Source organism: Salinibacter grassmerensis (assembly GCF_947077765.1).
Classification (GTDB): Bacteria; Bacteroidota; Rhodothermia; order Rhodothermales; family Salinibacteraceae; genus Salinibacter; species Salinibacter grassmerensis.
The window spans coordinates 1-164605 of record NZ_CAMTTF010000006.1; the positions used below are offsets into that span (position 1 = coordinate 1).

A 164605-nucleotide genomic window follows, 5' to 3' on the forward strand; every position below is an offset into this window, starting at 1 on the left:
TCGGTCCCGGCCGACATCTCCTCCGCCGTCGAGGCCGTCGTCTCCGCGGCCGCCGAGAGCCGGCTGCTGGTGGTCTCAACCTCCTGAATGAGGCCGGAAAGCTGGTCGATCATCGCGTTGACCTGCTCCATGAGCTGGCCCACCGCATCGTCGCTTTTGACCGTCAGCCGCTGGGTGAGGTCTCCCTGCTCCACGGCCGACAGCACGCCGGAAATGCGGCTGAACTGCTCGCGCAGATACTCCTGCTCCTCCTCGGCCTCGTGCTGGAGGGTCTCGGCCTTCTCCAGGGCCTCCTCCGCCTGCGCCGACTTCTCTTCCAGGGTCTCGGTCTTCTCCCGGCTCGCCGTCACCATCGCGTTGAAGGCGTCGGCGAGCTGGCCAATCTCGTCCCCCTGGTCCGCGTCCACGTGCACGTCCAGCCGGCCGCCTTGGACTTCCTCCGCCGCCTCACGGAGCGCGTTGACCGGGCGCGAGACGGTGCGCCGCAGCACCACCACGATAAACACGCCCAACAGCCCAATGCCAACGACAATTCCGCCCGCAATTAGGTAGCTCGTCTGCTTGGTCTCCTGCAACACCGTGGACGGCATGACCATGAGCACTTTCCCGATCACCTCTCCATTGCTCATGATATCCGACGTGGCGACCAACGCAGACGTCCCTTTGGTCGTCTGGATCCATCGGGTCGTCTCGTCGCCATCCTTTATCTCTTGGGCCGAGGATGGGAGCATCCCCTCAAGCCCGTACGAGTTGATTTCCACTCCTTCAGAATCGTAGACCCCACCGCCGAGTGCCGATCCGCTCTCTACAGTCCGCTTGAGCATCTGCCTGATGCCCGTTTGATCGCTCATTTTTATCCTCATGACGGACTGCAGGCCCACCGTCTTGGCCATCAACTCTCCGCGTCGCTCAACCTCACGCTCTGTCTGATCGAGGGAGTAGAACACGAACGAGAGAAAGAGAACGACGAACCCCACGGCCCCGATCGTCAAGAGCAAGGCAAATCGGGTGCTGAGGTTCAGGTCTGTAAATCGTAGCGACATGAGTTTGGGTGTCGGAAGATATACGGGGGTTAGCGTCGAAGAGGAGGCGTGAGCCTACACAGTGTCTCACGCATGGCGCATGAGACGCGCCAACTCTTCCATCGTCGCGTCGGTGCACGGACGGTGCGGATGGACGAACACGAGCAGCGTCGCCCACTCGATCAACCAACTCATCAGCAGTACGTGAATCTACTTCCAGCCGCCGCCCAGAGGATCATAGCAATCCACCCCATTGGGAGGATCGTCCAGATGTCGAAAGCAGGGCGCTGCATGACACGAGACGACGAGACATAGGAATCCGACGCACCCAAATTATCGGTGGGGCGGAGCGGACCTTAAGCACTTCCATCGGCTTGACGCCGCGCTAGGCGCGCTCATCAAAATGGAAGAGAGCCAGTAGTCTTCTCGAAAGGACCACTCTAGCTCGTTCCCACTGCTACTGTGGTGTATCTACTCCCCGTTCCACCTGTGGGCTAAACGGGCAAACCCTTCCAACCGTGTCCACCCAGTAGTCCAGATCCTCACTGACGAACGATGGCTGGCCGTCACAGACCTCCTGAGACACCTCAGCGAGGGTCCACTCTCCTTCCACGGAGTACCAAGGGTGCCCGGGATTGTAGCTCCGCCCGCCCCGGGAGGCGATTTTGTTGGCTTGATAAGCCTATCGGAACATAAAAGAAAACGCTCGCCATCCGACCGGCGGGCTTTTTCTATATCTGCTCGGCCTGTGTCTATGACCTATCTCTTTCAAGGCCTGCCTCCTGGCCAAGAGACTTGCCGCGGCCCATGTCCTCGCCGGAAAGTCTCGACAAGCAAAATGACCGGGCGGAAGGAGAGCCCTCAACGGAGGATATCTCCGGGGCAGTGGCCCAAACCACTGAGTGCCCAAACTGCAGGCGGACGTTCATCGGGGACTACTGCCCGAGTTACGGGCAGGCAGCGGAGCCGCCTGTCTCGGTCACGAGTGTGATTGGAGGTTTTTTCCGGGAGCTCGTCGACATCAAAAACGGCTTCTAGCCGACGCTCGTCGGTCTCACTCTCCGCCCGGGGAAGACCCTCCGCTGGTACCTGCGGGGAGCCCGGGCTGGGCTGGCAACCCCGGGCCGCTGTCTTCTGGCGACAGTGATCATCGGCATCGGAACCAATCGGCTTCTCGCCTGGATGGGCGTAGGAAAAGCCCCGTTCGATGGCCTGGCTCCTCCCCCCACTGGCGAGGGAAACACTGCCGATGGGGCCGGAGCACTACTTTTAGAGGCGCTCTCTGCGGCAATCGGCCAGTGGCACCAGTTCTTCGGGGGCCAGATCTGGACCCTGTCGGCCCTGCTCATCGCAGTGCTGCTGGCGGCGCTGCTTTTCCGCCTGTTTGCCGAGAGCCTTGGGCAGCCTGGAGGGGCGCTGGTACTTGGAGCGTTCTTGAGCGGACACCTGGAGCTGATCGAGCACGGAATCCAACTTCTGTATTTGCCTGCCGCGTTTCTCTGGATCGGACAGCCTGCTGGAGACTCGGCTCCTCCTCTCCTTTCCCCGACCGCTCAGGTTGCATTCGTTGGGTTTGCGGCCTACCGGTGCTTCGGTCCAGGCTGAAAGCCTACACTGAAGGGCACTTTTGCTATAGAACTGGCGTTGATCGAAGCCGTGACAATCGTGCTGATGGGTTTGTTGGGACGCGCCGCTTGGCTGGCGCTTGCCCGGCCTGAGAGGATCGGTATGTCGGGAGAATCGCCCGAGGTGCTCGGGGCACTGTCTACTGTGGTGGGAATGCTCTGCGCCGCGCCGTTTCTTCTGCACGCGGGAGTAGAGGCGTACTACCGCCTACGGTAGCCTACCCACGCTGGCATGGCCGCCGAGCGGCATTCAACGTGCGAAGGCACCGGGGTTCGCCGCGAGGGGATCATCGGCTGTTGCATCCGCCCGTGCGCTTCACGCAGAGCCGCGCAGCCGAAAAGGATCGCCTTTCCTCAACATGCCGGGCGAGATCGCCCCAAGCGGCCAGATGCCTGGCACTGGCCTCGCCTCCGAGAACGTGTCCTCAAGGATTCGCCAATATAATTGCCACCCTTCCGAATCTGTGCCTTCCTGGCTCTCCGCGCGTTTGCTCTCTACGCGTTTTGGGGATCAATACCCACGACGTTTGCGGCAAACAACTGCATCTTCCCGCAGTCCTCGCAGGTTGCAACGACCGACGGGATGCCGGCACCCATCTGGGTATTTCCATCCTCAAGCATCTGAGGCATGACAAGATGGTCCTCAATTCTTATGTCTCCGCCGCAGGCGGTGCACCCGCCTTGGACGTGCTTTTGGAGATAGTCGACAACGTCTTGCTTTTGGTCTTGATCTAAAGCCATGGCGGGGGCGCTTTTTGCTAGAGGTATGTTTTGCTAAAGATACGCTGTTAGAGATGTGACTATCCTCCCATAGGCATAAGAAATCAGGTGTTTCCGGCTCTCCCACTAGCTTCAGACGCAACGAAACTGCCTACCCACCGCTAGTGGACCAGGCTCGCGCGAGTTGGAGTAATCCCCACGTGCGCGCCCAGACCTGCCCAGCTCAATCTCTTTATCCTGCTTCGACATCCTCCTCCGAGCATTGGGATGTGCGCTGCCGCATGAATTGACCGGCTGCGTCAAACATCCCGCCGGAGAAAATCAAGAAGCCGCCGGAGAGGATCACGAAGGGAGCAATATCTTCGAAGCCCGACGCGCTGAACGGCGGCACGCCAATGGTCATCAGCGTGGCCGCAAGCATGAGCGCGCTTCCAATGAGCGAGGTGGATGTCCCAAGTTTTTTCCTTAGATCTGTGCTCACGTTGGGCAGAATACCTAGGTGAGTGTAGCGTATGATGCGCGCGGTTTCCTGCCGGAAATCTGGGAGAGGAAGGTCCCCTGCCCGCGCCAACGTGTGACCGTGACCTGGGGCCGTGAGGTCCCGCCGGGCTCTTCCCGTGTCTGCCCGGCCAGCGTCTCTCCGGCCAACGCCTCTCGTGGTCACCTCTGGGAGCAACCGCAGGGCATCTCGCCTGAGGGGGCGGCCCGGTAGATGCTGCCGCTGCCTTCGGAGATCGCATTGGCAATCCAGATAGCAGCATAGATCGAACGGCTCCGGTCCCCCTTGACATGCCGAACGAGTCCGCTCTGAACGGCCAACTGCCCAGCTCTGGCACTTGCCCCCGAGGACCCGGTCCCAGAAATTCGCCAACACAGTTGCCCCCGTCACCCTCGGAGCGCCCGTGGCTCTTTTTGTTCCTGTCGGAGACAACGAGACTCCCCCCGAAGTCTCGGCGCTCAGGAAGGAGACATAATGCACCTTTAGAGGTGACTCGTAGCAGACTCAAGTGTGACGACCGATGATTGGTGTTATCAATTCCCACCGGTTACTGCCAGTTACCATCAAGCGCAATTTCCCTGTTGCTGTTCACGCGGTGCGCCCACGCAACTCGGCCCTCACAAGCAGCACAATCTCGTAAGGTCTTAGAAGGAAAGAGCCGCCTCTCTCAGCACTTTTTTATAACCGGCCTTCATCAAAGTAGTTTGGGGCCTGGTTTCACTTTTTGGGCAACAAGCGAAAGTGCAGCGTGAGTCTCTAGACCCAAATCTACGGCCACTGGATCTCCAGTCTCCGAATTTGCAGCAATCCTGCGTTCGTCTGGAGTAGGAAATATTTCCTCGCATTGAGGACCCAACACGCTTCCATCTCTTGTTTGGCAGGCTCCGCTGCGGTTCTGGAATTCCTCCGAAGTCCCATGCAAACCTCAGTACGTCCGTTGCGGTGTGGACGATTCGGTGTAGTCGGTGGAGCTACTTCAGTGAATGGAGCTATTTACTTGCAGCCCCGAGAACCGCTCCGGTGTGCACCGCCCCATCTCATCTACTGGCCTGCGAACTCTACCCCAATTAATTTCGAATATTATAGAGGTTTGTTTGATTCTAAACGTTTTCTGCTGGACATTGACCAAAACTGTCCGCTACCCTCGTTATGCACACTACTCAATTTTGCCCGTCAAAATCGACGGGCATCACCCAGTAGCATTTAGTGACATCGGGCCGATGAACCGTATAGAAAAGCTATCCGACCTTGCACGCAGAATGCACAACCTTACGGAGACGATTCAGGACGGAAGCGATGTAGAGGAGCGTACCCGGCACCTGGCCCACGAGCTGCGGACTCGTCTCGGCGTCGCGCTCATCTTGGCCGAAGGGCTTGCGCGAGACGAGGGCAACAAGTCCATGGTGGCGGTTGAAGAGAACGGCACTACTGGACACATCTCCTATGATATTGCCCTCGGCGAGACTCTCAGTGAGACGAACATTGCAGACGTGAGTCTGCAGTGAGAGCGTTCAGCATAGGCGCAGATCCGCAGTGGGAGTCTGTCACGAGCCGCTGACTGGCGGCAGTCCATTTAGCAGCAATCCGTCCCGCTGGCCTGCGTCCTGGACACTTCAGTCTCAACGTCTTGGCCTCAGCATTTCGGTCTCAGCCTTCACTCCTTCTTGCTTGACACCCTGAAGAATGGTTTCAGTATACCGTCGACGCAGTGCCTTGACCGGACGCGCAGTCTGCCCCCCGCCGTCTGGGACTGCAGCTTACCTGCCCTCAAAAGCGCTCGCTCTCATAAGTGCTCTCAGACCCGGAAACGGAATTCAGAAACGGGACAGGACTGCCTCGGGCTCTCGTTTGTCCACGATTGATGCGGTCAATTGACAGGGTTAGCCCACAACGGTTTTTATCACCGATACTGCCGACGACGCGAGACAGGCGGCCATGAGCATGTGAAAGTGGGAAACACCACCGCCGCGATGGGACCGATGGTGAAGAGCGCGTAGATGATGAGGGGCGCGATCGTGTCTGCATCGTTCACGTGACTCAGGCATGAAAGAACGATAATTCTAACCTGCAGGGGCCTGGGTGAAGCCGCGGACACGACTAAATCTTGGCTCCGCTAAATCCTTGCTCCGCCGACCCGTCCGACTACACGGGCCAGGATTCTCCCTCCCAGCACATTTCCCAGAACTTCCACTCGTACCGGCTCGACAGCATGAACAGCTCCACGAGCCGCTCTCGGTCAGTCTCAGTGGCGGAGGCAGCCAAGCGGTTCATCTCGTCACGCAGCCGTGCAGCGGTCTGTGCAAACTCCTCGGAGGCGTACTGCGCGATCCAGTCATCGTAGCGACCGTCCCGCTCGGCGGCGGTCTGACCGCCGATCTGTTCTTCAAGGGTTTGGCCGATCTCAACGTAGGCCCAGGCGCAGGGCAACAGTGCGGCGTGCAGCTCGGCACGGTCTCCGTCGGCGGCCGTCCGGACCAAAAAATCGGTGTAAGCGCGTGTGGTTGGCCACATCGTCTCGTTTTCGAGCTCCTCCTCCGAGATCCCGAAGCGCGCGGCGTATTCTCGATGTAGTTCCATCTCGGTGTTGAGAGTGAGGTCCAGGACACCGGCGTTCCAGCTCATTGCGTCGAGCTCAGGGCTCTTGGCCGTCGCCCAGGCAAAGAGGCGAGCAAACTCCTTCAGGTAGAGATAGTCCTGACGCACCCAGTTCTCGAACGTGGACTCGGGCAGGGTGCCGTCGCCAATACCCTGAACAAAGGGGTGCTCGATTTGAGCCTGCCAGATCGGCTCGGCGGCATCGTGAAGCGTGTCGGTGAAAGACATAGAAGAGAAGCAGAAAATTGACAGGGAAGCCAACGGAAAAAGCATCTGAGCGAGGAGATTTTTCCGAGTCCTTGCAAACGGCGCGCCCGGGGGAAGCCATCTGTAGGGAAACCGTCTGTAGGGAAGCTGCCCGCGGAGGTAACGTCCCGAACGCCCGCAGGGAGCCAGAGCAGCTAAAGATGCAGGAGCGGACGGTCGTCAGTCAAGGCCGGGCCAGTCGGTAGTGTCGTACGCCATTTCCCAGAAGGCGGCCTCGTAGCGGAGGGTGGTTTCGAAGAGACGGTGCATCTCAGACTTCTCCTGCGGCCCGGCTCTTGCGGCGAGGTCGTCGAGAGTAGTAGTCAGAAAGCCGACGTACTCCCCGAATCCGTCGCTTGCCCAGTTCTCGACGAACGGGGCAGCGAAGGCGTCCGGTGACAAGCCCTCCTCGACGCGAGACCAGGCCTCGTAGTAGGCTTTTTCTGCGGCGTAGAGGACCGTGAAGCTCTTCGGGTAGCTTTTCCCCCGGGCGGTGGCAAGAAGAAACTGGATGTATGCGTGGCAGGTGAAGGCGGGCCTGGCGTCGCCGAGGTCGATGCCCGCAGTCTCGGCGCGCTCCTGAAAGAGGTCAAGCTCGTCGTAGAGACCACTCAGGGCATCCGTCAGCGGCTCCCTGTGGCTGGCAGGGGCCTTCGAGATTAAAACGCCAAGCATCGGGCAGGCGGCCTCCACAAAACGGTAATCTTGCCTCAGCCAGCGAGCGAAGACAGTATCGTCAATGGTCCCGTCGCGGGTCTCAGCAAGGAACCGGTGACCGAGGTTGGCCCGCCAAAGAGTCTGGTGGTCGTCAAGAAGCGTGGTCGTGAACGACATGGAACTGGTGGTCTGCTCGTGGAAATCGTGAGCGTTAGCAAACATGCGAGTGGGCCGCCCCTGCCCGGTCGCCTGAGGGCGACTGTTGGACAGGGGCGGCCCGCACGATACAGACCGAGGATGCGGCCAGCACTCCGCCGATGAGGACGGCAGACCGACAAGCGGTGAGTTTCCTACGCCGGTGTGAACCGGATCAGGTTCGAGGGTTTGATCTCAGCCTGCGCCAGCCCCAAGCGGACTTCTGCTGCGAGGGCACGGCGCGAGACACCCCTGTCAACCGAACAATATGGCTTCGCCAGGCGAGCTCGGGAAAGCCGCGGGCTGGCGTGGATGACAACACTAACGACTGGAAGCCGTCTTCTCAACTCGTCTCCCTCTGACACAGGGACCGCGAAGCCGACCGCATAAAGTAATCCTTTTATTTGTCGTCCCGTCTAAGCTTCTTCAGAGCGGCCAAGCCAATTTTCAATCGTGGTAGCCTAGATTGACTGCAACCATTCCCAGTCTATGCTGACCTTCTCCAACGCCCAGCTTTAGATCTCGGAGCTTCTCCACAAGACCAGACCCCCGTCGGTCAATTCGATGGGCGTAGCCTCACAGTCTCCCCTTTCACCAGAACCGATCCACAAGCTCGCAACCCAATTGTGGCCATGGAGGCTTCAAATGAGAACGCTCTGATCGATAAATCTAGAAGCGAGAACTGGCGCATGAGCCTTCTTGTCTCTTTCTGAATCCGTACTCTGAAGCTTATTTTCAGGCTGCATCTAGGTCTTTCCTTTCGGGTCTGCAAAGGTCGGGGCGTCAGTTGCTCTCAGTATCCTGCTTTGCTGATTTCCAGAGACACTACTTCCTTGAGGGTGAAACCACTCGGTTCTCCCGCGGGACACAAAGTGCGGGAGCTTTCTCTTGGGCCACTCCTCCCGGATTTTGCATCAGGCGCCTCAGTTGCGCGCTGGGCACCCACGCGCTAGTCGTGTTAACTCCCGGTCCCTTCTCGGCGGAGATGAAAGTCGACATCGTAGAGCTGGAGGCCAACAGAACTGGTCTCGCCGACGGCGTACCGCAGCCGGTCGCTCGCCTCGTGGGCAATGATGAGCCCCTCGACAGTGTCCTCGCCGTCGGCTAGCTCGCGGCGCACGGCGCCCATGTAGCGAAGCACCTGCCCTACCGCCCCGTCACTGCCCTGGCCGCGCTTAAGTTCAATCACGAGCCAGCGGTCCTCCTCCCGGTGCTCGGCCAAGAGGTCGATGTAGCCGACCTTCACCGGGTACTCGAATCCGGCCTCCGGCTCTCCCTCCTCCGCGTAGAGACTCCACTCGCCGGCAAGCTCGGTTTTGCCCCAGTTGTCGCGCAGGAACTCCTGCAGGTACTGCTCGAGCCCAAACCGAGCCGCGGCCTCTCCGCCAGAGACCTCATCGTTGATTTCTTCTCCCTCCTCGCCGGATTCGCCGTCGAACTCGAGGTTGGGCGAGGGTCCCTCTTTCTCGTCGACCACGCCCCACAGGGCATCGAGGGTCCACAGGTCTGTGCCTACCGCATCAGCGAGGCGGAGAAGCACCTCATTGATGCGGGCATAGCGCTCCCCGAAGGTCGCCCCGCGCTCGAACTGAGGCCAGACGCCTAGCGCCTTCAGCCCATGCGCCGACGTCGAGTTCCAGACGCCGCAGTCCTCGGGCCGGGCCACCTGCAGGATTGCGGTGGCGGTTGCTTTGCCCATTCCCTTCACGTGCCGGACGGCCGCCGTCGCCCGCTCGGCAAGCGGCTCCGACGGGTCAACGAGGCAGGCTAGGCCCTCCCTGAGTTCCTCCATGTCGCTGGTGAGCGACGGAATAGAGCGGTCTAGGCCCGACCAGTGCTTGTTGTTTCGGAAGTGCAGGAAGGAGGTGAACTCGTGCTCCTCGATCTTGCGGACCTGCTCTGGGGTAAAGAGCGGCCCGAATCGCTCGATCACCTCACTTCGGGAAGCGATGATCTCCTCAACCTGGACCGGCTTCGGGCCGGTGAGGGCGTCATAAATCCGTTCGGTCGCGCGCTCGAAGGCTTCGCTCATGTTGGTTTTGTTTTTAACAATTGTTCCAAACAGTGCTCTCAGAAGGTAATGAGAAGAGCCGTGCATGAACAAATGCTTCATCGCCGATTCAGGCATGGCGGTAGTCCCAAACGGTGGGAACCACAGGAAGCAGTTTGTGGAGGGAAGAACGGGCTTATGCAGGGAAGAGCCCGTAGACCTTCGCCCTGGGGCGAAGACGTGGTCACCCTCTCCGCCCATCACAATATCAAGGGACTGGAATTTGAGAACATGATCTGAATGAACGTGCACGACAGGAGCTTCTCATCCTGCCTCACCCGCGATCTAGACAGTCGCCGAGAGATGTCGTCTCTTGCATGTGGACGTGACACGCACCAAGCGTCATCTCGTGCTCACTCATCCGCTCTAAGAGCGCCAGGGGCTGGATCGTGTAACTTAGCGGCAAACGGCGGCGCACAGTCAGGCTCTTTTGCCTCATCCGAACGGTGTGTGTTGGGCCACGGCGTTGCTCACAGCAGTGGGGATGTCTTCCGGTTGGTTCACCCCTTGGTGAAGGCGAGCAGACTCGTAGTCGGGTGGGTTGTCCTTGCCAATGCTGATGCACTTGCACACCACCGCACACGACATCGCGACACGTCACCAGAAGAAAAGGCAAGGAGCTGCCCTCTACCTGGCTGCCTCGATGTCTTGCGGAATGAGCCAGGAAGATACAAGAGAGAGCGCTCATCCAGCGGCTGGGATGGGTGAGATGACATCATCGTGCCGTGCAGAATCACGCGTATCGCATCCCTCATCCCGAAATCCCCGAGGACATCTTCGGCCGCCTCTTCCCCTCTCTTCTTGGTCTTTACTCCTCCTTCGGCATGCGTCACATGCGTCGGCTTAACCCCCCATCTGCTGCTCTGAACCTGCGCGCCATGCGTCTCCCCCTTTGCTTCAACTCTGTACCAGAAACCGCCCACCACGAAAAATCCACCGTTCATTCTCAAATGCTACCACTCCAGCTGAGGCCGTTGTGGTCGCCCGTTCCACATCTGATATTCGGGAGCAGCAAACTTCTGGTCGGCAACTGCAAAATTTAATCGCCACCCATGTTTAGCGACGACGCCTCCAAACAGCTCCGCTTGTGTCTCTCAATGCCGTTTGCCCTCGGCCTATGTATTTCCCGTGCACTGATCCAGTCCGTATGGAGCGCCTCAAGACCTCTCATCTGCGCTGCTGTCGGCGTCTCCAGCGATCTCAACCGCGCAGAGAATCAGCCCCCGTCGGGCTCGACTGACTTTGATTCGACGGTCAACCGCGCCACCTGCATCGTAGACTTCGCAAGCGACGGCGCGATCCGAGTTGGACCTACTGCGCAGCTCGCTCGTGCCAGGGCGACTGCCTTCTTCTTTCTCCTGCTCACCGGCCTAGCGGCCGAGCCGCTCCAGGCTCAGTCTCGCGCGGGCTACAGCCCCCGGTACCGCACGGCCCTTGACTACCGAACCTTCGAGACCGAACGCTTCAGTTTCCACTTCCCGGCCGGCACGGACACGACCACGGCTCTCTTCCGGAGCGAACTGGCGGCGACCTTCGACGGGGCGCGCTCAACCGTAGGCACCGACACGGAGGACTTCCAGCTGCCGGTCGTCGTCGATCCGCGCGGCCAGTCCAACGGTGTTGCAGTGCCGGTCGGCTTCCGCACGAACTTGTCTCCCGCACACCCGACAAGCAACTTTGCGGCGAAGTTTGACACGTGGCCGCAGGCCCTAGCGCCCCACGAGCTCGTGCACGCGATGCAATACGAGATCGACTCGGGCGTGGGGGTGGGCGGCCTCGTAGGTCTTTTCTCGCCGGACTTTTCTCGCCTCATCAACGCGGCCCAGCCGCGGGGATGGCTAGAGGGCGCCGCCGTCTACCGGGAGAGCCAGCTCACCCCCGGTGCGGGGCGCCTAAACGCGCCGTTGGCAACCATGAAGTACCGCGCCGCCACCGGCTCAGACGATCCCTGGAGCCTGGGAGAGATCATGTACAGCAGCCGGTTCGAGCGGCCGGCCCTGCGCCACTACTTCGGGGGCGGGCAACTGGTCAAATACCTCGCCGAGCAGGAGGGCGGGACGAGCTTCATCCCCCGCACGAACCGGTGGTTTCACCGGCTTCCATTTCTCGGTTTCGGGGCGGCACTGTGGATGGGCACCGGCTCGCTGCCCCACCAGATCAGCGATTCGTTCCTGTCGGCCGAGCGCCGCGAGGAGCAGGGGCGACTCGACTCGCTTCGGCGCTCGGCCGACGGAGGTATTACCGACCCGACGATTGTGGCCGGCACCGACGGGCTCCACGTGCGGCGCCCACAGTGGCTGAGCGACTCGACCCTCGTGGCCTATGCCTCCGGCTACAGCACCCGGCCGGGCTTCTACCGCATCGGTGCTAGGTCGGGCAGCTTTAGTTCGATCCGGCACGGAGACATCACGGCGGGACACGCCTACAGTCTCGCGCCGGATACGACGGCTCTCTTCTTCTCGCGTCCCCACGCCGCTCCTTTCATCGACCAGAAGACAACCCAACGGGCGCATCGGCTGAATCTCTCATCGGTGGAGGTGACCTCCGTGTCGGGCGCGAAAGGGGTGTTTGCCCCGGCGAAAGCGCCGGGCGGACCAGTCTACGCGGCCCAGCGAGACGGGTCGTTCAGCACGCTGGTGGCACTTGGCGAGGAGAGCGCAAGTGCGGTCGCGCCTACCGAAGGCCTGCGCTACAAGCAGATCGCCCCATCGCCCGGAGGAGGGCCCGTGGCCGTGCTGGGCAATGAGGGCGGCCGCCAGGGCATCTACCGCCTGTCTGGCGGGACTGCGCCGGGCGCCGGCGGGGCGCTTCGTCCCTGGCTCCGACTGAAGAACGGCACGATCTACGACCTGAGTTGGGGGCCCAGCGGCCGGTACCTGCTGTTTGCGGCCGACCCGTCGGGCATCGCGAACGCATATGCGCTCGACACCGAGCAGAGCCGCGTCCTGCGCCTGACGACGGTCCGGTACGGGGCGCTGGAGCCGTCGCTCTCCCCAGACAGGGAGACGCTTGCCTTTTCGAGATACACGCACGAGCGATTTGAGCTCGCCACGATTCCGTTCCGTCCCGACTCGGCTGAGGTGGTCGGAGGCGTGGAGCGAGACTGGCCCGTGCCCGGCGGCCTGCTGGCCGGATCGGATACCGCCCGTGCCCGAGCCACGGGCACAGTCGCCAGCGCCTCTGGGTCGGCCCCCAGACCAGGGATGAGGGCGAGCCGCGCGCAGGGCAGTGCGCCCGCAGTCTCGCCCGACTCCGGCTCAGTCTCCGCCCAGGCCCGCACCCTGTCCGGGCAGTCCCAGTCGTATGAGACCTGGGGGCACCTCGCGCCCCGGACCGTGCACCCCGTCCTTTCAGGTGACGTGCTGTCGGCGTCGGATCCGGGGGAGGACCTGGGCATAGGCGCCGGCCTGCGCGTTCTTGGCGCAGACCCCCTCCAGACGTGGACCTACGCTTTGAGGAGCTTCTACCAGGCAGATCGCCTCTGGGGCAGCGCCTCCCTGTCGACCGGCTTGCTGCCCGGCACCCCGTTGCTCAAGGTGTTCAACGAGCCCCTGGAGCGGGCGACCGAAGGCCCCAGCGGGAGTAGTCGCGTGGAGGCGATCGAGGAGCGGGGCGTGGGCCTTGAGATCAAGCAGCGCGTCGTGCTGGCGAACAACGTTTACTCGACCAGCCTGACGGGCAGGCTGGAGACCGAACTGCGCCAGACCCGGCCCATCTCCGCCTCCAGCGACCCAGAGGGCGGCTTCACCGAGCGCCTCACCCTTGAGCCGACGCTGGCCCTCCGGTACCACACCCAACAGAACATTCGCGACCTCGTCCCGAACACCGGCTTCGTGTCCACGACGGAGGCCGAAGCGGACCTGGCGACCCCCGAGGATGCGAGGCTGAGCCGTGCACTTCGCAACCAGACCGACCTCTACTGGCCGCTTCTGTCGAGCGTCAATGGGGGCCTCCGGACCAGCGCGGCACTGCTCACGCAAAACGAAGAGTCTCTGTTCGATCCGGACGGCTTCGTGCCCCGGGGATACCAGGGCACCAGCCGAGCCCTGCCTGGGGCAGGCACGCACCTCCGGTTCGACCTCAAGTACACCCAGCCGCTCTGGTTCATGGACACCGGGTCGGTCATGCTTCCTGCGGTACTCGACGTGGCATACGGCTTCGCCCTCGGTCAGGCGCAGTACCGGGCGAGCGGCGGCCCTGCCGACCTCACGCTCAGCGACCGGCGGGCCTCTGTGGGAGGCGGGCTGGGCGTATCACTCCGCCTGCTCGGCCAAAGTCAACTGACGGTCAACCTGGAAGTGGGCCTCGCCTACGCCATCGACCCCGCTTCCGGCCAGGACCGATGGAGAACATACGGAGGGACCACAGGGCTCTGACACACGGGTGCTCTGACACGCCCACCCAGCGTTCTTGCGGGTAAGCCAGGCGCAGTGGCGCTCGCGGCCAGTGCCTCCGTGGAAGGTGCGAGAGCCCTCTGGCGTGAGAATCCCGGCGGGAGGCCTCCTGAGCTGCAAAGACGGTCTTGGTTTCCCGCATCCCACTCCGACCGCGGGCCATTTGTCTGTGCCACGTCACATGCACACCCCGCAAGACTACAAAATCAACGGCTTCCGACAACGCAACCAAAGAGGACATGGCTACGACGGAAGGACGCGGAATGGGAAAAAACGGGACTGAAGGAGAAGTCCTGCAAAAGGAAGTCTCGCAGAGGGAAGTCACACGAGGGGGGCCAAGGAAGGCCCTTTTGCTGCCTGCGTTGCTTCTTGCCACCATCCTATCTGGCCAGGTCTTGTCGGGGTGCATCCCGGCCAGGGCTCCTGACGTGCCTGAGCGGGGCCCCTTCGACGGACGGACGGCGCTAAACGACTACGGAGAGGTTCCCGGCGGGTGGACGCTCCGGCCCGTGTCGGAGACGGCCTCCAGCGAGGCCAGCGGCGAAAGTATCCGCTTTGAGAAGCTCCAGGACGGGCCGGTCGTGGTGAATAAATGGGCCACTTGGTGTCCCCCTTGCGTCGAAGAGATCGGAAGCCTCCAGTCCCTCCACGGACGGTCTCGAGAGGAGACGAGTGTCGTACTCGTGTCGGAGGAAGATGTGGAGACCGTTCGCCGGTTTGCCGAGAAGAGAGGCGTGTCGGTTCCGATGTACGTGACCGACGAGATGCCAGCGGCGCTGGAAGGAAAAACAATTCCTCGCACCCACGTAGTCAAGGCGGATCGCGAGGTCGTGTACTGCCACGTCGGAGCGGCAGACTGGAGCACCGACCGGGTCTATCGTTTCCTCGGTCGCCTCGGAGCGTCTCCAGTTGAAGACGCTTCCAGCACAGACTAGTCTCCACCGGGGCGCTAGTGCCGTAGGGCGGGAGCGATCAGCAACTGGGCATGTGTGGCGCTGCCACAGAGACGGGCGAGAATATATGCTCTGGACTTGCCCTGCCCCTCAGGGCTCTCGCCACCTGCCTCTCCCGCTGAACGCACACCCGTCCACCGAGCAAAATCAACCGCTCATTCGGCGCTTGGTCCGTTTGTTAGGGCTGGCTTCACCACCGCGCCCGTGCCCTGTACCTTCCGGCAAGCAAACTTCACGGCATTCCCTCTACACCTCGCCCAATGCTTTCCTCCCTCGATCGAAGCCGCAAGTCTCGGTCCTTTCTCTGGCTTCTCCTCGCCGTGCCGCTCATGTTTGTAGCGATGGGTCTGTGGTCCTTGCCCGCCGCGGCCTGGCTTGCCCCTGTGTTTCTGCTTCGCTTCGTGCGCGATCAGTCTACCTGGCGCGGATGCATGATTGCCGCGCTTCTCCTTGTCGTCGTCTCCTGCGCGGCGTGGCACGGGGCCACGGGTCGATTTCTCCAATTCCCCCTGCCTTACGTCGTCGGCGCGGCGCTCGGGCTTGTGGCCGTCCTTCCCTACTTGATCGACCGCCTGTTGGCTGCGCGTCTCTCCGGCCCCGCGGCGACGCTCGTCTTTCCCGCAGCTGCCGTGACGGTCGAGTTCGCGGCCTCGTTCGGGCCTTTTGGGACGTGGAGTAGCGCAGCGTACACCCAGAAGAATTTGGCCCTTCTGCAGGTGACATCCGTCACGGGCATCTGGGGCGTGACCTTTCTCCTTCACTGGACGGCTAGCGTCGCCAACGCGGTCTGGGAGGAGGGACTCATGTCACCAGAGATCCAGTGGACGGCTGGCCTGTGGGCCGGCCTCTTGGCCGCCATGTTCGTGTTTGGGGGCGCCCGCCTGGCGCAGGATGCCTCGTCCGATGCCATTCCCCTCGCCACGATTACAGGGACTCACGACGCATCCTCCTTCTGGGACGTCCGTCGGCAGGCGGAGAGCCGCGAGGCCGTTCGCGACTCGGCGCGTGCCGTTCAGCGGGACTACTTGCAGCGCGCCCGACGGGCCGCTCGGGCGGGCGCCACCCTTGTCTCGTGGCCCGAAGCCGCCGTTCCGGTCCCCCACGAGGACACAGCGGCCTTTCTGGATCGGGCGCGTCGCCTCGCGCGCAAGCAGGAGGTGTACCTCGCGATGGGCGTCAACGCGTTTCCCCGCCCAGACACAGACGATCAACTGGAGAATAAGGTTGTCTGGATCGGCCCCGGCGGGACAGTGCGCACAGAGGGACTCAAGACCCGCCTGGTCCCCGGCGAACCGGGACGCGCAGGAACAGGCACACTTCCGGACGTTTCGGCGCCAGCAGGGACATGGTCGAGCGTCGTGTGCTACGACCTCGATTTTCCTGCCCTCATCCGGCAGGCCGGTCGGCAGGACGTAGATCTCCTCGTCGCTCCATCCAACGACTGGGCGGCTATCGCCGAGCGGCACGCACACATGGCACGCATCCGTGCTATTGAGAATGGGACCTCGCTTCTTCGTCCCACCTCCAATGGTCTCACCCTCGCGACTGGCCCACTAGGCCGAACTCATGCCCGAGTCAATCACTTCACGTCTCCGGAGCACCTTCAGATGGCCCACCTTCCCAGAAGGGGGAAGTCGACCATCTACACCGCTCTCGGAGACTTTTTCGCATGGGGCTGCGGGCTGGGGCTCCTCGTGTTGACCGGGAGTGCATGCTTTCGCCTGAGGCTTCCCCTCCGGGAAGCGGCTGCGTACTCAGCGTTCTCTTGACCTCTACACATCATCGGCGGCGCTCGCTCTCGGTCCTGCAGACGGGAACGGCTCCCCAGAACACCACACCGGGCACTTCAGGAGAAATTTTGTCTGGGCCGAGCTACCCCTTGCCTGCTTTCGACCGACCGCTGCTACAACTGAGGTTCATGCTCATGCCCACTTCGATCCGCAACGCATTTCCGGGCCCGAGAAGGCTCATCCGTCAGGCGGGATTGATCCTTGGGGTAAGTGTCCTCGTCGGCACGTTCCTCTTTCACGTCTTCACGGGCCTGGACCGCTTTCTGGACCAGTGGCCTCGATTTCTCTGGAACGTGTACTACACGGTCATCCATGCCACGATCATGTTTACCAGCGTGAAGGCGGCCGTAAACGTTTTGAGGACCGCCGTGCCGCTCCAGTCGCGGCGGGCCGTGGCGCTTCACGTGGGCGTCCTATCGGTCACGACAGTCGTGGCGTTCGGGATTGCAACAGGCTTCTGTAGAGCATTTCACCCTGGCTTTAACCTCGCGTGGGAGGTGCTGTTCACCTCGGCAACCGTGGCCTTCGGGGCCACGCTCATCTGGAGCGCGTTCGTGTACATGAGCGCGTTCTACCAGCAGCTCCGGGAGGCAGAGGCGGCCCGGTACGAGGCGCGCCTGTCCGCACTCCGCGCGCAAATCAACCCGCACTTTCTGTTCAACGCCTTCAACTCGATTGCGGCCCTGGTCCGTACCCGCCCCGGCGAGGCCGAGACGGTCGTCGAGGACCTCTCCGATCTTTTCCGGTATGCCCTGCAGGCATCGAAAGAAAACGCCGCGGTGACGCTCGGGGATGAGTTGGAGGCCGCCCGTCGCTACCTGAGCGTCGAGAAGGCCCGGCACCGCGACCGCCTGACCGTGGAGATTGACGTGCCGGAGCAGCTCCGGCCTGTGCCCATTCCCAGCATGATCCTCCAGCCCCTCGTCGAGAACGCCGTAAAGCACGGCGTCGGCGAAACGCAGGGCGACTGCACGGTCTCGGTAACCGCCGAGTGGGCCGATGGGACGCTCCTACTCCGGATTCTCGACACAGGCCCAGGCTTCGGTACGACCCACCTCGACGAGGTGCTGGGGGAAGGATCGGGCCTCGCGAACGTTCAGGAGCGACTGGAACTGTTCTTCGGAGAGACAATGCAGATGAGGCTGCTTCCACAGGGGGTGGAACTCCAACTTCCCGTCCGGGAAGCGACGGAAGTACGCCCCGAGCCCGCGGTTGACAAGCCTGCAGTCGAGATGACCGGAGCGGAGTAGACAAGTTCGTCCCCGCCGCCTCCTACCTCCCCCAAGCGAACCCTGAGAGCGATGCCCGTGCGTTGCCTCCTCGTCGATGACGAGCCGTTGGCCCGTGAGCGCCTCCGTGCCCTGCTCGGTAAGGCCGACGTAGAGGCCCAAATCGTAGCGGAGGCCGACGGCGGAGAAGAAGCGGCCTCTCTGATTCACGAGCACAGGCTCGATGCTGTATTTTTGGACGTGCAGATGCCTGTACTCGATGGCTTTGACGTGGTGGACCTCCTGCCCGGAGAGGGGCCAGATCGTCCTCACATCGTGTTCGTCACTGCTCACAACGAGCATGCCACGGAGGCCTTCAAAGTGCAGGCGCTCGACTATCTGACGAAGCCGGTGCGGCTCGAACGACTGAACCAAACGCTCCATCGGGTCCAAGAGTCTTCTCCGCAGAGCGACGGCAGAGAAGCTATCGCGGCCCGGAGCCCGGCCCGTGAGCCCCGACGCTCCACCGAGCCCAGGCCGTCGGAAGACAATTCCGTACGATCCAGCCCAGAGCCTGGCCGCAGTGCGCTGGGAGACCTCCTCTACAGGCGGATCCCGCAGGTCCTTGGGGGCTACCTAGGCGTGACGTGGACCCTCTTTGAACTTACGCAGTGGCTGGCTGAGCAGTATCCGGTCCCGCCCGACCTTGGGCGCATAGTTTTGTTTGGGCTCCTCCTTCTCTTGCCCTCAGTGCTTATGGTCGCCTACCGCCATGGGCGCCCCGGCCCTGACCAGTGGACTCGTGGAGAACAGGCCAGCCTCGCCGGGAATCTGGTCGTGGCGGTGCTCCTCCTGATCACTTTGTTCGGCGACGTGGGGCCTGGAATGTGACCTGACTCACATCGGCCCCAAAGTAAGCTCCACCCGTCTGCATCGACCGAGACACGATGAGCGACAGCACGGGTCTCCTCGTTCGTCTCGCCCTTTCCGAACCCGCTTCTGCCAATTACACCGATGCGCTGCCTACTCGTCGACGATGAGCCACTGGCCCGCGAGCGTCTCCAGTCCCTGCTCAAGGAAGCCGACCACAACGCCGACGTTGTGGCTGAAGCCGAGGGGGGCAAGGAGGCCGTCTCGCTGATCCATGACCGCGAGCCGGACGTAGTCTTTCTGGACGTGCAGATGCCGGTTCTCGACGGCTTCGACGTAGTGGACTTGCTTCCAGCAGAGGGCTCCGACCGGCCCCACATTGTATTCGTGACCGCCTACGACGAATACGCTTTGCAGGCGTTCGAGGTGCATGCGCTTGACTATGTGACCAAGCCGGTGCGGCTCGACCGCCTTAACAAAACTCTCGATCGCGTACAGCAGGCATTAGAAGACGAGAGCACCGAGGACCGGGAGAATCTCGACGACCTCCGGGACTCTCGGCAGGATCAAGCGCTGAAGCGGCTTACGGTTCACGTCGGTCGCCGTCTCCGCGTGGTACCCCTCGGCGAGGTGCGCTGGATCGAAGCCGACGACGGGTTCGTGTTCGCGCACACGACTGAGGGCCGTTACCGGACCGACTTTGCCCTTAAAGAACTTGAGGAGCGGCTTCCGTCGGACCGCTTCGTGCGCACGCACCGCTCCACCATGGTCAATCTGGATGCGGTGTACGAGTTCGTTCCCGAACCAGCGGGAACGGGCCTTCTTCACCTAGAGGACGGGACGGAGGTAAAGGTGGCACGGCGGCGGACATCGGGGGTTAAGAACGTGCTGGGGGGGTAGGGAGACGGTCAGATGCTGGAAGATTGAGAGGTGGAAGAACTGGCAACCCGGGAATCGATGAAAGGTATGCTCTTGCCCCCTTCCCTCTCTTCGACCATCACTTGTGATGTACCACGTCCCTGTGCCATGTGATGTTATGGGTCGTGGGGAATGCTCCGGTGGTGCAGACCCCGGATAGGCCAATCGGATTGAGCATGTTGGCGGTGGCGGGATGTCAGGCTCTCTACCAAAACTCGCGCTCGTCGGAGTGCCTGGAAACACAGCCCGGTTCTTCTGGCTCCTGTATTTATAGGGATCTTCTACCTTCTGATTGAGGCCCGCGTTGGAGAGCAGGAGAGACATCGGCACGGCAGGCCCCCCCATTCCTTGAGCCTGTTTCATTTTTCAGTCGGGCCGATTTTAGAGCTAGAAGCTTCCAAAGCGGAGCGAGATCTGGCCGTAGGGGGCGCTGAGATCGCCATTCGATACGTCTGCCTTGTCCAGGTTAGCCCCCGAGACGAGCCGGTATCCTCCACTCAGCCCGATTCGAAAGAAGCTGGTCACGTTGAGCTCGGCGCGCGCTCCCAGCTCCGTGGCAAACACGGCCGACCGCTCGAAGCTGTCGTCCGACACCGATGCGCCAGCGGTAAAGCCTCCGCCATCAACGAGCTCCACGTTTCCTCCGCCGACGACGAGTTCAGCGCCGTAGTGCAACAGATTGGAGGGAGCACCGATGTATTCCAAGAGCAGCCCCGCGTACCCCAGCTGAACCTGTGCCGACTCGGGGTCGCCTGAAGAGCGGTTCTGCAAATCGACGTCCGGGCGTGGCGCGATGCCGCGCAGGGCGCCCCCAACTGCGAAGCGACGGTTGAGCACCCAGCCGCCCTGCCCGCCCACCATGGCGGCCGTTTCGCCGTTCAGGGTCGTCAGGGCGACCGTCGGGGCGCCGTAGCCGCCGCTGGACTGGACGCCTCCGAAGAGCGTTTCGTCTTGGGGATCTCCGCGTTCCTGGGCGAGAGAGGGAGCCGCCCCGAATGTCGAAGCGACGACGACCGACAGAAAAAGAGAAGGAAGCAACTGAGACCAAAAGGAGGGGAAAGAAGAAGCGCGCGTCATCCGATAGGTAGAGGGGTTTTCTGTGCAGAACATTCGCCCACGTGACGGCTCGCTGCCGGCCGCTTGTTACAGGCTCAGTCCCGGTTCGCGGAGACACAACGCAATTTCACAAAGGGAAATGGCCCGTTGGGCGAAGGTGGATCGTCAAGCGAAAACAGTCTATTCGTACTCGCGATGATCGAGGTTCAATTTTCGGCATCACGACCCGGAAACGTGATCCCACGTGGTTTTACGACGGGCCTGAATCTACGCCAATCTACGAGCCGGGTGCTCTCTCAGCTGCGACACAAAGTCCATTCTGATGGACGTAGCCCGTGGTACCGTAGACTTCGAGTACTAAGCAGTAAGCAGCGGATGGGGCTTCTGCGTTCGGTAAAGTCCTGCACAGTCGCACTGCAGAATAGGAGTTCGGGATTCCAGGGCCTTGCAGAAAGGCCACGTGGCAAGCAGGCACTAAGAACAAGGCGATGTGCTCAGCGGAGGACTCGGGACGGGATTAACAGCTTCGAACGTTCTTCCTCCATCTCGGCGGCGAACAAGACGTAGGTCATGATCAGTGACTAAGCCTCCCGGAAATCGCCCCCAGATGCGTGCGCATCATCAGAAAAACGATCAGGGCAGCTGTAGTCAGAACTGCCATCAGAGGCGCGCTCACCGAGTAGTTGATCGTGACCGTCCCCGCCACGAGTACGCCCGCAGGACCTTGGGCGACTGCGATCGGGGTAAGGAAAGCGGACATACGAGACGGCCCCATCTCGGGCATAGCCGACGATCGCACGCCGGCCCGCTCGGCGCCGCAGTCTCCTCCCCAAAGTTGTCACAGGTCACTCCAGTGCGGGTCTCCTGTCAATTGAGCCTGCGAAGGCCATAATGCCAGTCGCTTATGTCCTCTCGGCTGAAGCGCCAGCCGTACTGGAAGTGTCGGCAGTTTGCGCAGACATCCAGGCCACCATCTGGCATAGTGGCCATCCGGCACAGTGGCACGGGAAGCAGTTCTCTGAAAGTAAGCCACCAAGTGGCCCAACACAGGTGGGGTCTACGTAGGGGGGCCTGACCGTTGTCTGGCTTCCAGTGTCTGGCTTCCAGCCGGTTTCCAGTAGCCGGATGGAGGGCAGAATCTAATCGCGCCCTTGCAGGAGCTTCGGCCGCTTCTAGACCTAGGAGCTCATGAAGACTGCTGAAGCATATCAACTGCCTCCTCTACCTGAGGGCGAATGGCCTCTTTCTCTGCTCCCAACGTCTCGGAGACGCCCTCGATAAACGGCTCTTTGTGGCGGGTCAGAAGCTTCAAGTCGCCTCCCTTCAGAATCCGATCCCGTATCGTCTCGTCGCCATAGACCTCGTTTGCGCACCGGGCACCGTAGTCATGCGCACGGCTCGCCTCTGACCTTGTCTTGAAGTCTCGGTACCGCTGGACCTGGTCGTCGCGCAGTTCAACTTCCCTCGGTGGCAGTCCCCCGTACTTCTTGATGATACCCCTCCGCACCGCTTCACCGAGCCGGAGCCGTCCTTCTTTCCAGAAGGAACTGCCCAGGGTTGCTGTGTCGACTTCCTCTCCCTCGACGTAGATGGTAGCCTTGCGGGGACGGGCGGAATCTACCTCTAGCTCTATGTTCGGCTCCAGAGCCGAGACTTCAATCGTGAGAGACTCCATTCGTCAAGCGTAGGCTTTGATTGAAAGCTACCAACGGTGGCTCCAGTCCGCCCAGATAATCCAATGCCACCAACCCGAAGCGGGTTTGCTTCTTCTTCAGCATTAGTCTCAGTCGGCTTTTGGGTTTTCTTGTAGCCCTGAGTTACACCAGGTTTGACCTGCGGAAGCCTCGCAACGGGGAAGTTCGTCGTCAAGGGAAATGGATCAGGGCACGACAGGACTTGAGCACTTCATCGCAAATCGTCTCTCGGGCTGCTGTGCCGCCCCGAATCTGTACGGGGCGCTGCCTTCTGAGACTCCGACCTGCTGGTCGTAGGGAAGCACGCGGTGACGTGTCGGGACTCATCGTCACGCTGTGTCCCCTGCCTTCTCTCTACGGCCGCGGCATCCGGCGTTCTCAGGCTCTCGCCGAATCCCTAGAAGCGTAGCCGACCCTGAAGAGCTGACCGTTTCAGGGAAGTAGCTGTCTCGGAGAAACGCAGTGTCGTTGAGACTGATGCTCTGTGCTGTGCGTCTTTCGTGGTGAGCACCCCGTGGCGGAATCCCTTGTGACGGAATTCCTGCCACGATGCTCCCACGTCAGGGCTTCTACTGCAGGGCGCCGCGGCGGGCGTCAGGGAAACTCTTTTCTCACGGCCAACGTCCGTCGGTGAAATGCAGCGTCGACAGAATGTGTCGGGGGCGCGCAGAGGCGCACATACACAGAGAGACTCATGCGCACCCAGTCATGTCCAGAACGTGCAGGCCACACCACACTTGAGTCCGATGATCTTCGGCCATGCTGCGCGGTCAATCTCCGTTTTCGATCACAAGCTTGGCAGATTGGCCTGTTTCTCGAGCAAGGAAGCTTTTTGCAGTGTCCTGCGAAGACGACAGGTCCATTCCCCCTCGTTCTATGCGGCCGATCCGGCTTCCTGGGCCTGGGGATCCGCGAGTAGCTCAGTGTGCTCGACAGCACGCCCGTCGGTTTCTTCCGCGTCGTCCAGAAGGTGCTGCAGCTGCTCCACCACATCTTCTTCGTCAAGCTGCTCGGCGCAGATACGAGCGTGATCGTATCCTGCCAAAAAGTAATGCTCAACTCGACGGACGTTGGCGAGGATGCCTGCGTCGCGCGCCGGACTCTCCCCGCTTTCTTCCATGAAGGTGTCTCCTTCCGTAATCAGCCCCTCCATGCCGTGGCACTTTTCGCCGGTGGGGTCGACACCGAGAGATTCACACAGGTTCTCGAGCAATTCGATGTGGTCTCCAGCATGCTGGTGTCTCTCTCGCAGAAACTGCGATAGCTCCTCCGATACAGCCTGCCCGCCCCACTGCTCATATGCTGACTGCACCTGTGTCTCAGCGTTATAGAGATCACGGAGCTGGTTGATGAGCTGATCTTCGAATGACGTAACGGTCATAAGTATTACTTGACTACAGTAGGATGTATCGAAGTATACCGACGTACGCAACATGTAGGTGATACCGAAGATCCAGTGTATCTGTTATGAGACTGTTGAACCCTGTTTCTCATGTTGGAGATTTCCTTTGGGCGGTTTTTCTACTGAAGCGGAATTTCCCGAAGCAGAAGGACAGCTCTGGAAAGACTGAGTCCAGACGGGTTGGTCTTCGAGATAGTCCTAGATCAGAAATAAGAATCCAGATGCGCTGGCGATCAGCACCCGGCTCAGTGCTCCCGCGAGCGCCGGAAGCCCGATGGCCGATCCGGTCGCCAGCCAGCCGGTGCTTTGAGGCAGGCGCGGGTGCAGTATTTTTGCCAGACATTTCCTCGCTAGATGTATTTTCGCCAGGCCGTCTGCCTCCGGTAGATAGCTCACAGGCTCGTGGTGACCACCATGAACTGGGTTACCTCCCCCTTCAGAAAGCTGGCCAGCACCTCTCTCCATTCCCTATCAGAGAAAACCTCGGGGGAGAAGGAGCACGTCAACGGGTGTCCGCCCTCCGGGGCTGATTTTTCCTCTCGTCGACGGCCCAGACCTCCACTTCCCAAGTCGGGATTGTGTGGGCGTCTCGGCCCCTTCCATCAAAAACGGCGTTTGTGCCGCAAGCGACACATCCCTGGTTTCGGTGCACTGCACACCCGCTGCCCGGCCAGCGCGACCGTACCACGCGCATGCTGCCGTTCTTTCGCTCCGGCCTGAACCGGACCGAAAGCTAAATCAGGTGCATCGAGGTGGATCTTGTTCCCGATCCGCCGTTTCGGCAGTCAGGCTCCATCGCGTGCTCTCTCAGCGGCGCGCCGCATCTTGAATCTCGGAAAAGGGAACGGACTCGCCCGCACGCATCTTGGCGGCAAGATCACCGCCCACGATGGCGATGCGCATCTCCACCGGGATCTTCTGCGTGTAGATCGTCCGGTCGCGGCCGTAGTTAACACCGGTCATCACTCCAGCGACATTAATGCTATCCCGGCTCCACGCCGCCCGCACCTCGACCTGTCCGGACCGAGGGTTGGCTTCCCATTCGTGGACTCGGATGAACCCGGGCGTTTGTTTAGTGGCTTGGAGCTCGTAGTCTTCCAGCCGAAGGTCCGCCCCGACCGAATTGCGGATCGCACTCAGGTCAGTGGTGGATCCTTCGTAGTTGACCTCTCCACTCGTGTTCGCGTTGGGATAGTTGTTGACACTCGCGTCGCTCAGATCACTGTCGAACGGCACTAGGATGGACGAAAAGTTCTCGGCGATTCCGCTCTCGTAGACGGAGCCGTCCGTTGTCCCGTAGGCGCGGATCATAGCGGTAAACTCGCCCGGTTCGACGACGGCCTCGTGGAAATCAGACTGGTCCGTTATCGCCGTGTAGTAGCGACGGTCCGCCCCGCCAACCGCGTCCGCCGTGAAGAAGCTATCGCGGGACGGGGATGGCATCTGCTCGAGGAGATCGTACTCGACCTGAGCGAACGGGTCCGCCTCCCGAACCACGTTACTCACGCTCCGGGTGCCGTCAAATTCGAAGCGGATCGGGGCGTCTTGAAACCCGGCGCCCGGCACGCGGACGTAGACCTCGGCGTACTGCGAATCGGCGATGGTGACCGACGTGATCGTCGTGTCCAAGGTGGCTCCCCACTGGATCTTGAGGGTGTCGCCCTCTTGTGTGAGCGTATTGGTTCCGCGGTCGAACGTGGTCTCGTTGACGTGGTCGGTCAGATCGAGATTGATGATGCTGGGGTCGGTCCCGTCCGGTCCCTGCGGCCCCTGTTCTCCCTGGGGCCCCTCCAGGCCTTCGGGCCCGGCCGGGCCTTCGCAGGCGAGGAGACCGAGGCTCACCACGGCCCCGAGCAGAAGAAGCAGTGTTCGACGGAAAGTCGCAGAACGAGTCGGTGTAAAGACATGCATGAGTTCGGAAGCGCAGTTGTGGGAGGCGACGACACCGCCGGAATTGGCAGTTGACGAGATTCCCACAATTACCGTACCACATCCCGAAAGCTCGGGAATCGAGTAAAATATGGGCTACCGCCTCTCCACAGGCCGGACCATTCACGGCCCTTGTACGCCTCGTGGGAAGATGACTCACGCGCATTTCCTTTCCTGAAGGCTGCCCACGGCGACTCGGCCGGGTACCGGGCCACCGGCAGGCAACTTGCCCTGCCTATCTCTCAGGCAAAAAGCATCGTCCTGGCGAAAAGAGTCCCGCTGGCAAGAACAGTCCTTTCGATTGGAAAAGGCTACGGCCGTCTGGGGAGCAGGGCGCGCCAGACACAGGAAATGAGCCAGCCTGGACAGGGACGGCGCTCGGGGATGTCAGTGCCCTGCGGCGAAGGCTCAACCGGCGGATTCTTGAGCAAACCCAACGGCAAAAAATCTACTAGTCCCCTCTCCCCCGCCTTGAGATAGTGTTTGGAGGACAAGGTCTACTGGTCACCCGGCACATGATAGGCTGCGTGGCAGGCTGCCGTCCCGGAGACCTCCAGGCTCCTCAAACCCCGACACTATCCGAAACTCCGACTGTACCTCGGATTCAGCTACAGCCGGAGAAAGGGACCTGGGTGGCCCGTCGGCACCGGGAAAAAGAAATGACTCTGGCGGAAGAGATGCCCTACGGGAGAAGTGTTGTCTTCAGAAGAGGAGGTGGTTCCGACAGCCCCTGAGGGTCTCCTGTCGCTCCTCGTTTGTCAATCTTCTTCCCCATCGTCTCCGGTTTCGATCTCCGCGACGCCGTTCTCGAACTCAAGTTCGACGAGCTTTCCAGTGTCGTTCCAGTCGCTGTTCGCGAGGTTGTCCACCGTCTCGTCATCGTTTTCAAACCAACGGGCCGGATCGAGCTCCACGGTCAAGGAGCGCGCCGGACCGTCGGCGGTAACCCTAAGCGGGGGACTTAAGGCCCGTTCCACCTCAATCTCAGCGTTGAAGAACACCTTGAAGCGCGTCGAGCTGCCGCCCGTCGAGCTATCCCCTGGAGTGAAGGTGCCAGTCGCGACCATGCTTGCGCCGGGCGGCCACTCGGGGTAGGCCTTCCGCAGTGTATCGAGGACCCTGCGGAGCTGGCGTTGCTCATCTTCCTCATCGTCATCGTCGGAGCCGAAGTCCTCCACCTCAAACTCGAACGTCGAGTAGGTTTCCGCCTCGATGTCGTCATCACCGGCAATCGCTACCTCTCCCGTTCCGAGCGGCAGGTCGAGAGCCGAGGGCCCCGCCTCATACTCCTCCTCTTCGTCGTCTTCTTCCTCATCATCATCTTCCCCGTCCTCATCTTCCCCGTCGTCGTCCTCGTCACCATCATTTTCCTCGCCGCCGCCCTCCTCCTCGTCCTCAAGTTCGATGCCGGAGACCACGAGGCGGATGTCGTCGAGAGCAAGCGTCCCGTTCGATCCCTCGATTGTCAACGGTTCGTCCGCCTTCGCCGTAGCAGACGCGGAGGCGTTGGCTTCTCCCGCGGCGTCATTTTCTGCCAGGGACGTGAAGCCAACCCGGAGTACGTTTGAGCCAGAGTTCTCCCCGATCACGTCGCACCCGACGAGCGTCAGCGTGGCAGCGAGAAATATGGTAGCGAAAAGGGCTATGGCCCGAAAAAGAGCGCGGGGGTGAGGACGTGGCATGGTGGCTCGGTTAGGATAGAGGGGCTATGCTGGTTGTGGTGCACCGGTAGCACAGAGCTAGGCCCCTAATTGTTGGGATGAGTTGAAGAAAGACGGCCGCCTGTGCCGGACGTACCTAGAAAGTAGATTTCTGGAACGTAAATTTTGCGGAGCCATGCGGCAGATCTCGAGGATCATTGCACATGCGAAGGCACACCATTCGCGGGAGCCATGAAAGCCGGGTAGTTCCCTTCCGGTCTTGCCGGATCTGGCGTGTTAACCAGGAGGAGAGTGGCCGAGGAGTGCTCTCATCCGGCTGTGCTGCCTGCACCGCCTGTCTCGGCCGGTCGGGTCAGCCCCCGCTCGTTCTAGACGACCCACACCGCCTTCCCGGCCTCGGAACTCAGCCTCAACCCGACTGCTCTGCTTCTTCAGACGCTCGGACGGGGTCATCCAGTAGTAATGTCGCTGGAGGCCTCGGAGGAAACACAACCTCCGGGAGCGTCCGGGCGCCGTCGAACAGTATGGAGTACAGGTGGACGAGAATACCGGTTATGAAGTCGACAGCGCCGTACCACAGTGCTTGCAGAAGGCTGCTTCGGCATCGTGCCCCCGGGGCGTCGCACGCCGAACAGCGGCGCGGGCGGTTCGGCTACAGATGGCTCCTGGGCTCGCGCGATCTCTGCTGTCACGATGCCAGTGGGTACGGTGACGACGCCACATCCCGTGATCACGATCAGTGAGCCGACCATTTGGCCAAGCACCGTCTGCGGCGAGATGTCACCATAGCCGACGGTCATCAGGGTAACGACGGTCCAGTAAATACTTCTGGGAGAGAATATTCCCTTACAGTCGGCCTGTCTCCGGTAGCTGGTCCTCTTTGATAAATAACTCACCTCTGGTGGCTGGCCTCTTTCACCCAAAACCGTAATACAACCGTTAACCACTTTTCCCCAAAATAGCCGTTTCTTCCGGATAAGATCATGCGAGTAGCCGTATCTGGAAAGCAGTTGGATAACGTTGAAATATGTGCGGGCATCTACAGCATAGCATCAGGAAGAACCGTTGCTAAAATTTCTTTCTGAACGAACCCTTCTCGAATAGATCTTTTCGCAAACATGGCTGAAACCTGGAAGACCCGGTGTCCGATCGGTGAAGACAGCCCCGACCGACGGCAGGCTTGGCGCCGCGGCTGGCAGTACCGCAAGGAGCAGGGCCCCGGCACCCCCAAGATGGAAACTGCGGCGGAGATGGCCGGGAAGCCTGGCCTTCTAGAAGCGTGGCTGCAGGGCTACGCCGCCGCGGATGGCCACTTCACCGGCCCGGAGCCCAGGACCCTGAGACTCTGACCCCCTCAAAGGCTTCGACTTAGGGAGCCTCAGGGCGAGGCCGCGTGGAGTCCCAATCGTTCCCCCGCCCTCAATGGCCCGGGCCCGAATCACACGGAGACGATCCAGAACGCAGAACCCGCCGACCGTATCGGTCTACTCTGCACGTGCCTCAGCGATGAGAGCAATGACATCTTCAAGGGACAACATCTCCTGAGGAACGGTGCATCCCTGACTCCTAGACTGTCGTGCAGCACCCGTCCTACGGGAAAGAAAACAGCTGCTATCTCTGCGCGTGCAGGGCTCTCCAGTCTGACCTCTCATACTCATCTCCCCCAGTGAGCCGATGCGAATGGACGATCGAAAGCAGTGGGCCTTCAACACCGGCGACGCAGTGAAATCGTCCCCAGCAGTGACCGGCGGGACCGTCTACGTCGGAAGTGGATCCCTCGAAAGTGATGGCCGCCTCCATGCCCTAAGCGCGGAAAGCGGGCAAGAACGGTGGGCTTTCGACGCCGGCGGGGCCGTGGAGTCTTCCCCAGCGGTAGCCAACGGGACCGTTTACGCCGGAAGCAACGACGGTTGCCTCTACGCCCGAACCGCAGAAACCGGTCGGGAGCAGTGGGTCTTCGAAACCGGTGCGGACGTGGAGTCGTCTCCAACCATCGTCGGCGAGACCGTCTACGTCGGAAGCTACGATGGATCCGTCTATGCCCTGAGCGCAGAAAGCGGGCAACAACAGTGGGCTTTCAGTACCGGCGGGGCCGTAAACTCCTCCCCGGCCGTAGCCGGTGAAACCGTTTATGCCGGAAGCAACGACGGCCACGTTTATGCCTTAGGTGCAGAGACCGGACGGAAGCAGTGGGCCTTCAACGCCGGCAGTGGTATATTCTCCTCCCCTGCGGTGGCCGGCGGGACCGTCTACGTCGGAAGTAACGACGGCCACATCCACGCCATCGATGCAAGGACTGGACGAGAGCAGTGGGCCTTCAGCACCGGCAATGGTGTGTTCTCCTCCCCCGCGGTGGCCAACGGGACCGTTTACGTCGGGAGCTACGACGAGCACGTTTACGCTTTGAGCGCAGAGGCCGGACAGGAGCAGTGGGCCTTCGACACCGACGATGCCGTGGAATCCTCCCCAGAAGTCGATGGTGGGATCGTCTACGTCGGAAGCTACGACGGGCATGTTTACGCCTTAGACGCAAAGACCGGACGGGAGCAGTGGGCCTTCGACACTGGTGCCTACGTGCGTTCCTCTCCGGCGGTGGCCAACGGGACCGTTTACGTCGGGAGCTACGACGGCTGCGTCTATGCTCTGAACGCATAGGACAACGGCCCCCATGAAGCTGTGCCCGTGTGAGTCGTCCTGGTCCGACTCCAAGCCCTTCGGTGCAGACGGGCCTGCGTTTGGCAGAGCCCATATGGTTTTTGAACGGCCCTACTCCTGCTTCAGACCCTTTTGGCTCATTCTCGATTGGAGGGCACCCCAGGTCGGAAACGAAAGCCCAGGGGTTGTCACGATCAAGGACTGCGTGAATGATCGGGGGCTCCTCGTCAGTAGGGAGATTGCCAGGCGGGAAAACTGACCGGTACGGGTCCGACTCTTCCACCTGCTGGGCGCCTCTCCGGGGCACGTCGCCAGAAGGACCTCCCAGTAGCCCTGGCTGGTGCGGGCTGGTTAGGCAGGGCGCTTCTGTGAAACAGGTCGCTTCGGCAAAGCAAGTCGGCGCGGTGAGCCCCTCTCAGCGGAGCGAGTACGCCTCATCGGAACGGGTCAAGGTGGGGCCGCAGTGCCTCCATCTCCTCATACATCCATTCGAAGTACCCGGGCTCCTCTTCCTGGAGACGCTCCAGCGGGGTGCCCTCGTGTTTGCCGAACGCCAGGACAATCTCCCCACCCGAGCGCTTGAGGCGCCCTTGCCTGTCTACGTCGCTCCCGGTCGCCCGCTGGGCCAGGGCGCGCACGTCTCGCTCCGGCTCGTAGGTCTGGAGCTGTCCCTTCAGCACCTTGCAGGTCGACCGGACGTCGGCCATCGCGGTGTGGGCCTCCTCCGGCCGGTCCCCAAAGTACTTCTGGAAGACGTCCCCAAGGCTCTTCCCGCGGAAGGTCTCCTCCAGGCGCATTACGTCAAGGTGGACTCGGTCGTCCGGGCCCGGGAGCGGGCCGAGGCCATGCCTTCTGAATTCGGCCTTGAGCAGCGGCAAGTCGTACTGCAAGGAGTTGTACCCTGCCAGGTGCGCGTCCTGTATAAGCGGCTGGAGGTCCTCCCCGAGCTCTTCGAACGGCGGGGCGGTTTCGACCATCTGGTTGGTGATGCCGGTCAGGTCGCTTACCTCTGCCGGAATGGGCACACCGGGGTTGACCAGTGTCTCGAAGGAGCCGCCCAGGGAGAGGGACCCACTGCTCTCGACGAGCCGGAGAACAGCGACCTGGATGATGCGGGCGGAGGCGGGATCGGCACTGGTCGCCTCCAGGTCCAGGACGGCCAGCGGGCGATCAGTCGAAAGCATGGGTGTCGCGGTGCGTGTTTCGTTTGAGCGTGCTTTTGGGCTTGTGTCATTCAGGGGCGCCCAGCCGACAGATTTCAGCCACGGCAGGTTTCGGCTGCAAAGCTACGAAGAGGTCTCAACCTTCCCTCACGCAGGGTGGAGTGGGCGCCCGGTGCTGCCGCAGGCCTGTCTCCCACCGCTAAGTCTTCCACTCCACAGGGCCCCAGGACGATATGTGATTCATGTTCAGGCTTGGCGGCTCGTCGCTTCAAGCGGTCTCAGATTTGGGCTTCATAACTGATGGGGGTCGGTGACAGAAATACAGCGCGCTGCTGGACTTTCCTTCGTGCCAGCGCGTCCGGTTTGTCATCCGACAAGTGCGCCCTCCCCGCAGCGAATCTCCTCCTGATGGAAGGCTCCTTGGTGGAAGTCGTTTGCGCGCAGCCTTGGCGGAATGAACCAGAGCGGTTCTCCTCTTCCACCATAGCGTCGGTACGAGCCCCTGAAGCAGAAAGACATCCGTCCTGTCGGACGGCGATGATGGATGCCCCCTCCTATCGATCGTCCCCAGGCCGTGCTCTTCACCCACCCCGCGCTGACTAGTCGCTCATCAACCTGTTCGCCGGCCTCGACCTGAGACGCACCGCGGAGTCGTCGCCGGAAAGGGTTGGTCCGTCCTTCCCCGTATTGTTCTTGTGCATCCATCAAACCACCCATGATCGAAAGATTCAGGAAGCGAGAACCATCCTCGGTTCGCACCCTACTCTACGTACCTTCTGCGACACCCTTCTTCGCACGCATCCCCCACGTATGTCTTTTCTCCAGAACTCTCGTGTGCTGATCACCGGTGCAAATCGAGGCATCGGGCTCGAGTGGACCCGGCAGTTGGCCGGCCCCGCCGGCCGTCTCTTTGCCACGTGCCGCCGGCCCGACGAGGCCGATCAGCTGCAAGAGATCGCCGACTCTCACCCGGATACAGTAGACATTCTTCCCCTCGACGTTGCCGAGCCCGACGCAATTCAGGCCACGGCCGAGCAGGTGAACGGCCAGGTCGACGCCCTGGATCTTCTCGTCAACAACGCCGGCATCAACGGAGGCGGGAAGCAGGACCGGTTCGAAGGCATCGATCAAAAAACGATGACGGATGTCTTTCAGGTGAACGCCGCGGGGCCGCACCTGATGACGAAGGCATTTGCCGACCTGCTCCGGGCCGGCACCGCGGAGCAAGGCGCCACAGATGGACACGCGGCGGTGGTGAACATTACCTCCCAGCTCGGCTCCATCGCCAACGCGCAGAGCGACACCTGGCACAGCTACCGCGCTAGCAAGGCCGCGCTCAACATGTGTGTTCGCCTGCAGGCCGCTGCTCTGCGAGACGACGGGGTTGTTGCCGTGGCACTGCATCCGGGCTGGGTCCAGACCGACATGGGCGGGTCTGAAGCGCGGCTCTCCCCTGAGGAATCGGTCGAGGGGATGATGGAGGTTACCAGAAACCTGTCGCTCGACGACACCGGCCGTTTTCTCAACCACGATGGGGACGAACTTCCGTGGTAGTCGGTCCACCTTGGTTGGCTACCCTCCCTCTGCTGCCCAGCTCATTTCAGTGAAGGTCGGTGGGCTGTGGCCCAGAAGTGCTGGAAGGCCGTGATGCATCAGGGATACCAGCGTGCTGTGTGCATGGTGAGATGCCATGCGTCGTGTCTTCTTCACCTCTGGGCTTGCAGATGGACCAGTCTTGCAGGCGGATTCGTCCGATAGGAATTGCTACTCTGTTTACCGAAAGCCAAGTCGCCCGGAATCGTGATGCAACTGCACACCACCCCATCTCCGAAAAGATACGGCGAGTTCGGTCGAGACATCTCTAACCATACTCAAATCGCTCGTCGTTCAGTTCGTGGTGACGACATCGGGCCGTAGGAAGCAATCAGAACAGCCCCACTTGTGACCCAGTTGCCACATGTAGTCTTCTCGTCAGACCGCGTCTAGTAGTACGCATCGCAGAATAGACGTGACATGGAGATCAAAAAACAAACATGCCCCGAGTGCGGGACAACCAACCTCGTGACCCAGTGTGGAAGCTGTGGACGACCGTTTGTGCTGTCGGAGGCCCACCTCGAAGGAAACTCTCGGCAGTTCGGGGACGCCCCGCTGGAGGAGGCGCCCGATAATTTCTCCCTGCAGCACTGCGATTACTGCAGGCTGAGAGAAGAAAGTGGGATGATCGAAGCGATGAGTGCGGGTCGTCGGCAGCGAACCTGTCCCGTTTGTCACACTGAGCGTCTCTCGGGAGGGCAATCGTGAAACTGCCCGGCATTTGCGGCAGCCGTCGACCTTCGGCTAGCGCAGCCTGGCCCATCACACAACCGCACAGAAGCACTACTCGTACTGGCGGTAAATCAGGTCCCGCATGCCCTCGGGGTCTTCCAGGTCGCGCATCGTGAGCTCGATGCCAGACTGGCCTGCACTGGACAGCCGGAGCGTCCCACAGCCCATCAACCGGTGGATCGGGCCCTGGTCGATCTGTACATTCCTGATGTTACGGTGGGCAAGCTCGGTCGTGAGGTTGCTAACGATCCCAGAGCGCTTTCGGACTCGGGACCGGGTGATGACGAGCTCTCTGCTTCGTGCTCGAAGCCACATCCAAAGAAGGGGGAACGGGCCGCAGAGTCCCGCCATCAGCGCTGCGGCCCACCCGGTTTCAACGAGCGCTCCGCCCAACACGAACGGGGCGACCGTTGCCGACAGCAGTCCGAACAGCGTCACGCTGAATGGATGTGCCTTCCACAACCTCGGCTCTGCTCGGAAAATGACATCTTCGGGCATGGCTTGCTTTCATTTCTCAATTGACTCCGACTAGATAGAGACGCCTCACGTGCGACCGCAGGGTTTTTGCGATCCTTCTTTCCGAGGCTCGGCTTCAGAGACTCAGGGCCGGTTTAGTGCTATGTGCCTCGGTTCTTTCCCTCACCCCCTCCTTGAAGGCTGACTGGCTGGCCCTGGATCCTTGACGCGGCCACCGGAGAGACGGAGTGCGTCTTTGCTCGGAGTCAAGGCGGTGCGGTTCCGCTAGGCCTCGGAGAGACAGTTCCATTTCTACGGCCGGTGAGCCGAGAGTGCTATTTCCCAAGAGCGAGTCGTGGGGGCATGCCTCTTCTACTTAGAAGGCACTCACGCCGGTCGGTCTGGCAGAATGGGCAGTTCCACTCAAGAAGCCTCCAGTCCCTCACATGTACATGCAGGGACATGAAGCCGCGCAGCGACCTCTCCTGTCGGCACCGGCTGATACTATCTGGCAGCTTCTGTGCGACGTGCTCGAGAGCACAGTCTCCTTGTTCGGCCTGCACGTGCGGGTCGGACCGCCTGAACAAGAAAGCTCACACAGCCGTGAGGGCCGTTGAGAGAAACGCAGCTTTTCAATGCCCACTGTCAATCAGGCTCAATGTGCTCATGACCGCAGATGCCTCCTCGGACTTTGGTGCCTCGGGGACAGCCGACCTCATAGAACGCCTCGACCGGTTTGCGTACTGGAGTGATGACTGCATCCCAATCCCTGGCCTCAACGCCCGAATTGGGCTTGATCCGGTCATCGGGCTCGTGCCGGTCTGGGGTGACATCATCACCGCCATCATTTCCTGCTACGTGCCCTATGAGGCATACCGTGTCGGCGCCCCGCCCACGCTCATCTTCAAGATGGTACTGATCGTCGTTCTGGACGCCCTTTCGGGCACTATTCCCGTCATGGGAGATCTCATCGACGCTGCGGTCAAGGCGAACAAGATGAACGTGCAGATGCTGAAGAATCACCTCGGCGCTTAATCTAGCCCCCCTGGCTCTCTTGCCGCATTTTGTCTTCCGGGGCTGTTCTTCTTGTGACTGAAGTTCTCGTCTCCAACAAAGCGCCAGGTCTCCCTGCCAAGTTGGTTTCTGGGGAAGTACCAGGGCGACGTTCCATGCGCTTTGACATTGGGGGTCTCCCGTCACTGTGGCTTCTTAACGCAAAACCTACCCGGTGGGGGCGGTTCGGAGGGAGATTTCTTAACCTGCCCGACCTGTCCCTGAGGCTAGCTCGTCCTCGGGAGATCTCTCGGGTCCGGCACACTTCCTCAGGTGTATCCTTTCCGGCTGCAAACGACCCGCGTCCAGATCGCATCGAAGGCTGGAGGTCTTCCGTCGGGGATGCTGCGCCTCGACTTTTGCACCTCCCCCAGCATCCAAAAATAACTCTCTAGTGTTTTTCTGAAGGGGGGGACTTTCCGATGATCTGGCACCTCAGCACCTCGATACTATTTATGCGAGTGAGTGTTAGTCAACAAAACCGAGGACTCAAATGCGATACTGTTTGCACGTCGCAGCTCTCCTTTTTGCATTTCTGCTAATTGGAATCGGTCTCTCCGGGTGTGATCAGGGAGGCGGCCCCGGCACGATGACGAAGGAGACGGCACGGAGTCGTATTATTGAGTCAGCAGGAGTCCTGCAGCAGGCGGCAGAGGACTTTGGCAAGACCCCACTGGGTAAAGTGGTAGAGGCAACGATGAACTCTGGGACCAGTGGATCCGCTACACCTTTCTCAGGGGGTTTGACGTCAGGTCTCGGAGCCGTGCTCGACACGACCGGTGGGGGCTTCAACTACGAATCTAGCACGGGAGTTTACGTCTGGAGTAACAGCAGCGGGACATGGACTCAGGAACGACCGGCCGACAGTCTCATCCTTCGATTTCCTACTGCGCAAGAAGCGACTGGAAACAACGCAACCTTTACGCTGAGCGAATACAAGACGGAGTCGGTTTCAATTGGCGAGATAACGGCCGAAGTGCCGACCCAGGTGAATAGCTCTCTCAAGGAGAACGGCGAAGAAATATTCTCAAGCCGGTTGAGTGTAGGTTTCTCATCCCTCGTGGACATACCAGAGTCACTTGAGTCGTATATCGGAGCTTTCTCCACGTCGGACGAAGCAGTAAGCAACCTTACTTACAGTTCTACCCTATCTGCCGACTTCTCCGACGGGATTACGTATGAGTTTAGGGACGGGCTCGAGAACGGCAGTCAGAAAGTAGTCTCCACGGATGCAACCATCGCTCTCGGTGATGGGCCGGGCAGCGGGGGTGGTGAAAACCTCTTCGGAAGCGTGGATGGGGAGACACGGGTGGGCCAGGGCCTCAGGGTCCAGTACACGGCCGACCTCAGCGCGCTGGTCGCTGCCCTGAGAGACGACTCTTCTGACGGCGTCGATGCCGAAGGCATCAACAACAGCGTGGACGTGAAGGTGCTCGGTGAGGACGACAATCAGGTCGCAACCCTCCGGTATGAGGGAGACAAGGAGCAAGTGGTCGTGGAATACCCAGATGGACAAACGGAGCTGCTCGTAGACCTTCTGCGAGACCTTGATCTGCGGTAGGCCTCTGGCGTCGACGAACGCGGCGTCATCTCAATTGGCCCCTAGCAAGGCAGCGGGCATCGTTGGAAGGCCAGTAGACAACACTTTTCGCTCGACAGTTCCTATCATGGAGGCTTTCCGGACGGATGATTCGCTCCACCTTGCCTGCCCACGAGTTACTTGTTGTCGGGAACGGCATTGGAGTTCGATGGCACCCGTCGGGCCCGTTCCCCTGGCCACTCCGTGCGCCATCAACTGCGGTTTGGCAACTGTTTCAACACTACCACTACCCCCGTCGGCTCCGGGAGGCGTTTACCCTAGAGGAGGGTTAGCGTAGCCCCGTGGGCATCGTCTTTCTGTATTCCTTTCCCTTAGGCGCTTGCCTGGAGCGCTGTGGACAGTGTCTCTCTTCAGCCGCTTGCCCCTCTGGTTCTTTAGTGGTATACTTCTGCAGAACTACAGATCTCTACCGACTTAGAACTGTAGTTCTATTTTGCGCTTTCAAGTGACTCTGCACGTCTCAACAGGTTCTCGCATCTCAGACATGGACACACTTTCAGTTGTCAATCAGAAGGGAGGAGTGGGCAAGACCACCACCACGGTCTGCCTGGCCACTGCCCTCTCAAGACTTGGGTATTCAGTCCTCGTCGTTGACCTGGATCCTCAGATGAACGGAACGAAGTGGATGCTTGGGCGAGAGCTGGAGGATGACGAGGCGTCGGTGCTGGACGCTATCGTGACGGCAGGTGATAACGGGGAGTCCTCCTCTTCCGACTGGCCGCTTGCCCGTCTCACAGAGCCATCCGATCTTGGCTTCGACTTTGTACCCGCCCATGCCGATCTGGCGAATGTAGAGGGTGAGATCGGCGAAAAACCCTCCCGGCCATATCTGCTGAGAGAGCGACTCCAGGAAGTGGAGGAGAAGCACGGCTTCAAGTACCTGCGGGAGGTAGGCGCTCACAACGCTTCAGAGGAGCCTTACGACATGTGCCTTATAGACTGCCCTCCCTCGCTTGGTTTGCTCGTTGTGCAGGCGCTCACGGCCTCTGATGGGCTAATCGTTCCTGTTTCGGTAGACGGAATGTCGATGCAGGGTCTGAGTCAGCTCGTAAACACCACGAGAGAGGTTCGAAAGTACCTGAACGACACGGTCGAGATTGTCGGTCTTCTGCCGAACAATCTCGACTACCGTGCTGGGCTCGTAAACGAAGGCCTGGAGGCTCTCCGGAAAAACTATGAGGACCTGGTTTTGGACACGGAAGTGCCGTGGCGGTCGAAAATTATCGAGACGTCGACCTACGGGACAACCCTCTACGAACATGCCCCTTCTAGCGATGCGGTTCAGATCTACGAGAATCTGGCCCGGGAAGTCGTCTCCAAGATCAGCGTGCCCGAGGCTGAGGACGCACGTCCCTGAGGCATTCGGAAGCCCGTAGTCTACCCCCTCGATGCATACCTTCCTGATTCGGTTTTACTCACATGCCCAAGAAAAGTGATCGCCCTGAGCACGAATCCGCAATGTCGAGTCTCCTCCCAGACGTCTCCCTCGATGAGGAGTCGCCGCAGGATGACGAAGGTCAAGAACTAGAGAACTCTAGAACGAAAGAAGAAAAGAACTATAGTTCTGCAGAACCATCGTCCGGCGACGGATCGGAAGCAAATAGGGAAGGAGAAAACCAGGGAAGTAAAGCCGGTTCTTCTGACCCGCAGCAGATTTCTGAGGATCAGTCCGAAATGCCGGTGCTTCCCGAGCGTCGGCCTGAACTGGATCAAAAGATAGGTCCCTATGTCTCCGACGACGTAAACGAGGCCCTTGAGGAGGTGTACCTTACCCTCCGCCGGCGATTTGGGAAGAAGGCCAGCAAGAGTCTTATCGTGGAGGCCGCCCTCCGGTATTTCCTGAATGACTCCATGAGACGGGGGAAGAAGGGAGAGATCTCGAAATGGATGAGACGTGTGCTCGACTCGGCTTAACTACGACCTTCAACCCAGGAGTTTCTTGTTCTGGAGGAGGCAGAGTCTGATGTCCTGGAAGTCCCGCAGGCATGGTCACATCGTCAGTTACTGAAGACCCGATGTTGAACTGCCCGAAGCTGGACGGTAGAGATAGTCTGACACAAGCGCCCGGGATACGGCTGTGTGACCACTCCTGTACGGTTGTGCCATGGCCCTAAGACAGGTAACAACTTCTACGCTTCATCTTCTTTCTGTTATCCAGTGTAGAAAACGATTTCTCTACCTCTGGGGATCGACAGAACGTTTCACCGTAATGACTTTCGAAGGCGATCCAACTGTGACTCTGAGCGTTTTCCTATTTACTAGGTCAGTACTGCAAGTAAACTGCCGTCCCCGATGGCTGCTGAAGTTTGTTTCAGAGTCACGAAGAGCAAGCTGGTACTTCCTGCTCATCAAACTCGCGAAGTGAGGAATTGACGTCATGGGCGTATCACACTACCGAGAGCGAACGTTGGATGTCATTGTTGCGGGGGGCGGTCGCGTAGGTCGGGAGACAGCCATGCTGATGACGTCCTATGGGCATCAGGTGACCATCATCGAACAAGATCCTCGGATCACCCGAGTTCATTCAGGTCAGCAGGATGATATTACTTTTGTCCAGGGGGATGCGACCGAAGAAGATACGCTTACGTCTGTCGGCATCCGTGACGCAGACATCGTTCTTGCCTTGACGGATAGTGAAAGCACCAACGTAGACATATGTCAACGGGCTATGGACTTTGCTCCAGAGACACGCCGTATAGCTCGTAGCCATCGTCCCCCCGCAGCTACTGGCAACCCCGATGGCGTCGGAGCCTTCGTATTCCCAGAGCGGGCTGGAGCACGTGTCGCCATTGGTCGAGCATTCGGGGCTCCAGTTCAACCGATTACGGACCTTTCGACGCGATTTGAACTGGTCGAGATTGAGGCCAGGGCCGATGCGACCGCCGTGGGAAAATCACTTGCAGAACTGGACTTGCCGACCAGGGCAACAGTCATCACGGACCTTGGAACCGAAGATCTAGCAGATGGGGATATGGTAATTGAAGCGGGGCGCCAGTACATGATCGCTACTCGGCCGGGTGCCGTTGATGACCTCAAAGAGTTGTTTTGGAACCGAGAATAAAGACTCTTCCCTTGTGATAGGTCACGCAAGCCCGTACTACGCAGCTGGTACTTCCACTACTGATGAGTTATCAGCCATCCAGTTATCGCTTGCGAGGTCTATTTACCCGGGGTCGTCGCAGCCAAAGAGCAATGCAGCGGGTATCGTAGGGGGCACCATTAGTGCTATAAAAACTGTTTTGCGTCTCAGGGGCTGCTGGGAAGCTATTCATCTTCCTGCCTGTCACATCTCCTACCTGAAGCTCTTCCGTGAAGAGGGAGAGATCCTGATGACGCCCAAGTTGATCAAAGGCTTTAAGACTTCTCGACGCGTTGCAGTCTGACTTTCCACGGCCGGATCAGAAACAAGAAGAAGGTCTCTCGCACCCTTCTCTCGAAGGCTGGGCGCACGCCATTATATATTATTTCTAATTAGAGTATTACTACATTAGCGTTCTTCCATCTTACTGGAAACACTCTACTTATAGATCGAGGGTGCGAGAGAATCACAGTGAGGGTGCGAGGAAACCACAGTGAGGGTGCGAGAGAATCACAGTGAGGGTGCGAGGAAACCACAGTGAGGGTGCGAGAGAATCACAGTCTCCGCTGACGAGGGTGCGAGGAAATCACAGTTGGGGATTTCTGCCCCTATGAAGAGTGCCCTTCTCCTGCACAAACCATCGTATTGGGCCTAAAGCTAAAGGGTGCGAGGGAATCACAGCCGCTGTTCCAAGGGCGAAAGGCCCAGCGTTTTTCGCTAGAGAGATCGGTTCTCGGTCGATAAGAGCCCCCGGACGACCCGTTGACGCTTCCAAATAGGCTGGTCCAAGGGCAAGGGTGCGAGGAAATCACAGTCCTTAGGTTGGAGAGTGCGAGGGAATCACAGTCTCTAGGACGGAGGGTGCGAGGAAATCACAGTGAGGGTGCGAGGGAATCACAGTCAAAATTGCCCCTGTCTCCGAAATTGGTTAGAGTATCTGTCTCTGAAAATGCGTTATCGAGTCGAATGGCGTAGTGGCTAAACGCTGAATACGGCGACTTGACCATACAGTCCTCAATCACTGGCCCCACTGACGGTGGTGACCCGCCTATGTCCAAACAGCGGAGGTTGGAGTTCGATGCCCAAGAGGATCAGGTCGTGGCAAAGGCCAACCAGCTTATCCAGGGACGCCATGACTTCACGACCGCGGAGCAGCGGATCTTCGTTTCCATGATTGCGAAGCTTAACCGCAACATGGAGACCTTTCCTGAACAAAAAATCCGGATCGAGGATGTCTGCGGACCTTCCGGGATCGATCCCAGCAATCTTTACCGCAGGGTCGACGAGATCACCGATAATCTACTGGATAAGAAAGTTTCCGTACGACAGAACAACAGTCAGGGTGAGGAGACCCGCTTCAAGAAGTACAATGTGTTTTCGATGTGTGAGTACAAGCGGGGCAGTGGGACCGTCACCGCGAAGTTTAACGACGACATGGCTCCCTTCCTCTTGAAGCTGAAGGAGCGGTTCACGCTCTACTTGGTGACAGTCTTCCTGCGTCTGAGATCGCGGTACAGCACGCAAATCTACGAACGCCTCAAGATGCGCCAGGACCTGCGTCACCTTTCGATGTCGGTCGGGGAGCTTCGCAGAGAGCTGTCGATCGAGAACAAGTACTCGAAGTTTTCCGATCTCAAACGCTCCGTACTGGAGAGGGCACGCAAGGAGCTGAAAGAGAAGGCGGACATATACTTTACCTATCGCATCAACCGAGTGAACAACTCCCCTCGGTCGATCGACTTTTTCATTCACGACAACGAGCCCGTTATCCAGGAAATTTTGGAAGGAAATGAGAGCATGCCCGATTCCGTGCCCGGTCGGAAAGAGCAGAAAGAGAATGAACCCGCAAATAGTGTAAAAGGGGAGGAAGGCCAAAGAGAGCCCCCGAACGTCGACGCGAAGGCATTATTCCTCAGTGACCGGACACAGGAAGAAATCCAGTTCTTAGACCAGGACCAAGTCGATGATCTCTACGGGCAGGCCCGGGACCAAGTCACCAGAGAGGAGGGGGAGGTGTCCGAAGTATACATGGAGTCGATGATTGCGTCTCGAATGGAAAAGCTCTGGGGCGAATCATCCCGCCCTTGAAGGATCCTTTGTCCTGAGGAACGAGAAATGGCCTAGACTAGAGAAGGCCTTCCGAATATCTCAGAGTGGTGTGAATCGACTCGTGTTGTCCCTGGAGACCTGTACTCGAGGGCGCTCACCTTTCGGAAACGAGATGTCCACCAGACTCATCGAGCTGAGCCAGTCGCGCTCGCCTGCCTGTGAGACATCCCGTTCTCCCGACGAGCCTGTCTCTGACGGAGGCCTCCCCGCGGGCTGGGAGGTACCAATACGCAAACGCTCGCCGCTGTCGAGGCGCTCGTCTGGATGACCCCCACTGAACATTATCCGGCAAGAGAGGCCTGTGCAATTCGGTGAGGGTTAGCTACGAACGTAGGGCCGTCGTATCGACACGTGAACCGGAGGTAGAGACGTGCGCAGAATTTTCCTCCAGTCAAGCTGAAGGAAGACAGCTCGACCGTAACACATCCAGACCAGTTGCGATGAGAGGAGGAGAAGAGAAAACTCATGTTCAGAAACGGGGCTCACCTGTGGGGCAGGGCCCGAAAACTCAGACGTAGAAATACTCCGAGGTGGAGATACAAGGAAGGAAAACGCTGTCCCATCTGGAACTAAACCAGGGGGGAGGGGCACACCTAGTGAGCTTGGTCTCAGTCGGGCTGGCACGTCGGTCGTTTCCGTAGGCTGTCCCTGAGGCCTCGGACGGGGTAAGGTGTACCGTTCTCACAGTTTGGAGGAAGGCACCCCAATCCGCCGAGAATCCGATCATTGCCGATCGCGGCTGGGACGGAATTCGTTCTTGCATGGTGATTGCCAGTAGCCGCGTACCCGCGAAAAAAGCAATTCACAGGGTGAATGTCATTGAGAGGGTAGCTCGGAGGTATGCCGCCACACAGGGTCTGACAGGCCCTGCAACACTGGTAATCCGTTATTGCAAGGCAAGAGCTTATGTCACGGCTTTGCCCGTCCTTGTCCAAGAGTTTTGCTGCATCCGGAAAAGCTTTTTAGTTTTCGAAGCTAGCGTGCTTTAGTTATCCTTGTCTCGTCTTCGTGCCTCTTCGCCCGCATATTGTCGCAACGAGCTTCGTGTTGGACCAAGCAGTCACACAGAGAAGCTACTACGGTCTGCTTTACATTTTGGATCCTGCACATACCTGAAAGTAGCGTGCAATAACAGAGATTAACGGGCCAGCTAAATAGACTCAAATCATGTTTTGGGTACAAGGTCTGACGGCCTCTGCCTGGGCTTGCACTAGCCTCGTGCCTCATGTTCTTCGGCAGATCGTCTTGCTTCGATCATGATACCGATGCTACCGGTGCTGAAGACTTGGGCACGGTGGATGTTCGTGCCATCATCAAACCGATTAGCGACTGGCAAGCAGTGGCCCTGAAAGATAAGTATAAGCTACGCTGCGAGGGTCTGCCAGGACCATCAGCTCGATACAATCAGAACTTCGATGAAGAGCGAAGACGCAGGTATCACCACGTATTGGGGCGTCGAGCAACTGCATGGCTCTCTTTCCAGTCCGGCCGGCCCGCGAGCAGCCCGGGGATGTCATCCACGGGCTCTTTCCCTACGGAAACAGGTGGTTGTTTCTGATGGAGAGAGACTTGCGGAGAATCCATTCTCCGACAGAACCCGCGCAGGGTCCGAACCTCGCGGGGTGACCTGCCTAGAGACAAAAGCCCTGCCACTGATATCGATGAGCGAGACCAGCATGGGCGTGGACCTGCCCCCTGAAACGCTGGAGAGAACAGAGAAGGCCGCTCCACCGGACGATAGAAAAGAGGCAGTTACTCAAGTAGTCCGGAATTAAGGACCGGTCGTCCCCCCCTTTGAAGAGGCCAGGACCGGCGACCACGGTCAAAGTGCTGCCGGCTCAACACCAGCGATCTCGAATCGGGCTCCTCCACTGTTGCTCTCGGACACCGACAGGGACCAGCCGTGGGCTTCCGCGACTTCCCGGACAATCACAAGCCCCAGCCCAGTTCCTCCCTCACGGGTGCTGTGCCCCGCCTCAAAAACGGTCTCGCGTTGCTCAGGAGGGATACCTGGGCCGTCGTCCGCGACAAAGAACCCGTCTTCGGTTCTGCTGGCCGTCACGGTGGCCGCCCTCCCGGCGTGGTCAATGGCATTGCGGAATAGGTTCTCCAGGAGTTGCCGCAGGCGCCCCTCGTGGGCCAGAAAGCCCGAACACGTCTTCGAGGAACCCTCGGTTCTAGCCTCGTTCTCGACGCAGAGCGTTGCGTCCGGACTACCAGCTTGCTCCCAGGACGCCTCGGCGGCATCTCTGAACCGAACCGCCGTCACATCGTCGGGCCCGAGGTTCTGATCCCCGTGCGCCAGGGCAAGGGTGTCGGTAATGATTCCCTCCATGCGGTCCAGGGCTCGTTTGGAGATCCGCAGGTGTTTCTGCAGCTTTTCCACCTTGGTCTTTTCCTCACCATGCTCGTCGTCGAGGGCCTCCGATGGCTCGTTCGAGTCGAGATCCTCGGAGTCGAAGAGATGCCGGGCCATGTACAGGTTCATCTGGGCCGCATTCAACGGATTTCGGAGGTCGTGGGTGACCAGCTCGGCAAACTGCTCAGTGCGCTCTCGGGAGCGCTGTCGCTCGAGCTCGTAGCTCGCCCAGCGGGTCAGAAGCTCCACGAGTGCTTCGTCTTCGTTGCTGAACGGACGGGCCCGGGCTTCTTGGGATGCAAAGCAGAACGTGCCGTAGAGTTCTCCCTCCACCTCAATCCGGGACCCAATGTACGCGCCGAACCCGAACCGCTCTCGGGCCGGATCCGCCTTCCAGCCGTCGGCCGGCGCATTCTGGATTGACAGAAGCTCCTCCTGGCCAATGGTTCGCCGGCAGTAGGCCTCCGAGAGCGGACAAGTCTCCCCCGACTGAAGAAGTGGATGGTCGCCGGAGGCGTACAAGATTTTCTGGGTGGCCTTTGCCTGTCCCGAGGATGCCCCTACTGATTCGGGGGGCGCGTCGTCCTCTTCGTCCCCGAGGGACTTTGTCTCTTCAATGCGGGTCAGAAATCCGTAGGGAAGCTCCAGGTGTCTTCTGCCGAGGTCGATCAGGCGACGGGTCTTCTCCTCAAAGGTCGCCTCCCCGTCGGCGGTAATCCGGTACATTCGTCGGAAGACCGACTGCTCGTTCGAGGAAGAACTCTCCGGAGACGAGCCCTCCTCTGAGTGTCGTTTTGTCTTGCCGTCAGGCATGGTAGGTACCTCAGTGCAAATCGGGATTGGCAACGCGAGGAAGCCCCCTTTTCCTGTCGTTCTGTGGCATGCTAAGGCGAGCCCCTCTCGAATTCAATTATGACGCGCACGGGCAAATAATTCGCCGGAACGGACCTTCATCGGGCGAGCCCAGGCTCATCTCCAGACAGTGCGTGTGGGCGCACAGATCGGAGCTTGAGTTGTTGGGGCAGACGATGAATGCAGCAGCAGCCCAAGCGACTTCGAGAATCTGTCGAGGTTCGAAGGCCTCAGCACAATCGAAATAGGGAGAGGGAGCCCACGCCCAAGAGAAAGCCCACGTCCAACCCGGCATGTGGTCTCGGCGGATAGTATCGGCCGTCGAGGGGGCACTCCGTAGAGGGAGCATCGCCGAGGCAAGACCGGAACAGATCTGTCCGGTTTGGGAACAGAACCTTCCCTGCGGCGCGGCTTTGCCTGGAGGAGCACGTCGGCAGTCTCAACTTTGGGAAACAACGAGGGCAAAGGATGGCCGCTAGAGACGGATGGGCCTCCCCCGATATTGGTAGGACGGGGACGCAAAACCAGTGGGCTGTCAATCTGAGAACGACTCCGCACCCGGCAGGTCCAGAAGAAATTGGGTGTAGAGAACGCTCTTCTGCGTGAACTTCTCCCGCAACGCCTCCAGGTCCGGACTCGACGCGTCTTGCGTCCAGTCTGCCCAGACTGGGTCCTCCGCGCACGTCTCCCAGTCGAGGGTTACCTCGACTGCGCTGAGTCCCGCAAACTCAGGCCCCATGGTCTTCGTCAAGAGGTTGGCCACGTGGACTGCACGCACGTCCCGATTCGCCTCTGTCACCTCGTCGTCGTGATGTTGCTTCGCGACCGTGGCCAGAGACTCCGGGAGATCCAACGTCTTCGCCGCCCACGCTCCCGCCTCAGCATGGTCGTAGCCGAAGGCCGCACGCTCGCGAACTCGGGGGCTGGCATTTCTATATTCCCGACCGGCTTGGCGTTGGTCGTAGAGGGCAGCCGCTGTCTCCGGGTAGTTGTAGATCAACACGAGCTTGCCCAGGTCGTGGATGAGCCCCTTGGTAAACCCCTCCCACCGCAGCAGCGTCTTCTGGTCCCGGTCCGGCTCGGTGTCTTCACCAGGCCGATCATGCAGCATCCTCTGCACGAGCGCCCCTGTCGCTTCGCTGTGGTAGATGAGACGGGTGAGGCACGGAGCAGCAGGGCCCTTCAGGAGCGCATTCCACCGCCGCATGCTCAGCTCCACGATCAGTCCTGCCGCCGTTATCGGGCCGATCATCTGAACCCCCCGCTCCAGATTATCAATTGGCCGCCGGAGCCGGCCGTTGATGTGATTCAGGATCCGCCTCTCGAGACGGGGGTCTGCATTTATCGCTGCGGAAATGGCCTCCAGACCGACGCCCCCTGATTCATGGAGAGGCGCTAAGACTTCTGAAAGCCCCCGCGGAAGCAGGGGCACGTCCAGGTCAATTTGCTCCTCGGTGGCGCCGGGAGGGTCCGTGTTGTCCATCAGCCAGGACGAAGCAGGTGACGATGAAGGTCGCCAAAAAGATACACGTCACTCGGAAAGGGGTTCAGCCCTCCAGGCTCGTTCCACGGGAAGGGGACCTACTGCCCATGGATACCTGGTCTTGCACGAGTATCGGATGCGAGCGTAGGCCCCCATGGTGCCCTTGTTTCCCAGATCCAGATGCCCGTCACACAGCCGTAGGCCTGAGTGTAGTCTACAGGTCCCACGACCGCATGGGGCACTTACGACAGGGTCGTGCTCAGTCTGATAATTATCGTTTCAGGCATTCTCGAATGAACAGCTGGAGCATCGAGACCGTGGGGTTGTCGGTTTAGTGAGCAGGTGGCTCCTGACAGGGAGCCTCCCTCGAAGAGCCAACAGGTGCAGACCCCAGGGGGGGACCAAATACACTAACTTCCTTGGGATCGATTCGTGTGTGGTCCGCAGTCAAGACACTGGACCAGAGCTATGCGAGGACAGCCTGACTGTTATTTGGCGTCTGAGAACTGGTTCGAAAATACCGGAGGCGGAGGTCGTCGCGTCATAAAACCCCGTGGCCGCGGCAAAGCGAGTTTGTATACCAGAAGTGCGGGAGACCGGCGCTCGTGCTTCCACTTCACTGTGAGCCCGGTCAAGGTCCGTTCTTCCTCGTCCTTTTGTTAAGCAAGCGCGTAGGGTCGGGGGTTTCGTACTTCGGCATGTTTATTGCGCCGGGATAGGATCGACCGTCATAAAGCCTTCCCCGCCGTCCCCGCACGCTGAGATCGACACCCCCACAGACTCCATCCCTTTAAGCTGAGAATGCTTTTATGGACCCGATCGCGTCGACTTGACTGTTCCAGGACATCGGTGGCCGAGAGTCACCTAGACCATTCTCTTTTCGTTTACCTCGTGACCAGATGCATAAGGAGACTCAACAGATGAAAGAATGAAATTAGCACTCGACAGTGTACTGTTGGTCCATTTCGTCTTCCTCAGTAACGATTCTCCTTCAGGGTCACTTTTTCCCGAAATATTTGCCACGTGTAATGTTTAAAACCAAAGAGTTTCCAAGCGTATTCGAGGCCAGCACTGCTGAACTCGTCGACGTATCGAACAACCTGCTCACTGGGTTGAAGATTAACCACAACGGGAGCAGCTATGTCGTCGGCGAACTTGCCCTGCTTGAAGGAAATACCCCGCACAAGGGCATCAACAACGCTCCGTCCGATCTGGACTATCGCCTGTTGCTACGGGCCGCTCTGGCGGTAGCTAAGTCCGGGATTGAAGGTCCGATGTGCATCACCACGGGATTCCCGTCTTCCACCTACGGGGCCAATCGGGATGCGGCGAAGGACCTGGTGGAAGGAGCGCACACTATTGACATTGACGGGCGCACTTTTGGGAAAAGCCCGGATGTTAGCATCGAGGTTGAAGTTGACCAGGTCGAGGTCATTCCCGAAATTGAAGGGTTTATTTCCGGAGTACGGCGGGGGAAGCTAAACGAGCGCGATCCGTTCTTTGCCGTCGGGCTCGGGTACGGCACCATGGAGGCTGCCCTCAGCCTTCCCTCTGGCATCGTACAGAGAACCACCACATCCGCCAGTGGCCTTCAGTACGCCACAAAGCTCATGTCTGATCGTCTTCAGCAGGAGCATTACCTGGACATGCTTACGGACCATCAGCTTGACATGGCGATGCGCGAGGGCACGATCGTGATCGGTCGAAGGAAGATGGACCTTACCGATCTGCGTCAAGATGTGCTGTCGACCTACTACGAGGACGTTGTTTCCCCGACACTCAAGCGAGCGTTCGACGACAGTGACTTCGGTCGCGCAGAAAAGATGTACGTCGGTGGGGGCGGGGCGCTGTTCGACGAGCTTGTCGACGACTTCACCGATGAGTTCGGGGACATTTTGTCCTTGAAGATCGTCCCTGACCCCGCTTCGTTTATCAGTCAGGGGTATGCGCTACACGCCGCGGATGTCGCCCGCCGGGATCGAGCCGTGGGGCTCGATATCGGCAACGCCAACACGGTAATCAACCTCTTCGAGGAAGAGAGCGTGTGAGCGACTCAGCTTTGCACTGAGGGGCCTGCTGCACTGGAATGATGTGCCCCTTTTTGTGTGGTACGATGCGATGCCACGAGCGACACTCATAGGAGGACACTCGTTGGAGGAAAGTCTCCGCTCAATCCCGACGTAACTCTCTTCAGTGGCCCAGGCCCTTTCACGTTCCGTGCTTTCTTCATGCTCCCCTTTGGCAACTGGTCTTCATCGAGTAGAGAGCACCCCCTATCCGTCCCGGATGCCTTTTCCGGTTCAGTCTTGCACCGGGACTGCACCGCTGAAGGGACCTTTAGCCTCGAACATTCCGATCTCCTCGTGAAGGGACGTCTGTGCGGGCCCATTACGACCGAGGGATGCGTGTACATAGCTGAAGGAGGATCCACTTTGGGCCCAGTTTACGCATCGAGGGTGCTTGTAGAAGAGGGCGGGAAGGCAACGGGAATCATTCGTGCCTCGAAGGTACAGATCGGAGGCGTTCTGAATGCGGTTGTCCTTGGGTTCAATCGTGTCTCAATCCTGAAAAGTGCGCACGTGCGCGGCGCCATTCTCACTGCTAGCGAAGCGACATTTAAGGTCGCACTCGGGGCTCACTTTACGGGAACAGTGAGGGATGTGGGCCAGCCCCTTTTGAGGCCCATCTTGCCCGGGCGGGGCCACGGGACCCTCAGCGACTCGGTACCGACCCTAGCCCATCCTACAGATGCCTCCGGCGCGTCTCAAGGGCAGGAGGGAACACTGCCGATCAAGCGGCCCGAGGAGGAGCAGACGACGGTATCTGTGACGAAGGAGCCTTCAGGCGACAGTCTTCCCCTTCCCTCACGGCCTACTGAGGGACTGGAAAGCGATTCAGAGGCGGCGGAGGATTTCGGAGTCGACTGGTAACGGCAGCCCTGCAGGCGTGCAGAGCAGATGGGCCTGCAGTCCCAACCTCAAACCCACCCCGTCTGTCGCCTCAATCTCGATCCGCGCGGCTTGGGCAATCGGTTCCAGCTTGGTTCTCCACGGATCCTCTATCGAGTGGCCTCGCCCGATGGCCGATCCCGAAGACGATGCCGATGTGGCCCCCGACGGGAACGGTGAAGATGCTCTCGGAAGATGTTCTCGCAGCGTCCCTCGGCGTTACATCCACCGAAAACGCGATCGCCATAGGTGCATTCGGCCAGGCTGCGACCGCTGGCGGGATGCCTGGCGTCGGGGCCTGTTCTGAGAAGGACCGTATCAAGAAAAGACTCTTCGTCTCGACCCTAAGCCAGCACTTTTCGGGCGTTAAAGTCCGTGGTTCCGTTGGGCGTCCGGCGTTCTCTTATCAGAGTTCACCCCGGGGAACGCCCCCCCCGGTCCAGCTCTGTCCCAATCAGTCCGATGCGTCTGGCTGGACACTGAAGCTCTCTTCCACGCGTGCGGCGGCCCCGTTCTTCCCCACCACCCTCAGCGCAACCTCGTAATTGCCCGTTGCCGAGAAGGTCACCGAAAACGTCTCGCCGGTGCCCTGTGCAGACTCAGGCCCGCTGATTGTCCAGTCGTATTCGGCGGGCTGTCCCTCTGAGCCCCTTGCATCGAAGGTCACGGAAGTGCCTGCCCGCGCCTTGCTGCCGGAGCTGATGGTCAGGCGGGGCCGCGGCGCGATGCATACAGGCTTGCTCAGCACAGTGTCGACCGTCCCTTCCGTTCCGCTCCCGTCGTCGACATAGGCCGTTACGTTGTAGTTACCGTAGCTTGGGAAGGTGGCCTCGATGCGGGTCTCGTCCTTGAGGGTCGGATTCTGCGCCTCGTCGGAGAGCTCGTACTCCAGGATGGTGCCGCCAGAGACGGAAATGATGACCGTTCCCCCGGGCTCCGTCGACCCGCCGATGTGCAGGGTTGGGCGCCTGGGTCCAGGGGTATCGTCTGAAGAGGCTCCGGGACCGGCGGTTGGGGGGGACATTGTCGACAGAAAGGCTATTCGGGGATGGGGATGCAACCTGCAAGAGCGGCTCGTCCTGTGGGGGGCGAACTCAGTCCGAGGACCCGGTTCCCTCGTCAGAACGATCAGCTCCGGTAGAGGCCCGCCCATCGGGTTCGCTCTAGGTTTATTAGGGCACGGGGCCTCAGTAAGCACTATCCTGTGGGTCTGTGCTGTGCAAGTCCAGTATGTCCAGCGCGTCATCGATCCGGCCGATGGTGTAGTCCGGTTGTTCTGCTGTCTCCGCCGGCGCTTCTTGTCCCCAGAGGTCACCTGGGCAGTACACCGTCGTACAGCCGGCGGCATTCGCCGGCCGGATGTCCCGCTTGAGGGAGTCGCCAATCACGACAATCCTGGCCGTCTGCAAGTCCGGCACTTCAACAATCTTACCAATAGACCGGCACACTCCCCGAAAGGTAGTAGGGGTCTTTTCTCGGAGTACGATGTCGTCGAAGTACTGTCCTTCTCCAACCTCATGGGCTTCAAACGCGACCTCCAGGCGGTCGGGCCCTCCCTCCGAGAAGAGCACAGACGCGCGGCGGTCAGGCCGAGCGCCCCGCCACGCCCCAACTCTCCTGAGAAGAGAATCGGCCCCGTCCAGAAGCGGAGGCGCTTCGCGCAGGGCAGCCCGGAAAGCTTCGGCCGCCGTTCGTGCCCGAGCTTCGTCGCATCCTGGAGGCCGGCGGCCGGCCTGAACCTGCTCGGAGGCCCAACGAAGGCGGTCCGTCTGCACATCGGCCTCGGGTCCGCCTCGACGGCCAGACATATAAAATGCCGCTGCCCGGGCCAGTCGCTCCAGGTCTGGACCCTCGCCGCCTGCGGAAGGGAGATGCTGGCTCAGGCGGTAGAGAACGTCGGTCCTTTCGGCGCTCCTCTCCGAGTCCGAAGACGCCCCAATCGGCTGTTCGGGGTCGGAGTGCTCATTATCGGAGTGCTCATTATCGGATGGATCCTGGACAGGCACATCTATCCCACTGCGCAGGACCTCAATCATCGCCTCCCGTGCGCGTCTAAAGGTCGTATTGGTGTTCCAGAGGGTGTTGTCGGCGTCTAGGACCACTGCATGAGGGGAGATCGGCATCAGAAGGCTCGGCTGAAGGGGTTAAAATGGGCAATTCTGCACTGGCCGGACCTGTGGCCCAGACGCCCCTCTCGGAGTCGCCGGCGCACCAGTGAGAGGAACGCACAATGGAAAACGACAAAGGAGCTTCCCTCGGCCTCCCACTACGAATCTTATGGGGACACGTGTGAGCGTATCTACGTGTGGGAACTAGCGGCGCAGAGGCAGAACATCACCGATCTCTACGCCCGGTGGTAGGTCCGGTGGACGGATGAAGGTGTTGCCACTGGCCTCCGCGTAGCTGCCAAACACCCCAGTTCCATTCTCGATCTCCTCCTCGATGTTTGGGATCTCCCCCGGGGCCAGGCTCCTCTGCTGGGCGGACTGGGTTCGGAGGAAATCGTAGAGGTTGTTGTCCACCACGCTTGCGCGGACCTGGTTCGGCCCGTAGAAGGCCACGGCAAGCCAGGGCAGGGTGATGCTGACGGTGCCGTCGTCGTTGCGGGTAAAGTTTGCCTCGTTAAGAAGGCCCGACGAGTTCACGCGAGAAGACGCGAGGGTGTCACTATCCGCGTCGTATCTTTCGAGGTAGAAAGGAGTGAGCAGGCGCCCGGCAATGCTGTCCGGTGGGCTGGGCGGGATCGACTGAAAGTCAAGTAGAGACCGGGACGTGAGTACGTACACGTTCTGCCGCTCTAGGGTGGACGGCTCAGGCCGGATCGTGAGCTCGAACTGTGGGGGATCGGAGCCTTCCTCGTCCGGGTACGTGGTTGTGTCATTTTCAGTCCGCACGGCTTCGACGGGCGCCGGCACGGTGGTTGTCGCCGTGACGACGGTGCCCTCTGGCGTGTTGACGCGCAATCGGTAGGAGGTGCGGGGCTCGACGGTGGCTGGGGCCTCAGGGGCATACACCCCGACACTGTCCGTCTCCACGTACGGAATGGATTCCGCGACGCCTTTCTCGTCGTTTAGCCGCTGCACCCGCACTTCCGCGCCCTGAACGGCCGTCTGTTTCGGGGTGTACTCCGCGTCCGCCCTTGCGGTACGCGTGACCCGGACAGAATCCAGTTCAGCCCCGGCCTTCAGATAGGCCTCGACGACGACCTGAGACTCTGTCTCCAGGGCATTCGTATCGCAGCCAACTAGGAAGGAAGAAGCAAGGCCGACGGCAGCAAGAAGCAGAAGGCGTCGCATGCGGAAGGGCGGAAGGTGGAACATTTGGGGCGCGTGGGTCAACGGCGGCGCTCAGTTCAGAAGGTGAGCGTAAACGACAGGTTGGGGATGGGAACCGGAATCTGAGGGACCTCGGTGCGGTCCAGGCTCCCGTCGTCTTGACGCTCATACTGGTAGAACCAAATATTCCGTCGGGAATACGCGTTTATGAGCTGCAGCTTGAGCTCGTAGTCACCAATTCCGAAAAATTCCCCGCCACGGGTTGCCCCTACGTCGAGGCGGTGATATGGCGGGAGGCGGTCGTTGTTGAAGGGACTGATGAGCACCGTTCGCTCGTCGGTAGTGGACTGGAACGGGCTATCTACGGTGCTAAACTGCCGTTCTGGACGGGTGTAAGGCTGTCCCGTGCTGTAGCTGAAGGTGCTGGTGAGGCGCCAGGCGCTGGTCAGGCGATATTTCGCAACGAGCGTCAGGTCGTGCGTTCGGTCGTACTTTGGCGTGTAGTACTGCTCTCCTCCCGCAGCCGTCTCGTTGATGTTCGGGAACCGCCGCTCGGTGCGGCCCAGCGTGTAGCTGAGGAAGCCCGTAAAATCCCCTGTCTTGCGGCGCAGCAGGGCCTCCAGCCCGTAGGCCCGCCCGTTGCCAGTCTGGAACCGCTCGGCGTAGGGAACCCCCGCGGTGCCTGACGAAAATGGATCTTCCCGGAACAGGCCGGGCATGGTGCGCCCGTACCCCTCGATCTCCGCCTGCCAGCCGTTCCCAAACTCCGTCGTAAGCCCCACTGCCAGTTGATCGCTTGAAGAGGGGGGCACGCCTTGATCGGCCATCAGCCACGTGTCGAAGCCCGTGAAGAGCTGACTTGTCTCCAGGGTCAAGTACTGGTGGTAGCGCCCGTACGCGGCCTGTAGCTGCACCGAAGAGGAGAGCGAGTACTCGACCGATAGGCGGGGCGAGAGCCGCCAGAAACTCCCTTTCTGAAAATAGGAGCCCCGAAGCCCCGCCTCCAGGGTCCAGTCTCCTGTCGGCTCGTACGTGTCTTTCAGGTACAGTGCTGCCTGCTGGCTCCGAAGGTCCTGGTCGTAGTTGACGGAGCCGTCGAAGGACTCCTGCAGCTGGAACGAGAGCGAGCTCCACTGGGCGCCCCCCTTCAGGGTGTGCTCTGAACTGGCCGTATACTCCACGTCCGCATTTACCGATACGTCGTCGACCCCGTTTTGCTGCTCAAACTGGGTGTTGGCAACGTTGGCCACGGGCGTGCTTCGGTACCGCGAGCCGGTGACCTGCAGGGTCGAGAAGGCCTGGCTCCCGAAAAGATGGGTCCAGTCAGCGCTAATCGTCTGGTTCCCATAGTCGATGTCGAACCGGCCGGCGTCCTGGAATTGGAGGTCCAGTCGGTCTTGTCCCCCGTACAGGGCAAGAGAAAGCTTATCGTCGGGGCCGGCATCGTAGTTGATTTTCGCATTCACGTCGTAAAACGCAAACGCCTCGGGAATGCCGTCCGTGTCCGTGCTCCGCAGTCCCGCCAGCACAGGCTCCAGGGTCGAACGCCGCACGGCAATCATGTACGAGCCGTTTGCCGACTCCCCCGTCCCTCCGTAGGGGCCTTCGATGTAGGCGCGAGAGGCGAGCAGTCCCAGGCTCACGCCGCCGCCGACGCCCTGCCGGTTGCCGTCTTTGTTGCGGATGTCGACGACGCCCCCCAACCGCCCGCCGTACCCGACCGGATAGGCCCCCTTGTAGAGCTGCACGTCTTTGATCGCGTCGGGGTTGAACGTGGAGAAGAAGCCAAAGAAGTGGGTCGGGTTGTAAACCGTGGTGCCGTCAAGTAGGATTAGATTCTGGCCCGGACTCCCCCCACGGATGTACAAATTGCTGGAGTAGTCCGACGCCGTCTTCACGCCGGGCAGGAGCTTGAGCGTCCGGAAAACATCCGGCTGCAGCACAGAAGGTAGTTCTTTGATCAGGGCGGTCTCCACCTGGTCCATGCCCATGGAGCGGTCCGCATCGGACTCGTCCCCGGTCACGACCACTTCCTCACCCGCGATTCCCTCCGGCCGAAGCGTTACGTTGAGCCGGCGCTCGTCACCAGTCGACAGCGTAACCGTCTCCGAGCGGGTTTGGTAGCCGATGTACGAAAACACGATCGTGTACGTCCCGGCGGAGAGATCCTGAATCGTGTAGTACCCCTCATCGTTGGTGGCTGCCCCTCGGCTGGTTCCTTCAATGACGGCGCTCGCCTGGATTAGTGTCTCACCCGTTTCGCCATCCCGCACGTAACCGCTCAGTGACGCGCCCTCCTGTGCGGAAACCGGGCTGGGGGCCCCGAGTGCGAGGAGGACTACGCAAAACCCGACGAGTAGGGGAAAAAAGTTGATGCGGGCGTTCATGCTCTCGGAGGGATGGTGAGCTGGCAGGAAGCGGCGGGCATGAATGGTACATCGGTGGCCGCCGTGCTCGATCGGTGCAGCAGCCTCTGCGCCTGGCGTCAGACGAAGCGCCTGTCACAGAGGACCACAGGACTATGACTGTGCTCTAAATTGGGTTTTCGATATTGACATGTACGCAGTTGAATGTACAGCGGTGCTCATCCACGGTTTACGTGTCAGTCCACGGCCCTGTAATGTATGTTGCCCGGTCTCGCAAAGGCTCACCATGGGGACGGGATTCTGACTACACGACCTGCAGATGCCTCTCATAGATCCGCGCGGACGGCCCCCCTGGAAGACTGATCGAGACGGTCTACAGCACGAGCGAGGGGGCGCCCTGGGTGGTCGGGACACCACAATGCAGATACCAAGTTTAACCTTTTCCCTCTGTGGCGCGTGTCTGCACATCGGCCTCCCGGTCAATCAGTACGCGGACGCGAAGAGACCAGTGCCGACCACCGCACCAAGGACGCGCCTCAGGGTTTTAGGAACTGCTCGGCGTCAGCAAGTAGGACTGCTACGTAGACAAAACCGTTACGCCGTTGCCTTCAGGTCTGCAGGTCAGGGGGCCACCGACCCTCGTCCACCGATGTCCATCTGCATATATCAAATGCGCCCATCCAACCCGACATGAGCAACCAGGAGACAACGTTCAGAGACATTTTGTCCTGGGCCTCATGGCTGAGCGGTGTGGTTGTGGTTCTTTCTCTGGTAGGAGTCCTAGCGTGGGTATTTTCTCCCCCAGGGGGATGGTGCCTTCCGGCTGGCGGGGCGGTCGCGGGCGGAGTCATGGGCTGGAAAAACCCCTCCTCCCGTTCGGCCCCCACGAAAGCTGTGCTCACGTACGCCGTGCGGGGGGCCGTGCTGGGGCTGCTTGCTGTTTTCGTTTATCAGAGCGCGTGCACGCCTGCCCCAAAGGAGCCGGGAACGCAGGAGCCAAAGCAAGAGATGCTCGTCCAGCCCTCTTCCGCAGACTCGTATTGACGACTCAGACACATCGGGCCCTTTCCGGCCAATCCGTTCATCAATGAGAGAGACTTGTTTTTCTGGCGCTCGTCCACTGACTGTTCGGCCGGAAGGATAGACTCGCATCTGCCGGGGTTGACATTTCCACGACCATCGTCCCCGTAAGTCGAAGGCCGTTCGTCGTCACGGGTCGGCGTACCGGATTGCGTGTATACGGGCCACTTGGGTTACAAAAAAATTGCATATCCCACGTAGGCATTCCGCCCGATCCGTTCGTCTCTTTCATGGCGTTTGGACGGTACAGCAACGCTGGTCACAACGCGGTACCAGTCGACAACGCCATTGCGCCACAGCACCGCTCTCTTCCACCACGCGGGCCGGACGAGTCCCCAACGTGCCCGGTGCTTCCTTTTTGCTGACCTCTTTTCCCATGCCCGACGCGTCCTCGCCCGATTCTCTGGACGCTCTCTGCGAGCGCCTCGCGGCGTCCAACGAGGCCGCGTTCGAGGCCCTGTTCGACCGCCTGGGCAGCCCGGTCTTTCGCTTCATCAGTGGCATGGTGGGCACGGGCCCGCAGGCCCACGACCTCACACAAGAGACCTTCGTGCGGTTGTGGGAGGCACGCGAGCAAATGGACGAGGTCCAGTCGCCTAAGGCGTATGTCTTTCAGATTGCGCGTAATCGCGTCTACAGTCACGAGCGCTCGGAGCGCACGCGACGGGAGCGCCGCGCCGAGCGCAGCCCGTCCTCTTCGGGCGGGGCCATCCCCAGCCCCGACGATGCGGTGGACACCGAGGCCCTCGAGGATAAGATGCAGGCCTGGATCAGTGCCCTACCGGAGCGCCAGCGCGAAGCGCTCTTGTTGGCCCGCGAGCAAGGACTGAGTCATGATAAGATTGCGCAGGTTATGGGCATCTCCCCCAGCACAGTCAACAACCACATTGTGAAAGCCATGAGCACCCTCCGCGACCGCCTCAACGAGTACCGGCCCGACCTGCTGTAGCTCGCGCGCTAGCCCCTCTCACCCTGCCTGTTGCTATTATGGACGACTCGATGCCCCCCGATCTTCCCGATCTATTCGACGATGCAGCCCCGGACCGCCAGCGCGATCTGGCATCGGTGTGGGCGGCGCTCGGCGAGGCGGAGGCCGCCCGCGACCAGGCCTTTCAACAGGAGAGGACCTGGACGGCCTTAGCGGAGCGCTTGGACCTGGACGCCGCCTCAGAGGGCTCGAGTGCTGCGCTACCCCGTGCGGAAGGCCGCCCGCCCCGTCCCCGGGACCCTTCCGATCCGGCACGCACATCCCGTCAGACGTGGTCCGGGCCTACGGCGCGGCGCCTTCTGATGCTGCTGGTGGTGCTCGGCGGGCTCCTCGCGGGAGGCTGGTTCTGGACGCGTCCCGTTACGGTTACCACTGCTGGTGGCACGCAGGCGACGACCACGCTCCCGGACGGGTCGACGGCCCAACTGAACGGCGGCACCCACATCACGTACCGACGCGGCTTCGCGGCTCTGCCCTTCGTCCCCGCCGAGCAACGGCGCGTACGGCTGGAGGGAGAGGCGTTTTTCTCCGTTACGTCCGGCGACCGGCCGTTTCAGGTGGTCACACCTACGGCCCGCGTCACGGCCCTCGGCACGCAGTTTACAGTGGAGTCCCTCCGCGTCGACGACGACACCACCACACAGGTAACCGTGCGGGAGGGACGCGTCCGGGTGGCGGCGGCAGGGCGCCCGGAAGACGCTGTCACGCTGGCGCAGCCCGGAGCACAGAGCCGCGTTGCAGGCGCCACCGCTTCTCCTACGTCCCCGACGATGGCCGACCTGAATTATGCCGAGGCCTGGCGGCGCGGCGGCTTTGCGGTCCGGCAGTCGCCTCTTCCCGCCACGCTGCGCAGGCTGGAGCGTCGGTTCGGGGCGACGATCCGCTTGAAGGTAGATTCCGTGCAGACGCGGCCGATGACGCTGCTCTACGACGAAGATGCACGCCTCGAGACTGTGCTCAGCGACGTGTGTCTGGTGCAGAACCTGTCGTATCGAACAACGAGTCAGGGGTACGTGTTGACCGAGCCATGATCGCAGGTCCGCTCGCTCCTTCATTTAGAACACCGCTGCGCCGCTGGTGGGCAACAGTGCCGGCCTGCGCTCACGGGTCCGGGGGCCCCGTCATGATGATGGGTGCCTTGCTACTGGTGGGCATGTTTTTCTTTTTCGGGGTCGCTCCGCCGCAGGCCTTCGCCCAGACGCCGACCGACGCTCCCTTCGCGGTGCGGGGCGCCCCTCTGGACGAGGCCCTCCAGCGCCTGGCGCGGCAGGCGGACATCGATCTTGCGTACCCCTCGGCCCTGGTAGAAGGACGCACGGCGTTCTGCCGCACGCGCCGGTCCGCTGCCGAGGCACGGCTGACGTGTCTCCTGCGGGGCACCGGCGTCGACTACGTGCGCAGCTCCGGAGGCACATACGTGCTCTTCGAGCGCCGGCGCCGTGCCCCTCAGCACGGCCGCCTCACGGGCACGGTGGTTGACGCCGCCACCGGCGAGCCGCTGCCGCGCGCGACGGTGCTTCTCGCCGACGCCTCCACCGGCACCACGACCAATGAGGGGGGGCAGTTTCAGTTTGGGCGCGTGCTCTCCGGCACCCACCGCCTCGTCGTCACGTACGTCGGCTACGCGACACAGGTGGACAGCATCGTCGTGGCCCCCGACGCTCGCCGTCGCCTCCGCATTGCGCTCAGTCCACAGCCGGTATCGTCCGAGCCGCTGGTGGTGAAGGGCCTGCAGCAGCGGCTGCCGTCCGACTCGCTCGGGCGTGCCGTGGTGTCGGCCGATCCGCTCGCTCGCCTTGCGGGGAGCGGCACACCTGGGGTGCTTCGGCGCGCGGGGCGTGAACTGGGCACTACCACACACGGCCCGCTGGCGCGCCTCCACGTGCAGGGGGGCAGCAGTGGGGAGCACGTGCTGCGGCTCGACGGGGTGCCGGTGCGAAACCCCGTTAGCCTGGGCGGCTTCTTTAGCGCCTTCAGCCCGCTGGCGCTCGACCGACTCACCGTCCACAAGGCCGGCTACGAGGCGTCGCAGGGAAGCTACACCGCCGGCGTCCTGACGGCCACGCACGACGTGGGGCGGGCCGACGAGCGGCTGGCAGTGACGGCCGACCCGATCAGTGCCAACGGGCGGGCCGACGTGCAATGGACAACGGACCAGGGGCGGACGGGAGGGGCCATGGTGGCGGCTCGGGGCAGCGCCTGGCCCCTCTACCAGGCCGGCACGCTGGAGCACCTGCTGGGCACGTGGACGGCCCCAGACCCCGCCCTCACGTCCTTCTGGCTGTCCGGGACAGACGGACCGACGGCCGTGCAGGCCCAGCGCCACCGCACCGACGCCCGTTTCTCGGACCTGCACGCCGCCGTGCGGTGGCCGCTCGGGGCCTTTCACACGCTGTCGGTGTCGGGCTACCGCGCTGACAACCGCCTGGAGGCCGCCCTGTCCAGCCGCCTCGCCACCGACGACGGCGCGGCGACACTGGCGGCACAGGACGAGTATCTGTGGCGCAACACGGCCCTCCAGGCCCGCCACACGTGGACAGCCAGCGAGCGTCTCAGCACGGCGCTTCAGGCCTACGGCAGCTGGCACACCTCGCAGTACAGGTACGGCCTGCGCAGCTCAGCGGGCGCCGCCGGTCCCCTCCAGCTGCCTACGTCTGTTCTCGGCGATTCGCCGAAGGAACGCAATCGCGTGGCGGAGGGCGGCCTCACAGCGGAGGTGGACTACAGCCCCCGCGCCGACCTACGCGTCGAGGGGGCCCTCGAGGGGCAATACATCGATGGGGCCTTTCGCCTGGAGAATCGTTTCACGGGGCCGGTGGTGCACGGAACGCGGGCCTGGCAGTGGAGCGGGCATCTCCAGGCCACCGCGTCGCTCGGGGTAGGGACCACTCTGACCGGCGGCACGCGCCTCACGCACGTGCCCGTCCGCAATCAGACATATGCCGAGCCGCGCCTGTCGCTGCGACACGACTGGGCCGAGGGGCCGTTGGGGGGCGGTGCCTTTCGTCTTGCCGGCGGGCTCTACCGGCAGTTCGTCACGCAGGCGTCCGTCACGAGCGCCGAGCCGACGTCCGTACTCCCAGATCTTCAGTTTTGGCTTCCGCTCGACGCCAGCGTGGCCCCGCCGCGGGCCTACCACGGCGCAGCCAGTGTTCTTCTGCTTCCGAGCACGGCGTGGTCGTTGCGGCTGGAGGCGTATTACAAGCGCCACCCCCGCCTGCACCACGTGGACTACCCTCGCCTTATCGCCGCGGCCGGCTCGGAGGCGGGGACCCCGCGCCGGGTGTCGCGCCAGTCTGCACTTCTGGGAGAGGGCGAGGGCCGCACCTACGGGCTCGACGCCACCCTGCGCCGCCGCACTGGGCGCGTCACCGGGCAGCTGAGCGCCGGATGGGGCACGGCGCAGCGTCGCTACGAGGAACGCTTTGATGCCCGGTGGGTCTCGGCGCCCTGGGAGGAGCCGGTCCGCCTTGCCACCCAGGCGCGCGTCCGCCTCGCCGACGGCCTGCAGGTGCGGGGACAGTGGGAGAGCGTATGGGGGCGCTCCTGGGCCCTGCGCCGCATCTACTACGACTATGTGGGGCCGGCCGGCGGGGGCGGCCTGGAGCGCTCGTCGCTCAATGCCCCGGGCACGGATGTCCTCGCGCCGTACCACCGCCTGGACCTCGGCCTGCAGGGGGAGCGGACCTGGCGCGGCGTGACGGTGGCCGCGCAGCTCACGCTCGCCAATGCCCTCGGCCGGGCCAACCCGTTCGACGCCTCGCTCCGTCGGGGGGCCGGTACCACCACCCGCCAGCCCCGCACGCTGCCGGGGCGCCGCCTCGTGGGCGTCCTGTCGCTCCGCTACTGAGCCCGCGGGGGTTTTTCTTCGCCGTCGCCGCCCGCGCCTCCCTGCCGCTGCAGGGGGCGAGGCCGGCCGGAGGCCTGATGGTGATGTAGGGGGATAACGCCTACGTTACACCACGGGTATGGGTACTGGGGCCGCCGGGCTCGTCACAAGTGCGCGATTACCAAACGTGACTTCGGCACCCTTTATACGGCAGCGTCCCTCGTTGCCCCATCACACCACCAAAGATCCCTCTTTATGACCCTCGCAAGCACTATTCGTTCAATACGACTCCGCCGCGCACTTCTTGCCGCGGCCCTGCTGGTTCTTCCATTTACTTTGATTCTCAGTGGCTGTGATAGCGGCGGGTCAGGAATGGATGAGAGCAGCAGTGTGGGCGACCAGATCACTTACGACCTGACCGCCCAGACCGACGCTGGCGTCAGCGGCACTGTTACCTTTTGGCGGGCCGGTCCCGAAAGCAGCCTAGTCACGCTTAATCTGGATGGAAGTACAACCCTTCCTGGAAAGTCGCACCCGGCTCACATTCACGAATCCGATGGTGGTAACATTGCTTATTACCTGAGTGCAGTCAACGGCAGCAGTCCCAACGGCACGACCGCCCGGAAGATTGGGGTGCCGATCGACTCCCTAGCTGCCTTTGACGGGTACGTGAACATTCACGAGAGCCCGGCAAACCTCGGAAATGTCGTGGCGCAGGGTGACATCGGCGCCAATGCCCAGGGCACTGACGGGTCGGGATTGGATTTCGTGGCGAATCCGGACTCTAGAACTTATACGCTAAACCCGAACACAACTGAGGGAAGCGTCCTCTCCAACGGAGATGCCACCACAGTCCGCTTCGAAGAGTTGACTAGCTCAAAGACGCTGGTGACTTACTCACTCGATATAGATGGATCGGTGAACCAGAACGTGGAATCCAACGTCACGGTCGCCCAGATCGGTCACATCCACCAGGGAAGCTTGGCGAACGCTCCCGGTTCTATCTCAAACAGCGACAGTGACGGGTTCTCCGGCTATCTCGGTTCGGTGGCGCCCACCGACCCGGATGCCCGAAGCAGCCGCATCATCAACGCGAGCTTCGACAAGCTTACCAGCTACAACGGCTACGTGAACATTCACCAGAGCATTGCCAACTCGCAATATAAGTTCGCGCAAGGCGACATCGGCTCCAACGCCGAGAATGGCGGAGGGTCGTCCGCCGACGTGACGGTGACCATCAATAACGAGGGAAGTAGCGCGTGGGTGGTTGACAATGTCGAGGGCGCCAGTGGCGTCGCCGGCAGTGGTCAGAATCCAACGCTCACCCTGAAGGTAGGTACCCGCTACCGCTTCGACAACAACGGGGGTAGCAACCACCCGCTGGGCCTCCAGAACAGCAGTGGCGAGTATCTGCTGAACCAGACCGACTCCGGCTCCGGCAGCCTCGAAGGTGACAGCGGTATCAACTACGAGGAGGACAGCGACGGAGTCGCCTTCACATACACCCAGTCGCTAGCCGATGCGGTGAAAACCTATCGATGCACCGTGCACTCCTCAATGGAAGGCACCGTCCAAACCGACGGGTCTGGTGGTGGTGATGATGGCGGTGGTTACCCGTGACTTACGCTGTTGTACTCAGCGGTGCTCTCGTGCCTGTGAAGAGCCGCGCCCCAGCACCATTTTTGAGCAGCCGTCCGGCCCGGGAGCATTTCCGGGCCGGATGCGGTTTTGTGAGAATGGACGCCAGCGCATAGGCAATACAAGGCCTCAGTGGAGACACGAAAATCGGCTGGCATGACGACACGTGGATGGATCCGCTCTATTGTGACTATGGCCGACCCCTGATGCGGGTCTTGAATTTGCCTCCTTCTTTACCCAGGGCGGCTTAATACGACCTTCCCCCCGCCGTCTGGGCGTCCGGGCATTCCTTCTGTAGGCTTTGGTGCTTTCGCCAGATGGGCCCGTTTCCTAAACCAAGGTTTCATGCAAACCCGCTGAAGGCCCCGGTGCAGGCCAAAACGCACCAACGCGTACCCCCACCGAACTTCAGCAGGCGGCGCCGTGTTACCGGTCACTAAAGGGAAGATTTCCCAGCAATACGGCCCGACGCTTGTCGGAAACCACCCGTCGAACAATTGAAAAATGCCCTCTCTGATGAGGGGAGGGGGAACGTTTCTGCAAGTTTCTTGGATGACCCCACGGATCTGTCGGTTACAACCCACCCGCTGAGCATCGGTGTCTCCCTGCACCGGGCCTTTCCCACCAGCCTGTCTCCCCATGCCCGACCCATCTCGACGCCCAACCAGCAAGGGGTTCTCTCGCCAGGAAAGTGATCGGAGCCGAAAGACCGGCGGCCAGGTGCCCAGCATGGTCAATGCAACGCTCATCCAGGCCCTCAGCGGAGACGCGCTCAAAGTGGGTGTCTTACTTCCTGAGGCTTCCGGCCCTGACTTTCCGGAAACAGCTACTGGCCGGGATGTCGCCGTGGTCTACCTATGGGGAGTCCAGGCCCCGAGGCCGGGCCAGCCGTTCGGGAAGGCCGCTACGGAAGCGGCCGCTCAGCTCTGCCGCGGAAGACATCTCCGCGTTGCGACGCGGAGCGCAGGGCCGGAGGGGTACATCAGGGGCAGCGTCGTTGCTGAAGAGAAGAGCACTGGGGGTGAAAACGCGGAGGCGCGGGACGTAGGACGAGCCCTGGTGCGCCGCGGGCTGGCATGGCAGGACCAGCGTGGACCCGCTTCTGCCCAGCTCCGAGCATTGGAGCAGGAGGCCCGGGGGCAGGAGGTCGGCCTGTGGCAACAAGAGGCGCCGACTCCTCCATGGGCCTGGCGAGGGTGAGCCCCGGCAGGTGTGAAATCAGTCTGGAAGAGGCTTCGTGGGACCGAACGTCTTTTCCTTTTTGACATTCACAACGCAAACGATTCTGCACGACATAGCCGAACTGAAAATACATTCCTCCTCAAAGTAGAAAGCGCCGGTACAGAAACCGAGCTTGGCATGACGGTTGGAGATCCAGGCGCGGCTGCCCAGCAAGTCTCAGGCCAGAGGGAATAGGAGCCTGCCTACTAGCCTGGGGCGCTGAAGCATGCTGAGATTACGAGCAGGGGCTTGAGAGGTAGGCAGGCATCTCGCCACTTTTAGGATCTGTGCACGCCAAGCCTAACACGCCCGTTCACCAGACAATCCCCTGGCTGAAACTGGGGGATATTGGCCCGAAGCAAGCAGCAAGAACGAGAAATCCGATATGGCAAAGACTGAGGAAAGAGAAACCGAGATGGAAGAACCCCGGATGGAGGTGGTGGAGGTGAAAAGCCTGCCCGAGAAGTTTCGCCCGACCGCCGGTAGTCCACCGACGACCAACGAAATGCCCGCGCCTCTCGCTGACTTGACTCGGGAGGCCACCTCCGGGTTGACGGCCGCAGAGCGCAGGGCTTTCCTGCACCGTCTCAAGGAGGAAAAACCAGCGCTCTTTTCGCGGGAGGCGAGTGGAGGGGACCCACCCGGAAACCCGTCGTGTCAGTTCTCCGAGGAAGAGTGCCGTGAGATGCTGATCCGCCAGCTCAAAAAGGAGGCCAACCGGTTCATGGGGGCCGCCGCGCGCCTGTAGCCTGCTCGAGCCCGCAGCTCACTCGTAGGAAGGAGAATCTGCGGGGAAGCAGAGCCCCGGTAGACTGAGATCAGGGATCCACTTTCAGGATCACCCAGGAGGCGCCAAATAGCAGGTAGCTGGTCAGCAGACAAAACAAGCACCAATGAGCAGGAGCAACGGTGGTGCAGGCACTGGTGAACAGAGTTCCTCATCGCAGCCCTGATGGCAGGACCGATCGCAGAGCTTTAGGTCCTTGTCGGAGCCCAGGAGATTGCCCGTGGATCGATAGCTGGTTCCCCTGATGGTCAACCGGGGGGTAGCTTTCAGAGGAAGAAAGTCCCATTAGAAGCTTGTGGACACACGCACGCCAAAGAAGCGGGGGTCTCCGGCAATAAATGTCGGAGTGCCAAATGCGGCCCCCGTGTTGCCCCCGTCGATGATGAACTCTTTGTCGAACACATTTTCGACGTATCCCTCGATTTGAATCCCCCTGACGGTAACGCCGCCACGTACGTCCACGACCGCGTATCCGTCCTGGCTGATGTTCTCATTGTTCTCTTCTTCGAAATACACCTTCGACTTGTAACGGACGGAGGGACGCAGGAAGGCATTAACCTGCGGCGTGATGCTGTAATCAACGTTCACTCCTCCGGATATGCTGTGTCGTGGAGTTAGGCGGAACTGGTTTCCTGCCAGTTCCTGCGTTTCCCCGTCTTCATCCGTGTCGTCGAAGGTCGCATCGATGAACGCATAGTTCGAGAACACGGTGATGTCTTCCGTGACGGCCGCCCGTACCGACGTCTCCAGTCCCAGGGCCGACGCCTTTCCCGAGTCGCGTTGGCGACTCACAAACTCTCCCTCGTCATTGAGTTCAGTGACGCTGGTCTGGAAGTTGCTGTAGTCGTAGGCAAACCCACTTAGAGTGTATTCGAGACGATCGTTCAGGCTGATTCCCTTGATGCCCCCCTCATAGCTCCACACCGTCTCGGCATCCAGAATGTTGGCGCCCTCCTCGTTCACGTCAATAACATTGGGCCGCCGTCCGCGCGACAGCGTGACGTACGAGTTGATGTCGTCGGTAATGGCGTAGTCGGCAGCTAGGCGCCCAACGGCCGACCAGAACGTTTCGCTCTCGGAGAGCCGCCCGTTCGTCGGTTCAAACAGGTTATTGGGCGAGGCGCCTGTAAGGGCCCCCAGTCGTCCTGGCGTTTCACTGTTGGTGACCTTGTATTCGCCAGTCATGTCCTCGAACGTGCCCCGGAGACCAGCGGTGACCGAAAGCGCCTCGGTCACGTCCACGGTCCCGTCTAGAAAGACCTCGGCGGCGGTAGTGGACCCATAGTTCGTGTACGCTTCCTGATGGGAATCCTTCAGTTCAACCGAGTTGCCCGTCTCAGGGTTGGGGATTGAAGGGACGAGCGTCGGCTGCCCATCCTCGCCAACCAGTGGGATATCGGAGTTCAAGAGCGCGATGAAGCTCCGCTCGTCGGTTCGAAACGGCACGCGCTGGGAGCCATCCTCCCAGAAGAAGTTCGCTCCGCCGAAGCCCGAAAACCGCCCGGTGCTTTCGTAGGTCACGCGCACCTCTTGGCTAAACTGCTTGCCCTCGGCATCCTCGTCAAATTGGAGGGCTGGCGCAGCCGTGCCGTCGGCATCAAACCGTTCTAGCGAGTCGAATTCACGGTACGCGGTGGTGGAGTTGAGCGTCAGATTGGAGGAGAGGGCCTGATCCACGAGAAGCGTCACGTCCCACACGGTCCGGTCGAGAAACAAGTCGTCGTCCTCCAGCACCGGGTCGGAGCCCATCGCGGCCGCGGAGCTAGGATCGGTGGTCCCCTCCGGGGGAGCGAAGGACCCGCTCTTAAATGAGGTGCCCGGCGGGGTGTCGCGCTGATAGTTTGCGATCACGTCCACTACGGTGCCGTCTGTTGGCAACCAGCGCATCGATCCCCGCGACGCGAACGTCTCTTTCCCGTTCAGAGGATCGCCGGTCTTGTTGCTGACGACACCATCCCGCTTGTTATATAAACTAGCCACTCGAAGAAAAAGCTTATCCTCAACCACAGGAACGTTGGCGTGGCCGGTGACGTAGCGCTCGTTCTCATTGCCGATCCCACCCTCCAGCCGCAACGACTGGGTGTTCTCCGCACGGTTCTGAATGATGTTTACCGCACCAATCTGGGCGGCTCGGCCAAAAAGCGTTCCCTGTGGTCCCTTCAAGACCTCCACCCGCTCCAGGTCGTACAGTTCAACAACGGATCCCCGAGACTTGCTGATCGACACGCCGTTCTGGTACACCGACACCCGTGGTTGCACCCGCGCATCCCCATCGTCACTGGTAATGCCACGCACGACGAATCCCGGGTTATTGGGGCTTTGAATCTGCACCTGCAGTCCCGGCACGAAATCGGAAAAGCGATCAAACTGCTGGACCCCAATGTCGTCCAGAAAGTCGCCCTCGTAGGAGGAGACAGCAGCCGGAATCTCCTGCACCTCCTGTATCCGCTTCTGTGAAGTGACTGTCAGGCCTTCCAGGGCAAGGGTTTGCGCCTCAAGCCGAATGGTGAGCGGAGACGTGTCGGGCCCGACCGTAATGTCTCGGCGCTGAGTCCGGTACCCGACGAAGCTGGCAACCAGCTCCTGCTCGCCGGCAGGGACCCCTTCGATCCGAAAGTTGCCATTGGCGTTCGTCTGGTCGCCGAGCGGATCCACTCCGTCCTCATCAGACTGTGCGATGCGGACGGTCGCCCCGGGAAGTGAATTGCCATCAGGGGTCAACACCTGTCCGGTGACGGTCCCCTGTTCCTGTGCCCGGGCGGGTGAGGCAGCGACAACCAGAGACGCTAGGGCGATGAACAGGCAGAAAGGCGGGAGCCACCGGGTGGGGAAGGAAGAAGTCGAAGGAGAAGAGCACATGCGGCGACAGGACAAATGATGCAAAGCAATATGGGACTATCCACATCCCAATAAATCTTACTGGGGCTGCCGCATTGTTTTGTTTTATTTATCTGAGTATTACCAAACGTTTATCGTCTCTCGACAAGTTGATTTTTTAGATAGTGCATTTCGTGCTGCATAGAACAGATCTCGTCGGCCATGGGGGCACCCCTTTCCTCCACAGCCGGTTCTAATGGACTCGGTAGAGTTGTCGTTAGTTGGGTCTGAACCCACGACCCGCAGCGGGTCGCTCGTGCAAGACACTCTCCCTGAGGCAAAAACTTCGGCCTAAAGGATCTCTCATTCACGCGTTCATGCATTCGTACTCTCCTTGCTTGCCCGCTTCAGCGTTTCCGGTCAACGCTTCCTAACGCCCCTGCAGTGCCTGCTCGTCCTGGTCGGCCGGCCGCTTCGGGAGAAGATCGGGCGGGTTTAGATTTGGGCAGTGCACCCGATAACGGTGGTGGTCCCACCAACGTGCGTACATGCCTATCGCCCAGACCGTGATGCGGGCTCAGTCAGGCAGTCATTTGACCTTTCAACAATCGCTGAGTTACGTTCTCAAATGCGGCAATCAACGTCTCAAGTGGACGGCGAGGACCAACCCACAACCGGCATTGGGCCCTTTCAGCCGGTCGGGTTTTCGACAGACAGACTCCCCACTCTGCAGATCCACAGATGCCCTCTTCCTCTGAGCCAAACGGCCCCGAGCGAGGTGGACCCGACTCGTGGGGGTCAAGTTCAATCGTCCCAACATCTCTGCTGAGACGCAGCGGCAGGCTGCTTCTTCAACATTCTGGGCGCAGCCTGCTGGCATACGCGGTTTTAGCCATCGGCCTTGGCGCCGCTACTCTCCTCCCGAGGGGCGCCGCGGCCCTGTTGGGCATTTCGGACGCCCCTGTCTTGCCGAACATTTCCTCCGAATCAGACATGGGGGCCTCCTGGGCAGTCAACATGCTGCCGACCTACAGTTTCAGCCCGCCGGACTACCCAGAGCAGTCCACTGGACAGGCCGTCGGAGAGGCGATCGAATCCCTCGAACAGATGTCGGTCGCCACGGTAGTGGAAACAGTTCCCGAAGTTCTCGTCGCCGCTGCGGTGGGCATGGCGGTCCTCCTGCTGGCCGGGCCCGCCGTGGCCGGCGCCTATGCCCTGGCTCTTCCCTGCACCCGAGAAAAGGGTCTTGGTTCGGGCAATGAGGATCGCCCAGGCGATGCGTCCCACTCGGTCCGGCCAGCCCACGGGGCGGCCCTGGACAGCCTGCACGCGGACGGCCTGAGCGCAGGGGTTCTTTTTTCCTCGGCGCTTGCTTTCGCGGCAGCGTCAGTCGCGACGCTCGTTGGACTTTTGCTTCTGGTGGTCCCCGGGGCCGTTGTGGCTGTCGGGCTCGCGCCGCTGATGCCACTGATTGTGGAGACCGGCCGGGGCCCTCGTGGGGCGATCCGCCAGGCATGGCGGTTGACCGAGGGACACCGGTGGCAAGTCTTCGGGCTGTACCTGCTCGTCTGGATCATGTCGGCCATCGCCGCCGGGTTGGCCGCCGCCGTCGCCTTCGGGGTAGAAAGCCTGGGGGGACCGGTGGCCCCGGCGGCCGTCGGGGCGGGCCTGCTGCTGGGAACCGGCGTTGGGACGTGGGGCCTACTGGCGCGGTGCTGTCTGTACCGGCGTCTAAAGCACCTCGAAGGTGGGTAAAGCACGAGACTAAGGCAGTCGTCACGCGCTGGAAACGGGGCGTACGAGTCGAGCAGGGGGCAAAACTGATTCTCATCACTGGCTGTGCTCATCATCGTCTAGTCTAGCGGCAGCCGCAGACAACAAAAGCCGCCATGACGAGTGCGAGTTGCACCGTCATCGCCTGCTTTTGTCAGTGGCCACCGCCTCTAAGCCTGTGTTTCAGACGCTTCTGGTTGCTCACGACTTCTCTCTCTCCTCACACCGTGCTCTGGGCCATGCGGTGGACGTTGCCTCTCGAACCGGGGCAACTCTCCACCTGATGTATGTGGACCGGACGGCCGAGGGCGTTCTATTTGAAGGCGGAAAGGCGCCCTCGGACGATGAGCTCCAGGACCGGTTTGAGGAGCGGTGCCGCACCTCGCTTGACCCGTATGACCTTTCGCCGACCGATGGACGAGTCACCTGCCACGCGGTGCGGGGAGTGTCCCCGGCGCCTCTACTGGTGGAAAAGGCAGAAGAGATCGAGGCCGACCTCATCGTGACGGGAACCGAAGGGCGCCGCGGCGCTCAGCGGCTCATCGTTGGGAGCGTAGCCGAAGAGGTGCTCCGCACGGCGCCCTGCCCGGTCTTGACGGTGCGGCAGCGAAAGACCGACGGAGCTTCCGATTCTACGGGCGAGGCTTCCGGCTCTGATGTGGAACAGATCGTCGCGCCCGTCGACTTTTCTGACCTCACAGAGATTGCCCTGGGGCACGTGACCCAGCTTGCCCCTCTCTACGATGTCCCCGTGAAGCTAATGCACGTCGTAGAGAACCCGGCCCTGCCATCTGTTTATGAGGTGAAATCCTCCAAGGTGCAGGCCCGAGCGGCTGAACAGCAAGCTGAGGAGGAGCTCCGATCGCTGGGGGAGCCGCTCGCGGAGAAGGGCGTGTCGGTGTCCTACGTCGTCCACCGGGGAGAGACGACCCGCACTGTCGTGGAGGCCACGGGCCACCGAAACACGCTGACCGTGATGGGAACGAAGGGGTTGTCGGGCCTGCGTCGCGTGATGCTTGGAAGCGTGACCGAGGCTGTCATCCGAGAGTCCAACGGACCCATCCTGGCTGTGCGCTCGTCCGCTCAAGTGGACAAGTCCCCTCAGGCAAACGAGTAGCTTGCGACGAAAACCGCGCGTAACAGGGCACTAATTTCTGTCCAGAAGCCATGCATTGCGGAAAGATGGACCTCCTGGCGGCGTTATACCGCAAAATGCTACTGTCTCCAGCGGTTGGGTTCTAAAATCTATCGAGGGCGACGCCACCAGCGGCACCAATCTTGATAACCAAATTCTATTGGACGCTTCCCTGTTCAGACTATGACCGTGCAGGTCTACCACCGGCAACATTCCCTGAGAGACACCGGATACAACGTTTTTGAGGAACGGCCCGATGTGGCCTGGACCGACCGGCAGCACGAATACGAGTGCTCGGCGACTGTTGAGGTCCAGGCGGCCGACCGTTGTGATGCGCTGAGGCGGGCCCTTCGCCTGATGCGGCACAAGCCGTCGCAAACCGATTCTGGCGCTGTGGTGAAACTGTACCGCGAAAGCGTCCGTCGCTCGTCAATCGGAGATGTCCTCGTGGTCGATGGGGCGCCCTACGAGGTGCAGGACGGGGGATTCGAACGGATCTGAGGCCTCTTTCAACCTCCAAGCATCCGATCCCAGAGCCGGCCTTGAGGCCACCGGGTGGCCCGGAAGAGAGGGGACCTGCCCCAGAAGGACCTCGGGCATACGCACTAAGGCGTGTCTGATCCTGCTGTATGCAGGCAGACGAACGCGGCCCGTCTCAGAGCAGTGCCGGCATTCCCCTCGCTTCTGGGGGCAGGTCAGTCCAGGGTCTCCTGAAGCTGATGGAGCATTTCCTCGAGCTTTTCGGCTGCCGACCGGGCTAGTTCTTGGGAGCGGTGGCGACGGGCCTCCTCCGCTGAGTCAAACCCGTGGGTCAGCTGGTCCAACTCGTCAATCTCTGGCTCTTCGCCGGCGGCCGCCGAGCGGGCCATCTCCAAACGGCGCTGGATGTCTTCGACTTGCTGGGCCGCTCGGGCAAGCGCTTCCGGCAGATCCGACGAGGAATCTTCGTGGGGGCCTTCGTCGAAACCTCCGTACCCATTCTCTTCCCTGTCAGTCGGGTCGAGCTCTCCGAGCAGTTGGGACTTCCGGCCGGTTCCATTCAGGTCGGTTCCGTTGAGATCGGCGTCGTCAAGGGTAGATTCGTCCATGTGCGGTCGGTGAGTTCGGGCGGGGCAGCGTTGTGGTGAGGGAGTCGTGGAGGTAAGGATAACTTGAACGCCGCTGCTACTGATTTAGGCTCGTGCTCTTCGCTAAACTCGCAACGTCAGGATGGCAAGTGCACGACGCGATAAAAAGGCCTGAGGGTGATTTTCACCTGAGTAGAACACTGCACGCTGGATGGCCCCCTGCGCGCCAGGGAGGCAGGACCACCAAGTACCTGTCTCCCGCACCTGACCGCCGGCGATCGGCAGAGGACCCTGGCTGACAAGCCCGTCGCTTCCAGCCTCAATCCATCATCGGTTGGGCCGTGCCACTACACAATGCCGGCGCACTTGGAAGTGTCGTCTTCGAGGCTACAATCCGTGTGGGGCCCACAGCGGGGGGCGGTGTAGAACTCAGGTGGGCTCAAAACGGGCATCTCAAAACGGGCATTTTGCCTGCGGGACCGCCTGTCGATGAGACCTCTGCAGTGAAGACTTAGGCATCATCAGTCAGGGGAACTTCCACAGTAAAGCATGTCCCGACGCCCTTTTCGGTCTCGACGTCAATCGTGCCGCCCAGTTCTTCGGTAAGCTGCTGCACGATGGATAATCCGAGCCCACTTCCTTCGTATTCGCGGGCCAGCCCCTGCGACTCTTGCTTGAAAGCCTGAAAGAGATCCGGCACGCGCTCCGGATCCATTCCGATGCCGGTGTCCTCGACCTCCAGGACCGCACTTCGGCCCTCATTCAAGCTCTCATCCAGGCCCTCGCCCCAGACCCGAACTTCCACGTGGCCTCCCTCCGGCGTGAATTTGATCGCATTCTCCAGCAGGTTCCGGCAGATTCGGTAGAAACCGTCCTCGTTCAGAGAGACGATCACCGGTGGGTCCGGAATCTCCGTTGTCAGGATGAGGGACTTTTCAGAGATGCTATCACGGAGCACTGTGGCGACGTCCTCGATGACAGCCCCCAGCGAAAACCTCTCGCGACCGAGCTTCTGGACACCGGCCTCCAATTTGGAGAGGTGAAGCACCGACTCCAGCGTCCGCTGAAGTCGCCGGCTGTTTTTGCGTATTCGTGCGGCGAAGTCCTCATCGCGGCCACTCAGGCTCTGTTCCAGTATCTCGGAGAAGCCGGTGATCGAGGTGAGGGGCGTGCGGATCTCATGGGTCACGTTTGCGAGCATCGCAGACTTAAGCCGGGAGGCCTCTTCTGCCTCGTCCTTCGCCTCGCGGAGTTTCTCCTCTCGCTTCTTCTGTTCAGTGATGTCGGTGTGGATGCCCAGCATTCGAATCGGCTCTCCACCGCCATCATACTCGACAGTGCCGCAGGCCTCGACCCACCGCTGCTGGCCGTCGGGGATGCACACCCGAAACTCCGCCTCGTACTTCTCTCGGTTCTCGATTGCCTGTTCGACGGCTTTCTGGGCACTTGACAGATCATCGGGGTGTACGCGCCTGGCCCAGGCCTCAAGCGTTCCTGGAAACCCTCCAGGCTCATACCCGAAAAGCCGCTCGGAGGTCTCGTCCCAGATCACTTCGCCGGCCTGGATTTTCCAATCGAACGTCCCGGTATTCGATGCGTCGAGGGCAAGCTGTAGGCGCGTGTTCAGCGCCCGGAGCTTCTCCTCTTGCCGCTTCCGTTCGGTGATATCCGTGTACACAGAGTACGTCTCTGGAGCCCCTGGGTCCAGAGCCTGCGCCACTCGCAGTTTAAACTCTCGCTGGCCATCCGGGGTCACACATCGAACCCTCGTCTCGGCAACACCCTCTTCAATGGCCCGGCGCTCAACGGCAGCGGGGCTCTCCTGGACATATTCTTTTGAATTGTCTACTGGGCGAATGAGACCCTGCAGATTCTTTCCTTCGGACTCCTCGGCGGCGTGTCCAAAAACCTCTTCGAATGCGGCATTGGCGGTGAGGACGCTGACCTCTTCTCCTTCAAGCCGCCCGTGGACAACGGGGACCGGAAGCCCATCCAGGAGGTTTTCAAGGCGTCTGCGGTCTCCCTGCACTTCCTCCTTGGCCCTTTTCAGCTGGGCAACACTGTACCCTACGTAGAGCCCGACGAATGCACCGATTGCGGCCAGTTGTAAAACAATGGCACGGGGGTCAATTTCCTCTTGCAGGACTTGCATCCCTACCACGAGCCCAGCAAGGAGCGCCAGCCCAATGCCACCCGCCAGCGCGTATTTTATTGCTTCTGGTAGGTAAAAGGAGCCAGGCGAGTCTTGAAAAAGCCGCCATCCAACGTATGGAATCGCCAACGCCAGAAGGATGGACACCGAATTTTTTAGCGTTGCCGACCACTGCGGTTCGTCCTGGTGGACCCAGTCTACATACGCATCAAGCAGAAGGGCCGCAGCCAGCACCACACCGATCACGAGCAGTACCCAGAGGGCGCTGCGCCGGCCTAATTTCGCGGGACGAGGGCCAGCATCGGTTGGTGGAAAGAACATTGTCGTGCGTGGTTTTCAGAGTTTCTGGCGGCGGAATGGCCCTTGGTCCGTGGTGGCACTTATAGAGCAAAATGGCTTTGTACCCGTTCTGTCAACTCTTTCCCTATCACTTCCTCGGGCGTAAAAGCCTCTTGTTGAGGTGTGAAAGCCCCCCGGTCAGGTACGGCAGCCGTCTGGTCTGCTCATGGTTCTCCAAGGACCCCTGACAAAGGCACCAGAAAGCTCCTCTATAGTAAGTTCAACCCCTCAATTAGTTTCATTTTTTTCATATTTAGACCCATAAAATTCGCTTCAGGTATACCGGTTTCGTTCTTTCTCGATCTTCCAGCGGGATTCCTGTAGCCGCCCGGTGAACTTCTCGCGCCCAGGTTGAAACCGGTTCTTTCCTCTAGCCCTAGCCGGTCGGACATTCTGAACGATAGCTTCTTGGAAATGGGAAAGCCGAAGAAATCTCTTCGTCGCTGACTTCGCGGTCGAATGGTTTCTCAAGGCTCAAGACGCCAATTCTGCTCGTCTTCTGATTTGCACGTACGGGCCTTCTCTGGAGTTGAAGTCTGACGGACAAATTGGGCCACTGAACAGAACTGCCCGCGGCTCATCAGGGGAGGGGACGACCCGCCAGGGAGGTAGGAGGAGCAAGGCGCCGACACCGGGCGCCCACCCGATAGGTTGAGACAACTCTGTGGCGGGAGAGGCGGGGTGGCTCCCCTCCGCTTCTCTGCCCGGCCACTCTTGCCTTCACGTCCCACTCCTCCACATAGGCACGGTTGATCTTCTCCAGAATGTTCTGATTGTGCCCAACGATGATGGGAGGATCGTTAGCGTAAGAAAGAAGGCAGCGGTACTGCGGGTCTAGATTCCGGGCTCTCACTCCTCGAGCGTCAGGTTGAGGATTGGGTCCGTCGCTCCCTCACTGTCGATGAGCACCAGTGTGGCAGGCGGATCGCGAGACGGATCTGTCGTCGTAGAGTGGGGGTGGACGCTCTGCCGAGACACGCGTAGAAGTTGAGGGCGGGCACAATCCGAATTCAGGGAACAGCGAACCCGGCAGTGCCGCCCGGATCCTATTCGTCCGACATTGACTCGTACTCGGCCTGTTGGGCAGGAACGACATACTGGTCGAAGTACCAGCTCGTCGCTTTCTCGAACGTGAGGTACGCACCGGTGCCGAGCGTCGCCACGAGGAGAGCAAGGAGCGCGACGTTTCGGCGCTTCCGCTTCGGATCGATCGAGCATTGATTCTGTCGCCGGTAATAGAGCCACGTGCCGACCAGTCCTACGAGAGCGGCCAGTCCCCGAAGCAGCCATGCCCCCAGGCCGGCTGAGCCGTCGGCAGCGTAGAAGAAGTCAGCGAACGAGATCGCGTAGATGCCCCCCATCACCCCCATCGCGAAAAGCACCGCAGGGGCCACGCAGCAGATCATGCCGGCCAGCCCCGCCGAGGCGGCCACTTTGAGACCCCAGGACCACAGGCTGGGGACAGTATCATCGGTGTCGTCGGCTACGGGTGTGCTGATTGTACTACGGGGTGTAGTGTTGGCGATATTACGGGAGGAGGGGCGCTACAGGGGGACGTTCGGCACGCTCAGGCTCTCGTTCGAGGACATCGGCCGGGACTCTCGCCCGTGTCTGCCTGGCGGGTCAAGGGACGATTTGCTCATCGCCGTCATAGACACGGAGCGCATCAACCGGGCACACGGCACAGGCTTCCTTCAGGCGCTCCGGATCGATGTCCGGCGTCTCGTCCTGAAAGCGCACAAGGTTTTGTTCGTCAATCTCGAAGGTTTCGCTGGCGAGCCCGACGCAGCTACCCGACCCGATGCAAAGGGTCCGGTCGATTTCGATCGTCAGGTCACCGATGTCGCGTTCCATAGTTCACGGGAGGATTGTGACGGCCAAACGAGGAGAATGTCTCGCGTCCGGAATGGGACCGAGCACGGGTGGAGGCGTCAACCGATGGATTGGAACGTGGAGGGCAGGCCCCCATCGGTGGACGGGGAGTCAAGGCTGGGTCGGTTCGGGGCATCTGAGGGCGGTGCCTCGTCGGTGCAGTACGCCTCGAAGGCCTCGATCAGATCCGCCCCGATTGCTCCTGGCTCACGGCCTTCGATGTGTTTCCGCTCGATGACGTAGACCGGCTGGCCGTTTCGGAAGAGGGCCATGAACGGCGAGGAGGGGGGAATGCCGGGCAGGTACGCTTCCCGGACGTGGTCGGTGGCCTCCAGGTCCTGCCCCGCGAACACCGTCACCTCGTGGTCCGGCGTCGGTCCGGCCTTCAAGGCACGGGCTACGGCCGGTCGAGCACTGCCCGCTGCGCATCCGCATACGGAATTGATGACGAGAAGCAGGGTCTCATCCTCGGCGGCCTCAAAGGCGGTGTCCACCTCGTCGGGGGTGGTCAGTTCCTTTACACCGAGGCGCGTGAGTTCTTTGCGCATCGGTTCGACCATCGCTTTCGGATAGGGCATGGTACGAAAAGTGGGGACGGTGAAGTAGATGGTGGGAATGCGTACAAGGGCACCGTTCTCGGCATCGTGTTCTTCAGAACGCTTGGCGCTCGGGGCTGCGGCGGGCCGTTACTGGGCGACACTGACGAGTTCGCCGCGCCGAGTTGCCCCTGCTCTTGTGTCTCACGTAGAGCCCTCCTGCGCCTCCTCCGTGTCGTCAGACGACCCGCAGTTACGGAGTGCCCGAAGCCCGTCCGCGCTCACAGCGAGGAGGCGGTGACGGCCACGTCCGGCCTCAACAAGAATAGAGGTTGGGGCACGCCGGTAGAGGCACTCCAGCACTGAGGCGGGTGTAATCCGGAAGTGAGCAGAGAACCGTCGGAGCATCCCTACGGCTTCTCCATCTTCAGCGACATGAAACGCCGGAGCCTGCATTCTGGAAGTAGGGCCATATTACCGTGGAAACGGATCTACTAAGAAAAAAGGCCTGCGCGTTTTTTCAACATTTACGTGCCGATAACCTTTTTATTGATACTCTCTCCATAAAACCCTACCCTGACGGGTCCTGTACACGTGTCTCAATGTTGTCGTAGTAAACTTTAGTTCGTCCGACTCTCTATGTCTTTCCTTGGCCTTCTCCAGTCCGAGACGAAGCGTCGGCTTCTCCAGCTCATGAAGCGTCAGGGAGAGATTACGCTCAACGACGCGACTCAGGACATCGACCGCGCCCGACCGACGCTCCGCGACCACCTCGACCAGATGGGGCGTGATGGGCTTGTGGCCCGCCGTTCCAAGAGACAGGGGCGTGGACGCCCGAGCATATGCTACCGCATCACTCCACTCGCTGAACGCCTCTTCCCAGGACGGGAAGGGACGGTCTTTGCTGAGTTTCTGAGCTACCTGCAAAGCCAGGGACAAGACCGGCTCATTGAGGAGTTCTTCCAGTCGTTCTGGAACGACCGCCTCGGCGAGGTTGAAAACCGCCTTGCCGATCCACTGGAGTCCGCTAGCATCCGCGAGATCGTCGATGTCCTCGAAGAGGTCCTCGAAGAGAATGGATTTATGCCTGAGGTTCGCGTCGAAGAGAAGGAGGTGACCGTCAAGGCCTGCAACTGCCCGTTCGCGGAGATCATCAGCACTACGGAGCTCCCCTGCGCTTCCGAGACCTGCTTCTACGAGGCTCTGTTCGAGCGCGTAGAGCGGACGCGTCACATCCCCGACGGAGACACGGCCTGCGCCTACGAGTTGCCGGTGGTTCAAACGTAATTGGGTCTCGTCTTTGATAGACGCCACTTCTCTTTCAGGGGCCGACGTACGCCTTGCCCAGAAGAACATGTCGGGACTGAGACCGGACGGCCGCCCGTACGCGTGCTGCACGGTCTAGGGCAAATCCTTTCTTCAGCCGGAACCTGTTGTCTCTCGCCAAAGGGCCCAGGGCCAGAGGAGGTAGTTCCAGCCATCGAGGAAGTGCGGGCCTCGTGGGTACCCTTGGCTCTGTCTGAGAATTACCGGTTCGGGTGTTTACCACCGGGTACCGAGCACCGCCCTGAAGCCGCCGTTTCTGAGTTCTGGGCGGTGTCCCCTCTTTGCCGAACAGACGTTATATCGGATGGACGGTCGGTCAAACCAACCGGTCGGCCCTGCCGGGGATATCAGCTTCTGGAGGCATCGAACCGTAGCTGACAGTTGGTTGCCGGTTGTAGGCAACAGTCGGCCGCAACCGAGCGGGCCCACTGGTGGCAGCAGTCCGCGCGAGACTCGGACATGAAAGATGGTAAGCACGGAAGGCTCGAATGTGAGAGCGGCTCACCCAAAAGCGGGCGGGGGAGAAGAGTCTCTCAGTCACGTGCGGGAAGGGGGCGATACCGCACCAGGCGTCAGCGAATTGCACGAGGCCTCTCGGCCATCACAGCGCGGAGACCCGCGCGGGAGCCATCAATCCCCACGGTGCCTTTAGCGAGCAGGCCGTTGGGGAAGAGACCTCGCTCGACAGTGAATTAGTCACTCAACCGACCGCGGGGCCTGCTTGCACGGAGGGGCTGGCAGAACTGCAGTTATACGAGATTTGGGGCTCGGCGCGAATATTCCTGCGCGGACTTAATACAACCATAAAGATGGGGTTTTCGAGGCCTAATCTGGGCTTGTTATCAATCACGTGTTGCAACTGGGCGGAAGTCTCGCACGGCTGTGCAGGAGGCAATTAGCCCGTCTCTCAGTCCGGGGTTTGTCTCCGTCTGGACTTCATTCGCACTATTTTGCAGCAAGCCTAGAGGACACGTGATAAAACCTCGCTACCGATTGCTCTACTCCATCCTTGCACTCTTTGCGTTCACTCTTGTCACTCCTCTTCACGGACACGCCCAGCCGACTGGAACTGTGCAGGGCCAGGTCGTTGATGCGAGCGAGGGCTCGCCTCTTCCCGGCGCCAATGTGATTGTGGAGGGCACGTCGATTGGAACGTCCACCAATACAGACGGCCGGTTCCAGCTCACGGACGTCCCGACCGGGTCGCAGACGCTGACGGTGTCCTTTGTCAGCTACCAGTCCAGCAGAAAGACCGTCGATGTACAGGCGGGACAGGCCCAAACGATTAATTTTGAGCTCGCCAGCGAGGTGCTGGAAGGCGGGGAGGTCGTCGTTCGCGGCCTCCGGGAGAGTCAGTTCCGGTCGGTCAATCAGAAGCGGCAGTCCATGAACATTGTCGACGCCCTGGCGGCCGACCGCATTGGCAACCTGCCCGAGAAAAACGTCGCCGAAGCTGTGCAGCGCCTGCCGGGCATTGTACTCCGCAACGACCGCACCGAGGGACGCTTCGTGTCGATTCGCGGCGGCGCGGCGAACCTGAACAACGTGACCCTGAACGGCAACACCCTTGCCTCCACCGCCGGCTCTCGGGCCACCGCTCTCGATCTGCTGCCGGCCGAGATGGTCTCGAACGTTGAGGTCACGAAGGCCGTGACGCCAGATATGCCTGGCAATGCGATTGGCGGCTCGATTAACATCAGCACGCTTTCGGCCTTCGACCGGGAGGGGTCCTTCGCGTTCGGATCTGTTCGGGCGCTTTCCCACAACCAGACGGTGCCCGAACTCGGCGAGTCGAAGCTTCCGTTCCGTGCAAACCTGACTGCCGGGACCAAGGTTGGCCCGGATGACTCGTTCGGCCTGCTGATCTCCGCCAGCGGCTCGCGTCGAGACTTCACGACTTCGGGGCTAAAGGGGGAAGGGTGGGGCGAGTTCTCCGGTGAGGGTAGTATCGACCTCCGCCCCGATTTTGGCGGCACCGTCGTCCCGGAGGCCCAGGAGCAGATTGTGGAGCGCAACCGCCGCCGTCGGTTTGCGATCAATTCCACCATTGACTGGCGCCCAGACAACACCACGGAGGTGTTCTTTCGTCCCTACTACACGTTCAACGACGAGAAGAAGCTTGATAATGAGCTGGAGTACAACATGGTGTACGACCCGGAGGACTATCCGGAGGATCCGCGGCCGTCCATGACCGAGTCCGGAGCCCGCTTTGCCCGTGGATTCGGCTCAGTCGATCTCAGCGACACCGACGAGGACGAGTCGCTCTGGGGCGGGAATCTGGGGTTTGAGCAGAAGTTCGATGGAGCCATCACTCTTTCGGCGAGCGGCACGTACTCGCGCGGAGTGACTGATCAGCGGCAGGAAGACGCCGAGTTCGAGACGCCGGAGACCACCCAGGCGGCAGGGGTCGCCGACATGGGGAATTTCCTCTTCGACTACTACCCAGAGAATCCGGGGTACGTCGGGGACGGCTCCAACTACGTCGCCAACGAGGTTGACCTGGAGTACGCCGAGAGCATCGAGAACACGTACGCGGCACAGGCCGACCTCCGAATTCCGTTCTCGGCCGGCGGCGTCTCTGGCTTCGTCAAGACGGGAGGCCAGTTTCAGACCCGCGATAAGTCGATCGACGTGGCCGACACCGGATACGACTACGTCGGGGACGGTAGCCTGACGCTGGCCGACTTCGAGGCGCCCCGCGTGCAGACGGTACAGGTCGGAAATGGACTGATGCCGTTCGCCAACACTGGAGCAGTGGAGAACGACTTCCTCGGAGACCTCTGCAACCCCACAACTGAGCAGCGCTTCTCGGGGGAGCGGCGTTGCCGGGCCCCCAACGCGGTGTATGAGCGCGTCTCGGCGCAGGAGCTTGCGGTGTCCGACATTGAGGACGACTCCGAGAACGCGGAGTCAATCTATGCGGGCTACGCCATGGCTTCGGCCGAGTTCGGGTCGCTAACGGCCCTCGGGGGACTTCGCGTCGAGCATACCGCCACCGAGACCGACCGCTTCCAGCTTCGGGACGACGGGGAGTTCGATCCCGACGAGGACGTTGTCAGGCAGACATTCGAAAACTCCTACACGAACTTCCTGCCCTCGCTGCACCTGACCCTAGAGGTGGCAGAAAACATCCAGCTGCGTGCCGCCTGGTCCAATACGATCGGCCGGCCGGAGTACGACGACCTTGGCGCGTTCAGTGAGGTGGAGGTTGTCGAGGAGGGCGGGTCCCTTCGAGCGAGCGTGAACGAAGGGAACCCCAACCTCGACCCATTCACGGCCATGAATTTCGACCTTGGGGCCGAGTACTACTTCTCAAACGGCGGACTTGTGTCGGCCGGCGGCTTTCACAAGCGCGTCAACAACGCCATCTACAGGTTCAGCTCCGAGCAGCGCAACGTGCAGGATCCGTTCGGCCAGGGCCGCACATTCGAAGTTGTCAATCGGTCGCAGCTGCGCAACGCAGACCTGGGCACGGTGACTGGTCTGGAGGTCGCCTACCAGCAGCCGTTCACCTTTCTGCCGGAGCCGTTCAACGTCTTGGGCCTCAACGCCAACACGACCATAACGACCTCGAACGTGGACGTGCCGGAGTACGAGAACGATCCGAACCGGCCCGACTACTCCTTCTTCCAACAGGCGGACCTGGTGTACAACATCATCCCTTACATTCAGACCGGCGGCTTCGAGGCCCGCGTCGCGGTCAACTACCAGGGCGACTACCTTGAGGACATCGATGGCAGTTCGCCTCTCGAGGACGAGTACGTGGGGGATCGCACCACCGTAGATGTCAACGCCACCTACCAGTTCCAGAGAGTGTTAGGCAAACCGGAGCTGATTCTGCAGGTGCAGAACATCACCAACGATCCGGAGGTCTTTCAGACAGGGCAGACCAAACGGCTTGGCTTCCATTACCTGAGCGGTCGCACCCTGACGGTCGGCATCTCTACCGAATTCTAAATCCCCCTCGGATCCGTCCGTTGGGGTCCTCACCCACCACGCCCCCTTCTTCCCTCCACAGGGGAGGAGGGGTTGCGTGTTGTATTTTCCTCTTCCCGTTTTTGAAACGAGCATCCACTTATGCATCGACCCTGCGCCTCCCTCCTCACTGCCTTTCTCATGCTGCTCACGCTGGGGCTACTGGCAACCGCTTTCTCGCCCTCCTCGGGCTCGTCGCCGGAGAACACTGGGGCGGCCCAAGTCCCGGACACCTCGGTGACCCCGGCCGAACTGCCGTCGACCGCACCCGGCCCCTATCCGGACCGCATCGTGCTGAGTCACGCCGAGGATCCGGCCTCCTCCCTCAGTGTCTCCTGGCGCACCGACAGCACCGTGACGGGCGCGAAGGCCCAGGTCGCCCTGGCCACGAGCAGTCCTTCCTTCCACACCCAGGCCCGCACCGTCGAGGCCGAAACACAGGGCCTCCACGCCCACAAAGTCACCGGTGAGCACGTGAACGCCGAGTACCATTCCATCACCTTCGATGGCCTCATGGCCGACACCCTCTACGCCTACCGCGTGGGCGACGGGACCCACTGGAGCGAGTGGTTCCACGCTCGCACCGCCAGCCGGCAGCCCGAGCCGTTCAGTTTCGCCTACGTCGGCGACGCGCAGAACAACGTGCGCTCCCACTGGTCCCGCCTCATCCGGCAGGCCTACTCCGACGCCCCGGCGATCGACTTCATCGTTCACGCCGGCGACCTGATCAACAACGCCCACCGCAATGTCGAGTGGGGCCACTGGAACGAGGCGGGGGGCTTCATCCAGAGCATGGTGCCCAACGTGGCGGTGCCCGGAAACCACGAGTACGCGGGCTACCGCACACGAATCGTCGAGGACACCTTTGAGGTGGAGGTGGAGGCCTCCGGGCAAAAGATGACCGGAACCATCTTGGAGCCGGACGGCAACCCTGAGCCACTGGAGGCCACCACCAGCTCCGTCAACCCCTCGGCCGATGCCTACCCGGCCGGCAACTGGAACTACAACGTCGACAACGGCGAGTACGTGGGCACCCTCGAGATCGAGGGCAGTGCGTCCGGCTACCGGGCCACCCTCGTTAGCGAGGACGGCCGGGAGCTCCCTCTCCGCGACGTGGCCGTGGACGGCAACACCCTCACCGGCCACTTCATGATGGAGGTGGAGAAGGAGAGCACCGAGAAGCTGTCGATTCACTGGCACCGGCAGTTTACGCTCCCAACGAACGGCCCGGAGGGCATGGAGGAAACGGTTTACTACCTCGACCACCAGGGCACGCGCATCATCGGGCTCAACTCTGAGGCGGCTAAGATGGACGATGAGGTCCTGGCCGCGCAGACTGAGTGGCTACGGTCGACGCTCCAGGACGCGGAGCAAGACCCCGAGATCCGCTGGACGATCGCGACGTTTCACCACCCGATGTTCTCTTCCGGTGAGGGCCGCAGCAACGAGGAGCTCCGCGAGGCCTGGCGCCCGATTCTGGACGAGCACAACGTGGACCTCGTTCTGCAGGGCCACGACCACACCTATGCTCGCGGCCAGACGAAGAACCTGAAGCAGGGCGTGAGCGCCCGGTCTCCGGAGGGCGGCACCGTGTACGTCAACTCCGTCAGCGGCGCGAAGATGTACGAGATCAAACCCGACCGCTGGGAGAACTTCGACGGCGTCGACATGGAGCGGGGCGGGGAAAACACCCAGCTCTACCAGGTGGTGCGCGTCGGCGCGGATACGATTAAGTTCCGATCCTACACGGCCACCGGCGCACCCTACGACGCTTTTGACCTTGTGCGGCCCGGCGACGGCGGCCCCAGCCGCATGATCGAACGCCCGCCGGCCAACCAGCCGGAGCGCACACACGAGAACACGCTCGAGTATTCGCGACCGTAGCGCCTGGCGGACTCTCTTTCTGATCGGGCAGACGGCCGGTACGCACCTCTGCTCACCGGCTCCCTCGGCGACACCTAGCACTCGTCGAGGGAGCCGTGGGCTTTGGTGCACCGTCGGCGTGCCTCACAACTGCGCGTGCTCTCGCGTGAGGGCATGGGAGGAGCGCGTTCCGACTGACTGCTAATTCTCTGATTGACGAATCACCATGGTCTCCACGACTCGCTCCTCGTCGTTTTCTCTATGCCTGCTCATGCTGGGGGGGTTTCTCCTCGTTTTAGGGACCGGCTGCAAAAACGAACCTAACAAGTCCGACGGAACGGAAGACGTGTCTCCCGCCCGCCAAACGGCCTTCCGGGTGCGCTCAGACATTGACACTGGGCTCAACGCCGATCAAGGATGGGCAGAATCCCTTGACCAATCCGCAACGCTGCCAGTCGAGCGCCCGTTTCGCATCCGGTTTGAAGTCGAAACGCCCCTGAACGCACCGTTCGTGGAGCGCTTCCGGCTGCAGTACCGGCGCAATGAAGGCCAGTGGCGCCCGGTCCCAGCCGCGGGCTTTCCCAAGGCCGCGTCGGAAGTCACGCCTCGGGTGAGCGTGGTCTCCACGCCCGCCTACAACGACCGCGCAGAGGCTACCGATCTCCTTGACGGCTCGACGGCATCGTATGCGGGCGGCACCGGCATGAGCCTCTCTGCCCAAGGCCCCGCCCTCCCGGATCGCGGGGTGCAAAGCGAATGGGAGTGGCCGCTGGTGATTCGTCGCTACGCGGATGGGGCCGTGACCAACGAGAGGGGGGACCGGTTCACATTTCGGATGGTCGATGCACAGGGCCGCCCGTTGCCGGCCAGCGATCTCCCGACCGTTACGGCGACCGTTCCGTCTCGTCTGCTGGGTGGCACCTTTCCCGAAACCCCGGGTCGCCTCGGGCCCTGGGAGGCGCCCGATGGCAGCCTGTACTTCCTCATGGAGCCGGCGGAGTCCTACAACAAACTGATGACCGTGAAATCGACCGACGGTGGCCAGACGTGGCAGGAGGTAGACGGTCCTCATCGTCCGGAAACGGGCGATCTGGAGGGCTTCGCCTCGGCTATCCACGACGGGACGATTCACATGCTCCACCAGATCGACGCCGGGGTGCTGCACCACTCGTTTCAGACGACGGAGCACCCGGGCGATCCGGACACGTGGGCCGTGCGAGACGACACGGTGGCAACGCCTGAAGAGCCGCCGGTGCAGGTCACCTCCCTTACTGCGCGGCCGGACGGTAGCCTCGTGGGAGTATACGGCGGCCCCCAACGCATCCACTACAAGATTCGCAGTCCCGACGGCATGTGGGGAACTGAGACTACGATTCCGAGCCCGACCGGAGACGCGCTTTCCGGCCCTCAAACGACGCTCGGCGCCAACGGGACAGTGCACCTGGCGTATACCCGCCGCGACGGCACCGGCTGGCATCGCCGCATTCGGCCGGATGGCAGCCTGTCGCCTCCTACGCAGGTAACTTCCGGTCTTGGGACGGCCGAGACCGACGTTGGCTCCATCCTTCCCCTCGTGTACCTACCCGAGTCGAACGCGACGGTGATCCTGCACCGCCGCGCCTCGGGTCAGATTTGGGCGCGCCGGATGGCCGATAACGGCACGCTGAGCAGTCCAGCGCAGGTTACCGAGCGCCCGGTCGCACAGAGCGCAGTCGACTCCGACCAGGTAGGGGCCGACGCTGTCGCCATTGGTTCGTCCGTGCACGTGCTATTTATTGAGAAAGGAACCGGACGGCTCTACCACACCAGCAGCTCCCGACGAGGTGAGTGGGGCGCCGCGACCGTTCAGGTCGACAGCGCAGATGCCCAATGGGTTCGAGGGAGACCGCTCCGCCTAGGGAGCCCAACGCCCGACACGTACGGCTTTGTGTACGACGCGGGATCGAATGGCGGGTCTGGAATGAACTGGTATCACGAGGTGTCCGTGGAGCGGTGACGGCGCGACACCGCTGGGGCGTGTTGCTCTACGAGATACTGTTTGAAAAAGCCGGGATGGGGTGGCCTGTCCCAAACAGCAGCTCCCCCCGACGGCTATCCCCCGACGAACAAAAGCCCGAACGCCCCGAAGTAGAGCACCAGCGCCAGGAAGCTCTCGAACCCGATCCCGAATGCCCCGCGGCGCTCCCGGCGCAACAGGCCCATCAGCAGGATGCCGGCCAACAAAAGCGTAAGGGCAATGATGAACACCTGCTGCTCGGTCATGGCATGGTAGATTGACCCCTCCTGGTAGCCGGCGTCCGAAAACGCCACGAACAGGACGTCGAAACTATTGCCTCCGATGATGCCCCCGACCGCCAGGGTCAGGGCCCCGCGGCGCACTGCCGCCACCGACGTGACCAGTTCCGGAAGCGAGGTAGACACGGCCGTAAATAGCCCGCCGACGATCCCTCCGGAGAGGCCTGTTCGGGCGGCCACCTGCCCCCCAGTCTTCGCGATCACGTATCCCGCGACACCGACGACGAGGGACAGGGCCAGAAACTCCGTCCAGAGCTTCGGGAGGGAGGCGGCCTCGCGGTCCTCCTCTTCGGTGTCCTGGCGGGTCTTGTCGGTTTGTCGTGCCATCCAGTACGGAGTCGACCGCGCCTCCGCCACGAGATGAATGCCGTAGAGGTAGCCCGCGACCAAGAGCACGGAGGCAGGGTGGATCCCAAGCAGGTCGATCTCTGGGCCTGCCATGCCGAGCAGGGGAATGGCCAGAAGGGTCGACAGCAAAGCGCCCTGCAGGAGGTTCTCGACGGAGGCGGCCGCGTGTTCGAGATTCGCGGGCCGGTAGGCCATGTCGGCCACCGCAAGGAAGACGGTCTGGGCGGCGATCCCACCAATCGCGTTGCTGATGGCCAGGGACGGAAGACCGTCCACCGCAGCCGTCACGGACGTCGTGATGCCGGCAATGGAGGTGGCGCTCCCGAGCAAGACGGCCCCGAAGATTGCTTCCCCCAGACCGGTCTCATCAGCGAGGCGGTCGGCGGCCCGGGTCATCCGTGTCCCTACCACGGCGACGAGGAGGGCTGAAGCCCCAAACGCAACAGAGATAAACGGGAGCGAGAGCCTGTCCCAGGCAATAATCTCCATAAGACAATAGTCCCCACAGAGCAGTAGGCTTTACAGAGCGGCACCGCAAGGAGAGAGCAAAGCGACCTGTCGGACACAGCCAGCCAGGAATAGCCGGCTGCAAACGGCCTGCGGGAGTGTCCTGTTAGAAGGCGAAAGGTCGTTTCCAGGAGCACTCTTCTCGGGCGCTAGCCCCCCTGGACATTGGTCCCTCCGGGCGTGGGTCCATCTGGGCAGTGGCTTACTGGGTCTCCCGCCCCGCTCGCAGCGTGCCGGTGAGCGCCTCTAGGTCCACGTTCATGAGGTTTGCGAGCTTTCGGGCAATGGCGGTATTGTCGTGGTGGCCGACAAAGGCGTTTGCACCCGGCCCGTAGGCGTAGAGATTCACGTCGACCGCCGTGTGGGCGTGGCTCGTCCATCCGACCAGGGCGTGCCGGTTGACAAGTGGAGAGACGGCGTTTCCGACGGCGTAAGGCCCCTCGACCTCCATCAGGTTGGAGACGATCTCCGTCGGCACGTCTTGAATGCCGGTCAGACGGGTCAACGTGCCCTTAATGCGCTTCCGCTTGACAGAAGAGCTTGCTCCGGCGGAGCGAATCGAACGGACGCTGTCTGCGATGGCGCCGCTGGAGGCCTCGACACCGGCCAGCTTCTCTGGGCTCCAGGAGTAGATTCCTTCGCCATTGCGGTTTCGCCCCAGCGTGAGACCACCGGTCTCGTGGTCCGATACGATCACCACGAGGGTGTTGTCGTCTTCGCGGGCGGCCTCCAGCGCGCTCCTGGTCGCCTGATTGAAGGCCTGAATGTCTCGGAGATGAGAAGCAGCGTCGTTGCCGTGGCCGGCATGATCGATCCGACTGCCCTCGACCATCAGAAAGTACCCGTCCTGGCTACTGGAGAGCCGGTCGATGGCGGTTTCCGTCATCGCCGCGAGGCTGGGTTGGCGCGTGTGGCCACGGTCGATCTCGTATGCCATGTGCCCCGGGCTGAACAGGCCCAGAAGGCTCTCCTCTTCTGCTTGGTTTTCTTCTGCCTGATTCAGTTCGCTCGCCGTCTGGACTACCTCATAGCCCCGATCCTGGGCCACCTGCAGGAGGTCGAGGCCGTCCTCGCGGTCACTCTCCTCGGCCGACTGCGGTAGGAAGTGTCGCCGTCCCCCACCCAGCATGACCTCGATGTCTTTGCGTAGCTGCTGGCGAGCGATGCGGTTTTCCTGGTCGCGGTCCGGCACGTGGGCCGAGAATACCGCCGGGGTGGCGTGGGTGAGTCGGCTTGTCACAACGAGCCCAGTGGACATCCCGCGCCGCTCGGCCCCTTCCAGCAGCGTCGCTACGGCCTGCTGGGAGGTGTCCACAGCGACCGCTCCGTTGTAGGTTTTTGTGCCCGTGGCAAGGGCCGTGCCCCCGGCCGCCGAGTCTGTGATGTAGCTGTCGGAGGCGTAGGTGCGGATGCTTCCTACCTGGAGGCTATCGTAGGGAAGTTCCTCCTGGCCGCGGCGCCACCGGAGGTAGTCCCGCGCCATGGTCACGCTGGCCGGCCCGAAGCCATCGGGGATCATGAGGATAACGTTCGGCGCCTCCTCGGGCGCAGGGGCGTCCGGGGCGGTCTGCGCCGGGGCTGGACGGACCAGGAGCAGACAAAGGCCAAGGACAGTGAAGAGCAAGGAAGTCGTAGAAAGCAGGCGGGACGTAGGTGGGCGCACCAGGTGCATCGAAAGTTGGTGTGTCGAAAAGCGAGTTTGAGCTTTAAAGAGGACTACAGAATTTATCAGAGACAGCCCCCACAAACAAACTGGCTCTCGCGGCCCTGGAGCCTACACCCGGGAATCGCGGGTGGCAGGAGGTCTGTTCCGCGAGGAATCACATTCCGCCGTATTGTCTAATCGGCTCGCGCGCGTCAGAACTGCATCTTACCGGTTGGCGTCTGGCCCCGGCTCATCGCCAGTTGCAATGGGGGGCTGTGCCTTCTCTAACACCAGATCACTGACAACCAGCATGGACCAACCCCCACAACTGTGCAGATGCCCCACCATTTCCGGCGTCGCCATGTAGGAGCGACTGTCTTCCAGGCGGTGTGCCAGACAGCTTCTCGGTAGAAGGCCCGACCTGCTCAAACGACCTGTGCAGTGAACGTACCTAGCCAAGTGCCCCCTCCACGTCACCGCCCAGTTCAGCACCTCAGCCAGCCGTCGCAGCCCCATCAGCGGTCGCTATCACGAGGATGTTTTGCGCTAGAAGGTGTAGCAAGAGGGCGTAGTTCTCAGTCAGGGTCAGACCGCCACTACGATGGAGCAGCCATCGGCCTGCGGCAACAGGTATGGCGACGACTGCACATAAAAACTGATCTGAATAGCCATGAAATGAGCGGCCCAGAACCGATTTCCGCTGTTCGCACCGGCCGAGGCGACATCCGTCGTAAGGAAGAGATCGGTTGCTCTAGTCACTTCATCCGTCTACGTGTCTGGGCCGAAGGTTAAAGACCTGGAGGGTCTCGCTTCTCTTCCGAGGCTCACTGGTGCCCATTCCGGGCTTCAGGTCTCTGCCGATTGGAGGTTGAATCGAACGTACCGTCCCCCGATGGATCCTGCCGAGTTTCTTGGTGGATTTTGAACGCCTGAACCCGCCGCTGAAGCTTGGTGGTTACTTCTTGAAGGCGCTCTGAGGTGCTTGACACTTCCGTCACGCCCTGAGCAGACTCCCGTGCAGCCGTTGAGATGGACTGAACGCTCCGGGCGATCTCTTCACTCGTGGTGGACTGCTCTTCGGAAGCGGCTGCGATCTCGTCGGCTTTTGCCTCGACCTCCTCAATTGACTGTACAATCTCTTCAAGCCTGCCGCTGGCCCTCCGGACCAGGTCGATGCCCTCCTCTGCATTGCTTCGTGAGCGCCGGGCCGATTCGACCGTGTCGTCGATCTCGGACTGCACCTCTCCGATGATTTCGGCAATTTCGGAGGTCGCCTTGTCGGTTTCCTCTGCCAGTTCTCGCACCTCCTCCGCAACCACTCCAAAACCTTGTCCAGTGTTGTCGCCTTCTTGCCCATCGCCCGCTCGCGCTGCCTCAATCGCCGCGTTTAGAGCAAGGAGATTGGTTTGTCCTGCGATGTCGTCAATCGTCTCTACCACCTGGCTGATCTCTTCGCTGGAGACTTGGAGCCGCTCGATCCGATCGGCCGTTTCTTGAACCTCTCCCGCAATCTCTTCCATCTTCGCGGTGGCCTCCAGAACGACCTCTTGTCCGTCTTGGGCCTGCTGGCTGCCTTCACTGGCCGATTCAGCAACAGACTGAACGCTCCGGGCATTTTCGCCGATCGTCTGGTTCAGCTCCTCAACGGCTGCGGCTACCTCTTCTGCCTGCGCGGATTGCTCTTCGGCGCTAGCGGCCATCTGCTCGGAGGAACTGTTGATCTCCTCCGTCGCCGATGCCGTGGATCGAGCTGCCTTCTGGACCTGCTCCATCGTTGAGCCCATGGTGCCTGCCGCCTCGTTGAAGCCTTCAAACAGACGCCCAATCGCTCCTTCTTGCCGGTTCGGTAGACGAACCGTGAGATCTCCTTCCGCAAGGTCATTGATTGCCCTCAGCGTCTTGTCAACGCCTTCCTGAAGACGCTCTTTCCGCTCGGCTGCCTCTCGCTCGGCCTTCCGGGCCTGCTCGGCTTCTTTCTCGGCTCGCTTTTGTGCCTCGTTTGCTTCTTCTATCGAACGCCCTAAATCCGCCGCTACTTTCTCGAAGGTGTCGAAGATCACGCCAATGCTGTCGATCCGTTCGTAATCGAAGGAGATGTCATAAGATCCCCCTTCGACCTCAATGACCTTCTCGTTCATCTTCCGGAGAAGCCAGTACATTTCGGCATACACCATGAACCCGGTAATGGCCACGCCGCCTCCAGCGACGACAAAAGAGAGGTGAGCGTTCTCTATCAGATATGCGGCGGCGAACGGGAATCCGATCACCGAACAGACCGGTCCCGCCAAGAGGACCCTGAGGTCCAAACGGCGCCGCAGAAAGTCCGGGGTTGCTTTTTCCAGTGCCGTGGCGAGTGCGCCAAAACTGTACAACGCTTTCGAGATGATTCCACCTTTGCCCTCAGTTTTCGTATCGCGCATGGTCTAGAGAGACGAGGCACATGATCTGTGAAGTGAAATTTGCCCCCGTTTTGAATCATCGACCTTTTGGGGCGCGCGTTTAAACCAGTCCGTGACCTCCCTGGCTGCTTCTTTCCAACTCTGCCCGATCAAACTCACGTATTTCGGGAGCAGACTGTCCTCCGGTAGCTCCAAATTGGAGAACACGGTGCCGGTACCCTCCGCAAAACCGACAGGTCGAGGTCAAGGGCGTGCAGACCCTGTGTCTCATATTCACCGTGAGGGCCGGCTCTGTCTCATCGGCCGCCTTGGAGAGGCACGATGTCGATCCGGAGGGTGGGGTTCCCAACGCTCATCTGCCAAACGCCTGACTTCAAGCTCCGGAGCGCATTCGAGACGCTTGTCGTCGCCCAGATCTGAACTTGTCTCTTCGACCCGTGGCAGGTCGCTCGCACATGCCCGAGACGAATACCGGTCGCCTCCCCTTGAGAAGGATTCTAGCCGTGGAGATCTGGCGACAGCAGTTTCCACATCCCACCTCCGACCACACCGCCGACAAATCCTCCGAGCGCATCTTTCCAAGGCAGTTGCAGCAGGAGCAGCCCGCCGGCCCCAGTACCCTGCTTCAACGTGGCCACGAGCAGCGCGGCCGTCCCAACAAGCACCCCTGCCGTAAGGCTGGACACCAAAGCAACTCCATGACGGGACAGCGAAAACCGAGCGGCCGCCCACCACGTGGTCGCCTGCCAAGCGCTCACCATCGCCCCGCCAAGCACGGCGTGGAGGAAGACCCAGCGAACGAGCGCGGGGTCTGTGAGAAATCCAGGGCTAAGGTGCTGAATGATAGCGAAGACTCCGCCGCCGAGGACACCGCCCAAGACAGCCCTCAAAACCTGGCGAGTGGGAGGGGCCGACGCCACGTGCTCCGCCGGGCGGGTCACTGAAGCCATGTCTGTTGGGGCTGTGTCCTCGTTGTTCACGTTTCGGTTGTCCATGACAGAATAGGGTTTGCAAAGCGTGGAAGAGAGTCGGAGGATTCTCGTGTGCTGTCTCCGAACGCCGGCCCCCTCTTCGTAGCACGAGTGCTTTTGAGACAGCCACCCGCCCGGTCGAGCACTGTCAACTTATCAGGCCTTCACTCGAGGTGAGGAGCCCACCGGGGTTCGCCGTGAGCATCGATGCGGTAGGAGACGCCGAACTCCAGGGCCAGGCTCATGCCGCCGAACGGGCGCAATCGCAGTCCCAGCCCGGCCCCGACCGAGGCGCGCCGCTCGCCGAGCGTCGGGCCCACGCCGCCCCCGACTCGGTACTGCGCCTGCCCAAGCCCATATCCGTAGAGGGCGTCGACGGCCACCGGTAGCATTACCGACCCGGTATCCATGCACCAGAGCGGTTGGGTGACCTTCGCGCCGAGGCGAAGGTAGTTGCCGGATCCTGGAAGAGCACCGGCGAGGTCTCGGTAGCCGCGAGGCGCGAACGACTGGACGTCGAAGAACGACCGGCGGCTCTGCGTGAGGAACGATGCGCTCGTGCGCAGCCCTACATTGTGCCCCGAGAGCAGGGGCCAGAACACGTCGACCCGCTGCCGGAAATACCGGCTGGGGGTGGTGCCCGTGGGAGTAAGCACGTCCGTCTCGGCGCTCGCGTTTAACCGGACGCCGGTGTTCGGCACCAGGTCGCGAATGTTCTTCTGGACGCGGTACTTAAACGTCAGCTCGGAGCTTATATTGGCTCTGCCCGTGAAGCCTCCCTCCGCCTCGCCGCTCGCCGTGATGGGACGGGACTGGCGGTACCCGCCCTCCAGGCGTGCCGTTAGGCTCGTTGTATATACGTTCTTCTCAAACAAGAACCGCTGGCCCACCCCGAGGCCCAAGCCTCGGAGCTCGAATGCCTCTAGACGCGAGGCGCCTTTGCCCGTCTCTCGCACGACTTCCACCGGACCGTTGAAGGCCGTAAGCGACGGGGTGCCAGGCAGGAGACCGGTCTCGACGGAGAAGTCGCCCCATAGCCGATCCGCCTGGTAGAACCCCTGGGCGTTGTAGGCCCATCGCCCGAGCGGGTCGGTGCCGGACACATTCAGCCCCGCTCCAACGCCCAGGTTCTCACCGTCGAGAGAGGTGCCGAGCAGGTCACCGATGCCTCGTAGAACAGGCGCGGCCGATCGTGGGAAGAGGTGACGCCAGCCCTCATACGGCCGCGACTGCTCGCGCAGAGAGGCCGCGTCGGCACCAGAACGCGACCGTTCCGCCGTGACGCCGACCGCGCCCGACGCGTTCTCCTTGTCTTGTGCCAGGGTCACGGCCGGCCCAGCCGAGGCCATCAGGACGTCTCCCTGCGGAGCCCAGGCGCGCTGGGGTTCGGCGACGGGCCGCGGCGATTCCGGCTGGAAGGGAATCGTGGCGAGTTCGAAGCGCTCGTGCTGGTAGCGCGCGAAGGCCACCTGCTCCTTGTCGGGCGAGAGGGCTGGCTCCAGCGCGCCGTAGCGCACGGTCGTCAGGCACCGAACGTCCCCGTCGCGGCGGTCCAAAGCGTAGATGTTTGCAATGCCCGAGGGGTCGGCCGCAAAGAGCAGGTAGCGCCCCTCCGGCCCCCAGCTCACGTCGTAGATGGTGCCCTCCTCAAACCGAAGCCACGGCTCGAGCGTCGAGGTAGACGGGTCGAAGCGGTAGAGTCCCTGCTTCCCACCGGCATTGGCGAGCACCGCAACCGTGTCGCCACAGGGAGAGGGGGCGACCTGCTTATAGCGGAGGCCCGGGCGGTGGGCCTGTGGGATTGCGCCCTCTTCGCCCAAGGTCACCAGCTCGCTAAACGAGCCGTCCCGCCGGGCCGCCCACACCGGCCCGCCTGGCGCCTTGGCCGGGGTAAATACGCCGCCGGTCTCTGACACGAGCCGGGCCTCCCCAGTCCGGAGATGCAGGCGATGCGTCTTCGGTGTCGTGGCCCTACGAACAAGCAGGTCCGGGTGCTGGCGCGCGAAGTAGAGGGCCGTTGTGTCCGGCCCCAGCGCGTAGGTGTATCCGGACGTGACGGCCTGGTGGCTAACCGCGTGTCGCTCGCCGCTGTGGGCATCGATCCGGTAGAAGCCCGGCTGCGTGGCGTAGCCGGAGGCGTAGGCCACAAGGGTCGAGTCGCTGGTCCAGTAGGGACGGCGGACGTGCAGCCCCTCGGTGCCGACAAGGACCGCAGGCTCGGTGATCCCGTGCTCGGCCGCCTGCCGAAGTGAATCGAGGCGCCGCCGCTCTTCCTGCTGCTCGTCCTCGAGAAACGAGTCGCTAAGCTGGGCGGGCGTCTGGCCGGTCCCCATCCAGAGCGCCATCCCAAAGCCCAAAAACGGGAGGCGGTGATTCCACCGGGCCGCGCGCCGGAAGAAGCCCGTGTCCCCGCGCTCTTCGGCCATGTGCTCGATCAGCTGCCCGCCGCCGAGATAGTGCCGACGCAAGGGACGCTCGTAGAGCCCAGAATACATCACCTCTCCAACGCTCCAGGGATCATCCGAACCAAGCGCGGCGCGGTACTTCATCGTCTGAAGCGGGGCATTGAGCCGCCCGGCCCCAGGCTTCAGCTGGCTCTCGCGGTAGACGGCGATGCCCTCTGCCCACCCGCTTGGCTGAAAGTTATGGAGCCCCCGGGAGAGATCCTCCGAGAATAGGCCCGCCAGTCCGCCAAGGCCAATGCCGGAGTCAATCTCGAAGTGCATCGCGTGGGTCAACTCGTGGGGCGCGACCGTCTGCGCCCAGGAGTCATACTTGGCCCCAAACGAGAACGTGGGGTGAGCCGTGAAGAGGTGTGACCGGAAGTTGATCGGAGTCACGAAGCCGTTGGCGCGGCCGGAGGTCGGGTCGACCACGACGGGAAGTTCAAAGCCCTCCGTGCCGGTTCCCACGATGGAACGGGTGCCCTGGAAGCTGCGCTGGAGCGCGCCCTGGAAGAGGGCTGTCGTCGTATCGGCCCCGGCCGGGTAGATCATCTCGAAGCGGCTCGTTTCCGCAAACCGGTAGTCGGCCTGCGGGCGGTACCGGGCGTCGTAGCTGACCTGCGCCTGAGCAGTCGGTGCCACGAGCGTGAGAACGCCGGCCAGCAGTGTCGTCAGGACCAGCGCCCAGAGGAACGCGCGATCGAACAGTGTGGGGATTGATGGGCGTTGGCAACGCAATCCGGTGAAAAGAGGCACAGGGGATGATAGGTGCTTTTTTGCGGAGGAAAATCAAGCGGAGAAAGACAATGACGATCTCTCGCAGCTTTCAGATCTCTCTCAATTCGGATTAGTCGGTGTCGGCCAGGCGGAGGCTCACGCCGAACGTCGGCTGTAGGAAGGTCGTCCGCGAGCGACGAATGTCCATCTCGCTGCGGTCGAGCTGACCGTTGCCGTTTTGGTCGTTTAGCGCTCCCTCGGTGAGATACTCCGCCTCCTGGCCCAGCAGGTACTGCACCCCAAAATGCAGGTCGACCCTGCGCAGTGTCTTGGACGGATTGTCCTGCCGATAGACCTGGATGTCGACGCCTGCCCCGACCCCGCCGCTGAGGGCAAAGTCATCAAAGTTGGTAGAGCTGGCAACCTCGTCCCCGAGATCACCGCCAACGTCGTCCTCGTCGATGCGGGTGCGGGTGAACAGGTACTTGAAGCCGGCCAGGGCCTCGGCGTAGGGCCGAAAGCGGCCCGTCCGAGGCTGAAGGCGAGCCGTCAGGTGCGTCTCCAGCACGTTGTTGCTAGTCGATACCTCCACCGGCACGCGGGGGCCGACCGTCGAGCTAAATGGCACTGACTCTTCCGTGTGGCCGTAGCCGAAAAATCCGAGGTCGAGGCCAAGCAGGACGGGGCTTCGGTTGATCCACTCGGCAAGGGAGAGCCGGATGCCACCTCCGGTGCCGACGTTGTTGCGGAGGCCGCCAACCGGAACGCCGCCGATAAGCCCTCCGCTGAACTGACCGGAAATGGCTGGCGCGTCAGACGTGTCGGCCGGACTCTGGGCGGTAAACTTGTCTTGACCCATGGCGGGCGAGGTAGTCAGCGTGGCGGCCCCCGCCAGCAGGAGGACGGAGACGAAAAGGGCCCTCACCGTAGAGAACCGAGACTGGGAGAAGGAAGCGACCGAGAACATGACGGCAAAGATTTGTTTTGCTTGGGCGGAATACACTGAAGAGCCTGTCGGCGGGAGCGTGGCGTCTCCGGCGCAGGCCCGAGTGCCGAACGTTGCGGGGGGTTGTATTGAACGTCGGAAGGGGGGTTTGGGCTGTTCGATTGGCGTAGAATGTCGTTTGTGAACGTTCACGTCGCTAGACGGGCGTAGTGAGGATGCAGGTGTCCACCGCAGTGCCGGGGGTACAGGGAGGATCGTTCCAGATTTTCCCGGCCCAGCGGAGCACCTGCGCAGTGGGGAAGGAGATGCGTCACCGGGGGAATGCATCGCCGTTTGGAGAAGACTGGCCTTGAGGTCCAACCCGTCATTGAGCCCAGCGGCGGCGCACGCTCATCGAGCTATGTTCGCGCTCATCGGACGCCACTTCCGTCTCTCCACGCGTCTTGGTACACTGCATCCACAGCGATACACTGCATCCACGACGATAGGACATTCACGACGAGGAAACGGCCTCGCCTGCGCCCGGCGCCCTCTTCCGCCTACGGGGGGGCGCCGGTTCGCGAGTCTTTCGAACCGAGCCTCGACGATCGATGAATCGCACACGTACCTACTGGCTGTGTCAGGTCGCTGGATGGTCAGTCCTTGGAATTGCCTTGGGGATTCATCCAGAGAACTGGGCCCCCGGTGAGATTCAGACAACCCTCCTTTCGTGGCTCTTGGGAACTGCCCTCGGCATCGGCCTCACTCATGCTTTCCGGGCGTACGCGAAACGGCACGGTTGGACACGCCTTCCTCTGAAGCAGCTCGTTCCGCGGGGCGTGACCGCCGCCGTCGTCATTGGGGGACTCTTTACCAGCTTCAAGCTCCTTTTCGTGGCCCTCGGCCCGCTGGGGAGAGTTGCGCACAACCGAGCAGAGCCCTCACTCGCTGAGGGATCAATTGGAAACGTGCTTGTGGTAGGGGCCTGGATCGCAATCTATTTTGGAGTGCATGCGGCCTGGAACTACCGGCAGGCCGAGGTCGACCGGTGGAAGCTGCAGGCCCGGGCCGAGGCGGCCCGGCTCGACGCCCTCAAGCTGCAGCTTAATCCACACTTCTTCTTCAACAGCCTCGCGAGCGTTCGCTCCCTCATCAGCGAATCCCCTCCCCGGGCCAAGGAGGTAGTGGCGCGCCTGGCCCGTCTGCTCCGAAAAACGCTGCGGGCAAGCGAGGAGGGAACCGTTCCGCTTCGAGAAGAACTCTCGACGACTAAGACCTACCTGCAGCTCGAAAAGGTACGCTTCGAGGACCGCTTGGAGTGGACTATCGACGCCTCTGAGGCGGCCCAAAGCCGCTCGGTACCGTTCATGCTGGTGCAGACCCTCGCCGAAAACGCCGTTAAGCACGGCATTGGGCAGCGCCGGGGCGGCGGCACCATCCGCGTGGAAGCAATCTTGGATGACGCTTCCTCTGAATCACCGGAGGACGCGCTGCGCCTGCGCGTTGCAAACCCGGGCCAACTGGAGGAAGGCGCGGGATCCACTCGGAGAAACAGCATGGGACTGGACAATGCACGCGAGCGATTGCGCCTGCTGTACGGAGCCAACGCCTCGCTAACTTTGGAGCAGAGCAGTCCGGAGACGGTAACTGCGACGGCTCGACTTCCGCCCTCCTCGGAAGCCTTTGCAGAGGGCTCCGGAGAGGCAGAACCGATGCGGCACGCCCCTCTGCCTGGGGAAGAGCAGCCACAGGACGCGAGGCGTTCAAACGGAACGCCCCAAACTGGAGCCGATGTGTCTTCGCTGGAACCTACCACGGAGCGTCCCTCTGCACCTCCGCGGGAGCGGGCGAAGAGCGGCGGCCTGACCGACGCCGACGACGAGAACGTGACTCGCCTACTGGTGGGCTCCCCCCGCTACTGGGTCTGCCAGGCAGGAGGCTGGGGAGCACTCCTGATAGGCGCAGTATTATACGCAGGACTCGGACAGAATACAGGCTGGAAGACGCTTTTGGAGACGGCACTTGGAACAGGAGTCCTTGTTGCGCCGGGGGTCGGGCTTACTCACGCCTTCCGGATGTACGTAAAATGGCAGAACTGGTCGACGCTTCCCCCGCGACGACTCCTCCCTCGGGCCATAGCCTCCGCCGTGCTTTTGGGAAGCACGTATGTCCTCGTTACCTCTCCGCTCGCGCTGGACCCAGCGGATTTGCCGACCGCGTGGGCCCCTTGGCTGTGGGCTGTCCTGGATGAGATGCTTCCCGCAGCACTCGGCTTTTCGATCTTCATGGGCATCTGGATAGCCATATACTTCGGCGTGCAGGCCGCCCGGAAGTATCAACAGGCTGAGATCGACCGGTGGAAGCTGCAGGCCCGGGCCGAGACGGCTCGCCTCGACGCCCTCAAGCTGCAGCTCAACCCGCATTTTTTCTTCAACTGCCTCGCGAGCGTACGGGCGCTCGTCTCCGAAGAGCCCGGCCGCGCAAAAAAGATGGTCGAGCGGCTGGCCCGTCTGCTGCGCAAGACGCTGCAGGCGAGTGACCAAAAGACCGTGTCGCTTGAGGAAGAGATCTCGATCACCCGGACCTACCTGGAGCTCGAGAAGATGCGTTTCGAAGACCGACTCGGCTGGACCATCGACGTGGGGGAGGCGGCCCTGCAGCGCCAAGTTCCGTACATGCTGGTGCAAACCCTCGTCGAGAACGCCGTCAAGCACGGCATCGGGCAGCACCGGGCGGGGGGAACCATTCGAGTCGAAGCAGACGCCGAGAGCCGGGCGTCCATCGAGGGCGAAGAGTCCCCGCTTCGTCTGCGGGTCACCAACCCAGGGGAACTCGGCGAGGAGGCCGGTGCAGAGCGCGGAAGCGGCACCGGCCTGGAGAATGCCCGCGAGCGACTGCAGCTTCTCTTCGGCGAGGAGGCCTCGCTGAGGCTTGCCCAAATCAAGCCGGAGACGGTCGCGGCCATCGCCCGGATTCCACGCCCGTCGGCCCTCGACGACCGGCTCGCCAGGGACGGGGCGGCATCGTCCGGATCCACGCCTGTCCTCCGCGACACAGTCCCCACCGGGGGCGGCGGTCCGTAGCAAAACGCCCCGTCGTCGCACCCGCACCCCGGAAATCGACTCGCCCTTCCATTCTCTCACGTGCAGACATTCCTCAGTCCGCAATGCCTACGCTCGACACCCTCATTGTCGACGACGAACGCCTCGTGCGCAGCGAACTCCGCCGCATGCTTGAAGAGATCAATTCCGCCGAGGTCGTCGGGGAGGCCGCCGACGCCACCGAAGCCGAGGCGGCCGTTGAGGAACTCGATCCGGATCTGCTCCTGCTCGACGTGCAGATGCCGGGGGACAGCGGGTTCGACCTCCTCGAACGTTTGAGTGACGTGCCGCACATTGTTTTCGTGACCGCCTACGACCAGTACGCGATCCGCGCCTTTGAGGTCAACGCGCTGGACTACCTCGTGAAGCCCGTTGAGAAAGAGCGCCTCGCCGACGCCCTTGAGACCGTTCAGAAGCAGGCCGCCCTGTCGGACGAGGCTGCAGGGCCGGTGCCCCAGCCCGGCACCGACGAGAGTGAGGAGCCTGACACACTCACCGCCGAAGATCAAGTGTTCGTGAAGGATGGGCGCCGCTGCTGGTTTGTCCGCCTGGGCGAAGTGCACCTGTTCGAGGCCGCCGGCAACTACACGCAGCTTTATTTCGGCGACGGAGAGCCCTTGATCCACCGCTCGCTCAATTACCTTGAGGAGCGTCTCGACCCAGACCAGTACTTTCGGGCCAGCCGCCAGCACATCCTCAACCTCGACTGGGTCCAAGCCATGAACAGCCGCCCGAATGGCAAGCTAGTGGCCCACCTTGCCGGTGACACTGACGTGGAGCTCTCCCACCGGCGCTCGCGGACGTTTCGAGATGAGATGAGCCTGTAGTGCCGGCCCCTCTAGCACGACGAGCAGGCCCACGTCGCAGTTGGGCGTGGCTTCCCTACGGGCCTGAGAGCCAAGAAGAACCAGGTGCTTCAAGCGAGGACCGCAGATCTCTCCAAAGCGGCAGGAAGGGACGTTTCTCATGCCCGATCAACACCAGTCTAAGGCTTATCTCTACTGGTCACGGCCCCCTATCTGAGAGATAGTTTCCTAGAATGCGCCCACGCAAATCCACTGGTTTGCCGGATTTCCGCATAGCGGCGCGTATCCGCTTACGGAAACGAGGGTCTACTTCAAGCGGCTGGGGATGGGTGAGGATGGAGGCCTTGTTTACGTGGCGCTGTAGCGAGAGCGCCAATGGATGAAGCGTTTCACGGCGGTGCTCGTTATTTTAAAAAGTGACCAAGGCCGATCGCTCGCTGAGTGTCTTCCCGTTAGCATGCCGGTGACCATGCCAGAGCTTCCTCGCCTTTTCTCAGAACTGCGTCGAAGGAATGTTTTCAAGGCCGGTGGGGCCTATCTGGCCAGCGGGTGGGTGCTGATCCAGCTCGCTGACACGGTACTGCCGGTTCTGGGGGCACCGCCGTGGGTCCTCCCTGTGTTTTTGTTTCTCCTGGCGGTGGGCCTGCCGTTCATGCTGGCGTTCTCGTGGGCCTTCGAGCTGACACCCGAGGGGCTGAAGCGCACCGAGGAGGTCGATCCCATGCAGTCGCAGAGCCAAGCGACAGGGAAGAAGATTCAATACCTAATTGCCGCGTTACTGGGGGTCGTCCTCATCGGAGTGGCCGCCGACCGGTTTTTTGGGAGTGCATCGGTGTCTTCAACCGCCGAGACGTCGGTGCTGCCTGGAGCCGTCAGCCTGCCTGAGGGTGTGCAGGTCATCGCGGTGATGCCCTTCACCGTAAGTGGCCCTGACACGGAGGTCTGGCACAAGGGCATGGTGAGTATGCTGACGACAAACCTTGACGGCATGAGCGGCCTGTATGCCATCGATAGCCGCACCGTATTGGCACGCTGGCGGGAGCATGCCCCCGATGGCGCCGCCGCAGACCTTGCCACCACGCTGGTCGCCGCCCGTGCCACGCAGGCTGCGTTAGCCGTTGTGGGCGACGTGGTGTCTGTTGGGAACACGATGCGTATTTCGGCCTCGGTGCACGATACGCAAACAGGCCAGTCGCTGCGGCGGTTGCGGGCTGAAGGGGACGCCGATTCGTTCATGGCGCTCATCGATCAGGTCACCGTGCAAGCCGTCGAAGCTGCGCGCGGCAGTGAACGGGATGGACAGGCCCTGCCCGCCCCTGACGTGTCGGCGTTGACGACAGAGTCGCTCCAGGCGCTGCGTGCCTACCTTCGGGGCGAGGAACGGCTCCGGCAGTCGCGTTTCGAGAAGGCCATTCCTGAGTTTGAGCGTGCCGTTGATCTCGATTCCACCTTTGCGATGGCCCACTTGCGTCTCGCGAAAACCTACCCGTTGGTTCCATCGTCTGCCCTCTTCGACGATTTACAAGAGGCTCAGGTGCAGGCCCGACTGCATCTGCGCGCGGCCGGCCGCTACGGCAGTCGCCTTCCGGCCCGGGAACGGGCCCTCCTCCAGAGCGCGGTCGCTGCCGGAGAAGGGGCCCACGTCCGTTCAGCTAGGATTATGAAAGATGCCGTCGAGGCCTCCCCATCTGATCCGGAGCTATGGTACGAGTACAGCAACGCCATCTACAACCCGGTGGTTGCCCAGGCGGTAGACGCAGGGACCGACGGGCATTTCACAGCTGCTTTTCGCGATGGGCTTCGCCGGGTGCTTGCGCTCGACTCTACCATGACGCCAGCCTATTTCGCCCTTACCCAGGCGGCCATTGCCCATGGCGACACGATCGAGGCCCGTCAGCACCTGCGCGCATACCGGCATTATGTCGACCGGGAGAGTAGTAGAGACGACCCAAGCGCGGAGCTCGTGTCCCTGGAGGGGGCGCTGCAGATGGCCTATGGCGACTCGACCCAGCAGGCCGAGGTCCTCCGTCAGTTTGAGTCTGGATCCTATCCTGCAGGAGGACGATTCCTCGGAGGCGCGCTGATGCGTGATCCTACGGCGGCAGCGCTCCAAGCGCAGGCGCGGATAGGCGACGTGTTTGCCGAGCGGAACGGGCTCCTTACCTTTCGCACCATCGCGTGGCTCCGGGCCGGACACTACGATAAACTGCGCAGCTTCGTGCAGGACACGTCGCAGGTCTCTGCCTCGGCGCGGCTCTCCCGCCTGGAGGCCGCCACTCGGCTAGTCAGTCGTGAGGCGATGCCCGCCGCCGATGTCCCACTGGGCCTGGCTGACCCCTTATGCAGGACGGAAGCCCCACCTTTGTATCGCCTGATGGGCTGCTACCGCCAGGCGCGCCTGACCATGATGCAGGCACCGGACTCGTCCGCTCAGCACTCGGCTTCGGTCCAGAACGCGCGGCGTGTGCTACAGGAAGCCATCCCGGAGCTCGAGCAGTCCGGTAACGCCGACCTCTCCAACGGGGCCCGCGGTTACCTGGCGTCCCTGGACGGACTGGCGGCGCTTCGCGCCGGGCAGCCCAGCGCCCACTCCGTGCTGGATAGCGCTCACGTGCATCTCGGCCCCTTGGTCGTGATCTTCGGTGGTGAATGGGAGGCCGCAGAGCACCAACTGAAGGCGTACATCGACGAGGGTGAGCCGCAGTCCGCACTGTCCCTTGCCCACATCATTGCAACCACCGACCCGTACGGCCACCACCTCGCGGGCCGGGCGCACGAGGCCGCTGGCGACATGGAAGCTGCCCGCGCCGACTACGAGCGGTTTGTGGGCGCTTGGCGCGACGCCGACCCGAACATCCCTGCCCTGCAGTACGCGCAGGCCGTGCTCAACGGCGAGGCTTCCATTGAGGCGCCACCGCTGTAAAGCCCCGCCACGGGCGGAGCGAAGTATGCCTGAAAAGGTGGGCGTGGAGATAGCTGTTTAGACCGGGCGCAGAAGCCGGGATCCCCCAGGCGGTAGACCAGCATTCAACCCCAATTCTGCCTGCGCAATTCCGGCGATTGGCGGTGGGGATGTCCAAGGTCGCGCAGGCGCTGAAAAAGAGACTTTCCGTAACAATCGGGCCCCAAGGGTCTTGGCACTGACCGGTTTTGATCGCCTTTCCGAGCAGCTTCTCGTCCGATGCTCCCCAAATCTTCTCGGAGCCGTCGACCTGATCCGGAGCCGCTAAGGGCTAGAAGATTGGCCTGAGCACGAGATTTCACCTGGCCTCTGGTAAACTCCCGATCATTGAAATGAACGTCTCGGGGGCGTAGGGAGCCAAGGGGCACTTGCAAAATCCTTCTCGTTCTGCGTGACGACGATCGCAGCCCCGACCTCCCTGCCCACTGCGGCAAGGTAGACGTCTTCAAAGTCCATCTCTCGGGAGGCGCTCAGTGCCTTCCGCAGGGCCTACCGGTTCATGAGGGCAAGGTCGGAGATCGACTCGACGGTCTCAAGCAGAGGTCTCGGATCCACGTCGTGGTGAGCCGTCGCCACATACCAGCACGTTGCCAGGGAGATGGGGGCGATTAGCCCTGAGATCCAACCTCGCTCCGCCTCGGCCATGAGCCGGAGAGCGAGTCCGTGACTCATTCGGTCCGGGACGGCCGCGTCGATAACGACGTTAGTGTCGAAGAAAGCGCGCATGGGCGAGAGACAAGAGCAAAACAACGAGCGGACTTGTCAGGCCCGAGAGGGCGCGCTTGAGAGAAGGGGAACAGTTACCTTCACCTCTCGGAAGCATCGTCGATCCAGCGCTGGGTGTCTTCGTCCATGTCTACCGCAGGAGATGGCGTGTGAAGGTCCTTTCCAGTTCACAGGTCCGAGGAGAAAGCGTTTCTTCTGGGACATGCCGCCCACCTGAGGTATCCGACAAATACAAGATCCTCAGGTGAGTGACCGTCTTCATGGTCGTGGAGGAGGAGGCGGAAGTCGTCTTCGACGAGCCGCGAGACAGACATCCCCTGCTCCTTGGCAGGCCGCTTGACCTACTCTTTCAGGTCCTCACTGAGACGCAGGGTGAGCTTCGATTTCATAACCTCTGGGCTGCACATCAAATGTTCAGATCTGTGACGCACGCCGGTCAAAGGAGACCCAGTTCTTCTTCCAAACCGCCTCGGCGCAGGGGATTATTCGACAGAAGACGCTGCCTGGCGGAGGACGTTTCCGAGCGGAAGGCGGTTCTTCCTGCAGGATCGCCTCAATTCTACCTCCGGCTGCGGCGGAACTCATCCGCAGTCCAAGCCCTGAATTTCTTTTGCTCGGGGGGCCGTTGTGACCGTCTGGAATGCTACTGTTCCGAAGAGGAGGGACGACACCGCTTACCGAGACCAAGCTCGTCATCTTTCGAGACTATAGCAGGCGCTTTTCAATCTAGAGTCGAGTACGTGGAAGGGCAGATCGATGCGCACGTAAGACACCCAAATAGTCAATCGAGCAAGAGAGTACGGGCACAGTCTCATTTCATCCGGACATGGACCGACAAGGCGAAGCTCTCGCCCAAGTCATTTTTGGCAAAGCGGCAGGCCTTAGGCTCAAGAAGTGCCAAACCCCTGGATTTTCGGAAAAGAGCTTTCCTCAAGGGAGCCCTCAGGGCAAAAGGCACGTGTCAAAGGATCCCTCGAGGGAAAAGGCAAACGGGAGGTGCCTGCAACTGGCTAAACACAACTGACTGGTAAACACAATCGCGACTCTGGATCAGGCCCTTCGATCACATAAATGAGGATTCAGGGCAAGAAGGGCTGAATGCATGCATCGGCGGCACTTAAGCTTACGTTTTCGCGCTCTACAACAAACCATTCTATTCGGCTATGGCAGACGGAAAGGATAGAGCACTTGAAATGGCAGTCGATGAGATCGAACGGGAGCATGGAGAGGGAGCCATCATGACCCTCGACGAGGACCCCCAGGACATCGAAGCCATCTCAACCGGCTCGCTTGCGGTCGATGACGCCTTGGGCATTGGGGGCGTCCCGCGCGGCCGCATCATTGAGATCTTCGGGCCAGAATCTTCGGGCAAAACAACGCTTGCGTCCCACATCGTGGCGGAGGCCCAGAAAGCGGGCGGTGCTGCGGCGTTTATCGACGCAGAGCATGCATTTGACCCCAGCTACGCAGAAGACTTGGGGATCAACGTTGACGAACTACTGATCTCTCAGCCCAACACAGGAGAGGAGGCGCTCAGCATCGTTGACACCCTTGTCCGAAGCGGGGCCCTGGACGTGCTTGTTGTTGATTCGGTGTCGGCACTAGTGCCGCAGGCCGAACTGGAGGGAGACATGGGGGACACCCATGTAGGGCTACAGGCTCGCCTGATGAGCCAGGCCCTTCGGAAGCTTGCGGGGAAGATCAACCAGACGAAGACATCGCTGATCTTTATCAACCAGATCCGGATGAAGATCGGGGTTCAGTTCGGAAATCCGGAGACAACCTCCGGTGGGCGAGCTCTGAAGTTTTATTCTTCGGTTCGAATGGACATCCGCCGGATTGGAGCAGTCAAGGATGGGAAGGACGTTGTCGGAAACAAGACCCGAGTCCGGGTAAAGAAAAACAAGGTGGCGCCCCCCTTTAAGGACGCCGAATTCGATCTGATCTATGGGGAAGGGATTTCCAAGCTGGGTGAAATAGTGCAGATCGGCGTCGATGCGGGAATTCTGGAGAAGCGGGGGTCCTGGTACTCCTACAAAGGGGAGACCATTGCGCAGGGCCGCTCCAACACAAAAGAGTGGCTTAGTGAGAACCCTGAGGAGCGAGAAGAGATCGAGCGGAAGGTCAAAGCCGAGCTCGGAATCATTGAGCTGGAGGAAGACCCTGAGGCCGACGAGGATGGCTCCGGTGAAGACAGCGACGAGGACTAACAGTGCCGGGCTTCTAATGAAGTCTGACTGGGTTGGAGAGCGCTCCTTGAATAACCCCACCATATATATACCTAATACTGAGAGCAATCCGTCCTCTAACCGGCCTGTTGTCTGGAGGAGAGCGGCCCCTCCAGAGTCTCTAAATGAGGAATCCTCAGATGGAGTCGCCCTGCTACCAGATCCACGGCTTAGCAGAGGACTGTAGAAAGGCTCCCCAGCCGGACGGACCGTCAAATAGTAGCTGTTCCTTTGCGGTAGACCGAGGCCGGGCTACCCGCACCAACGGGATGCAAGAGCGAGACCTCGAAGCGGACTGCACGGGCCTCTCGGCTCGAGGGGAAGTCGCTAGTCTACCGCTCTACTGCAGCTAAAACCGCCGATGGCCACACAATTTTACGAAGAGCCCGTTTTTGACAGTCTCGAACGCTTCTTTGACTTCTGTGGCGTTCTCTTTTCCGGAGAAGACCACAGTCACCAGCAGACCGCCAACATAGTTGCCCGCAATCCTGGGATATCCGTGGCTTTTTCTATGTCATACCCCGATACACTTGCCAAGGGCCGTAGCGATACACATGGACTGGAAAGAGCACTGCCCAATCAACGAAGAAAAACGGCCTGTCCAGCGTCAGGCCTGGCACGCCGGTTGGGAATACCGTATGCAGCACAGCGGCGCCGATGCTGCATACGTTGACTCGATTGTCCAGCGTGTGATGGAGGAGTACAGTCCAGAGGTTCTGTCTGTCTGGGTTCAAGGCTATTCGGCTGCGGGCAAACGCAAAAGCGGGAGACGACAGGGCTAGTTGGTGCAAAAGTCCACACGGAGGGCCACCTGCACGCTCATGTATATGACGTGTGGATTAAACCCGTTGCAGAGCCGGTCACCGAGGTTTCGGCTTCGCCATGTCCGAGGGCGAATCTGGAGCACGGCGAATAATCAGAGTCTACCTGTTCGCTGAAGCACCCCATGACAACTTCACCGAGGGGACCTTCAACGCACGTCTGCGCCCTTTCATGAACCGGCACACCTCACTTCCGGGCACTTCATTTCTCTGTGGTATCATGAGTACTGATGCCCACCTCCCTTAACATTGCAAAAGAGAAGGCCCACAGCGTTGCGGGCGTCTACGCATCGTAGCCACCTCCATGCCGTGGTTGCCTCTAGCGCGTGAGTTCCAACGGTTCGCAGGCCAGAGTCTTCAGAGCCCAATATCTTCGGCCGGATTGTCCTGGAAGGTTCCCGCCTCTTCCACATACTGGTTGAATGTCTCCCACGAGGCGTGGCCGGAGTGCTCCTTGACGCGACGCTCGGGCTTGCCGGCGCGGATCGCCTGCGTGATAAAGCCCGCCCGAAGGGAGTGGGCGGAGTATGACTCTGGGTCCAGCCCCGCGCTCTCGGCGTGTCGTTTTAAGACAGTCGAGACGTACTGCGCGGTCATTGCGCTCTCCCCGATCGATTCGCCCCGATAGAAGCGGCGGAAAATATCCCCCTCAAAGTCGCCTTGGGCGTTCCGCTCTGCGGCTTGAAGCCACTGCCGGAGGGCGGTGACGGGGCAGGTCTTTTTGCTCGAGCCGTAGGGTAGGCCCTTGACAAGGCCCTCCGCTTCTTGATCGCTCTTCGACTTCCGAATGTGCACATTTACGCCCTCGCCTTCGATGAACTGAATGTCTTCCACGCGGAGCGCTACCAGCTCGCTTCTCCGGAGCGCCCCGGTCCAGCCGACCAAAAGCAATGCTCGGTCGCGCAGGGCGGTCAGCGTGAGGCGCCCAGTGGGGCCGCCGTCGGAGCTGGAGTATCGCGGCAGGTGCTCAATAATAGACCTTAGGTCCTCCACCATAAGCGGCGGCGCGCCATCTTGCTGGCGGGTCTTCTCCCGGACGATGCCTTTCCAGATCTTGCGGAGCGGCCCCTCGGCCACCGAGGCCGGCGACTCGTGGCCTTCCTCTTTGTGAAGGGACGCGATGGCCGCAAGCCGGCGCTCCAGCGTCGCGAGGCTGAGCTCATCGGCCCGCGCCCCGAGGTAGAGGCCGATCGTCTTCGGGGTGGCCGGGAGCCACTCGCGCTCGTATTGTGTGCACCAGTGGCGAAAATCCTCCAGGTCCGCCGCGTAGGCCCGGATGGTGTTTTCCGCCTGGGCCTGTGCGGCAAAGTCCTCCAACCGGCCCAGGCTTTCTTGAAGCTCGCGCAGGCGCTCCGGGTCTTCCAGTGCCTTGGAGGCTTCGCCCGTGTCGGCGCTCCCAGAGCCCTTGTCCGGGCCATCAGGATCGGAGGCATTCTGCCTAACCTCAGAGAGTGGAGGGGAAGCCAGTTCGCCTGACCCGTCAGTCTGTGTCTCCTCCGAGCCATTTTCGCTGGAAGATCCGTTTCCGCCGGAAGGAGTGCTCTTTTCGTCTTTGCTGTTCATTTCAGGAGGAACGCTTTGGAAAACGCGTGAGCGGCGAAGTCAGGAACGGAAAGGTTGACTCTTGGGCACTCTACTACTGTCGAGGGTTATGTCGTTACAACGCAATACAGAACGTCTTCGCTGCCAACGCCGGGCCTGCTACGAAGTCAACCGTGACCGTTCGGCTCGATGACGACCTCGACCGGGATCTCACTGAAGTGTCGGAGACTCTCGGGCAGAGCCGAAGTGCAATCGTCTGCAGCGCACCGCGCCAATAACTTTCAGTACTTCGGTTCGAAAAGCTCAAAGGTCAGGTTATGCCGTTTGCCGAAGCACGAGGGTGTCTCACTAACGAAGATGGCTTTGAGAACGTGTCTTGACGCTTCAGAGGAAACCCAATTCGGGAAAAGCCCTGAACAGGTCTTTGAAATCGTCTGAAGCCGATGCGCGTATTTCTTGGCATGAACGTCTTGACGGGCAGCTTCGCGACTCGCGGGCTCAGCGCCGATGTCGTCCGGGCTCTCATGGCAAAACACGAGCTTTTGACTAACGAGGTGGTCCTGGAAGAAACTCGGCGGGTGCTGACCGAAAAGTTTAGGGGGCCTGAGGAGAAGACCGCCAAGATCGAGCGGCTTCTGCGGCGCCACCACGTGGAGCCCACGCCGAGTTCGGACTCGCCGGTCCAAAACCACCGATTCGTTTCGTAGACTAGGGTAGAGGTGCCCTGCCCACACTCCGGTGGTCCTTCCGAGCTTCCTCGATCATCTGGTCCAGCTTCCCGCTCCTGGCGTCCTCCTCTATCTGCTTGTCCCACTTATCTTTCCGGTGCCGAGCCTTGCGGAGAGCGTCGACACTGGAACGGGATCCGGAGCAGGTCTTGGAGGCAAGGGACTGGTACGGCTTCTCCGCGCCCCCACGCTCAAGCCGCATGCGCCCGGAATGGAGACACGCTACCAAGTAGTCTATGTCCGGCCAGGTGGGGCTCAGCATGTCTTCCATCGTTCCTAGAGGCCTCTGGAGGAAGCTGTTGAGAAGGGCCCTGTCAGCGGCGCCTGCAGCCACGGCCGCGGCAATTGCCATGACAGCGTTGAAGCGGCATAGCGTTGAAGCGGCGGCTGCTATACCTGCGTGTGCATATTTGTTTCGCGTGTGGAACGGCTAATCTTCTCTGGCCTCTCGGCCCAACAGGGTGATCTGGGCGATGACGGAGACGCTGAAGCGCGCAAATTCCTTCCTTGCGGCTTTCGGCTCCAAGCTCTTTGTATCTTTCTCTTGACAAACTGGAGATCGGTTTTGTCAGTTTGATAGCTGCATTGAGGATTAAAAAGTCACTCGCCTCCCAACAGGCGGGCTTTTTCCATGTCTGATCGGCTCGTGTCTGGGGCCTACTTCCTTCAGGGCCTGCCTCTACCGCTTGTCTTTCCGCTAAAAAAAACTTGCCGCTGCCTATGCCCTCCCCGGAAAGCCCCGACAGGCAAGACAGCCGACAGGACAACCGACGAGACGACCGGGCGGAAGGAGAGCCCCCGGTGGAGGATGACCCGACGGGAGACGACCCGGTAGAGGACACCACCGAGGCAATGGTCAGAACGACTCAGTGCCTGAGCTGCGGGCGGCGGTTCGTTGGCGACTACTGCCCGAGTTGCGGCCAGGAAGCTGGCCCTCCCGATTCGGTCCTCAGGGTGCTCAGCGTCTTCTTCCGCGAGTTGATCGATATCGAGAATGGGTTGTGGCCCACCCTGCGGGCCTTAACCGTTCGTCCCGGCCCGGCCCTGTCCCGATATCTGAGCGGGGCTCGTCGCCACCTCATGCACCCCGGGCGCTATCTCCTCGCTTCCATCGTCGTGGCTTTCGCTACAGAGCAGGCGCTCGTGTGGCTTGGAGTGCAGGAGGCTTACGGCAGGCAGTTTTCCGTGACCTCCTCTGGAGAAACGGCGGGAGAAACGGTAGGAGAGGGCGCATCGCTGTTGGTTGCAGCGGCAGGGCGTATCTTCGGATCTCAGGCTTACCTCATCGGGAGCGGCCTGCTGCCTACCGGTCTTTTTGCCCTCGCGGCCTGGCGGCTGTTTCGAGACCGGTTTACGTGGGGAGCGCAGGCCGTATCCTTCTCGGCGTTTTTGGTGGCCCACGCGACGTTTTTGGAAACCGCCGCTACGCTGCTCTGCGCGCCAGCTGCCGAGTTGAGCGCCCGCCCGGAGGGAGGGCTTCCCCTCAAGGTTTCGCTGCTTATCACCGCCGTCTACTTCACGGTAGCCACCGCCAGGGCGTTTGGCGGGGGATGGAAGGGCGCGGCTAAGGGGCTTTTCGCGCTCGGCTGGGCGGCCTTCGAGCAGGGGCTTGCCGTGGTGATCGCTGTGTACGCCAGCTGGTTTCTGTACGCCCGTCTCGTGGGAGAGCTGCCCCCACCAGGGGCCTTCAGCTATTCTGGAGGCGGCTTGTCGTTTTCGCTAGGGCTTCCTTCTCTGATTGGCGCCTGCCTGATTCCGTTTGTTCTCCACGCGGGAGTGGAAGCGTACTACCGCCTGCGGTAGCCTGCCCACGCTGGCGTAGCCGCCGAACGGCGTTCGACCCGCAGAGAGTGCGGCCTGCGAAGGCATCGGGGTTCGCCACGAGCGGATCATCGGCTGTTGCATCCGCCCGTGCGCTTCACGCAGAGCCGCGCAGCCGAAAAGGATCGCCTCTCCTCAACGTGCCGGGCGCGATCGTCCCAAGCGGCCAGATGCCTGGCCCTGGTACTCGCCTCCCGAGGACGTGGCCTCAAGGATTCGACAACACAGCCGCCCCCCCTAAATTCGGTCCGAATCTGTGCCTTCCTGGCTCTCCGCGCGTTTGCTCTCTACGAGTTTTGAGGATCTCTACGCGTTTTGAGGGTCAATTCCCACGACGTTTGCGGCAAACAGCTGCATTTTCCCGCAGTCCTCGCAGGTTGCAACGACCGACGGGATGCCGGCCCCCATCTGGGTATTTCCATCCTCAAGCATTTGAGGCATGACAAGATGATCCTCAATTCTTATGTCTCCGCCGCAGGCGGTGCACCCGCCTTGGACATGCTTTTGGAGATAGTCGACAACGTCTTGCTTTTGGTCTTGATCTAAAGCCATGGCGGGGACGCTTTTTGCTAGAGATATGACTGTCCTCCCATAGGCACAAGAAATCAGGTGTTTCCGGTTCTCCCACTAGCTTCAAACGCAACATAATGAGGCATACATCCCGTGGGGACGAATAGGCCGATTGTCAACACACGGTTGTCAACACAACGGTCTGCAAACACTGCGAAGGCAGGCTGGCGGAAGTGGAAAAAGCCTGACTTGGTTTTTGTTGTGCCCGGCAGTCAAATCTGATGCGCGGCCATCCATTCGCTGGTGGGGAAGCCCTCCTGTTTGGCGTTGCCGAGGTCGGCCGGCACCTCGCCCTCCCAGATGCGGCGCTTCTTTTCAAGGCGCTTCTGGACGGTCTCTTCGGCGTCCTGTACGCCGCGCCCTGGCAAGTCCCCTCCGGCGGTGCGGTCTCCTCGCGGAGCTGCTCGGCTGCCTGAGCGCCGCAGAAGGCTTCGATGTCGTCGGCGCCTGCGCAGGACTTCTCTGCCAGCTCAGCGCGGGTGACACCGCCCGCCTGGCGGGCCTTCTCTGTGGTGTCGTCTCGGTGATGGCAGATAGGATCTCGCCCTGCTTGGTCGGCGTAGACGCCCTCGCCAAAAAGACATCCTCGCCGAGAAAACGCCCTCGCTGAGAAAACGCCCTTGCCGAAAAGATGCAAGACCAAGCCTGATGAACGAGACCGACGTCCAGCGCGCCATTGCCACGGAGGTGATCGGCCGCGGGCACACTCACGTCGTGCCAAACGTCTTCCTGTGGGGTAGGTCCTGGGAGTCAGATCTGATCTCCCTCACGCCAAGTGGGTACGCCGTCGAGTTCGAGATCAAACGCACGACTGCCGACTTCCGCCGAGACAAAGAGAAGCCTCGGCACAAGAAACTGGCCCGTGCCCACGACGAGGGCCAGGCCATGTCCACGCATAGAGGCCAGGGCCCGACCCGGTTTTTCTACGTCATCGGCCCGGGCGTGGACCAAGCCAAAATCGAGGTGCCTGGCTACGCGGCACTCATAACGCCCAGCGGGCAGCTCGGCCAGCGCGAGCCCAACGCCGTGGAGTCCATCAAGGATAGCCTTGAGGAGCTCAGTCTACCGATGGCGCCGCTCCTGCACAGTGGCAAAATCCAAGAGCAGGCCAAGAGTTACCTCTCTCGGGGCCTCATGCACCGGTTCTGGGACAACGGGTAACGACCGGCCCTTCCAGACCGGCCTTCTCGGAGCGTCTCCATTTTGCGGCACCTCGCCCCCCACGACCTTGCCCTCGCGACCTCGCCCTGACGCACGCGCCTTTTCTTCCAGACAGGCCTGGACGCTCTTCTAAACGACCTGGAAACCCGATGACCCAAGCTTTGGGCGCGGCGGCTCTATTCGTGGCGGCTGTTGTGGCGGGCGGGTGTTGGCATGTACGCCCGACCGTTCGATTCCATCTGGCGGCCGGGTGATGTTGCGCTGCTGCGGTGCGCGCACAGGCCTCTACTCTCTCCACCTGAACCGACCCGTACCGATGCCCACAGCCGGTACACACCCCCAACCGGCACGCACAAACGCTACGGCGCCCGATCCAAGTGGGGCGAGAGGTTTGGGCTTAGGGCGGGATCGTCTCTGCCCGCCTGGGAGACATGGCCAGGGCCTTCAACGCCACGCCCGGGGACGTCTCAGGCGCGGTCGAAGAGGAAGGGATTATCCCGGTTCTGGACACGGCGGAAAAAAGCAGGGAAAAAACTTCGGCCGCCCTGCGGCCCCACAGCCCCGTTCTCTGGCCTTCACGCTGGGGGACTCTGAGGCACTGGCAGAAGCAGGCAAGTGCCGAGAGTGAAATTAGGCTGTCATAGGTGGCCTACACAGGTGGCCCAAGCGCGGCTGGAGGCTGGTGATCTATTGGAAACCGATGATCTACTCGCGGCGCGCCCCGACCGCCATTCAGAGAAGAATCTGCCTGGCTACTCGCCACCCGACCAAGCCGATGGGCACCGCCGCGGCTCCCCAGTGCGCCCAGCGCCGGTCTGTAAAAATAGGGATGGCTATAGTCGCGGCAAGTGCTCCTACCGGCAGTGCCGATGCCAGGCGGCCCGAAATACTGTTTCCTTCGATGGTAGCTTGGTTCACCACTCCCACTACTGTCAAGAACCCGATTAGAAGACCGAAAAACCACCGTCTGTGCTCCGGGGAGAAATAGAAAGCTTCCAGGTCCACGCCTTTTCCTGAACCAGCAGGAGACCCCTCCCAATCGGGGTCCGGGAGCGCAAACGCGCAGCAGAGATACAGGATGAAGAAAAGCAGCAGGTACGTCAGGAACGTTGGTCCAGCCGCGTCTGCGCTGCTCGCGCCCACCAGAACACCGAACCCATTCCACCAGACGAGAAGGGTCATGAAGAACACGAACACTGACCAAGCGAGCGGGAGACCATCCCACTTCACGTCGAGGCCGGGGCGGATCAGTTCCCGGAAGCTCCGGGCCAGATCCGTCAGGCCGAGGCCAACGATGATCGAGACGAGGGCGACGAGATACTCAAGCTGGCTCATCGGGCCGAGAGGCACTAGCGAGAAAGGAGCTGAAGCGCCCGGCGAGAGGATGCTCGACAGGACACCGACGGGGAACGCACTTCCGCTGGCTTTCGATGATCCAAGCTCCCGATGATCCACCCGCGATGAACCTCGGTGCCTTCGCAGGTCAAGCGCCGCTCGGCAGCTACGCCGGCGTGGGCAGGCTACCGCAGGCGGTAATACGCCTCCACTCCCGCATGCAGGAGAAGAGGCACCGAAAAGATCCCAGCAAAGATAAGCAAAATCCAGCGCGGGACTCCTTCGGGGCTGGAGATGTGGTATGCGCCGGGGTAGGCGGTCAGAAGCCAGTAAGCAGTGCCTGCGGTAACAACCATCACAATCGCAGCGAACTCTGCCCACGCCCAGGCCCCGCTAGGCGCTCCTTTCGCTGCGGGCTTCCAGCCCGGCCCAAAACACCGCCAGCAGGCAATTCCGATATATCCGGTCACAAGCGCGACGGCAGCCCCGAAGGGAAGCTCAGCGGAGGGGAGACCTGAGAGGGATCCCGTCCACGCAAGAGCCAGACCCGTTCCTTCCGCCAGGAAAAGCGTATGACCTGTCAGAAAACTTCCGACTGCCAGCGCCCCGGCCCCTCCATTGGAGCGGTCTCGAAAGAAAGTCCAGAGGCCAGCCGCGAGAGGCACGGCGATGAGCAGAAACGGGAGGAAAGGGACCTGTTCTACCGCAGAGCCGAAATACGCCACGGATGCGTCGAACGCATTCCTCTTCCCATCGGCTGCCCGCATGTAGGGATCAACCACTGGGGGTGGCAGAGCGCCGACCCATCGGCTAAGCTGATCGGCTCCAACAGTTACGACGACTGCGGCAAGCAGATAACGCCCCGGGCTCACCAGTTCCTTCCGGACGCCGCTCAGGTATTTGTGGAGGGTTTTTCCTGGGCAAAGGCTCAGCCCGATGAACGTCGGCCAGAAGCCATTCTCCACGTCGACCAGCTCCCGCAGGAAGCCCCCGGCCACGCCGGTGACCGTGACGGACAGGCCCGCCTCCTGGCCGCAACTTGGGCAGTAGTCCCCGACGAACCGCCGCCCGCAGTTCGGGCACTCAGTCGCACGGACCACTGCCTCAGAGGTAGACTCTTTGGAGGTAGATCCCTCAGAGACAGATCCCTCAGAGACAGATTCTTCAGAGCTGGCCGCCTGGGAAGCGACCTCCGTCGAGGGCTCTCCTTCCGCCCGGTCGTCTTGCCGGTTGCCCTGTCGGTCGTCTTGCCTGTCGGGACTTTCCGGTGAGGACATCGGCAGCGGCGGGTTTCTTGGCCGGGAGGCAAGCCCTGAAGAGGCAATTCCTGAAAGAGGTAGGCCCTAGACACGGGCCGAGCAGGCATAGGAAAGGCCCGCCGGGTAGAAGGCGAGTGGTTTTCTTCAACTACCCTTTCTGGTGAAGGGGCTGTAACCTTGCCACCAGTTACAGCCCGCCGGGAAGGGATTCGCAGGCTTCCCCGTCGCCGTTTCCATCGAGGCCGTGCGGGTCTCCTGGTTGGCGGGCCTCGAAGAACCGCTGTGCTTCTGGCTGCGTGTCGAAGTCCGAACAGTCCCGCTCTTTTTTGTCGGCTGTGGGAAGCTATTCCCCGTTGTGGAGTACAAGAAGGCCAGCCTGACTCGAACCGCCCTCGGGCGTTGCTCAGAAAAGCGTCAGGCGTCCTCCAAACTCCCGCGCGCGGCGCGGGGAGGTCTACTGCAATGAAAAGGCACAAGAAGCTCTACACAAGTCTTTTCCGTAAAACCCACCGGCGTCGCCCCAATGGGCGGCTCCAGTACCTTCGGGAGCGCCGGAAGACCCGCGCAAAAAAAGTCAAGCGTGCCCTTGACAAGGCGAGACTTCGCTCCTCGGAGGAGGGCTCCAGCAATCTGAGACAGAAGAACGATCTGAGACAGAAGAACGATCTGAGACAGAAGAAAAGGGCTCGGGGAGGTGGCGACTAGGCGTAGAACGACTAGGCATGTAGAAGGCCTGCTCCAATAGAAGGCCCGCTCCAATTTGGGGCGGGCCTTTTGTTTGCTGCAAGGTTACAGCCCCTTCACTAAAAAGGGTTGACGACCCGGGGAGCAATTTTGTTACTATGTACAATCAGTTAGCAGTCGAAAAAAAGACGCTCGCCACCCGGCGGGCTTTTGTTTTATCCCTGCCGTTGTCCTTAGGACAACAAAAAATAAGGATGGAGCACCGGGAGCTCTTTTCCAAAGCACAGGAAGCGTTTCAGAGCGGGCCTGAGTCCCAGAGTGATGTAGCCAAAGCCCTCGACGTGAACCGCTCCTCCGTCTCGCGCGCGCTCCGCAACGCCGGGCTGAAGCACGCGGCCATGCAGGCTCGAATCTTGTCTCTTCTGGAGAACGTGCGCGTGCAGCGGCGTTCGACCTACGAAGGGGACGAGGTGCGGCACGAGTGGATCATCTCGCCTTAAGGCCATGTGAGCGCATGTTCATTACAACAACCGATAAACGTCACTTATCGCTTCTTATAATGAACGTACGCTCACACTTGTCCCCCGGACCTCGGCGGTTCTCTGCCTCCTGCAGAAGCCCCCTGAACTGTGGGCTTGAACTGGAGCCTCCTGTCCGGCAAGACAGGCTCCTTGTCGGGACCTACCTCGGAGGATGCTACACGGACCACCCTCTGGGAAGCGCAGGCTACTTGCCCAACTTGTTGGGAAGTTGGTGAGAACAGAAACGGATCTCAGCGCTCACCATACCGGAACGGATCCCGGCGCTCACCATCCCGGGGGATTGTCGACCTGCCTGTTGCTCAGGGATACTTCTTGACCAGCGCGTGTCTTGAGGGCAGCATGCTCTTGAGGTCGGTATTCCCGGGCTCATGCCTCAGGTCAGCTGCCTCAGGTCAACAGAAAAGACGACCTCACGGCCGATGAGATGCCATCCTGGACACCGCCATGAGATGGATACCATCACAGGAGTGGGCCCACTGTACCATCGGGCAGGCGAGCGTGAACGAACAGGAAGCCTGAAAGCTGCTGCGCATAGCCAGCGAGCGGAAGCCTCATTTGGGAAAGGGTCCAGCGTGACGCGTACATTCGCACACCAGGACGCGTACATCAGGAAGTGGAGAGCTGCAGCATTCATCTCCCTAACGCGGCCCGTACTGTAGCACCGAGCATTCAGACTGACCCGTCTTAAGGTCCTCGGTAATCGCCTCGGAGGGCACTCCGTAGCTTACTTTCGCTGTCGCTCGCTGGTCTCTCTCACCGAGTCCCCCACGAATTCTACAATTGAGGGCGCGAAGCACTTCTGCCCGCAGGAACATGGCAGCTCCACGTCCCAACATTATGGCAGCCCGCCGTCCCGGCGTGTTGCCGTCCCAGCACACAACGGTCCCAACACGCTGCGGTCCCAACACACTGCGGTCCCAACGTACCTGCGTCCTAAACACTGACAAGCAGGATAGCATTGGCAACGGGATCGCCCTCGCCGGCTCTCCCCTCACTGGCTTCCGCCATCCAAACCCACAGGCAATGGAAAACCTGCCGGGCCCCGACCGCCCCGACGCGGACTGTTTAGCGGGCCACCTCCGCCGCAACGAGTTCGTTCTCGAGAGGCCAACGTCTTCTTCTGGCCCTTCTGCCCTCCACCGACGAAAGGATCCCCAGGATAAACGGGACCACCACGGCTGTGCCGTGATGGAAGAGGCCCGGAAGTACCGCGGGAGCTCTGCGGGTACTCGAACCGATGAAATCGAGACGGAGGAGGAGGCGGGCGAATACCTGAAAGGTTTGAGGCGCCGCTACGAGGAAGGCGAGACAACCCGCCTTCCCTAACGACCTGGTGGCGCCGCGCGCCTCCACGAGGCCTGCTTCGCAGGGCTCACGCTTTCATGTTGGAACTCCCGTGTCGAGGGTTCCATGTCGGGATTCCCATATCGAGACTCCCCTAGGTGGGCAACTCTCAAGTGGGCAACTCTCAGGGTATGCCTTCCTGCCTCGCGCCGCGTCCGGTGATCTCTGTGCTGGAAGGCATGTGCTGAAGCACCACTCCCACAGGCTCATCGAGGCTTTACAGTACCTGGACCGGCGCTTTCCCTTGTCCCCGGCGGCGAGCGTCGACCACTTGCAGTCAATAGGGCCTGAATGTCTCCGCGAGATTTGATCTGGCCCGAACGGTCCAGCACATCGCAAGCCCTCACAGAGCTGCCCAGAGCCTCTCGGAGGAAAAGCCAGGCAGGCCCGCCCGTTGGAAGGCCACGCTAGTTTTTGATTATCGTCTCCGGGTGCTCCTCGATCGTCTGGTGGCCGGTATCAACCGTGATAGAAAAGGGGCCCGCGGACTTGTTGTCCCTCCGGTTCATCACCATGCTCATGTAGGCAGCCCAAATGACCGCATCGGTCTCGGTAGGTCTATTGTCCCGAGTCCCGGTCCACGCAAGCGAAGCATCCTCTTCCTCGACCCTGCGGTAAAAGGCCTCAAGCCGCTCTGTGGCCGCTTCGGCTAAGTGCTCACTCGCATCTGTGGTCGTTCTTTTCTGCCGCGCGATGCTATCCACTGTTGTCAGGGCCTGGCATTCATCGACTCGGGTAGGCGGGCCCCCTTCGAGATTAGCCATTTTATCCCGGACTCTCTGAATCTCCGTAAGGAGCCCGAAGTCGCCACGGCGCCGGACTTTTTCTTGATCCTTGATCACGTCGTAGTACTCTTCCCGCGCATCCAAAATAGCCTCTTCTGCCTCCATTAGAGAAGACAGCGAGGGCAGGAGGCCACCTTCTCTCGATTCCGCGATCGTTGTTTTCTCGTCATGAGCTGCGTCGCGAGCTGCGGTTACTGCATACGACAGAGGCCGCCGATCGTCCTCGAACATGAGGTGACTCATCAACTCGTCGACGGCCTCCTCCGGCGCCATGTCGCTAAAAACGCGCCGTGCCCAGTGGACAGAACTTTCCGGCAGCCCGGTCTCGACAAGGCTGACAAACTCCTGAGCCTTATCCTCGAGCTCTCTCCACACCTCGTCGAGATCGATCATGAGGTTGTGATGCTCGACCATCTTCTGAATGTCGTCAGACTGCCCGATCATCATGGCTGGAGAGGTACTTATGTGAAGGTAACACGCGTCTGCGCCAAATTGCCCTCTGCGAGGTGCCGTCCGCAAAAGGCTCCGTGCTGGAAGGGGCTGTGCTGATAGGAGCCCTGCTAGAAGCAATCCAGTAGCCAGACGTCCCGCAGAATTCGGGCTTTCAGGGGCGTTCCCAGTAAGGATTTTCGACGTTGCTCTCGTTTTCGTCATCTCTGCTGGAACGCCGGTCCTGGTTTTCTGGCCGGCGATCAGTGGAGTGGCCTGTGGGAGCCGGCTCTGGCAGATCCGGCTCTTGGGAGTCTGGCCCTGGAGAGTCCGGTTCTGGAGAGTCCGATCGCGAAAAAACCGTCGCCCAAAATTCTTCGGAGCGCTGCGGGCGTTGCTTTTCACTGGACTGCTTTTTTCGTGAGGAATCGCCTTCTCCTCCACCGCCCTCGGAGGCTTCTTTCTCCGCAGTACCTTTGCCAGTGGAGTTTTCTCCGGTATCATTCTCTTCGGTAGGGTCCTTCACAGAGTTCTTTCCTGCCTCCCAACCGGATGGAGGAGTAATCTCCGAAGGCGATGCCTGATTGTCAGAAGGTGTCTCTTGCCCTGAGCGATCGGGAAGTCTCATGTGTGTAGGGAGCGGGACCCCAAGATCGTAAACTTCTTCTCTCCGCCCGGCCTCCTGGAAGGCCTCCCGGATCCTGTCTTCGTACTTGTGGGCATGATCGGTGGGAAGAGCGTGCCGGGCCCAAATCAAAGACTCGGCGAGAAGGCCATCTCGTTTTCCGTCGGAGGCAACGGTCCATACGTGGGCAAGCGTCCGGTCATACCAGTCCGTTTGGCCTGCCTCGCGGTCAAGTTCGAGCTCAACCTTTCGGCCGAGGACCGCCTGCGAAAGCCAGCGATGCGCTTCCTGTCCGTTCTTGATGATCTGCTCTGCCGGTACCTTGGTGATTATCTCATCACGCCGGCACTTATCGTTCTTTTCCTTCTCTGGGGCGTCCACCCCGATAAGCCGAATGACCTGATCTCCGTCTACTTCGATTGTATCTCCGTCGAACACGCGGGTCACTCGCCCCCTAAAGACTCGGTTTTCCACCGACCGGGGCCCCAGGAAGCTCCAAAGGGAAGACCCAGACCAAAACGATTCTCTTCGCACACCCCCTCAGTAGGCAGTTGCATGCCAAAGCACATAGACAAGCGCTCCGACCGACATCGATAAGACAAACTCCCACTGCTGAATCTTCAGCGCGCGAGCCGTGCTGCCCGCGACCGCCTGAACGATTCTAACTGCAGTATCCAGCATGCTAGTTAACCGTTGCTTGCGCGAGATGAAGTGAAAGTTCTAAAGCAGAGAGGGCCGCCTCCAGCAATTGGAAAAGCCATGTGTTTAGGAGAACACGTTTCCTCAAGTGCCCTGATACTGCGCTTCTGGCACCGCACTGCCACCACGTTGCTCTCATGCCAAACCCCTCCCACGACGTTTCCCACATGTCACCTCCGGCGCGTTGGCACATCTCCGTTAGCGTTCTTTTAGCTCCCCGGACGGACTTACGACCGCATCCGAAAGCTCACTGGACCTTCTTGCCCCGAAATGCCGGAGAATCATTCTCGCGTTTCGGTTTGGGCCTTCGCTGGAGGCAGCTAAATCTAGCGGAGTGTCCCCGGCTGCGCTTTTGGCATTTGCGGCTGCTCCAGCGCTCAGAAGAGACGTGATCTTTGGCACATGCGTGCTGCGGGCAGCCTTATGGAGGGGTGTCTCCTCCATCGCGTCCCGCTTCTCGAAGCTTGCTCCCTTTCGCACGAGGGTCTGAAGGGCCGCCGGGTCATGGCCAAAAGATGCCGCCAGGTGTAGGGGGGCACGGCCTGCCGCATCGGTCTCTTCAACGCTAGATCCTGCCTCAATGAGACGCAGAGCGGACCTCTCGTTTCCGGTTCGCGAGGCTTCGTGCAGAGGCGTCCGCCCAAGCCTGTCGCGAGCCTCAACCCTCGCGCCAGACCTGAGTAGCAGTTCCACTATTTCCGCTCCCCTAGAAGACGAGTTGCACGAGGCTGCCCGGTGCAGAGGCGCCTTTCCCCACTTGTCACGCACGTCCAGTCTTGCTCCTTCGTCGATCAACAGCTCTGCCACGGGCACCTGTCCCTCTTCAGCGCATCTGTGGAGCGGAGTTCTCGACTTTTGGTCACATCCGTTAACATCTGCCCCACAATCGATGCAGCGTTTGACCAGTCCTGTGTAGCCTGCTCTCACCACATAAGGAAGACCAGGAAGCGAAGTCGCGCCAGGTGAGGCTAGATTCCCTGATGAAGAACTCACCGGAGAACTGTCTGGCGAAGAACTATTTGGCGAAGAATTACCTGACGGAAAATCGCTTGACGAAGAATCGCTCGGGGAGGAACCAGCTGGAGAAGAGGAGAGGTCCGGAGCGCCGAGCAGATCATCGTAGTTGTAATCCAGTCCCGTCTCTTCGCTTTCCTGACTGCCGGATTTCTCATCACTGCCGCCAGATATTTGGGAACTGCTAGCGCTCTGAGAATTGCAGGAAGAAACGGAGTCGCAGGAGGCTGTAGAGCCCCGGGAGGTCGCGAGGAGAGAGCTAGGGTTTACCTCCAGCTCGCTCTCCCGCATCTTCCCAGTGTTGGGAATCCTGCGTCGCTTCTCTTCAGAGGACATCTCGGGAGTGTTCTCATGGAAATCCAGCCCACCGGAGACTGCGCCCTTGCCTGCCCGCGCTCTGTCCTCGCGAGAGGCCGAGGCCCAGCTCTTGCTCTTCTCCAGGTCACGCTGCGTGGCATGGCTGCGCACAGCAGGCCGGAGTGCCATCTGGTCGATAAGGTTGGGAGTTTGAGTCCGCATTGGATCTTGAGGTCTCTTTCGTGAGAAAGCTTCGGTTTTAGGTAGGCTCAAGCCTCAGGTCCTGCTCAGCCACCAGCGTATGGCCCATTTTGCATGCAGCACGCTTTGCGAGCGGGCAGTCTGCTCCAGGAAACCTGGCAGAAACGCCTTCTGGCCGTGTGATCAGGAGCCGATAAGTTCTCTTCCCTCTTGGGGTTGCATTAGGGCGAGAATAGGCGGCAATGTGAGCCTCTAAGTATGAATTGAGAGTTAAGGAAGTGCGTTACCCTACATCTGATTCACACCCGATGCGCACAGATGCCTCAGGCCAAGACGACACTGGGTCAGAGCGCGACAGAGAACACGAAGCAGGAAGGGAGACATTTCAGGAATCAGATCGAGGCTCTCCCCCTCGCAAGACCTTGTCCTCCAGGCCACCCAGCTTAGAGAGACCGAGGATTGCAGAACTGGAGGAGAAGGACTGTACTCTTGCCTAATGGGCAGCTGCCTGCCACAGCCCGTCGGCAAGCGCCCCGGCCGACATCGACGTAGTAAATTCTCACTGCTGGAGCTTCAGAGCGCGGGCTGTGCTGTTCAGGGCTGTCTGAGCGGCCTAAAGTATGCTGTCTACCATGACGGTTAGCCATTACTTGTCAGTCATTGATTGCGTCAGTCATTGCTTGCGAGGGAAGAAGCGAAAACCTGAAGGCGAAAACTTTTCACGTGGAGAGGCCGCTTCTCAATCGGAGGAGCCGCTCGTGTGAAGTGGGATCCTTGCTCTCCGCATCAATGCCTTCCACTTTCGCCGGTCAGTCCTGATCAGCATCGTTGCACGACTGAGGCGCGCTCCCTTGAACTCTCTCCCGCACAAGCGCTCTCTTGAGTGCTTTCCGCTGGGCGCACTGACGCTGCATCTCCACTGAGGTTTTTGCCGGGGTGCCTGCCCTTGACATGCCAGCATCTGCCCACTAGCTACATCTTCAGCTCTCCGGGCGGGCCTGCGACCGCATCCGAAAGCTCACCGGCCTGCCCCGAAATGCCGGAGAATCATTCTCGCGTCTCGGTTTGAGCCTTCGCCAGAGGCAGCCAGGTCCAGTAGAGCATTCCCGGCCGCGTTCCTGATGTTTACAGGTGCCTCAGCGCCTGGAAGACAGGTGACCTCCGGCGCGCATGTGCTGCGGGCAGCTCTATGAAGAGGCATTTCTTCCACGGTGTCCCCCTGCCCGAGATTTCCATCTTCTACGCGAACGTTTGAAGGGCTGCCGGGTCGTGGCCGAAGAAGACCGCTGGGTGCAAGGGAGAAAGGCCCTCCGCGTCAGTCTTTTAGGCGCTAGATCCTGCATTCACGAGGCAGTTCTTTCATTTCCGCTTTTTGAGGCTTCACGCAAGGACATCCGCCCGAGCCTGCCACGGGCTTTGAGCTTTGCGCCGAGCCGGCCCACCATCTCCGCTCCACCGGGAGACGAGCGGCAAGAGTCTGCGCGGTGTAGAGGCTCCTTCCTCCGTCTGTCTAGGGCGCTCAGGTCTGCCCTTTCCGTGATCAACAGCTTCGCCGCCACTACATGCCCACCTTCGACACATCCTTGGAGCGGAATCCTCGATCCTTTTTGGAGTGGAGTCCTCGATCCTGAGTCACGCCCGTGACATCTGCTCCACGGTCGATGCAGCGCTTGACAAATCCCAGGCGACCGGCTCTCGCCATGTGGGGGAGACCAAGGAGCACCACACCACAGGAATCTGGTTTCTCCACCAGAGAACTCGGGGACGGATCGGCTGGCGAGGAACTGGCCAGCGAAGACTCAACCGATGAAGAACCTGCCGTTGAGGGATTTGCTCCCGAAGAGTTGGCTGTTGAAGAGTCGTCTGTCTCTTCCTGCTTGCTGCATTCCTCATCGTCGTCGCCAGAGTTCGCCTCCATCCCGCTCTCACGCAACTTCCCAGCTCCGGGAATCCTACGTCGTTTCTCCTCGGAAGACATCTCGGGGGCGCTCTCGTGAAGGTCCAGCCCGTTGGGGGTCGCCTCCACGCTTGCCTGCCTGACGTTCGCGTAGGAGACCGGGGCCGGGCCCTTCTCCAAGTCACGCCGCGTGGCATGGCTTCGCACGGCAGATCGGAGTTCCGTCTAGCCGATGAAGATAGGAGTTTGTAGACGCATTGGATTTTGGGTCTTGGCTGGATTTCGGGTCTTGTGAGAACGCTTCGGTTTTGGGAGACCTCTGGCCTCAAGCTCTGCTGAGCCAGCATCCCACAGGCGAGACGACCTTACAGGCTAGGTACAGGTAAGCTGCCTGACCGCTCGATCAGACCGGTCCTCTCGGCTCAGAGAAGCTCGTGTCACAGGACTCGTATCGCAGGAAAAGCCCGCACGCACGGTCACCTGTGCCGTCAGGAACGCTCACGCGATCAAAAGAGCTCGTACTGGCGGTCATTGCACTGGGGGCACGACACCTCGGCTTCCATTCCTTCAGGGCGCCTTGGATGGTTTTCATTGTCCAGTTCGTCTCTGTAGTAGTGCCACAGCCCGCATAGGCGCTTGAAAACCTCCTCTTGTGAGGTCATGTGCTCAAGAGCGAAGTAGTCGTACTTTCTGCGCCGAGCAAAATGTAAAATATCCCCCATGACGTCCTCTCTCTCCCGAAAGCGCACTATGTAGCGAGGAGAGTAGCTTTTGTATTTCGAAGTGTAGAGCCTAAAGATGCCAGGCCTGTCCTCTTCGAGCACTTCTTCGATCCATCCGATTTTGTGCCGATCGTCGGCGCCGAGGCTTCCGGTCTCGGTTGAAGGTCTTAGCGAGTCGCGTCCGTTCTCGTGTAGCTGCATCGGTCGTGGAAGACTTGTTTGTGATCTTGAGCTGTGTGTGATTCTGGCCTGCCCCTGGCCCTGAGGTCGGCCTGAAGGCGGAGGAAAGGCTCGGGCCTATGGAGATTCGGCCTGCGGAGAGCAGCGTGCTGCGCCCGTGGCTGGCCACCGTCCTTTTTCCAACTCAACTACCATCCCATGAGCGTCGGACCGTAGTGAGACGGCTCGATTTTCGCGCCAGCTGCCCGGAAGAACTGGATCCAAAATTTTTCGATGGACCGGGCGCGCTCAGGAGGAATGTCTGTCGTCGACGTGGCCCCTGCGACCCACACGTGAGCGCCTTCCAGGTCTGGGAATCGGTCTTTCTCGCGCAGGCGCTGGAAAAGGGTGTCGGCAGTCTCTGTGGTCAGCGCGCGGCGGCGCAGGTTCGGGCCACAGGTCTCGACCATGTCCGACGCTACGAGGAGGCGCTTTTCTGCGCCGGGTTCAGCGTTCCGGAATACCTTCTGGGCGATTTTCATCGAGCCGATAAGGTCGGTGCATTTCGATGACCTGCCTCCCAAAAGCGCCTCTTCGATGAGGGATTTCGCCTGCGCCTGAAGCTGTGCCTGTGCCTCTTCCTTAGCCTTCCGGTGCAAGCCGGTAGTCTGGGTCAAAGGACTGAAGGCGGGCACCTTCACGTCCACTGGGAGGCGCGCATCTCGCATCGAGGCGCCCGTGATCTGCCCCATGACGACACGCTCCCCGTCGCTGAGGCTTTCAGTGACAGTCTCTGCAACCTCCCCGTAGCGGTCTTTCATCGGGCCCGCAGAGTTGCTGTCGTCGAAGAGCACCAGGGTCACTCTCTCCGTCTCAGGTCCGCCACATCCGGCGAGGAAAGCTACTGCAAGTAAGGTCATTGCGGCAGCCATCAGGTGTGAGGCCACTGGGCGTGTGTGATGAAAGGCGTGAGTTGTGCCTGTTGGGTTCGAACTTGTCTTCTTCATAGCGTTTGGGCGCTTTTTTTGTGCTGTCGTTTGGTGTGCTGCTGCTCAGTGCGATATGCGTGTCACGCAAGTTGGTGAGCGCTGAGTCCAGGTCAGCTGGCACCCAGTTGCCTTGAGAGCCCGGTGCGCTTTCCAGGAAAGACTCAGGCCGGCTTTGGCCCATCATGGGCCTCAGCGCGACGTGGGTCTCAGTCCGATGCAGGATTACTCGGACGCAGGCTCACCTGGAGCTCACCCGGACGTAGGCTCATTTGGGGGTGACCTCGACTGGGCCGTCCGTCTCTCCTCCGGAGCCGTGGGCGTTTGCCCTGGCGGGCTTTGAGGCATTGCCTGGAACAGAGGCATCGCTCGGAACGAGCGTGTCATCAGCCGAGAGCCCGTCAGCGACTGACCAATCGATTTCCTCCAGTTCCTCTGGTGTCTTTAGGGCAAGATCAGAGCCTCGCGGTGGTAGGTTAGGCTTCTCTTCCCGGCTACTCTGGATCTGATCTTTGCTCTGGCCACCCGCTCTCGAGCGCTTGCTTGAACGGGCTTGTAGATTGCAGTCGCGGTAGCGCTCCACCAGGGATCGGAACGTCTCCTGCAGGCTCTGGAACCGGGCGCGAGTTTCCTCAAAGGCGTGTTGGCGCGTAGTCGCGGTTTCAGCGCATCGGTCTCCAGCATCCTGGTACCGCTCGCGCGCTTCTCGGAGGCCTGCCCGGGCCTGCCGCAAATCCCAGAGCCACTTTGGATGCTTCCGGTAGGAAAGGTACGTAGCGGCCACGAAGAGAGCGGCGTTGATTGCCGCGAGGACCCAAAATGCAGTGTCATCACCCAAGTACCGAAGGCCCGGTGAAAATCCCTCCTCGCGTAGATACTGTGCGTATGCTCCGCGCATCCAGGAAATTGCTGCGATGACCGCGAGTGGCATGCTGGTCAGCGTTCCCGCGAAGGCCTTCTCCTTCCAAGTCCAGGATGAGGTGTTGCGCACGAGCTTCCCGAGATAATGCGCGGAGGGAAGAAGTACCAGCGCAACAAGGGCCGCTCCGACTACAGAGAAAACAAGGCTTTCGCCGAAGAGCTGGAACGCATATCCATTGACAGGAAGCTCGGCGAAAAACCAGACGACAAGCAGGAAGATGTACCATCCCCTGCTGGGCAACGTCTCCGGTACGGGCTCTTCGTGCTTCTCCTCGTACCGGCTGCGCGTCCGCCTGAGCTCTTCCTTAGCCTCCTGTAAGCTCCTTTCGGCCCGGTGCCGTTCTTTGAGGGCCGAACGCCACTCCTGCTTCAGTTGCTTGTCTTTCCCGGCCCATTCCTCCGCCAGTTCTTCCGCGTTTCCCTGGGCAGTACGCCACATTTCCTGAAGAAATGGGGACATTCCACCGTCCTGCGGAATGGGTGGGGAGGCGCTGCCATCCCGCTCTCCAGCGTTGCCAACGGTTCTTCGGTCGTACACGAAGCGGCCGGGAAGGAGCGACCACCATGAGGATGAGTGATAAAATTTAGGCATAATTGCGTGTCCTGCTGTGTGCTTTGTGATGTATCATCGAGTGACGCGTTGTCGAGCACGCATGCCCGGCATCGCATCTCCGGCTCGGGCCACCACTGGCCAGCGTGCAGCCCACTTTGTTTGTAAGTGGGCAGCCTGCTTCAGGAAATCTGGCAGAAACGCCTTCTGGCCGTGTGATCAGGAGCCGATAAGTCTTCTTCCCTCTTGGGATTGCATTAGGGCAAGAACGGGCGGCAATGTGAGCCCCGAAGTATGAATTGAGGGTTAAGGTAGTGCGCTGCCCTATATCTGACTCACACCCGATGCGCACAGATGCCTCAGGCCAAGACGGCACCGGGGCAGAGCGCGACAGAGAACACGAAGCGGCGAGAAAGGCGCCTTAAGGATCAGATTGAGGTTCTCCTTAGCTAGGGATTCTCTCGCGGAAGAGGGAAAGAAAAGACCAGGGCGACCGGGCAGGATGCGGGCCGAGTGTGCTCCTGCACAGTTATATCCCTGCAGCTGTACCCCTGCAGCGGCGGTGCGCACATACAGGTAGCGGTGCGTATGCGCTCACGTTGTCTGGAGCGTTCGGGCTCTGCGGCACGCGGCCTCTGCAGCGTGAGACTTCCCTGGTGCAAGATCTCTTGCAGGACGACCTCTACTGAGATTTTCCCATGGTCCAAGGGTCTGAGAGCTCGACATTGTGAAGAAAAGGGTAATCGGTCCGGGGCTTCTCACATCACGGCTCCTCACAGCCCTAATGAACACGAAGGAAAGGGCCGGTCCTCCAGAGAACTAGGCTTTTCAAAAAGCCAGGCTTCTCGGGAAGCCAGCCCGGCGAAGGAGACAAGTCCCCGCCGGGCGGAGGACATGCTCTTTCTCAGAAGATACGCTCTTTTCTAACCACACAGCAAGGCATACTCCTATGCACAAGGTAGCTTCAAACATCGATATCTCCCCGGCCAAGATCACTGGGCTTTTCATGGTTCTTCTGATGGTCGGGACGGCCCCAAGAGCGTCACTCGGGCAAAGCCAGTCGGGCGCGGAAGCTCCTGTCATCAGACAGGGAGGACTCACCTACTCCGCGGCCATCCCAACCGGGGACTTCGGCGACGTGCTGGACCGCACCTCCCAGGGCGTTAATCTCTACCTCGGGGTGAAGGCTGGATCGCTTCCTCTGTACCTGGGCCTAGACTTCGACATCGGGCAGTACGGGTCCGAGGAGCGCACCGTCACCGTCGGCTTTGTGGACGGAACCTTCGAGACAACCAGCAGCCTCTACCAGCCGCACATCTCAGCGCGGTATCAACCTGCAGGTGGGCGGTTTCGGCCGTTCGTCGAAGGGCTAGTCGGGGCGAACGTCCTCAGCACTAGCACGACGTATACCGACTTCGGGACGACAGTGGAGGCTCCGCAGGACGTCGATGAGACGTCCGTCGCGTTCAGCGCAGGCGCAGGTGTAGGAGTAGACCTCCGACTGGCCCGCGTCAAGCCGCTTGGCATTCTGGGCCTGACCGGCTCGTTCTACTACCTTTACGGCAGCGAGGCAGAGGTGCCAGTTGCCCAGGGCGTTGCGGTCGCCGATGGAGGAGTCTCGACAGTCTCGACCAACACGTCTGTTCTCCAGCCGGAAATTGGGCTCTACTTCGAATTCTAGAAAGCCTCGAAGACCCCGCGAGAGATTTCATGAGAGAAGGTCTCTTGCCGAGGGGCTTCTGCCGACCTATTCCTTCCGGGCCAGCCCTGCCGCCGGCAGTCCGGTGACTACCGGCAATTCGGTAACCACCGGCAGCACGGCAGGGGCCCGGAGGAAAGGCGGAAGGGAAGTCTTCTCAGGCTTACATCCTAACCGGCGCGGTTCGGTTGCTTCTGTTCTATCTCATGAGGCCGCGAGACAAAGAGTGGAAGATCGGTCATGCTCACGTGGCCAGGGAAACCTGCTTCGGCACATGAGACCTGCCCCACCGAAATTGCGTAAAACGGCGAGAGACTGACATCCGAACGCGTTTCTTTTCGCGCCCGCCGAAGCCTTTTTATCCTCGATGTTGTTCAAAAATATTCAAAGTAAAAAGATGTATCAACTCCTTATTTTCTCGAAAGCGAAGAGAGTCCTAGAAAAACATCACTCTAGGCACGACACAGCAATTAATCTCAACCATGCCGAAGACGCAGTCTAAAGCGAAAGGTAGCGAGCAGATCGTCCGAGAAATATGCCGGGGCGATCTCAGTGAGGAAGAAAACAAGAGAAAAGTCTCTGCCCTGATCAAGAGCCATCCTGAGCGTTTCCGAATCGGGCTCAGAAAGCTAGAGTACTGGGGAGGAGATCTGTGGGACCGTGCCTCCGAAAACCTGGGGTACGGCGAGCCTGAGTCTCTAAAGCTTGAAGCCACGAAGTATCTACTGGAGGTACCTCAGAAGGGCAAACACAAGGGTGGGAGAAGGATCTGCACCTTTCTGGAGGACGACAGGCCTTTCGGGGAATGGATGTCCTCCAAAATATTTGGATTCGTTCGAAAAATACAGAGCGAAATCAAGGAGGAGAAGGAGAAGCTCGAAGAGCTGGAAAAACCGCACGAAGATCCTGTGTCGGCAAAGGATAAAAGAAAGGATGTACAGGATGGTCGAAGGCCCAGAGTCGAAAATCACCACGCTGACATAGGTAGTCTTGCGGGCTCTGTCATCGGTCAACTCGGTGAAGCCTGCAGAAGCGCCCTGGAAGCATTCTTCTCAGATGATTCGGAGGCCTGGAGAGACGTTCAGGAAAAGAACCCCGACATGGAGAGCTGTCTCCTCCGCTGTGGAGAGATCATGAGACAAGAGGATGTCGATCTGACGAGATTCGTGGACCACCCTGGGAAAGCAAGGCTCTGGGACTGCGTACAAGATCTCTCGGGTCGCTACCGGTCTCTGATCTTGCGACGCTTCTTCCAGGGTCTTGATTATTGGAAACTCGGCCGCGACCTCAGTGACAACGAGCGGGAGGACTACGAATCCTGGGAGAAGTATAAGAGGGCGGAGTACGACTGGGCTCGCAGGTTCAAGGATAAGTGCAAAGACAAGGTCGAGCAGCAGTGCCAAGAGGAAGCTGCCGACTACATGAACGAAGCCGGATGAAAGGCGCTGGCCATGTTTGGGCACTCTCTCTGTCTTTCAAGTTTTGCCTTCTTCACTGGGCAGAAAGGGAAAACACGTTCTTTTTCTCATCGAACCTACCTGAGATGCCATGAATGAACCAGAACAACGCCCCAGCGCGAGCGCAGGTCAGGCAGCCGCATTTCTCTCTGAAGCGGCAGATGCGGTAGAACAGACGATCGTGCCTGCGCTGCAAGAAGCTCTGCTTGAGGTGGCGGAGGAGCCAGCCTTCGCGCTAGAGATGTCTCTTTTCGAGGGCAGGGACGATGCGACCATCGCGTCAACCATGGGCATAAGCGAGGAGGATGTTCGCAAGCTGCAGAAAGAGGCCCGAGAGCAGCTTCTCAAAACTGAATTCGGGCAGGAGACAGGCCGCAAGGACCTCCGTGACATGCTCAGACTCGCTGGCGTGTACCTACGGCAGCAGAGCAATTCTAAGCAGTTTCAGGAAGGTTTCAGCAAGGCACTCGAGAAGGAGAAAAGGCCCATTATAGAGCAGATTTCTGAGCCTATGGAGGAACTTTGGAAGCGGGTTGCCGACGAACTTGACGCCACAGCCGATCAACTGATCGGCACAGGGACGGCTCTGGTTGAGGGATTTGGGCCAACACGAGCCATGGCCGCTTCCAGCGGGTCGGGAAGAGAGAGGGAAGAGCGAAGTTTCGAAATAAGCATAGAACACCAGAACCACGTAACGTTGATCCGTGAGGCTACGGGTCAGTGGCGAAGCATTTTTGAGGTTCACGGAGAGGATCTGGAAGCCGTAAGCCTTGGCTACCAAATTGTGGGTGAGGACAACACGGTCTTCTATGAGGGAGATGTACACCTCGAAAAATTCAGTGAGGGAATCTACGGAGGAGGCGAAATGATTGGCTCTTTGGAAGCTCCTGGAGGCGCCTCCCTGAAGATGCGGGCGATTGAGGTGAAGCTGGAAGAAAATTGACGTATTTTGCTAACGTAGCTGCCAACAAGACCAGTATGTCTGTTGATCACAGCAACTGCTCCTTCCGAAGACTTCGAGACGGATGGGAGGAGGATGCGAAAGGAGGTTTTGGTAGACTCAAAGCACTTGACAGCTGGTGCCAAGAAAAGATGTTCGGGGACCGCCTGGTGGAGGCGTGCAGGGCACACATCAGGGACAGGCGGTGGTGCAAACATGGAAAGCAGCTGATCAAGCCTTGGGACAAGCTGATCGAGACCTGGGACAAGGATGACAAGGAGAATACCCTCCAGAAGCTACCCAATCTGCCAGGTACTTCAAAGCACCAACTCTTCATGGTGTGGGCTCATCTCCGCATCACGAAGGCTCGGTGCAAAGGAGAAGGCGATCTCGATGGGGTTTTGGAGATCATATCCGGCGATGTGTCGGAGGGATTGTGGAAGGAGGGCCCCCCGTTTGGTAGTTCTTTCTTCAGGGCCCTGGCCCGATTTCTGAATCCAGCGCAAAGTTTAGCAAAGAACCGGTCTGTCGAAAGCAGCGGTAGTGCGGATGCGTCTGCGCTTTTTCCTCTGGTTCTAGATGGGTCGGATCCGGAGGTACGTGTCGCAGAGGTCCACGTCCAGGATTCTGGTAGAGGAGACGGCGAGGTCCTTCTTCACCCCGAGCAGGCCTTTCTACGTATGGAGGACGATTTTCGCTCTGCGTTTGATTCTGCGCAGAGGCTGGTCGAAGATCTAAGGCCTTGCCTGACTTCCGACGTCTATGTCCGAATCAAGCCTCAGGGGGGAGGAGAATGGGAGAAGGTAAATATATTGAGCGGAAAGTCAGTGGGTGGGGCCCTGCATCTCAGCCTCAAAAGTCTGGTGACAGAGGGGAGACGCCCGGAGGAGATAGCCATCTCGTTCGCCCTGGACAGCGAGGGTGACTCTACACTCGGTAAGTGCTATCCGGTGGGACGTCTCCAAAAGAAGGCGGAGGGACTTTTTGGAAAAGTTGATCGGTTCTTAATCTCTGAAAAGCAGGAGAAGGAAATCGAGGAGCAGACTGGTTTGGAGATTCTTTCTGCCCGGACTCTCGAGGACGCTTGGGGCCACGCTACTAATCGGCTTGCTGAACTGCGGAGGTACCTCAAGCACGTCGAGGAGAAGGCAGACGAGACTATCGAGTACATGGACCAAGAGATGTCGCGTGTTCGGGTTCAGGCCCGAATTAAGTCCTTTTCGAAGGAAGCGGCCGAGGAGCCAGCGCCGCATGAGGACGATGGGGGGCTCGACCCAGGCGACATCGTTTTCAAAAGTGAACTTGAGCGAGGAGTTGTCCTTGGGAATCCCGGGATGGGAAAGACGTGGCTTCTTAGGGGAGAAGCAAGGGCACTAGCGAAGAAGGAACGTGGCCATCTGGACGAAACTCCCCAGCTGGATGAGGTCAGGATTCCAATTTTCCTAGAGCTCGTCGACGTGGCAGAACTTGTTGCTGAAGAGAGCTGCTCGCTCCGAGAGGCCGTGATAAGGCAGTTTTCCAATAAGGAAATCTCACCTTTAGGAGAGAATGATTCTTCAGGGCGGCCTCCCTCCGAGTCACTCGTTGACCTTGTGAGAGAGGGAATTGGTAAGGACAGAGTCTGGATTTTCCTCGACGCTCTCGACGAGGTATCGCATCGTCAGAGGAGTGACATCGAAGACGAGGTCGCCGATTTTATGAGAACCAACCCAAATTCTCGTCTCCTTCTTACCTCTCGGACCACTCCGTATGATGATGCCCTGTCGCACGTAATCAACCAGAACAGGACTGAGCGCGAACTGGAACTTCAGCCGTTCGGTAGGGACCAGGTTAAAAAATTTACTGAGAGGTATTTCCAGGGAAGCAGGACTGAGGAGTTCTTGTCTGAGCTCGATAACACTTATTGCCTTCAGGGGATGACGGAGGTCCCTCTTCTGCTCTCTTTCCTCTGCGGAATTTATGAAGAGGGGTCTTCAGGCTTCCAAAGCAGCGCGAACGCATGTGAGGAAATTCTAGTCGAAATGTTGCGGAGAAAAGGCCTCGACAGTTCCGAGAGGCTTAATCGACTTAATGAACTCAGCGCAATGGCATTTTCCCTGAGAGCGCAGGAAAAGTTGGAGTTCACCCAGACGAGTCTGCGCGATGCGATTGCGTTTGGATACCGTAGGTTGAACCCCAAAGCGCCGGACAAAGAAAAAATAAAAACAATACAAAGAGAATATGTTTCCAAAATTGGCTTGTTGTACAGGTCAACCTCCAAAAGTAACGGTTCTCCAAGAAGAAACAAAACCTACAAATTTATACACAAAAATTTGTACGAATACTTATCTTCTAGATGGGTAACATACTTAATGGAAGAAGAAAATAAAAAATTTAGTAGTAAAATAGATTATAAAAAAATAGAATACGAAAATGAGCATACGTATAAGGTCAGTGATTACGTGAATCTGGCCAGTTCTAATCAAGCCCAGGCGATATTCTTGGCTGAGACGCTTGAAAACACGGACCCACTCCTGGAATTGCTCACCGATCAGATGGAGGATGGTGAGGAAGGCGTGCGCGCGGCGGTGGCCAGAGCACTGGGAGAAATCAAAATTCCTGACCCTGAGGTAGTATGTAGCCTCGTAAGAAAAACTGACGACGAAGAGGAAAGTGTGCAGGAGGCAGCTTTTGAGTCTCTGAAGGCCATTAGAAAGACTGAACCAGAAGTGGTAGAGAAAACTCTCACGGAGCAGCTCTCAGAGAGGGGGTTCTCCGCAGGGATCCTTGTTGATCTGCTCACGGACAGGTGTGAAGACCTTCGCCTTGAGGCAGCGAAGGAGTTAGGAAGAGTTGCAACCCATACCCAAGAAGACGTAACCCGAGCACTCGTGAATCGACTCGGCGATCAGAGTTTAGATGTGCGAAAGGCAGCCGCGTGGGGTCTTGTCAAAATCGCAGCTCCCACTCCGGAAGTTGTGGAGAACTTTGCCAACCATCTTGAGAGAGAAGGATCAGATGCAGAAGAGGCAGCAAGATTAGTGCTGAAGGGGGCTGAAGCACACTACCGTGAGAACTCGGGAGACGTTGCCGGCGCTTCCGGAGACAAAAATGTGAGTGCACAGAAGACGAATAGGGAAAACAGCGCGGAGACGGAGTTGATCAATACTCAGGTTATCAGCCTTGCGGAGTGGCTGGAAAAAGGGGAGTGCAGCGCAATGGAGATAGCTGAGTGGGCATTGAAGGAGCTTGACACTGAGAGAGAGAAACTGCTGATTGAACAACTGACAGACCAAGAGAACGCAAATGTGAGAGCTGCTGCGGCACGGGCCCTCAAACGACTCGAAAGCTTTGACCCAGGGGTTCAAGGGGATCTCGTTCCCCGTCTCGAAGCACGTCTCGAAGACGAGAATACTGACGTGCAGCGAGCTGCGTCACGAACCCTCGGAAAGTCTAAGGTCTCCCACCCCTCAGCGGTAAAAATTCTTACTGGCTGGCTTGAAGACGAGAAAGCGAATACACGGGAGGCTGCGGCAAGAGCTCTCGTGAAGAGCGGGACGGAAGGAAGAAAGGTTCTCGCTGGTGAGCTTGCAGACAAACCCGCAGGTGTGCGAGAAGCTGTGGTGCGCGTGCTTGGAGAAACCGAGGATTCCGATCCAAGAACAGAAGCAGTGATTGCCAGACGAATTGGGGACAAGAACACAGAGGTACGGAAGGCCGCTGCACAGGCACTCGGGAAGACCGGAATCTCACACACCAAAGCGTTGAAGTTTCTCATCAGTCGTCTCAGGGACGAGAGCGAAGGGGTGCGAGAGGCTGTAGCACGGGCACTTGGGAAGATTGCCATTTCTGACTCTAGGGCAATGGAGACCAAAGTCTGCAACTCCAAAGCAGCAGAGTTTCTCGCCAACTGTGTTGAAGCTGAGAACGTGGAATTGCAGAAGGCGGGGGCGAAGGCACTTTTGAAGGGTGGCGAGGTGGAAAGACTTGTCGGTGTACTTGCAGACAAGGGTTCAGATACGAAAGAGGTTACTACACATGCCTTCGAGGAAGCCGGACATGATACAGTAGAAGCTCTCGTCGAGTGTCTCGGAGCTGAAGACGCAATGGTCCGGAGGACTGCAGCGCAGGCGCTTGGTGAGACTGGAGCTTCCAATTCGGAAACGGTGATGGCCCTCACTGATCGGCTTGGAGACAAAGATCGAAAGGTTCGACGGATATCAGCACAAGTACTTCAGCAACTCAAGGATCTGAATACGAGGGCGATGAAGAAAGGCATCAGCGATCTACTCGATAAGAAAGACACCAACGCGTAGCATGCGTATTGCGGAAGCTCGGGCACACGTCAGAGTCCAGTTTGTGCGCCACATGTGCTCACGGGCACTAAAGCCACAGGAGGCATGAAAAATATGTCCGGTCAGATTTCTGAAAAGGGCCCGTGCCGTTGACATAAGCATAAGACAAGTAGTTTAGCGGCAGACAGACGCTACATGCCACCGATCCACCATTCATGGCAATGGTAACGAAAGTCACCAGCATCAGGGGAATCGTCAGATGAATCCGTCTGGCTTTGCCCAGTACGGAAAACGCACGAGGTGGCGTAATTCCTTCTCCGGGCTCTTTCAGTAGAACCACTGCTTGGAGGTCTTCGACTGGGCTTGCGCCAGCCCACTCTTCACGCAGACCTGTGCATGGAAGTTTGGGGCAGCGTCCAGGTCAAGCGACCAGTGAGTGAGCTGCTTTTCATGGATCTCCATGCGGATCCCGATGACAAGGCGATGGGTCAACCCCGGAGTGGGTTTGAATTGCCTCTTCCTGGACATCCTTCGAAATCATCCGGCCAGATCAAACTCACCTACGGAGGATGGCCTCTAAAGCCTGGTACAACACCTGATCCTTTCGGCTTCGGTGACCGAAATGCACCTGGCAAAAGCCATTCAGAAAGGAGCGAGACTGACTTCGTTTCGATGTCTACTCTGGGTCCTCATGCGCTTGGCTGCTCCTCCCTCCACACAGCTGGAGCAGGCACCTTACTTCGGAGCTGTTGGTGGCCACACCCAGGAGCGTAACACGCAAGTGCACTGGATTCACATCCGCATCAGCTTCTGGCAGAGCTTTCGCCACCTGAGGGGAACCGCTGGCAGCTGCGCGACGCAGCAGTGTTCTACCCTGGTTGACGCAGGCTTTCTCCAGCCTCCGACAGAATATTCATCACCTCTCGAGAGTCCCTGTCGGCCGCTATCTGAATCGGAGTTTTACCATTGGCTCCGGTGGCACCCGTGTCAGCCCCGGCCTCTATCAGGATCTCCGCCACCTCCAGAGAACCAAAAGCAGCTGCGCCATGTAACGGCGTTGTTCTGAGTTGTCCGCCGGTGGCGTCTGCGTCAGCCCCCGCCTCTAATAGAATGCGGGCCACTTCCGGTGAGCCCTCCGTTGCTGCATAGTGCAGCGGCGTGCTACCGGTGTAGTAGTGGCCAGCGTTCGGGTCAGCTCCGGCCTCCAATAGGATGTGGGCCACTTCTGGCAAGTTTTCCCTTGCTGCATCGTGCAGCGGTGTCACCATCTGATCTTCATTGATGGTACCCGTATCAGCCCCAGCTTCCAGCAGGACCTCTGCTACCTCTGGAGAGTCGCTGGCAGCCGCGTGGTGAAGTGGCGTGTGACCATTGTCACAGGTGGCGCCTAAGTCAGTCCCAGCCGCTAATAGAATGCGAGCCACTTCTGGTAAGTCTTCCTTTGCTGCATGGTGTAGCGGTGTTTTACCGTGATCATCGGTGGCACCTGGGTCGGTACCAGCTTCCAGTAAAACCTCCGCTATCTCTGGAAAACCTTCCCGTGCTGCAGTGTGCAGCGGTGTCTCGTCAGGATAGTTGGTGGCATTTGTGTCAGCCCCAGCCTCCAGTAAGATTTCTATCATATCTGTGAAGCCACCATGGGCTGCAATATGCAAGGGCGTAGCGCCGAATCCACCGAAAGCGCTCGCATCAGCCCCAGCCTTGAGGAGGGCCCTTGTTACCTCCGTGGAACCGTTAGCGGCCGCGTGGTGAAGCGGTGCCGAGCAAGAAACTACGTCGACAGCGCTTATGTCAGCCCCAGCCTCCAGCAGGACCTCTACCACCTCTGGAGAGTCGCTGGCAGCCGCGTAGTGGAGTGGCGTGTGGCCATTGTCATCGGTAGCGCTCAAGTCAGCCCCGGACTCCAGCAGAACCTCCGTCGCCTCCGGGGAACCACTAACAGCCGCGTAGTGCAGCGGTGTTCGGCCACAGCAATTGATGGTGCCTAAGTCAGCCCCAGCTTCTAGCAGGGCCTCAGCTGTTTCTGGGGAACTGCTAGCTGCCGCATAGTGCAGTGGCGTGTGGCCATCATTATCGGTGGCCTCCAGGGAGGGCTCAGTCTTTAACAGGACCTCCATCGCTTCCAGAGAGCCCGTATAGGTTTTATGTGGTGGCGTCGTTCCACCGAGAGCTTTGGTGGCACCCATATTAGCTTCGGCCTCCGGCAGGGCCTCTGCTACCTCTGGAGAACTGGTAGCGGCCGCATAGTGCAATGGCGCTCGACCATCGTCATCGGTGTCACTTACACCGGCCCCATCTCGTAACAGGACTGCTGTCACCTCCGGAGACCCATCCCATACTGCGTGGTGTAGCGATGTTTTGCCAAAGTCGTCGGTGGCACCTGTGTCGGCCCCAGCTTCCAGCAGAGCTTCAGCTACCTTTGGAGAGTTCTCATAACCTGCATAGTGCAGTGGCGTTTTGCTGAGGTCGTCGGTAACGCTCATGTCGGCCCCAGCCTCCAGCAGAACCTCTACTGCTTCCAGTGAGCCATCGGCAGCTGCGTAGTGCAGCGGCGTGCGGCCGCTGCAATCGGTAGCCTCCGAGACGGCACCAGCCTCTAGCAGAACCTCCACTACCCTCGGGGAGCCGTGGACTATACTTCTTTCACCCAACGCCGGAGCACCGAAAAGGTCGTTGAATGAAAGTCCGTCGTTTTCAGCCTTCAACGGGGCCTTTGCCTCCTTCAAAGAGCTGCTGGCAGCTGCGTGGTGCAGTGGCACTCGACCGTCGCCGTCGGTAGCACTCGTGCTAGCCTCAGCCCCCAGTAGAGTGCGAGCCAACTTCAGAGAGCCCTCTCGTGCTGCACGATGAAGCAGCATCTCGCCGTGAAGGTCAGCGGCATCTGCATCGGCCCCACCCTCCAGCAGAACCTTCGCTACCTCTGAGAAACCACCAGTAGTCACGTAGTGGAGTGGTGTTTCGCCGTGATCATCGGTGGCATCCGGGTCAGCCCCAGCCTCCAGCAGGACCTCCGCTGCCTCCGGAGAATCCGCCCCTGCTGCACGGTGCAGTGGCGTTCTGCCGTGGTCATCGGTGGCACTCGTGTCAGCCCCAGCCTCCAGCAGGACCTCCGCTGCCTCCGGAGAATCCTCCTCTGCTGCACGGTGCAGCGGCGTTTCGCCATATTCATTGTTGGCACCCATGTCGGCCCCACGCTCCAGCAGGACCTCCGCTGCCCTCGGAGAATCCTCCTCTGCTGCACAGTGCAGCGGCGTTTCGCCATATTCATTGGTGGCATCCACGTCAGCCCCATGCTCCAGCAGAACTTCTAGCACTTCTGGAGAGTCGTAACTCAATGCAGGGAGCAGCAGCGTTCTGTCACAGTAGCCGGTGGCATCCGCGTCGGCCCTGGCCTTTAGCAGGATCTCCGCTACCTCTGGAGAACCAAAAGCAGCTGCACTGTCCAGTGGCGTTCTGCCGCGGTGACTGGTGGCACCTATGTCAGCCCCAGCCTCTATCAGGATCTCCGCCACCTCCAGAGAACCAAGAGCAGCTGCGCCATGTAATGGCGTCATCCTGGGGTTTCCGCCAGTGGCGTCTGCGTCAGCCCCTGCCTCTAATAGAATGCGGGCCACTTCCGGTGAGCCCTCCGTTGCTGCATCGTACAGCGGCGTGCCGAATTCGTCGGTGGCACCTACGTCAGCCCCAGCCTCCAGCAGGACCTCCGCTGCCTCTGGAGAGTCCTCTTCTGCTGCACGGTGCAGTGGCATTCTGCCGAAGGTGTCGGTGGCACCTATGTCAGCCCCGGCCTCCACCAGGACCTCCGCTGCCTCCGGAGAATTCTCCCCTGCTGCACGGTGCAGCGGCGTTCTGCCGCGGTGACTGGTGGCACCTATGTCAGCCCCAGCCTCCAGCAGGACCTCCGCTGCCCTCGGAGAATCCTCCTCTGCTGCACGGTGCAGCGGCGTTTCGCCATATTCATTGGTGGCATCCACGTCAGCCCCATGCTCCAGCAGAACTTCTAGCACCTCCAAAAGACTGGCGCCAGCCGCGCGATACAGCAGTGTTGCTCCATCGTCCCTGACACCGTCTGAATTAGCTCTGGCTTCCTGCAAGACCTCTGCTACCTCTGGAGAATCCTCCTCTGCTGCACAGTACAGCGGCGTTCTGCCGGAGTTATCGGTGGCACCTATGTCAGCCCCAGCCTCCAGTAGGACCTCCGCTGCCTCTGGAGAATCCTCCTCTGCTGCACAGTACAGCGGCGTTCTGCCGAAGTCGTCGGTGGCACCTATGTCAGCCCCGGCCTCCACCAGGACCTCCGCTGCCTCCGGAGAATCCTTCTTTGCCGCGAGGTGCAGCGGCGTTCTGCTACGGTGACCGGTGGCACCTATGTCAGCCCCGGCCTCCACCAGGACCTCCGCTACCTCTGGAGAATCCTCCTCTGCTGCACGGTGCAGCGGCGTTCTGCCGAAGTCGTCGGTGGCACCTATGTCAGCCCCGGCCTCCACCAGGACCTCCGCTGCCTCTGGAGAATCCTCCCCTGCTGCACGGTGCAGCGGCGTTCTGCTGCGGTGACCGGTGGCATCCGGGTCAGCCTCAGCCTCCATCAGGACCTCCGCTGCCCCCGGAGAGTCCTCCTCTGCTGCATTGTGCAGCGGCGTTCTGCCGCGGTGGCGGGTGGTGGTATTCGGGTCAGTCCCGGCCTCCAGCAGGACCTCTGCTGCCTCTGGAGAATCCTCCCGTGCCGCAAGGCGCAGCGGCTTGTGGCCGTATTTAGCAGGTGCGTCAACCCCAGGCTTCAATAGAACCTCTGCTACCTCTGGAGAGTCCCATTGGGCTGCCAGGTCCAGCGGCGTTCTGCCGGAGTCATCAGTGTCATCCGGATCGGCTCCAGCTTCCAGCAGGACCTCCGCCGCCTCTGGTAAGCCTACCCATGCCGCCAGGTGCAGTGGCGTTCTGCCGTAGTCGTCAGTGTTATCCGGGTCAGCCCCATCCTCCACCAAGAGCTTCGTCACCTTCGGAAAGTTACCAACGATCGCACAGTGCAACGGTGCGCTGCCATTTTTGTCACCGGCATCCAGCAGAGACGGATAAAACTCACCGGTCTGCTCAGCCTCGAGAAGAACCTTTGCCACTTCCAGAGAGCCGTTTTGTACTGCATGATGAAGAGGCGTTTTACCATTTGCATCAGTTATCACCGGGATAGCCCCATACTCAAGAAATAGCTCCACTATATCGGTGGCACCGTGGAAAGCCGCATCATGCAGTGGTATGCTATCGCGAGAATTGAAGTCTGCTGGGCTGACTCCTCCGGTTTCCAGTAGGATTTCTGCCACCTGCGGGGAAGCACAGAAGATCGCGTGATGTAATGGGGTGTCACCGCAGTTGTCAGTAGCTTCTGGGTTGGCTCCAGCCTCCAACAAGACTTGTGCGACCTCGGGGAGCGACTCTTTAGCTGTCTGTCGCAGCAGCGTGCCTTGTTGTTCGTTGCTCAAACTTCTGACCTTCCTTTTCAGAACTCCCCTCGTCCTGGTATTTTTCTTCCGAAGGGATCCCTCTATGAACTGAAGATTCTCTTCCTTCAGAGCTCGTATCATTCGCTGCTTCAAGGCTTCGTCCACCTGCTGGGGTGCCACCTCCTTGGGAGCCCTGTTGGTCGAATTCGACGAAGTTATTCGTATCGTGAAGCTCATTCTGCAGTCGGGGCAGGTCAGGCTTCTCCCGCCATCGTTGACGAAACGAACGAGGGACTCGAATTCATAGGTCACTTCGGTTCCGCAAGAAGAGCACAAGAAGTACATGATCAGTGAATGCGAAACGTTGAAGTCTTTAGGAATGGTACAAGGAATGACTCTCAACTCGTCTGCCTTGAGAACAAGTTCCGGCTTTTACTGACTCGGCAGAGTTCTTGGGAGTTGCGGTCACTTTTTCCCTAAAATGACAATAAAATAAAGCTTGAAATTGTATTATGTATTGTATTTCGAGTAAATGTATATATAAATCCGAGCAATATGATGGGCGAAGTGCATGTAAATTGAATCGCCAGATGAACCGTCCACTCCGGCCTGAGACCTTTCTGAGTGCAAGCACTTCAGTTGCTTTGGATCACCTTCTGTTACGGCTGCTGCCGTTTTCAGAAGTACGCTACTCCCACATTGCTTTATTCAAAGCAGACGTTTCTATTACAGATCAGTTAGGGTGTCAAGCCGGGATTTGAGGAAAACCGCGTTTCGCGCTGGCACCGATCCGGATTGCTGACCGTTTGATGAAAAACGATAGGACGAAGAATTGCAGGACAGAGGACGATAAAAATCGGCTACGTCCAAAACTCCCTCATTGGCGCAAAATATTTGTGCTCCAATAGCGACCGTCAAAGTCCAAGCAGTTATCGCTTCCAGAGGGAAGCCTCTGCAGTCAAACCCCACTTCTGACGTCCCTCAGGTTGATCTGCCCCACTACCTCTCTCCATCGAAGCTCTTCACTACCACAAGAGAAAAGGGGCAATCGAAGACTCCCTGTGACCATCAGGTGCTGTCACTTCGAGGTCATCAAGACGGTCAAGTGATTCATCAGTTCTGTCTGCCTCAAGCATATCCCAAGCTTCAGGAAAAGGAATCAAAGCCCAAGCTGCCCGCTCGAGGATTTCTCCAGAGCCTTGTGCACGCGCTGGTACCCGTAGAAGGTAGACGGGTCCTCGTGCCGGCTCTGCGAGCGGATCGTCCCGTCTGGTACGTCGTTGATCGTGGCCTGCGTGATGTGGCCGGCGCGAAGAGAGTGGCCGGTCGGGGAGACCGAAAGCCCCGCGGCCTCGGCCCCGTGCTGGACGATCCGGTGGACCGTCTGAGGGCTGATCCGGTCCATGATCGACCCGCTCCAGTGCACGCCCCGAAACACCGCACCCTCGTCGATTCCAGACGTAGCGATCCACCGGTCTAGGGCCCGGCACGGGCAGTACTCGCTTCCGGCCCGCAGAATCCCTACGTACTGGCCGCTTCCAGGCTGGTCGGTCTTGCTCTCCGGAACGAGCAGCGCGTACCCGTCGTCGCGGTCGGTGAGGTGCCCGGCGTCGACCGACGCGATTTCCGACCGCCGCAGGGCTCCGGCGTACCCGAGCAAAATGATTGCCACGTCACGGCGGGCTCGGATCCGGTCTGCCTCCGAGCTTTCGACCGAGCGGAGAGCATCTACGATGTCCTGGACGTGGCGGGTGAGAAGCGGTGGGGCTTCCTTGGTGGTGTGATCGGATTCTCTTTGGATGCCGGACATCAGCCCCTCGATTTCTTTGGACTAGGTGGGGCTGTCCGCTCCGCTTTCGTCGTGGAGATGCTGGATTGCGGAAAGCCGGACTTGAAGCGTCGTCGGGGCGTGGGAACCGGACCGGTCCGAGAGGTAGAGCGCGACCGTTTCTTTGGAGGCCGGCAGCGGGTCTCGGCCGTGCTCTTTGCAGAACCGAAGGAAGTCGCGCCACCCGGAGGCGTAGGCCTTCCGGGTGTTTTCCGAGAGGCGCTTCTCAAAGAGCTCTTGCGCGCGGTCGGCGAGCTCTCGCTCGCGGCCGGTGAGAAAACCGTCTTCACCGGAACCGCCCCGAGATCCTAGGTCGCTCATTGGCAGGTTGCCCGTGGCAGGCGAAGGGACTTACGGGGAAACCAACGCCCTGACAAGATGGAGAAATCCGGCCGTGATTACAAATAATCGTCTTTATCCGTAATCATAAGACAGCCTCTTGCGGCCCGACGGGTTTTGGAAGAGAGCAGTTCTAATTAAGGCAGCCCTCAGGGACGCACCTCTGACGCCTACTACTTTGAGGCCTGACGGGTGCCAGTCTCTCATTGATCTAGCTGAAAGACGGCTCGATCGGCTTTCAGCCTCTTGCTCGAGGGCCGAGACCTCCTGCTTCAGCGCTGAGACGTCCTCCACTCGGTCCGAGTGGCCGCGCTCGTAAGCCCGGTCGATTCGTCCTCTCAGCGCGAGCCACGCGAGCCCACCACCCAGGAGTACAGAACCGAGCACAAGGTCAAAAGCGGAGGCAGACGTACTGGTCGGCACATGTCGGTTCAGACGGGTTTGGATTCAAAGAAGGGTTAGGAAGACTGCCCAACTGCACTAAAGTCTCACGACACCTGTGACGCAGCAGCAAGGAAGGTAGAGCACGGGGCCCAGAGTCTCAGGTAGGCGGTAACCTGAAAGTTCAGGGCGGTCGAGCGTGCTGAATAGCCTTCTCGCAGAGGTTGACAAGGTCTCCTCACTGGTCTGAGGCACCGGACCTTTTCAGATGCACGATGATAACTTTGGGCGAGCCAGCACAATATGGAGTCAGGTGACTGCTCTTCTCTCGCGACTTGAAAATCAAACTGTTTGACTGCCTGCCAAAAGTTCATTTCTTCGGAGACTCTCAGCTGATCACGCCTCAGAATAAACTCGACGTGGACACATGACTTCAGGGCAAGGTCGAATTGGACGTGTCAAGTTCTACGACCCGAGTAAAGATTTCGGGTTCGTGGAGGAGATCACAGAGCCAGGTAGAAAGGATGTTTATTTCAACCGGAAGGCCATTGAGCTGAGTCTGCCAATAGAAGATGAGCTCGTCTTTTTTGACTCGGAGACGGCCAGGGAATCTGAGTCGCGGCGAGCAACCGAAGTCCACCTGCTCACCGAAGCACCTCGTGACAACACGGCTCTGCGTGAAATCGCCGAGTCGATTCCCAATGAGGAAGCACGCAGTGAGGTGTTGGAGGTCATCCACAGCGGGCCATCAGTAACTCAGGCCGGACCTATCGATCGGCTGTGGATGGTGGGGAAAGTTAAATTCTTCGATTCTGACAAAGGATATGGCTTCACTCGTCCATTGCGAAAGAGAGATGTTGGCGGAGAAGATGTTTTCGTTCACCAGAGCCGAGTACTTCCTCGCAGGCTGAATGATGGAGATTGGGTTGCCTTCCGTCCCATTCCTTCCGAATCGGAGGATGGGTCTGTCGAAGCAGCTTACGCCCACCGACTAGAAAACTTCTCAGGCAATCCCAGTGTAGTCCGAGAGCTTCTGGCAGAGGATGCGGTAGCCCCAGGAGAGACTGTACCGCACCTTCACAATATTGCCTTGAATGTGCTTGGGGCAGAGGAACTTCAAAAGTACGCTGAACTGGTGCTTTCGAAAATAGAAGGTAAAAGTGCTCCCTTATCTCACGACTACGTGTCTGCGCTTGGGAGACGGCTCGAAAATGCTGCTGATGACAAAAAAGAAAAGGAAAGCCTAACTGGTTTCGTCAGAGAGAGAGTAGGGCAGATAGCCGAGAAGAATCGGTTCTCTTCAGAGGGGCGGACAATTCTTTTTACAGAAGGACTCGCCCCGTTGCCTTCTCCTGAGATCCTCGCGGAGACATCCGGAGGTTATCTGAAGGAAATCGCGAAGGAGGTGTCTGAACCCGAACTCAGAAAGTATGCAGACGAAACGTTCAATCTGGTTCTCTCAGGTGACAGGCCGCCGAGTGAGAATCGCCGTCATTTCGAATATCTGCATCGACTTCTCGAGAACGCCTGTGTTGACGATACGGCCGTCCGGGAACTAGAGGATCAGTTGCAAGAAGTGGTTTCGGCCGGACTTGACCAGGGTGCGCTTCGCCTGTTGGATGTGGCAGGTCTTTGGAGAAGGGAGGCTCTCGACAACATCCGCCCAGAAGTGTTGGCGGAAGCGCTGGAAAACGTGGACTCAGAAGACATCACGTCATATCTCAAGCGTCTTGATATTCATAAGCTTGCGCAAGTCGCGGAGAAGAGGACTGAGAGCCTGATCGCTGAAGATCAGGGCCATGGTCGCCTTGATGGGATTACGAGTTGGAGAAGAAGCCTTCAGAGTCTTGAACAGATTGGGCACGACTCCTCTCAGAAATCACAACCAGACCAGAAAGAACCGTCGGAAGGATTTGATGAGAGAGAAGCCCCACTTCGAGTCACCGTCTCCGCTTTGCGAGAAGAGTGCACTGCATGGGAGCTAACGCACCTGTATGCTCGTGGGCTCGTGGACGATTTTCCTAGCTCGTGGGTCAAGAGAAATCTGGACGATCTTTCGAGGAGTGTCACTGGCAATATTTTGAACCGTGAGACGACAAGCGTTGAGCTACGGACTGGAATACTCAGAACTGTCATAGAGAATCTGACCGAGGATGAAGAGACGGCTGGTGCGCAGTGGGCTGCTGAGCAGATTCAGAGCCACCTTACCGGAAAGAAAAAGGAAAACGTCCTAGAGCATCTTGCACGGTCACTCAAGCCTGAGGCTCAGTCTTGCCTGTATGCCCGTGGGCTGCTAGACGACCTTCCGAGCAGCTGGGTGAAGGAAAACCTGGATGATCTGCCTGAAAGCGTCGTCGAAGATATCCTATGCCGCGAGTCGACCAGCGCGGCACTTCGGGCTGGAATCCTGCGGATGTCGATAGAGAAGATTTCTGAGGATGAGGAAATAGTTGATGCAAGGTGGACTGCGAGACAGATCCAGAACCATCTTGCTGGAAAGAAGCAAAGAAGTGTGTCGGAGCATCTCGCGCGATCGATTGGGCCTGAAGTTCACCTCGAGATCTGGAGGGACGAGATGATCGACGTTCTCCCAGAACAGGCCCTCGATCAGCACTTCGAAGACGCCTCCAAGGAGGATATCACCCGGGCGGCCACGTGGTCTCAGGACGGAATACTGCCCGAAAGCGAGCTTGCTGAGCGACTAGACCGGTACCTGAAGGGTATTCCTGATTGTGTAGACCCAGACGTGTACCCTCCGATCAAAGAAGCTGTGCGGCAGCTAGGACTGCTGGGGGAAGACCCTGAAGATAGCCTCGAAGACTGCGCGCCTGCAGTCCATGATATGGCGAAGTTAGCGCTCTGGAATGAAGGAAATGCCGATCCGCCCGACCCGAAGACAATTCAGAATGTCTTCGTTGCTTTGGTCCCAGAAGAACAGGTCCGTGCACTTCGTTGGCTCTTTCACCTCCACGCGAAGGGAAAGGTCTCCCTCGATATCAAAACGCTCAGTCAACTTTCGCGAGTTGGCCCAGAAAGCTTATCTGGCAGAAGACTTCGAACGGACCAGCTAATCGCAGCCCTAACTCCAGAGATCGCAATAAAAACCCTTCAGAAAATCGACGTGGAGGGGCAAGTATTACTGGAGGGAGAGCTTTTGAAGATACTCCTGCAATCTGCAAACAGAAGAGAGGAAGAACTTGCGCTTCAGGGCTTGTTTAGCAAGTGCAATGGGAGAACTGAGATGAAATTTGCGGCGGGACGCACGTCCTACTCTAATCAGAATTCAAGTGGACCGGAAGAGAAAAAGATAATAGAGAAAGAGGCTGGAGGAGTAAGTTACTTCGAAGTCCAGTTCAGATACGACGAGAATCTCATCGACGCAGTAAAGCAACTTCCTCACTCGGGTTACCATAGCAGGTCAAAAACCTGGATGGTGAAAGCAAGTCCGAAGGGCAAGCAAGCAGTGAAGGAGTTTGCGAAAGCGCACAACTTCTTCATTGAGCTACAGGACGGGCACCATTACTCGAATAATCCTCATCTGCACGAGAAACGGACGCAAAGATACAAACCCTGCAAGTACTGCGAGGGGAGACATGTAGATGGCAAGCACTGGAAATGGGACCAGGAATTTTGGTGGTGCCGAGGAGAAGAGTGTTTCGAGGCGAACCGGCCAAACCATTCCCCAGATGAGTGGGAGTCATATACGCTCAAAGACTTTATTCGTCTCCTCCAGCTTGACCGAAGCATGGATGATGGAGCGTATGGCCGGTATATGGGAACTCTCAACCGATTCAATGAGCTACTGGAGCGACTGGGCTGCAGAAAATGTGAGAAGTACATGCACCCGGTAGACGACTCAGCATTTGCTCACTACCGCGTCACACGTTTCCACTGCACTAACGAAGGATGCACCAATCGAGGAAAGGAGGTATATCTACACCACTGCCTCAATTCGAAATGCTCTAGCATCATCGACAGTCGTGACTCAAAGCAGTGCCCAAACGGATGGTGGATATGCACCGAAGAAGACTGTGGTGCCTGCTGCTCAACCGAAGCGATGGAGGATCGGCGAGATAGGTTGCATAGATCGAACCAGCGCCCTTCCGATTGGCTGAAAAGGTTTATCGAGAGAAAGAAAGGACACGTAGAGCGAGCGGAGCACTTCTGCTATTCTTGTGGAAGTCGAATGGTCTGGCTAAGCGGCGCCAAGGGTGAAAGTCGTCCTGTCTTTCGGTGCGAGAAATGCGAGATTGAGTACGACACTGAAAAGGCTGGATTTAGTTACGAGTACGCGGAGCAGCTGCGCTCTGACGATGATCCCGACCGCCTGCGCAAGGCGAAGTCTCAACACTGAGGATCGTCGGTGCGCCTCTGGTCTTGACGATCTGCCTTTCCGAAAACGCCGTCTTCAAGAGGACACCTCAGAGTGAAGTCGTTGTAGGGCGCTAGCATCTCTGCCTTTTTGCATTTGTGTGCGCCGACTGACCTATGACAATCTCGCGTTCAGCGCAAGATGGACTCACTCACCCACATCTGAGAGGCAATTCCGGTCGTCTCCATCGGCCAAGAGGATCTCTTTACACAACCATCCCTGTACGGTGCTGTGTCAAAGCGATCGAGATTACTGGTATACTTCGTCATCCGCTTCAGGCGAGACTTCACGATGGAGCTCCAGCGTGTGTTTTGCCTAGCAGGAAGGTCATTAGACCTTCCTTGTCCAGCTCTCTAACACCAAAGAATGCAAACGAGTCATTACTGGTAAAGAGGCCATAGTTGGTGAGGAAGAAACGGTCCTTATGGCCGTCGTCGCAGTGCCCCATCACTACCAAAAGGTGTGCGGAGACACGCGCCTGACTTCTTCAATCTCGGCCTTGCGGGCGTAGCGCTTGACCGACCGGCGGAGATGAGAGATCGCCACCTCCGCGCCCTTCCGGGGCGAGACCTGTCTCAAAAACGGTGGTTTTTGAAACGCCGACCAGCAGCTGCACCACCTCGACGTACCGGTTGAACGTTTCCCAAGAGGTGTGGCCGGAGTTCTTCTTGACGCGCCGCTCAGTTGCCACAAAAGTATGTTACCCCCACAGTAGGGCGATTTGCGACCGATAACTCCCGATACCGTCGCTTTATCGAGTGTTATATCCAGATGCGCTAACGAGAAAAAGCGGCTGGTCCGAGCTTCTAGTCGGCCCGAGCCTGAGGACTGCTTTCTACGAGACTCTGCCCGCTGTGAGAGCTTCGCGCTAGCGGCTCGGCTCGGGCGCAAGAGTCTGCTCTGGAAGGCTTCCGTCGGGACGTAGGCCCCAGGAATGGTGAACCTTGCGGAGAAGGGCACTGTAGCGCGGATCCTCCCGGAGGGCCGGGAGCCGTTCAGGCGCGGTCCGAAGCGCGGTCGTAGGGATCGCCCACCAGTCTGATTGCTTCTGGTATTCTTCGATCATTGCATCTACGTCCCCGAAAGCCGCGTGAGCACTCGCGAATGGGAAAGCGCCCCGGCTTCGTACGTCTGGGGAAAGCGGAATCTTCTGAAGCGCTTCGAGGTGCTCCCGCGCTCGGACCGTGTCTCCAGCCGCTGCCTCGAATTGAGTGAGGTGATGGCGCAAGACGACGCGTTCGAACTTGTCCTCTGCTCTGGGGAGTCGCTTTTCTACAACGCTTATCGCTTCCTCAACCCGACCTAACCAGAAGAGAGACCTCGCCTCTCCCCAAATGGCCTGCTCGAGGTCCGGATATATTTGCTGTAGCTTCCTGGCTCCCTCGAGAGCCTTTTTGTGCTGCCCCGTATTATTGTCGACGTTCGAGAAGAAAGCATCAGGCGTTGAAGTCGCCATACCCGTGCGCGTTCACCCACAGTGCGCGGAGGCAAACCCGCCTGGCTGACTTCGATTAATGGTTGCACTAGCCCCACGTCGTCTGTGGCGGGGGATTATGTCTCTATTCCGAGGTCGACTGAAAGAGAGAATTGCTCAATGGGACGGACTATCTCCTCGTCATATTCGACCACATCGAACGATTCTACGCGACCCCGAATCTCAAAATTCTTCGCGTTCAAGTTGTCTACGATTGTCTTGCAGTCTTCCGGGTCGGGTGTGTTGGCAATCCCGACGTGTGGAAGGAAAGGAAGGTCCAGTCGAAGAAAATCCGCAAGGGGTCCAGTGTAAAGGCGGTCGTGCAGCCGCACGAGGTCGCTGAATCCCTCATCCGGAACCAGGAAGGCGTGAGCGTGGCCTTCAAAGTCCGGATCTCCGAGAATCGCGCATCGAAAAACGACCTCAAACGGTGCCGTTGAAGAAGCTTCTTCTCGAACGTGTTCGATGAGAGTCGTTCGCCTGACACCGTCGGTTGGAAAAACGAGAGTGATGTGCGGGTCGATGACCCCGTAGTACAGTGGATCGTGCTCTTCGCGGACGGCCTGTATCCGTTCGTAGTCCTCCTCAGACAGCGCTGGATAACTTACGACAGAAAGTGCCATAGTTCTGCCTACGTTCTGGCGAGACGATGTGCAATAGAGATGCTTTTCAGCGCGAAGGCAAGCGGGGCCACCGCGAGAATCGACTCGCGTAGATTGATAGCCAGCCCGATGAATCCGAAGATGAGAAGCGCCGACCTAACAGCGAAGAGCCGCCTGCTCTCTGTCTCAGACAGTGAAGGGTCGTAGCTGAGACTATGCCGAGGACCACGCCGCCAAGCGGGTCGGAGACGGCAAGGGCCCTGCCAACCTGAAGGGAGGGAAAGGCCAGGGCCACCGCACTCCCCACCTCAGCAGAGCGAGGGCAGCGACCGTTCTCAGAGCCGTTGCCAGACATTCCTCGACGGATGAGGGCACCGGGAACCTGTGTTCGAGCGAGCCGCGCTCAAGCGGATCGCGCCCAGATGAGCTTTGTCTGCGGGAATCGGGCATAGGTATTGCTTCGATGGTTTTGTGGGCCGCTAGGAGTAGCCCCCTAACATAGCTTCTCATTCGGGGTCCAGACCGGAGCCCTGCTCACGATCCTCGTCGGTGCTTTTCTCATCGAGGCCTTCCTGATCGGAACCCTCCTGGAGACGTGGGTGCAGTCCTGCGTCGAGGAGCAGACAGAGCATCTCCGCCTCCCGCTTGGAATCTGGCATCGGGATCGGACTTATATGGTTGGGCAACATGGACTCATGGTCGGGAACGTGCATCAAACGAGCGGGCCCTTCAGTTGAGACAGAAGATCTGGGGGGAGACGCACCGTGTGTTTAATCATCTGCTGCCCCGATAGAATTCAATAGGTCGGAAGGGCTGACATTGGGAATCGCGACATAAGCATCGTACGACACAATCCGCCGCCGGTCCTCCGACGAGAGAAAACTCGCTCCGAAGTACCGGCGAAGCGGCCGCAAGTCAATCACCACGACTTTGTCTTCTCGGAGGTGGTCGGTGAAGGGACTGTCCTCGCCCCCTAGGCGAGCATTGCATTTACCACCCTCGTCTTGCCCGCTCTCTGGAATCTGTCCGCCGTTGCAGTCGGCTAGGACGTGAAATGTCTCTTCTCCCCGGCCCCGTGACCACTCCGCCACGAACGCCCCGAAGGTCACGTGGAGATCGATCGGGGCAACCTTATCAATGTGGGCGTTCTTGTGGAAGACCTTCGGCGCTTCTTCCCGAGCGGACTCCCACTCCCGGACGTGGCGGATCAACTGCTCTTTCATGAGGGCCTCTCGGCGCCGGTTACTCACGGCGAAGTTGCCTGCATCTCGGACGTATGGGGCGTAAATCGCGTTGCTCTCTAGCATCGCGTCGATGCGGGCCAGGGCAACCTCATCACCGCGTGACTCAAAGGCCGATCGAAGCGACTGGAGTTCCGAGGGCGTCGCCTTGACGAGAGCCCGTCCGCCTACCCCACCCCACTCTCCTTTCATCTTACTCCGGGCTCGCTGGACCGCCTTCCGTTCCCGATTGGTCTCGGCCTGATCGGCAAGGGCATCCAGGTGCATCGGCAAGCTGAAAGCAAACTCGTAGTCGACGCCCCAGATCGTGGCTCCCGCCTCCGCCATGCGGGCGGCCATCTTCGACTCCGCCTTCCGGTCGAGAAAGGCGATTGGTGGGCTCTTGAAGCGCGTGATGAGACCCTCCAAGGCCTGGTACCCGTTCTGGCCGAGCGTTTCGTTTACTTCTTGGGCCGCAAACGGCCCGATTTCCAGAGCGACTGGGCCGTAGCCGTATTCGGAAAGCCGCTCGTAAAGACTGGCGGCGACGACCGGAGTCTCGGCGGTGCCGTGCCGCTCGCTCATCAGGAAGTGGCTGGCCTCTCGGCCCCGGGCAACCAGCCAGTCAGCGCCCGGTCCCTTGAGTGCCCTATCTTCAATCGTTGCGGTATATGTATTGGCCGCTACGGTGCTGTCGAAGGCGGCTCGGATGCTCGCCGCGTCCGACTCTTGTCCGTGAACGGCCGTAGGTTTGGTGCTGACCAGAAGAAAAAAGAGGGATAGGCAAATTAGATTACGAGCCAACATTAGTGCCGGAGTTCGTTCTCAAGAACAAGGCGCATGAGCGACAGAAAATTCGCCAAGACGCGTTGCACTTCATACGTTTGATCGAGAGAAACCCTCGTTACTTCATCGCGAGCAACTGCCGCGCAAGAGAAGGCTACCGACAGTGAGCCGCCCACAGTGATAGGTCACTGCTCACGGAGGTAAAAGATGTAGTCGGTCGGGGGAGGCGCAATTCCGCCCTCTCGGAGCAAAAGCGCGATCTGGCCTCGGTGATGAGTGCCATGGTTCACCACATGGCTGAGCACCTCCCTGAGAGGCGTCTCGAAAGCGGTACCCTTCGAGTTCCTGTAAGCGATGAGCCGGTCGAGATCATCGTCAGCAAGCTTGTCGAGCAGACGTTTCCAGCGGTGGGCCGCCTGCTCGGCACGCCGGGCGCAGTCCTCCAGGCTGGCCTCTACCCAGAGGTCTTGATCGGCGTGGTCCGTGCTTTCGATACGGCCGTGCCACACGTCCTGCGCCCGGAGCAGGTGCATGAGCAGGTTGGGGGCCCGCGAGGGGACGGAGCCGGCGGCTTGCATCGTATCAAGCAGCCGATCACTGGCCCAGCGATCGTACTCGAAGAGCGACCGAAAATCACCTGCGGTACGGGATTGAGGCATTATCGTCTTGGTTTCTCCAAATGGTATTTGGTCACGTTGCCACGGGGAGACGAAGCGAAACGGTCGTTCCCTCTCTTCGGGTACTATCGATCTCCAACGAACGGCTGTGCGCCTCTGCAACATTTGCGGCGACCGTGAGGCCAAGGCCCGATCCGTCACCGTCGTCCTGAGAGCCTGCGGGTGCGTCTACCTGGTCCACCTGATGAAAGCGCTGCGTGACGAGGGGAATTTCCTCTTCGGGGATCCCGACCCCCGTGTCGGTGACCGCCACACGGACATCGTCATCATCCCGTTGGAGCCGTAGAACCACCTCGCCACCGGCCGGCGTGTTCTCCAGCGCGTTCTCGATGAGGTTGGACAGCAAGCGTTCAATCTGCCCGATGTCCCCCTCCACTGACGGCAAATCTGGCGTCAAATCTACTCGGAGGGTGAGGCCGCGGTCCTCCGCCACAGGACGAAACTTGACTACCAGGTCGTGGGCGAGTTCGGCCAGGGAGAAGGGGGCCTGGTTCAAGTTGGACTCCGGCGCGTCGAGCCGCGAAAGTTCATGGAGCCGACCCGAAAGGCGATCGAGGCGCTCGGTGTTCTCAAGGATCGTCTCGATCCGTTCGAGCCGCTGGGGAGGCGCGGGAGGATTCTCGCCTTCAGGCAGCTGGTCGGATGGTGCCCCGTCGCCCGCGGCTGGTGAATCGAGGAGACGCTCGGCGTGGCCGCGGATCGAGGTGAGGGGTGTCCGGAAGTCGTGCGACACCTGTGCCACGAGCCGGCGCCGCTCTTCGTCGGTGCGGCGCAGGGCCTCCACCTGAGCCGCTATCGTGTCGGCCATCTCATTGAACGCCTGTCCCAGTTGCCCAATCTCGTCGTCACGCTGGGCGTCGGCCCGCTCATCGTAATCGCCCTCCTTGAACCGCTGCACGACGTTGGTAAGGGACCGGAATCGGCGGGTAAGCAGCCAGAAGAGCGCCAGCCCAACGACCGTCGTGAACCCTAGGGCCAGAAGCAGGCTGGACGCAAACGTGCGCCAGACGTACGTCTGTTTGAACGTGCTGGCGATAGCGTCGGCGCTACAGCCGTTTAGGATTACGTACAGGTAGTCCTGCTGCCCGTCGGGACCTTCAATTGGGGCTGCCGAGAACACTTTCCGGTCAGTCGTCGAAGCCGGATCCTGGGCCCGCACTGGCACGGTTGCTCCGCCCACGAACGCCTTTATCGGCGCCAAGTCGATCCGCTGCCGCCGAAGATACGGGTCCTCAACCGAGCTGGCCCGGACCCGCCCCGATGCATCGAGGACATACAGCTGCACGGCCGGCCGGAGCTCTTCGATGGTGGCCCCGACCTGTTTGACGGCCCGGTCGTATGTGCCATCAGCCCCAGCGGCCTCAATGCGCGGCACGAGGTCGGTTGCCAACTGCCGGTCCAGGCGCTGGTTCACCGCGCCCATGAACGTGCGGAACTGCCAAACCGTCACCCACGCGCACGTCAAGCACAGCGCGAGCGATAGACCCAGGTACAGGAGCGAGATTCGGCCGTAGAGGCTTTTCCAGATTCGACTCATCGCCGGTATGGGTCATGATGAGGCAGGAAGCTCGTCGGGATCTGCCAACCGGTAGCCCACGCCCCAGACCGTCTGGATGAGAATCGGGTCGTCGGGATCCGGTTCAATCTTGTCGCGGAGGCGGTTGATGTGGGTGTTCACCGTATGGTCGAACCCATTGAACTCTTCTCCCCACACGTGATTGAGAAGCTCGCCTCTGCTGAAGGCCCGGCCCGGATGCCGGACAAATTGCAAGAGCAGGTCGAACTCCTTCGCCGTGAGGTCGACCGCATCCCCCCCCACAGTGACTCGGTGCTGTTGGGGATAGACCGTGAGCGGCCTCACCTGAATCTCCTCGTCGTCCCCGCGGGCATGCCGTTCTCGCTCGGCTGCCAACCGCCGCAGCAGCGCATGAATACGGGCAATGAGCTCGCTTGAGCTAAAGGGCTTGGTCACGTAATCGTCGGCCCCTAGCTCCAGCCCCCGCACCACGTCTCGCTTTTCGGCCTTCGCCGACAGGATGACGACCGGCACGTGCGGATCTGCGTCTCGGATGCGACGGAGCAGATCCATGCCGTCGAGGGACGGTAGCCGTAGGTCGAGCACGATGAGGTCCTGCTCCTCTTCTCGAAAATGTGCCCATCCGTCCGTTCCACTTTTGTACCAGTCGACCGGGCACCCGTGGTCGCGGAGCTCCTCGCAGACGAGCGATCCAATTTCCGGATCATCCTCGATGAATAGGATCTGGTGGGACGTGTCCATGACAGCGGCACCTCGGCGGTCGATGCAGAAGCAGTGTACGCAGTCTATCGAAGAACATACTTGAGGTTTACGGTGACAATGTTGCATGGCACATCGCGGAGCGCGTCGGTGATGCGCCGGACCTGCAACCACGCCACGACTATCTCCTACTTGCGTATGCGGAGAGGGGACGGTGTTACGAGACAGTGTGGATGAGTGGCGAAAGCCTAAGCGGGAAGCCGGGCACAGTGGCTGCTCACCGGAGCGTATATCGGAGCTTCACGATGAACGCGTTGCGCGGCACGTCCCGAAACGCGTCGGTGAGGCGCTGGCTGGTAGGGCGATCATAGGGGGAAGAGGCCCGCCGGTCGCGGAAGAACGGGTCATCTCGGTTAAGGCGTCGGTCCTGCGACCACACCACGAACAGCTCCGACCCGGGCTGGAATTCCCACCGCAGGACTGCGTTGGCGATGAAGCTGCTCCGAGCAAAGTCGTGGCGCCGCGGGTACGCCCCGAACGCGTCAAAGTCGTCCGTATCGCTCAGAACGCGGAAGTCCTGGTAGCGCCCCCGAGCAGCAAAGAGTTGCCCGAAGAACTCGAACGAGAGGTCCGTCGTGAGCGCGACGTTCGACCGGAGCGTGAGGTTGATGCGCTCGGTGTCGCGGCTGCCGTACATCGGGACGTAGTAGGTGGGCTGCCCGTCGATGGACGTGCTGGCGGTCGATACGTCCGATAGGGCCGCCGCGAGCGCGTCGGTGCCGCGGGAGAGCGTCGAAAGTTCGTCGGAGCCTAGGTCCGAGGGCGCCGCGCTCTCCGTGCCGACGGCCCATTCGTTCATGCCGCGCCGGACAAACGTTTCGTTGGCGGCCCACTCCACAACGCCCAGTTCCTGCTGGTAGGAGAGGCCGCCGGAGAGCTTCAGGCGGCTGCCCACGTTCCACTCCGCGTCGAGCCCCGCCGACCACTCCCAACCCGCGTCGCTACGCGCGGTCCAGGACACGCGGGGGGTAAGCTGCCAAGAACGACGAGAGTCGGTGCCGACCCGGATGGTGCTAATGGCGGTCGTGGGGCGTGCCCGTGGCCTCAGCCCCCGCGTCTCAAACAGGTCGACCCCGCCGAAGAGGTTTTTACCGTCCACGGTGAGCGTGATAGGGCGGAACCCGTCCGTGAGGCCTCCAAACTCCAGGTACGGCTCGGTGCCCCGGTTCAGCCCCCGGTCGTACGACCAGCTCTGGTTGACCGTAAAGAAGCCCGAGAGGTTCTGGAACGGGCCGACGGGCTGCCCACCGTTGAACTGGTGACGGACGAAGCTGCTGAACCGGATCTGGTTGTTACGGCGGAGACGCCCCAGATCGTTCGGGTTGTACTCGGGCGTGCGAATGCGGAAGCCCGCGTCATAAGTCCAGTCGCCCTGTAGCTTTTCGAACTCGGTCGTGATCTCGCCACCCGTGGAGGGTGCTTCCGAGCCCGCCGACGTGCGGCGGTGCGAGCCGGTGAGGCGTCCTTCGACGCGGTAGGCGCCGCCGCCGAAGCGGAGGTCCCAGTCGGCACCCCCCACAAGGCTCCGCCGGCGCCCCGCTCCGGAGGAGCCGGCCGGCCCGTCGAAGGCCGTGACGATGCCGCCAACTGTCGACCGGGCGCCGAGTTGCTGCTCGGCCCGTCCTACGGCGTACCCTCGCTCCGGGGCGAACTCCGGGCCCGTCGTGGCCCCCAGCGCCCCATAGGACAGTCCGCTCTGCGTGCGACCGGTGAGCTTCAGCGCCCCTACCACCGGATCGACGGCCCCGATCCGGCGCGTATAGAAAAGCTCAGCGGGCCGGACGCTGCCCCGCACGTTCTCCAGCCCAAGCGGAAAGTCGAAGATATCGGTGCCCTGAATGAAGAACGGTCGCCTCTCCGGGAAAAAAGTCTCGAACGCCGTGAGGTTAAGCACTGACGGGTCGGACTCCACCTGCCCGAAGTCCGGGTTGATCGTCGCGTCGAGCGTGGCGTTCGACCCAAGACCGATCTCAGCGTCGACGCCCACGTCGGCGGCGCCGCTCGACTGGATGGTGCCAGGCGCGTCGGGGTTTTCTTGGGTGCGGGCCCGCCCGAGCACGTAGGGAGCCACCTCTACGCGGCGGTTGGGGCGCAGCCCCTGAAGCCCGCTCAGCCGGCCGTACTCGGCCACGAGGCTGGCCTGCCGTTCGGACCGGGGCACGAGGGGCCACTCCAGCACCTCACTGGTGCGGGGAATGCGGCGCCGAAACTGAAGGCCCCACGTCTGCCGCTCGGCCTCCGAAAACCGCAGCATGTCGTACGGGATGCGCAGCTCCGCCACCCATCCCCGGTTGGTGATGCGGGCCGCCGACCGCCAGATCGCGTCCCAGGATTCGTTGAAGCCCCGCTGGTCGGCGCTCCCGCTGCGCACGATGCCGTCGCGCTGTACGCCGGCGGCGTTGACCGCGAAGGTACGGGCCGTCCGGCGGTCAAGGTACGAGTCGATCGACACTTCGAACCAGTCGGCCTGATTCAGCTGGTCGCGCCGCGCGAGCCGGTCGCGGATGCGGCCGGGGCGCTGGTCGTGGAGCCTCGCGCCGACGTAGAGGGCATCTTCCCCATAGAGGATGTGCACTTTTGTCTCCTGCGTCGGCGCTTGTCCCTCTTTGGGCTCCAGTTGGCGAAACCCTGTGGCGGCGGGGACGCCCGTCCACACACCTTCGTCCAGCCGGCCGTCGATGGAGAGGGATGCCTCTACGCGCTGGGTACGCAACACGGGCCGGTCCTCATCGTCGGTTGAGTCCGTCGTCGGGGCCAGAACCGAAAGCAGAGCACCCATCACCAGAGCAGTCATGGCGGAAGCGTACGTTTCGAAAGCTTGTGCACACACACAAAGACCGCTGGCCGCCAGATTTTAATGTCGATTTCCTCACAGCGAGATGTAAACCTGTGCAAACGCGCCCCGACGGCCCAGAAAGTATCACAGGAGTCTCACGCCAGCCCTCTCACTGAAGCGTGTATCGGAGCCTGACGATGAACTTATTGCGTGGCACGACCCGAAACGCAGTTGTCAGGTCCCGCCTGTTCGTCGGAGAGAGAGAATCTTTCCTACTGGATCGCCTCTCGGGGGAATGCTACGACCTGTTTTGTGCCGGCAAGGGAGCTTGGCCCGGCCTCCGAGGCGGTCAAATCGCCACATGACACGGAGGCCCGTACGGGACTCGGTTCCACGCCAGTTGGAACGGCTAAATGGTTCATCTGACTGAGACCTGCGACGACGAACGTCCTCACCTCACTACTCGCGTAGATACGATTCCGTCCACCATCTACGAGGCCCGCCGGACCGAAGAAGGTCTTCTGTCTGACTAACTCCAGGGTGAGCTCGTCTCCGTCCGGCTAGGAGACACACCCAGCGCTTTGGATACGATAGCCGAAGAGGGCCTTACAGCGATTGATGCTTGTGGGGACCCGTAAGACGTGATAGGACGCTCTGCACTCCCCAGCGTTTGTCTCCTGGTCCACTGGTGCGGGGGACAGGGCTTCTGAGCCGGTATGCTCCCGATTGGAGAGTAGAATCCCGGGCTTGCCTCGTCGCACGATCCGACTGGTGAGCAGTCAACGTGGGATGCTCGGCGGACAGTGGGGAAAGTGTTATACCTTTTTAGATCGGGGTGATGTTTGTTTAGACCTAGGCGATGTTTGGGCCGGCGCTGATGGGCAAGCTGTGCAGTGCTCCGATGCTACCGGAGCGCTGCTTCTCGCATTTTCCGCAGATAAAAGCTGGCTCAACCATGCACCGTGTACACCGCACTTTTCTACCTGTTATACTGCTAACAATCGTCGGACTCACCGGATGTGACGCTACCGGCCCGCAGAGATCCGACAGCGAGGCCGTCTCGTCTGAAGGAGAGACCCAGACGGATGGGCGGGGGAACGGCCTGAACGGGCCGGGAAACGCCGCGAACGGGCCGGCGACCGGGGCCGTCTTCACGATGACCAACAGCCCATCCGGCAACGCCGTTGTGGCCTTCAACCGGGCCGCCAACGGGCGGCTATCGAAGCTGGAGTCCTACCCGACCGGGGGCGCGGGCGGCAGTGGAGTTGCTCCGTCGTCGAACCCATTGGCGTTCGGGGATGAAGACCAATTTCTCTTTGTCACCAATCCGGGCAGCGACGAGCTGTCGGTCTTTTCGCGTCGCGGGCGCTCTCTGAAGCGGACCGACGTGGTGAAGACTGGCGGCCCGCGGCCGCTCAGCGTCGCGGTGCACGGGGATCTCGTTTACGTGCTGAACGCCGGGCGGGAGGCCTCGCCCAACATCAGCGGGTTTACCCTCGAGGACGGGACCCTCTCCCCGGTCGGTACCGCGGCGCTACCTGAAGACGTGAAGGGCCCCCCGCAGATCGGGTTTGGGCCAAACGGGCAGCAGCTCGTGGTCACCGACCGTCCCTCAGACCAGATCATCGTGTACCCGGTCCAGGCCTCCGGCCAGGTCGGCGCCCCGACCGTCAACGACGCTGACGACGGAAGCGTCCCCTTCGGTTTTGACTTCACGCCGCAGGGCACGCTTCTGGTCTCCGAGGCGCAAGGGACCGAGAACGGGAGCGCTCTTTCTCACTTTTCGGTTGGGACGGGCGGCACGCTGAACACAGTGGTCAACTCCGCCCCCACGACCCAACAGGCCGCGTGCTGGGTCGAGGTGACGCCGGACGGAGAGATTGCCTACGTCACGAACACCGCCTCCGGCACCGTCACGGGGTTCCAAGTGCAGTCCGACGGGGCGTTGCAGCGGGTCACCGAGAACGGTGTCACTGCCGACCTCGGGGACGAAAGCACGCCACTGGACATGACGATTTCTGGCTCGGTCCTCTACGTCCATGAGAAGGGAGACCGCGCGATCACGGGCTTCCGGATCAACCCGCAGACGGGCGCCCTCACGGAGACCGACGGTGCGGCAGCTGGGCTCCCAGCTAGCACGGCGGGGCTCGCCTCGTTCTAAGGGTGGCCCCAGGGGTGGTCTCTTTTCCATCGCATGGCCCTCATGTTCAACTGAGAGGGTCCCTCGTGCAGCGCGCGAGTCACGGGGCAGGCCAGGTGGCCTGCCCCGTTTTGTATATTGCCCCTCACGCACCCATGAGTTTTACATCGTAGACCCTGATCCCCTCGAGCCTATTCAAATTTTGCTTCGTGTGGTGTTTAGGGCGAGAAGACAAGTGGCTCAGAGAGACAGCGAGAACAGAGAGACAGCGAGAACCAAGGGCCGATGCTATTTCATCCACTTCCCGGCTTCACAGGCATTGCCCCAAAGAGGTACTGGACACCGCAGACGATGAAGGGATTGGCTCAGTTGCGGTTATGGCACAGCTGGTAGTACCGGGAAAAAATGCCGAGCCCCCGCAAGCATAGGACGCTCACAGGGGGGCGGGCACTGAGGGACAGGAGTTGACTGAAGAGCTCACGCTGGGGCGCCGTCTCCAGCGAGGGCCGGCTCGGTCTCCAAGTTTGAGGTGACTGAGACGCCGTTTAGGATGTTATCGTACATCGGCGACCCGGCCTCGGCGGCCTCTAGGATCTCATGAAGGACTTCTGGTTCAGCATCGCTATCGATGCGGACCGTGTACTCGATATTCGTAAAGCCAGGGCGGACCGTGTCGTCGACGCCGAGGTAGCCGCGCAGGTCGAGGTCACCGGTGACCTCGATCTCGAAGTCGTTGAAGTCGACGTCACGCTTTGCGGCCTGTGTGACGAGGCCAATCGACAGGCAGCTGCCCAGCGAGGCAAGAAGAAGCTCTACCGGGTCGATAGCACTATCCTGACCGCCGAGATCTTCCGGTTCGTCGGCGGAGATGGTGCGCCCGCGCGCTTCCGTCTCGCTTTGCGCGCCGCCTTGCCAGCGGGTTGTCGTTGTAAACGAAAAGTCCGCCTTGCTGGGGTCCTCCTGGACCTGCTCTGCGAAGTCGTTAAAGTTGTCGATATTGAGGGTCAAGCAGCTTTTTTCGGACATAGAGGGTTTGGTTTCTATAGTGTTGTGAGCAACGGCTATTTGACTAAGCAATTATTCCCGATTAGGGAGTGCAATCGCGTTATGCAACGTTACACCTATCTCTGGACCACCTCGCTCTGAGCATTGCCTACATAGAGGAAGTGGAGGGGAACCGTTGGCAGGGTAGGCTGAAATTCAGTTTCTCTCTCCATCTTGCTCGCGCCCGTGTCGAGGGAACTCCATCCATGCTGAAGGCGAGCACCGTGCGATTCTCGATGCCATTCGAGCCGGAGATGCATCGCTAGCAGAGGAGAGGATGAAGGCCCACCTAGAGGGAGTTCGGGACATCATTCAGAAATGGAGTCCCGAACGGAGCCCAGTCCCGTCGGAGTAGTTTACACCTTTCTGGGAAGTACGTCACGAAAGGACTACAGAACTTACGCTTCAGAAGTCTGAGGGGACTGTTGTCCTCAATGCCTTCAGGATACTGAATTTAACTGCTCTTCGGGGGCGCTCGAGAACTGAATATCACTCAGCCTCAGTCGCAGCTTCAGAGCAAAGAAGTGACTAACGGAGCAGACGAGCAGCAGGATGGGGGTAGCTACTCTGTTCTCCACCGACTGACCCGACGGTAAAGTAGCAACCGCACAGGAGGATATGTTATGTGCCGTTGGGGCAGTCATTGAAGAGACCAAGACATGCGGAAAGTAGCTTTGCTTCCCTGAGCCAACTACGACGGAGCATCAGCAGGCTCTTCAAGAGATCGTTGTGGTAGGCAGGTCGGAGGAGCGCGCCCTGATCGAAGCGTTTGCCTCCGGGGAGGGCGCTTTGCGCGCCGCCGACCCACCGTCGATTGGAAGCGTAAGCCTAGATCCAGACGACGATAAATTTCTCGAATGCGCTCTGGAGCTGGAGGCGGAGTTCATCGTGCCTAGAGATTCGGATCTTCTGGAGCTCGGGTCCTACATGGGGATCCCAATCCTCACGCCTCGGGAGTTTCTCAAGCAGGTCGGGCAAGCGCCCGAGGAACAGTGAGGCTGAGGGCCCTGCTTTCGTCTTCCCTATTTCAAGACAAAGTGTCCAGCGAGATGCTTGTTGCCGAAGTAACCACCACAGACCGGCGAAAGACCCGGTATCAGGTCGAGTCGGAAGACGACATTCGAAAAACCCGGGAGGGCTACAAGATCAAAACGGCCAGTGGAGAAGTCCTGCGGTTCTCAGAAGAGGAGGTAGAGTCGATCAGTGTCGTGGAGGAGTAGGTGCGGAGGAGTAGGTGCGGAGGAGTAGACAGCGCAGGGTAGATCACGCAGAACAGCGACCCCTTACCGACCTGGCAAGTCGCCCGGCGGATCGCCCGATGGATCGGTCCCATTCAGGCCTATTTTGGGCGGTAAATCTAACAACCGATAATGCGGGGTTATCGGTTCCAGTTTGCCTGGCCATCTGGCCCTGTTCGGCGATCTTGCTCTGCTTGGCCATTTCCAGGCGGTTGACCTCCACGCCCGGGTCGTTGCCCACCCGGTGACTCAGCTTGTGCTGCAGCAGATCGATATGCTCGGCTGGAGCCTCCTTCTGCTTCGACAACTTGCGCGAGACAACAAAAGCGAGAGCGAAGGGCGAGGCAGTGGTCGCCGCTATCTGCAGCAGGACGAGAACGACCGGCAGAGGGTCGAGGTACACGAGACTGCCGCATGAGATCACCGCATGAGACTACCGCGTGAGACTACCATGTGAGACTACCATGTGAGACTGGCGCAAATCGGCCAGTAGCCATGCGTCCGTCGACAGACGATATGCGGCCGCCGCCCAGGTGCCGGTGCTCAGGCCTGTCGGTGCTCAAGCTTGAACGCGCTGCCGGAGAGGAGGCCATCTGCCGTAAGTGAAAATCTCCCTGGGCCTTTCAATTGCGACAAACACTTGCAATTCTAACACCCATTGTTCTAATGCCTGCTATCACAGGGGCGCATGTTCAGCGAGAAGCAAAGGCCTGAGTCAACAGCAATGGCATCCGGGCCAGCCCTGCTTCCAGTACCAGATCAGCCTTGCCTTTATTACTCTCTTACCACAGCCGTTGGCTCCACCACAACCAACCGACCCACCCATGAACGAATCAACCTTTGGCAAAGCTAATCTCAACGAGGCTAATCTCAACGAGAGCGGACGGCAGTCTATCGAAGCGGGTCAGCTCCGGTTGGTCGGAGAGCTCGACCCGACTGACAGGGAAGAGAACAGACACGAAGGTCCCTCCGAAGAGTCCTATAAAGGCTCCCACGAAGGCTCCCACGAAGATTCCTTGTCGGATCTGCCGGAAGCGCTTGACCGGGCGGCCCGGCAAGTCGAAGACATCCAGCGCCGCTTGGAGATGGCCCGATCGGTAGCCAAACAGCTCGGGTAAACGCTCCATCGGTTCCGAGAGGCCCTCCAAGAGACCACAAGTTGACCTGCCCTCAACCTGCTGTGGACCGATGGAAGCACGCTGGCCGGCTCCCGCCTCAACCGCACGCTCTGGGCCGTCGAGCGGAAGACCGTTCGCGCCTGTCCCCTTTGCGGCCAGGACCACGCCGTCCCGCCCGACGGCGCCGACTACCGCGCCACCGTTCTCGCCTCCGAGCGCATCACCGATGAGGACTGGACCGAGGTCCCCAACGGGCCCGTCTTCTCCACCGTCCCCGATGCCACGCTCCACCGGGCACCCCTCAACGCTTAGCCCCTCAACGCTTAACTTCCTAACGTTCAACTTTCAGCGCACATGTCCCTGAACGAAGAGCAGTCCTTGACCGAACGGCAGCAGGCCCTCTGCGATGATTCGGACACCGACTTTTCGGATCTCAGTGCCCTCTTCCTCAACTGCACGCTCAAACCGTCTCCCGAGTCCTCGCACACGCGGTCCCTCATCGACGTGTCTGCCGCCATCATGGAGGAAAACGGCGTGGACGTGGAGGTGGTGCGGCCCGTCGACCTCGACCTCGCCCCCGGCGTGTACGGCGACATGACCGAACACGGCGCCGGCGCCGACGACTGGCCCGCCCTCTACCAGAAGGTTTTGGGCGCCAACATCCTGGTGCTCGGCTCCCCCATCTGGCTCGGCGAAAAGTCGTCCGTCTGCCAGCGGGTGATCGAGCGGCTCTACGGCAACTCAGGTGACCTCAACGACGAGGGCCAGTACGCATACTACGGCCGCGCCGGGGGCTGCCTCATTACCGGCAACGAGGACGGCATCAAGCACTGCTCCATGGGCATCCTCTACGCCCTCCAGCACCTCGGCTACACCATTCCGCCCCAGGCCGATGCGGGTTGGATCGGAGAGGCCGGCCCCGGTCCCAGCTACGGCGACGAGCGGGAGGACGGCTCGCGTGTCGGGACCGATAACGACTTTACGCAGCGCAACACCACGTTTATGACATGGAACCTGATGCACACCGCCCTCCAGCTTCACGAGGCCGGCGGCGTGCCCGCCCACGGCAACCAGCGGTCCGAATGGGAGGCCGGCTGCCGCTTCGACCATCCGAATCCGGAGCACCGCTAGAGACGAGCGACACCGAAGCTCTTCGACTCGGAAGGCCTGTGTGGGCCAGGGCCGCCTCTTCACGTGTTTTACAGCATCTGTGGTGGCTACGTTGGAGTGAATCGGCTCCTTTAACCACAAACCTCCTTATGTCTACAGCATACCTCGGACCTGACCTGCACACAAACACCTGCACGCTCGGCTTGTGGAGGAGCGTGGCACCTATCGGGCACTCTGGGTCAAGTTTGGCAGATTCAGGCCAGTTTCGGGCAGCAAATCCGCCGTTTGGACAGAGGATGATCCAATAACCGATAATGAGACGCTATTTTTCCCAAACGGGAATTGAACTGGACGCCGTCTCCCATCGAACAAGCTATCTTTTTGTCGTGAGCAACACTGAGGCTGCATTGCATACGGAAGAGCCCGCCGCCCCGACGGACGACGTGGATCCGGTTCTCAAGGAAGAAATCGAAAAGCGGCGGACATTTGCCATCATCAGTCACCCGGACGCGGGCAAGACGACCCTTACCGAAAAGCTTCTCTTGAAGGGGGGCGCCATTCACGAGGCCGGCGAGATCAAGGCCCGCAAGGCCGACCGCTTCGCGATGAGCGACTGGATGACGATGGA

General features: G+C 60.4%; 113 protein-coding genes and 1 pseudogene. 53 read left to right on the forward strand and 61 right to left on the reverse strand.

Going from position 1 to position 164605, the window contains the following annotated elements; translation table 11 throughout:
- On the reverse strand, positions 1-1043 hold a 1043-nt coding region (locus OJB03_RS12540), incomplete at its 3' end, for a HAMP domain-containing protein (protein ID WP_263787956.1).
- A 436-nt stretch (positions 1044-1479) separates the two neighbouring features.
- Complete coding sequence (locus tag OJB03_RS15780; protein WP_423816384.1) at positions 1480-1686, reverse strand: BP74-related protein; 207 nt, start codon at positions 1684-1686, stop codon at positions 1480-1482.
- A 143-nt stretch (positions 1687-1829) separates the two neighbouring features.
- Here OJB03_RS15780 and OJB03_RS12545 point away from each other — a divergent pair, with 143 nt between their 5' ends.
- Entirely contained in the window at positions 1830-2060 is a 231-nt protein-coding gene (locus tag OJB03_RS12545) for a hypothetical protein (RefSeq protein WP_263787958.1), read from the forward strand.
- A 105-nt stretch (positions 2061-2165) separates the two neighbouring features.
- Positions 2166-2627: a hypothetical protein gene (locus OJB03_RS12555; protein ID WP_263787961.1), complete on the forward strand. Its 462-nt coding sequence runs from the start codon at positions 2166-2168 to the stop codon at positions 2625-2627.
- Between the two features lie 515 nt (positions 2628-3142).
- Here OJB03_RS12555 and OJB03_RS12560 read toward each other — a convergent pair.
- Entirely contained in the window at positions 3143-3388 is a 246-nt protein-coding gene (locus OJB03_RS12560) for a hypothetical protein (protein ID WP_263787963.1), read from the reverse strand.
- Positions 3389-3599: 211 nt separating this feature from the next.
- Entirely contained in the window at positions 3600-3848 is a 249-nt protein-coding gene (locus OJB03_RS12565; protein WP_263787965.1) for a hypothetical protein, read from the reverse strand.
- 1277 nt (positions 3849-5125) lie between these two features.
- Here OJB03_RS12565 and OJB03_RS12570 point away from each other — a divergent pair.
- Positions 5126-5371, forward strand: a complete 246-nt coding sequence (locus tag OJB03_RS12570) for a hypothetical protein (RefSeq protein WP_263787967.1) — start codon at positions 5126-5128, stop codon at positions 5369-5371.
- Between the two features lie 637 nt (positions 5372-6008).
- Here the strand turns inward: OJB03_RS12570 and tenA are convergent.
- The 3 genes from tenA to OJB03_RS12585 all read right to left on the reverse strand — a co-directional run bounded on the left by tenA (position 6009) and on the right by OJB03_RS12585 (position 9591).
- Positions 6009-6689, reverse strand: a complete 681-nt coding sequence (gene tenA, locus OJB03_RS12575; RefSeq protein ID WP_263787969.1) for a thiaminase II — start codon at positions 6687-6689, stop codon at positions 6009-6011.
- A gap of 198 nt (positions 6690-6887) precedes the next feature.
- Positions 6888-7541: a TenA family protein gene (locus OJB03_RS12580; protein WP_263787971.1), complete on the reverse strand. Its 654-nt coding sequence runs from the start codon at positions 7539-7541 to the stop codon at positions 6888-6890.
- A 976-nt stretch (positions 7542-8517) separates the two neighbouring features.
- Positions 8518-9591, reverse strand: a complete 1074-nt coding sequence (locus OJB03_RS12585) for an endonuclease NucS domain-containing protein (protein WP_263787974.1) — start codon at positions 9589-9591, stop codon at positions 8518-8520.
- A gap of 1070 nt (positions 9592-10661) precedes the next feature.
- Here OJB03_RS12585 and OJB03_RS12590 point away from each other — a divergent pair.
- From OJB03_RS12590 to OJB03_RS12615, 6 genes are all read left to right on the forward strand, one after another.
- Entirely contained in the window at positions 10662-13985 is a 3324-nt protein-coding gene (locus OJB03_RS12590; RefSeq protein ID WP_263787975.1) for a TolB-like translocation protein, read from the forward strand.
- A 446-nt stretch (positions 13986-14431) separates the two neighbouring features.
- The gene (locus tag OJB03_RS12595; protein WP_263787977.1) at positions 14432-14938 is read left to right on the forward strand and encodes a TlpA family protein disulfide reductase; all 507 of its coding nucleotides are present in this window, start codon (positions 14432-14434) and stop codon (positions 14936-14938) included.
- A 278-nt stretch (positions 14939-15216) separates the two neighbouring features.
- On the forward strand, positions 15217-16725 hold the full coding sequence (locus OJB03_RS12600) for a nitrilase-related carbon-nitrogen hydrolase (protein ID WP_263787979.1): 1509 nt from the start codon (positions 15217-15219) through the stop codon (positions 16723-16725).
- A gap of 155 nt (positions 16726-16880) precedes the next feature.
- On the forward strand, positions 16881-17996 hold the full coding sequence (locus OJB03_RS12605; protein WP_263787981.1) for a sensor histidine kinase: 1116 nt from the start codon (positions 16881-16883) through the stop codon (positions 17994-17996).
- Between the two features lie 51 nt (positions 17997-18047).
- Positions 18048-18845: a LytR/AlgR family response regulator transcription factor gene (locus OJB03_RS12610; protein ID WP_263787983.1), complete on the forward strand. Its 798-nt coding sequence runs from the start codon at positions 18048-18050 to the stop codon at positions 18843-18845.
- Between the two features lie 123 nt (positions 18846-18968).
- Complete coding sequence (locus tag OJB03_RS12615) at positions 18969-19724, forward strand: LytR/AlgR family response regulator transcription factor (RefSeq protein ID WP_263787985.1); 756 nt, start codon at positions 18969-18971, stop codon at positions 19722-19724.
- 405 nt (positions 19725-20129) lie between these two features.
- On the opposite strand, the gene OJB03_RS12620 is transcribed toward OJB03_RS12615, so the two are convergent.
- The 6 genes from OJB03_RS12620 to OJB03_RS15785 all read right to left on the reverse strand — a co-directional run bounded on the left by OJB03_RS12620 (position 20130) and on the right by OJB03_RS15785 (position 28284).
- Positions 20130-20780, reverse strand: a complete 651-nt coding sequence (locus OJB03_RS12620; RefSeq protein WP_263787987.1) for a hypothetical protein — start codon at positions 20778-20780, stop codon at positions 20130-20132.
- A gap of 1204 nt (positions 20781-21984) precedes the next feature.
- Positions 21985-22473, reverse strand: a complete 489-nt coding sequence (locus OJB03_RS12625; RefSeq protein WP_263787989.1) for a hypothetical protein — start codon at positions 22471-22473, stop codon at positions 21985-21987.
- 893 nt (positions 22474-23366) lie between these two features.
- The gene (locus OJB03_RS12630) at positions 23367-23873 is read right to left on the reverse strand and encodes a YciE/YciF ferroxidase family protein (RefSeq protein WP_263787991.1); all 507 of its coding nucleotides are present in this window, start codon (positions 23871-23873) and stop codon (positions 23367-23369) included.
- A gap of 828 nt (positions 23874-24701) precedes the next feature.
- Positions 24702-25805, reverse strand: coding sequence for a collagen-like protein (locus tag OJB03_RS12635; RefSeq protein ID WP_263787993.1), 1104 nt, complete (start codon positions 25803-25805; stop codon positions 24702-24704).
- A 776-nt stretch (positions 25806-26581) separates the two neighbouring features.
- The gene (locus tag OJB03_RS12640) at positions 26582-27505 is read right to left on the reverse strand and encodes a hypothetical protein (RefSeq protein WP_263787996.1); all 924 of its coding nucleotides are present in this window, start codon (positions 27503-27505) and stop codon (positions 26582-26584) included.
- Positions 27506-27933: 428 nt separating this feature from the next.
- Positions 27934-28284 (reverse strand): potassium channel family protein, encoded by a 351-nt coding sequence (locus tag OJB03_RS15785; protein WP_423816380.1) that lies wholly within the window; start codon positions 28282-28284, stop codon positions 27934-27936.
- 318 nt (positions 28285-28602) lie between these two features.
- Here OJB03_RS15785 and OJB03_RS12645 point away from each other — a divergent pair, with 318 nt between their 5' ends.
- Both OJB03_RS12645 and OJB03_RS12650 read left to right on the forward strand, forming a co-directional pair.
- Positions 28603-28833: a hypothetical protein gene (locus tag OJB03_RS12645; protein WP_263787997.1), complete on the forward strand. Its 231-nt coding sequence runs from the start codon at positions 28603-28605 to the stop codon at positions 28831-28833.
- A 331-nt stretch (positions 28834-29164) separates the two neighbouring features.
- A complete protein-coding gene (locus tag OJB03_RS12650) occupies positions 29165-30139 on the forward strand; it encodes an outer membrane protein assembly factor BamB family protein (RefSeq protein ID WP_263787999.1) in 975 nt (324 codons plus the stop codon).
- A gap of 434 nt (positions 30140-30573) precedes the next feature.
- Here OJB03_RS12650 and OJB03_RS12655 read toward each other — a convergent pair whose 3' ends face one another.
- Positions 30574-31323, reverse strand: a complete 750-nt coding sequence (locus OJB03_RS12655; protein WP_263788001.1) for a 3'-5' exonuclease — start codon at positions 31321-31323, stop codon at positions 30574-30576.
- A gap of 789 nt (positions 31324-32112) precedes the next feature.
- Between OJB03_RS12655 and OJB03_RS12660 the strand changes: the two genes are divergently transcribed.
- Entirely contained in the window at positions 32113-32856 is a 744-nt protein-coding gene (locus OJB03_RS12660; RefSeq protein WP_263788003.1) for an SDR family oxidoreductase, read from the forward strand.
- An 822-nt stretch (positions 32857-33678) separates the two neighbouring features.
- On the opposite strand, the gene OJB03_RS12665 is transcribed toward OJB03_RS12660, so the two are convergent.
- Positions 33679-34125, reverse strand: coding sequence for a PH domain-containing protein (locus tag OJB03_RS12665; RefSeq protein ID WP_263788006.1), 447 nt, complete (start codon positions 34123-34125; stop codon positions 33679-33681).
- Between the two features lie 624 nt (positions 34126-34749).
- Here OJB03_RS12665 and OJB03_RS12670 point away from each other — a divergent pair.
- From OJB03_RS12670 to OJB03_RS12695, 6 genes are all read left to right on the forward strand, one after another.
- Positions 34750-35118 (forward strand): DUF4112 domain-containing protein, encoded by a 369-nt coding sequence (locus OJB03_RS12670; RefSeq protein ID WP_263788008.1) that lies wholly within the window; start codon positions 34750-34752, stop codon positions 35116-35118.
- A gap of 781 nt (positions 35119-35899) precedes the next feature.
- The gene (locus OJB03_RS12675; RefSeq protein WP_263788010.1) at positions 35900-36697 is read left to right on the forward strand and encodes a hypothetical protein; all 798 of its coding nucleotides are present in this window, start codon (positions 35900-35902) and stop codon (positions 36695-36697) included.
- 523 nt (positions 36698-37220) lie between these two features.
- Positions 37221-38093, forward strand: coding sequence for a ParA family protein (locus tag OJB03_RS12680; protein WP_263788012.1), 873 nt, complete (start codon positions 37221-37223; stop codon positions 38091-38093).
- 62 nt (positions 38094-38155) lie between these two features.
- On the forward strand, positions 38156-38650 hold the full coding sequence (locus OJB03_RS12685; protein WP_263788014.1) for a hypothetical protein: 495 nt from the start codon (positions 38156-38158) through the stop codon (positions 38648-38650).
- A gap of 463 nt (positions 38651-39113) precedes the next feature.
- Positions 39114-39797 carry a potassium channel family protein gene (locus OJB03_RS12690; RefSeq protein ID WP_263788015.1) on the forward strand — a complete coding sequence of 228 codons (684 nt, stop codon included), beginning with the start codon at positions 39114-39116 and terminating at the stop codon, positions 39795-39797.
- 1017 nt (positions 39798-40814) lie between these two features.
- On the forward strand, positions 40815-41903 hold the full coding sequence (locus OJB03_RS12695) for a replication initiation protein (protein ID WP_263788017.1): 1089 nt from the start codon (positions 40815-40817) through the stop codon (positions 41901-41903).
- A 1843-nt stretch (positions 41904-43746) separates the two neighbouring features.
- Here the strand turns inward: OJB03_RS12695 and OJB03_RS12700 are convergent.
- Positions 43747-45009 (reverse strand): sensor histidine kinase, encoded by a 1263-nt coding sequence (locus tag OJB03_RS12700; RefSeq protein ID WP_263788019.1) that lies wholly within the window; start codon positions 45007-45009, stop codon positions 43747-43749.
- Positions 45010-45670: 661 nt separating this feature from the next.
- Positions 45671-46618, reverse strand: a complete 948-nt coding sequence (locus tag OJB03_RS12705) for an HDOD domain-containing protein (protein ID WP_263788020.1) — start codon at positions 46616-46618, stop codon at positions 45671-45673.
- 1028 nt (positions 46619-47646) lie between these two features.
- Here OJB03_RS12705 and OJB03_RS12710 point away from each other — a divergent pair.
- Positions 47647-48666 carry a ParM/StbA family protein gene (locus tag OJB03_RS12710; protein WP_263788023.1) on the forward strand — a complete coding sequence of 340 codons (1020 nt, stop codon included), beginning with the start codon at positions 47647-47649 and terminating at the stop codon, positions 48664-48666.
- Positions 48667-50020: 1354 nt separating this feature from the next.
- Here OJB03_RS12710 and OJB03_RS12715 read toward each other — a convergent pair.
- The 4 genes from OJB03_RS12715 to OJB03_RS12730 all read right to left on the reverse strand — a co-directional run bounded on the left by OJB03_RS12715 (position 50021) and on the right by OJB03_RS12730 (position 55228).
- A complete protein-coding gene (locus tag OJB03_RS12715; protein ID WP_263788025.1) occupies positions 50021-50590 on the reverse strand; it encodes a PKD domain-containing protein in 570 nt (189 codons plus the stop codon).
- A gap of 163 nt (positions 50591-50753) precedes the next feature.
- Positions 50754-51689: an HAD family hydrolase gene (locus OJB03_RS12720; protein ID WP_263788027.1), complete on the reverse strand. Its 936-nt coding sequence runs from the start codon at positions 51687-51689 to the stop codon at positions 50754-50756.
- 189 nt (positions 51690-51878) lie between these two features.
- A complete protein-coding gene (locus tag OJB03_RS12725; protein ID WP_263788029.1) occupies positions 51879-52862 on the reverse strand; it encodes a DUF4249 domain-containing protein in 984 nt (327 codons plus the stop codon).
- A 56-nt stretch (positions 52863-52918) separates the two neighbouring features.
- The gene (locus OJB03_RS12730; RefSeq protein ID WP_263788031.1) at positions 52919-55228 is read right to left on the reverse strand and encodes a TonB-dependent receptor; all 2310 of its coding nucleotides are present in this window, start codon (positions 55226-55228) and stop codon (positions 52919-52921) included.
- Positions 55229-56663: 1435 nt separating this feature from the next.
- Between OJB03_RS12730 and OJB03_RS12735 the strand changes: the two genes are divergently transcribed.
- From OJB03_RS12735 to OJB03_RS12760, 6 genes are all read left to right on the forward strand, one after another.
- Positions 56664-57236, forward strand: coding sequence for an RNA polymerase sigma factor (locus OJB03_RS12735; protein WP_263788034.1), 573 nt, complete (start codon positions 56664-56666; stop codon positions 57234-57236).
- A 38-nt stretch (positions 57237-57274) separates the two neighbouring features.
- Positions 57275-58306 (forward strand): FecR family protein, encoded by a 1032-nt coding sequence (locus tag OJB03_RS12740; RefSeq protein ID WP_263788036.1) that lies wholly within the window; start codon positions 57275-57277, stop codon positions 58304-58306.
- Positions 58303-61125 carry a carboxypeptidase-like regulatory domain-containing protein gene (locus OJB03_RS12745; protein WP_263788038.1) on the forward strand — a complete coding sequence of 941 codons (2823 nt, stop codon included), beginning with the start codon at positions 58303-58305 and terminating at the stop codon, positions 61123-61125. The genes OJB03_RS12740 and OJB03_RS12745 overlap by 4 nt, the downstream gene beginning before the upstream one ends.
- 234 nt (positions 61126-61359) lie before the next feature.
- Positions 61360-62724 carry a cupredoxin domain-containing protein gene (locus OJB03_RS12750; RefSeq protein ID WP_263788040.1) on the forward strand — a complete coding sequence of 455 codons (1365 nt, stop codon included), beginning with the start codon at positions 61360-61362 and terminating at the stop codon, positions 62722-62724.
- A 657-nt stretch (positions 62725-63381) separates the two neighbouring features.
- Positions 63382-63942 carry a thermonuclease family protein gene (locus OJB03_RS12755; protein WP_263788042.1) on the forward strand — a complete coding sequence of 187 codons (561 nt, stop codon included), beginning with the start codon at positions 63382-63384 and terminating at the stop codon, positions 63940-63942.
- 436 nt (positions 63943-64378) lie between these two features.
- Entirely contained in the window at positions 64379-64711 is a 333-nt protein-coding gene (locus OJB03_RS12760) for a hypothetical protein (RefSeq protein WP_263788044.1), read from the forward strand.
- A 324-nt stretch (positions 64712-65035) separates the two neighbouring features.
- Here OJB03_RS12760 and OJB03_RS12765 read toward each other — a convergent pair whose 3' ends face one another.
- Entirely contained in the window at positions 65036-67609 is a 2574-nt protein-coding gene (locus OJB03_RS12765; RefSeq protein WP_263788047.1) for a TonB-dependent receptor, read from the reverse strand.
- Between the two features lie 951 nt (positions 67610-68560).
- Here OJB03_RS12765 and OJB03_RS12770 point away from each other — a divergent pair.
- The 3 genes from OJB03_RS12770 to OJB03_RS12780 all read left to right on the forward strand — a co-directional run bounded on the left by OJB03_RS12770 (position 68561) and on the right by OJB03_RS12780 (position 70976).
- Positions 68561-69322, forward strand: coding sequence for a DUF7847 domain-containing protein (locus tag OJB03_RS12770; RefSeq protein ID WP_263788052.1), 762 nt, complete (start codon positions 68561-68563; stop codon positions 69320-69322).
- 175 nt (positions 69323-69497) lie between these two features.
- Positions 69498-70457, forward strand: a complete 960-nt coding sequence (locus OJB03_RS12775; RefSeq protein WP_263788054.1) for a universal stress protein — start codon at positions 69498-69500, stop codon at positions 70455-70457.
- 201 nt (positions 70458-70658) lie between these two features.
- Positions 70659-70976: a hypothetical protein gene (locus tag OJB03_RS12780; RefSeq protein ID WP_263788058.1), complete on the forward strand. Its 318-nt coding sequence runs from the start codon at positions 70659-70661 to the stop codon at positions 70974-70976.
- 194 nt (positions 70977-71170) lie between these two features.
- Here OJB03_RS12780 and OJB03_RS12785 read toward each other — a convergent pair whose 3' ends face one another.
- The 5 genes from OJB03_RS12785 to OJB03_RS12805 form a co-directional block, all read right to left on the reverse strand.
- Positions 71171-71563: a hypothetical protein gene (locus tag OJB03_RS12785; protein WP_263788059.1), complete on the reverse strand. Its 393-nt coding sequence runs from the start codon at positions 71561-71563 to the stop codon at positions 71171-71173.
- Between the two features lie 490 nt (positions 71564-72053).
- Positions 72054-73841: a sensor histidine kinase gene (locus OJB03_RS12790; RefSeq protein ID WP_263788061.1), complete on the reverse strand. Its 1788-nt coding sequence runs from the start codon at positions 73839-73841 to the stop codon at positions 72054-72056.
- A gap of 1238 nt (positions 73842-75079) precedes the next feature.
- On the reverse strand, positions 75080-75466 hold the full coding sequence (locus OJB03_RS12795; protein WP_263788063.1) for a hypothetical protein: 387 nt from the start codon (positions 75464-75466) through the stop codon (positions 75080-75082).
- Positions 75467-75656: 190 nt separating this feature from the next.
- The gene (locus OJB03_RS12800; protein ID WP_263788065.1) at positions 75657-75887 is read right to left on the reverse strand and encodes a ferredoxin; all 231 of its coding nucleotides are present in this window, start codon (positions 75885-75887) and stop codon (positions 75657-75659) included.
- Between the two features lie 77 nt (positions 75888-75964).
- Positions 75965-76483 carry a BrxA/BrxB family bacilliredoxin gene (locus tag OJB03_RS12805; RefSeq protein ID WP_263788067.1) on the reverse strand — a complete coding sequence of 173 codons (519 nt, stop codon included), beginning with the start codon at positions 76481-76483 and terminating at the stop codon, positions 75965-75967.
- Positions 76484-77080: 597 nt separating this feature from the next.
- Between OJB03_RS12805 and OJB03_RS12810 the strand changes: the two genes are divergently transcribed.
- From OJB03_RS12810 to OJB03_RS12825, 4 genes are all read left to right on the forward strand, one after another.
- The gene (locus tag OJB03_RS12810; protein ID WP_263788070.1) at positions 77081-77728 is read left to right on the forward strand and encodes a helix-turn-helix transcriptional regulator; all 648 of its coding nucleotides are present in this window, start codon (positions 77081-77083) and stop codon (positions 77726-77728) included.
- Between the two features lie 1011 nt (positions 77729-78739).
- Positions 78740-81724 (forward strand): TonB-dependent receptor, encoded by a 2985-nt coding sequence (locus OJB03_RS12815; protein ID WP_263788073.1) that lies wholly within the window; start codon positions 78740-78742, stop codon positions 81722-81724.
- Between the two features lie 120 nt (positions 81725-81844).
- Entirely contained in the window at positions 81845-83626 is a 1782-nt protein-coding gene (locus tag OJB03_RS12820; RefSeq protein ID WP_263788075.1) for a fibronectin type III domain-containing protein, read from the forward strand.
- A 205-nt stretch (positions 83627-83831) separates the two neighbouring features.
- Entirely contained in the window at positions 83832-85601 is a 1770-nt protein-coding gene (locus OJB03_RS12825) for an exo-alpha-sialidase (RefSeq protein ID WP_263788077.1), read from the forward strand.
- 95 nt (positions 85602-85696) lie between these two features.
- Here the strand turns inward: OJB03_RS12825 and OJB03_RS12830 are convergent, their stop codons facing one another.
- The 6 genes from OJB03_RS12830 to OJB03_RS12855 form a co-directional block, all read right to left on the reverse strand.
- Positions 85697-86737 (reverse strand): sodium:calcium antiporter, encoded by a 1041-nt coding sequence (locus OJB03_RS12830; RefSeq protein WP_263788079.1) that lies wholly within the window; start codon positions 86735-86737, stop codon positions 85697-85699.
- Between the two features lie 220 nt (positions 86738-86957).
- Positions 86958-88379 (reverse strand): alkaline phosphatase, encoded by a 1422-nt coding sequence (locus OJB03_RS12835; RefSeq protein WP_263788082.1) that lies wholly within the window; start codon positions 88377-88379, stop codon positions 86958-86960.
- Between the two features lie 845 nt (positions 88380-89224).
- Positions 89225-90820, reverse strand: a complete 1596-nt coding sequence (locus OJB03_RS12840) for a methyl-accepting chemotaxis protein (protein WP_423816381.1) — start codon at positions 90818-90820, stop codon at positions 89225-89227.
- 476 nt (positions 90821-91296) lie between these two features.
- Positions 91297-91794 carry a hypothetical protein gene (locus tag OJB03_RS12845; protein WP_263788084.1) on the reverse strand — a complete coding sequence of 166 codons (498 nt, stop codon included), beginning with the start codon at positions 91792-91794 and terminating at the stop codon, positions 91297-91299.
- 140 nt (positions 91795-91934) lie between these two features.
- On the reverse strand, positions 91935-94952 hold the full coding sequence (locus OJB03_RS12850; protein WP_263788086.1) for a hypothetical protein: 3018 nt from the start codon (positions 94950-94952) through the stop codon (positions 91935-91937).
- Between the two features lie 109 nt (positions 94953-95061).
- Complete coding sequence (locus tag OJB03_RS12855) at positions 95062-95856, reverse strand: hypothetical protein (protein WP_263788088.1); 795 nt, start codon at positions 95854-95856, stop codon at positions 95062-95064.
- Between the two features lie 611 nt (positions 95857-96467).
- Between OJB03_RS12855 and OJB03_RS12860 the strand changes: the two genes are divergently transcribed.
- The 3 genes from OJB03_RS12860 (at position 96468) to OJB03_RS12870 (ending at position 102686) form a co-directional block, all read left to right on the forward strand.
- The gene (locus OJB03_RS12860) at positions 96468-98939 is read left to right on the forward strand and encodes a sensor histidine kinase (RefSeq protein WP_263788089.1); all 2472 of its coding nucleotides are present in this window, start codon (positions 96468-96470) and stop codon (positions 98937-98939) included.
- A gap of 83 nt (positions 98940-99022) precedes the next feature.
- The gene (locus OJB03_RS12865; protein WP_263788093.1) at positions 99023-99784 is read left to right on the forward strand and encodes a LytR/AlgR family response regulator transcription factor; all 762 of its coding nucleotides are present in this window, start codon (positions 99023-99025) and stop codon (positions 99782-99784) included.
- A 448-nt stretch (positions 99785-100232) separates the two neighbouring features.
- Positions 100233-102686, forward strand: a complete 2454-nt coding sequence (locus OJB03_RS12870) for a hypothetical protein (protein ID WP_263788094.1) — start codon at positions 100233-100235, stop codon at positions 102684-102686.
- Between the two features lie 528 nt (positions 102687-103214).
- Here the strand turns inward: OJB03_RS12870 and OJB03_RS12875 are convergent.
- On the reverse strand, positions 103215-103451 hold the full coding sequence (locus tag OJB03_RS12875; protein ID WP_263788096.1) for a type II toxin-antitoxin system VapC family toxin: 237 nt from the start codon (positions 103449-103451) through the stop codon (positions 103215-103217).
- 1163 nt (positions 103452-104614) lie between these two features.
- Between OJB03_RS12875 and recA the strand changes: the two genes are divergently transcribed.
- Positions 104615-105661 carry a recombinase RecA gene (gene recA, locus OJB03_RS12880; protein ID WP_263788098.1) on the forward strand — a complete coding sequence of 349 codons (1047 nt, stop codon included), beginning with the start codon at positions 104615-104617 and terminating at the stop codon, positions 105659-105661.
- Between the two features lie 1196 nt (positions 105662-106857).
- Here the strand turns inward: recA and OJB03_RS12885 are convergent.
- Positions 106858-108063 carry a site-specific integrase gene (locus OJB03_RS12885; RefSeq protein ID WP_263788101.1) on the reverse strand — a complete coding sequence of 402 codons (1206 nt, stop codon included), beginning with the start codon at positions 108061-108063 and terminating at the stop codon, positions 106858-106860.
- Positions 108064-108485: 422 nt separating this feature from the next.
- Here OJB03_RS12885 and OJB03_RS12890 point away from each other — a divergent pair, with 422 nt between their 5' ends.
- Positions 108486-108749, forward strand: a complete 264-nt coding sequence (locus tag OJB03_RS12890; protein ID WP_263788103.1) for a hypothetical protein — start codon at positions 108486-108488, stop codon at positions 108747-108749.
- Position 108750: 1 nt separating this feature from the next.
- On the opposite strand, the gene OJB03_RS12895 is transcribed toward OJB03_RS12890, so the two are convergent.
- The gene (locus OJB03_RS12895; RefSeq protein ID WP_263788104.1) at positions 108751-109122 is read right to left on the reverse strand and encodes a hypothetical protein; all 372 of its coding nucleotides are present in this window, start codon (positions 109120-109122) and stop codon (positions 108751-108753) included.
- 368 nt (positions 109123-109490) lie between these two features.
- Here OJB03_RS12895 and OJB03_RS12900 point away from each other — a divergent pair, with 368 nt between their 5' ends.
- Positions 109491-110573, forward strand: a complete 1083-nt coding sequence (locus tag OJB03_RS12900) for a DUF3667 domain-containing protein (protein WP_263788106.1) — start codon at positions 109491-109493, stop codon at positions 110571-110573.
- A gap of 324 nt (positions 110574-110897) precedes the next feature.
- Here OJB03_RS12900 and OJB03_RS12905 read toward each other — a convergent pair whose 3' ends face one another.
- Positions 110898-111143 (reverse strand): hypothetical protein, encoded by a 246-nt coding sequence (locus OJB03_RS12905; RefSeq protein ID WP_263787963.1) that lies wholly within the window; start codon positions 111141-111143, stop codon positions 110898-110900.
- Between the two features lie 230 nt (positions 111144-111373).
- Complete coding sequence (locus tag OJB03_RS12910) at positions 111374-111529, reverse strand: hypothetical protein (RefSeq protein WP_263788108.1); 156 nt, start codon at positions 111527-111529, stop codon at positions 111374-111376.
- Between the two features lie 280 nt (positions 111530-111809).
- On the opposite strand from OJB03_RS12910, the gene OJB03_RS12915 reads away from it, so the two are divergent.
- Positions 111810-112322, forward strand: coding sequence for a hypothetical protein (locus OJB03_RS12915; RefSeq protein ID WP_263788112.1), 513 nt, complete (start codon positions 111810-111812; stop codon positions 112320-112322).
- 732 nt (positions 112323-113054) lie between these two features.
- On the opposite strand, the gene OJB03_RS12920 is transcribed toward OJB03_RS12915, so the two are convergent.
- The 3 genes and pseudogenes from OJB03_RS12920 to OJB03_RS15660 all read right to left on the reverse strand — a co-directional run.
- Positions 113055-113657, reverse strand: coding sequence for a hypothetical protein (locus OJB03_RS12920; protein ID WP_263788113.1), 603 nt, complete (start codon positions 113655-113657; stop codon positions 113055-113057).
- Between the two features lie 185 nt (positions 113658-113842).
- Positions 113843-114934, reverse strand: a complete 1092-nt coding sequence (locus OJB03_RS12925; protein ID WP_263788115.1) for a DUF3667 domain-containing protein — start codon at positions 114932-114934, stop codon at positions 113843-113845.
- A 169-nt stretch (positions 114935-115103) separates the two neighbouring features.
- Positions 115104-115223: pseudogene (locus OJB03_RS15660) on the reverse strand (excalibur calcium-binding domain-containing protein); the annotation flags it as partial.
- Positions 115224-115941: 718 nt separating this feature from the next.
- Here OJB03_RS15660 and OJB03_RS12935 point away from each other — a divergent pair.
- Together OJB03_RS12935 and OJB03_RS12940 are read left to right on the forward strand one after the other, a co-directional pair.
- Complete coding sequence (locus OJB03_RS12935) at positions 115942-116100, forward strand: hypothetical protein (protein WP_263788117.1); 159 nt, start codon at positions 115942-115944, stop codon at positions 116098-116100.
- A 1065-nt stretch (positions 116101-117165) separates the two neighbouring features.
- Positions 117166-117468: a hypothetical protein gene (locus tag OJB03_RS12940; RefSeq protein WP_263788119.1), complete on the forward strand. Its 303-nt coding sequence runs from the start codon at positions 117166-117168 to the stop codon at positions 117466-117468.
- A gap of 425 nt (positions 117469-117893) precedes the next feature.
- Here the strand turns inward: OJB03_RS12940 and OJB03_RS12945 are convergent, their stop codons facing one another.
- From OJB03_RS12945 to OJB03_RS12965, 6 genes are all read right to left on the reverse strand, one after another.
- The gene (locus OJB03_RS12945; RefSeq protein ID WP_263788121.1) at positions 117894-118718 is read right to left on the reverse strand and encodes a hypothetical protein; all 825 of its coding nucleotides are present in this window, start codon (positions 118716-118718) and stop codon (positions 117894-117896) included.
- A 157-nt stretch (positions 118719-118875) separates the two neighbouring features.
- Complete coding sequence (locus OJB03_RS12950; protein ID WP_263788123.1) at positions 118876-119763, reverse strand: thermonuclease family protein; 888 nt, start codon at positions 119761-119763, stop codon at positions 118876-118878.
- Between the two features lie 459 nt (positions 119764-120222).
- Positions 120223-121557, reverse strand: a complete 1335-nt coding sequence (locus OJB03_RS15790) for an ankyrin repeat domain-containing protein (RefSeq protein WP_423816382.1) — start codon at positions 121555-121557, stop codon at positions 120223-120225.
- A gap of 2382 nt (positions 121558-123939) precedes the next feature.
- Positions 123940-124356, reverse strand: coding sequence for a hypothetical protein (locus OJB03_RS12955; protein WP_263788124.1), 417 nt, complete (start codon positions 124354-124356; stop codon positions 123940-123942).
- A gap of 167 nt (positions 124357-124523) precedes the next feature.
- Complete coding sequence (locus OJB03_RS12960) at positions 124524-125246, reverse strand: hypothetical protein (protein ID WP_263788126.1); 723 nt, start codon at positions 125244-125246, stop codon at positions 124524-124526.
- 322 nt (positions 125247-125568) lie between these two features.
- The gene (locus tag OJB03_RS12965) at positions 125569-126681 is read right to left on the reverse strand and encodes a hypothetical protein (RefSeq protein WP_263788129.1); all 1113 of its coding nucleotides are present in this window, start codon (positions 126679-126681) and stop codon (positions 125569-125571) included.
- A gap of 1039 nt (positions 126682-127720) precedes the next feature.
- On the opposite strand from OJB03_RS12965, the gene OJB03_RS12970 reads away from it, so the two are divergent.
- The 4 genes from OJB03_RS12970 to OJB03_RS12985 all read left to right on the forward strand — a co-directional run bounded on the left by OJB03_RS12970 (position 127721) and on the right by OJB03_RS12985 (position 135162).
- A complete protein-coding gene (locus OJB03_RS12970) occupies positions 127721-128452 on the forward strand; it encodes an outer membrane beta-barrel protein (protein WP_263788131.1) in 732 nt (243 codons plus the stop codon).
- A gap of 500 nt (positions 128453-128952) precedes the next feature.
- Positions 128953-129909, forward strand: a complete 957-nt coding sequence (locus OJB03_RS12975; protein WP_263788133.1) for a hypothetical protein — start codon at positions 128953-128955, stop codon at positions 129907-129909.
- A 109-nt stretch (positions 129910-130018) separates the two neighbouring features.
- Positions 130019-130870, forward strand: a complete 852-nt coding sequence (locus OJB03_RS12980; RefSeq protein WP_263788135.1) for an RNA polymerase sigma factor — start codon at positions 130019-130021, stop codon at positions 130868-130870.
- A gap of 35 nt (positions 130871-130905) precedes the next feature.
- Complete coding sequence (locus OJB03_RS12985) at positions 130906-135162, forward strand: HEAT repeat domain-containing protein (protein WP_263788136.1); 4257 nt, start codon at positions 130906-130908, stop codon at positions 135160-135162.
- 306 nt (positions 135163-135468) lie between these two features.
- On the opposite strand, the gene OJB03_RS12990 is transcribed toward OJB03_RS12985, so the two are convergent.
- The 4 genes from OJB03_RS12990 to OJB03_RS13005 all read right to left on the reverse strand — a co-directional run bounded on the left by OJB03_RS12990 (position 135469) and on the right by OJB03_RS13005 (position 142725).
- Positions 135469-135603, reverse strand: a complete 135-nt coding sequence (locus OJB03_RS12990; protein WP_263788139.1) for a hypothetical protein — start codon at positions 135601-135603, stop codon at positions 135469-135471.
- A gap of 407 nt (positions 135604-136010) precedes the next feature.
- Positions 136011-140888, reverse strand: a complete 4878-nt coding sequence (locus tag OJB03_RS12995) for an ankyrin repeat domain-containing protein (RefSeq protein WP_263788141.1) — start codon at positions 140886-140888, stop codon at positions 136011-136013.
- 847 nt (positions 140889-141735) lie between these two features.
- A complete protein-coding gene (locus OJB03_RS13000) occupies positions 141736-142386 on the reverse strand; it encodes a tyrosine-type recombinase/integrase (RefSeq protein WP_263788143.1) in 651 nt (216 codons plus the stop codon).
- A 21-nt stretch (positions 142387-142407) separates the two neighbouring features.
- Complete coding sequence (locus tag OJB03_RS13005; protein ID WP_263788144.1) at positions 142408-142725, reverse strand: site-specific integrase; 318 nt, start codon at positions 142723-142725, stop codon at positions 142408-142410.
- Positions 142726-143551: 826 nt separating this feature from the next.
- On the opposite strand from OJB03_RS13005, the gene OJB03_RS13010 reads away from it, so the two are divergent.
- A complete protein-coding gene (locus OJB03_RS13010) occupies positions 143552-147478 on the forward strand; it encodes a cold shock domain-containing protein (RefSeq protein WP_263788146.1) in 3927 nt (1308 codons plus the stop codon).
- Positions 147479-148586: 1108 nt separating this feature from the next.
- Positions 148587-148802, forward strand: coding sequence for a hypothetical protein (locus OJB03_RS13015; RefSeq protein ID WP_263788148.1), 216 nt, complete (start codon positions 148587-148589; stop codon positions 148800-148802).
- A 245-nt stretch (positions 148803-149047) separates the two neighbouring features.
- Here the strand turns inward: OJB03_RS13015 and OJB03_RS13020 are convergent, their stop codons facing one another.
- The 7 genes from OJB03_RS13020 to OJB03_RS13050 form a co-directional block, all read right to left on the reverse strand.
- Positions 149048-149593, reverse strand: a complete 546-nt coding sequence (locus OJB03_RS13020; protein WP_263788151.1) for a 2'-5' RNA ligase family protein — start codon at positions 149591-149593, stop codon at positions 149048-149050.
- A gap of 485 nt (positions 149594-150078) precedes the next feature.
- On the reverse strand, positions 150079-150231 hold the full coding sequence (locus tag OJB03_RS13025; RefSeq protein ID WP_263788152.1) for a hypothetical protein: 153 nt from the start codon (positions 150229-150231) through the stop codon (positions 150079-150081).
- 111 nt (positions 150232-150342) lie between these two features.
- Positions 150343-151599, reverse strand: coding sequence for a hypothetical protein (locus OJB03_RS13030; protein WP_263788154.1), 1257 nt, complete (start codon positions 151597-151599; stop codon positions 150343-150345).
- A 164-nt stretch (positions 151600-151763) separates the two neighbouring features.
- Positions 151764-152237, reverse strand: a complete 474-nt coding sequence (locus OJB03_RS13035) for a DinB family protein (RefSeq protein ID WP_263788156.1) — start codon at positions 152235-152237, stop codon at positions 151764-151766.
- A 31-nt stretch (positions 152238-152268) separates the two neighbouring features.
- Positions 152269-153792, reverse strand: coding sequence for a sensor histidine kinase (locus OJB03_RS13040; protein WP_263788159.1), 1524 nt, complete (start codon positions 153790-153792; stop codon positions 152269-152271).
- A gap of 12 nt (positions 153793-153804) precedes the next feature.
- Positions 153805-154533: a response regulator transcription factor gene (locus OJB03_RS13045; RefSeq protein ID WP_263788162.1), complete on the reverse strand. Its 729-nt coding sequence runs from the start codon at positions 154531-154533 to the stop codon at positions 153805-153807.
- A 235-nt stretch (positions 154534-154768) separates the two neighbouring features.
- Complete coding sequence (locus OJB03_RS13050) at positions 154769-157345, reverse strand: carbohydrate binding family 9 domain-containing protein (RefSeq protein WP_263788164.1); 2577 nt, start codon at positions 157343-157345, stop codon at positions 154769-154771.
- A gap of 937 nt (positions 157346-158282) precedes the next feature.
- Between OJB03_RS13050 and OJB03_RS13055 the strand changes: the two genes are divergently transcribed.
- On the forward strand, positions 158283-159488 hold the full coding sequence (locus OJB03_RS13055; RefSeq protein ID WP_263788166.1) for a lactonase family protein: 1206 nt from the start codon (positions 158283-158285) through the stop codon (positions 159486-159488).
- Positions 159489-159944: 456 nt separating this feature from the next.
- Here OJB03_RS13055 and OJB03_RS13060 read toward each other — a convergent pair whose 3' ends face one another.
- Entirely contained in the window at positions 159945-160493 is a 549-nt protein-coding gene (locus OJB03_RS13060) for an OsmC family protein (protein WP_263788168.1), read from the reverse strand.
- A gap of 220 nt (positions 160494-160713) precedes the next feature.
- On the opposite strand from OJB03_RS13060, the gene OJB03_RS15795 reads away from it, so the two are divergent.
- The 3 genes from OJB03_RS15795 (at position 160714) to OJB03_RS13070 (ending at position 161731) form a co-directional block, all read left to right on the forward strand.
- A complete protein-coding gene (locus OJB03_RS15795) occupies positions 160714-160866 on the forward strand; it encodes an FCD domain-containing protein (RefSeq protein ID WP_423816385.1) in 153 nt (50 codons plus the stop codon).
- A 374-nt stretch (positions 160867-161240) separates the two neighbouring features.
- Entirely contained in the window at positions 161241-161507 is a 267-nt protein-coding gene (locus OJB03_RS13065) for a PIN domain-containing protein (protein WP_263788170.1), read from the forward strand.
- A 53-nt stretch (positions 161508-161560) separates the two neighbouring features.
- The gene (locus tag OJB03_RS13070; RefSeq protein WP_263788172.1) at positions 161561-161731 is read left to right on the forward strand and encodes a hypothetical protein; all 171 of its coding nucleotides are present in this window, start codon (positions 161561-161563) and stop codon (positions 161729-161731) included.
- 43 nt (positions 161732-161774) lie between these two features.
- On the opposite strand, the gene OJB03_RS13075 is transcribed toward OJB03_RS13070, so the two are convergent.
- Positions 161775-162152: a hypothetical protein gene (locus OJB03_RS13075; RefSeq protein WP_263788174.1), complete on the reverse strand. Its 378-nt coding sequence runs from the start codon at positions 162150-162152 to the stop codon at positions 161775-161777.
- A 430-nt stretch (positions 162153-162582) separates the two neighbouring features.
- Entirely contained in the window at positions 162583-163209 is a 627-nt protein-coding gene (locus OJB03_RS13080; RefSeq protein WP_263788177.1) for a hypothetical protein, read from the reverse strand.
- Between the two features lie 12 nt (positions 163210-163221).
- On the opposite strand from OJB03_RS13080, the gene OJB03_RS13085 reads away from it, so the two are divergent.
- Positions 163222-163998, forward strand: a complete 777-nt coding sequence (locus tag OJB03_RS13085) for a flavodoxin family protein (RefSeq protein WP_263788179.1) — start codon at positions 163222-163224, stop codon at positions 163996-163998.
- Between the two features lie 422 nt (positions 163999-164420).
- The coding region (locus OJB03_RS13090) for a GTP-binding protein (RefSeq protein ID WP_263788181.1) at positions 164421-164605 on the forward strand (185 nt) is incomplete at its 3' end.

Coding starts and splice junctions, on each gene's coding strand:
- OJB03_RS12545 (WP_263787958.1), top strand. CDS start 1,830: ATGTCCTCGCCGGAAAGTCTCGACAAGCAAAATGACCGGGCGGAAGGA.
- OJB03_RS12560 (WP_263787963.1), bottom strand. CDS start 3,388: ATGGCTTTAGATCAAGACCAAAAGCAAGACGTTGTCGACTATCTCCAA.
- OJB03_RS12570 (WP_263787967.1), top strand. CDS start 5,126: ATGCACAACCTTACGGAGACGATTCAGGACGGAAGCGATGTAGAGGAG.
- tenA (WP_263787969.1), bottom strand. CDS start 6,689: ATGTCTTTCACCGACACGCTTCACGATGCCGCCGAGCCGATCTGGCAG.
- OJB03_RS12580 (WP_263787971.1), bottom strand. CDS start 7,541: ATGTCGTTCACGACCACGCTTCTTGACGACCACCAGACTCTTTGGCGG.
- OJB03_RS12585 (WP_263787974.1), bottom strand. CDS start 9,591: ATGAGCGAAGCCTTCGAGCGCGCGACCGAACGGATTTATGACGCCCTC.
- OJB03_RS12590 (WP_263787975.1), top strand. CDS start 10,662: ATGTTTAGCGACGACGCCTCCAAACAGCTCCGCTTGTGTCTCTCAATG.
- OJB03_RS12600 (WP_263787979.1), top strand. CDS start 15,217: ATGCTTTCCTCCCTCGATCGAAGCCGCAAGTCTCGGTCCTTTCTCTGG.
- OJB03_RS12605 (WP_263787981.1), top strand. CDS start 16,881: ATGCCCACTTCGATCCGCAACGCATTTCCGGGCCCGAGAAGGCTCATC.
- OJB03_RS12610 (WP_263787983.1), top strand. CDS start 18,048: ATGCCCGTGCGTTGCCTCCTCGTCGATGACGAGCCGTTGGCCCGTGAG.
- OJB03_RS12615 (WP_263787985.1), top strand. CDS start 18,969: ATGCGCTGCCTACTCGTCGACGATGAGCCACTGGCCCGCGAGCGTCTC.
- OJB03_RS12625 (WP_263787989.1), bottom strand. CDS start 22,473: ATGGAGTCTCTCACGATTGAAGTCTCGGCTCTGGAGCCGAACATAGAG.
- OJB03_RS12630 (WP_263787991.1), bottom strand. CDS start 23,873: ATGACCGTTACGTCATTCGAAGATCAGCTCATCAACCAGCTCCGTGAT.
- OJB03_RS12635 (WP_263787993.1), bottom strand. CDS start 25,805: ATGCATGTCTTTACACCGACTCGTTCTGCGACTTTCCGTCGAACACTG.
- OJB03_RS12640 (WP_263787996.1), bottom strand. CDS start 27,505: ATGCCACGTCCTCACCCCCGCGCTCTTTTTCGGGCCATAGCCCTTTTC.
- OJB03_RS15785 (WP_423816380.1), bottom strand. CDS start 28,284: ATGACCGTCGGCTATGGTGACATCTCGCCGCAGACGGTGCTTGGCCAA.
- OJB03_RS12645 (WP_263787997.1), top strand. CDS start 28,603: ATGGCTGAAACCTGGAAGACCCGGTGTCCGATCGGTGAAGACAGCCCC.
- OJB03_RS12650 (WP_263787999.1), top strand. CDS start 29,165: ATGGACGATCGAAAGCAGTGGGCCTTCAACACCGGCGACGCAGTGAAA.
- OJB03_RS12655 (WP_263788001.1), bottom strand. CDS start 31,323: ATGCTTTCGACTGATCGCCCGCTGGCCGTCCTGGACCTGGAGGCGACC.
- OJB03_RS12660 (WP_263788003.1), top strand. CDS start 32,113: ATGTCTTTTCTCCAGAACTCTCGTGTGCTGATCACCGGTGCAAATCGA.
- OJB03_RS12665 (WP_263788006.1), bottom strand. CDS start 34,125: ATGCCCGAAGATGTCATTTTCCGAGCAGAGCCGAGGTTGTGGAAGGCA.
- OJB03_RS12670 (WP_263788008.1), top strand. CDS start 34,750: ATGACCGCAGATGCCTCCTCGGACTTTGGTGCCTCGGGGACAGCCGAC.
- OJB03_RS12680 (WP_263788012.1), top strand. CDS start 37,221: ATGGACACACTTTCAGTTGTCAATCAGAAGGGAGGAGTGGGCAAGACC.
- OJB03_RS12685 (WP_263788014.1), top strand. CDS start 38,156: ATGCCCAAGAAAAGTGATCGCCCTGAGCACGAATCCGCAATGTCGAGT.
- OJB03_RS12690 (WP_263788015.1), top strand. CDS start 39,114: ATGGGCGTATCACACTACCGAGAGCGAACGTTGGATGTCATTGTTGCG.
- OJB03_RS12700 (WP_263788019.1), bottom strand. CDS start 45,009: ATGTACCGGATTACCGCCGACGGGGAGGCGACCTTTGAGGAGAAGACC.
- OJB03_RS12705 (WP_263788020.1), bottom strand. CDS start 46,618: ATGGACAACACGGACCCTCCCGGCGCCACCGAGGAGCAAATTGACCTG.
- OJB03_RS12710 (WP_263788023.1), top strand. CDS start 47,647: ATGTTTAAAACCAAAGAGTTTCCAAGCGTATTCGAGGCCAGCACTGCT.
- OJB03_RS12715 (WP_263788025.1), bottom strand. CDS start 50,590: ATGTCCCCCCCAACCGCCGGTCCCGGAGCCTCTTCAGACGATACCCCT.
- OJB03_RS12720 (WP_263788027.1), bottom strand. CDS start 51,689: ATGCCGATCTCCCCTCATGCAGTGGTCCTAGACGCCGACAACACCCTC.
- OJB03_RS12725 (WP_263788029.1), bottom strand. CDS start 52,862: ATGCGACGCCTTCTGCTTCTTGCTGCCGTCGGCCTTGCTTCTTCCTTC.
- OJB03_RS12730 (WP_263788031.1), bottom strand. CDS start 55,228: ATGAACGCCCGCATCAACTTTTTTCCCCTACTCGTCGGGTTTTGCGTA.
- OJB03_RS12735 (WP_263788034.1), top strand. CDS start 56,664: ATGCCCGACGCGTCCTCGCCCGATTCTCTGGACGCTCTCTGCGAGCGC.
- OJB03_RS12740 (WP_263788036.1), top strand. CDS start 57,275: ATGGACGACTCGATGCCCCCCGATCTTCCCGATCTATTCGACGATGCA.
- OJB03_RS12745 (WP_263788038.1), top strand. CDS start 58,303: ATGATCGCAGGTCCGCTCGCTCCTTCATTTAGAACACCGCTGCGCCGC.
- OJB03_RS12750 (WP_263788040.1), top strand. CDS start 61,360: ATGACCCTCGCAAGCACTATTCGTTCAATACGACTCCGCCGCGCACTT.
- OJB03_RS12755 (WP_263788042.1), top strand. CDS start 63,382: ATGCCCGACCCATCTCGACGCCCAACCAGCAAGGGGTTCTCTCGCCAG.
- OJB03_RS12760 (WP_263788044.1), top strand. CDS start 64,379: ATGGAAGAACCCCGGATGGAGGTGGTGGAGGTGAAAAGCCTGCCCGAG.
- OJB03_RS12765 (WP_263788047.1), bottom strand. CDS start 67,609: ATGTGCTCTTCTCCTTCGACTTCTTCCTTCCCCACCCGGTGGCTCCCG.
- OJB03_RS12770 (WP_263788052.1), top strand. CDS start 68,561: ATGGGGGCCTCCTGGGCAGTCAACATGCTGCCGACCTACAGTTTCAGC.
- OJB03_RS12780 (WP_263788058.1), top strand. CDS start 70,659: ATGACCGTGCAGGTCTACCACCGGCAACATTCCCTGAGAGACACCGGA.
- OJB03_RS12785 (WP_263788059.1), bottom strand. CDS start 71,563: ATGGACGAATCTACCCTTGACGACGCCGATCTCAACGGAACCGACCTG.
- OJB03_RS12800 (WP_263788065.1), bottom strand. CDS start 75,887: ATGGAACGCGACATCGGTGACCTGACGATCGAAATCGACCGGACCCTT.
- OJB03_RS12805 (WP_263788067.1), bottom strand. CDS start 76,483: ATGCCCTATCCGAAAGCGATGGTCGAACCGATGCGCAAAGAACTCACG.
- OJB03_RS12810 (WP_263788070.1), top strand. CDS start 77,081: ATGTCTTTCCTTGGCCTTCTCCAGTCCGAGACGAAGCGTCGGCTTCTC.
- OJB03_RS12820 (WP_263788075.1), top strand. CDS start 81,845: ATGCATCGACCCTGCGCCTCCCTCCTCACTGCCTTTCTCATGCTGCTC.
- OJB03_RS12825 (WP_263788077.1), top strand. CDS start 83,832: ATGGTCTCCACGACTCGCTCCTCGTCGTTTTCTCTATGCCTGCTCATG.
- OJB03_RS12830 (WP_263788079.1), bottom strand. CDS start 86,737: ATGGAGATTATTGCCTGGGACAGGCTCTCGCTCCCGTTTATCTCTGTT.
- OJB03_RS12840 (WP_423816381.1), bottom strand. CDS start 90,820: ATGCGCGATACGAAAACTGAGGGCAAAGGTGGAATCATCTCGAAAGCG.
- OJB03_RS12845 (WP_263788084.1), bottom strand. CDS start 91,794: ATGGACAACCGAAACGTGAACAACGAGGACACAGCCCCAACAGACATG.
- OJB03_RS12860 (WP_263788089.1), top strand. CDS start 96,468: ATGAATCGCACACGTACCTACTGGCTGTGTCAGGTCGCTGGATGGTCA.
- OJB03_RS12865 (WP_263788093.1), top strand. CDS start 99,023: ATGCCTACGCTCGACACCCTCATTGTCGACGACGAACGCCTCGTGCGC.
- OJB03_RS12870 (WP_263788094.1), top strand. CDS start 100,233: ATGCCAGAGCTTCCTCGCCTTTTCTCAGAACTGCGTCGAAGGAATGTT.
- OJB03_RS12875 (WP_263788096.1), bottom strand. CDS start 103,451: ATGCGCGCTTTCTTCGACACTAACGTCGTTATCGACGCGGCCGTCCCG.
- recA (WP_263788098.1), top strand. CDS start 104,615: ATGGCAGACGGAAAGGATAGAGCACTTGAAATGGCAGTCGATGAGATC.
- OJB03_RS12885 (WP_263788101.1), bottom strand. CDS start 108,063: ATGAACAGCAAAGACGAAAAGAGCACTCCTTCCGGCGGAAACGGATCT.
- OJB03_RS12890 (WP_263788103.1), top strand. CDS start 108,486: ATGCGCGTATTTCTTGGCATGAACGTCTTGACGGGCAGCTTCGCGACT.
- OJB03_RS12895 (WP_263788104.1), bottom strand. CDS start 109,122: ATGGCAATTGCCGCGGCCGTGGCTGCAGGCGCCGCTGACAGGGCCCTT.
- OJB03_RS12900 (WP_263788106.1), top strand. CDS start 109,491: ATGCCCTCCCCGGAAAGCCCCGACAGGCAAGACAGCCGACAGGACAAC.
- OJB03_RS12905 (WP_263787963.1), bottom strand. CDS start 111,143: ATGGCTTTAGATCAAGACCAAAAGCAAGACGTTGTCGACTATCTCCAA.
- OJB03_RS12915 (WP_263788112.1), top strand. CDS start 111,810: ATGAACGAGACCGACGTCCAGCGCGCCATTGCCACGGAGGTGATCGGC.
- OJB03_RS12920 (WP_263788113.1), bottom strand. CDS start 113,657: ATGAGCCAGCTTGAGTATCTCGTCGCCCTCGTCTCGATCATCGTTGGC.
- OJB03_RS12925 (WP_263788115.1), bottom strand. CDS start 114,934: ATGTCCTCACCGGAAAGTCCCGACAGGCAAGACGACCGACAGGGCAAC.
- OJB03_RS12940 (WP_263788119.1), top strand. CDS start 117,166: ATGGAAAACCTGCCGGGCCCCGACCGCCCCGACGCGGACTGTTTAGCG.
- OJB03_RS12945 (WP_263788121.1), bottom strand. CDS start 118,718: ATGATGATCGGGCAGTCTGACGACATTCAGAAGATGGTCGAGCATCAC.
- OJB03_RS15790 (WP_423816382.1), bottom strand. CDS start 121,557: ATGCGGACTCAAACTCCCAACCTTATCGACCAGATGGCACTCCGGCCT.
- OJB03_RS12955 (WP_263788124.1), bottom strand. CDS start 124,356: ATGCAGCTACACGAGAACGGACGCGACTCGCTAAGACCTTCAACCGAG.
- OJB03_RS12960 (WP_263788126.1), bottom strand. CDS start 125,246: ATGGCTGCCGCAATGACCTTACTTGCAGTAGCTTTCCTCGCCGGATGT.
- OJB03_RS12965 (WP_263788129.1), bottom strand. CDS start 126,681: ATGTCCCCATTTCTTCAGGAAATGTGGCGTACTGCCCAGGGAAACGCG.
- OJB03_RS12970 (WP_263788131.1), top strand. CDS start 127,721: ATGCACAAGGTAGCTTCAAACATCGATATCTCCCCGGCCAAGATCACT.
- OJB03_RS12975 (WP_263788133.1), top strand. CDS start 128,953: ATGCCGAAGACGCAGTCTAAAGCGAAAGGTAGCGAGCAGATCGTCCGA.
- OJB03_RS12980 (WP_263788135.1), top strand. CDS start 130,019: ATGAATGAACCAGAACAACGCCCCAGCGCGAGCGCAGGTCAGGCAGCC.
- OJB03_RS12985 (WP_263788136.1), top strand. CDS start 130,906: ATGTCTGTTGATCACAGCAACTGCTCCTTCCGAAGACTTCGAGACGGA.
- OJB03_RS12990 (WP_263788139.1), bottom strand. CDS start 135,603: ATGGAGATCCATGAAAAGCAGCTCACTCACTGGTCGCTTGACCTGGAC.
- OJB03_RS13000 (WP_263788143.1), bottom strand. CDS start 142,386: ATGTCCGGCATCCAAAGAGAATCCGATCACACCACCAAGGAAGCCCCA.
- OJB03_RS13005 (WP_263788144.1), bottom strand. CDS start 142,725: ATGAGCGACCTAGGATCTCGGGGCGGTTCCGGTGAAGACGGTTTTCTC.
- OJB03_RS13010 (WP_263788146.1), top strand. CDS start 143,552: ATGACTTCAGGGCAAGGTCGAATTGGACGTGTCAAGTTCTACGACCCG.
- OJB03_RS13020 (WP_263788151.1), bottom strand. CDS start 149,593: ATGGCACTTTCTGTCGTAAGTTATCCAGCGCTGTCTGAGGAGGACTAC.
- OJB03_RS13025 (WP_263788152.1), bottom strand. CDS start 150,231: ATGCCAGATTCCAAGCGGGAGGCGGAGATGCTCTGTCTGCTCCTCGAC.
- OJB03_RS13030 (WP_263788154.1), bottom strand. CDS start 151,599: ATGTTGGCTCGTAATCTAATTTGCCTATCCCTCTTTTTTCTTCTGGTC.
- OJB03_RS13035 (WP_263788156.1), bottom strand. CDS start 152,237: ATGCCTCAATCCCGTACCGCAGGTGATTTTCGGTCGCTCTTCGAGTAC.
- OJB03_RS13040 (WP_263788159.1), bottom strand. CDS start 153,792: ATGAGTCGAATCTGGAAAAGCCTCTACGGCCGAATCTCGCTCCTGTAC.
- OJB03_RS13045 (WP_263788162.1), bottom strand. CDS start 154,533: ATGGACACGTCCCACCAGATCCTATTCATCGAGGATGATCCGGAAATT.
- OJB03_RS13050 (WP_263788164.1), bottom strand. CDS start 157,345: ATGACTGCTCTGGTGATGGGTGCTCTGCTTTCGGTTCTGGCCCCGACG.
- OJB03_RS13055 (WP_263788166.1), top strand. CDS start 158,283: ATGCACCGTGTACACCGCACTTTTCTACCTGTTATACTGCTAACAATC.
- OJB03_RS13060 (WP_263788168.1), bottom strand. CDS start 160,493: ATGTCCGAAAAAAGCTGCTTGACCCTCAATATCGACAACTTTAACGAC.
- OJB03_RS13070 (WP_263788172.1), top strand. CDS start 161,561: ATGCTTGTTGCCGAAGTAACCACCACAGACCGGCGAAAGACCCGGTAT.
- OJB03_RS13085 (WP_263788179.1), top strand. CDS start 163,222: ATGTCCCTGAACGAAGAGCAGTCCTTGACCGAACGGCAGCAGGCCCTC.